Source organism: Pedococcus soli (genome assembly GCF_054782575.1).
Map to the genome: position 1 here is coordinate 57672 of NZ_BAAGSF010000006.1, position 227964 is coordinate 285635.

A 227964-nucleotide genomic window follows, 5' to 3' on the forward strand; every position below is an offset into this window, starting at 1 on the left:
GTTCGCCGCCCGCGAGCTCGCCGACCGCGCCGCCCTGTCGCTGCCACCCACCGTGGTGATGGCCGCCGTCAGCGGCGAACGCCGTGCGGTCGACGTCGCGGTGCAGCAGGCCGACCTCGCCGACGGCACCGAACGGCTCGGGCCGCTGCCGCTGCCGGACGACGCGGTGCGCATGCTGCTCCGGGTGCCCCTCGCCGACCGGGACGCACTGGCGACGTCCTTGACCGCGATGCGGGCCAAGCGCAGTGCGCGCAAGGAACCTGTCAGCGTGCAGGTCCGGGTCGACCCGCCCGACCCGGCGACGTAGGCCCAGCGAGGGGTCACCGGGTGCTCCGGGACCTCGGGTCGGGTGTGCCATCGCGGGGGCCGCAGGATCGCAGGATGGCCTGACGACATCCGTGTTCCTGACCTAGATTTGCGGCATGAGCTCTCGTCGGCAGGTCGCCGGTCTGGTCGCCCTGGTTCTCGTTCTGCTCGTCACCGGGGCCGTCCTGTGGATCGGTGGCGCGGAGACGGAGTTCGGCTGGTTCGCCTACTCACCGTTGGACCAGCAGCCCTCGCCGGGAGTCTTCCTCATCTCGGAACGGCGACAGGCAGCGCTGGTGGTGTCGTTGGTCGGCGTGGTGCTGCTGAGCGGCGTGCTGGGCTTCGTGGTCGGCCGTCGGGCCACCCACGGCTCTGAGGCGTAGGCATGCACGGTTCCTCGTGACCGATTGGAGAGGAGAACCGGTCAACGCAGCGCTGGAAGAGCATGACGATCTTGCCTGGTTCCGACCCGAGGATCTCGCGGAGCTGGAGATGGGCCACCCGGAGACTCTGCCCAGCGTCCTGGGCGCCATCAAGGACGCCACCAGTCAGCCGCGGCCAATCGTCCGCTGAGCGGTGGATCCGGTCGACGTGCAGCCGGACCCACCGCTCAGTGGTGGCCCCAGTTGGTGCGGATGAGTCCGCGGTCGGGGTTGTCGGGGTCGTTGAGCCAGGAGATGGTCTGCGCTGCTGGTGGTGGGGCGAGGCTGAGCCCGGGTGGGGGTGGTGTGCCGTGGGTGAGCTCGTGGTCGGAGGTGAGGGCGAGGTCGTTCCAGCTGATGGGTCCGCCGCTGGGTGGTTGGTAGGTGCCTGCGGGGACGGGTGGGTCGCCGTCTGGTGGTGGTGCGGTTTCGTGGGGTCGGGGTGGTCTGATGGGGAGCCCGTACCGGTTGGTGACGGTCAGGCCGTCGGGGTGGGTGGGGTCGCCGGTGATGGTGTAGTCGCCGCGGTCGATGCCGTCGTGGTGGGTGGTGCAGAGGCTGATCTGGTTGTCGGTGTCGGTGGCTCCGCCGTCGGCCCATGCCTGGAGGTGGTGGACCTCGACGAACCCGGTGGTGGGGCAGCCGGGGAACCGGCAGCCGCGGTCGCGGTCGGTGATGAGGCGGCGGGTGCGGTGGGGCAGGATCCGCATGGCCCGCCCGACGGACACCGGTCGCCCTTCGGTTTCCCAGACGGGTTGGACCTGCCCGTCGCTGATGAACCGGCCGAGCAGGCGCAGGGGGATGGCGTGCCCGCCGTTGACCCAGGCGCCGGTCGTGTCGAGGTGCAGGTAGATCCGGTAGTGCGCCGACCTGCTGGTGGAGGTGACCGCCGCGAGGGAGCGGGTGGCCATCTCCTCGAGGGCGTCGGCGTAGGTCGGCAAGCCCGCGTAGCGGTCGTCGACGTCGGCGCCGGTGAGGTCTGTGGCACTCGCGTCGGTCTTGCGGCGCAGGAACAGTGCGTCCTTGGCTTCCTTCACGGCTTGTTCGACCAGCGCGCCGATGGTCGCGGGGGCGGAGTAGCGCAGCTGGAACCGGCCGTCGGCGTCGTAGGACATGGCCAGGTCGGGCTTGGCGCAGGCGCGCTGCTCGGCGGCCGACTCGAAGGCGGTGGACGGCAGGGCGGCGGTGTCCAGGTCGCCGAACCTCAGCGTGTGCGGCTCGACGGGCAGATCGCTGCCCGCTGCGTCGGTGCCTTGGGCGGCGTGTGCGGCTGGTGCGGGGGCGGCGAACGCGTGTCGGGCGACGGCTCGGCGTAGCTGGGTGACGGTGGCGTTGCGGGCGAACTGGGTGACCGAGGCTTGGTGGGTGACCGGGACGTGGCGGGCCAGGACGGCGACCTGGTCCAGGGACAGCTCCCCAGCCTCCAACGCCACAGCTGCGTCGGTGAGCTCGGTGCGTCGCCGGGCCACGGCGACGATGTCAGCGGCGTGGGCATGGGACAGGCCGGCGCGGACGACGAGGTAGTGCTCGGGTGACTTGAACCCACCCTCACCCCAGTGCCGGTCGCGCATGACCTCGTCGATGATGTCGACCAGCTCGGCCTGCGCCCGGTTCAACCGACCCGCAACAGCAGCGGTCCGCTCCCACAACGCTTGGTTCCGCGCACCCCAGCCACCGTCCGGAACCGTGTCCGGGACGGCGGTGAGTGGGCTGACCGACATACCTCAATCGTACACCTGTTCGAATGATACAGAAGGACTTGTCCACACCCAGAATCGCTCGAATTCGCTGACAGCAGAACCACATTCGTCCCACGAGCCACGCGGGACGAGCGCGGCCCACGGTGGCGCGCACCGCGCCATACGCGTCGCACCTAGACTGGTCGCCGTGTCGATCCAGAACATCCGCCTCTTCGGTGACCCCGTGCTGCGCACGGCCGCCGAACCTGTCGTCGACTTCGACCGCGAGCTGCGCCAGCTGGTCAAGGACCTCACCGACACGATGATGGACGCGCCGGGCGCCGGCCTCGCGGCACCGCAGATCGGTGTGGGCCTGCGCGTCTTCACCTACTGGATCGACGGCGAGCTCGGGCACCTCGTCAACCCCGACCTCGCGCTCTCCGACGAGATGCAGGACGGTGAGGAGGGCTGCCTCTCGTTCCCGGGCATGAAGTTCGAGACGCCCCGCTCGCTGCGGGTGGTGGCCAAGGGCTTCAACCAGTTCGGCGAGCCCGTCGTCATCGAGGGCTCCGAGCTGATGGCCCGCTGCATCCAGCACGAGACGGACCACCTCGACGGCATCCTGTTCATCGACCGGATGGACCGCGAGCAGCGCAAGCTCGCCATGCGCGCCATCCGGGAGGCGCAGTGGTCCGGTGAGGCCGCGCCCACCGTCAAGGTCAGCCCGCACGCGACGTTCGGCAGGAGCCTGTGAGCCTGCGCCTGGTCTTCGCAGGCACCCCCGACGTGGCGGTCCCGGCCCTCGAGGCGCTCCACGCGTCGGCGCACGAGGTCGTGGCGGTGGTGACCCGTCCTGACGCCCGTGCCGGCCGAGGTCGGGGTCTCGCCCAGTCACCGGTGCGGCAGTGGGCGCAGGAACGTGGGATCGAGGTCCTCACACCGCGTCGCCCGAGCGAGGAGGACTTCCTCCAGCGGTTGCGTGAGCTCGAACCCGACGTCTGCCCCGTGGTCGCCTACGGCGCCCTGATCCCTCGCGCGGCTCTTGACATCCCGCGCCACGGCTGGGTCAACCTGCACTTCTCGCTGCTGCCCGCGTGGCGGGGCGCCGCCCCCGTGCAGCACGCCCTGATGGCCGGCGACGAGATGACCGGTGCCTCGACCTTCCTCATCGAGGAGGGCCTGGACACCGGCCCCGTGTATGGCGTGATGACCGAACGCGTCCGTCCCACCGACACGTCGGGAGACCTCCTCGGGCGACTCGCCGACGGGGGTTCGGGGTTGCTCGTGGCCACCATGGACGGGATCGAGGACGGTTCGCTGCAGCCGGTGCCCCAAGGGGCGGAAGGCGTCTCGCTCGCGCCGAAGCTCGACGTCGCGGACGCCGAGGTCCGTTGGGACCGACCGGCGATCGCCGTCGACCGCCTGGTGCGGGGCTGCACGCCGGCGCCCGGGGCCTGGACCACGTTCCGGGGCGAGCGCCTCAAGCTGTCTCCCGTCACCCTGACACCGACCGGTGCGGTCGACGCGCCCGACGGCTTGGGACCCGGTGAGATCTCGGCGGGCAAGCGCGCCGTCTGGGTGGGGACGGCGACGACCCCGGTCCTCCTCGGCGAGGTCCGCCCGCACGGCAAGAAGGACATGGCTGCGCCCGACTGGGCCCGTGGCACCCGCATCGCACGAGGAGAGTGCTTCACCATGGTCCAGGCCCAGTCATGAGCGAGTCGGGCGGCGACCGCGGCAGAGGTCAAGGCGGGCCGCGGCGCAACGCACAGGGTCGCCAGCGACCCGAACGCGCGCACGGCGGACGTGAGCGTTCGGCACAGAAGCCGAGTGAGCGTGGCCGTACGAGCGACCCGCAACGGCTTGCCGCCTACACGGTGATGCGGGCCGTCGCAGACGGTGCCTACGCCAACCTCGAGCTCCCGAGAGTGTTGCGGGAGAAGGACATCCGTGGCCGTGACGCCGCGTTCACGACCGAGCTCGTGTATGGCGCGGTGCGCATGCACGGCTTGTACGACCCGATCATCAGCGTTGCCGCGGCAAGGCCGATCACCAAGATCGACGAGAACGTCGTCGACACGCTGCGCCTCGGTGCTCACCAGCTTCTCGGCATGCGCGTCCCGACGCATGCGGCCGTCGACGAGACCGTCGCCCTGGCCCGCAAGGTCAACGGTGCCGGGGCCGCCGGCTTCGTGAACGCGGTCATGCGGCGGATCAGCGAGCGCGACCTCGACGAGTGGCTGGCCGAGGTCGTCCCCGCCGACGGTGACCTCACGGCACAGCTGTCGGTCGAGCACTCGCACCCCGAGTGGGTGGTCAAGGCGTTGCGCGCGGCCCTGCTCGGCCACGGCGCCGCGACGGCGGAGACCATCGACGACGAGCTGAGCGCCCTGGTCACCTCGGACAACGAACCCGCCAAGGTCTCGCTCGTCGCCAGGCCCGGCCTGAGCAGCGTCGACGAGCTCGTCGACGACGGGGCCGAGGCGTCTTGGCTCTCGCCGGTGGGGGCGGTTCTGCCGGGAGGTGACCCCGGCGCCATACGCGCGGTGCGGGAGGGACGGGCCGCGGTCCAGGACGAGGGTTCGCAGCTCCTGGCGCTGGCCCTCGCAGCGGTGCCCGTCGACGGTGACGGCACCGAGCAGTGGCTGGACCTGTGCGCGGGCCCCGGTGGCAAGGCGGGGCTGCTCGCCGCGCTGGCGTTCGGGGCGGGGGCCGACCTCACTGCCAACGAGGTCAGCGAGCACCGCACCGAGCTCGTCCGCCAGACCCTGCGCCCCGCGCTGCTCCAGGCCGGCGCCCACGGCCGCACGATCGAGGTGCGGACCTGTGACGGACGGGCGTACGGCGAGGACGAGCCCGAGCGCTACCAGCGGGTCCTCGTGGACGCCCCGTGCACCGGGCTGGGCGCACTGCGCCGTCGCCCCGAGGCGCGCTGGCGCCGGACTCCCGCCGATCTCGCGGACCTCGGCAAGCTGCAGCGCGAGCTGCTCGCCTCGGCCATCGACGCCACGGCGCCCGGCGGAGTGGTCGCGTACGCGACGTGCAGCCCGCACCTGGCGGAGACCCAGTTCGTCGTGCGCGACGTCACCCGCAAGCGCGACGACATCGAGCTGCTGGACGCCCGCGGCTACCTCCGCGATGCCTCCGGCGAGCCGGTCGACGTGCCCGGCGACGGACCGACCGTCCAGCTGTGGCCGCACATCCACGGCACCGACGGGATGTTCCTCGCCCTGCTGCGCAAGAAGTAGCCAGCTCGGCAGAGCCTCTCGGGACGCTCCGGGTGGGTCGATCCGGCCTCTGGTCGCCCGTTAGGGTGAGCGCCGTGCAGATCTCGCCCAGCATCCTGTCGGCCGACTTCGCCAACCTCGAGTCCGAGCTGGCGCGCATCGCCAACGCGGACTGGGCACACGTGGACGTCATGGACGGCCACTTCGTGCCGAACCTGACCCTCGGCCTGCCGATCGTCGAGGCCCTGGCCCGGGTGAGCCCCATCCCGCTGGACTGCCACCTGATGATCGAGGACCCCGACCGCTGGGCGCCGCAGTACGCGGAGGCGGGCGGTTCGTCGGTCACCTTCCACGTCGAGGCGGCCGCCGACCCCCGCGCGGTCGCGCGCTCCATCCGTGCCGCCGGGGCACGGTCCGGTATGGCGCTCAAGCCCGGGACGTCGTTCGCCCCCTACGAGGACCTGCTCCCGGACCTGGACATGGTGCTGGTCATGACGGTCGAGCCGGGGTTCGGCGGCCAGTCGTTCATGGCCGACCAGATGCCCAAGGTCACCCAGGTCCGTGAGGCCGTGCGACGCCTCGGCGGCGAGGTCTGGGTGCAGGTCGACGGGGGAGTCTCCGCGGCCACCATCGAGCAGTGCGCCGAGGCCGGTGCCGACGTGTTCGTCGCCGGCTCCGCCGTGTACGGCGCCGAGGACGCTGCGGCGGCGGTGGACGAGTTGCGGGCCCTCGCCACGCGCCACCAGCACTGACCCGGAGCCCGCACCCGGCCGCGGTGAGGACCGTCACGCGGACCTGGGCTACGCGCTGACGGGACCACGCTGGCATACTGGGAGCACGTGCTCCGGGGTCGGTGCAATTCCGAACCGGCGGTGACAGTCCGCGACCCGGCCGCAGCCAGCGGCCGGTTGACCTGGTGGAACTCCAGGACCGACGGTGAAAGTCCGGATGGTAGGCAGCACGCAAGGCAGGACCCTCGGTCCTGTCCGGTGGTGACGACTCCTGTCGTCGCGCGCCGGGCACCCGTCGACCCTGCCCGCACGTCCCCCGGAGCTCGACCGATCGGTCTCGAGCACGAGGGCAGGACATGCAGCAGCACCAGGACGAGCGCGACCAGGTCCCACCGGACCGTGACGTCGCGTGGATGCGTCGTGCGCTCGAGCTCGCGGCACGTGGTCGTCGCCCCGACGCCAACCCGCGCGTCGGCTGCGTCCTCGTCTCGCCTGAGGGCGACCTCGTGGCCGAGGGCTGGCACCGGGGCGCCGGGACCCTGCACGCCGAGACCGACGCGTTGAGCCACGCGGGCGACGCGGCGAGGGGTGCGACGGCCTACGTCACCCTCGAGCCGTGCAACCACACCGGACGCACGCAGCCGTGTGCCCAGGCGCTCCTGGAGGCCGGGGTGGCCCGCGTCGTGCACGCCCAGTCCGACCCGAACCCGCGCGCCGCGGGCGGGGCCGAGGTGCTGCGCGGTCACGGCGTCGAGGTGACCAGCGGGGTGCTGGACGACGAGGCGACCGCCCTGAACCGGACCTGGACCCACCTGGTCACGACCGGCCGGCCGTGGGTGACCTGGAAGCTCGCGTCCACGCTCGACGGGCGCAGCGCCGCGGCCGACGGCACGAGCCAGTGGATCACCGGCCCGGTCGCCCGCGACGACGTGCACACCCAGCGCTCCCAGTGCGGCGCGGTCATCATCGGCACCGGTACGGCCCTCACCGACGACCCCCGGCTGACGGCACGTCGTGCCGACGGCTCCCTGCACGAGCACCAGCCGCTGCGGGTCGTCGTGGGGGAGCGTGACCTGCGCCCGGACGCCCGGGTGCTGGACGAGAGCGCACCGACCTGGCACCTGCGCACCCGTGACCCGAAGGAGGTCCTTGCCCGGCTCGCGGAGGCCGAGATCCACCACGTGTGGCTCGAGGGCGGGCCGACGATGGCGGCCGCGTTCCTGGCCGCCGGGGTCGTCGACGAGGTCATCGCCTACGTCGCCCCAGTGTTCCTCGGGCGCGGGCGTCCCTCCGTCGGGGACCTCGGCATCACCACCATGGCCGACGCCCTGCGCCTCGAGCCCACCGACATCACCGTCCTCGGCACGGATGTACGAATCACCGCAGCACTGAAGGAGATCCACTGATGTTCACCGGAATCGTCGAAGAGCTCGGCCACGTGGTCGGGCTCGATGCGGGCGAGGACTCGGCACGGCTGACGGTGCACGGGGCGGTCGTGACGACCGATGCCGTGCACGGCGCCTCCATCTCGGTCAACGGGGTCTGCCTCACCGTGGTCGAGCACGGCGACGAGGAGTTCACCGTCGACGTGATGGCCGAGACCCTGCGGCGCTCCAGCCTCGGCGCGCTCGTCCCCGGTGCACGGGTGAACCTCGAGCGGGCGATGCCGGCGAACGGACGGTTCGGCGGTCACGTGGTCCAGGGCCACGTGGACGGGACGGCCACCATCACCCACCGCACACCGGGGGACCGCTGGGAGGTCGTGGGCTTCACGCTCCCGCCGGCGCTCTCGCGCTACGTCGTCGAGAAGGGCTCGATCACCGTCGACGGGGTCAGCCTGACCGTCGCCTCGGTCGACGACACGTCGTTCACCGTCTCGCTCATCCCCACGACACTCGACCTGACCACCCTCGGCCACAAGGGCGTCGGGGACCCCGTCAACCTCGAGGTCGACGTCATCGCCAAGTACGTCGAACGGCTCATGTCCCAGCCGGGTCGTGACGCTGCCGCCTACCCGCTCGTCGTCGCACCGGAGGACCACTCATGAACGTGCTCGAACGCCTCTTCGAGGCCCAGCTGACGATCGGCTCGCAGCAGATCCTCTGGCGTGAGGTCGTCGGCAACGCCTTCGGCTTCGCGTCGGCCATCGGCGGCATGCGGCGGCGCGTCTGGGCCTGGCCGGTGGGCATCGTCGGGAACGCCCTGCTGTTCACGGTCTTCTTCGGCGTGGCCTTCTCCAACCCGCAGCACACGACGCTCTACGGCCAGGCCGGCCGCCAGGTCTTCTTCATCATCACGAGCATCTACGGCTGGCTGCTCTGGCGGCGGGTGCGCCGGGCCAACCGCGCGGACGGCACCGACCGACCGGCCATCACCCCGCGCTGGGCCACGCCCCGGGAACGCCTCGCCTACCTCGGCTTCTGGGTGGCCGGCGTGGTCGTCCTGCAGTGGGGGTTCGCGGCCATCGGCGCCGGGTTCCCCGCGCCCCGCTGGTACTTCTGGTGCGACGCCTGGATCTTCGTCGGCTCGATCGTCGCGACCTACGCCATGGCGCGCGGGTGGAACGACTTCTGGCTCGCTTGGATCGCGGTGGACCTCGTCGGCGTGCCCCTGCTGGTGCACTCCGGGTTCTACCCGTCCGCGGTCCTGTATGCCGTGTACGGCGGCCTAGTGCTCTACGGCTTCTTCGTGTGGCTCAAGGCCTCTCGCGAGGAGAGCAGTCCCGAACGCGAGCTCGCGGGAGCGCGGGCATGACTCGGCTCGCGACCATCGACCAGGCCCTCGAGGCGCTGCGCGAGGGTCGCCCGGTCCTGGTCACCGACAGCGAGGACCGCGAGAACGAGGGCGACGTCGTGCTGGCCGCCCAGACGTTGACGGACGAGTGGCTCGCCTGGACGATCCGGCACACCAGCGGCTACCTCTGCGCCCCGGTGACCAGCGAGACCGCGGACCGGCTGGGGCTGCCGCTCATGGTCGCGGACAACCGCGACCCCCTGCGCACCGCCTACACCGTCACGGTCGACGCGGCGGAAGGCGTGACCACCGGGATCAGCGCGGCGGACCGGGCCCGCACCATACGGCTGCTGGCGGACCCGGCATCCACGCCGGGGTCGTTCGTGCGGCCCGGGCACGTGATCCCGTTGCGCGCCAAGGACGGTGGCGTGCTGGAGCGGCCCGGGCACACCGAGGCCGCGGTCGACCTCTGCCGCCTCGCCGGGCTGGCACCGGTCGGCGCGATCGGTGAGCTGGTCAACGACGACGGCACGATGATGCGCCTCCCCGAGGTGCTGGACACCGGCGCCCGCCACGGGCTGCCCGTCGTGACGATCGCCCAGCTCATCGCCTGGCGTCAGCGCCATGACCGTGTCCGCCGTCTCGCCGACACCGTGCTGCCCACCGCGCACGGGACCTTCCGCGCCGTCGGCTACCGCGACGTCGTCACCGGCGCGGAGCACCTCGCCCTCGTCAGCCCGCGGGGACTGGTCGGACGGGCGCCGTTGGTGCGACTGCACTCCGAGTGCCTCACCGGCGACGTGTTCGGCTCCCAGCGCTGCGACTGCGGACCCCAGCTCGAACGCTCCCTCGAGCGTGTCGCAGCCGAGGGGGGAGCGGTCGTCTACCTCCGCGGTCACGAGGGCCGTGGTGTCGGCCTCGTGTCCAAGCTCCAGGCCTACGGCCTGCAGGACCAGGGGCTCGACACCGTCGATGCGCAGGTCGAGCTCGGCCTCCCGATCGACGCGAGGGAGTATGCCGCCGGGGCAGCGGTGCTCGTCGACCTCGGCATCGCGGCGGTGCGGCTCCTGACGAACAACCCGCTCAAGGTCGAGGCGCTGCGGGGCCATGGCATCGAGGTGCCGGCGGTGGAGCCGATCAGCATCGCGCCCCTGCCCACCAACGAGGCCTACCTGCGCACCAAGCGGGACCGGATGGGGCACCGCCTCGTCATCGAGGGCACGGACCAGGGAGCATCGGCATGAGTGGACACGGGGCACCGGCGATCGCGGTCGACGGAACAGGGCTGCGGGTGGCGGTCGTGGCCGCCTCGTGGCACGACGTGGTGATGGACGGGCTGGTGGCCGGCGCGGTCCGTGGCCTCGCCGACGCCGGCATTCAGGACGCCGCCGTGGTGCGCGTCCCCGGGACGGTCGAGCTGAGCGTCGCCTGCGCCCGGCTCGCGCCGAGCCACGACGCCCTCGTGGCCCTCGGTGTGGTCATCCGTGGCGGCACCCCGCACTTCGAGTACGTCTGCTCCGGCGTGACGACCGGCCTGACGCAGGTCAGCATCACGACAGGGGTGCCGATCGGGTTCGGGGTGCTGACCTGCGACGACGAGCAGCAGGCCCTCGACCGGGCCGGCCTCGAGGGGTCGAGCGAGGACAAGGGCCACGAGGCCGCGACCGCCGCGGTGGCGACTGCCGTGACCCTGCGCGACCTCCACGTCTGACGGCGCGGCCCCACCCGCAAAGCGGGGGTTGCGTGGCGAAACGGGACATATTTCTGCAGGTCTCCCGGAACGACACCCGCTTCGCGGGGATGGCGGCGGTCCTGACTACGCTCACGTGGTGACCGACAACGCGATGCGACGAGCCCTGGCGCGGGCCAGGGACGGCAAGGCCCTCGACGGTGCGGAGGCCCTGGTGCTGCTGGGGGCTCGCGGTGAGGACCTCGAGCAGCTGTTCACCTCGGCGAGCCGGGTCCGTGACGCGGCCATGGCCGCCGCGGGTCGACCCGGGGTCGTCACGTACTCGCGCAAGGTCTTCATCCCCCTCACCCGGTTGTGCCGCGACCGTTGCCACTACTGCACGTTCGCCACCGTCCCGGGTCGTCTCCCCGCGCCATACCTCTCACCGGACGAGGTGCTCGACATCGCGCGGGCGGGGGCGGCGCAGGGCTGCAAGGAGGCGCTGTTCACCCTGGGGGACCGGCCCGAGGACCGCTGGCCGGCGGCGCGGGAGTGGCTGGACGCCCACGGGTACGACGACACGCTGTCCTACGTCCGCGCGATGTCGATCCGTGTGCTGGAGGAGACCGGACTGCTGCCGCACCTCAACCCCGGCGTCATGTCGTGGTCGGACCTGCAGCGGCTCAAGCCGGTCGCCCCGTCGATGGGCATGATGCTGGAGACGACGTCGCGAGCAGTGTTCGAGGAGCCCGGGGGAGCCCACTTCGGGTCGCCGGACAAGGACCCGGCGGTGCGCCTGCGGGTGCTCGAGGACGCCGGCCGGGTGGGGGTGCCGTTCACCACGGGCATCCTCGTCGGCATCGGGGAGGACGCCCAGGACCGCGTCGACAGCATCCTGGCGATCCGCCACGTGGCACGGGAGTACGGCACCGTCCAGGAGTGCATCGTCCAGAACTTCCGGGCCAAGGACGACACGGCGATGCGGTCGACCCCCGACCTCGGGGCGGAGGAGTACCTCGCCACCATCGCGGTGACCCGACTGCTCCTCGGCCCGACCGTCACGGTCCAGGCACCGCCCAACCTGTCCGAACCAGCCGAGATCGCGCGCCTGCTCGCCGCGGGTGTCGACGACTGGGGCGGTGTCTCGCCGGTCACGCCGGACCACGTGAACCCCGAGCGCCCCTGGCCCGAGATCGAGCGGCTGGAGCAGTGGACGGCGGACTCCGGGCTGCGGCTGGCCGAGCGCCTCACGGCGCACCCGCGGTTCGTTCGCGGAGGCCTGTCCGGTGACGAGCCGTGGTTCGACCCCCGCGTCCGCCCCCATGTCGAGGCCCTTGCCGACCCGGTGACCGGTCTCGCCCGTGAGGGCGCCGTCGCGACCGGGCTGCCGTGGCAGGAACCGGACGGTGGTGTCGCCGACCTCGGCGCCGGCACGGGGCGCACCGACCTGCACGCCAGCATCGACACGACCGGTCGGACCGCCGACCGGCGCAGCGACTTCGACCAGGTCTACGGCGACTGGAGCGAGGTCGCGACGCGCATCGACGGGTCCGCGACGTTGCTGCCCAGTGACGCCCGCGCCGCCCTGGCGCGCGCCGAGTCGGACCCGGCCGGTCTCTCGGACGCCGACTACCTGACGCTGTTCACCGCCGACGGCGCGGACCTCGAGGCCCTCACCTCGCTGGCCGACCACCTTCGACGCGAGGTCGTCGGTGACGACGTCACCTACGTCGTGAACCGGAACATCAACTTCACCAACGTCTGCTACGTCGGCTGCCGGTTCTGCGCGTTCGCACAGCGCAAGACCGATGCCGACGCCTACACGCTCTCGCTCGAGGAGGTCGGCACCCGCGCCGCGGAGGCGCAGGCGCTCGGCGCGACGGAGGTCTGCCTGCAGGGTGGGATCTCGCCCGACCTCAAGGCGGGGGCGTACGCCGACATCGTCCGGGCCGTGAAGTCCGCGGCGCCGGGCATCCACGTCCACGCCTTCTCTCCCATGGAGATCGCCACCGCGTCGGCCAAGCAGGGGGTCTCGGCCCGTGCCTGGCTGGAGGAGGTCAAGGAGGCCGGCCTCGACTCCATACCGGGCACGGCCGCCGAGATCCTCGACGACGAGGTGCGCTGGGTCCTGACCAAGGGCAAGCTGCCCGCCGACCAGTGGCTCGAGATCGTGGCCACCGCGCACGAGCTCGGCATCCCCAGCAGCTCCACGATGATGTACGGCCACGTCGACCACCCGCGCCACTGGGTCGGCCACCTGCGCCGTCTGCAGGAGCTGCAGGACCGCACGGGCGGGCTGACCGAGTTCGTGCCGCTGCCCTTCGTGCACACCAACGCCCCGGTCTACCTCGCCGGCCTCGCCCGACCCGGGCCCACGTTGCGCGACAACCGCGCCGTCCACGCCGTCGCGCGCCTCATGCTGCACGGCCGCATCGACCACGTGCAGACGTCGTGGGTGAAGCTCGGCGTCGAGGGCACCCGGGCGATGCTCACCGGCGGTGCCGACGACCTGGGTGGGACGCTCATGGAGGAGACCATCAGCCGGATGGCCGGCTCCGAGCACGGGTCCGCCAAGACCGTTGCCGAGCTCACCGAGATCGCCGGCGGCATCGGGCGTCCGGTGCGGGAGCGCACGACGACGTATGGCGCCCCCTCCCGCACCGTCCCTGCCTGAGCCCGGGCGGGTCCCGGACCGGGTGCCGGTTCCGGCACCCGGTCCGGGTTCGGTCGGTGCGACGGCCACCCGTACCCTTGACGCGTGAAGACCTTCGACGACCTGTACGCCGAGCTGGCCGAGAAGGCGGTGACCCGGCCCGAGGGCTCGGGCACCGTCCGTGAGCTGGACGCCGGCGTGCATGCCATCGGGAAGAAGATCGTCGAGGAGGCGGCCGAGGTCTGGATGGCTGCCGAGCACGAGGGCAAGGAGCGCACGGCCGAGGAGATCAGCCAGCTGCTCTACCACCTGCAGGTGCTCATGATCGCCTCCGACATCAGCCTCGACGACGTCTACACCCACCTCTAGGAACCACCGCCATGCTGCGAATTGCCGTGCCCAACAAGGGCTCCCTCTCCGAGGCCTCCGTCGAGATGCTGCGCGAGGCGGGCTACCGCGTCCGTCGTGACAGCAAGGAGCTCGTCCTCACGGACGCCGACAACGACGTCGAGTTCTTCTACCTGCGCCCCCGGGACATCGCGGTCTATGTCGGCTCCGGCACCGTCGACTGCGGCATCACCGGGCGGGACCTGCTGCTCGACTCCGGGAGCGCGGCCATCGAGGTGATGACCCTGGGCTTCGGGGGGTCCACCTTCAGGTACGCCGCCAAGCCCGGCACCTGCGCCTCCGTCGAGGAGATCGCGGGCCGCCGCGTCGCGACGAGCTACTCCGGCCTGGTCGAGAAGCACCTCGCCGGCCAGGGCATCAGTGCCGAGGTCGTCCGCCTGGACGGGGCCGTCGAGACCGCGATCACCCTCGGCGTGGCCGACGTCATCGCGGACGTCGTCGAGACCGGCACCACCCTGCGCCAGCAGGGACTCGAGGTGTTCGGCGAGGAGATCCTGCGCAGCGAGGCCGTCCTGATCCGCCGCGAGGGCAGTGGCGAGACCGCGGCGGTCGAGGTGCTCCGGCGCCGGCTCACCGGGGTCATCACCGCCCGCCACTACGTCATGCTCGACTACGACGTGCCCGTCGACCTCGTCGAGGACGCCTGCGCGATCACGCCGGGCCTCGAGTCGCCGACCGTGTCGCAGCTGCAGAACAAGGACTGGGCCGCCGTGCGGGCCATGGTGCCGCGGTCACGGACCAACGCGATCATGGACGAGCTGTGGGACCTCGGCGCGCGGGCGATCCTCGTGACCGACATCGCCGCGTGCCGGTTGTGAGCGAGCGCCGGGACGACCGCGACGAGGCCACCGCCTTCGCGGTGTTCCAGCCGCGTCGCGGACGGGCCGTCGCGCTCGGCTTCGCCGCCGCGACCCTGCTGCTGTTCGGGCTCATCGCCGTCTTCCTGCCCGGCCCGGCCCAGGGCGGCACCTGGCGCACCGGTGACAAGGTCTTCTTCGCCGGGGTCGGGGTGGCGATCGCCCTGCTGCTCTGGCGGTTCGCCTCGATCCGCGCAGTGCCGACCCGTGACGGCATCACCGTCCGCAACCTCGTCACGACGCGTGTCGTGCCGTGGCGCAGCATCGTCGACGTCCGCTTCGGTGGTGGCGACCCGTGGGTCACGGTGGAGCTCGACGACACCGACACGCTGGCGATCATGGCGATCCAGAAGGCCGATGCGGAGCTCGGGCGTTCCGAGGCGAGTCGGCTCGCCGCCCTGGTCCAGGCGCTCGGGCCGTCACCGAAGAGCCCGGACGTCACCGTCGACTGAGCGCCGTGGGTGCCGGCACCGCCCGGCGCCACCCGGCGCCACCCGGCCCCCGGTCGTGGGGTGCGTCGACGTGGACGCGTAAATCAGTGGCCTGACCAGCCGTCCGCGGTGAGACTGTCGCCGTGCGCACCCAGGCCGAGCAGCTCCAGGACGACGCGGTGACCCGTCGATGACGACCGCGATCAGTCGACCCTGCGCAGTCCCGGCCGCAGTGCGAACGCAAGGGCCACCTGCGCGAACATCAACAGGGTCAATGACATCCACACTCCGTCGAACCCACCCGTCGCATCGCGGATGGCACCCATGGTCGCGGGGCCGAGCGAGGCCAGGCCGTAGCTGAACAGGAACGCCATCCCGGCCAGTCGTGCACTGGCCGCGGGCGTGGCCGCGTAGTCGACCATGAGCACGAGGCCGAGGGCGAAGGCCGCACCCTGCCCCAGCCCGAGGACGACCGCCCAGACCCACGGCAGCGCACCAGGCGCGAGCCACAGCCCCGCCTGGCCGAGCAGCCCGAGCACGGAGAACGAGACGAGCAGGACCCTGCGGTCGTGGACCTTGTCGGTCAGGGCCGGGGCGAGCAGCCCGGAGACGAGCTGGGCCGCGGTGAACGCGCTGAGGAGGTACCCGGCGTGGGTCGGGTCCCAGCCACGGCTCGCGTACGTCGGGGCGATCCAGGCGAGGGACGAGTAGAACTCGATCGACTGCACGGCCAGGTAGGCCGCGACCAGCCAGGCGGTGGGGTGCTTCCACGGGAGCCGGGCGGGGGTCACCACGACGGGGTTGGCAGCACGGTGACGGGTGTGTCCGCGCCACACCGGGATCCAGGCGAGCGCGCCGACGAGTCCCAGCAGCGACCAGGAGCCCAGCGAGGCCTGCCACGAACCCAGCCAGCCCTGCAGGGGAACCGAGAGGGCCGAGGAGGCGCCGGCGCCACCCATCATGGCGAGCATGTAGAGGCCGGTGACCAGTCCGGCGCGCTCGGGCGGGAACAGCTCCTTGACCAGCCCCGGGAGGAGCGTGCCACCGATGGCGATGCCGACCCCGGCGACGAAGGTCGCGGCATACAGGAGCCACACGTGGCCCCCGCCGAAGCGCAGGGCGAGGCCGACCGCGACGCACACCACGGACAGCTCGATCGCGCCCGCGGCACCGATGCGTGCGGCCACGCGCTGGGCCAAGGGCGCGAACGCCCCCATGCACAGCACGGGCAACGTGGTCAGGGCGCCGAGGGCCGCGTTGGACAGCCCGAGGTCCGTACCGATCGACGCGACGACCGGGGGGACGCTGGCCATCGCGGTGCGGAGGTTGACCGCCACGGCGACGAGTCCGAGAGCCATGAGCCACAGGGGCGGGAGGTGGTGTCGTCGCGCAGTCATCGGCGCCAGTCTGTCAGGGCGGCGGTCAGCTCTCGTCCGCGGTGTGGGTCATGGACTCCGGCACCATGTCGCGGGCCTCCTCCAGGGGCAGCCCGGTGAGCATCAGGAGGTCCACCACCATGGAGCGGATCTGGGCACGCATGACCTCGCCCGACAGGCCGGACGACGGGTCGAGGACCGCGCTGGCCTCACCGATCCGGTGCAGACCTACCCGGGCGTGGGTGGGCAGCCGGCGCTCCGCGAGCTCGCGGGAGATGTCGGTGGTCGTCTCCGCGAGTGCCTCGAGCAGGCGCAGGTAGGCCGTGGGCACGGGTTCCTCTCGCCACGTCGCGATGGCGGCGCGGCGGACCAGGACGCGCAGGTTGCGGATGGCCCGGTCAAGGGGTTCGAGCAGGTCGGCGATCGCCAGCACCCCGGGCAGGTGCCGCCGTCGGAACAGCGACAGCCGGACCACCGCGACCCCCTCGGCGGAGAGCGCCCGGGCCTCGTCGAGCATCGACTCGGAGTCGCGGGCCCGGGACAGGGTGGCCGAGGCGAGGTCGGAGTCGCCCTCGCGCAGGGACCGCACCGTGTCGGTGAGGATCTCGCTGATCTCGGCGACCACGAGCGCGGCCTGCTGCCGCGGGCGGCGCAGGGGTGCCGCAGGGGCCACGAGGGTGAAGAGAAGGGCGATGACCCCGCCGACCACGGCGTCGAGCCAGCGGGTGAACGCGTACCCGGGGTCGGCGACGAGGGTGGTGACGATGACCGACTGCACGCCCGCCTGAGTCGTGAGCAGCATGCCGGCGCCGAGCAGCCCGGCGACGCTCATCGAGAGGACCACGACGACGACGATCTGCCAGGTGCCCGAGCCGAAGAAGTGCACGAACGCGTCGCCGACGAACACCCCGACCGCCACGCCGAGCATCACCTCGCCGACCCGGCGCAGCCGCTGGCCGTACGACAGCCCGAGGGAGATGATCGCCGTCACCGGGGCGAAGAACGGCCGCGCGTGGCCCAGGAGGTCGTAGGCGACCCACCACGCAGCCGCGGCGCCCAGGCCGCACTGGACGATGAAGAAGAGCCGGCTGACCATCCGGGCCGTGCGTGCCTTCGCCTCCTGGCGCGAGCGGGCGGCGGCGCGGGCCAGGTCCTGGGAGGTGGGGGTGCGCGTGCGGGCGGCGCCGCGCCGGAACCGCGCGCGGGCCCGGGTGATGCCGTCGGGGCTCACCCGCGTCAGCCGTTCGTGCGGTCGGCGGCGGGGGAGGACATGGGCCGAGTATGGCGCTGCGCCGGGTCCGAGGGCGCGTCGAGTCCCACCGTGGTGTCCACGAGGAGGTCGGCGCGTGCCCGGGTGCCGTCCGCGGCATACAGCGCCTGCTCCTGGGCGGCCCAGCGGTCCCAGAACTCGGCGTAGCCGGGGTCGCGGGCGAGTCCGCGCTCCCGGCGCTGGGCCGGGTCGGCGTCGACCCACACGAGCACCGAGAGGAGCTCGCCGCCGGGCAGGGCGCCCGACCCGCATCCTTCGAGGACGACCACGTCGCCGGAGGCCTCGTGCCACTCGGCGTACGCGCCGGCGGACCAGTCCCACCGCCGGTAGCGGGCGGGCCGTCCTGCCAGCAGGGGGTCGACGACCCACTCGTGCACGCGCTCGGTGGAGGCGGCGAGCCCGTCCCACCCGGGGTAGAGGTCGTCCATGTGGATCGTGGGGGCGCCGAGCGCGTCCGCGACCTCGGCCGCCAAGGTCGTCTTTCCCGCGCCGCTCGGACCGTCCACGGCGACGAGCCGCGTTCCCCCGCAACGGGGTCGGCTCGCGGCGACCAGCCGGACGATGCCGTCGACCGGGTCGACTCCGTCCATCTCGCGGCCGCCTGACATGCGCCCCACCCTAGATCGGTAGCCTTCCCGGGTGAGTGTCGCCACCCGGGTCATCCCGTGCCTCGACGTCGACGCCGGCCGCGTGGTCAAGGGCGTCAACTTCGCGAACCTGCGCGACGCGGGCGACCCCGTGGAGCTGGCCAAGCTCTACGGCGAGCAGGGCGCCGACGAGCTGACCTTCCTCGACGTGACGGCCAGCAGCGGAAACCGCGAGACGACGTACGAGATGGTGAGCCGCACCGCGGAGCAGGTGTTCATCCCGCTGACGGTCGGCGGGGGAGTGCGGACGATCGCCGACGTCGACAGGCTGCTGCGCGCCGGCGCGGACAAGGTGGGGGTCAACACCGCGGCCATCGCGCGACCGGAGCTGATCGCCGAGATCGCCGACCGCTTCGGTTCGCAGGTGCTCGTCCTGTCGGCCGACGTCCGGCGCCGCCGGGACGAGGCGGGCGCGTTGACCGGGGGCTTCGAGGTGACCACGCACGGCGGCCGGCAGGGCACCGGCATCGACGCGGTGGAGTGGTGCGCCCGCACGGCCGAGCTCGGTGCCGGCGAGATCCTGCTCAACTCGATGGACGCCGACGGCACCAAGGACGGGTTCGACCTCGAGCTCATCGGGCTGGTCCGACCGGAGATCTCCATCCCCCTCATCGCCAGCGGCGGAGCCGGGCAGGTCGGTCACTTCGCCCCGGCGGTGCGGGCCGGCGCGGACGCCGTGCTGGCCGCCAGCGTCTTCCACTTCGGGGAGCTGACGATCGGTGAGGTCAAGGACGCCCTGCGCGCGGACGGTCTCGCCGTCCGCTGAAGCCGCCGGCCGTCGGCCACGTGCCCCGCAGGGTGGGCGGCGGCGCAAGATGCGCCGGATCGCCTCAGTCGAGCAGCTCGAGGCGCACCGTGACGGGGTCGCCCTCCTCGATGCCCTCGGCCGCACGGACGGCCTTCTTGACGGGCAGCACGTACGAGCCGTCCTCGTCACCGGCCCCCGCACTCGGGAAGATCGAGGTGGTCCAGGTCGTGCTTCCGACCGTGGCCCGCACCCGGACCGACCCGAACCCGCGCGGTGGTCGTGGCCGCTCGCGCACGACCTCGGCGGCCTCCTCGTCCAGCGTGACGAAGTACCAGCTGTCGCGGGCACCCCACTCCCACAGCGGCCCCGTGAACCCGACCTGCTCGCCCATGGGCCAAGGGTAGGCCGCACCCCCGTCAGGGGCCGGTCAGCCGAGCCCGAGCTGCGCGCCCCAGAGGGCCTCGACCGCCTCGTCGCTGCCGGTGACCTCGACCTCGGCCACCCGGCGACGGCCGTAGGCCGCGAGCAGCAGCTCCACGGGCGAGCCCTCGAGGACGACGGTGCCGAGCTCGGTGGTGGAACGCGCGTGCAGGGACCTGCCGTCGGGATCGCGCAGGACGACGCCCACGGGGCTGCGGCGGAAGAGCAGCCGGCCCAGGCGGTTGAGCGAGCCCCACACGGCCCGTTCCTCCCGCAACGACATCGTGCGCCGCGGGCCGCGGGCCTCGTCGCCGCGCAGCACGTCCTCGTGGTGGATCACGAACTCCACGAGGTTCACGGCGTCGTCGAGCCGGGGGAGCCGCACCGGTGACCAGGCAGGTGGACCCGAGCGGACGAGGTCGACGAGCTCGGGCCACGGCTTCGCGGCATACGCGGCCTGTCCCTCCTCGAGCCGGGAGGCGAGCGCGGGCACCCACACCCCGGGGGACAGGTCGGGGCGCCGGTCCCGGATGACGAGGTGCGCCGCGAGGTCGGCCGTCGTCCACGGGGAGCACAACGTCGGTGCGTCCGGCCCCGTCGCGAGGAAGGTGTCGCAGAGGGCGTCGCGCTCGAGGCGGGCGAGGTGGGTCATGTCCCCATCATGCGTCCTGGCGGTCGGCGACGGCGCAGTCGGTGCCGCGTGAGAGGCTTCGGTGTTCCCACTCGTGCACCACCCGGAGGTTCCCTGTGTCCGTCGACGCCGCGCCGTCGCTGCGCCGCAGCCTCGGCATCGTGGGAGTCGGGATCCGCCGCGAGCCCCGCTGGTTCGGGCTGGCCGTGGCCGGAAGCGCCCTCTACGGCGTGATGACCGTGCTGACCGCCTGGGCCATCGGCAAGGTGACGCGGGAGCAGATCCAGCCCGCGGTCGCCGCCGGAGGCGTCACCGGTGCCCAGCTGTGGACGATCTTCGGCTGGGTGGCCGGCGTGGTCGTCGTCAACGTCGTCGGCGTCGTCATCCGCCGGGTCGCCGCCGGCTACACGATGTACAACGTGGCGGCCGGGTACCGCCGCGAGGTCACCCGCCAGTACCTGCGCCTTCCGCTCTCGTGGCACCACCGCCACCCGTCGGGGCAGCTGCTGTCGAACGCGAACGCCGACGTCGAGGCGACCTGGAACGTGTTCGCCCCGCTGCCCATGGCGCTCGGCGTCATCATCATGCTCGTCGCGGGCATCGTGCAGATGGTGCTCGTCGACCCGGTCATGGCGATCATCGGCCTGACCGTGTTCCCCGCGCTGTTCCTCGCCAACATGGTCTTCCAGCGCTCGATGTCCCCCCGGGTGTCGCGCGCCCAGCAGCTGCGCGCCGAGGTCAGCGAGGTCGCCCACGAGAGCTTCGAGGCCGCGCTCATCGTCAAGTCGATGGGTCGCGAGGAGCAGGAGGCGCGACGCTTCGAGGAGGTCACCCGCCGCCTGCAGGCCGCGAACGTCGAGGTCGGCCGCACCCGCGGCACGTTCGACCCGGTCATCGAGTCGATCCCCACGCTCGGCACGCTCGCGGTGCTCGTCGTCGGCGCGCACCAGGTCGCGAACGGCGTGCTCGAGCCGGCGGCGGTCGTCCAGGTGGCCTACCTCATCTCGGTGCTCGCGTTCCCCGTGCGGGCGCTCGGCTGGGTGCTCGGGGAGCTGCCGCGCACCGTCGTCGGCTGGGACCGTGTCGACGCCGTCCTCAAGGCCCGTGGTGAGCTGGAGTTCGGCGACGAGTCGTTGGCCCGCACCGGCGCGGCGCGCTCCCGGCTGGACCACGTCGACTACTCCTACGACATCGTCGACGAGCACGGGGTGGAGTCGAAGTTCCAGGCCATCCACGACGTCAGCATCGACGTGGCCGCCGGGTCCACGGTGGCCCTCGTCGGCCCGACGGGGTCGGGCAAGTCGACGCTGACCAACCTCACCCTGCGACTGGTCGACCCCGACCGTGGCGAGGTCACCCTCGACGGCACCGACCTGCGTCGCGTCGCCCGCGGCGGGGTGTCGTCGGTCGCGGCGCTCGTGCCCCAGCAGACGTTCATGTTCGACGACACCGTGCGGGGCAACATCACGCTCGGCCTCGACTTCACCGACGACGAGGTCTGGGCCGCGATCGAGGTCGCCCAGGCGACCGGGTTCGTCCAGGCCCTCGGCTCCGGACTCGACACCCGGGTGGGCGAGCGTGGCGCTTCCCTCTCCGGTGGTCAGCGTCAGCGGATCGCGTTGGCCCGGGCCATCATCCGGCGCCCCCAGCTGCTCGTCCTCGACGACGCGACGAGTGCCGTCGACCCCGCCGTGGAGCAGGCGATCCTGGCCGGCCTGCGCCGGTCCAGCGCCGGCACCACCGTCCTCGTGGTCGCCTACCGCATGTCGACCATCACCCTCGCCGACGAGATCGTCTACATCGAGCTGGGCCGGGTCGTCGACCACGGCACGCACCGCGAGCTCCAGGCGCGCTGCGCCGGCTACGAACGCCTCGTCACCGCCTACGCGCGGGAGGCCGCCGAGCGCGCCGCGGTCATCGCCGACGAGGAGGCCGCCCTCGCCGCCGACGTGGACAGCGCCGAGGAAGGGGTGGACGCACCATGAGCACCTCCATCGACGCCACCTCGGGCCTCGGCACGCTCGCGACCCTGCGCCGTGGGCTCGACCTCTCGCCCGAGCTGCGCCGCGGCCTGGGGGTCACCCTCGCCCTCGCCGCCGTCACGACGGTCGGTCGCGTGGTCGTCCCGTTCGTGGTCCAGAAGACCACCGACAACGGGCTGCTCGGCAAGAACGGCCCGGACCCCGGCCTCGTGACGCAGTACGTCCTGCTGGCCCTCATCGCCGTGGCCGCGACAGCGGTCACCGCGTATGCCGTGAACGTGCGCCTGTTCCGCGCCTCCGAGGCGGGGCTGGCGACGCTGCGGCTGCGGGCGTTCCGCCACATCCACGACCTCTCGATGCTCACCCAGAACACCGAGCGCCGGGGGTCGATGGTCAGCCGCGTCACCAGCGACGTCGACACGATCTCGCAGTTCGTGCAGTTCGGCGGGATCATCCTCATCCTCAGCCTCGGCCAGATCGCCGTGGCCACGGCCCTGATGCTCTTCTACAGCCCGTTGCTGACGGCCGTCGTCTGGCTCTGCTTCGTGCCGTTGCTGTTCGTCATCCGCCGGTTCCAGGCGATCGTGGGCCGCGCCTACACCAAGGTCCGCGAGCGGGTGGGCGACCTGCTCGCAGCCGTCTCCGAGTCCGTCGTCGGTGCCGCGACCATCCGTGCGTACGGCGTGGAGGAGCGCACGGCGCACCGGATCGACACCGCCATCGAGGACCACCGGGCCGCGGCGATCGGTGCCCAGGTGCGCTCGGTCGTGGCCTTCTCCTCCGGGCAGCTCGTCGCCGGGCTGACGCTGGCCGTCGTCCTCGTCGTGGGGACCATCCAGGCGGTGCACGACGACCTGAGCCTCGGGCAGCTGCTGGCGTTCCTGTTCCTCGTCAACCTCTTCACCCAGCCGGTGCAGCAGGCCACCGAGATCCTCAACGAGCTGCAGAACGCCGTCGCCGGCTGGCGCCGCGTCATCGGCGTGGTCGACACCCACGCCGACGTCGCCGACCCCGGCGACGCCGGGCAGGTGCTGCCGCGCGGTCCGATCACCGTCGACTTCGACGACGTCTCGTTCGCCTACCCCGGCGGGGACACCGTCCTGCACGACGTCAGCCTGTCCATCGCTCCTCGGTCACGGGTGGCGATCGTCGGCGAGACCGGTTCGGGCAAGTCGACCCTGGCCAAGCTGCTCACCCGCCTGATGGACCCGACCGACGGGACGGTCCGCATCGACGGCGTCGACCTGCGGGACGTGCGGTTCTCGTCCCTGCGCGAACGCGTGGTGCTCGTGCCGCAGGAGGGCTTCCTCTTCGACGCGACCCTGCGGGAGAACGTGCGCTTCGGCCGGCCCGACGCGACCGACGCCGACGTGACGCTGGCCATCACCGAGCTCGGGCTCGACGCCTGGCTCGCCGGCCTGCCGCAGGGTCTGGCCACCGAGGTCGGGCAACGCGGCGAGTCGTTGTCGGCGGGGGAGCGTCAGCTGGTGGCGCTGGCCCGGGCCTACCTCGCGGACCCCGACCTGCTCGTGCTCGACGAGGCCACCTCGGCCGTCGACCCCTCCACCGAGGTCCGGCTGCAGCGGGCCCTCGAAGGGCTCACCCGCGGGCGCACCTCGGTCGCGATCGCGCACCGCCTCTCCACGGCGGAGGCCGCCGACGAGGTCGTCGTCGTCGACCAGGGCCGCATCGTCGAGCGCGGGCCGCACCGTGACCTCGTGCGGGCCGGCGGCGTGTATGCCGCGCTGCACGCCTCCTGGTCGGCCCAGCAACGCGGCTGACAGGGCCTGCTCGCTGCCGGCCGCTCGCTGCCGGTCGTTCGCTGCCGGTCACGGCTGTCCACACCCGGGTGGGACGGTCCGCACTCGTGGCTGTCGGTGGGCTGTTGCATGATGGGTGGTGGACGGCCTGGTCGACAGCCCGGTCGCCCCGATGACCCGCGGATCCTGAGTGGATCCGGCCCGGACCGCGAGGGGCAGCACCAGTGAGCACGACAGCCGCACGACACTCCGCATCACGCCATCCGAGCGGGGAGGACGACTCCACCCCGATCGGCCTGGAGGACGCCCGCGCCCTCATCGAGGGTCTCGCCCTCGCCGACCTGCCGGTGGGCACCGTGGGCCTCGAGGTCGAGGGCCACGCCGTCGTCTGGGACGACCCCACGGCCCGGCCCTCGTTCGAGGTCCTGTCCGCGGTGGCCTCCCGGTGGGCGCAGCTCCCGGCGGGTGGGCGCACCAGCCTCGAACCCGGTGGCCAGGTCGAGGTCTCCTCCGCACCACACCCCGACATCGGCACCGCGCTGGTCGCCATGGCCCAGGACACCGCCCACCTGCGCGCAGCCCTGGCCGCCGAGGGACTCGGGTGGGCCCTGCTCGGCAGCGACCCCCTGCGACCGCCGCAACGGCTCAACCCCGCCCAGCGGTATGCCGCGATGGAGCGCTTCTTCTCGGCCAGCGGCCGCACCCGTGACCACGGCGCCACCATGATGTGTTCCACCGCCGCCCTCCAGGTGAACCTCCAGCCCGGGCACCCCGACCAGTGGTCCGACCGCGTCCGACGGGCTCAACGGCTCGGGCCGCTGCTCACCGCGATCAGCGGCAGCTCGGCCTACCTCGCAGGGCAGGACACCGGTTGGCACTCGGCCCGGCAGCGAGCCTGGACCGGGCTGGGGCGGCTCCGGGCCGGGCCCATCGACGACCGCGACCCGGCGCGCGCCTGGGTTGAGCGTGCCCTCGAGGCGCCCGTGGTGCTCGCCCCGCCCCGGGCGACCGGGGTGCCGGACGACCGCCCCGCCCCGTCGTTGCGCGCATGGATCACCGACCCCGGCGACTGGCCGGCGGCGACGGCCGCCGACGTCCGCCGCCAGCTGACGACGTTGTTCCCGCCCGTGCGGTTGCGCGGGTGGCTGGAGCTGCGCTGCCTCGACTCCCTGCCCGATCGGTGGTGGCCGGCCGTGGCCGCGCTGACGACGTCGTGGATGGACGTCGAGGAGATCCACCCCGTCGTCGACCGGGCCGTCGCCGCCACGGCCGACCGGTGGCACGAGGCCGCGAGCGACGGCCTCGGCGACCCGGCCCTGGGACGGGCCGCCGCCACCTGTCTCGAGGCCGCACTGTCCGTGGTGCCCGAGGGCGTCCGGCCCGCGGTCGAGGAGCTCACCGACCTCGCGGTGGCGGGACGCAGTCCCGGCACCCTCATCGTCGACGACCTCCGCAGGCGGGGGCCTGCGGTCGTCCTGGAGGAGATGTCCCGTGCCTGACCCGTCCGCACCCACCACCGCGCCGACCCCGTCCATCCCGGTGCTGCCCACCGCGACCGAGGTCGCCCGCGACCTCGAGCTCGCGCGTGAGCGCACGACCTGGCTCACCGAGCTCGACGAGGCCGAGCTGTTCGCCCAGCACAGCCCGATCATGAGCCCGCTCGTCTGGGACCTCGCGCACATCTCGCAGCAGGAGGAGCTGTGGCTGATCCGCGGTGGCGACCCGGCCTATCCGGGGATGCTGCCCGCCGGGGTCGACGCGCTCTACGACGCGTTCACCCAGCCCCGTGCGATCCGGCCCAGCCTGCCGCTGCTGCCCCCGGTCGAGGCCCGCCGCTACGGGCGGGAGGTCCGCGGTCGGGTGCTCGACGCGCTGGAGCGGGCGGACGACCTCTTCCCCTACGCCATGGTGGTGCAGCACGAGGAGCAGCACGACGAGACCATGCTGGCCACGTTGCAGCTGCGCTCGGGAGCCCCGGTGCTGACCCCGACGCGGCAGCTGCCGCCGGGACGACCCGTCGCGCCCGGCTCGGTGCTCGTCCCGGCGGGCGAGTTCGTCCTGGGGGTCAGCGCCCTCGAGGAGCCGAGCTCGCTCGACAACGAGCGTCCCGGACACGTCGTCGACGTCCCCGCGTTCCGCATCGGCCGCGTCCCCGTGACGAACGCCGAGTGGCAGGGCTTCGTCGAGGCCGGTGGGTACGACCGCGAGGAGCTGTGGTCGGCTCGCGGCTGGGCGCACCGGCACGAGGCCGGGCTCGAGCGACCCATGGCATGGCGCGGCGACGGCACCCGGGTGCGGTTCGGGGTCGTCGAGGACATCCCGGCCGACGAGCCGGTGCAGCACGTCAGCCACTTCGAGGCCGAGGCCTTCGCCCGCTGGTCGGGAGCGCGGCTGCCCACCGAGGTCGAGTGGGAGAAGGCCTGTGCCTGGGACCCGCAGGCAGGGCGACGTCGTCGCTGGCCCTGGGGATCCGCGGCGCCCGGCCCCGAGCTCGCCAACCTCGGTGGCGGGGCCCTGCGCCCCGCACCGGTGGGGTCGCTCCCGGCCGGCGCGTCGGCATACGGGGTGGAGCAGCTAATCGGGGACGTCTGGGAGTGGACGTCCTCGGCGTTCGAGCCCTGGCCCGGGTTCAGCCCGATGCTCTACGCGCAGTACAGCGCACCGTTCTTCGGCGGGGACTACCGCGTCCTGCGCGGTGGCTCGTGGGCGACGGCGGCGTCGACGGTGCGGCCGTCGTTCCGCAACTGGGACCACCCGTTCCGCCGGCAGATCTTCACCGGCGTCCGCCTCGCCTGGGACGCCTGATGTGCCGGCACCTCGCGTGGTTCGGGGCGCCGCGCTCGGTGGCGTCGCTCGTCCTCGACGCCGACCACGGGCTGCTCACGCAGTCGTGGGCTCCGCGCCGGCAGGCCCACGGAACGGTCAACGCCGACGGCTGGGGCATCGGGCTGCACCCGGAGGGCGGGGGAGCGGCGGCCCGTTGGCGCTCCGACAAGCCGATCTGGTCCGACACCAACCTGGCCTCCATGGCGCCGCACCTCGTCGCCGGCCGGGTGATCGCCGCGGTCAGGTCGGCCACCGAGGGGATGCCGGCGGACGCGACGGCGGCAGCGCCGTTCCTGCACGACGGGTGGCTCGTCTCGCACAACGGCAGGGTCGACCGGGCCGCCGTCGGACCCAGCCTCGACGCCGAGTCAGCCTGCGACGCGGCGCTGCTCGCCGCGCGCGTCGTCGCCGCGGGTCCCGAGCGAGTGGGGGCCACCCTGCACGACATCGCCGACGCCGACCCCGCCGCACGTCTCAACCTGCTGCTGCTGTCACGGGACCAGCTGTTCGCCACGCGCTGGGGCGACACGCTGTTCGTGCGGCATGACGACGACGGCGTCCTCGTGGCGAGCGAGCCGGACGGGTCCACCGGCTGGGAGGAGGTGCCCGACCGGCACCTCGTCACGGTCACCGCTGCGGGCGTGCGGGTCGCGCCGCTCACCAGCGGCTGACCCGCGGACCCGCCAGACCCGTCGCTTCGGCACAATGGCCCGGTGACCTCACCCGCAGCCCTCGACCCCCGGATCGCCGCCCGGCTCAAGCGTGACGCCCAGGGCCTCGTCGCCGCGGTGGTGCAGCAGCACGACAGTGGCGAGGTGCTCATGCTCGGCTGGATGGACGACGAGGCGCTGCGCCGCACCCTGACGGAGGGGCGCGTGACCTTCTGGTCGCGCAGCCGCGAGGAGTACTGGCGCAAGGGCGACACCAGCGGTCACGTGCAGCACGTGCGCTCGGTGGCGCTCGACTGCGACGGCGACGCGCTGCTCGTGCGGGTCGACCAGGTCGGCGCCGCGTGCCACACCGGCGACCACACCTGCTTCGACGCCGGCGACCTCGGCGCGGTGGTGGCCACCGATGGCTGAGGCACCCGTCGGCGCCGACCGGCCCGCGGGTGACGTCGCCCCCGACCTGTCGTTCGGCACGACCTGGCCCTCCCTGGAGACCTTCCAGCTGCTGGCCCGTGACCGTCGCGTGATCCCGGTCGTCCGGCGCCTCATGGCCGACGCCGAGACGCCTGTCGGGGTCTACCGCAAGCTGGCCAAGGACGCCCCGGGCACGTTCCTGCTCGAGTCGGCCGAGCACGGTGGGGTGTGGTCGCGGTACTCCATCGTCGGCGCCGCCAGCGGTGCCGTCCTCACCGAGCGTGACGGCCAGGCCCACTGGGTCGGGGAGGCTCCGGTCGGGGTACCCACGACGGGCAGCCCGCTGGACGCCCTGCGCGACACCGTGGCCGTGCTCGCCACCGCCCCGATCGAGGGCCTGCCCCCGCTGACCGGCGGCATGGTCGGTGCCATCTCGTACGACGCGGTGCGGCACTGGGAGAAGGTCCCGTCGGAGGTGCCTGACGAGCTGGGCATCCCCGAGATCACGATGATGCTCGCCACCGACCTCGCGGTCCTCGACCACGCGGACGGCTCGGTGCTGCTCGTCGCCAACGCCGTGAACTTCGACGGGACCGACGAACGCGTCGAGGATGCCTGGGCGGACGCGGTCGGGCGACTCGACGCCATGACGAGCGACCTCGCGGCGGCGGCCCCCAGCACCGTGTCGACGGTCGACGGTCAGGCCTTCGACCGGGCCCGGGGTGACGTGCGCAGCAACTACTCGCAGCCGGACTTCGAGGAGATGGTCGAGCAGGCCAAGGAGGACATCCGTGCGGGGGAGGTCTTCCAGGTCGTTCTCTCGCAACGGTTCTCGACGCCGTGCCCCGCTGACGCCCTCGACGTCTACCGGGCGCTGCGCACCTCCAACCCCAGTCCCTACATGTACCTGCTCCGTCTACCCCTGGCCGACGGGACGGCGTACGACGTCGTGGGGTCGTCGCCGGAGGCGCTGGTCAAGGTGACCGGGCGGCGCGCCATCACCCACCCCATCGCGGGGTCGCGCCCCCGCGGCAAGACGCCGGAGGACGACCTGCGGCTGGCGGAGGACCTGCTGGCCGACCCCAAGGAGCGGGCCGAGCACGTCATGCTCGTCGACCTCGGACGCAACGACCTCCAGCGCGTCTGCCGGGCCGGCACCGTCGACGTCGTCGAGTTCATGAACGTCCGCCGCTACTCCCACGTGACCCACCTCGAGTCCACGGTGGTCGGCGACCTCGCACCCGGCCACACGGCATACGACGTCCTCGCGGCGACGTTCCCGGCAGGCACCCTGTCCGGCGCGCCTAAGCCGCGCGCGCTCAGCCTCATCGAGCACTACGAACCCAGCCGCCGCGGCATCTACGGCGGCGTCGTGGGGTACCTCGACTTCCACGGAGACCTCGACATGGCCATCGCCATCCGCACGGCCGTCATCAAGGACGGCACCGCCCACGTCCAGGCAGGGGCCGGCATCGTCGCCGACTCGCTGCCCTCGGCGGAGTTCGAGGAGACGGTCAACAAGGCCGCCGCCGCCCTCCGGGCCGTCGCCACCGCCGGCGCCCTGCGGACCGTCCGGTGAAGCACCTCAGACCGACGTCCAAGCTCACCGTCATCCTGCTCGCCCTGATCGGGGCCGGCGTCCTGCTCGCCAGCGGCGGCCGCACCTGGGTGACCGGCACCGTCGACGACCCGGTCCTCGGTGCGAGCCGCATCCTCGGGACGGGCAGCGAGCTCGCGAGCGGGGTCGTGGCCCTGGCGCTCGTCGCTGCGGCCGCGGCCCTCGCCAGTGCCACGAGCGGGCCGGTCGTGCGCCGGATCACCCTCGTCGTGCTCGCCCTGGCCGCGCTCGGGGAGGGTGTCGTGGCCGCCCGGATCGCGCTCGACCCGGCGCAGTCCCTCGGTGCCGTCGCCGCGCGGTCGCTCGGACGGACCGGGTCGATCGAGACCCATGCCACCCCGACGTCCTGGCCGTGGATCGCCGTGGTCGCCAGCGTGCTGCTGCTCGTCGCCGCCGTCGGCGGCTGGTTCGGCGCGGGGTCGTGGCGCGGCCTGGGGGCGCGGTACGAGGCCCCGGGCGCGACGGCGGGTGCGCGTGGCCAGCGGGTGGCCAGCGACTGGGACCGGCTCGACGCCGGCGACGACCCCACCACGCGCGACGACGCGCCAGGCACCTGACAGAATGGCTCCGAACGACCTCCCCTCACTTCCCCAGGAGTCCCGCACCATGGCAGAGCACGAGATCCACGAAGACCACGGCCACAGCGTCGCCGCGTGGACGGCCGTCGGGGTCCTCCTCGTGGGCACCGCCGTCATGGCTCTCGCGGTCGCCATCGCGAACGTCCCGCTGTTCTTCGTCGGCGTCGGGGTCTGCGTCGTCGGCGTGGTCCTGGGCAAGGTCCTCGGGATGGCCGGCTTCGGCGCCAAGGACGTCCCGCCGGTGACGAGCGACTCCCAGAAGACCTCCGGCGTCAGCTGATCCGTGACGGTCGCGGCCAGCCGCCTCCCGGAGCCGCTCCGCGCCCCGCTGCTCGTCGGCGCCGGTGGGTTGCTCGCCGCCGCCGCGCTCTTGGCCCGTGACCCGCACACCGCGGGCTCGTGGCCGGTCTGCCCGATCCTTGCCCTCACCGGCGTGCCGTGCCCGGCCTGCGGTGGCCTGCGCGCCACCCACGACCTCCTCACGGGTCACGTCGTGGCCGCCCTGTCGAGCAACGCGTATGCCGTGCTCACGGTCCTGCTGGCTGCCGGTGCGTACGTCGCGTGGCTGGCTGCCGCCGCACGGGGGCGGCCCCTGACCTGGCTGCGGCGTTCGTCGTGGGTGGGTGGGCTCTGGGCCGTCGGGCTGCTGGCGTTCGGGCTGCTGCGGCTGCTGCCCGCCTTGTCCGTACTGCGACCCTGACGCGGCGCCGCCGGACCCGATCTATAGCCTGTCAACCATGGCCACCGTGCTTGACGAGATCGTCGCTGGTGTCCGCGAGGACCTCGCGGACGCCGTGTCCGCGACCCCTCCCGCCAGGATCGAGCAGCTCGCCCGCGACGCGGCTGCCGCGCTCGACGCCGAAGCCGCCCTGCGCCGGCCCGGGTTGTCCCTCATCGCCGAGGTGAAGCGGGCCAGCCCGAGCAAGGGGGCCCTGGCCGACATCGCCGACCCCGCCGCCCTGGCCGCCGACTACGAAGCCGGTGGTGCGACCGCGGTGAGCGTCCTGACCGAGCGCCGCCGGTTCGGTGGCTCCCTCGACGACCTGGATGCGGTGCGGCGGGCCGTGCGGATCCCGGTGCTGCGCAAGGACTTCATGGTGGAGGACTACCAGCTGTTCGAGGCCCGGGCCCACGGCGCCGACCTCATCCTGCTCATCGTCGCCGCCCTCGCGCAGGACGACCTGGTCCGCATGCAGCAGCTGGCCCGCGACCTCGGGATGACCGCCCTCGTGGAGGTCCACGACGAGGACGAGACGGCCCGTGCCGTCGACGCCGGTGCGTCGGTCATCGGCGTGAACGCCCGCAACCTCAAGACCCTGGCTGTCGACCCCGACACCTTCGGGCGCCTCGCGCCCCTCATCCCCGACACCTGCGTCAAGGTGGCCGAGTCCGGGGTCTCCGGACCCGCCGACGCCGCCCGCTTCGCCGGTGAGGGCGCGGACGCCGTGCTCGTCGGGGAGGCGCTCGTCCGTGGCAGTGCGCCACGACAGGCAGCCCACGACCTCATCGCGGCGGGAGCCCACTCATGACCGATCAGACGCCTGCCACCCCTGCGCACGGGCTCGTGCCCGAGCCCGTGGCCCGACCGGGCCGCTTCGGCGACTTCGGCGGCCGCTACGTCCCCGAGGCGCTGATCCCCGCGCTCGAGGAGCTCGACGAGGCACGGCGCAAGGCGATGGTCGACCCCGAGTTCCTCGGCGAGCTCGAGCGGCTGCACCGCACCTATACGGGTCGTCCCAGCATCATCACGGAGGTGCCCCGGTTCGCCGAGCACGCCGGAGGCGCCCGGATCATCCTCAAGCGCGAGGACCTCAACCACACGGGCTCGCACAAGATCAACAACGTGCTGGCGCAGGCCCTGCTGACCAAGCGGATGGGCAAGTCCCGGGTCATCGCCGAGACCGGCGCCGGCCAGCACGGCGTCGCCACTGCCACGGCGGCGGCCCTCATGGGGCTGGAGTGCGTCATCTACATGGGCAAGGTCGACACCGAGCGCCAGGCGCTCAACGTCGCCCGCATGCGGATGCTCGGTGCCGAGGTCAGGCCGGTCCCCACGGGCAGCGCCACGCTCAAGGACGCCATCAACGACGCCCTGCGCGACTGGGTGACCAACGTCGAAGACACCCACTACATCCTCGGCACCGTGACCGGCCCGCACCCGTTCCCCGAGATGGTCCGCGACTTCCACCGCATCATCGGGGTCGAGGCGCGGGCCCAGGTGCTCGACACCGCGGGACGGCTGCCCGACGCCGTCATCGCCTGCGTCGGCGGCGGTTCCAACGCCATGGGCATCTTCCACCGGTTCCTCGACGACACCGACGTCCGCCTCATCGGCGTCGAGGCCGGGGGAGAGGGTGTCGAGGGCGGACGCCACGCGGCCCGTTTCGCGGCGAGCTCGCCCGGCGTGCTGCACGGGACGTTCAGCTACCTCATGCAGGACGACGACGGCCAGACGCTCGAGTCGCACTCGATCTCGGCAGGGCTCGACTACCCGAGCGTCGGGCCCGAGCACGCGCACCTCCGGGACACCGGCCGGGCGGAGTACCGCTACGCCACCGACGAGCAGGCCATGAAGGCCTTCGAGCTGCTCTGCCGCACCGAGGGCATCATCCCCGCCATCGAGTCGGCACACGCGCTCGCCGGTGCCATCGAGGTGGGTCGTGAGCTCGGTCCGGACGCGCTGCTCCTGGTCAACCTGTCAGGGCGCGGCGACAAGGACATGCACACGGCCGCGGAGTACTTCGGCCTCATCGACGGCGACGCGGTCCCGCCCGGTACGGCCGACGAACCGGGCGCCGAGGGCGACGGGAGGACCCAGCTGTGAGCACCGCCACCGGCACGACCGGCATCGGGGTCGGCGACGTCCTGGCCCGCTGCCGCGAGGAGAACCGCGCGGCCCTCGTGGGCTACCTGCCCGTGGGCTTCCCGACCGTCGAGGGCTCGATCGCGGCGATGGTGGCCATGGTCGAGGCAGGCGTGGACATCGTCGAGGTGGGCATCCCCTACAGCGACCCGCTCATGGACGGACCGGTCATCGCGTATGCCGCGGACCAGGCCCTCAAGCACGGCGTCCGGGTCGGTGACGTCTTCACGGCCACCCGCGCCGTGCGTGACGCCGGCGCCCCGCCACTGGTGATGTCGTACTGGAACCTCATCCTGCGCCACGGACCGACCGCCTTCGCAACCGACCTCGCGGCAGCCGGGGGAGCCGGCATCATCACGCCGGACCTCATCCCCGACGAGGCCGGCGAGTGGATCGCCGCGAGCGACGCCAGCGGGCTGGACCGGGTCTTCCTGGTCGCCCCCAGCTCGACGGACGAGCGGATCGCCTCGGTCACCGAGCGCTGCCGCGGGTTCGTCTACGCCGTCTCCCACATGGGGGTCACCGGTGCGCGCACCTCGATGGGCGACGCGGCCTCGGTCATCGTCAGCCGCACCAAGGCCGCGACCGACCTGCCCGTCTGCGTCGGCCTCGGGGTCTCGACCGGCGCGCAGGCGGCCGAGGTGGCCGCCTACGCCGACGGGGTCATCGTCGGGTCCGCCCTCGTGCGGTGCCTCACGGAGGCCGCCGACCTCGAGTCCGGCCTCACCGTCCTGCGGGCCCTCGTCGCCGAGCTGGCCGAGGGTGTCCGGAGCGGTCGCTGACGTGGGCGTGCTCGCCCGGCCGCGGACCCGGGACGTCATCGGTCTGCTGGCCAGGCTCGTGCTCGGTGCCGTCATCCTCGTCGCGGGACTGCTCAAGGTGGGCCACCTCGAGACGTCCGCCCGGGCGGTGCGGGCCTACCAGCTCCTGCCGTACGACGTGGCGGGGTACGTGGGGTACGCCCTGCCGATCCTCGAGGTCGCCGTGGGCGTCCTGCTCGTGCTGGGCCTGTTCACCCGGGGGAGCGCCCTCGTGGGCGGCGTCCTCATGGTGGTGTTCATCGTCGGGATCTCGTCCGCGTGGGCCCGCGGCCTGAGCATCGACTGCGGGTGCTTCGGCAAGGGGGGAACCATTGCGGCGGCCCAGACGCAGTATCCACAGGAGATCGCCAGGGACGTCGGGCTGCTGCTCTGCGCCGCCTGGCTCGTGCTCCGGCCGCGCACCGCGCTGAGCCTCGAGCGCTTCCTGTTCCCGGACCGTCACGACCAGGCCCGGATCGACCCCGACCCGCACCACGAAAGGCCCCCGGCATGACCAGCAGCAGCGCCAGCCGCAAGGCGAAGATCCAGGCGGCCACGCCGAAGTCGCAGCAGCGCAAGGGCGCCAACCCGGTGGTCGTGGCCACCGTGGTCGTGGTCGTCATCGTCGCGGCGGTCGTGACCGCCGTGATCCTCGGCAGCCGCGACAGGGAGGCGGCGACCACCGCCGGTGGGTCGTCGCTCCCCAAGGGTGCCTCCGCGATGGGGACCGGGATCGTGGTCAACCCCGGTGCCCCGGCCAACGTGCCGACGCTGGACCTCTACGAGGACTTCCAGTGCCCCATCTGCGCCGAGTTCGAGCACCGCTTCGGTGAGGGCATCACCGCCCTGGCGGAGAAGAACCAGGTCAAGCTCGTGTTCCACACGCTGAGCTTCCTGGACGACAACCTCCGCAACGACTCGTCCAACCGCGCGGCCAACGCGGCGGCCTGCGCCGCCGACCAGGGCAAGTTCCTCGAGTACCACACGGCGACGTTCGGGGGGCAGCCGCTGAAGGAGGGCGCCGGCTTCACCGACGCGGCGCTGAAGTCGTTCGCCGAGAAGGTCGGGATCACCGGAGCCGGCCTGACCACCTGGCAGCAGTGCTACGACGGCCGGGCCCACAACCAGTACGTCGAGTCCGTCCAGACCCAGTCGGAGAAGGACGGCGTCCACGGCACCCCGACGCTCAAGCTCAACGGCAAGGACATCTCCCTCAACGGCTTCACCAACGAGTCCCTCGACGCCGCCGTCAAGGCCGCCACCAAGTGAGTGCAGCGGCGGTCCTGACCCTCCCCTCGGCCCTCCCGGCCGCCATCCCCAGCCCAACGTCCGGTGTCTGGCACCTCGGGCCGTTCCCGCTCAGGGGCTACGCCCTGTGCATCCTGGCCGGGATCGTCGCGGCGGTGTGGATCACGGGCCGGCGGCTGGCGGACCGGGGCCACCCCTCCGAGAAGGCGATCGACATCTCCGCCTGGGCGGTCCCGTTCGGCATCGTCGGAGGTCGCCTCTACCACCTCATCACCTCCCCGCAGGCCTACTTCGGCGAGGGCGGTCACCCGTGGCGCGCCTTCGCGATCTGGGAGGGGGGCCTCGGCATCTGGGGGGCCATCGCCCTCGGCGCCGTGGGGGCCTGGATCGGGGCGCGTCGCCACGGCGTCTCCTTCCACGACTTCGTCGACTCGGCCGCTCCCGGGGTCGCGGTCGCCCAGGCGCTGGGCCGCTGGGGCAACTGGTTCAACAACGAGCTCTACGGCCGGCCGACCGACGTCCCGTGGGGCCTGACCATCCACCAGTGGGACAGCGCCGCGGGACACGCGGTCCGTGACTCGTCGGGCAAGGCGGTGGTGCTCGGCACCTTCCAGCCGACGTTCCTCTACGAGTCGCTGTGGTGCCTGCTCCTCGCGCTGGTGCTCGTCCTGCTGGACCGCCGCCGGGCGCTGCGCAAGGGACAGCTGTTCGCCCTCTACGTCGTGGGGTACCCGCTCGGTCGCATCGTCTTCGAGCTGATGCGCAGCGACGACGCCAACCACATCCTCGGGGTGCGGGTGAACGTGTGGACGAGCATCCTCGTGTTCCTGCTGGGGTTGTTCCTCTTCCGGGCGGGGCGTCGCCGCGAGGTGGCCGTCCCCGCACGCTCGGCATCTCACCATACGGAATAGGGCGGCTCACATGCTAGGACGAGAAGGGTTGTCGGTATTCTCGTCCGAGCCGTGGCCAAGGCCGTCCACGCGCGTGTACAGGTGTGCCCCGGACAGTCCAGGAGGGCCGCTCCGACGCACCACGACCCCTCTAGGACGGTGACCCGAACGTGACTTCTGCGCGCTTCTCCGCCCAGCCCGCCGACACCGGGCTCTACCGCCGCGAGTTCGAGCACGACGCCTGCGGCGTGGCCCTCGTGGCCACGATGCGGGGCAGCGCAGGTCACGACATCGTCGACCACGCCCTCACCGCGCTGCGCAACCTCGAGCACCGCGGCGCCACCGGCGCCGACCCGCTCGTGGGCGACGGCGCGGGCATCCTCACGCAGGTCCCGGACGCCTTCTTCCGCGCGGTCGTGGGTTTCGACCTCCCCGTCGCCGGCGCGTATGCCGTGGGCACCGCCTTCCTGCCCGCCGACGAGACCGAGCGTGCCCGTGTCGTCGAGCGGATCGAGGCCATCGCCGCGGAGGAGAACCTCACCGTGCTGGGCTGGCGCGACGTCCCGGTGAGCGCCGAGCTCGTGGGCCAGGCCGCGCGCGACTGCATGCCGTTCTTCCGCCAGCTGTTCGTCAGCTCCTCGTCCGGCCGGATGGTCGGGATCGGCCTGGACCGACTGGCCTTCTGCCTGCGCAAGCGGGCCGAGCGCGAGACCGAGGTCTACTTCCCCTCGCTGTCGTGCCGCACCCTCGTCTACAAGGGCATGCTCACCACCGGTCAGCTCGAGCCGTTCTTCCCCGACCTGTCCGACCGCCGGTTCGAGACCCAGCTCGCGCTGGTGCACTCGCGGTTCTCCACGAACACCTTCCCGAGCTGGCCGCTGGCCCACCCCTACCGGCTCATCGCCCACAACGGCGAGATCAACACCGTCAAGGGCAACCGGAACTGGATGCGCGCCCGCGAGAGCCAGCTCGTCTCCGACGTCATCCCCGGTGACCTCGAACGGCTGTTCCCGATCTGCACCCCCGAGGCCTCCGACTCGGCGTCCTTCGACGAGGCGCTCGAGCTGCTGCACCTCGGCGGACGTTCGCTGCCCCACGCCGTCCTGATGATGATCCCCGAGGCGTGGGAGAACCACACCGAGATGGACCCCGCCCGACGGGCGTTCTACGAGTTCCACTCCACCTTCATGGAGCCCTGGGACGGACCCGCCTGCGTCACGTTCACCGACGGCTCGCTCATCGGTGCGGTCCTCGACCGCAACGGCCTGCGCCCCGGTCGCTACTCGGTCACCGACGACGGCCTGGTCGTCCTCGCGTCCGAGGCCGGTGTCCTCGACCTCGACCCGACCCGGGTCGTGCGCAAGGGCCGCCTCCAGCCGGGCCGGATGTTCCTGGTGGACACCGAGCACGGCCGCATCGTGTCGGACGACGAGATCAAGTCCTCCCTCGCCACCCAGCACCCGTACGACGAGTGGCTGCACGCGGGCCTCATCCACCTCGACGACCTCCCCGAGCGCGAGCACATCGTGCACACCGCCGCCTCGGTGGCGCGTCGCCAGCAGACCTTCGGCTACACCCAGGAGGAGCTCAAGATCCTCCTCGCGCCGATGGCGCGCACCGGGGGAGAGGCGCTCGGCTCGATGGGCACCGACACCCCGATCGCGGTGCTGTCCGACCGTCCCCGCCTGGTCTTCGACTACTTCACCCAGCTGTTCGCCCAGGTGACGAACCCCCCGTTGGATGCCATCCGCGAGGAGCTGGTCACCTCCCTCGGCACCGTGATCGGTCCCGAGGGCAACGCCCTGGCCGCGAGCCCGGCGCACGCCCGCCAGGTCGTGCTGCCGTTCCCCGTCATCGACAACGACCAGCTCGCGAAGGTCGTCCACGTCAACGCCGACGGCGACCTGCCCGGCTACGCCACCCACGTCGTCCGTGGGCTCTACGACGTCACCGGTGGGGCCGCCGCCATGCAGGCCCGGCTCGAGGAGATCTTCGCCGAGGTCTCGCAGGCCATCGCCGACGGCGCCCGCTTCGTGGTCCTGTCCGACCGTGACTCCGGTCGCGACCACGCCCCGATCCCGTCGCTGCTTCTCACCTCCGCGGTGCACCACCACCTGATCCGCGAGAAGACCCGCACCCTGGTCGGCCTCGTGGTCGAGGCGGGTGACGTGCGCGAGGTGCACCACGTCGCCCTGCTCATCGGGTACGGCGCCGCCGCCGTGAACCCCTACCTCGCCATGGAGTCGGTCGAGGACCTCGTCCGCTCCGGCGCGATCGAGGGCGTGACCTCGGAGCAGGCGGTCAAGAACCTCATCAAGGCGCTCGGCAAGGGCGTCCTCAAGGTGATGTCGAAGATGGGCATCTCCACAGTCGCGTCCTACCGCGGCGCCCAGGTGTTCGAGGCGATCGGCCTGTCCCAGGAGCTCGTCGACCGGTACTTCACCGGCACGGTCAGCCAGCTCGGCGGGATCGGGCTCGACGTCGTCGCCGCGGAGACCGCGGCCCGCCACGCCGCCGCCTACCCCCCGGACGGCGTGCGCCTCCCGCACCGCAAGCTCAACGTGGGCGGTGAGTACCAGTGGCGCCGGGAGGGCGAGCCGCACCTGTTCGACCCGGACACGGTGTTCCGCCTGCAGCACTCGACGCGCCAGCGCCGGTACGACATCTTCAAGCAGTACACCCAGCGCGTCGACGAGCAGTCGGAGCGGCTGATGACGCTGCGCGGCCTGTTCGAGCTCGGTGGGGCGAACCCGCGCGAGGCCGTCTCGATCGACGAGGTCGAGCCGGTCAGCGAGATCGTCAAGCGGTTCAACACCGGCGCGATGTCGTACGGCTCGATCAGCCTCGAGGCTCACGAGACCCTCGCCATCGCGATGAACCGGCTCGGCGCGCGCTCCAACACCGGCGAGGGCGGCGAGGACGTCGAGCGCCTCATGGACGACGAGCGCCGCTCGGTCATCAAGCAGGTGGCCTCGGGCCGCTTCGGCGTGACCTCGCTCTACCTCACCAAGTCCGGTGACATCCAGATCAAGATGGCCCAGGGCGCCAAGCCCGGCGAGGGTGGCCAGCTGCCCGGGCACAAGGTGTACCCGTGGGTGGCCAAGACCCGTCACTCCACGCCCGGCGTCGGCCTCATCAGCCCGCCGCCGCACCACGACATCTACTCGATCGAGGACCTCGCCCAGCTGATCCACGACCTCAAGAACGCCAACCCCGAGGCCCGGATCCACGTCAAGCTCGTCTCCGAGATCGGGGTCGGCACGGTGGCCGCAGGCGTCTCCAAGGCGCACTCCGACGTGGTGCTCATCTCCGGCCACGACGGCGGTACCGGCGCCTCGCCGCTGACCTCGCTCAAGCACGCCGGTGGTCCCTGGGAGATCGGCCTCGCCGAGACCCAGCAGACGCTGGTGCTCAACAACCTGCGCGACCGCATCGTCGTGCAGTGCGACGGGCAGCTCAAGACGGGCCGTGACGTCGTCATCGCCGCCCTGCTGGGTGCGGAGGAGTTCGGGTTCGCCACGGCGCCGCTCGTCGTCAGCGGCTGCGTCATGATGCGCGTCTGCCACCTCGACACCTGTCCGGTCGGCATCGCCACCCAGAACCCCGAGCTGCGCAAGCGGTTCAGCGGCAAGCCGGAGTTCGTCGAGACGTTCTTCGAGTACATCGCCGAGGAGGTGCGCGAGCACCTCGCCGCCCTGGGCTTCCGGTCGGTCGAGGAGGCCATCGGCCAGGTGTCGTCGATCGACGCCACCAAGGCCGTCAACCACTGGAAGGCCGCAGGCCTGGACCTGTCGCCGATCTTCGCCGACGTGCAGAGCCCCGACGGCTCGCCGCGTCGGAACACGACCAAGCAGGACCACGGCCTCGAGAAGGCGCTGGACCACCAGCTCATCACGATCGCCAAGGAAGCCATCACCGACGGCACCCCGGTGTCGGCCGAGGTCGCCGTCCGCAACGTCAACCGCACCATCGGCACGCTGCTCGGCCACGAGGTCACCAAGGCCCACCCCGACGGCCTGCCCGACAACACGATCGACCTCACGCTCCGGGGTTCGGCCGGACAGTCGCTCGGCGCCTTCCTGCCGCGGGGCATCACGCTGCGCCTGTATGGCGACGCCAACGACTACGTCGGCAAGGGCCTCTCCGGTGGCCGGGTCGTCGTCCGTCCCGACCGCGCGGCGCCCCTGGCCGCCGAGCAGAACGTCATCGCCGGCAACGTCATCTGCTACGGCGCGACCACCGGCGAGCTCTTCCTGCGTGGCAAGGTGGGCGAGCGGTTCTGCGTCCGCAACTCCGGCGCCAGCGCGGTCGTCGAGGGCGTGGGCGACCACGGCTGCGAGTACATGACCGGTGGCACCGTCCTGGTCCTCGGGCCGACGGGTCGCAACTTCGCGGCCGGCATGTCCGGTGGCGTGGCGTACGTCCTCGACATCGTCGAGGACCGGGTCAACCGCGAGCTCGTCGACCTGTCGCCGTTGCGACCGGACGACGAGACGGTGGTGCGCGAGCTGCTCGCCAAGCACGTCGAGTGGACCGAGTCCCCGGTGGCCTCAGGGCTGCTCGAGGACTGGGACACGGCGCGCGGCCGGTTCACGCTCGTGCTGCCTCGCGACTACCAGCGCGTCCTCGACGTGCGGGCGGCCGCTGAGGAAGAAGGTTTGGACGTCAACGGCTCCGAGGTCTGGGAGCGGATCATGGAGGCTTCCCGTGGCTGACCCCCAGGGCTTTCTCAAGACGCGCGAGCGCGAGCTCCCGGCCCGCCGACCCGTTCCGGTCCGCATCCGGGACTGGAAGGAGGTCTACGAGGAGCAGGAGCTCGGGCAGCTCCAGCGCCAGGCCGGTCGCTGCATGGACTGCGGGATCCCGTTCTGCCACAGCGGTTGTCCGCTCGGCAACCTCATCCCCGAGTGGAACGACCTCGCCTGGAAGGGTGACTGGCGCGAGGCCATCGAGCGCCTGCACGCGACCAACAACTTCCCGGAGTTCACTGGTCGCCTGTGCCCGGCCCCGTGCGAGACCGCCTGCGTGCTCGGCATCAACCAGCCGGCCGTGACGATCAAGCAGATCGAGGTCACGACGATCGACCGTGCCTTCGACGCCGGCTACGTCCAGCCGCAGGCGCCCGAACGCCTCACCGGCAAGACCGTGGCCGTGGTCGGCTCCGGTCCCGCAGGGTTGGCGGCCGCCCAGCAGCTGACCCGGGCGGGGCACACCGTGGCGGTGTACGAGCGCGCCGACAAGCCCGGAGGCCTGCTGCGCTACGGCATCCCCGAGTTCAAGATGGAGAAGTCGGTGCTCGACCGCCGCATCTCCCAGATGGAGGCCGAGGGCACACGCTTCCGCAGCGGCGTCAAGGTCGGTGAGGACGTGACCGGCCGCCAGCTGCGTGACCGGTACGACGCCGTCGTCCTGGCCATCGGTGCCACCGTCCCCCGGGACCTGCCGGTGCCCGGGCGTGAGCTCGACGGCGTCATGCAGGCCATGGAGTTCCTGCCGCCGGCCAACAAGGTCGCGCTCGGCGAGAGCGTCCAGGGCCAGGTCACCGCGGAGGGCAAGGACGTCATCGTCATCGGTGGCGGTGACACCGGCGCCGACTGCATCGGCACCTCGCACCGCCAGGGCGCCAGGTCGGTCACGAGCCTGGAGATCATGCCGCAGCCCGGGGAGGAGCGGGTGGCCGGCCAGCCGTGGCCCACCTACCCCATGACCTTCCGCGTCGCCTCCGCCCACGAGGAGGGCGGCGAGCGGGTGTATGCCGTGTCGACCAAGGAGGTCCTCGGCGAGGACGGCAAGGTCAGCGGCATCCGCGTCGTCGACGTGCAGCGCGGTGAGAACGGCTTCGACGAGGTCGAGGGCACCGAGCGGGTGCTGCCGGCGCAGCTCGTCCTGCTCGCCATGGGATTCCTCGGGCCGGAGCAGCCGGGCGTCGTGGAGCAGCTCGAGGTGGAGCTCGACGAGCGCTCGAACATCAAGCGCGACAAGGAGTACATGTCCAGCGTGCCCGGCGTCTTCGTCGCGGGTGACGCCGGTCGTGGCCAGTCGCTCATCGTCTGGGCCATCGCCGAGGGCCGTTCCGCAGCAGCGGGCGTCGACAAGTACCTCAGCGGCCAGACCGCCCTGCCGCGTCCGATCAACCCGAACGACCGCCCCCTCGTCGTCTGAGCGGCGGGCGTCCTGCTCGACTCGAAACACGGCATACCCGGACACCCGGTGGGCCTCCCCGGAAGGGGTGGTTCACCGGGTGTTCGCGTGTCCGCAGGGTGACCGCCGTCACGTTCCGGACGGGGCGGGCGATAGGGTCGCAACCATGCGTCGCGCCAAGATCGTCTGCACCCTCGGCCCGGCTGTCTCCAGCCCCGAACGCATCCGTGCGCTCGTCGATGCGGGGATGGACGTGGCCCGGTTGAACCTCTCGCACGGCGAGTACGCCGACCACGAGGAGATCTACCGCTCCATCCGCCGGGCCAGCGACGAGACCGGTCACGCCGTCGGGATCCTCGTCGACCTCCAGGGGCCGAAGATCCGCACGGGTCGCTTCTCGGGTGGCCCGGTGAGCCTGCCCACGGGCTCCGAGTTCACCATCACGACGCGGGAGATCGACGGCACCCCGACCGAGGTCGGCACGACCTACAAGGGCCTGCCCGGCGACGTCCGCCCCGGCGACGCGCTGCTCATCGACGACGGCAAGGTCGCGCTCGAGGCCGTCGAGGTCACCGCCACCGACGTCCGCTGCCGGGTCACGGTCGGGGGCACCGTCAGCAACAACAAGGGCATCAACCTTCCCGGTGTCGCGGTGTCCGTCCCCGCCCTGTCCGAGAAGGACAAGGAGGACCTGCGCTGGGCGCTGCGCCTGCGCGCCGACATGATCGCGCTGTCCTTCGTGCGGTCGGCCAAGGACCTCGACGACGTCTACGAGGTGATGGACGAGGTGGGCGTGCGGCTGCCCGTCATCGCCAAGATCGAGAAGCCCCAGGCCGTCGACAACCTCGCCGAGATCATCGCCGCCTTCGACGGGGTCATGGTCGCCCGCGGCGACCTCGGCGTCGAGCTGCCGCTCGAGGAGGTTCCGCTGGTCCAGAAGCGCGCCATCGAGATCGCCCGCCGCAACGCCAAGCCGGTCATCGTCGCCACCCAGGTGCTCGAGTCGATGATCGAGAACCCCCGCCCCACCCGCGCGGAGGCCTCCGACGCGGCGAACGCGGTCCTCGACGGCGCGGACGCGCTCATGCTGTCCGGCGAGACCAGCGTGGGCGCCTACCCCATCGTCGCCGTCGAGACGATGGCCCGCATCATCGAGAGCACCGAGGAGCACGGCCTCGACCGCATCCTCCCGCTCGGCACCAAGCCGCACACGATGGGTGGCGCCGTGTCGGCCGCCGCGGTCGAGATCGGCGAGCTGCTCGGCGCGAAGTACCTCATCACGTTCACCCAGTCCGGTGACACGGCCAAGCGGATGTCGCGCGTCCGTCCGCGCATCCCCATGCTGGCCTTCACGCCGGAGGCGCACACCCGCTCGCGGCTCGCCCTCGCGTGGGGCATCGAGACCTTCCTCGTGCCGATGGCCCGGCACACCGACCAGATGGCGCGCCAGGTCGACAAGACCCTGCTCGCCGACGGCCGCGTCAAGGAGGGCGACCTCGTCGTCATCGTCGCCGGCTCGCCCCCCGGCATCCCCGGCTCCACCAACGCCCTTCGCGTCCACAAGATGGGTGACGCGGTCAACAAGGTCGCGCCCGCCTACGAGGACCTCGAGGACTGACCCCGCGAGGGGTGCCAGCGGGTGGCGGGCACCGCCCCCACCCGCTTGTATGCTGCTCCCGCACCTTCGCCGGCCCGTCCGGCGAGCTGCGCCGAAGTGGTGGAATGGCAGACACGGAGCACTCAAAATGCTCTGCTCGAAAGGGCGTGCGGGTTCGAGTCCCGCCTTCGGCACCACAGACCTCCCACTCTCGCCGTGGAACACCGGTCTCGCCCAGTGGGGCGTCCCCACGCCGGGCACGCAACATGCCGTTAACGTGCGTCCCATAGGCTCAGTCCTGTGAGCGAGACCCAGTCGACGACGACCACCACCAAAGCCCCCACGCGGATCCTCGTGGCGGAGGACGAGGCGCTGATCCGCCTCGACCTCGCCGAGATGCTGGCCGAGCTCGGTTACGAGGTCGTCGGGCAGGCGAGCAACGGCGAGCAGGCGGTCGAGATGGCCAAGGAGCTCACGCCCGACCTGGTGATCATGGACGTGAAGATGCCCGTCATGGACGGCATCACCGCAGCGGAGGAGATCGGCTCGGCGAAGATCTGCCCCGTGGTGATGCTCACCGCCTTCAGCCAGACCGAGCTGGTGGAGCGGGCGCGCGACGCCGGCGTCATGGCGTACATCGTCAAGCCGTTCACGGCCTCCGACCTCGCGCCGGCCATCGACATCGCCCGGCACCGCTGGACCGAGGTGAAGGCGCTCGAGAGCGAGATCGCCGACCTCGGCGAGCGGCTCGAGACGCGCAAGGCCGTCGACCGGGCCAAGGGCATCCTCATGAAGAAGCTGAAGATCTCCGAGGCGGAGGCGTTCCGCTGGATCCAGAAGACGGCGATGGACCGTCGCCTGGGCATGCGCGAGGTGGCCGACGCCGTCGTCACCGGCATGGACAAGGCCTGACCGGTGCCGGCAGTGGTTCGCGCGGCCTCGGCGGCCGACGCGCAGGCGCTGGCCGGCGTCGCCGCGGCGACCTTCGCCCTGGCCTGTCCGCCGCACGTGACGCCGGAGGCCATCGCGACCTTCATCGCCGACGTGCTGTCGGAGGAGCGGTTCGTCGAGTACCTCGCCGACCCCGCCCGTGACCTGTTCCTCGCCGAGGACGGCGGCACGGCGACGGGCTACGCCATGCTCGTCACGGGGGAACCATCCGACCCGGACGTGCAGGCGGCGCTGAGCGTGCGGCCGACGTCGGAGCTGAGCAAGATCTACGTGCTGCCCGACCAGCACGGCGGCGCCACCAGCAGGCTCCTGATGGCGGCCGCCCTCGACGCCGCTCGCGCCAGAGGGTCCCGGGGCGCCTGGCTCGGGGTCAACCAGCTCAACGAACGCGCTCAGCGGTTCTACGCCAAGAGCGGGTTCACGCAGGTGGGCACCAAGCGGTTCCTCGTGGGGGACCGGTACGAGGACGACTACGTGTTCGAGCAGCCGTTGTGACGCTCGCCCGGGCGGCCGAAACGGCCTCCTGATCCGAGGGCCGTCGCGACGAAATGCCAGTGGTCGCAAGCAAGCCCATTCACTTGCACGGAGCAGTTCTGTTGAAGACTTCACTAATGGAGCGCGGTGGCTCTAGAGTCCTACTTCTGGCGCGTTCCTGGAACGGCCAGCGGCCCTCGGGGGAGCCGCGCACACACGAGTCAGACCGTCGATGATGGAGGAACCGGTGAGCCGTCCCGCGATCAGCGTCAAGCGTGTGCGCGAGGACGAGCAGCGAGCGTTCACCGAGCTGTGGATGTCGGCCCGGGTCGAGGCCGGGGTCAGCCCGGAGGTCGCTGCCCGAGCCGCGTCGGAGGGCCGCGTCGCCGCCGCCCTGGGCCGTGAGGACGTCCGGGCCTACGTCGCGATGGCGGACGGGCGCGCGGTCGGGTTCGCCGTCGCCGCCACGAGCCCCTTCTCGGCGCTCACCGAGGCCCCCTGCGTGACGATCGACCAGCTGTACGTCGTGCCCGAGTCGCGCAAGCACGGCGTCGCGCGCCAGCTCATGGGTGCCGTCACGGTGTACGCCGACTCCCGCGGGTGCGAGCAGATCGGCTGCAACGTGCCCGCGCAGCACCGCGAGGCCAACCGCTTCTTCGCTCGCCTGGGCTTCAGCTCGCAGGTGGTCCGACGGATCACCACGGTGGCCGCCCTGCGCCGGCGACTGGGCACCGACGAGCAGCGCACGCACTCGCTCGAGGCGCTGCTGCACCGTCGCCGGTCGCTGCGGGCACGAGCCGCCCAGTCGGCCAACCGCCTGGCCGGCTGACCGGGTCAGCTCTGGGGCCTGGCGATCCCCAGCCGGGTCGTCGGCACCCCGGGCAGGACGGTGCCGGCGGTGATGCCGCAGCGCTTCTCGAGGATCTCGCCGAGGACGATGCGGTAGTCCGTCGTGGCGTTGAGGTCGCCGGCGAGGAGCTTGTCCGGAGTCAGGCCGGGCCAGGTCCCGTAGACCTTGCCCCCGTTGACGCCGCCGCCCATGACGAACGAGACGTTGCCGTACCCGTGGTCCACGCCGCCGGAGCCGTTCTCCGCCACGCGACGGCCGAACTCCGAGAGCGTCACGAGCGTGACCTTGTCGCCCGCTGCCCCCAGGTCGGTGTTGAACGCGGCGAGCGCCTTGCCGACCTCCGTGAGCTGGTTGTACATCCACCCGCCGTCGGAGCGTCCGAGGTTGACGTGCATGTCCCAGTTGCCGGAGTCGATGGTCACCGCTCGCAGGCCCACGCCGGCCTTGATGAGGCGGGCTGCATCGCGCAGCGCGTCGCCGAGCGCGCCATACGGGTATGCCGCGCCACCGGCAGGCGTGTAGGGGGTGCTGGTCAGCGCGGTGGTCGTGCCGACCGTGCTGAGTGCGGTGTTCGCCGGTCCGGCGAGCTGCGCGGGCGCACCGGCGTAGAGGGCGCCGAGCGCCTTGGTCCACCGGCTCATCTCGGTGGCGTCCCACGCGCCGGCCAGGTCGAAGCTGTCCAGGCTGCGCATGGCGAGCTCGACCGTGGGGCCCATGAGGGAGCGCGGGGCGCTGGTCGACGCGAGCGAGGTCGCGGCGAAGGGACCGGGGGTCGTGGTCGCGCCGACCATGCGGTCCAGCCAGCCCGTCCGCAGGGAGGACCCGGGAGCGGCGCGCTCCATCTCGTCCATGTCGGTGAAGTGCGACCGCGTGGGGTTGGGCTGGCCCACCGCGTGCACCATGGCCAGGCGACCGGACGTGAACAGGGGCAGAAGGGGGGCCAGTGCCGGGTGGAGGGCGAAGCGCGCGTCGAGCTTGAGCCCGCGGGACTGGGGGACGGCGATGTTGGGCCGGGCCTCGTAGTACGCGGCGTCGCCGACGGGTGCGACCGCGGTGAGGCCGTCGAAGCCGCCGCGGAAGGACAGCACGACGAGGGTGTCACCGGTGTAGCCGGCGTCGGCGAACGTCAGCTGCGTCGCGGCCTCGGCCGAGGTCGAGCCGAGGGTGAGGGCGCCGGCGGCGCCGAGCCCGGAGGCGGCGAGGAAGCCGCGGCGCGAGAAGCCGGTGTCCCTGATGCTGCGGACGAAGTCGGGGCAGCCGCAGGCGTCAGCTGACGGGGGGCCGGGGGCGGCACCTTCGACGGGGACGGGCGCGGTGCCGGGCAGGGTGGTGTGGGTCATCAGGGCCTCAGCGGGTTGCGAACTCGGGGGAGTCGAGGATGAGCGCGACGACGTAGGGCAGGCGCCAGCCGAGGGCGGCGTCGTTCGCGGACAGGGTCGTGGCAGCGGTCTTGTCGAGGAACGCGCAGACCGCGTCGCGCTTGGCGGCGGGCAGCGGTGCCTGGGTGAGGCGCTGCGCGAGGGCGTCCACGTACGCGCCATACGTCGCGGGTGCGGTGGTGGGGAGCAGGGTCCGGAGGGCCGGGTACTTCACCTTGGTCGTGGCGGGGTCGGAGGCCGTCCACGTCTGGTACATGTGGAAGTTCCAGGTGGTCAGGGTGGTGCCGGCCCCGGCCCAAGCAGGCGCCACGTCGGGGTAGCCGTTCGGCGCGGGCCACCCCATGGGGGCCTGTCCCGCGGTCTGGGCCATCCACAGCAGGTCGTTGAGCCAGCCGGGGAGGTCGGCGCCGGGCTGTGCCCCGAGGACGCGGACCGTCGAGACGATGTTCTCGAGCGGGCGCTTGGTCTTCTGGCCCGCAGAGGCGGCGAACTCCGGGGAGGTGAGCAGTGCCCGCAGCACCGGGGCGATCTGGGTGTCGTTGGCGAGGTAGACCTGGGCCAGCCGGTCGATGAGCGTCGTCGGCGGGGTGTCCGACACGAAGCGCACCGCGAGCTTGGTGACGATGCGGCGGGCCGTCTTCGGGTGCCGGGCGAGGTAGTTGAGGTAGGACTCCACGACCGGGGTCCCGGCGGGCGAGGCGTTGTCGTTGCTCCAGGTGAGCAGCGCGACCTTGCCGCGGTAGTGCCGCATGTCGCGCCAGAGGTACTCGCCGGTCTCGAAGTCGATGCCCATGCCCGTGAGGACCAGGGCGGACCGGCGGATGTCGGACTCCCGGTAGCCGCCGTCGACACCGACGGTGTGCAGCTCGAGCAGCTCACGGCCGAAGTTCTCGTTGGGGGACCGCTTGGTGGAGAACGCGTTGTCGAGCTGCTGCAGCATCGCGGGGTGCTTGGCCGCCGCGACCAGCATGTCGGAGTACCGGCCGAGGGCGTTCCGGCGGATCACGTCGAGGTGGTAGCGGTGCAGGCTGTCCCACGCGTCGCCCCATGGGCCGGTGACGACGAGGTGGTTGGTCCAGAAGTCCACCATCACCTCGAGCAGCTGGCGCTTGGACCAGATCGCGCGGGCCAGGTAGGCCTGGATGACGGCGTAGCCGGCGTCGCCGGTGCTGTCGGGGTAGTACTTGTCCCGCACGCCCCAGATCCGGCTGTTGAGGATGGGCCACTGGGTGGTCACCAAGGAGTCCATCGCGGTGTCGGGGACGGCGGTCAGGGGGCTGAGCTGGGCGTCGATCCAGGCGGTCGTTCCCTTGGCCGCGATCTCGGCGACCAGGGCGGGGGTGGCGCCCCACGACGCACGCCGGGCCAGGTGCAGGGCGGGGCTGGGTGCGGCGACGGCGGTGGCTCCAGCTGTGGCCCTGGCCGTCGAGGTGGATGAGGTGTAGGCGACGCCCTTCCGAGGGGTGTAGGCGCGGTCGATCGTGGCGGGGGCCGGGTCGTGCGCGGTGACAAGGGGTTTGGCCAGCTGCTGGGGGAGGGGGCGCTGCGTGATCGGGTTGGCGACGGTCGGGGCGGTGTAGGTGCTGGGGGACCGGTGCGGGGCGACGGCGTCGACCGCCGCGGCCGCCACGGCGCCCACGGCGCCGCGTCGGGTGACCTTGGCCCCGGCCGGCTCGGTCCGGGCGTCGGGGAGGGGGCCGGTCGCGGTGGGGGGTGACTGGGGGGAGTCGGTGGCGACGGCCGAGCGGTTGCGGATGATGCTGGGGGGCACGTCGTCGATCGTCTCCCGCGCGTCACGGGGGCGTCGTCACCCGTTCGGGCCGTTCGACGGGGGACCAACGGACGGCTTCCCGGCCCACTTGACCGGCCCTTGACCTTGCGCTGACCACGCCCTGACGAAGCGGGTCGAAATGTCGGGTTTCGGGGGTCAGGCCCCGGGTGCCGCCGCCCGCACCAGGCAGGTGATGCGGCAGGTGCAGATGCGCCGTTCCTGCTCGTCGGTGATGACGACCTCGTACGACGCGAGGGTGCTGCCGAGCGAGAGCGCCGTCGCGGTCCCGGTGACGAACCCGGAACGCGCCGCCCGGTGGTGCGTCGCGTTGATGTCGAGGCCCACCGCGATCCGCTCCGGACCGGCGTGCAGCGCCGCTCCGATGGAGCCGAGCGTCTCGGCCAGGACCACCGAGGCCCCACCGTGCAGAAGGCCGTACGGCTGGGTGTTGCCGCCGACCGGCATCCGGCCGACGACCCGGTGCGGGGTGCCCTCGAGTACCTCGATCTGCATCCGGTGCAGGAGCGAGTCGGGGTTCATCGCCTGCATGGCCGCGAGGGCGGGGCCGAAGTCGTCGGTGGTCTCGGGGGTGTCACTCATAACCAATAGGCTGCCATGCGTGAGTCGCCTCCTGCTCCTCGACGGACATTCCCTCGCCTACCGGGCCTTCTTCGCGCTGCCGGTCGAGAACTTCTCGACCAGCACCGGTCAGCACACCAACGCGGTCTACGGCTTCACGTCGATGCTGATCAACGTGCTGCGCGACGAGCAACCCACCCACCTCGCCGTCGCGTTCGACGTGAGCCGCAAGACGTTCCGCAGCGAGGAGTACGCCGAGTACAAGGCGACCAGGTCCGCGACCCCCAGCGAGTTCCAGGGCCAGGTGGCGCTGGTCCGCGAGGTGCTCGACGCCCTGAAGATCAAGCACGTGCAGCTCGACGGCTTCGAGGCCGACGACGTCATCGCGACGCTGACCACCCAGGCGACCGCGCAGGGGATGGACGTCGTCATCTGCACCGGCGACCGTGACGCCTTCCAGCTCGTGACCGACAAGGTGACCCTGCTGTACCCCGTGCGCGGTGTCTCCGAGGTCTGGCGGATGGACCCCAAGGCGGTCGAGGAGAAGTACCTCGTGGCGCCGGAGCGCTACAGCGACCTCGCCGCCCTCGTCGGGGAGACCAGCGACAACCTGCCCGGGGTCCCCGGTGTCGGACCCAAGACCGCGGCCAAGTGGCTCGGGCTCTACGGCGACCTGCAGGGCGTGGTCGCGCACGCCGACGAGATCAAGGGCAAGGCGGGGGAGTCGCTGCGCGAGCACCTCAACGGCGTCCTGCGCAACCGCCGGCTCAACCACCTCCTCACCGACCTCGAGCTGCCGGTCACCATCGACGAGCTCGAGCGGCAGAACTGGGACCGCGACCAGGTCCACACCGTCTTCGACAGCCTCGAGTTCAGGGTGCTGCGCGACCGCCTCTTCGAGTACCTCGAGGCGCCGCAGGAGGAGGCCGAGCACGGCTTCGACCTCGAGGGGAGCGTGCTCGCCCCCGACGAGGTGGCCGGATGGCTGCAGGAGTATGCCGCCGCCGGGGCCCGCGTCGGCGTGCACGTCGTCGGCAGCTGGGGTCGCGGCACCGGGGACGCCACCGCCCTCGCGCTGGCCACCGACGGTGACGCAGCCGCATACGTCGACCTCGCGGCGCTCGACCCGGCCGGGGAGGCGGCTGTCGGGGCCTGGTTGGCTGACCCGATGCGGCCCAAGGTGCTGCACGACGCGAAGGGTCCGCTGCTCGCCCTGGCGGCCCGCGGCTGGGCGGTCGACGGCATCGAGACCGACACGGCGCTCGCGGCCTACCTGGTCCGGCCCGACCAGCGCTCCTACGACCTGTCCGACCTGGTGCTGCGGCACCTCGGCCGCGAGCTGCGCGCCGAGACCGCCGACAGCGGCCAGGGGCTGCTCGACTTCGGCGACGACCAGGACACCGGGGCGCAGGAGTCGATGGTCCGGGCCCGCGCCGTCCTCGACCTCGCGGCGTCGCTGGCCGAGCAGCTGGAGGCCACCGGGGGCACCTCCCTGCAGCGCGACGTCGAGCTGCCGCTCGAGCACGTGCTCGCCGGGATGGAGCGCACCGGCATCGGGGCCGACACCGAGACCATGACCGGGCTCGAGGCCGACTTCGCCGCCAAGGTGCGCGAGGCCCAGGAGGACGCCTACGACGCGATCGGGGGCGACCAGATCAACCTCGGTTCGCCGAAGCAGCTGCAGGTGGTGCTGTTCGAGACGCTGGGGCTGCCGAAGACGCGGCGCACCAAGACCGGGTACACCACGGACGCCGACGCGCTGACCGACCTGTTCACCAAGACCGAGCACCCGTTCCTCGAGGCGCTGCTGCGCCACCGTGACGCCTCCCGCCTGCGGGTCACCGTCGAAGGGCTGCTGAAGTCGGTGGCCGACGACGGCCGCATCCACACGACGTACCAGCAGACGATCGCCGCCACGGGTCGTCTCAGCTCGACCGACCCCAACCTCCAGAACATCCCGATCCGCACCGACGAGGGCCGCCGCATCCGCGAGGTGTTCGTCGTCGGTGAGGGGTACGAGTCGCTGATGTCGGCCGACTACAGCCAGATCGAGATGCGGATCATGGCGCACCTGTCCGGCGACGAGGGGCTCATCGAGGCGTTCCGGACGGGGGAGGACCTGCACCGGTTCGTCGGCTCGCGCGTCTTCCACGTCGAGCCGCAGGACGTCACGTCGGCGATGCGCTCCAAGGTCAAGGCGATGTCGTACGGTCTGGCCTACGGCCTGTCGGCCTTCGGCCTGTCCAAGCAGCTCACCATCTCGACCGGTGAGGCGCAGGGGCTCATGGACGAGTACTTCGCCCGGTTCGGTGGTGTGCGCGACTACCTGACCGAGGTCGTCGCCGAGGCGAGGGGCACGGGGTACACGCAGACCATGCTCGGGCGCCGCCGGTACCTGCCCGACCTGACCTCCGACAACCGCCAGCGCCGCGAGATGGCCGAGCGGATGGCACTCAACGCGCCGATCCAGGGCTCGGCCGCCGACATCATCAAGCTCGCCATGCTGCGGGTCGACAAGGCCCTCACCGAGTCGGGTGCCCGGTCGCGCCAGCTCCTCCAGGTCCACGACGAGCTCGTCCTCGAGATCGCCCCGGGCGAGCGGGACGACGTCGAGGCGCTGGTCCGCCGTGAGATGGGCGGTGCCATGGAGATGGACGTCCCGCTCGAGGTGAGCGTCGGCGTCGGCCGTTCCTGGCACGACGCCGCCCACTGACCGGGACCGACTCCCTCGCCATGCGCCGCACCGCCGGGCTCCGGCTGTTCGCGGCACCGGTGGCCGTCACCGTCGGGCTCGCGGCCTGGGTGTGTGCCCGGTCGCTCGGCCAGGGCTGGTACCTCTACCGCGACTTCGTGGCGGTGCCGGACCCGCGGTTCGGACCGCAGACGCTGGGGACCTCGGGGGCTGCCGCCCGCGCCGTCCCGCTCGACGCCGTCACCACCGCCCTGGCCGTCGTGGTGCCGACCGCTGTGCAGCAGCAGGTCATGCTCGTCGCCACCCTCGTCCTGGCCGGGCTGGGCGTCACCGTCCTGCTGCGCCACCACGGGCCCGCCGCCATGACGTGCGGTGCAGCCGTCGCGGTGTGGAACCCCTATGTCGCCGAGCGCCTCCTCGTGGGACAGCCGCCGACCCTGCTCGCCTACGCCGCGGTCCCCTGGGTCGTGGTGGCGGTCAGGCACCCCACGTCCGCCCCGCGGCGGCTCCTGCTGGTGGTCCTGGCTGCGCTGCCCGCGGCCCTGACCCCCTTCGGTGGACTCCTCGCGGCGGTCGTCGCGCTGGTGGCCTCGCTGCTCACGCCGGGGCGGCGGACCCGGGGATGGATCGTGGCCGTGGCGCTCGCCGCCCTCGCGTGGTGCCTGCCGTGGCTGCTCGCGGCCCTGCTCGGACCGCCCGTCGTCGCCGACCGTGACGGCGCCGCGGCCTTCGCGGTCGGGGCGGACTCACCGTTGGGCACCATCGGGTCGGTCCTGATGCTCGGTGGCATCTGGGCCCCTGGCGCGCGGCCGGGATCACGCCTCGACCTGCTCCCCGTCGCGGCCTCGATCGGCGTGCTGCTGGTCGCCGCCGTCGGCGTCGCGCTGCTGGTCCGTGGGCGGCAGCACCGCGCGGCCGTCGTCGTCGGCGCGTCGTACGTCCTGCCCGTCACCGCGGTCCTGCTGCTCTCCTCCGGTCCCGGGCTCGCCCTCTTCGCCCGGGCGCAGGACGTGCCGGGCGTCGCGATCCTGCGCGATACGCACCGGCTTCTGGCCCTGTCGACGGTGGCGTTGGCCGTCGCTGTCGGCGTCGCAGTGGGGGCCGCGACCTCCGCGCTCGGCCGCCGGCTCGGCGGTGCCGGGTCCGCCCAGGGCGTGGGGGTCGTCCTCGGGGCGCTCGCACTGACCGTGCTCACGGTGCCGGACCTCCCGGGTGCGGTCACCCGGTCCTACCGTCCGGTGGCGTACCCCGACAGCTGGCACCAGGTGGTCGACGCGGTCGACCGTGCCCCCGCCGGCGCGGTCCTCGTCCTGCCCTGGCAGCCGTTCCGCGACCCCGCCTGGGCGGGAGGGCGACCGTTCCTCGACCCGGTGCCCCGCGCCCTCGACCGCGAGGTGCTGTCGTCCTTCGACCTCACGGTGGTCCGCGACGGCCACCCGGTCACCGTGGACGGGGGAGACCCCGCCGAGGGCGCCTCGTGGGCCGCCGGTCGGCTCGACCCCGGGGTGCTCGACCGTCTCGGCGTCACGGTCGTCGTGGAGTGGCGGGGGACCGTGGGCCGGCTCCCGCAGCAGCACACGGGGCTGCACCCGGTCCTGACGACCCCGGAGTTCACGGTGTGGGCCAGGACGACCGCCGGCTGACCGTGGGCGGGGACACGCGCAGAACTTTCCGCAGAAGTCGGCCGGGTGGGCAACCAGCGGGTAACATCCTCGCAACATCATCATCAGGAGGCCCTGGGTCATGCAGTTCTTTCGCCGTGGCGAGCGCGGTGCCGTCGAGTCGGCTGCAGCAATCACCCTGCTCAGCGTCGTGCTGGGCGGAGGTGCCGCAGTGGCTGCCGTGGTGACCGTCGTCAACACGACCGCCCCGAACGACTCCTCGGCCATCCAGGACGGGCCCAAGGACATCGTGCCGGCGGAGACCCTGATCCCCTACGGCGGCTGACTCAGGTCCGAACGGTCAGCGTCTGGGCGTCGGTCATCGCGACCGGCGCCCTTCCGTGTGCACCATGCAGAAGCAGACGTTCCCAGGACCCGATGGTCCCCTCCCACGTGAACTGGCGGGAGTAGTCGCGCGCATGACCGCCCATCTCCTCGCGGGCGTCCGCGTCGGCCAGCAGGCGGGCCACCTCGTGGGTCATCTCGTCCAGGTCGTCGACGAGCACACCGGTCCGCTGGTGGACGATCGACTCCGAGAGCCCTCCGGCGTTGCTGTACGCGATCGTCGGGACGCCGTGGCTGGCCGCCTCGACGACGCACAGGCCCCAGCCCTCCTTGACGCTCGGGGCGAGCGCCAGCCACGCCCCGGCGAGCTCGGCGTGCTTCACCCCGTCCTCGACGAAGCCGAGGAGGTCGACGTCGTCGGCCACCCCGGAGGCCTCGGCGTGCGCAGCGATCTCGTCGTGCCACCAGCCCTGGCCGATGACCCGCAGCCGGAGCCCGGGCGTGGTCGGCCGCAGGCGCGCCAGGACGTCGATCGCGTGCTCGACCCGCTTGTGCGGGACGAGCCGGCCCAGCACGACGAGCGTGGGGTCCGGACGTCTCGCGAGGTCGAGGGCGACGGGTTCGTCGGTACCGTTGTGGATGACCGCGATGTGCCCGGTGTCGACGCCGAGGCCGCCGAGCTCCTCACGGGTGCGTTCGGAGACCGCGACGTACTGGCGCCCGCGGTACACCCGCGGCGAGACCCGCGACTCGATGAACCAGCCGATGCGTGCGGCGACCGGACCGAAGACCACCGGCCACTGCTCGCGGTGGACGTGGTGCACCAGCGAGACCACCGGCGACCTGGTCGCCAGGACCGACAGGAAGGGCACGCCGTTCTGCACGTCGACCACCACGTCGTACCGCCCGTGGGCCCGTTCGTCCGCGCGCAGGGCGCGGGTCGACGCGGCATACACGCCCAGTCGGCCGCCCTGGCGACGCACCCGGACGCCTTCCACCGTCTCGGCCGCGGGGGCGTCCCCGTGCGCCGCGCAGTACAGCGTGACCTCGTGACCGCGTGCCGCCAGCCCGCGGCAGACGGTCTCGGCGTAGTGCTCCGCGCCGCCGCCCTCGGGGTGCGTGGAGTCACGCCAGTTCAGGAAGGCAATGCGCACAGTCGCTCCGTTGCGGCTCAGGGGTGGGGCTGCTGATGGAGAAATGTAGCCCCACGTCGGAGGGCCGCGCGGCGGACCCGGCCGGAACCACGCCGTCCCGTCCGCCGGCGCCACCCCGGGGGAGCCTGCGTCGCTCGGTGGCGCTCTTCCGGGCGTTCCTCGTCGAGCAGACCGACCCCGACCGCTTCTACTCCCTGCTCGCGGCCGACTCGGTGGCCGAGGCCGCGCGCTGGTTCGACCTGCGCGGCTCGGACGTCGTGGACGTGGGCGGCGGCCCGGGGTACTTCGCCGACGCCTTCCGTGACGCCGGTGCCCGCTACGCAGGGATCGAACCGGACGCGGGCGAGCTGACGGCGCGCGGCCTGGTCGGCACGAACGCCCTGCGGGGCTCCGGCCTCCAGCTGCCCCTCGCGGACGACTCCGTCGACTGCGCCTACTCCTCCAACGTCCTCGAGCACGTCCCCGACCCCGAGGGCATGGCCGAGGAGATGCTGCGCATCACCCGCCCCGGCGGCGTCGTGGTCGTCTCGTGGACGCCGTGGCTCTCGCCGTGGGGTGGCCACGAGACCGCTCCGTGGCACTACCTCGGGGGTCGCCGCGCCGCCGACCGGTATGCCGCGCGGCACGGGCGCCGTCCGAAGAACGACTTCGGGGTGTCCCTGTTCGCCTGCTCCGTGGCCCGGATGTCCCGATGGCTCCGCACGGCGGTGGCCGAGGACCGCGTACGCGTCGTCGAGGTACTCCCGCGGTACCACCCCCGCTGGGCGCGCTGGGTGGTCCGGGTCCCCGGCCTGCGTGAGGTGGCCTGCTGGAACGCCGTCATCGTCGTGGAGAAGCTGCGATGACCACGACGTCCGTCGAGACCAGGGCGCTCGCGCGACCGGGCACCGACGCCGCCGACCCCGAGGACGTGGTGGTCTGGCGCGCCCGGCTGCTGGCGGTCTGCCTCGCGCTCGCGGCGGTGGCCTTCCGGCAGAAGCCGGGCCTCGTCGTGGCCGACACCAAGCTCGACCTCACGGTCTCGCCGTGGGCGTTCCTCGGGAAGGCCCTGCACCTGTGGGACCCGCAGGGCGCCTTCGGCCAGCTGCAGAACCAGGCGTACGGCTACCTGTTCCCGATGGGGCCGTTCCACGGGGTGCTCACCTCGCTCGGGGTGGCTCCCTGGGTGGTCCAGCGACTCTGGTGGACGACCCTGCTGTGCGTCGCGTTCCTGGGCGTCTGGCGGCTGGCGACCGAGCTGCGCATCGGGACTCCGTGGCTGCGACTCGCAGGCGCCGTGGCCTTCGCCCTGAGCCCTCGCATCGCCAGCGAGCTGACCGTGACCTCGGTCGAGGTCTGGCCGATGGCGGTGGCCCCGTGGGTCCTGCTCCCACTGGTCGTCCGCGGGGAGCGGACCTGGCCGTGGAGGGTGAGCCGGTCGGCGCTGGCGTTCTTCGCCTGCGGCGGCGTCAACGCCGTCGCCTCGGGCGTGGCCCTGGTGCTGCCGACCCTGTGGTTCCTCACCCGGCGACCCACCCGGCGGGTCGCCCTGGCCTTCGCCGGCTGGTTGGGCGCCGTGGTCGCGGCGATGGCGTGGTGGCTGCTGCCGCTGGCCGTCCTCGGCGGCAACAGCCCCCCGTTCCTGGACTGGATCGAGGGATCCGGGGTCACCACCTCGACGGCCAGCGTGTTCGAGACGCTCCGCGGCACCTCCGCCTGGCTCGGCTTCCTCACCACCCCGACCGGACCCGAGTGGCCCGGCGGATGGGCGCACGTCACCCAGCCGGGAACGGTCCTCGCGACCGTCGTCATCGCCGCCGTGGGCCTGCTGGGCCTCGGCCTGCGACGAACGCCCGAGCGCACCTTCCTCGGCGTCAGCGTCCTCGTGGGCATGGTCCTGCTGGGACTGGGGCACAGCGGTGCGCTGGGCTCCCCGGTCGCCGACGGGGTGCAGGGACTGCTGGACGGGGCGCTCGCGGCGGTACGCAACACCCACAAGTTCGACGTGGTCGTCCGGCTGCCCCTGGCGCTGGGGCTCGTGGCGGCGCTGTCGGCCGGGACGCAGTGGCTCCAGCGAGCCGGCGCGGCCCGGTGGGTGGCCCCGGTGACGGTGCTGTCGCTCCTCGTCATGGCCACGGCGCCGAGCGCGGTCGCCGGTCTGGCCCGCAGCGAGGCCTACACCGCGGTGCCCGGGTACTGGCACGAGACGGCCGACTGGCTGGACGCACAGCCCGATGCCGGGTCGGTCCTCGTCCTGCCCGCCGCCTCGTTCGCGGACTTCACCTGGGGTTCGACGAAGGACGACCCGTTGCAGGCGCTGATGAAACGGCCGTTCGCGGTGCGTGACGCCGTGCCCCTGGGCTCGGCGGGGGCCACCCGGTGGCTCGACGGCGTCGAGCGACAGCTCGGTGCAGGCCGCGGCGGCACGGGTGTCACCGAGGCGCTGGCCACCGCCGGGGTGCGGTTCGTCGTCGTGCGGAACGACCTGCGGCTCGACGCGCAGGGTGATCCGCTGGTGGCCGTCCACGCCGGCCTCGCCGCCAGCGGTCTCGACCGCGTCGCCGACTTCGGGCCGGTTGCGGGCAATCCCGGTGAGTCCGAGGCCGACACCGTGGACTACCGCACGCTGCTGCCTCGACCGACGGTGGAGGTCTACCGGGTCCCGGGGGCTGCGGGCGCGTCCATGCAGTCGATGGCGAGTGTGCCTCGCATCACGGCCGGCCCGGAGGACGCTGCGGACGTGGCGGGTCAGGCGGGCCCGCGGCTGGGCCTGTACGGCTCGGATGCTGCCGCGTCGGGCTCGGCGGGGACCGACGTGGCCACGGACGGGCTGCGTCGCCGCGAGGCGAACTTCGGCGAGCCCACCCACAACACCTCGGCCGTGCTGACGGCCACCGAACCCACGCGGCAGGACCGCCCGGTCACGGACTTCGACAGCGACCCGCGGGCGCCCCGGACGACCTCGACGTGGACCGGCATCGCCGGGGTGCGCGCCTCCTCCTCGGCATCGGATGCCGGCGCGACGCTGCGACTCGGCCCCTCGGCAGCGCCGGGCGCTGCCCTGGACGGCGACACCGGCACCCGCTGGGTCTCGGGCACGTTCGGCAGTGCCACCGGCGAGTGGCTGCAGGTCGACCTGGACTCGGCACGGGAGGTGCGGGGCGTGCGGATCGACGTCTCCGTCGCCAGTCCTGTCGCCGCCCGACCGGCCGAGCTGACGGTGACGACGGAGCGCGGCAGCCGCCGGGCCGTGGTGGACCAGGACGGCAACCCCGTGGTCGTCGGCCTCCCCGCGGGCCCCACCCGCTGGGTCCGGGTCACCCTCGACAAGGTCCGCTCGGGTGCCCAGAACGGGTTCGCCATCGACGAGCTCACCCTCGACGGTGTCCGTCCGGCTCAGCTCCTGCAGGTCCCTGCGGCGCAGTCGCCGTCGAGCATCGTCCTGCGCAGGGACGACGGGTCGAGGGCCGGGTGCCTCCTGGTGGCCCCCAGCACCTACTGCTCACCGACGCTGGCCCTCGCGGGGGAGGGATCCTCCACGCTGGCCCGCCGGGTCACGGTGGGCACGGCCCGGCAGTACGGGGTGTCCGGCACCGTGCTGGCGGTGAGCTCGCCCGGGACGGATCGCCTCTTCGACGTCGGCGAGCGCATCACCGCCACGTCGTCCTCACGCCTGGTCGACGGCCCGGCAGACCGCCCCGGTGCCGCGCTCGACCGCGACCTCGGGACGGGGTGGGTCGCCGGCACGGAGGACTTCGACCCGTCCTTCACGCTCCGCCTGCCCGAGCGGCGCACCATCTCGGCGCTGCAGTTCCTCCGCGATCCGGGGCTGGCCGCGTCGGGGGCCCGAGCCGTCACGGTGTCGTTCGACGGCGGGCGCGCCCAGGACGCCGAGGTCGACGACGAGGGCTACCTGCGCTTCACCGCGCGCCGGGCGCGGACGGTCGAGCTGAGGTTCGGTGCCACCCGGCCGATGGTCAACATCGACTCGCGCAGTGGTGCCCGCACCTTCATCCCGGTCGGCTTCTCCGAGCTGCGCGTCCTCGGCGCGGACGACCTGCGACGCCCCGTCGACCCCGAGGCGGTGACGGGGGTCCCGTGCGGGTTCGGACCGACCCTGACGGTCAACGGCGCCGAGCACACCACCGAGGTGTCGGGGACCCTGGGTGACCTGCAGGCGGGGCGGCCGCTGGCCTGGTCGGTCTGTCGCGCGGCCGATCCCGTCGACCGCGACAGCGCGGCGGCCGCGGAGACGGTGCAGGTGCGGCTCGACGCGGGGACCAACGACATCGTGGCGACCCCCAGTGGTGAGTTCGCCGCGCAGTCCCTGACGCTGCAGGCGCCCGGCGCCGCGGCCCACCGGTATGCCGCGTCGACCCCCACCGCCCTGACGGTGGCCCGCCCGGAGCCGTCCGGGTTGAGCGTGGCACTGCCGGTGCGGACGGAGGACCAGCTGTTGGCCGTCGCGCAGAACTTCCACCCGGGGTGGACCGCGACGGTCGACGGTGCGTCGGTGCGAGGGGTCAGGGTGAACGGCTGGATGCAGGGCTGGGTGGTCCCTGCCGGCAGCGCGGCGGTCCTCCGGGCAGACTTCGCCCCCGACGGGTCCTACCGGGCGGGCCTGGCGGCAGGTGGGGTCGCCGTCCTCGCCCTCGGCCTGCTCGCCCTGCTGACGGCACGCTCCCCACGGGTCCGTCGCGCGCTGCGGCGACCGGTGCACGCCGGTGCGACCGGACACGAGCCACCGGCTGCCGGGGTCCTGCCCCGCTGGATCGGAGTGCCGGTCCTCGTCGTGACCGGTCTCGTGATCGCCGGTCCGGTGGGGGCGGCCCTGGGTCTGCTCGCCGCGCCGGTCGGGCTCGCCACGGGGTGGTTCCGGGCAGTCCTGCGGACGGCGGTGCTGGCGCTCCCGCTGTCGGCGGGTGTGCTGGTGGCCCTGCACACCTGGCCGGGCGGGCGTCTCAACCTCGACTCCCCGGTCGTGCAGGCGCTCAGCCTCGCCGGGGTGCTGCTGGGCTGCGGTCTGGCGCTGCTGGCGCCGGCCGGGGAGCGTCGACGGGGCCGGGAGATCCGGCCGGCGACGGTTCGAGGATGAACGTCGACCGGTGCTCGCGACGTCGGGCGCGCCGCATCAGCGGACGCTCCAGGCCGTAGAAGCTCGCGGCGGCGAGGGCCAGCGACACCACGAGGGTGAGGGCGAAGCGGGGGGCGAAGCTCCCGGCGAAGGGCTCGAGGCCCAGGGTGCGCTCGACCAGGGCGAGCACCACGACGTGGTACGCGAAGACACCGTAGGAGATGGACCCCAGGACGTGGCACACCCTCCCGGACAGGGCCCGCAGGCGTGGGCTGGAGGCCGCGCCCGGGACGACGGCCGGTGCGACGACGAGCAGGCCCAGCACGCCGTACAGGAGGTTCTTCGTGGCCGACGAGGCGATGCTGGGGGCGGACAGGTCCAGCGGTCCGGCGATGGGCGTGCTGACCAGGACGTAGAGCGCGATGGCGACGCCCCACACCGTCCCGGGCCGGCGCGCCACGACCTCGAGCGGGCTCGCCGCGATGACTCCGGCGGAGCGGCCCGCGTTCCAGGTCGCCAGGGCCATCCCGGCACCGAACCAGCCGAGGAACCCGGGCAGCCACAGGCGCCCGAGGGGAGCGTCGAGGGCGGTGCAGGTTGCCATCCACACCGGGCCCAGGACGCCGAGCAGGGCGCACACCGCCATGACCCGCCGGGTCCACGAGGCGCCGCGTCGTCCTCGGCACAGCAGCCAGCCGAGCAGGGGCAGGGCGAGGTAGAAGGCCGCCTCGGTGGCCAGGCTCCACATCTGGGTGAGCCCCTCCAGGGTGCCCCCCTCGGTGTAGACCTGCACGAGCGTCGCGTTGCGCAGGTAGTCCCACGCATCGGCCCGGGCGCTGGGGACCAGGGCCCAGGCGGCGGCGACGGCCAGCCACAGGACGGGGAGGATGCGCACGGCGCGGTGCCAGAGGTAGCTGCGCACCGCGGGCGTCCGACTCCCGGCGAGGTGAGCCACGGCATACGGGCGGAAGAGCAGGAAGCCCGAGATGACGAAGAAGATCGCGACGCCGGCGTCGAGGCGCGCCAGCACCCCCGCAAAGGGACCGCGCAGGGCGTCGCCGCTCTGGAACCCGACATGGGTCGTCAGCACGGCCAGGGCGCCGACGGCCCGCAGGCCGTCGAGCGCCGGGAACCGGGCCGCGGGTCGGTCGGCCGGGAGGCGGGCCGCGGGTCGGTCGGCCGGAAGGCGGTCGTTCACGGGCACCTAGCTGCTCGGGGTGGGCTGGCCCACCTGGAGGTCGCCCACGCAGAAGTTCACGCCCGGGGGGATGTCGGAGATGGTGACCGTGGTCCCGCTGCCCTCCAACGGCAGGAAGACCTGCCCCAGTCCCTTGGCGAAGGTGACCTGCTGCTCTGCCTTGCCCATCGACACGGTCCCGGTGGTGGCCGTGTCGGACAGGTAGCCGATCCGGACCGCCCACTCCCAGTCGAACGCGGGCCCGGTCAGCGGCACCGTCACGGTGCCCCCCTTCACGGGCAGGCAGCCCTGTCCCGGGCGGCTGGTCACCCCGGGAGCGACGGCCATCGGGACGAGGCTTCCGTCGCCGCTCATCATGTAGGGCTTGGCGGAGGCTCGCTCCTGGTACATCTGGCGCCGCTGCTCGTCGCTCACGAGCGGGGCCAGGAACCGGCTGACGGAGTTGTACTCGAGGAAGAACGGGGACAGGATCCCGCTCGGCACGGCCGTGTCGTAGAGCCGGGCGTCGGCGGGCATACGTCTCAGCGACTCCACCGCGTTGGCCGTGAACGCCCGCGCAGGGTTCTTCGTGCTCACCCTCGCGTAGTCGCCGACTGAGTGGATGGAGACGGCGATCATCAGGACGCCGGCCAGCGGGAGGGCGGTCCACAGCTGCCCGGGACGAACCGCTGCGAAGACTCGGGGCGCGGTGGGGGTCCACGGGTCCTCCTCACCGCGCAGGCGCATGAGGCACGCGGCGATCGTGACGACGAGCGGCACCACCGCGTCGGCGAGGTAGCGCGTCTCCAGTCCGGCGACGGCACCGATGAAGGCCACCCGACCCACGCCGATGATCGCGAGCGAGCCGGCGAGGTAGACCAGCAGGGCCAGCCAGAACCGGCTGGCGCGACGGCGCAGCACCAGCGAGGCCATGATGAGCGCGGCGGCCACGATCCAGCACGCCCAGTCGAACGGGCGCGGCGACCCGACGAGCCCCAGGCCGTAGCTGAACTCCTGCCACGACCACGGGCCACCCAGGGCGCCGGGGGCGAACGTCCGCAGGAGGCTGAGGTAGGTGAAGTCGGACAGTCCTCCCGGCGAGGGAGCAGTCGCGAACGTGCCCTCGGTGGTGCTGGAGGAGTGGAGGTACAGAGCCAGGTATGCCGCGGTGACCGCGGTGTACCCGATCCAGACGAGCCGCGTGCGGCGGACCAGACCGAGGACGGGACGCAGGCGCAGCTCGGTGGTGGGGGAGATGGCGAGGGTGAACAGGACCACGTAGGGGAGGAAGAGCAGGATCTTCTCGAAGCTGGCGCAACCCACCGCGAACCACAGCGTGGCGACGGCCGCGTCCAGCGGACGACCCGAGCGGACGAACCGCGTGTGCCACCTCAGGGCGCCGGCGACGGCGATCATCAGGGGCAACCAGATGATGGCGGCCGACAACCAGTTGAACGCCGGCAGCGTCAGGGGGGTGAACGAGAACACGACGTAGGGCGCGAGGACCAGTGGGTTGCGGCCGAAGAGCTCGATGAGCAGCTTCCAGACCATGACCGACAGGATGAGCTGGCCGACCAGCAGCGTGATGCAGGTCCAGCCCCAGCTCAGTGGGGCGAAGTGGGCCAGGAGCCACATGGTGGCGAAACCGATGGGCTCGAAGTGACCGGTGTGCACCCGGGTCAGGTACTCCCAGGACAGGGGGTTCTCCATCGCCCGGGCGCTCAGCATGAAGTCGTCGGTGATGAAGTAGCTGTCCTTGAGGACGCTCAGCCGGATGGCAAGGGCCAGCACCGTGATGACGAGGAACGCGGACCGCAGCGGGTTGGTGGCCAACCAGTGTCCGCCGGGGATGGCACCGCTCGTCGTCGGCGACTCGTCGTCCGAGTCCCGGGTCGGGCCCGGAGAGGTGGTCGTCGAGGAGTGAGTCACGCGTGGTCCTGGTCGTTCGAGCCGATGTCACGGTCAGGGTAACCGGGCCGGAGTCGCTCCCGGTCACGTTCGTGCGACTCGGCGTGTGCGTCGCCAGATTGGGTACGGCGCCGGCTACCCGCTGGTAGGGTCCAGCCACCTCATATCAAGGAGATCCGCACATGCGTCGAGTGCTGGGCAGCGTTGCCACAGTTCTGGGAGTTCTGTTGTTGGGCATCGGCATCGTGGCCAAGCCCGTCCTGTACGACCGGCTTGCGACCGTCAAGCTGGACCAGCGTTCGACCTCCGTGTCGCAGGGGTCGGGGATGTCCGCGCTCTACGCGCACGAGGTGAACGGCTCCGCGGTCTTCGAGAAGCTCCAGAACGTCACCCTCCGCAGCACCCGCCAGGTCGTCGGGATCCCCGGTCGGCTCACCGAAGCCAAGAAGCAGGACACGGATGCCTTCTGGCAGACCACAGTCCGCTCCCAGGCCGAGATCGACGGCAAGTGGACCGACCTGAGCTACAGCAACGAGGGCGTGTCGTTCAACCGCAAGACGGGCACGGCGACGAACTGCTGCGGCGACTACAAGTCCGCCGGTGACCTCGACGACCCGTCGAAGCTGGTGCCGGTCGACCACAAGGGCAACTTCTTCAAGTTCCCGTTCGACGTCCAGAAGAAGTCCTACTCGTGGTGGGACGGGGACCTCGGCAAGGCGACGGACATGCAGTTCGTCCGCGAGGAGAAGATCGAGGGCCTGAACACCTACGTCTTCCGCCAGATCATCGACAAGGCGCAGGTCGCCCAGCGCGATGTCCCCAAGGCCATCTTCGGGGACTCCTCGTCCGGCAACGTCCAGGCGTCCGTCATGTACGGCAACGTCCGCACGCTGTGGATCGAACCGCACACCGGTGTGCTCATCAAGGGCCAGGAGCAGGTCGACAAGTCGTTGGTGGCCGCCGGCTACGACGAGGTCCCGACGACGCTCGGCACCATCGGCTACAGCGACGCGACGGTGAAGAAGAACGTCGAGGACTGGTCGAGCAAGGGCGCCCTGCTGGGCTTCATCGGTGGCGCGCTCACGCCGGTGGGCATCGGGCTCGGGATCCTGCTCATCGCCCTCGGGCTGGTCCTCACCCTCGGTGGCGGCCGCCGGGGCCGCCGGGAGGCCTGACCCCCGCGAACAGCGAGGAAGGGCCCGGTCGGAGATCCGACCGGGCCTTTCTCGTTGCACCCGTGCCGTGCGCCCGCGTGGGGTCTGCCCCATGAGGGGGCCGTCGGGTCGGCGGAGTGGCTGCTCCCTGCCGACCCGACGGCCCGGGGAGGTGCCGGTGCGAGGCGTCCCGCCTGTGGGGGATGGCGTGGGCGCCTCGTCCGGTCACGGACGGATTCGTCGTCTTTCAGGTATAGCGCCACTTCGGCGTTTTGTCTCGGCGAACCTGCGAATGGTGCCGGGTGCGCCCGTCTGCGCACGGTCGCCGTGGCCCTCGTCCGGAGGTGGACGCGCCGAGGCCCGGTCCCGTCCGGAGGTGGACGCGCCGAGGCCCCGGTCCCATTCGGGACCGGGGCCTCGGCGCACGGTTCAGGCCGTCGACGGCTGGGGCTGCCGGGGACCGCGGCCCGTTCCCTGGTCGCCGGGGCCACCGTCGGAGTCGGCCTCGTCGGCGGTGAGCGGCTGGGCGATGCTCTCCAGCGACTGGCCCTCGGCCTTGACGCCGAGGAACGCCTCCGCGAGGCCGCCGATGACCATCAGGGCCGCGCCGAGGAAGTAGCCCACGGCCAGACCGGTGATGTCCTTGGACGCCGAGGCGTCGTCGATGAGCTTGCCGAACAGCAGCGGACCACTGATGCCGCCGGCCGCGGTGCCGATCGCGTAGAAGAACGCGATGCACAGGGCACGGGTCTCGAGCGGGAACACCTCGCTGGCGGTGAGGTAGGCGGCGCTGGCCCCGGCCGAGGCGAAGAAGAAGATCACCACGCCGAACAGGGTCAGGGTCACTGCGCTGAGGCCACCCAGGCTGAAGCCGGCGATGGCCAGCAGCACGCCCGACAGGAGGTACGTCCCGGCGATCATGCGCACCCGGCCGATCGAGTCGAACAACGGGCTGAGCAGCAGTGCGCCGGCGAAGTTGCTGACGGCGAAGATGGCGATGTACCACCCGGTCTGCTTCACCCCGAAGAACGTGGTCAGGCTGTCGCCGTAGGTGAAGAAGAAGGCGTTGTAGAGGAACGCCTGGCCGACGAACAGCAGGAAGCACAGGACGGTGCGGCGCGGGTAGAGCGTGAACACCGTCTTGGCGATCTCCGGGATGGAGATCGTGCGTCGCTGCCGGATGGTGATCGGCTCGTCGTCGATCGTGGGCAGGTCGCGTCCGGTCTCCTCGGCCACCGTCCCCTCGATCTGCTTGACGATCGTCTCGCCCTCGTCCTCACGGCCGTGGATGAACAACCAGCGCGGGCTCTCCGGGACGTGGCGTCGCACCACGAGGATGCCCACGGCGAGGATGGCGCCCAGGCCGAAGGCGAGCCGCCAGCCGATGGCGGGGTCGAGGACCTTCGGGTCGAGCAGCGGGATGGTGAGCAGGGAGCCGAGGGCGGCACCGATCCAGAACGAGCCGTTGATCGCCACGTCCACGCGACCGCGGTACTTCTTGGGGATCAGCTCGTCGATCGCCGAGTTGATGGCGGCGTACTCGCCGCCGATGCCCATGCCGGTGAGGAACCGCGCGATGAAGTACCAGAGCGGGTTCGGTGCGAACGCCGTGAGCACGGTGGCCACGGTGTAGACGCCCAGGGTGAGCAGGAACAGCTTCTTGCGACCGAACTTGTCGGTCAGCTGTCCGAAGAACAAGGCTCCCAGGCACGCACCGGCGACGTACACCGCGCCGGCCATCCCGATGTCGGAGCTGCTGAGGCCGAGTCCGGTGTCGGTGGGCTTGAGCGCCTCCGACATCGAGCCGACGATGGTCACCTCGAGGCCGTCGAGGATCCACACGGTCCCCAGGCCGATCACGACCATCCAGTGCCACCGGGCCCAGGGCAGGCGGTCCAGCCTGGCCGGGATGTCGGTGGTGATGCGTCCTGTTTCGACGTCTGACGCCACGGTTCCTCCTCATTGAGTTCCAGGCGCGGACCCGTGGTTCGGGTGCGGCGCCGCCAGAACGCTAGGGCGAACCGGGACCATCCGCACTCCGGGGAGCGAACCGGGCACCCTGCGTCCGCGCCATACCGGCACCGGCCGCGTCCGGTATGGCGCCCGGCCGGCGTCCGCGGAGAAGGTGCAGGTCAGGGGCGGTAGCAGACGAAGATCGCGGTCCCGGGGAACAGCTGTCCGCGCAGCGGGGACCACCCGCCCCACGCCTGGTCGTTGCGGTCGGGCCACTCGGGCTCGACGAGGTCGACGAGGAACAGGCCTGCGGCCACCAGCTCGCGGACCCGGTCGCCGACGGTGCGGTGGTGCTCGACGTAGCTCGCCTCCCCGTTCGAGTCGCTCTCGACGTAGGGCGTGCGGTCGAAGTAGGACTGGCCCACCGTCAGGCCCGCGGGGCCGGGGTCGTCGGGGAAGGCCCAGCGGAAGGGGTGCGTGGTGGAGAAGACGAACCGGCCACCGGGGCGCAGCACCCGGGCCACCTCGCGCATGAGGAGAGCCGTGTCCGCGACGAACGGCACGGCGCCGTACGACGTGAAGACGAGGTCGAAGCTGCCGTCGGCGAAGGGAAGGGCCACCGCGTCGCACTGGGCGAACGGCACGGCCTGCTCCGGGGTCGACCTCCGGTTGAGGTCGAGGCCTTGGCGCACCATCCCGGCGGACAGGTCGGTGGCGACGACGGTGCCCCCGGCGGCGGCGACCCACCTGGCGCACTGCCCGGCACCCGCACCGATCTCGAGGACCCGGCGTCCGGCCACCTCGCCGAGCAGCGTCAGCTCCTCCTCGCGCCAGCCCTCGGGTCCCCAGACGAACTGGGCGTCACCGAGGAAGGTGCCGTGCTCGGCGTAGTACTCGCCGGCCTCGGCGTCCCACCAGGACCGGTTGGCGGCCGCGGTCTCCTCGGCTCCCGCGTCGCGACGGTTGACCTGCGCAAACTCGCTCACCGGTGGACCTCTCGTGTTTTGACCGTGCGGGGACGGCCTCGGTAGGGTGGGGGAGCACATCCGTGTGCGCGCTTCGTCGTGTCACCCCACCGGTGCGCGCGAGCGTGAGCACAACAACCATCTTCTATTCACTGTCCATCATCGGAGTTCCTACTACATGACTGCCAGCACGGTCGAAAAGACCGCCCCTCAGGTTGCCATCAACGACATCGGCACCGAGGAAGAACTGCTTGCCGCGATCGACGCGACGATCAAGGATTTCAACGACGGCGACATCGTCGAGGGAATCATCGTCAAGGTCGACCGGGACGAGGTCCTGCTCGACATCGGTTACAAGACCGAGGGTGTCATCCCCTCCCGCGAGCTCTCGATCAAGCACGACGTCGACCCCTCTGAGGTCGTCAAGGTCGGCGACGAGGTCGAGGCCCTGGTCCTCCAGAAGGAGGACAAGGAAGGTCGTCTGATCCTGTCCAAGAAGCGCGCGCAGTACGAGCGCGCCTGGGGCACGATCGAGAAGATCAAGGAAGAGGACGGCGTCGTCACCGGCACCGTCATCGAGGTCGTCAAGGGTGGACTCATCCTCGACATCGGCCTCCGTGGCTTCCTCCCCGCGTCCCTCGTCGAGATGCGTCGCGTCCGCGACCTCCAGCCCTACGTGGGCAAGGAGATCGAGGCCAAGATCATCGAGCTCGACAAGAACCGCAACAACGTGGTCCTGTCGCGCCGTGCGTGGCTCGAGCAGACCCAGTCCGAGGTGCGCACCACGTTCCTCAAGGAGCTCCAGAAGGGGCAGGTCCGCTCCGGCGTCGTCTCCTCGATCGTCAACTTCGGTGCGTTCGTGGACCTCGGCGGCGTCGACGGCCTCGTCCACGTCTCCGAGCTGTCCTGGAAGCACATCGACCACCCGTCCGAGGTCGTCGAGGTGGGCCAGGAGGTCACCGTCGAGGTTCTCGACGTGGACATGGACCGCGAGCGTGTCTCCCTGTCGCTCAAGGCGACGCAGGAGGACCCGTGGCAGCACTTCGCCCGGACCCACGCGATCGGTCAGGTCGTCCCGGGCAAGGTCACCAAGCTCGTCCCGTTCGGTGCGTTCGTGCGCGTCGACGACGGCATCGAGGGCCTGGTCCACATCTCCGAGCTGGCCGAGCGCCACGTGGAGCTGCCGGAGCAGGTCGTCACGGTCGGTTCCGACATCTTCGTCAAGGTCATCGACATCGACCTCGAGCGTCGCCGGATCTCGCTGAGCCTCAAGCAGGCCAACGACGACAGCGCGCCCACGGCCGAGTTCGACCCGACGCTCTACGGCATGGCCGCGGAGTACGACGAGAAGGGTGACTACAAGTACCCGGAGGGCTTCGACCCCGAGACCCAGGAATGGCTCGAGGGCTTCGACGCCCAGCGCGAGAAGTGGGAGAAGCAGTACGCCGAGGCCCACGCTCGCTGGGAGGCCCACAAGGCCCAGATCGAGGAGGCCACCAAGGCCGACGCCGAGGCTGCGGCCAACGCCGGTGCCGCGACGTCCTACTCCTCCGACTCGGGTTCCTCCTCCTCGTCGTCGTCCGACAGCGACTCGGGCAGCAGCAGCCGCCCGGCCGCTCCGGCGTCCGAGGGCACCCTGGCCTCCGACGAGGCCCTCGCCGCGCTGCGCGAGAAGCTCACCGGCAACTGAGCCCACGCTCGCGCCATACCTCGGTATGGCGTGGTCACGGCTTCGAGAGGCCCGGTTCCCCTGCGGGGGAGCCGGGCCTCTCGGCGTTCCCCGTGTCGGGCGCTGCAGAGGTGCCTGCCCGTGCTTGGCTGTGGCGGTGCCCTTCACCGTCAGCCACGTCGCCGCAGTCCTCCCGGTCGCCGGGCGGTCCGAGCGGTTCCTGCCCGCGGCCGGGCTCGTGGCAGGGTCGATGGCACCGGACTACCCGTGGTTCCTCACGGGCGGGCGTTCGGCCGGCCTGAGCCACTCCGCCCTCGGGATCGTGAGCGTGGACCTCGTCGCGGGCGTCCTCGGGGTCCTGCTCTGGCGGCGGTTGGTCGCCGCGCCGGTGCGTGACCTCCTGCCGCGTCGGATCGGAAGAGCGGTGCCGGAGCCTGCCCGCACCCGGGTCGTGGACCTGCCCTGGTTGACCCTGGCCGTGGTCACGGGGGCGGTGACCCACGTGCTGTGGGATGGCTTCACCCACCCCGGGAGGTTCGGGGTCAGGTGGATCGGCTGGTTGGCCGCGGAGCACGCCGGGGTGCCCGGGCACCAGTGGGCCCAGCTCGTCAGTGGGGCGGTCGGCGGCCTGGCGGTCCTCGCCTGGGCGGTCGCACGGGTGGTGCGGGAGGACGCGCCGCCAGGGCGACCCGTCATCGGCAGGAGCACCCTCCGCGAGCGGCTCGGCGCCCTGCTGGTCGTCCTCGTGGGCCTCCTCGTCGGTGCCCTGGTCGGCCTGGTCACCGCCCCGCCCGACCTCGAGTCGATGCTCTTCCGGGTCGTCACCCGTGGTGGGCTGGCGGCGGGCCTCGGCGCGGTCGCCGTCTGCCTCGCCTGGCACGCTCGAGCTGCCGGCCGAGTGGGGTCGTCGGCTCCGGGCAGGTAGCGTGCCGGACATGGCACGCAGCATCGCGACGAACACGAAGGTCGACCTCGAGGGGCTCCTGGACTTCGTCCGCCCCCGCCACCAGATGGTGGTCATCACCACGCGGTCCGACGGGCGTCCGCAGGCGTCACCCGTGACCGGAGGCGTCGACCAGGAGGGTCGGATCGTCATCTCGTCCTACCCGGAGCGGGCCAAGACGAACAACGCCCGCAGGCGACCCGAGGTTAGCGTGATGGTCCTGTCGGACGACTTCGGCGGGGCGTGGGTGCAGGTCGACGGGGACTGCGAGGTGATCGACGCACCTGAGTCGGTCGAACCGCTCGTCGACTACTTCCGCTGCATCTCGGGGGAGCACCCCGACTGGGACGAGTACCGCCAGGCGATGCTCGACCAGGGCAAGTCGATCCTGCGGCTCACCCCCACCAGGTGGTCGCCGATCGCGACAGGCGGTTTCCCCGCCCGCCTGGCCGACTGACGCCCGACCCCGCCTCGCCCAGGACGTCACGATCGGGGCACAGGCGGTGCGAATCGCGCCCTCCTCGGGCGTGGAGGCCGCTATCTTCCCGGGCATGGAGGGGACGGTGTGGGGGGTCCTGATCGGCACGGTCAAGACGATCGTGGCGATCCTCAGCGTGCCGGCGTGGTTCCTGGCGGCATACTTCGTCGGCTGGTTCTGGGTGGGGCTCCCGAGCTTCGCCACCTGCAACATCGGAGTCACACCGAGCTGTGCACGCGGCCACGGCATGCCTCAGTACCTCACCGTCCTGGTGCTCACGATCTCGTCCACGCTGCTCCTGCTCGCCGCCGCATCCAGGTGGCACCGGAGTCGTGCCTGGCTCGCGGCCTGCCTGTGTGCCATCGCGGCATGGCTGGTGGCGACGCTCATGGGCGAGCTCGCGTTCGTCCCCCGTTGGTGGCTTGCCTGACTTCTGCCCCCTCTGGACGACCTGAGTCGGGACTAGGGTGGGTGGCATGTTGCGCGTCGGTCTCACGGGTGGAATCGGGTCCGGGAAATCGACTGTGGCCCAACGGTTCTCGGCGCTCGGAGCGGTGGTGATCGATGCCGACGCCCTGGCCCGCGAGGTCGTGGCTCCGGGGTCGCAGGGGCTGCAGGCGGTGGCCGAGCGGTTCGGCGACGACGTGCTCGACGACGAGGGCGGCCTCAACCGCCCGGCGCTCGGGGCCATCGTGTTCGCGGACCCGGCGGCGCGGCGTGACCTCGAGGCGATCACGCACCCGTTGATCGCCGCCCGGACTTCGGAGCTGGTCGAACAGGCGGGGGAGAGGTCCATCGTGGTGCACGACGTGCCGCTGCTCGTCGAGAAGCAGATGGGCCCGTCGTACCACCTGGTCGTCGTCGTGGGGGCGGCCGAGTCGACCCGCGTGAAGCGCCTCGCGGCCACGCGGGGGATGACCGAGCAGGAGGCCCGCAGCCGGATCGCCGCGCAGGCCGGCGACGAGGAGCGCCGAGCGGCAGCGGACGTGTGGATCGACAACGACGGGGCCAGGGAGGACCTCGGGGTCGCGGTGGACCGGTTGTGGAGCGACCGCCTGGTCCCGTTCGAGGTCAACGTCCGCACGGGCACCCGGTCCCGCCGGCAGGAGCGACTCGTCCTGCACGAGCCCGACCCCACCTGGCCGGCGCAGGCCGACCGGCTGCTCGGACGGCTGCGTCGCGCGTTCGGTGACGTCCTGGTCACTGCCGACCACATCGGCAGCACGGCGGTGCCCGGGCTCATCGCCAAGGACGTCATCGACCTCCAGGTGGGGGTGCGGTCCCTGGCCGACGTCGACGAGCCGGAGCTGCTGGAGACGCTGCGCAGGGCCGGATTCCCGCGGCCCCCGGGTGACTGGAACGACAACAGCAAGGACGGGTCGGTCTGGCCCAAGCGGTTCCTCGGCAGCGCCGACCCCGGGCGGATCGCCCACGTCCACGTCCGTGAGGTCGACAGCGAGGGCTGGCGCTGGGCGCTCGTCTTCCGCGACTGGATGCGGACCGACCCGACCGCGCGGGCCGAGTACGCCGCCGAGAAGCAGCGGCTCGCCACGACGACCGACACCGTCAGCGCCTACGCCGACGCCAAGGAGCCGTGGTTCGACTCGGTCCACGAACGAGCGGCCGCCTGGGCCCGGGACACGGGGTGGACGTACCCGCGTGGCTGACGACCGGACCCCGCGCAGCGTCTACGGCGTTGGGGAGGAGCCGGACCCCCGCTTCTCCCTCGCCAACGAACGAACGGCCCTCGCGTGGATGCGCACCGCCCTGGCCCTCGTCGGCGGCGGCGTGGCCATGGTGTCGCTGGCGAGCCTGGACTCCCTGCCTGCCTGGACCGCCCTCGTGGGAGCCGCTGCCTGCCTCGGGGGCGCCGCCCTGTCCCTGCGTGCCGTCGGTGCGTGGGCGCGGGTGGAGCGCGCCCTGCGACTGCGCCAGCCGCTGCCCGCACCGCGCTCGCTGGGGGTGCTGGCAGGCGGGGTCGTCGTCCTGGCCGTGCTCACGCTGGTGCTGTCAGTGGTCGAGCTGCGGCGCCGGTGAGTCCCGGAAGACGCCCCCACCGCTCGCTGCGGAGGTGGTGCGGTTGAGCTCGTTCCCGCAACGTGAGGCGCTCCAGCCCGAACGCACAGCCCTGGCGTGGCAACGCACCGCCGTCACGGCCCTGGTGGCCTTCGTGCCGCTCGTCGTCGTCGCCCTGCGGCGCGACCTGCCGTTCGTGGCAGCCGGTGGCGGGGTCGCCATGGCGGTCAGCACCGGGCTGGTGGTGTCGGTGCGCCGGCGGCTGAGGCAGCTGCACGACGACGAGCGCGGGTACTCGCCACTGCCACCCATGGCCCAGGTCGCCGCGATCACGGTGCTCTGCGCCGTGGGCGGTGTGGCGGTCGCCGTGGCCCGGTTCAGCTGAGGTCGCGCTCGTCGCGCACCGGGACGAGGGGCAGGGCGACGGCGGCGAACACCGCCGCGAGCCCGAACACCACGGCATACCCGGCGTGGGTGGCGACGAGGCCCGCGACCGGGGGCACGCACGCGGCGACGAGGAACTGGCCGGTGTTCTGCAGGCCGAGGGCTCGCCCGCTCCAGAACGGGCCGGCCCGCTCGGCCACCGCGGTGAAGGCGAGCCCGTTGTCCGCCACGGTGACCGTCGAGGCCACGACCAGCACCACGACGGCAACACCCCAGCCGAGGCCGGCGGTGAGGCCGAGAGCCGCCATGGTGACCACCGCAGCGACCGCGACCCAGCGCAGCGGCCGCATCCTGCTGCCCACGACGTCGGACAGCTGGCCGACCCCGATCCGGCCGAGCGCCCCGGCGACCTGGGTGAGCGCCACGAGGACGCCTGCCGCCCCGGCGGACCAGCCGCGTTCGGAGACGAGCCAGACGAGCGCATAGGTCCAGACCACGAACTGGGGCACGACCAGCAGCATCGACACCCCGTGGATCCGGGGGAGGTACCGGTCGGAGCGGTAGGGGCTGTCGGACGCCTGCTGACGTCGGACGGGTCGCGGCGGGTCGATGACGACGGCGGCGACGAGGACCAGACCCAGGGCAGCCGCCGCGGTGGGCACCCACAGGGCGGCCGTCACCCCGTGCGCGTCGGCGACCACGGCCATGCTCACGGCGGCGACCCCGACCCCGACCGGCTGGGCCATCTGCCGGATGCCCATCGCGAGGCCGCGCCGCTCGGGCGGGAACCAGCCGACGATGACCCGCCCGCTGGCCGCGTTCGCGGAGGCCGCGGCTGCTCCGGCGAGGAACAGGGCGAGGGCGAGGGTGGTCGTACCGGGGGCCAGGACCCCGGCGACGGAGGCCACCGCCGTCCCCGCGAGCCCTGCGAGGAGGACGAGGCGTTCGCCGTGCCGGTCGACGACGGCGCCCCAGGCCACGAGGGTGAGCATCGTCCCGAGCACCGGTGCGGCCGCCACCAGACCGGCCTGGGCGAGCGTCAGCCCCGAACGGGCCACGAGCGCGGGGATGAGGAAGGCCGGTCCGTGCACGGCGACGGCCGAGGCCGCCTGGGCGAGCGTGGTGGCGCCGAGCATGGCCCACCGACGGACCGTCCCGACCTCGACGGCGCGGCCCGGTGCGGGGCGGGTCAGTGCCACCCGCCCAGTCAACGCCGCGCACCCGGTGCGCGCAGCCGTGTCTCACCGGATCGTGAGACGCCCGTCCCGGGTGTGCCGCGCAGCCCGCGGGTGGGCCGGCGGCGGCTGTCGGTGGCGAGGCATACGGTGGACCCATGCGTCCCACGACTGACCTGCAACGCACCGTTGCCCCGTTCGAGGTCGTCTCCGAGTTCTCGCCGGCCGGCGACCAGCCGACCGCGATCGCCGACCTGGCCAAGCGGGTCCGCGCCGGCGAGCAGAACACCGTGCTCCTCGGCGCCACCGGCACCGGCAAGTCCGCGACGACCGCCTGGCTCATCGAGGAGGTCCAGCGCCCCACGCTCGTGATGGCCCCGAACAAGACGCTGGCCGCCCAGCTGGCCAACGAGTTCCGCGAGCTGCTGCCCAACAACGCGGTCGAGTACTTCGTCTCCTACTACGACTACTACCAGCCCGAGGCGTACATCGCGCAGACGGACACCTACATCGAGAAGGACTCCTCGATCAACGAGGAGGTGGAGCGGCTGCGGCACAGCGCGACCAACTCGCTGCTGACCCGGCGCGACGTCATCGTCGTCGCCTCGGTGTCCTGCATCTACGGCCTCGGCACCCCGCAGGAGTACGTCGACCGGATGGCGCGGCTCAAGGTCGGCATGGAGGTCGACCGTGACGAGCTGCTCCGCCGGTTCGTCCAGATGCAGTACACCCGCAACGACCTGGCCTTCACGCGGGGCACCTTCCGCGTCCGGGGCGACACCGTCGAGATCATCCCGGTCTACGAGGAGCTGGCGGTCCGCATCGAGTTCTTCGGCGACGAGATCGAGCGGATCTACACGCTGCACCCCGTCAGCGGCGAGATCATGCGCGAGGAGACGGAGATGTACGTCTTCCCGGCGACGCACTACGTCGCCGGTCCCGAGCGGATGGAGCGCGCCATCCGCGGCATCGAGCTCGAGCTCGCCGACCAGCTCGCGACGTTCGAGAAGCAGGGCAAGCTGCTCGAGGCGCAGCGGCTGCGCATGCGCACGACGTACGACATCGAGATGATGCGCCAGGTCGGCTCCTGCTCCGGCATCGAGAACTACTCGATGCACATCGACGGCCGGGCCCGGGGCACCGCTCCCAACACCCTGCTCGACTACTTCCCCGAGGACTTCCTGCTCGTCATCGACGAGTCGCACGTCACCGTGCCGCAGATCGGTGCCATGTACGAGGGCGACATGTCCCGCAAGCGGCAGCTCGTCGACCACGGGTTCCGGCTGCCGTCTGCGATGGACAACCGTCCGCTGCGCTGGGAGGAGTTCCTCGAGCGGATCGGCCAGACCGTCTTCCTGTCGGCCACCCCGGGCCCCTATGAGCTGGCGCAGAGCACGGGCGTCGTCGAGCAGATCATCCGACCCACGGGCCTGATCGACCCCGAGGTCGTGCTCAAGCCGACCAAGGGCCAGATCGACGACCTGCTGCACGAGATCGGCGAGCGGACCGCGAAGAACGAGCGCGTCCTGGTCACCACGTTGACCAAGAAGATGGCCGAGGACCTCACCGACTACCTGCTCGACAAGGGGGTCCGGGTCCGCTACCTGCACAGCGAGGTCGACACCCTGCGCCGCGTCGAGCTGCTCCGGGAGCTGCGGATGGGGGAGTACGACGTCCTCGTCGGCATCAACCTCCTGCGCGAGGGGCTCGACCTCCCGGAGGTCTCGCTCGTCAGCATCCTCGACGCCGACAAGGAGGGGTTCCTGCGGTCCGCCCGTTCGCTGATCCAGACCATCGGTCGCGCCGCCCGCAACGTGTCCGGTCAGGTGCACATGTACGCCGACAAGATCACCCCGTCCATGGCGGAGGCGATCGACGAGACCTCACGCCGGCGCGAGAAGCAGATCGCCTACAACCTGGCCGCCGGGGTCGACCCGCAGCCGCTGCGCAAGAAGATCGCCGACATCACCGACCTGCTCAACCGCGAGGACGCCGACACCGAGGCTCTCATCGGCTCCGGTCGCAGCCAGTCCCGCGGCAAGGGCGGGGGTCGTGGCGGCCGGGGGACGGTCCAGGCCGATGCGGCGGTGGCCAGCGACCGGCTCCGCGGCATGCCGGCCAACGACCTGGCCAACCTCATCCAGGAGCTGTCGACGCAGATGCACCAGGCCGCCACCGACCTGCACTTCGAGCTGGCGGCGCGGTTGCGCGACGAGATCGGCGACCTGAAGAAGGAGCTGCGCCAGATGTCGAACGCCACGCAGTAGCGGCGCCGCGACCCACCGGCATACGGACCGAATAGGGCAGGCGGCCGAAGTCTGGGAGACTGCTCGACGGACCACGCCCGCCTCTTCGGGGGATGCGGTCTGAAGTTCATCGGAGGGCCGGGTCCCCCCGAGGAACATCGCTGTACATGTTCATCGGAGGGGAGTATCCCCACGCGGTGTCCTCGTCATCACGGCAGCTCCGCCCGTGGCCTCCTGGCCGCTCGGGGCGCTGCCCGGGGAGCCGGTCCGCACCAGCTCAGGGGCGGGAGAGACCTCCGGCCACCTCAGTCGTGACCGGAAGGGTCGTCTCGTGAATTCCCTCGTCCATGCCGCCGCGGATGCCGACAAGATGGATGTCGCTCCGTGGGTCTGGTACCTCACCATCGGTCTGATGGCCGCCGTCCTGCTCTTCGACGTCTTCATCATCGCGCGCCGTCCCCACGTGCCGAGCACCAAGGAGGTCAGCATCGCGCTGGCCGGCTACGTCGGTGCTGCCGTCCTGTTCGGCCTCGGTGTCTGGTGGTTCACCAAGGACGCCCACGGCGCGAAGTTCATGACCGAGTACTACGCCGGCTGGCTCACCGAGTACTCGCTGTCGGTCGACAACCTCTTCATCTTCCTGCTGATCATGGCCAGGTTCGGGGTCCCCGAGAAGCTGCAGCAGTCCGCCCTGCTCATCGGCATCATCATCGCCATCGTGCTCCGAGGCATCTTCATCGCCGTCGGTGCCGCCGCGATCAACAACTTCGCCTGGGTGTTCTACATCTTCGGTGCGTTCCTCATCTACACCGCCGTCAAGCTCGCCAAGGAGGGCGAGGGCGACGACGACGAGTACGAGGAGAACCGCTTCATGAAGTTCGTCGAGAAGCGCTTCCCGGCCACCCAGGAGTACGACGGCGCCAAGCTCTTCACGAAGATCGACGGCAAGAAGCTCGCCACCCCGATGTTCATCGTCATCATGGCGCTGGGGACCACGGACCTGCTGTTCGCCCTCGACTCCATCCCCGCGATCTTCGGCCTCACCAAGGACCCCTACCTGGTCCTCACGGCCAACCTCTTCGCGCTGATGGGGCTGCGCCAGCTGTACTTCCTCATCGGGGGCCTGCTGAAGCGGCTCGTGTACCTCAGCATCGGTCTGGCCGTCCTGCTGGCCTTCATCGGGGTCAAGCTCGTGCTGCACGCCATGCACGAGAACGAGCTCCCGTTCATCAACGGCGGCGAGCACATCGAGTGGGCCCCGGACATCCCGATCTCGGTCTCGCTCGGTGCCATCGTCGTCATCCTCGGCGTCACCACCGTGGCCAGCCTGCTGAAGACCCGCAAGGACGACCAGGCGGCCACGCCCGGCACCTGACGGCACCCTCGACGGCACCCGCGTGCCCGCTCCCGGCTCCGTGCCGGCAGCGGGCACGCGCGCGTCAGCCGGTGGACGTCGCAGGCTCCTTGCGACCCCCGGCGCCCATGACGAGGACGCTGGCCAGCACCACGAGCCCCATGCCGAGCAGCTGCCGCCCGGTCAGGCGCTGGTGCAGCACGAGGAAACCGGCGAGCGCGGCCGCCGCCGGCTCGAGGCTCAGCAGGATCCCGAACACCCGCGCGCTGAGGTGCCGCAGTGCTGCGAGCTCCAGCGAGTAGGGCAGCACCGACGAGAGCACGGCGATCCCGAGCCCTTTGACGACCGCTCCGCCGCTCCACTCGGGGACGCTGCGCAAGCCCAGTGGCAGGGTCACGACGAGCGCGACGGCCATGGCGAGGGCGAGCCCGTCGAAGCTCGCGAACTCCCGGCCCGCCCGTCCGCTCGCCAGGATGTATGCCGCCCAGCAGGCTCCCGCCGCCGCGGCCAGTCCCAGCCCGGCCCACTCGACGGTACCCAGCGGTACCTCGAGGGCGCGGGAGATGAGCACGACCCCGATCGCGGCCGCCACCACGGCCAGGAGGTCGCGTGCCCGACGTGCCAGCACCGTCGCCAGGGTCAACGGACCGAGGAACTCGACGGTGACGGCGACCCCGATCGGCAGATGCTCCAACGACGCGTAGAACGCGAGGTTCATCAGCCCCAGCGCCAACCCGAACGCGATGACGGTGCGCCAGGCAACGGGGGAGTGGCCGCGCAGAGACGGTCGGGCCAGCCCGAGGAGGATGGCCGTGGCGAACAGCAGCCGCAGGGTGACCGACCCGGCCGCACCGATCTCCGGGACGAGGGTGGCGGCGAGGGCGCCGCCGAACTGGACCGAGACGACTGCGGTGAGGACGAGCAGCAGCGGGGAGGCCGGAGCTCGCGTCGTCGCCATGGGCGCGACTGTAGTGAGGAGGTCGGGACCGGGTGCAGCTGGTCTCACCAGCCGCGGTCGCGCCACTCCTGCAGGTGGGGTCGCTCGGCACCGAGCGTCGTGTCGTCCCCGTGGCCGGGATAGACCCAGGTCTCGTCGTCGTAGACGTCGAAGACACGGGTGGTCACGTCGTCGATGAGGGCCGCGAAGCTCTGGCCCTCGTTCTTGGTGTTCCCGACACCTCCGGGGAACAGCGAGTCCCCGGTGAACAGGTGGGTGTGCCCGTCGGGGTCGTCGTACGCGAGGGCGATCGAGCCGGGGGTGTGGCCACGGAGGTGGATGACGTCCAGGTCCACCTCGCCGAAGCTGATCCGGTCGCCGTGCCCGACCGTGCGGTCCGGCGGGACCGGGAGTCCGTCGGCGTCCGCGGCACCGCAGATGCTCGTCGCCCCGGTGGCGGTGAGGACGTCGGGTAGCGCGCGGTGGTGGTCCCAGTGCTGGTGGGTCGTGACGACGACGTCGAGACGACCTGATCCCTCCGCCACGAGCTCGAGCAGTCGAGGTGCGTCGTCCGCCGCGTCGATGAGGAGCTGTGCGCCCGTGTGGTGGCACTGCAGCAAATAGGCGTTGTTGTCCATCCCTGAGACAGAGATCTTCCAAATGCTGAGAAGGTTGAGGGTCCTTTTTTCACTTGGGCCAGTCGATTTCACATGTCCGTCGTAGGTCATGTCACGCATTCTGTAGTCACGGGAGGCAATCACGGTGAATCAGTGGGTTCGCCTAGTTCCTATTGACTATTGCTGCTCCTCTTTTTGACGTCATACGTTTGACCCGTCGCGGAAGCAACGGGGGCCTCACAGGGGGTGCAGTCTCCCGTCCGCGGGTTGGTGAGGGATACAACATGGCTGCAACATTTCAGGACTACCCGCGCCCAGTCGCGGGTGGAGAGCTCGACACAGTAAGAGCACTGCTGCACGACCTGCGGCAACCGCTGGCCGCCATTCTGCTCCTCTCGGGAGCTGAAGGTGGCGACAACGCACGAAAGATGAACCTGATCGAGGGCCAGGCCCGTTGGCTGGCCGAGCTCGTCGAGGCGGTGCTGTCCGACGCGTCCGATGACGACGTCGAGAGCATCGACCTCACCACCGTGGTCCGTAGGGCCACCGAACGGGCACAGGTGACCGCCTCGTGCCCGATCAAGATCGATGTCGTGGGTGCGCCGCAGGCTTGGGCGCGACCGGTGGCTCTGGGACGGGCACTCTCGTGCGTCCTGGACAACGCCGTCCGGGCAGCGGGTGAGGAAGGCCATGTCACCGTGGCCGTCCACACCGACGGCGCCGGCGTCCACGTGACCGTGCGAGACGACGGGCCCGGTCTCGGGCGCATCGCCTCTGTCACATCGCTTGGACTCACGACCACGCGCGCCATGGTGGCTGCTTGCAAGGGGTCCTTCCGTCTCTACACGGCCGATGAGGGCGGCGTCGTCGCCGACATCACCCTCGCGCCCGTGTCCGACCGCGAGGCGCTGCCGGCGCTTCCGACCCTTCAGGTGGTTGCATCATGAGGATCGTCGTCTGCGATGACCATCTCCTCCTCCTCGAGGCCCTCGGCCTCGCCCTCGGTGCCAAGGGGCACGACGTCGTCGCCCTGGCCGGTACGCCGGACGAGGCCATCGCCGCAGTGGCGATGCACCGGCCCGAGGTCTGTCTGCTCGACGTGAACTTCCCCGGCGGCAACTCCGTCGCGGCGATCCACCAGATCAGGGAGATCTCACCGGAGACCAAGGTCGTCATGCTCTCGGCCGAGGCCGACCACGCGGTGGTCGGTCGCGCGATCGCCGAGGGCGCGTCCGGCTACGTCGGCAAGGAGAAGCCGATCGTCGAGATCATCGAGATGCTGGACCGCGCGGTGCGCGGCCAGCTCGCGGTGGAACCTGCTCTCCTGCAGCGCGCCCTGCGCCCGCAGAAGACCACGGAGGACCCGCTCTGGGCCCTGCAGTTCCTGACCGACCGTGAGTGGCAGGTCATGCGCTGCATCATGGAGGGACAGACGACCGAGGAGATGGCCGAGGCCCTGGGCGTGCAGCGGAGCACCGCGCGCACGCACGTCCAGAACCTGTTGACCAAACTCGGGGTCCACTCCCGCCTGCAGGCCGCCGCGCTGATGTCCGCCCACGGCTCGCACGAGTCGTGGCCGGCGCACCTGCGCTGAGCCCACCAGGTCCGACCACGACGTCGGACCACAGGGCGCCACCGCACCACTGCACCACCGGCCCCGGTGACGACGCACCCGCGTCGACACCGGGGCCGGTGGTCTCGGTCGACGGGTCCGACAGGGGTCGTCCCACGTCCGGTTTCCGCCTCGGCGGGAGAAGATCACCCTTTTGACGTAGGGGCTTCTCCAGCACCAGTCGGTGGGGCAATCGGTGTGGAGGCGAGAGGGTGAGGTCATGCCTGCCCCCACGCGCATACTCGTCGTCGATGACCATGAGGTCTTCGTCGACGCCCTCGCCGTCTGCCTCGGTGACTTCGACGGCGTGGTGGTCGCAGGAACGGCCACCAGTCTCGAGTCCGGCATGCGCCTGCTCGACCAGGCGTCCTACGACGTCATGGTCCTCGACCTCGACCTCGCCGGTGAGGACGGGCTGCGGCTCGCCCGTGAGGCCCTGCGCCTCAACCCGGGCGCCGGGGTCGTCGTGGCCACCGGCCTCGACGCGTCCGACCGGATCGTCGAGGCCGTCCAGCTCGGCGTGCGCGGCTGGGTCACCAAGACGGTGACGCCCGAAGAGCTCGTCGACGCGGTCCAGGGCGTGGCGCGCGGGGAGACCCGGATCCCTGCGGACCTCCTCGCCGGTGTCCTCGTGTCGTTCTCGCGCGAGCAGCGAGCGCCCCTGGAGCACGTGCAGGGCATTCGCGACCTGACGACGCGTGAGCTCGAGGTGCTCGGGTGCCTGGTGGAGGGGATGAGCCGCACCGAGATCGGCGAGCTGCTGCACGTCTCTCCCAACACCGTGCGGACCCACGTCCAGAGCATCCTGCACAAGCTCAAGGTGCACTCGGCGCTCGCTGCCGTGGCGATCGCCCGGCGCGCCGGCGTCACCGGTGCGTCGATCCTCACCAGCTGAGCTCAGGCGCCCCGGGGCAGCTCGGGGACACGACCACCGTCGGCCCGGACCTGCGAGCCGTCGCGACGTGCGAGCCACAGCATCAGGCCACCGAGGCTGCCGCTGACCGTGGTGCTGCCCTCGCCGACCGTCCAGGTGTCACCATCGTCCGCGCGGAGGGTCACCGCGGGGGGCCTGCTCCCGAGCGCGAGGCGGTCCACCGCGTCGGCGACGAACGCGCGCAGCAGGTCCGGCTCGACGTCGTCGAAGGTGAATCCCGCGTCGAGGTCCACGTGGTGGAAGACGACCTCGCGCAGGCGCAGGAAGGGCAGCCTGCTGGAGGGCACTTCGTAACCGCCCCGCATCTCGACCCGTTCGGCCGCCAGGGTGCCGCCCAGGGCTTCGAGCGCCGGGACCAGGCGTTCCGCGGTGGCGCGCAGGTCCTCGAGCTGCTCGGTGGCCGGCCGCCCCGCTCCTGCCGCGATCTCGGCGTCGCGAGCCCCCGTGCCCCCGGGGTACATGTCCTGCCGCTCACCCGTCACCGCCCACGACGCGAGCCTGGCGATGGCGTCGGCGTTGCGTGCCACGTGGCTGAGGACGTGCCCGCGCGTCCAGCCCTCGCAGAGCGAGGGGCCCGAGACGTCGTCGAGCCGGGCTGCGGTCCCGAGGAGTCGGTCCGTGTGGGCGGCCAGCAGGGTGAGGTCGGTGTCGAGGCTCATCTGCGCCACGCTAGTCCGACGCCGGGTCGGCAGCCTGCTGGGCAGCGACCTTCTCGGCGGCGGCCACGGCGTGGGCCGCACCGATGAGCGCGAGGTGGGAGAAGGCCTGGGGGAAGTTGCCCACCATCCGACCGTGCTGGGGGTCGTACTCCTCGGACACCAGCCCGACGTCGTTCACCAGACCCACCAGGCGGTCCATGAGGGCGGTGGCGTCCGCGACCCGGCCGCACGCGGCATACGCGCTGACGAGCCACCAGGAGCAGGCGAGGAACGGGTGCTCGTCCCCGGGGAGTCCGTCGACCCCGGTCTGGGTGCGGTAGCGCAGCAGGAACCCGTCGCGCATCAGGTCGGACTCCACCGCGCGCACGGTGCCCAGGACGCGCGGGTCGTCCGCGGGCAGGAACCCGACCAACGGGATGAGCAAGAGCGAGGCGTCGACCTCCGTGGTCTCGTAGTGCTGCGTGAAGGTGCCCCGGACCGGGTCGTAGCCGCGGGACAGGACCTCGTCGCGGACGGCGTCGCGGACCTCGCGCCACCGCTCGACCGGGCCCTCGAGGTCGTGCTCCTCGACGCTGCGGACCGCGCGGTCGAACGCCGCCCACACCATGACGCGCGAGTGGGTGAAGTGCCGCAGGGGACCGCGGATCTCCCACAACCCGTTGTCCGGCTGGTCCCAGTGCTTCGCGAGGTCGTCGACCAGGGCTCGCTGCATCGCCCACCCCTGGGCCGACACCTCGAGCCCGGCCCGTCGCGCCTCGTCGAGCGCGATCATCACCTCGCCGAGGACGTCGGACTGGCGCTGGTCGACGGCGCCGTTCCCGATCCGGACCGGTGCGGAGCCGGCATAGCCCGGGAGGTGGTCCAGGGTCCGTTCCGGGAGCCGGCGGGCCCCGTCCACGGCATACATGATCTGCAGGTCCTCGGGATCGCCGGCGACGGCGCGGATGAGCCAGTTGCGCCACAGGCGCGCCTCGTCGAGGTAGCCGGAGGAGACCAGCGCCTCGAGGGTGAGGGAGGCGTCCCGGAGCCAGCAGAAGCGGTAGTCCCAGTTCCGCTCGCCCCCGAAGTCCTCCGGCAGGCTCGTCGTGGGGGCCGCCACGATCCCGCCGTAGCGCGAGTGGGTGAGCAGGCGCAGGGTCAGCAGCGAGCGGACCACCTGCTCGCGGTAGGGGCCCTCGTAGCTGCAGCGGTGGGCCCAGGCGTTCGAGACGTCGATGGTCTCCTTGATGCGGGAGTCGATGTCGAGCGGCGCGGGCACGGGCTCGTGGGAGGGGAACCACGTCGTCGAGAACGTGTAGGTCTCACCGGCAGCGACGTCGAACTCGTCGACGTGGTGACCGTCCTCGGGGTCCGGGAGACGCGTGCCGCGCAGCACCAGCATGTCCGGTCCGGCGATGGCGGTGATCACGTCGCTGTCGAGGCGGTGCCCGACCCCGCGGGACACCCACGGGCGGACCTTGCCGTAGTCGAAGCGGACGGTCCACTCGTGCCGCATCCGGACCGTGCCGCGTTCGCCGCGCACGCTGCGCACGATGTCGGCCCGCCCGTCCCCGATCGGCATGAGATCGGTCACGGTGACCCTGCCCGAGTCGGTCTCGTGGACGGTCTCGAGCACGAAGGAGTTGTCGACGTACCGCCGGGTGCTGCGGGCGTCTCCCACCGGTCCGAGCAGCCACCGGCCGTTGTCGCGGGTGCCCAGCAGCCCGGCGAAGCACGCGGGGGAGTCGAACCGGGGGAGGCAGAGCCAGTCGATCGACCCCCCTCGGCTCACCAGGGCGGCGGTCTCGGTGTCGCCGAGCACGGCGTACTCCTCGATGGGGGTCGGCTGCGGAGTCGTCGTCACGACCTCACCGTAGGCTCCCGTGACGCGGCTGTCAGTGCGGGCACCTAGCATGAAGCGCGTGACCGCAGTGCACCCCACCACACCCCCCATCCGCCCCCACCACGACCAGCTCGTCGTCCGTGGGGCCCGTGAGCACAACCTCAGGGACGTGTCGGTCGAGCTGCCCCGCGACTCGATGATCGTGTTCACCGGGCTCTCCGGCTCCGGCAAGTCCTCGCTGGCGTTCGACACGATCTTCGCCGAGGGTCAGCGCCGCTACGTCGAGTCGTTGTCGGCCTACGCCCGCCAGTTCCTGGGGCAGATGGACAAGCCCGACGTCGACTTCATCGAGGGGCTGTCGCCCGCCGTCTCGATCGACCAGAAGTCGACCAACCGCAATCCGCGGTCCACGGTCGGCACGATCACCGAGGTCTACGACTACCTCCGCCTGCTCTTCGCGCGCGCCGGCCGACCGCACTGCCCCGTGTGCGGTGAGCCGATCACCCGGCAGAGCCCGCAGCAGATCGTCGACCGGCTCCTCGAGCTCCCCGACAAGACCCGTTTCCAGGTGCTGGCGCCCGTCGTGCGTGCCCGCAAGGGCGAGTACGTCGACCTCTTCACCGAGCTCCAGAGCAAGGGCTTCTCGCGTGCCCGCGTCGACGGTGAGGTGGTGTCGCTCACCGAGCCCCCGAAGCTCGAGAAGCAGGTCAAGCACACCATCGACGTCGTCGTGGACCGCCTCGTCGCCAAGGGGTCGGACTCGGGCGCCAAGCGCCGGCTCACCGACTCGGTCGAGACGGCCCTCGGCCTCGCCGGGGGAGTCCTCGTCGTGGAGTTCGTCGACAAGGAGGCCGACGACCCGACGCGGGAGCGGCGCTTCTCCGAGAAGATGGCCTGCCCCAACGACCACCCGCTGTCCATGGACGAGGTCGAGCCGCGCTCGTTCTCGTTCAACAGCCCCTTCGGCGCCTGCCCCAAGTGCAGCGGCCTCGGCACCGAGCTCGAGGTCGACCCCGAGCTGCTCGTGCCGGACGAGGACCTCACCCTGGCCGAGGGCGCGATCGCCCCCTGGGCCCAGGGCAGTGGATCGGCGGAGTACTTCCAGCGGGTCATGACCGCCCTCGGCAACGACCTCAAGTTCGCGATGGACGTCCCGTGGAGCGCGCTCCCCGCGCGGGCCCGGGAGGCGCTGCTGCACGGCCAGAACTACAAGGTCCACGTCCGCTACAAGAACCGCTACGGCCGGGAGCGCTCCTACACCACCGGCTTCGAGGGTGTCGTCCCCTTCGTGAAGCGGCGCCACTCCGAGACGGACTCCGAATGGAGCCGGGAGCGGTACGAGGGCTACATGCGTGAGGTGCCGTGCCCCGAGTGCCAGGGCGCCCGGCTCAAGCCCGAGTCGCTCGCCGTCACCATCGGCGGGCAGAGCATCTCGGCGATCTGCGCCCTGGCCATCGCCGACTGCGCGACGTTCCTGCAGACCGTCGACTTCACCGAGCGGGAGCGACAGATCGCCGAGCGCGTCATCAAGGAGATCGAGGCCCGCCTCGGGTTCCTGCTCGACGTCGGCCTCGACTACCTGTCCCTGGACCGGCCTGCCGGCACGCTGTCCGGTGGCGAGGCGCAGCGCATCCGCCTGGCCACCCAGATCGGGTCCGGCCTCGTGGGCGTCCTGTACGTGCTGGACGAGCCGAGCATCGGCCTGCACCAGCGCGACAACCACCGCCTGATCGAGACCCTGACCCGGCTGCGCGACCTCGGCAACACGCTCATCGTCGTCGAGCACGACGAGGACACCATCGCCACGGCCGACTGGGTCGTCGACATCGGCCCTGGGGCCGGCGAGCACGGTGGTGAGGTGGTGCACTCCGGTCCGGTCAAGGGCCTGCTCGAGCACCCCGACTCGATCACCGGCAAGTACCTCTCGGGTCGCCTCGAGATCCCGACACCGATCACCCGCCGTCCGCAGGAGAAGGGTCGCGAGGTCACCGTCGTGGGGGCGCGCGAGCACAACCTGCACGGGGTCGACGTGTCGTTCCCGCTGGGCAACCTCGTCGCGGTCACCGGCGTCTCCGGTTCGGGCAAGTCGACCCTCGTCAACGACATCCTCTACAACGTCCTGGCCAACAAGCTCAACGGTGCCCGGCACGTCCCGGGGCGGCACAAGACCGTCAAGGGACTGGACAACCTCGACAAGGTGGTCCACGTCGACCAGAGCCCGATCGGCCGCACCCCGCGGTCCAACCCGGCGACCTACACCGGGGTCTTCGACGCGATCCGCAAGCTCTTCGCCACGACGACCGAGGCCAAGATCCGCGGCTACCAGCCGGGCCGGTTCTCGTTCAACGTCAAGGGCGGACGCTGCGACGCCTGCTCCGGAGACGGCACCATCAAGATCGAGATGAACTTCCTGCCGGACGTCTACGTCCCGTGCGAGGTCTGCCACGGCGCGCGGTACAACCGCGAGACGCTCGAGGTGCACTTCAAGGGCAAGACGATCGCCGACGTGCTGGACATGCCGATCGAGGAGGCGGCCGACTTCTTCGCCGCGGTTCCCGGGATCGCCCGGCACATGCGGACGCTCAACGACGTCGGGCTGGGCTACGTCCGGCTCGGGCAGCCGGCGCCGACGTTGTCCGGTGGTGAGGCGCAGCGCGTGAAGCTGGCCTCCGAGCTGCAGAAGCGGTCGACCGGTCGGACGATCTACGTCCTCGACGAGCCGACGACCGGCCTGCACTTCGAGGACATCCGCAAGCTCCTCGAGGTGCTCCAGGGCCTCGTCGACAAGGGCAACAGCGTCATCGTCATCGAGCACAACCTCGACGTCATCAAGAACGCCGACTGGGTCATCGACATGGGTCCCGAGGGCGGCAACGGCGGCGGGCTGGTCGTGGCCGAGGGCACGCCCGAGGAGGTCGCCGAGGTCGAGGCGAGCCACACCGGCCGGTTCCTGGGGCCGGTGCTCGCCAAGAGCGCCCGCACCACGGCGCGACCGACCGGAGCCACCGTGGCCAAGGCGGGGGCCGAGAAGGCCGCCGTCGTGACCAGGGCCACCCGGGCGAAGACCGCTGCTGCGCCGTCGGGTGCCGCGAAGTCCGCTGCGGCCAAGCCGGCCAAGCGCACCGCGGCGGCCTCGGCCACCACTCGTGCCACGGCGACGAAGAAGGCGGCCAGCCAGAAGGCGGCGTCGGCAAAGGCCGCTCCGAGGAAGGCCACAGCGACCACGGCAGCGGCCAAGACCGCCAAGGCGGCGACCAGAGCGCCGCGGTCGGCGGCCGCGAAGCGGAGCTGACGGGGGCGCCGGACGCGCGGTCGTGCGCGTCCAGGCGCCATACGCAGAAGGGGTGGACCGCAGCTGCGGTCCACCCCTTCCGGCGGTCAGGTCGGGCTGACCCTCAGACGTCGCCGCCGAGGTAGGCGGCCTTGACCGCCGGGTCGCTCGCCAGGTCCTTGCCGGTGCCCTCGCGGATGATCTCGCCCGTCTCGAGGATGTAGGCGCGGTCGGCCCGCTTGAGGGCCTGGGCGGCGTTCTGCTCGACGAGCAGCACCGTGGTGCCCTGCTTGTTGATCTCGGTGATGATGTCGAAGATCTGCTGGATCAGCTTCGGTGCCAGGCCCATCGACGGCTCGTCGAGCAGCAGCAGCTTCGGGTTGGCCATCAGCGCCCGCCCCATCGCCAGCATCTGCTGCTCGCCGCCGGACATCGTGCCGGCCACCTGCGTGCGGCGTTCGGCCAGCCGGGGGAAGAGGCCGAAGACGCGGTCGCGGTCCTGGCCGATCTTCGGGGACTTGCGGTCGGGGCGCGCGTAGGCACCCATGTCGAGGTTCTCCTGCACCGTCATCCCGACGAAGCAGCCACGTCCCTCGGGGGACTGGGCGATGCCGAGCACGGGGCGCTCGTGGGCGGGCATCGCGGTGATGTCCTGCCCCTCGAACCTGATGGCGCCCTGGCGCACGGGACGCAGCCCCGACACCGTCTTCATGGTCGTCGTCTTGCCGGCGCCGTTGGCCCCGATGAGCGTGACGATCTCACCCTCGTTGATCGTGAACGAGATGTTGCGGATGGCCTCGATGCGTCCGTAGTTGACGCAGAGGTCGTCGACCTCAAGAAGCATCTTCATCAACTCCCAGGTAGGCGGCGATGACCGCAGGGTTGTCCTGGATCTCGGCGGGGACGCCCTCGGCGATCTTCTTGCCGAACTCGAGGACGACGATCCGGTCGGTGACCCCCATGACGAGCTTCATGTCGTGCTCGATGAGGAGCACGGTGTAGCCCTGGTCGCGGATGGACCGGATGAGCTCCATGAGCCGGGCCTTCTCAGCCGGGTTGAAGCCGGCAGCCGGCTCGTCCAGGCAGAGCAGCTTCGGGTTCGTGGCGAGGGCTCGCGCGATCTCGAGCCGACGCTGGTCACCGTAGGGCAGGTTGCGGGCCAGCTCGTCCGCGCGCTTCTCCAGGCCCATGAACTTGAGCAGCTCGTAGGCACGGTCCATGCCCTCGCGCTCCTCGGAGTGGTGCTTCGGCAGCCGGAGCAACGCCGAGCCCATGCCGGTGGAGTGGTGGGCGTCGGCACCGACGAGCACGTTCTCCAGGGCCGTCATGTTGTGGAACAGGCGGATGTTCTGGAACGTGCGGGCGATGCCCAGCTTGGTGATCTGGAACTTCTTGCGCTTGCCGAGGGCTTCGCCCATGAACTTCACGTCGCCGGACGTGGGCTGGTAGACGCCGGTCATCACGTTGAAGCAGGTCGTCTTGCCGGCACCGTTCGGCCCGATGAGACCGAGGATCTCGCCCGTGTTGATGTGGAACGAGACCCCGTCGAGGGCGGTGACGCCACCGAAGCGCAGGGTGACGTCGTCGACCTCGAGCATCTTGCCCTTGGGCAGGTCGGTGACCGCGTCGACGGAGATGTCGACCGACGTGTCGGGTCGGGCGTCCTCGTCGGGGGACAGGGGCGTGTCGTCGTCGACGCGGGCACCCCGCGTCTCGTCGGCGCTGCTGGCGCCGGCCTTGGTGTCAGACATGCGCTGCTCCTTCCTCGAGCACTTCGGTTTCCTCGTCAGCTCGTTTCGCCCGCACCGACCGCCGCGGCGGCAGCAGGCCCTGCGGCCGGAAGATCGCCAGAGCCATCAGCACGAGGCCGAAGAGCAGGAACCGCGCGTCGGAGAGGAACCGGAACTTCTCCGGGGCCCAGGTCAGCAGCGCAGCGGCGAGGATGACGCCCCAGCGGTTGCCCTGGCCACCGACGACGACCATGGCCACGAAGAGCACCGAGTACAGGATCGTGAAGTTGTCGGGGTTGATGAACTGCTGCTTGGTCGCGAACAACGCGCCGGAGAGGCCACCGATGGCGGCACCCGTCGCGAAGGCCAGCAGCTTGAACCGGAACGTTGGAACGCCCATGAGCTCCGCGGCGTCCTCGTCCTCACGGGTCGCCTCCCAGGCGCGGCCGACGCGGGAGTTCTGCATGCGCCAGTCGAGGAACAGCACGATGAACACCAGCGTGAGGGCCAGCCAGTAGTAGGGGATCGAGTCGGTCACCGAGAACTGGATGAACCGGGTCTGGTTGCTCAGGTCGACCTTGGCGACGAAGCCGTCCCACACCAGGTGCGGCACCCCGAAGAGGTCCAGGCTCGGGGGAGTCGGGATGTTGGAGATGCCTCGCGAACCACCGGTGAGGCCGTCCGCGTTGACCAGGACCAGCCGGACGATCTCACCGAAGCCGAGCGTCACGATGGCGAGGTAGTCGCCGCGCACGCGCAGGGTGGGTGCACCCAGGACGATGCCGGAGAACAGCGTGACGGCCATGGCGATCGGGATGCACAGCAGCAGCGGGATCTTGCCGTGCGCGGACCCGAGGATGCCGACGGTGAACGCACCGATGGCGAAGAAGCCGATGTACCCGAGGTCGAGCAGCCCGGCATACCCGATGACGATGTTGAGCCCGATCGCCACGAGGGCGTAGAGGGCGCAGAGGAACAGCACCGCACCGAAGTCGGAGTCCGTCGTCGTGATGAGCGGCGGGTTGATGATGGGCAGCAGGTACACGAACACGGCGGCGGCGATCGCGAGGACGATCTTGGCCCAGCGGGGCAGCGCGCGGAAGCGGTCCCCGACCCCGTGGAGGAAGTTCCTGACGGCGTTCATGCGCGTGCCTTTCCGAGGGACTCACCGAGCAGACCGGTGGGGCGGAACAGGAGGATGACCACGAGGAGGGTGAAGGCCACGACGTCCTTCCACTCACCGCCGAAGACCGCCTGGCCGTAGTTCTCCGCGACCCCCAGGATGAAGCCACCGAGCAGGGCGCCGCGCAGGTTGCCGATGCCGCCGAGGACAGCTGCGGTGAAGGCCTTGACGCCGAGGATGAAGCCGGAGTTGTAGCGGATCTGGCCGACCTTCAACAGGTACATCACCGCGGCGGCACCGGCCATGGCACCACCGAGGACGAACGTGAGGCGGATGACCCGGTCACGGTTCACACCCATGAGTGCAGCGGACTCGGGGTCCTGGGCGACGGCGCGGATGCCGCGGCCGAGGCGGGACCGGCTGACGAACTGGTCGAGGCCGATCATCATGATGATGGCGGCACCGAGCACGATCAGGTCGATGTTGGAGACGTGGTAGTCGAAGATGTAGAAGAGCCGCTTCACCTCGATGTTGAGGGGGAACGGCGAGGCCTCGCGGGGTCGACCGACGTAGCGCACGAGGTCCTGGTCCTTGCCGAACCACTTGAACGGCTTGTCGCGCAGGCCCATGGCCTCGGACAGGGTGTACGAGGCACCGATGGCAGAGATCAGCGCGATCAGCGGCGGCGAGTTGCGCTTGCGGAGCGGGCGGTAGGCCACGAACTCGAGGACGAGGGCCACCAGGGCCGACATCGCCATCGCCGTGGCGAAGGCCACGACGAGGAAGCCGGCCGTGCCGAGCCCGGTCGCCTTGGTCGCGCCGATGGCGGTCAGCACCCAGACGGCTGCGAAGCCGCCGTACATGAAGACCTCGGAGTGCGCGAAGTTGATCAGGCGGAGCACGCCGTACACGAGGGTGTACCCCAGGGCGATGAGGGCGTAGATGGCTCCGTAGGCCAGGCCGGTGATCGTGAGTTCCCAGAAGTTGTTGAGCAGAAGATCCATCAGGCCTCCGAGTCAGGGGGCTTCTCAACCTGGGTCAGGGGGAGACCAGGCCGGCCCGCGTCCGGGTGGGAACACGGTAGCGGCCAAGGCCCTCGATGCCGAGAGCCTTGGCCGCTACGCGTGGAACTACTTGATTTCCTGGTCCGGGACGATCTTGCCGCCGGTGACCTTGTAGGCCCAGACGGAGACCTCGGCCGGCTCACCCTTGGCGTCGAACTTGACGTTCTTGGTGACGCCCTGGGCGGAGTACGAGCCGATGAAGGCCGTCATGTCCGCCGAGGTGGTCTTGCCGGCCTTGATGCCCGCGAGGAACACGTTGGCCGCGTCGTAGGCCTCGGCCGAGTAGGTGGCCGGGTCGGAGTTGTACGCCTTCTTGTAGGCGGCCTGGAACTCCGGAGCCTTGTCCGGGGGGAGGCAGGGGCAGGTCACGATGGCACCCTCGGCCGCCGCACCGGCGCCCTTGATGAAGCCGTCGTCCTTGACACCGTCAGCCGCGACGAACGTGCCGGTGAAGCCGCCGTCCTTGAGCTGCTTGGCCAGCTTGGAGGCGTTCGAGTAGTAGCCGCCGTAGAAGAACACGGTGGCACCCGAGGACTTGGCCTTGGTCACGGTGGCCGAGAAGTCGTCCTGCTTGCCGTCGGCAGCGGTCTCGTCCGAACCCGCGACCGCGGAGCCGAGGTCCTTCTTGACGATGTCGGCGAGGCCCTTGCCGTACTCGGACGTGTCGTCGGAGACGAAGACCTTGGTGGCCTTGAGGGTGTCCTTGATGTACTTCGCGGCCGCCGGGCCCTGGGTGGCGTCGTTGCCGAGGATGCGGTGGAAGGTCTTCCAGCCGTTCTCGGACAGCGCCGGGTTGGTGGCGGAAGCGGAGATGGTGTTGAGGCCGGCCTGCTCGAAGATCGGGTCGGCAGCCTTGGACTCACCGGAGAAGGCGGGGCCGACGATGCCGACGAGCTTCTTGTCGGTGACGGCCTTCTGGGCCAGTCCGGGGGCGATGGCCGGGTCACCCTGGCTGTCGAACGAGGTCAGCGTGACCTTGCAGTCGGCGTTCTTCTCGTTGTACTGGGAGACGGCGAGCTCGGCACCGTTCTTGATGTTGATGCCGAGGTTCGCGGCGTCTCCGGTAAGTGCACCGAAGAAGCCGATCTTGAGGTCGCACGCCTTGCCACCGCTGGTGGATCCGGCGTCGTTGGTGGTGCCGCCACAGGCACTCAGTGCGAGCGCAGCCGCCACGAGGGGCGCGCCAATCTTGAACACGGAACGCAAGACTCCTCCTGAAGTCACATGGTGCACGTGGAGGCAGCAGGGTCACAGCGCCCACGGTTCCCCGGATGGGGTGTGTGCAGACTATGACGCCGGACGTCGCCCGGTTGGGGACTTCGGCCTCAGGCGTGATCGTGTCGTTATCACAGGTCTTACTGTTTGGCCGCGTCAGACGACGACATCCTCCGGCCATGTAGGAGCGGTGGGACGACGATCTCCGTGAGGCGAACTCGGCGGACCTTTCGTACGTATACACAGCATGGCGCTGCATACTCGGCGCCACGTGTCTGTCCCCGAAGGGCCATCCCACCGAAAGGCGTACCCATGACCCACCTCGACGACCAGCCCACCACCGCCCCGCCTGCCCACGATGCCTCGGTCCCGCGCCCCAGCCGCCGGGTGGTCCTGGCGTCCGCCGGTGCCGGGGTCGGTGCGGTGGCCCTGGCCGGCTGCGGCTCGGCCCAGGACGCCGCCAACACGGCCGTCAGCAGCGCCTCGGACGCGGCGGCCGGCGCCGTCAAGGACGCCATCTCCAAGGCGACCATCCCCGTGGGCGGTGGCAAGGTGTTCGCCGACCAGAAGCTCGTCGTGACCCAGCCCGCCTCCGGTGAGTTCAAGGCGTTCAGCGCCGTCTGCACCCACCAGTCCTGCGTGGTCGCGGACGTCTCGGACGGCACGATCAACTGCGCGTGCCACGGCAGCAAGTTCGACATCACCACGGGTGCCGTGAAGAACGGGCCCGCCTCGTCGCCGCTGCCGGAGAAGAAGGTCACCGTGAGCGGTGACGGGATCTCCGTCACCTGAGCCGACAACGGCGTCGGCCGGGGGTGTGCTCCGCAGGCCCGCGGGGCACACCCCTCGACGTGGGCGGCGTCGGTGCCGCTCCATAGAGTGGGGCCGTGGCTGATCCGACGACCTACCGTCCTGCGCCGGGGGAGATCCCCGTCGACCCGGGGGTCTACCGGTTCCGCGACTCGGCCCGGCGGGTCATCTACGTCGGCAAGGCCAAGTCCCTGCGCCCGCGGCTGTCCTCGTACTTCCAGGACCTGTCCGCCCTGCACCCGCGGACCGCGACGATGGTCACCACCGCGGCCAGCGTCGAGTGGACCGTCGTCTCCACCGAGGTCGAGGCCCTGCAGCTCGAGTACTCCTGGATCAAGGAGTTCGACCCGCGGTTCAACGTCAAGTACCGCGACGACAAGTCCTACCCCTACCTCGCGGTGACGATGGGGGAGGAGTTCCCCCGCGCGCAGGTGATGCGCGGTGCCAAGCGCAAGGGCACCCGTTACTTCGGCCCCTACGCCCACGCGTGGGCCATCCGCGAGACGCTCGACCTGCTGCTGCGGGTCTTCCCGGTGCGCACCTGCTCGTCCGGCGTGTTCAAGCGGGCCGGCCAGGTCGGCCGCCCGTGCCTGCTCGGCTACATCGACAAGTGCTCGGCGCCCTGCGTCGGCCGGGTCAGCCCGGAGGAGCACCGGGCCATCGCCGAGGACTTCTGCGACTTCATGGCCGGCAACACCTCACGGTTCGTGAAGCGGCTCGAGCGCGACATGGCCGCCGCGTCCAAGGAGCTCGAGTTCGAGCAGGCGGCCCGGCTGCGCGACGACCTCGTCGCCCTCGGCAAAGCGCTCGAGAAGTCGGCCGTCGTCCTCGGTGACGGCACCGACGCCGACGTCTTCGCCCTCGAGGACGACGGCCTCGAGGTCGCCGTCCAGGTCTTCCACGTCCGCGGCGGACGGGTGCGCGGCCAGCGCGGCTGGGTGGCCGAGATGGACGCCGAGACCGTCCCCGAGATCGTCGGTCACCTGCTCCAGCAGGTGTATGGCGGGGAGTCGGGTGAGGGGGTGCCGCGCGAGGTGCTCGTCCCCGTCCTGCCGGACGACCCGGAGGCGGTGTCGCTGTGGCTCGGTGCGCTGCGGGGCTCCAACGTGGACCTGCGCGTGCCGCAGCGCGGGGACAAGCGCACCCTGCTCGAGACCGTGCACCGCAACGCCAAGCAGTCCCTGGCCCGCCACAAGCTGGCCCGGGCCGGTGACCTCACGGCCCGCAGCGTGGCCCTGCAGCAGCTGCAGGAGACCCTCGACCTGACCGACGCACCGCTGCGGATCGAGTGCTACGACATCAGCCACATCCAGGGCTCCCAGGTGGTCGGGTCGATGGTCGTCTTCGAGGACGGCCTGGCCCGCAAGAGCGAGTACCGCCGGTTCGTCATCCGTGGCGAGCAGGTGGACGACACCGCAGCCATGGACGAGGTGCTGACCCGACGGTTCAGCCGCTACCTCGAGGAGCGCGACCAGTCCGCCGACCTCGAGCTCGGGCCAGACCCCGAGGCAGGTCCGGAACGGATCGACCCCGACACGGGCAGGCCCAAGCGTTTCGCCTACCCGCCCAACCTCGTCGTCGTGGACGGTGGTCTGCCCCAGGTCAACGCGGCCAAGGCGGCGCTGACGGCCCTGGGCATCGACGACATCGCGGTCGTGGGCCTGGCCAAGCGGCTGGAGGAGGTGTGGGTGCCGGGCCAGGACTACCCCGTCATCCTGCCCCGCACCAGCGAGGGGTTGTACCTCCTGCAACGGCTGCGCGACGAGGCGCACCGCTTCGCGATCACCTTCCACCGGCAGCGCCGGTCCAAGGCGATGACCGCCAGCGTGCTCGACGCCGTACCCGGACTGGGGGAGACCCGGCGCAAGGCCCTGCTGCGGCACTTCGGGTCGGTCAAGAAGATCCGGGCGGCGACCGCCGAGGAGCTCACCGAGGTTTCTGGCATCGGGCCTGCGCTGGCGGCCACGATTGCGGCAGAGTTGGCCTCGCAGGGGTCGGGCACTCCGGCCGTCAACCTGATGACGGGCGAGATCATCGACGAGGACGGAGCAGGGCAGTGACCAGCGCGGCAGGGACAGGCCCCGACGAACCGGACGAGGCGACCCCGTCCCGACCCGAGCTCGTCATCGTCACCGGCATGAGCGGGGCCGGTCGCTCCACCACGGCCAACGTGCTCGAGGACTCCGGCTGGTACGTCGTCGACAACCTGCCCCCGCACCTGCTGGTCTCCCTCGCCGACCTCGCCAGCGGCGTGGGCCGCAGCGCGGAGCTGCCGAGGATCGCGGCCGTCGTCGACGTGCGGGCCCGCGGGTTCTTCGCCCACCTGCAGACCGCGCTCAACGAGCTGCGACTGCGGGACTGGCACCCCAACCTGGTCTTCCTCGATGCCACCGACGAGGCCCTGGTGCGCCGGTTCGAGTCGGTGCGGCGCCCGCACCCGCTCCAGGGGGACGGCCGCCTGCTCGACGGCATCGTCCGTGAGCGCGAGATGCTGGCCGACCTGCGCGCCGTCGCGGACGTCGTCATCGACACGTCCGGGCTGAACGTCCACCAGCTCGCGAAGAAGGTGCACCCCGTCTTCGCCGACGGCGGGTCCGGCCCGAAGGTCCGGCTCGCGGTGATGTCGTTCGGGTTCAAGTACGGCGTCCCTCTCGACGCCGACTTCGTCTTCGACATGCGCTTCCTGCCCAACCCGTTCTGGATCCCCGAGCTGCGCAACTTCACCGGTCAGGACGCCCCGGTGTCGGAGTTCGTGCTGGGACAGGAGGGCGCGGGCGAGTTCGTCGAGCGGGTGGGCGCCCTCATGGAGCCGGTCGTGGCCGGCTACGTCCGCGAGGGACGGCGGTACGCCACCGTCGCCGTCGGGTGCACGGGCGGCAAGCACCGCTCGGTCGCCGTGGCCGAGGCGCTCCGGACCCGGTTGGCCAGCGACGACGTGGCGACCTTCGTCGTCCACCGGGACCTGGGGCAGGAATGACGGGTCCCGCGGTCGTCGCCCTCGGGGGTGGGCACGGCCTGGCAGCCTCGCTCGAGGCCCTCAAGCTGGTCTGCGACGAGATCACGGCCGTCGTGACCGTCGCGGACAACGGTGGCTCATCGGGACGGTTGCGCGACGAGTTCGACGTGCTCCCGCCCGGTGACCTGCGGATGGCCCTCACGGCGCTGTGCGACGACACCGAGTGGGGCCACACCTGGCGCGACGTGCTGCAGCACCGGTTCCGGGGCGACGGGCCACTCGCCGGCCACGCCCTCGGGAACCTGCTCATCGCCGCGCTGTGGGACCTGCACCACGACCCCGTGACCGGGCTCGACCTCGTCGGGCGGCTGCTCAACGCGCGGGGGCGGGTGCTGCCGATGGCGGCCGTCCCGCTGGAGATCACCGCCCAGATCGCGGGCACGGACCCGGCCGACCCGGAGCGCGTCGACACGGTCCGCGGCCAGGTCGCGGTCGCCAGCACCCGCGGTCAGGTGCGCAGCATCGCGCTCGAGCCCGCCGACCCCCCGTCGGCGGCCGAGACGATCGACGCGGTCCGTGAGGCGGACTGGGTCATCCTCGGCCCCGGTTCGTGGTTCACCTCGGTCATGCCCCACCTCATGGTGCCGGCGTTGCGTGACGCCCTCCACGACACGGCGGCCAGGCGGTTGCTGACCCTGAACCTCGAGCACTCGGGTGAGACCGCCGGGTTCTCCTGCGCCCGCCAGGTCGACGCGCTGGCCGACCACGCCCCCCGACTGCGGCTCGACGTCGTGCTCGCCGACCCGGGTGCGGTCGACGACGAGGACCAGCTGCGCGAGGCGGCGGCGCGGCTCGGTGCGGAGGTCGTCGTGGCGGCGGTCGCCCAGCGCAGTGCACCGGGGCACCATGACTCCCTGCGACTCGCCGCGGCGTACCGTGACATCTTCGGGTGACGACACCCCGACCGGGCGAGCACCCGGGAGCAGGACCGACCAAGCGGGGCCCACGGACCCCACCGAAGCACCACGGCGAGATGGCAGGATGACGGCATGGCGATGACGGCGCGGGTCAAGGACGAACTGAGCAGGCTCGACGTCACGAAACCGTGCTGCCGCAAGTCGGAGGTGGCGGCGACCCTGAGGTTCGCGGGCGGGCTGCACATCGTCGGAGGCCGCATCGTCGTCGAGGCCGAGCTCGACACGGCCAACGCCGCCCGACGGCTCCGCAAGAACATCGGCGACCTCTACGGCCACCCGTCAGAGGTGCTCGTGCTCGCTGCCGGAGGCCTGCGCAAGGGCAGCCGTTACGTCGTGCGGGTCGTGCAGGACGGTGAGGCCCTGGCTCGCCAGACCGGCCTGATCGATGCGCGGGGTCGTCCCGTCCGGGGTCTGCCGCCGAAGGTGGTCAGCGCCTCGGCGTGCGACGCCGAGGCGGCCTGGCGTGGCGCGTTCATCGCCCATGGCTCCCTGACCGAGCCCGGGCGCTCCTCTGCCCTCGAGATCACCTGCCCCGGCCCGGAGGCCGCCCTGGCGCTCGTCGGTGCCGCGCGCCGCCTCGGCATCCAGGCGAAGGCCCGTGAGGTCCGTGGGGTGGACCGTGTGGTCATCCGCGACGGCGACGCCATCGGCGCGATGCTGACCCGGCTCGGTGCCCACGAGGCGGTGCTCGCGTGGGAGGAGCGCCGGATGCGGCGTGAGGTGCGGGCCACGGCCAACCGCCTGGCCAACTTCGACGACGCGAACCTGCGCCGCTCGGCCCGCGCGGCCGTCGCGGCCGGGGCGCGGGTGCACCGTGCCATGGAGATCCTCGGCGAGGAGATCCCCGACCACCTCCGCGAGGCCGGTGAGCTGCGGCTGCAGCACAAGCAGGCCTCCCTGGAGGAGCTCGGCCAGCTGGCGCAGCCGCCGATGACCAAGGACGCGGTGGCCGGGCGGATCCGACGGCTGCTGGCGATGGCCGACAAGCGGGCGCAGGACCTCGGCGTCCCGGGCACGGACGCCAACCTCACGCCTGACATGCTGGACGCATGACACAGATCGCCGTCGTCGGCACGGGGTACGTCGGCCTGTCCATCGCCGTGCTGCTGTCCCGCCGGCACCCGGTCGTCGCCCTCGACATCGACGCCGGTCGCATCGCGGGCCTGCAGGAACGTCGCAGCCCCATCCACGACAGCGAGATCGAGGCCGCCCTGGCGTCCGAGGACCTCGACCTGACGTTCACCACGGACCCGGCCCTGGCCTACGCCGGCGCCGAGTTCGTCGTCGTCGCGACACCGACCGACTACGACCCCGAGACCAACTACTTCAACACGTCGTCGGTCGAGTCCGTGCTCAAGGACGCCGCGGCCCACAACCCGCAGGCCACCCTCGTCGTGAAGTCGACCGTGCCCGTCGGGTTCACCCGCGACGTGTCCGACCGCCTGGGGCTCGACTCGGTGGTCTTCAGCCCCGAGTTCCTCCGCGAGGGCAAGGCCCTGTGGGACCTGCTGCACCCGTCCCGGATCGTCATGGGCGAGCGCAGCGACCGGGCCCAGCGGTTCGCCGACCTCCTCAGCGAGGCGGCCCTGACCGACGACGTCCCGGTGCTGCTGACCGACAGCACCGAGGCCGAGGCCATCAAGCTGTTCGCCAACACCTTCCTCGCGATGCGGGTGGCCTTCTTCAACGAGCTGGACACCTTCGCGGCCACCCACGGCCTCGACAGCCGGCAGATCATCGACGGCGTGGGGCTGGACCCTCGCATCGGCAGCCACTACAACAACCCGTCCTTCGGGTACGGCGGGTACTGCCTGCCGAAGGACACCAAGCAGCTGCTCGCCAACTACCAGAACGTCCCCCAGAGCCTCATCGAGGCGATCGTCCACGCGAACGCCACGCGCAAGGACTTCGTCGCGCAGGACATCCTGTCGAGGCGTCCGCAGGTCGTCGGGATCCACCGGCTCATCATGAAGGCCGAGTCCGACAACTACCGGTCCAGCAGCGTGCAGGGGATCATGAAGCGGATCAAGGCCAAGGGCGTCGAGGTCATCGTCTTCGAACCGGCCATCGCCGATGACCACTTCTTCGGGTCGCGCGTGGTCCGTGACCTCGCGGAGTTCAAGGCCGAGGCGGACGTGATCGTGGCGAACCGTGTGGTCGCCGAGCTGGCCGACGTCGCCGACAAGATCTACACGCGCGACCTCTTCGGCGGCGACCAGTAGCTGGCCCCGGCACCTGGCTGCGTCACCGTCAGGTTGCCCGGAGGTTACCGGCCCGTACACCGGACCGTCCTGTCGGCGTGGGACCACCATCCAATAGGGTCGGGAGCGACTCCTCGTGCCGCGTCACGCGGCACACCGTCCCCACCTGAGAAGGACTTGGCACAGTGACTGTTCGCGTAGGAATCAACGGCTTCGGCCGCATCGGTCGCAACTTCTTCCGCGCCGTCGTGGCGTCGGGAGCCGACATCGAGGTCGTGGCCACCAACGACCTGATGGACAACAAGACGCTCGCCCACCTGCTCAAGTACGACTCCATCCTCGGTCGCTTCCCGGGTGAGGTGACCTACGACGACACCTCGATCACCGCTGGTGGCATGAGCTTCCGCGTCTTCGAGGAGCGCGACCCCGCCAAGATCGACTGGGCCGCAGTGGGCGCCGACATCGTCGTCGAGTCGACCGGCTTCTTCACCGACGCGACCAAGGCCAAGGCCCACATCGACGGTGGCGCCAAGAAGGTCATCATCTCCGCGCCGGCCTCCAACGAGGACATCACGATCGTCATGGGTGTCAACGACGGCGACTACGACGCCTCGAAGCACACCATCATCTCCAACGCGTCCTGCACGACGAACTGCCTGGGCCCGATGGCCAAGGTCCTCAACGACGAGTTCGGCATCGTCAAGGGCCTCATGACCACGATCCACGCGTACACCCAGGACCAGAACCTCCAGGACGCCCCGCACAAGGACCTGCGTCGGGCCCGTGCCGCCGCCCTCAACATCGTCCCGACGTCGACCGGTGCCGCCAAGGCCATCGGCCTGGTCCTCCCGGAGCTCAAGGGCAAGCTCGACGGCTTCGCCCTGCGCGTGCCGATCGCCACCGGCTCGGCCACCGACCTCACCTTCGAGGCCGGCCGCGACACCACCGCCGAAGAGGTCAACGCCGCCATCAAGAAGGCTGCCGAAGGCCCCCTCAAGGGTGTCCTCGTCTACACCGAGGACCCGATCGTCTCCAAGGACATCGAGACCGACCCCGCCTCCTGCATCTTCGACGCGGGCCTCACCAAGGTGATCGGCAACCAGGTCAAGGTCATCGGCTGGTACGACAACGAGTGGGGCTACTCCAACCGCCTCGCGGACCTCGTCACCCTCGTCGGCAAGTCCCTCTGACGCATGCGGTCGATCTCCGAGCTGGGCGACCTGCGCGGAAAGCGCGTCCTCGTCCGGTCTGACCTCAACGTGCCGCTGGACGGCGCACAGATCACCGACGACGGCCGCATCCGTGCGTCCGTCCCGACGATCAAGGCCCTGTCCGAGGCGGGCGCACGCGTCATCGTGTGCGCCCACCTCGGGCGGCCCAAGGGAGCGCCCGAGGACCGGTACTCCCTGGCGCCCGTGGCGGCACGCCTCGGCGAGCTCCTCGGTCGCGACGTCACCTTCGCCACCGACACGGTGGGGGAGAGCGCCCGGTCGGCGGTCGACGCCGCGCAGGACGGCGACGTCGTCCTGCTGGAGAACCTTCGCTTCAACGCGGGGGAGACGGCCAAGGCCGACGAGGAGCGCGCCGAGTTCGCGGGACAGCTCGCCGGGTTGGCCGAGGCCTTCGTCTCCGACGGGTTCGGGGTGGTGCACCGCAAGCAGGCCAGCGTCTACGACGTGGCCCGTCTGCTGCCGTCCGCGGTGGGTGGCCTCGTCGAGACCGAGGTGGGTGTCCTCAAGCGCCTCACCGAGGACCCCGAGCGCCCGTATGCCGTGGTGCTCGGCGGTGCGAAGGTCTCCGACAAGCTCGGGGTGATCGACAACCTGCTCCAGACCGCAGACCGCCTCCTCATCGGCGGCGGCATGGTGTTCACCTTCCTCGCCGCCCAGGACTACGAGGTGGGCAAGAGCCTCCTCGAGGCCGACCAGCTCGACGTCGTCCGCGGCTACATCGAGCAGGCCAAGGAGTGCGGCGTCGAGATCGTCCTCCCCGTCGACATCGTCGCCGCGACGGAGTTCTCGGCGGACGCCGAGCACGACGTGGTGCCGGCCGGCGCCATACCGGCGGACCGGATGGGGCTCGACATCGGACCTGAGTCGGGAGTCCTCTTCGCCGAGAAGCTCAAGGACTGCCGGACCGTGTTCTGGAACGGCCCGATGGGCGCGTTCGAGATGGAGCCGTATGCCGCGGGCACGACCGCCGTGGCCAAGGCCCTGGTCGAGGTCACCGAGAAGGGTGCCCTCACCGTCGTCGGCGGTGGCGACTCCGCGGCCGCCGTGCGCCAGCTCGGGTTCGAGGACGCGCAGTTCGGCCACATCTCCACCGGCGGTGGCGCGAGCCTGGAGTACCTCGAGGGCAAGGAGCTCCCGGGGCTCACGGTCCTCGACGAGGCCGGACCCGACCACCAGACCGCGCCCGACACCACCAAGGACCCCGCCTGATGGCAGCCAAGACCTCCGGACGCACGCCGCTCATGGCAGGCAACTGGAAGATGAACCTCGACCACCTGCAGGCCACCCACCTCGTGCAGAAGCTCGACTGGACCCTGCGCGACGGCCGGCACGACTTCAAGGCCGTCGAGGTCGTCGTCCTCCCGCCGTTCACCGACCTGCGCTCGGTGCAGACCCTGATCGACGGTGACCGGCTCGAGCTGCGCCACGGCGCACAGGACCTGTCCGCGCACGACCCGGGCGCGTACACCGGCGAGATCTCCGGGGCGTTCCTGGCGAAGCTCGGCTGCACCTACGTGACGGTCGGGCACAGCGAGCGGCGCGAGTACCACGCCGAGAGCGACGAGGTCGTCAACACCAAGGTGAAGATGGCCTACAAGCACGGCCTGACGCCGATCTTCTGCGTCGGGGAGGGCCTCGAGGTGCGCCAGGCCGGCGAGCACGTCGCCCACGTCCTCGCCCAGGTCGAGGCCGGCCTCGCCGGCGTCACGGCCGAGCAGGCCAGGTCGGTCGTCATCGCGTACGAGCCGGTCTGGGCCATCGGCACGGGTGAGGTGGCGACGCCCGAGGACGCCCAGGAGGTGTGTGCGGCGATCCGGACCAAGCTCGCCGAGCTCTACTCCGGTGACCTCGCCGACGCGGTGCGCGTGCTCTACGGCGGGTCGGTCAAGGCCAACAACGTCGCGGCCATCATGGCCCAGGAGGACGTCGACGGCGCCCTCGTCGGTGGGGCCTCGATCGTGCCGGAGGAGTTCTCCTCGATCTGCCGGTACCGCGACCACAACAAGACGAGCTGACCCCCGCGCCGACCGGCGCGGCAGGAGTTCGGTCGGGCGGTTCGGCGCGGTCGGTTCAGCCCGGCGCGGCAAGAAGGTATCCTGACCGCTGCTGCCGTTACGGTGGCGAACTGTTGTCGACGAAGATGGGTGAACCGTGGAAGCCGTACGCATTGGCCTGCAGGTCCTGCTGGTCATCGGTGGTCTGATCCTGACCTTGCTGATCCTGCTGCACAAGGGCAAGGGTGGCGGCCTGTCCGACATGTTCGGTGGTGGCATGTCCACGTCGCTGGGTTCCTCGTCCGTGGCCGAGCGCAACCTCGACCGCTTCACGGTCGCGGTCGGCGTCATCTGGTTCGCCTGCATCGTCGGCATCGGTCTCATCGACCGCTTCTCCGCCTGACCCGAAAGGAAGCACTCCAACATGGCAGGTGGCAACGCAATCCGAGGCAGCCGAGTCGGCGCCGGACCCATGGGCGAGGCGGAGCGCGGCGACGCAGCTCCCCGAGTCTTCGTCTCCTACTGGTGCGCCAACGGCCACCAGATCCGTCCCAGCTTCGCCGAGGAGCCCGGGCTCGTCGTCCCCGAGACCTGGGACTGCCCGCGCTGCGGGTTCCCCGCCGGCCAGGACGAGGCGAACCCCCCGGCCCCGCCGAAGGTGGAGCCGTACAAGACGCACCTGGCCTACGTGAAGGAACGTCGTTCGGACGCCGACGGCAAGGCCATCCTCGACGAGGCCCTGGCCACGCTGCGCGACCGCAAGCTCATCCAGTAGCACGACGCACCTGCGCCGAAGGGCGCCGCGGACCACGGTCCGCGGCGCCCTTCGCGCAGGTCGGGGGCTGCGTCAGCTGTGGGCCGAAGGATCGGCGCAGCAGGACCGGGTCCACCGGAGCCTCGGCAAGCAGCAGATCCGGACTCCCCGCAGGTTTGAGCCGGCTGCGACCGGGGCACACACCACGTGGGCGGACGACCACCGCCGCCCCTCACGCCTGCCCCACCCGAGGAGAGTGCTCCGTGGCTCCCCAGCCCCCCGGTCCCGCCCCACGCTGGGTCCCGCTCGGACCCCGTCCTGCGGGCACCCCGAGCGGCCACGACGAGACGTCCCTGCTCGACCGGGCCCGACGCGCGGCGGGCGACGTCCCGGCGGCCCTGGCGCTCCTGCCCGATCTCGCGGACACCCCGTTGCCCGGGCACGGGGACACGGCCCGGCTGTGGGAGGTCCTGGCGTCACTGGCCTGTGTCGACCTCACCGTCGCCCGTGTCGCCGAGCCCCACCTGGACGCCCTGGCCATCCTCGACCAGGCAGCCGTCGTGGCCTCCGCTGCCGCCACGACGTGGGGGGTGTGGGCCGCGCACGCCCCCGGCGCCCGCCTCGAGGCGGCCCCGAACGGCGACGGCGGATGGCGGCTCGACGGAACCAAGCCGTGGTGCTCGCTGGCCCAGCACCTCGACCACGCGGTCGTCACGGCCCACACCTCGGAGACGACCCGCCGGGCGTTCGTCGTGGACCTGCACCACCCCGGCGCAACGCACGACGACCCGCGTGGCTGGGTCTCCCGGGGCCTGGTCGACCTCGTCTCCGTGGCCACGCACTACGACGGGGTGCCCGCCACCCCCGTCGGCGGGGACGACTGGTACCTCACGCGACCCGGCTTCGCCTGGGGCGGCATGGGGGTGGCCGCCTGCTGGTATGGCGCGGCCGTCGGCCTCGCGCGCACCCTCGCTGCGGCCGGGGCGCGACGTGAGCCCGACCAGGTGGCCCTCATGCACCTCGGAGCGGTCGACGCGAGGCTGCACGCCGCCCGAGCCGTCCTGGCGGAGGCCGCCGCTGCGGTGGACGCCGGGCAGGCCGACGGTGCGGCGGGTGCGCTGCTGGCCTCCCGGGTCCGCGCGGTGGTGGCGTCGGCCGCGGAGGACGTGATGGTGCGGGTCGGGCACGCCCTCGGTCCCGGCCCGCTCACCTCCGACGAGGCGCACGCCGCTCGAGTCGCCGACCTGACCGTCTACCTGCGCCAGCACCACGCCGAGCGTGACGACGCGGCCCTGGGCCGGCAGTCATCACCCCACTGGGTGGGTACGGACCCGGATGGCGCGCCGGACCGGACGCCGGACCGGACGCCGGACCGGGCGCAGTCGGGTGGCTCGGCGTGACAGCCTCCCCGCAGGACACGCGACCGGCGGACGGGTTCGACCCGAACGCACCGGGCACCCCCGAGGAGCACTGGACCGCGGCCATGCAGGAGGCAGCGGCACCGGTCACGGCCGTCGAGCTGCTTCCCGCAGGGGTCGACGTGGTGGTGCTGTCGGCGCACCCGGACGACGAGTCCCTGGCAGCGGCAGGGCTCCTGGCCGCCGCCTCCGTGTTGGGACGTCCGACCACGGTGGTGGTCGCCACGTCGGGGGAGGGGTCACACCCCGCCTCACCCACCCACACCGCCGAACGGCTTGCCGGCATCCGTGAGCGTGAGGTCGCTGTGGCGGTGGCAGCCGTCGCCCCCGGCGCCACCCTGGTCCTGCTGCGCCTTCCCGACGGGGAGCTCGGGCAGCACCGGACGGGCCTCACGGAGGCGTTGACCGACCTGGTCGGTGCGGACACCGTGGTCGTGGCGCCCGGTCGCCATGATGGCCACCCCGACCACGAGGCTGCCGGGGAGGTCGCCGCCCGCGTGGCTGCCGCGGCAGGGGCGACCCTCCTCGAGTACCCGATCTGGCTGTGGCACTGGGGGACCCGGGACGACCTGGCGGGCACGGACCTCGTGCGGCTGACCCTCGACCCGGCGGCCCGGACCGGCCGCGAGGTCGCCCAGCGCGCCCACGTGTCCCAGGTCGCGCCGCTGTCGGACCAGCCCGGTGACGAGGTCCTTCTCCCGGCGCACGTCCTGGCCAGGTTCGCCCGCCCCCACGAGGTGTTCGTGCGGACGCTGCCTGACCGGGGAGTTGCCGCGCCGGTGAACGAGTCCTTGTCCATGCAGCGCACCCGGACGGAGCCCACGCGGACGCAGCCCACGCAGACACGCACGGCGTCCGACGGCCCGGTCGGCGCGCAGGACGCCGTCTTCGACGCGATGTTCGACGAGTCCGACGACCCGTGGGGGTTCGAGTCGAGATGGTACGAACGCCGCAAGCGTGCCGTCACCCTGGCTGTGCTCCCCAGGGCCGACCTGGGGCGGGTCCTCGAGGTGGGCTGCTCCACCGGGGTGCTCACGGCTGAGCTGGCAGCCCGTGCAGCCACCGTGCTCGCCACCGACCTCAGCGCCGAAGCGGTGCAGCGCGCCCGGCAACGCCTGGACGGTGACCCGACGGTGACTGTCGCCCAGCTGCGCGCCCCGCAGGAGTGGCCGCCGGGCACGTTCGACCTGGTCGTGCTCTCGGAGATCGGGTACTTCTGGGACGCCGACGAGCTGCACCGGGCGCTGGGCCTCGTCGTCGCGTCGCTGGCCGAGGACGGGCTCGTCCTGCTGTGCCACTGGCGTCACCCCGTGAGCGGCTGGCCGCTCGACGGCGACGACGTGCACGCGGCTGCCGTGGCGCTGCCGGGGCTGGAGGTCGTCGTCAGCCACGTGGAGGAGGACTTCCGGGTCGACGTGCTGGCCGCCGGGTCCTGGCGGACGCCGGCGACCGCGGAGGGCCTGACGTGACCGGGCTGACCTCGGTGGTCGTCGTGGTGCCGGCCCGGGACGAGGAGCTCGTGCTGCCCGACTGCCTGCGGTCGCTGGAGCGCGCTGTCGGCGCGCTCCGTGCCGCGCGCCCCCATGTTGCGGTGACCGTCCTCGTCGTGCTGGACCGCTGCACCGACGGCTCGGCCGAGGTGGTGGCACGGCACCCGTGGGTCCGGAGCCTCGACTCGTCGGCAGGGCGCGTCGGCACGGCCCGGGCCGGCGGTGCCGCGGACGCGCTGCGCGACGCCACCGACCCCCGCGAGGTCTGGCTGGCGAGCACGGACGCGGACAGCGTCGTGCCCCCGCACTGGCTCACGGCGCAGGTCGAGCTCGCCGAGGGCGGGGCCGACCTCGTCCTCGGCACCGTGGAGCCCGAGCTCGTCGACGACGGCCTGCTCGGCCGGTGGCGACAGCGCCACCGGCTCGGTGAGGGCCACCCGCACGTGCACGGAGCCAACCTCGGGGTACGGGCCTCGCGGTACCTCGAGGTCGGCGGCTTCCCTGCCGTCGCCCTGCACGAGGACGTCCTGCTCAGCGAGGCGGTCAAGGCGACCGGCGCAGCCTGGGTCGCGACGGACGCCACCCGGGTGCGGACATCAGGACGCCTCGACGGCCGCGCCCGGGGAGGGTTCGGGACCTACCTGCGCGACCTGGCCGCCGAACCGGACCCAGCCGTCGTCGTGCCGTGAGCCGGACGGCTCAGGACAGCTCGGAGGCCGCCTCGGCGTCGAGCAGCCACAGCGTCTCCTGACGCCCCTTGACCTGGGCCGCGGAGGACTGCGCCGGCGCAGCCCCGGCGACCGAGACCTTGACCGCATGCGCCTTGTCGGCACCCGCGACGATGAACCAGGTCCGGTCCGCCCGGGCCAGGGCCTCGAACGTCAGGGTGATCCGCGTCGGTGGCGGCTTGGGCGAGTCGTGCACGGGAGCAGCAGCCACCCCGCTCGTCAGCTGGTCGGGGTGACCGGGGAAGAGGGAGGCGACGTGCGCGTCGGGGCCGACCCCGAGCAGCAGCACGTCGAACGTCGGAGACGGGGCGCCGTCGCCCGCGGCGGCCGCCAGCTCGGCGGCATACCGCTGCGCGGCCGCAGCCACGTCGTCACCGTCGGGGCCGTCCGGGCCCGGCATGGCGTGGACCTTGGCCGGGTCGAGGGGGACGGCATCGAGCAGCGCCTCCCGGTTCTGTGTCTCGTTGCGGTCGGCGTCGCCGGCCGGCAGGAAGCGTTCGTCGCCCCACCACACGTGCAGGTTCGCCCAGTCCACGGCGTCGCGCGCCGCACTGGCCGCCACGGACGCGAGGATCGCCGAACCCATGGTCCCGCCGGTGAGGACGACGTGCGCCTCACCGCGGGCCGTCTGGGCGTCCACGAGGGCGGTGATGAGCCGCGCCGCCGACGCGTCGGACAGCAGCTGCTTGGTCGCGTGGACCAGGACGACCGGTTGGCCCGTCACGAGTCCGCCTTCCTGGGTGCGGCCTTCTGCGCCCCTGCCTTCTGCGCCGCCGACTTCGTGGCAGGAGCGGTCCGGGCGGCCTTGGCCTTGTCGAGCTTGCGCGCGGCAGCCTTCTTCACCGTGGCCGTGGTGCTCGGCTTCTGCTCGGGGTCGGGTGCCTGGACCATCGCCGAGCTGCCGGTCCTGTGGGCGCGCGACAGCTTGCGAGCCTCGGCCGCGGCCTCCTCGGTGGACGGGGCCTCGCCCTCGCGGATGGCCTCGCTGGCGGTGACACCCTTGCGGCCGACGCGGGGAAGGCCCCTGCGGATGGTCTCCTCGTAGATGTCGTCCGGGTCGAGGCGACGCAGCTCGTCGGCGAGGCACTCGGCCGTGGCGCGACGGGCGAGGGTGATGCGCCGCACCGGCTGACCGGGCTGGCTCAACGTCGCCACCGTGCCGTCGGGGCGGACCAGGTCGACCGGGCCGCTCTTGCGGTCGAGACGGACGCTGATCATGCCCGTACCAGCGCGGCTGCGAGCGCGAGTCACCTTGCAGCGCAACGTCTGCGCGAGCCACCCGGCGAGCAGGTCGGTCGAGGGGGAGTCGCTGCCACCGGTCACGGTGGCCTCGGTGACCGGCTCGAACGGACGCTGGTCGAGCGCCGCCGCGAGCAGGCCGCGCCACAGGGTGACGCGCGTCCACGACAGGTCGGTGTCGCCACCGGCGTACGTCGCCGCGCGGTTGAGCAGGGCGTTGCGCGGGTTCTTGGCCTCCGCGGCATCGGTGACGCGGCGCTGGGCCATCGAGCCGATCGGGTCCTTGGACACGTTGGCCGGGGCCTCGCGCGGCCACCAGGCCACGACCGGGGAGTCGGGCAGCAGCAGGGGCGTCACCACGCTGCGGCCGTGGTCGGACAGCGGACCGTAGAGGCGGGCCACGACGACCTCGCTGGCGCCGGCGTCACCACCGACCCGGATCTGGGCGTCGATGCGTGAGGCGCTGCGCTTGTTGCCGATGACGACGGCGATGATGCGGCAGGGGTGCTGCCGGCTCGCGTCGTTGGCGGCCTCGATGGCCTCGTCCGCGTCCTGCTCGTCGACGACGATGATCAGGGTGAGCACGCGGCCGAGGGCCATGGCGCCGGTGTCCTGGCGCAGGGCCACCAGCTTCTTGCTGATCGCCACGGTCGAGGTGCTGGGCAGGTCGATGATCACCGGGGTCCCCGATCGGTATTGGAGGAGCGCAGCGGGGCGGGTCCCACGCTCTGCGTGGGCGAACTGAGTGGGGTGGTCAAGGCATTCTCCAGACGCGTCCGTCGCGGTGCATCATCTCGTCGGAGCTGTCAGGTCCCCAGCCGCCCGAGAGGTACGGCTCGACGGGACCCTTCTGCTTGGCCCAGAACGCCTCGACCGGGTCGAGGATCTTCCAGGACAGCTCGACCTCCTCGTGGCGCGGGAACAGCGGTGGGTCGCCGAGCAGCACGTCGAGGATGAGCCGCTCGTACGCCTCGGGGCTGGACTCGGTGAAGGCACGGCCGTACCCGAAGTCCATCGTCACGTCGCGCACCTCCATCTGCGCACCGGGCACCTTGGCTCCGAACCGCATGGTGATGCCCTCGTCGGGCTGAACGCGGATGACGATGGCGTTCTGCCCGAGCTCCTCGGTGGCCGTGTCGTTGAACGGCAGGTGCGGGGCCTTCTTGAACACCACGGCGATCTCGGTGACCCGCTTGCCCAGGCGCTTGCCCGTGCGCAGGTAGAACGGCACACCCGCCCAGCGGCGGGAGTCGATCTCGAGCTTGAGCGCGGCATACGTCTCCGTGCGGGAGCCGGAGGCGACGCCGTCCTCGTCGAGGTAGCCGCCGACCTCCTCGCTGCCCTGCCACCCGGCGGCGTACTGCCCACGAGCGGTGGCCTTGGCCAGGTCCTTGGGGAGGCGGACCGCGGAGAGGACCTTCTCCTTCTCGGCGCGCAGGTGCTCCGCTGCGAAGGAGACGGGCTCCTCCATGGCGGTCAGTGCGAGGAGCTGCAGGAGGTGGTTCTGGATGACGTCGCGGGCGGCACCGATGCCGTCGTAGTAGCCGGCGCGGCCACCGATGCCGATGTCCTCGGCCATGGTGATCTGCACGTGGTCGACGTAGTTGGCGTTCCAGACCGGCTCGAACATCTGGTTGGCGAAGCGCAGGGCCAGGAGGTTCTGGACCGTCTCCTTGCCGAGGTAGTGGTCGATCCGGAAGACCGAGTCGGCGGGGAAGACGCCCTCGACGATGTCGTTGAGCTCACGCGCACTCTTGAGGTCGTGGCCGAACGGCTTCTCGATGACGACGCGGCGCCACGAGTCGCCCTCGGGACGGCTCAGGCCGGAGCGCTCGAGCTGCTCGCACACGGTGGAGAACGATCCCGGCGGGATGGACAGGTAGAACGCCTGGTTGCCGCCGGTGCCGCGCTCCTCCTCCAACGACTTGACCGTCTCGGCCAGCAGGTCGAAGGAGTTGGGGTCGTCGAACGTCCCGGGGACGAACCGGAACCCCTCGGCCAGGTTGCGCCACACGCTCTCGCGGAACGGCGTCCTCGCGTGGGCCTTGACCGCGTCGTACACGATCTTGCCGAAGTCCTGGTCGGCCCAGTCGCGTCGGGCGAAGCCGACGAGCGAGAAGCCCGGCGGCAGCAGGCCACGGTTGGCCAGGTCGTAGATGGCCGGCATCAGCTTCTTGCGGGCCAGGTCGCCGGTGACCCCGAACAGCACCAGACCACAGGGGCCGGCGATTCGGGGGAGGCGCTTGTCACGCGGGTCACGCAGCGGGTTGCTGTCCTGCGTCACACGGGTGGGACTCATGCACTGCCCTTCGTGTCGTCGTCGGCAGCCGGGACGGCGAGGGCGGTGAGTGCCTCGCGGACCTGGGCCAGGCCGGCGTCGTGGTCGGTGAGGTGGAGCTGCAGGACCGGGCGACCGTGCTCGGCGAGGACCTGGGCGTCACCCGCGGCCTGAGAGGCCACGAAGTCGCCGAAGCTGAACTCGCGCCCCGGGATCGGCAGGTCCGCGTGGGGGGCGGTCGTCACCTGCAGGTAGACGCCGGTGGCCGGGCCGCCCTTGTGGAACTGACCGGTGGAGTGGAGGAACCGGGGCCCCCAGCCGAACGTCACCGGACGGTGCGTGCGGCGTGCCAGCCCGGGCCGCACGGAGGCCAGGTCCGCGTCGGTGATCCGGTCGAGGTAGGCCATCACCGCGAGGTAGCCGCGGGCGGGGTCGAGCTGCCGCAGGAGGGCGTCGAGCGCCTGGGGCACGGTCGTGGCGTCGCCGAGCCAGTCGCCACCCAGGGCGCGGATCTCCACGGCACCGTCGGTGGCTGCGGGCTCGTCGCCCGAGCCCATGCCCTGGTCCAGCAGGGCGCGAGAGGCCTTCTTGGCGCTCTCGACGTCCGGCTGGTCGAACGGGTTGATGCCGAGCAGCCGGCCGGCGGCCGCGGTGGCGACCTCCCACAGCAGCAGCTGTGCGCCGAGGGGCCCGGTCACCTCGATCGAGGAACGGTCGGCGTGCACCTCCGCGTCGGCGTCGACCGCGTCGTCGTCACCGGTGAGGCGCACGACGGTGACGTCGGGATCCGGGTGGGCGACCTCGGGGTCGTCGAGGGAACCCACGACGACGGGCAGGATCCCGGTGCCCTGCTTGCCCGTGCTCTCGGCGATGAGCTGCTCGGCCCAGTCGGGCAGGCCGACGATGCCGGAGCCGTCGTCGACGAGGACCAGCTTGTCGCGCAGGGGGTTCGTGGCCGCCATGGCAGCACCCAGGCGCAGGGCCGGGTTGCCGTCGTCGTCGGCGCTCAGGACGTCCGCGACGGCCTCGGCGTCGTCGAGCAGGCCCTCGATGTCGGCACCCGCCAGCCCCGACGGGACCAGCCCGAACGCGGTCAGAGCGGAGTAGCGTCCGCCCACGTTCGGGTCGGCGTTGATGACGCGGTAGCCGTCGGCGCGGGACTGCTCGTCGAGCGGGCTGCCCGGGTCGGTGACGACGACGATGCGGCTCGTGGGGTCGATGCCCTTCTCCTCGAACGCCGCCTGGAACGCGCGGCGCTGGGAGTCGGTCTCGACGGTGGACCCGGACTTGCTCGAGACCACGACCGCGGTGCGCTCGAGCTCGACGATCGCGCCGCGGACCATGTCGGGCTGCGAGGAGTCGAGGACGACCAGGTCGACCCCGGCCGTCCCGCAGATGACCTCGGGAGCGAGGGACGAACCGCCCATGCCGCACAGCACGATGCGGTCGACACCCTCGCCACGGAGCTGGTCGCGCAGGGCCGCGATCTCACCGAGGAGCGGCCGCGACGTGCGGGCGAGGTTCACCCACGACAGGCGGATGGCCGACTCGGACTCGGCCTCCGGACCCCAGAGCGTCGCGTCCTGGGCGAAGAGCCTGCTGGCGAACTGCGCCTCGACCAGGGCCGGGACGGATGCGGCGATCGCGTCCGCGGCGGGGCCGGAGGCGACCACACCGAGCGAGGTCACCGGTCGACCTGCTCCGAGTGGCCGGACTCGTTGTCGGGCGCGTCCGTGCCGACGTCGGCGCGAGCGAGGTCGATGTCCTTCTGGACCTCGTCGAGCAGCTCGCCCCACGCGACCTCGAACTTGTCGACGCCCTCGCGCTCGAGCTGGGCCGTCACGTCGGCGTACGAGACACCCAGGCCCTCGAGGGCGTCGAGCACCTCGGCGGCGTCGGCGTAGGCGCCGGTCACCGTGTCACCGGTGACCTCGCCGTGGTCGACGACCGCGTCGAGCGTCTTCTCGGGCATGGTGTTGACGGTGTTCGGGGCGACCAGCTCGGTGACGTATAGCGTGTCGGAGTAGGCCGGGTCCTTGACGCCGGTGGAGGCCCACAGGGGACGCTGCGCGTGGGCGCCGTCGTCCTCGAGGTTCTTCCAGCGCGGGGTGGAGAAGACCTCCTCGTAGGCCTGGTAGGCGAGGCGCGCGTTGGCGACGGCCGCCTTGCCCTTGAGGGCCTTCGCCTCGTCCGTGCCGATCGCGTCGAGTCGCTTGTCGATCTCGGTGTCGACGCGCGACACGAAGAACGACGCGACGGAGTGGATCGTCGACAGGTCCTTGCCCTTCTCCCGTGCCTGCTCGAGGCCGGTGAGGAAGGCGTTCATGACACCGCGGTAGCGGTCGAGGGAGAAGATCAGCGTCACGTTGACGCTGATGCCCTCGGCCAGCACCTGCGAGATGGCCGGCAGGCCCTCGACGGTCGCGGGGATCTTGATGAGGACGTTGGGGCGGTCGACGGCCTCGACGAGGGTCTTGGCCTCGGCGACGGTCTTGGCGGTGTCCTTGGCCAGTCGCGGGTCGACCTCGATCGACACGCGGCCGTCGACACCGTCGGTGGACTCGTAGAGCGGGAGGAACAGGTCGCACGCGTTGCGGACGTCCTCCGTGGTGAGGCCGAACACGGTCTCGTCCACGGTCTTGCCGTCGGCGGCGAACGCGCGCAGGTCGGCGTCGTAGCGGTCGCCCTTGGCGAGGGCGGCCTGGAAGATCGAGGGGTTCGTCGTCACGCCGACGACGCCCCGGTCGATGAGGTCCTTGAGGTTGCCGGTCTCGATCCGCTCGCGCGACAGGTCGTCGAGCCAGACGGAGACGCCCTGGTCGGCGAGGGCCTTGAGTGCGTTGTCAGTCACAGTGGGTCACTTCCCTTTGGATGCAGCGCTCTTCGTTGCGGCGCTGCGCTTGGTCGTGGTGTCGGTCGCCTTGGTCGGCGAGACGCCGGCGCGGGGCCGGGTCTGGTTGACGGCGGGCGCCACGCTCTTGCGCGCGGTGGCCCTGGCGTCCTTGAGGGAGTCCTTGGCGGCCTTCACGACGGCCTCCGGGGTGATCCCGAACTCGCGGTACAGCGTCTTGTAGTCGGCCGAGGCACCGAAGTGCTCGAGGCTGATGCTGCGACCCGCGTCGCCGACCAGGTCGTGCCAGCCCATCGACACGGCGGCCTCGACGCTGACGCGCGCCCGGACCTCCGGGGGGAGGACACGGTTCTGGTAGGCCTTGCCCGACTGCTCGAACCACTCGCGACACGGCATGGACACCACACGAGTTGCAACGCCCTGGCGCTCCAGCGATTCCCGTGCCTCGAGGGCGATCGCGACCTCGGAGCCGGTGGCGATGAGGATGACGTCCGGGGCCGACTTGCCGTCCTTGCCGCCGTCGATGAGGACGTAGGCGCCCTTGGCCGCGTTGGCGGCCTTGGCGTAGACCTTGCGGTCGAGGACGGGCACGTTCTGCCGCGTGAGCGCCAGCGCCGCCGGGCGGGCGTTGCGCAGGACCTGCCCCCACACCGCCGCTGTCTCGTTGGCGTCCGCGGGGCGGACGACGTCGAGGCCCGGTATGGCGCGCAGCGAGGCGAGGTGCTCGACCGGCTGGTGGGTGGGCCCGTCCTCGCCGAGGCCGATGCCGTCGTGCGTCCAGACGTAGGTGACGGGGAGCTGCTGGATGGCAGCGAGCCGCACCGCGGGACGCATGTAGTCGGAGAAGACGAGGAAGGTGCCGCCGTAGGGGCGGGTCAGTCCCTCGAGCGCGATCCCGTTGAGGATCATGCCCATGCCGTTCTCGCGGATGCCGAAGTGCAGGGTGCGGCCGTAGGGCCCGCCCTTCCACTCGCGGGTCTGGCGGTTGCGCGGGATGAAGGACGGCTCGCCCTCCATCGTCGTGTTGTTGGACTCGGCGAGGTCGGCGGAGCCACCCCACAGCTCGGGCATCACGCCGGCGAGGGCGCTGAGCACCTTGCCGGACGCGGCGCGGGTCGCCATGCCCTTGGCCTCGTCGGCCTCGAACACCGGCAGCGCCGCGTCGAGCCCGGCCGGGAGGTCACCGGCGACGAGGCGGTCGAGCAGTCCCGCACGGTCCGGGTTGGCCTTGCGCCACGCGGCATACGTCTTGTCCCACGCCTTGTGCGCCGCCTTGCCGCGCTTGCCCGCGAGGCGGGTGTGGGCGAGGACCGCACGGTCGACCTCGAAGGTCTTCGCGGGGTTGAAGCCGAGCAGCTCCTTGGTGGCCGCGATCTCGGCGTCGCCGAGGGCGGAGCCGTGCGACTTGCCGGTGTCCTGCTTGGTGGGCGACGGCCACGCGATGATCGTGTGGAGCTGGACCAGGGTCGGCCGGTTGGCCTTCTTGGACTTCTCGAGGGCCGCGAGCAGTGCGTCGACGTTCTCGACGTAGCTGGCGCCGTCACCGTCGCCGCGCCAGTCGACGTCGACGACGTCCCAGCCGTACGCGCGGTAGCGCGCCGCGACGTCCTCGGAGAACGAGATGTCGGTCTGGTCCTCGATCGAGATCTGGTTGGCGTCGTAGATGACGGTGAGGTTGCCGAGCTGCTGGTGACCCGCGAGCGAGCTGGCCTCGGCCGACACGCCCTCCATGAGGTCGCCGTCGGAGGCGATGACCCAGATGTGGTGGTCGAAGGGGCTCTCGCCGGCCTTGGCGTCGGGGTCGAGCAGGCCGCGCTGGCGACGCTGCGCCATGGCCATGCCGACGGCGGACGCGAGGCCCGAACCGAGGGGACCGGTGGTGATCTCGATGCCCGTGGTGTGGTGCACCTCGGGGTGCGCCGGCGTCCGGGATCCCCACGTGCGCAACGACTTCAGGTCGTCGAGCTCGAGGCCGTACCCGGACAGGAACAGCTGCACGTACTGCGTCAGGCTCGAGTGGCCGGCCGACAGGACGAAGCGGTCACGACCGAGCCAGGCGGCGTCGGTCGGGTCGTGCCTCATGACGTTCTGGTAGAGCAGGTAGGCCGCGGGGGCCAGGCTCATGGCGGTGCCGGGGTGGCCGTTGCCGACCTTCTGGACGGCATCCGCGGCGAGCAGTCGAGCGGTGTCGACCGCACGCACGTCGAGGTCGGTCCAGCCGGCCTTGCGGGCCACGGGACGGCGCAACGACGTGCTGCGCTTCCTCACGGCGGTGGCCTTGGTGGAACGGGTGGTGGTGGGCACTGACGGTTCTCCTCACACTGAGTTGCACAGGCGGTCGAGGCTTCGGTCCGAGACTAGTCCTGAGCGTGACCGTCGTCGCATCCAGTCCCGGCGTTCGGCTCGCTCCGGACGGGGATAGACTTGCCCCGCCCGTGAGACCCCCAGCAGCACCCGCGAAGGACGCCGTGACCGCACTCGATCCGACTGCCCGGATCTCCGCGTCCCCGATGCCGCCTCGGCGCAAGGCCGCCGCATACCTGGCGTTGACCAAGCCCCGCATCATCGAGCTGCTGCTCGTGACGACGGTGCCGGTGATGTTCCTCGCCGAGGGTGGGGTTCCGTCGCTGTGGCTCATCATCGCCACCCTCGTCGGTGGTGCGCTCAGCGCCGGCGCGGCCAACACCTTCAACTGCGTGTACGACCGCGACATCGACGCCGAGATGCACCGCACGAGCAACCGGCCGATGGTCACCGGCGAGATCTCGCCGCGTGAGGGACTGGTCTTCGGAGCGGTCCTCACCCTGGCGTCCACCGTCTGGTTCGCCCTCGTCGTCAACTGGCTGTCCGCCGCGCTGTCGCTGGGTGCGATCGTCATGTACGCCGTGGGCTACACGATGCTGCTCAAGCGCCGCACCGCCCAGAACATCGTCTGGGGCGGCGCAGCCGGGTGCATGCCCGTCCTCATCGGGTGGTCGGCCGTCGCGAACTCGGTGTCGTGGTCCGCGGTCGTGCTCTTCCTCGTCATCTTCTTCTGGACGCCGCCGCACTACTGGCCGCTGTCGATGAAGTTCAAGGACGACTACGCCGCCGCCCACGTGCCGATGCTCCCGGTCGTCGAGAAGTTCGTCGTCGTCGCGCGCCAGATCGTCGCCTACTCGTGGGCCATGGTCGCCGCGTCGCTGCTGCTGGTGTGGGTCAACCCCATGGGCTGGCTGTACCTCGTCACGGCCGTGGTCACCGGCGCGCTGTTCCTCGCCGAGGCGCACCGCCTGCACCGGGCCGCCAGGGCCGGCGAGGGTCCGACCGTGCTCAAGCCGATGCGGCTGTTCCACTTCTCGATCACCTACGTCGGGATCCTCTTCCTCGGCGTGGCGCTCGACCCCCTGTTCTACCTCCCGCTGCGCTGACGGCGGACGACCGGCCGTCGTCGCCCGGCCTCGGCCCCGGTCGAGCCGGCTGCTGGCTCGACCGGGGCCACCCTGCCCTCCGGGTCCGTGCCCGGGACCCCGGGAGGCTCTCAGCCGCCCGTGACGGCGATGTAGACGGCGGGGTTCCCGTTGGGGTTGAGCAGCACCGCCGGGGCGAGGCACCGCTCGGGGAGCATGACCTTGGCCCGGATGCGGGCATCACCCTGGGCGTCGAAGGCGACCGGCTTCGTCGTGGCGACGACCATGCCGCCACAGGCGACGCTGGCACTCAGCTGGGGCACGGGGTTGCCGCGGCCCGGGATGACCAGGCCCTCGACCTCCACGCGCACCGAACCGTCCCGGGAGACCCGGGCCTGGCCCTCGTCGATGACCCAGGGGGCGCCGCCCGGCTTGGCGCCGAACAACGTCGGGTCCGCGACCATGCTGCCGACGACGCCCGCCCGCAGGATGGTCGTGTCGTGGTCATCATGGCCGGAGGAACCGCTGGCGAGGGCGGCGGTGGAACCGAAGGCGACAGCGGCGAGGACGGCACCGGTGGCGGCGGCAAGGCGGGTGGGTGACTTCATGACTGACCTCTTTGTCGGCGGTGAGGTCCCCGGTGGACCTCCTCAACGGGAGACGAGGTGGCTGCCGTGGTCGTTCACCTCAGGCAGGTCGCGCAGTCCGCGCAGCGGTCCCCAGAACATCGACAGGCACGCCACGGCGTGCACCGCGGCCATCAGCGCGATCGTCGGCCGCAGGCCCAGCTGGGTCCCGAGGAGACCGGCCGCCAGTCCGGCCAGCGGCATGGTGCCGAAGTTGACCACCTGGGCCGTCGTCACCTGCCGGGCGAGCATCTCCTCGGGGACGTACCGGTTGCGCCACGCGCCGCGGATGACGTTGCCCGCCACGACCCCGGTGCCGACGAGCAGCTGCCCGACGACGAGGTATGCCGTGCCGGCACCGTGCGTCGCCAGCGGCACGAGGAGGGCGGTCGGGCCTGCCACGACCTGCAGCCACACCACCGCCCGCGCGTTGCCGAAGCGGCTCGAGAGCCGGGTGGCGAGGGCGGCGCCGAGGAAGCCTCCGACGCTGCCGGTCGCCATCACCACCCCCACGGCGGCCGGCGACAGGTCGAGGTCACGGACGAGGAAGAGGACCAGCAGCGCGGCATACCCGGTGAGCCCGAAGTTGGAGACGCCGCCCATGACGGTGAAGAACCGCAGGAACGGGTCTGTGCGGATGTAGTCGACGCCCTCGCGGATGCTCGTCCGCAGGGACGACCGCGCGGGGGTCCCGGCACCGTCCTCGCCGTCGGGTCCGGCAGCCGGGGTGAGCCGCAGGGAGGCCAAGCAGACCGCCGAGACGAGGAAGCTCACGGCGTCGACGAGCAGTCCCATGGCCGCCGACCCGAGCTGGGCCAGCAGGCCGCCGACACCGGGGCCGGCCACCTGCATCGCCGACTCGGTGCCGAAGAGCCGGGCGAAGGCCTGCTCCTGCTGCTGGGCGGGAGCCACCTGGCGGACCAGGGCGGGGTACGCGGCACGGAAGAAGACCGTGCAGGTGCCGTTGCCGAGGGCGGCGAGCACGAGGTGGGTCAGGGTGAGGTGGCCCAGGGCCCAGGCGAGAGGGACGCTGGCCAGGACCGCAGCGGCCGCGAGGTCGCTGCCGACCATGACGCGGCGGGCGGGCAGGCGGTCCACCCAGGCCCCTGCGGGGAGGCCGACGACCAGCCACGGCACCCAGGCCGCGGCCGTGAGCACGCCCATCCAGCCCGGCCCGGCGTCGAAGGCGACCACGGCAAGGAGGGGGAGCAGGACGGACGTGGTGGCGTTGCCGAGGACGCTGACGCCCTCGCCGAACCAGAGCAGGCTGAAGTCCCGGTTGCGGCGCAGGGGGAGCGCGGCGACCGGTGCGGTGCGGTCCGTCATGGCTGGGCCGGGAACCCTCGGGCGAAGACGAGCACGGGCTCGCGGGCGACGCCGTCGTCCGGCACCTCGCGCCGTCCCCAGCGCATGAGGACCTCGATGAGCTCCTCGGAGACCTGGCGCAGCTCGTCGGGGGACAGGCGCATCCAGTTCTGGGTGGCGAACGCAGCCCGGTCCCACTCGGGCACGTCGGCGGCCTGGGCGTTCCACTGCTGAACGCGCTCGAACTGTCGCTGCAGGTGCATCGCCTCGGCGGCGTACGCAGCAGTGACCGCGGCCGTGTCGTCGGCGAACTCGGCGCGCGACCAGCGGGTGCCGGGGTCGACCAGGCGCCACCAGCGCTCCCGCCGGTCCTTGGCGAGCTCGGGGGCCTCCTCGACCAGGCCCGCCTCGGAGAGGACCTTGAGGTGGTGGCTCGCGCTCCCGACGGCCTGGCCGGTGCGCTGGGCCAGGCCCGAGGCGGTGGACGGACCGTCGACCTTGAGGGCGTCCATCATCCGTGAGCGGAACGGGTTGGCCATGGCCGACAGGGCCTTGGCATCGGTCACGTGGCGGATGCCGTCATGCTCTCGTGGAGTGTTCACGCCCTCAGGCTAGATGCACAAGAGATATTGCACAAGAGAGCTTGTGCAATGGGTCGTCAGCCGGTGCAGCCCACGGGGGTCTCGCCCAGGGTGGTCAGGCTGGCGTTCTGGGGAGTGGCCCCGAACGTGGTGCAGGAGCTGTCGTCGTACCCGCGGCCGGTCCACCACATCAGCAGCGTGGCGGCAATGATCAGCGCGGCCACGATGCGCCCGAGACGTCGGTTGCTCGCTGCCCTCGAGCCCAGCGCGTGGGGTCCTGCGGTGGCATCCATGCCTGAGTGTCCACCCGCAGCAGGACGTTTGCCTAGGTTCGGGGAACTGCGCGTTGACGCACCATGGCCCGCGTCAGGGTCACGACGAGAAGGCTGGCGAGCAGCATGTGCACGACGACCACGGCCCACGGCAGACCGGTGAAGTACTGCGTGTAGCCGACGACGCCCTGCAGGACGGTGACCGCGAGGACGGCCGCCCACGCCCGGCCGGGGGCCGACGTGGTCCCCGTCAGCCGCGCGGCGACCCAGGTCGCCACGACCAGGCCGACGAACAGCATCACGGCGTCGGCGTGCAGCCACGAGACGGTGCGGGGGTCGAAGCCGAGGCGGGCCGGCTCGTCGGCGTCGCCCGAGTGGGGGCCGGAGCCGGTGACGACGGTGCCGAGCGCCAGGACGACCGCGGCGACGGCGCAGGTCGCCCGGCCGAGCCGCTCGACGAGGGGGTGCACGGACAGGGTGCGTGGGCCGGCCGGTCCCTGCGCCCGGTAGTAGAGGAGGGCTGCGGCGGTCACCAGCCCCATCGAGACGAGGAAGTGCGCCGCGACGGTGACCGGGCTCAGGCCCGTCAGGACGGTGATGCCGCCCAGGACCGCCTGCACGACGACCCCGCCCAGGACGACGACGGCGGGGACGAGCAGGTCGCGGCGCCGGTCGGCCCAGACGACGATCGCGACGATCGCCAGGAGGGCCGCGATCCCGACGACGCTGGTCAGGGTGCGGTTGCCGAACTCGATGTAGCGGTGGAAGCCCTCCGCCTGGTGCCGGACCGGGGTGTACGAACCGGGGACGCACTGTGGCCAGGTGGGGCACCCCAGCCCGCTCCCGGTCAGCCGCACGAGCCCGCCGGTGACGACGATCAGCACCTCGACGACGAGGTTGAGGAGCAGGACCCGGGGGAGCCAGACCGCCCCGGTGGTGGCCGCACGAGCGGTCTGGGCGGGGGTCGAGACGGGTGGTGCGGTCACGCAACGAGGGTACGTCTCAGGTGGAACCCTGATGACGCTGGGGGAGACACCCGATGGTCGCCGGCGTCCCGGGCTGGCTGACTGGGGCCATGATGAGGAACGCCTGGAGGCTGAGTGCCGCGTGGATGCTGCTCTCCGCAGGGATCCACACCTACTGGGGCCTCGGAGGCACGGCGCTGCTGCCACCGGGGATCTCGGTCCGTCAGCACCCGGCCCTGCTGGTCATCGACCTCGTCGCAATCCCGCTCTGCCTCGCGGGGGCCGTGACCACGTGGCTGCTGCGACCCGGTCAGCGGCACGGCAAGCTGCGGCAGCGGGCGTGGCTGCTGTGGCCCGCCCAGGTGGGGACGGCCGTCATGCTCGGCCACGTCCTGTCCAATGTCGCCCTCGTTCTTCCCGGGGTCGTCGCAGGGAACGGCCTCGGCGACGCCCGGGCGCGCTACGTCCTGGTCCACGAGACCTTCTGGCTGCTCGGGGGCCTGCTGCTCGCGGCGACGGTCGCCGCGTTCCGTCGTGAGCTCGAGGCTCAGTCGCTCCAGCGGAACAGGCGCCGGGCGAGCAGGGTCGCCACCGCACCCCAGACGACCAGGACGACCCAGTGGGCAGGGCTCGCCGTGCCGTCGACGAGCGCCGCCCTGAGGCTGTCGCCCAGCGCCGCCGAGGGCAGCAGCTCGACGACGGGGGCGAACCGGTCGGGCAGCTCGCTGCCGGCCACCACGACACCACCGAGGCCCAGGAGGACGAGCCAGACGAGGTTGGCCAGCGCCAGCACCCCCTCGGCGCGCAGCGTGCCACCGAGCAGGAGGGCGAGGGCCACGAAGGCCCACGTGCCGAGGAGCGTGGACAGCACCGCCGCCGGTATGCCGCTCCAGCTCGGCTCCCAGCCGAGCGCCAGCCCCACACCGGCGATGACGACGAACTGAATCGCGATCACCGCCAGCACCGCGACCGCCTTGGCCGCCAGCAGGCCGGTGCGACCCAACGGGGAGACCCCGAGCAGGCGCAGCACGCCGTACCTGCGGTCGAAGCCGACCGAGATCGCCTGGCCGGTGAAGGCCGACGAGACGACGCAGAGGGCGAGGACACCCGGCACGACCAGGTCGACGCGGCGGCCGGCACCCACCGAGATACCGGTGGTGTGGACCAGGGCGACGAGGACGGCGACGGGAAGGACGAGCGCCACGAGCAGCTGCTCGCCGTTGCGCAGCAGCGTGGCCGCCTCGAACCGCGCCTGCGCGAGCACGCGGTCCCGGGCCGGGGCGGCAGCGGCCGTCGTCCCCGTGGTGGGCGCCGAGGGGGTCGTGCTCATGCGGCCGGCCGTCGGGTGAGGGCAAAGTAGCGGTCCTCGAGGCGCTCGCCGGCCGTGACCTCCGCGAGCGAACCCTGCGCGACGACGCGTCCGGACGCCACGACGACGATGTGGTCGGCCAGCCGCTCCGCCTCCTCGAAGGAGTGCGTCGTCAGGATGACCGCCGCTCCTGCGTCGGCGACCTCCCGCACCAGCTCCCAGACGTCCAGGCGGGCGTGCGGGTCCAGCCCTGCGCTCGGCTCGTCCAGGAAGGCCACCTCGGGACGTCCGACCAGCGCCGCGGCGAGGGCCACCCGCTGCTTCTGGCCACCGGAGAGGCGGCGGACCGAGGTGGTCGCGAAGTCGCCGATCCCGAGCCGGGCGACGAGGTCGTCGAGGGGTGCCGGCGCGGCATACAGGGAACGCAGGTGACGCAGCAGCGGCACGGGACGGGCGGCGTTCGGCAGGCCGCCGTCCTGGAGCATCACGCCGACCCTCGCGCGGTGGTCTGCGCCGGCGTGCCACGGATCGGTGCCGAGCACGCGCACCTCACCGGCGTCGCCCCGACGCAGGCCCTCACAGCACTCCACCATCGTGGTCTTGCCGGCCCCGTTGGGGCCGAGGACGGCGGTGACCCGGCCGGCGGGGGCCGACCACGAGGCGCCGTCCAGGGCGACGACGTCGCCGTAGCGCTTGACGAGGCCGGTCACGGCGACTGCTGGTGGCACGGCCCGAGTCTAGGTCCGACCGCGGGTCCCGCCTGCCACGGGTCGCCGGTCGGGGACTGAGGTCCCCGGGGCTCCGAGGACGGGGCGGATGCCCCATGCCGGGGGGTACCTCACGCGCGGAGCGTGACTGCTGTCGCGCCCGCTCCGGGTGCGGCGCACCTCCCGAAGGAGCACCTCATGAGCCTGACCGCACACCCCTACGTCGTCCTCGCCGAGCAGCAGTGGAAGCAGGAGAGCCTCGGCAGGGCGAACCGCGCTCCACGGCGCACCCCATCGGGGCCGGGCCGGGTGCGGACCGCAGCACGCCTCGTCCTGGCAGCGCTGGCGACGCAACGGCACGACGGCCCCCGACCCGACGGCCACCGGCCCGGCACCGGCGGTGGTCGGCACACCGCCCGCCCCGTCTGAGGTAGCCGGGGGCGTCGGCCGCGGCAGATAAGGCATCTGCCCCATGTGGGACCCCACCTCACCCGCGCAGCGTGGGACCCGTCGAAGCACCACTCACCAGAACCACCGCGAAGGAGAAGACCCATGAGCATCACCGCAGACCCGCTGTTCGTCGCCGCCGAGGTGGCCTACCGCCGCGAGAGCCTGGTGGCCGGCCTGCCCGCCGCCGGACGGAGCCGCCGCCACCACCGCCTCGTGGCCGGCGCCCTGGCGCACCGGCCGCGCCTGCACCACCGGCACGGCGTCGCCCGGCACGCCTGAGATGACGGTCGGCACCACCCGGACCGCCACCACCACCTTGGCCAGCACCACCGGGGCCACCGCCGTCCCAAGGACCCACGCCGTCGTGTCACCCCCTCTGACATGATCGACGGCGTGGGTCTGGACGCTGCCGGCAGCAGCTTGTTCGTGGGGCGGGCGGACGAGGCTGCTCGGCTCGTCGCGCTGACCGGGGTGGACGGCGCGGGGGAGTCCCACGGCAGCGTGGTGCTGTCCGGTGACGCCGGGATCGGCAAGACCAGGTTGTTGGCAGAGGTCGCGCGCACCGCCCGTGACCACGGCTGGACCGTGCTCGTCGGCCACTGCCTCAGCGAGGCCGGCCAGTCGCTGCCGTACCTGCCCTTCCTCGAGGTGCTCGGGCGGCTCGAGGCGTTGGCGCCCGAGGCCGTTGCCCGCGCCGCCCAGGCCAACCCGGGGGTCTCGCGGCTCCTGCCGGGGCGCTCCGACGCCGGGGCCGGGTCCGCCGACCGGGGAGACCTCGTGGCAGCCGTCCACGCGGCGCTCGACGAGGTCGGCGCGACGACCCCTCTGCTGGTCGTGGTCGAGGACGTCCACTGGGCCGACCAGTCCTCCCGCGACCTGCTGACCCTGCTGTTCACCCGCGGGTTCACCCACCCGGTCAGTGTCGTCGCGTCGTACCGCAGCGACGACCTGCACCGCCGGCACCCGCTGCGTCCGACGCTCGCCCACTGGTCCAGGCTCGCCGGGGTCGAGCGGCTCGACCTCCCACCCCTGCCGGACTCGGCCGTCCGCGAGCTCGTCCACGGGCTGCAGACCCGCCCGCTGGACGACGCCGACGTGCGCGCGGTGGTGGCCCGCGCCGAGGGCAACGCCTTCTTCGCGGAGGAGCTGGTGGCCGCCTCGGCCATCGGGGGCGCGGGCCTGGCCGAGGACCTGTCCCGGCTGCTGCTCGTCCGGTTCGACCAGCTCGGGACTGCCGGGCAGCACGTGGTGCGGATGGCGTCCGCCTCCGGCCGCCACGTCTCCCACCAGCTCCTCGCCGTCGTCGCGGCCCTCCCCGAGGCCGAGCTGGACAGCGGCCTGCGCGATGCGGTGGAGCACCACGTCCTCGTCCCGCTGGACACCGGCGGCTACGCCTTCCGGCACGCCCTGCTCGGCGAGACCGTCTACGACGACCTGTTGCCGGGGGAGCGGGTGCGCGCCCACGAGCGGTATGCCGCGGCCCTCACCGCCGACCGCTCATCGGGTTCGTGGGCGGAGCTGGCGCGGCACGCGTCGGCCGCGGGGCAACGCGATGTCGCCCGCGAGGCGAGCGTCCGGGCAGGCGACTCGGCGCTGCGGATGGCCGGACCGGAAGAGGCGTGGCGGCACTTCAGCCACGCGCTGTCCCTGATGCCGGAGGACGCCGCCGACGACGAGGTGGACGCCGTCACCCTGAGGGCGGCGGTGGCCGCGGTCGCGGTGGGCCGGGTGCACAAGGCCCTCGAGCTCCTGCAGGAGCGGCTCGACCGGCGCCCTGCCTCCGCCGCACCGGTCGGCCGGGCCGAGCTGCTCGCCTCCCTCGCGACCGCCGCCCGCATCACCGAGAGCACCCTCGACACCCTCGCGACGACCACCGAGGGACTGTCGCTGCTGGACTCTGCCGACGGTGACCACCCGCGGGTCCGGGCGCAGCTGCTCGCGGCCCGGGTCCAGGCGCTCGCCGACCGCGGCCGGGACGAGGAGGCCCTGGTGGCCATCGACGAGGCCGTCGCCGCCGCGCGGGCCGCGGGGCTCGACGAGCTGGCCGAGGAGGTGCGCGTCGTCGCCGCGCGGATCACCGAGAAGGCCGGCGACCCGGAAGGGTCCCGTCGTGCCCTCGAGGCGCTCGTCGAGTCTCCCGGGAGCCTCGGCGAGGCCGCCGAGGCGCGGGCCTTCCACCACCTCGGCTGGCTGCACCACCGCGCGGGCCGGCTGGACGAGGCGGTCGACGTCTACCGCCGCGGGGTCGAGCGGGCGCGGGCCGCAGGACGGCCCTGGGCGCCCTACGCCTTCGACGGTCGGCTGCTCGCCGGGATCGCCGCCTACGAGCGCGGCCGCTGGGACGAGTCCCTGGCCATCCTCGCGGTCGGCGGCGAGGTCGCCCCGGAACCTGCCGGGTCCTCGTTGCGGGCCGCCCGCATGTACGTCGCCGCGGGGCGGGGTCAGGTCGAGGCGCTGCGCGAGCTGGAACCGACCCGACCGTGGTGGGAGCGCGAGGGCCTGGTCGCCCTCATCGCGGGCTCTGCCGCCGTCGACCTGTACGGGCACTCCGACGACCTCGACCGGGCCGTCGCCGTCCACGACGAGGTCGTGGAGGTGCTCTCGCGGGTGTGGGACCCCTTCTTCCAGGGCCGGCTCCGGCTGGGCACGCTGCTGCTCGGCCAGCTCGCCGGGCACGTGCAGCGGCTCCCCAGCGTCGACCGGCCCGACCTGCTGTCCCGGGGTGCGGGACTGGCCGCGACGAGCGAGGAGGTCTGGGCCCGTGCGGTCACCAGGCCGGGCAACGACGGTCCGGAGTCGAGGGCCTGGCTGGCCCGGTCGCGGGCCGAGGCGCTGCGGCTGCGCTGGCTCGGGGGAGAGGACGTCGACGCCGACGAGCTCGTGGCGGCCTGGGTGGGGGCGGTCTCGGCGTTCGAGACGTACGGCCACCCCTACGAGACGGCCCGGTCGCGGGCCCGCCTCGGCGTGGTGCTGCGCTCCACCGGGCACGGTGACGGCTCGGCCGAGCTGGCGGCGGCGCTGGAGGTCGCGGTGCACCTCGAGGCCGCCCCGCTGCGTGCCGAGATCCGCACGACCGGCGGGGCCCGACCCGCGACCCGGCCCGCCTCCCGTCACGGTGAGGCCCTGACCGCGCGTGAGCAGGAGATCCTCGCCCTCGTCGCGCTGGGCCGCAGCAACAACCAGATCGGCAGCCAGCTCTTCATCAGCGGCAAGACCGCCAGCGTCCACGTCTCGAACATCCTCGCGAAGCTCGGGGTCGCCGGGCGAGGTGAGGCCGTGGCGGTCGCCCGGGAGCGTGGCCTGCTCCCCTGACCGCGAGGTTAGGTTCACCTTGCTATCGGAGTCGCGGATCAATTACGTAACATCAGCGTTGTGAATATCGCCGAAGCGCCCCAGGTGCTCGAGTCGCGCACGCGCGACCGGGTGCTGCAGGCGATCAGCGAGCGCGGACCCGTGACCGCGGCGACGCTGGCCGAGGAGTTCGGCCTGACCGCCCCGGCCGTCCGCCGCCACCTCGAGAACCTCGTCGACGCCGGCCTGATCGTCGAGCGCGAGCAGGGCCCGTCGGCCGGCCACCGCGGTCGAGGACGCCCGGCCCGGGCGTACGTCGTCAGCGACATCGGGCACCACGCCCTGGAGTCCGACTACGACGACCTCGCCATGGAGGCCCTGCGCTTCCTGTCCGACGAGGCCGGCGACGGTGCCGTGCGCCGGTTCGCCGAGCAGCGCGTGCACGAGCTCGAGCAGCGGTATGCCGTGGAGCTGGCCGCCGCCGGCACCTCGCGGGCCGCCCGGGTCGACGCCCTGGTGGGCGCCCTGACCCGTGACGGCTTCGCCGCCTCGGCCCGTCCGGTGGGCGAGCCGGAGAGCTCCAGCCCCTTCACCGGCATCCAGCTGTGCCAGGGCCACTGCCCGGTCCAGGACGCCGCCCGGGAATTTCCGCAGTTCTGTGACGCTGAAACAGATGCGTTCTCGCGCCTGCTCGGTGTCCACGTGCAGCGGTTGGCGACGTTGGCGCACGGCGACCACGTCTGCACCACGTTCATCCCCACGAGCACCGTCCAGCACGCCATACCGGCGAGCCGGGCGAGCAACGCCCCCACGAACTCCACCAGCAGCGCTGACCCCACCGCTGTGACACGAACCGAAAGGTCGACGCGATGAGCACCAACATCGAGGAGCTGAACCCGGGTCTGAAGGACCTGGGCCGCTACGAGTACGGCTGGGCCGACAGCGACAGCGCCGGCGCCACCGCGAAGCGAGGCCTCAACGAGGACGTCGTGCGCGACATCTCGGCCCGCAAGAACGAGCCCCAGTGGATGCTCGACCTGCGTGAGAAGTCGCTGCGCCTCTTCGGCAAGAAGCCCATGCCCAACTGGGGTTCCGACCTCACCGGCATCGACTTCCAGAACATCAAGTACTTCGTGAAGTCGACGGAGAAGCAGGCCACCACCTGGGACGAGCTGCCCGAGGACATCAAGAACACCTACGACCGCCTGGGCATCCCGGAGGCCGAGAAGCAGCGCCTCGTCGCGGGTGTCGCGGCGCAGTACGAGTCCGAGGTCGTCTACCACCAGATCCGCGAGGACCTGGAGGAGAAGGGTGTCATCTTCGTCGACACCGACACGGGCCTGCGCGAGCACGAGGACCTGTTCCGCGAGTACTTCACCTCGGTGATCCCCGCCGGTGACAACAAGTTCGCCGCGCTCAACACCGCCGTCTGGTCGGGTGGCTCGTTCATCTACGTCCCGCCGGGCGTCCACGTCGACATCCCGCTGCAGGCCTACTTCCGCATCAACACCGAGAACATGGGCCAGTTCGAGCGCACCCTGATCATCGCCGACGAGGGCTCCTCGGTGCACTACGTCGAGGGCTGCACCGCGCCGATCTACAAGTCGGACTCGCTGCACTCCGCCGTCGTCGAGATCGTCGTGAAGAAGAACGCCCGCGTCCGTTACACGACCATCCAGAACTGGTCCAACAACGTCTACAACCTCGTCACCAAGCGCGCGACCTGCGCCGAGGGCGCGACGATGGAGTGGATCGACGGCAACATCGGTTCCAAGGTCACCATGAAGTACCCGGCGGTCTTCCTCCTGGGCGAGCACGCCCGGGGCGAGACGCTGTCCATCGCCTTCGCCGGCGAGGGCCAGCACCAGGACGCCGGCGCCAAGATGGTGCACGCCGCCCCCAACACCTCCTCGACGATCGTGTCGAAGTCGGTGGCCCGTGGTGGTGGCCGCACGTCCTACCGCGGGCTCGTCCAGATCCTCGAGGGCGCCCACGGCTCCCGCTCGAGCGTGGTCTGCGACGCGCTGCTGGTGGACACCATCAGCCGGTCCGACACCTACCCGTACGTCGACATCCGCGAGGACGACGTGACCATGGGGCACGAGGCCACGGTCTCCAAGGTGTCCGAGGACCAGATGTTCTACCTCATGTCCCGAGGCATGACCGAGGAAGAGGCCATGGCCATGATCGTGCGCGGGTTCGTCGAGCCCATCGCGCGTGAGCTGCCCATGGAGTACGCCCTCGAGCTCAACCGCCTGATCGAGCTGCAGATGGAAGGAGCCGTAGGTTGAGCCTGCTGGCCCAGAAGAACCCCGAGGCGACCGCCGGAGCCCACACGGACTCCGCCGCCGCCTTCGTCCCCGACCAGTCGCGCGCCGAGCGCAAGACCTCGTATGCCGTCGCGGACTTCCCCGTTCCCGGCGGCCGCGAGGAGGAGTGGCGGTTCACCCCCGTCGACCGCCTCGGCGGCCTGTTCTCCGAGGAGGGCAGCACCGAGGGTGCCGTCACCGTCGAGACCGACGCCCCCGAGGGTGTCGAGCTGCTCGAGCTGGCGATGGACGACGAGCGCGTGGGCACGGCCTACCGTCCCGCCGACCGCGCCGCCGTCACGGCCTACGCCGGCACCGAGCGAGCCCTGCTCGTCGGCATCCCGGCCGAGGCCGAGCTCGACGCCCCGGTCTTCGTCCGCGTGAGCGGGGTCGCCGGGCGCGACAACGCCCACCTCGTCGTGGATGCCGGTCGGCACAGCAAGGCCACCGTCATCCTCGAGCACCGTGGCACCGGTGAGCACACCGCCGGCGTGGAGATCCGGGTCGGCGACGGCGCCGACCTGACCTTCGTCACCGTCCAGGAGTGGGACGACGACGCGTTGCACGTCGCCCAGAACGACGCCCTGATCGGTCGCGACGGCAAGCTGCGCCACATCGTCGTCACGCTCGGGGGCGAGCTCGTGCGCATCTCCACCAACGCGCGCTACTCCGGCCCGGGCGGCTCCTTCGAGGGCCTCGGCGTCTACTTCGCCGACGCCGGGCAGCACCAGGAGCACCGGCTCTTCGTCGACCACGAGGCGCCGCACTGCCACTCGAACGTCGAGTACAAGGGTGCACTGCAGGGCGAGACCGCCCACACGGTGTGGGTCGGTGACGTCCTCATCCGCGCGAGCGCCGAGGGCACCGACACGTACGAGCTCAACCGCAACCTCATCCTCGACGACGGGGCGCGGGCCGACTCGATCCCCAACCTCGAGATCGAGACCGGCGAGATCGTCGGAGCCGGGCACGCCTCGGCGACCGGTCGCTTCGACGACGAGCAGCTCTTCTACCTGCAGGCGCGCGGCATCCCGGAGGACATCGCCCGACGCCTCGTCGTGCGTGGCTTCTTCGCCAGCGTCGTGGCCCGCATCGGCGTGCCCGAGGTGTCCGAGCGGCTCATGGCTGCCATCGACACCGAGCTCGGCGGCACCGCGGCGCAGGAGACCGCCACCGAGGCTGCCCTGTGAGCGCAGCAGCAGAGCTCGTCCCCGACGAGGAGTTCGTGCGGGTCTGCCGACTCGACGAGCTCCCCGAGGTGGGCGCGGCCGCGGCCGACATCGGCGGCACGATCGTGGCGCTGGTCCGCACCAAGGACGGCAGCGTCCACGCGGTGGACGACACCTGCAGCCACGCCAACGTCTCGTTGTCCGAGGGTGAGCTGGACGGCTGCACGCTCGAGTGCTGGCTGCACGGCTCGCGGTTCGACATCCGCACCGGAGAGCCGTCGGGTCCGCCCGCGATCGTCCCCATCAACGTGTACGCCGTGAAGATCGACGGCGACGACGTCTACGTCGCCACCACCCCCCAGAACACCTCCTCCACCACTCCCACACACCTGGAGCGCTGAGCATGTCCACACTCGAGATCCGCAACCTGCAGGTCACCGTCGAGACCGAGACCGGCACCAAGGAGATCCTCCGCGGCGTCGACCTCACCGTGAAGTCCGGCGAGACCCACGCGATCATGGGGCCCAACGGCTCCGGCAAGTCGACCCTCGCCTACTCCATCGCCGGTCACCCCAAGTACACCGTCACCGGTGGCACCGTCACCCTCGACGGTGAGGACGTGCTGGCGATGAAGGTCGACGAGCGCGCCCGCGCCGGCCTGTTCCTCGCGATGCAGTACCCCGTCGAGGTCCCCGGCGTCACGGTGAGCAACTTCCTGCGCACCGCCAAGACCGCCATCGACGGCGAGGCCCCGAAGCTGCGCACCTGGGTCAAGGACATGAAGTCCGCCATGGGCGAGCTGCGCATGGACCCGGCGTTCGCCGAGCGCAACGTCAACGAGGGCTTCTCCGGTGGCGAGAAGAAGCGCCACGAGATCCTCCAGATGGAGCTCCTGCGCCCGAAGGTCGCGATCCTCGACGAGACCGACTCCGGCCTGGACGTCGACGCCCTGCGCGTCGTCTCCGAGGGCGTCAACCGGGTCAAGGACAACACCGACGTGGGTGTCCTGCTCATCACGCACTACACGCGCATCCTGCGCTACATCAAGCCCGACTTCGTGCACGTCTTCGTCGACGGCAAGATCGTCGAGGAGGGTGGCTCCGAGCTGGCCGACCGCCTCGAGGCCGAGGGCTACGACCGCTACGTCGGCGCCTCGGCCTGACGGCCAGAGTCCGCAGACCCACTCCATGACGAGGTTGACCCAGATGTCGAACGCGACGACGGCGACCGTCTTCGATGACGGGGAGCTGGCCCGGATCCGGGCCGGCTTCCCCATCCTGACGCGCACGGTCCGGGACGGTCGCCCGCTGGTCTACCTCGACTCCGGGGCGACCTCGCAGCGGCACACGCGCGCCCTGGACGCCGAGCGAGCCTTCAGCGAGCAGGTGAACGCCGCCGTCCACCGCGGTGCGCACCAGCTCAGCGAGGAGGCGACCGACCGCTACGAGCAGGCACGCGCGACGATCGCCGGGTTCGTCGGCGGGGCGACCGACGAGGTGGTCTTCACCAAGAACGCCACCGAGTCCCTCAACCTCGTGGCATACGGCTTCTCCAACTCGGTCGCCGGCCAGGACAAGGACCCGCGGCTGTCCCTGGGCCCGGGCGACGAGATCCTCATCACCGAGATGGAGCACCACGCCAACCTCGTGCCGTGGCAGGAGCTGGCGCGACGCACCGGCGCCACGCTGCGCTGGGTCGGTGTCACCGACGAGGGTCGGCTCGACCTCGACGGCGTCCACGGTCCGGCGCTGGGCGAGCTGCTCACCGACCGCACCAAGGTGTTCGCCTTCACCCACGTGTCGAACGTGCTCGGCACGGTCAACCCGGTGCACCGCCTCGCCGATGCCGCCCGCTCCGTGGGGGCGCTGTCCGTCCTCGACGCCTGCCAGTCGGCGCCGCACCTGGCGCTCGACGTGGCCGACCTCGGTGTCGACTTCGCCGCCTTCTCGGGCCACAAGATGTACGGCCCCACCGGGATCGGCGTCCTCTGGGGCCGCCAGGACCTCCTGGCAGCGATGCCACCGTTCATCACGGGCGGCTCGATGATCGAGACCGTCCGGATGGAGGGCACGACGTATGCCGCGCCGCCGCAGCGCTTCGAGGCGGGTTCCCCGAACGCCGCCCAGGCGATCGGCCTCGCCGCGGCCATCGAGTGGCTGCAGGAGCTCGGCATGGACCGCGTGCACGCCCACGAGCAGGCGCTGACCGAGCGGCTGCTCGCCGGCCTGGCCGAGCGCCCCTGGGTCCGCGTGGTCGGTCCCGTGGACGGTGTCGACCGGGGGAGTGCCGTGGCGTTCGTCGTCGACGGCGTCCACGCGCACGATGTCGGCCAGGTGCTGGACGACCAGGGCGTCGAGGCCCGGGTGGGCCACCACTGCGCCTGGCCCCTGCACCGTCGGATGAGGGCGACGGCGACGACGCGGGCCAGCCTCGCGGCATACACGACCCCGGCGGAGGTCGACGCGCTCCTCGTGGCGCTCGACCGCGTGCCGGACGTGTTCGGGGTGGCGAGCTGATGGACCTCTATCAAGAGCTCATCCTCGAGCACTCCAAGCGCCCCCAGCACGCCGGGCTGCGCGAGCCCTTCGAGGCCGAGGTGCACCACGTCAACCCCACCTGCGGTGACGAGGTCACCCTGCGCGTGCACGTCGAGGGCGAGGGCGCTGACGCGGTCGTCCGCGACATCTCCTACGACGCCCTCGGCTGCTCGATCTCGACCGCGTCGGCCAGCGTCCTCGCCGAGGAGGTCATCGGCCACACCGTCGCCGAGGCCATGGTCACGCACGAGGCGATGCGCGCGATGCTCACGTCCAAGGGCGAGGACCCCGGCGACGAGGACGTCATCGGCGACGGCGTCGCGTTCGCCGGCGTCGCGAAGTACCCCGCGCGCGTCAAGTGTGCTCTGCTGGGATGGATGGCGTTCACGGACGCGTTGCACCAGGCAGGCATCGACACGAACTCCACCACGACAGCACCCTGAAGACCAGTTCATGAAAGAGGCTGACACGATGAGCGACACGACCACCGCCACCCCCAACGTCGCGGACGTCGAGGAGGCCATGCGCGACGTCGTCGACCCCGAGCTGGGCATCAACGTCGTCGACCTCGGCCTCGTCTACGGCATCACCGTCGACGCCCAGCGCCACGCCGTCCTCGACATGACGCTCACCTCCGCGGCCTGCCCGCTGACCGACGTCATCGAGGACCAGACCCAGCAGGCCCTCGAGGGCCTCGTCGCGTCCTACCGCGTCAACTGGGTCTGGATGCCGCCGTGGGGCCCCGACAAGATCACCGACGACGGCCGCGAGCAGCTGCGCGCCCTCGGCTTCAACCTCTGACGCATCCCGTCACCTCGACGACGCCGCGACACCCGTGAGCCGCGTCGTCGAGGTGTCTGCGGAGCGGCTCGACGGGTGGCTCGAGAGGTTCGCGGCCAACAACCCCGAACCCGGCGCGCGCCAACGGATCTCCGCGCGTGAGGAGTTCCCGCACGACCCCGTCGGGGTCCTGCTCATCCGCCGTGGCGGGTATGCCGTGGGGCTGGCCCACGGGGCGGCCTTCAGGGAGTCCAAGGTCGGGACCCGGCACGTGCAGTCGCGGACGGCGGCGGGCGGCTGGTCGCAACAGCGGTTCGCGCGACGGCGGGGCAACCAGGCCGACGAGCTGGTGCGCGCGGTCTGCGACCACACGCTGCGGATCCTGCCGCGGGGGAGCGCCACCGGCCTCGTCGTCGGTGGGGACAAGGCGCTGGTGCGGGCGGTGCTCGACGACCCCCGCCTCGCGCACCTCGACGCCCTCCCGAGGCGTGAGCTCTACGACCTGCCCGACCCGCGCAGGGCCGTCCTCGAGGACGCGCTGAAGCGTGGCCGCGCGGTGCGCATCACCATCGAGGACGTCCGACCCGGCTAGTCGTGGTGCTGGGCGATGTTGACGACGGTCCCGCCGGGTGCCCGGACGAAGAACCTGCGCACGCCCCACTCCTCGGTGACGATGGGGTGGACCACCTCGACGCCCCGGTCCTGCACCTGCCGCCAGGCCTCGTCGACGTCGTCGACCTTGACCGTCAGGGCCGAGTCCTCCGGGGCGGTGGCGTCGGACGTGAGGAGCTGGACGTGGGCCCCCGTCGTGGGGTCGGTGAGGCGGGTGACCCAGCCGAGGTCCATCTCCGTGGTCAGGCCGAACAGGCCGGACCAGAAGGTCCTGGCCTCGTCGATGTCGGGGACCGTCAGGTTGGTGGTCACGCTCATGATGCGCATGCGGGCTCCTTCGTCGGTGTCTCGATCCTGCGACGGGGCTGCCGTGAGGTCCAGGGCTACTCGACGGTCGCGGGGGAGAAGGTGTCGCAGCTGTTGAGGTCACCGCTCTGGTAGCCCGTGGTGAACCACTTCTGCCGCGCCGCCGCCGAGCCGTGGGTCCACGACTCCGGGCTGACACGGCCCTGCGTCTTCTGCTGGATCCGGTCGTCCCCGACGGACGAGGCTGCCGACAGGGCGTCCTTGATGTCGGACTCGGTGAGCGGCTTCATCAGGGTGTTGCCCTTGGCGTCCTTGGTCTGCGTGGCGTTGTTGGCCCACACACCACCGAGGCAGTCGGCCTGGAGCTCCACGCGCACGCTGCCGCTGTTGGCGCCCTGCGGGTTCTGCTGGGCCTTGTCGAGCAGGCCGAGGATGTCCTGGATGTGGTGGCCGTACTCGTGCGCCACGACGTACTCCTGGGCCAGCGGGCCGCCGCTGGACCCGAACTGGTCGGTGAGGATCTTGAAGAAGCTCGCGTCGATGTAGACCTGCTTGTCGAGCGGGCAGTAGAACGGGCCGACCTGGTTGGAGGCCGTGCCGCAGGCCGACTGGGTCGAGCCGGTGTAGATGATCGTCTTGGCCGGCGTGTACTCGCGGCGGAAGCGGGGGAGCTCGCTGGTCCAGAACGCCTGGACCGAGTTGACGGTGGCGATGATCCGACAGGTGTCGTCGCGGTTGGCGTCGGCACCGGTCTTGCACTGGGCGAACGCGTTGGGGTCGGTGCTGCCCCCGGGCTCCACCTGGCCGGAGCCGCCCGTGCCCGGGTCGGTGCCGGTGCCCCCGGGGAGGTCGTTGGGGTTGATGCCGAAGACCAGGGCGATGATCAGCAGGATGATGCCGCCGACGCCACCGCCGACCACCATGCCGCCGGGACGTCCGCCGCCACCGCCGGACCCGACCTGTGAGGTGTCGAGCTGCGCGTTGTCGTTGAAGCTCATCTGCCCTCCGGGGCCTCGGGCGTGCACTCGGGGGTCGAGCGACGTCGCTAGACTAGTGATCTCAGCCGCTGTGCGGCGCCGGCGCAACCCGTGCACGGCGAGCCCACGGCGACGCGAGCGTGACCGGACCTGCATCGACGCAGCGGATCGGCACGAACCGCCGCTGAGCTGCCTGTTCTTCCTCGAAACGTGTCTGGAGTACGTCTGTGATCGCCGCCAGTGGGATCGAGCTGCGCGCTGGCTCCCGCCTCCTCCTGGACGGCGCGACCTTCCGCATCGCCCCCGGTGACCGGGTCGGCCTCGTCGGCCGCAACGGTGCCGGCAAGACCACCCTCACCAAGGTCCTCGCCGGCCAGGGCCAGCCTGCTGCCGGCAGCGTGACCGTGAGCGGTGAGGTCGGCTACCTGCCCCAGGACCCGCGGACCGGTGACCTGCACGTGCTCGCCCGTGACCGGATCCTCAGCGCCCGCGGCCTCGACCGCATCATCACGCAGATGCGTGAGGCCGAGGGTGCGATGGCCTCGGCGGACGACGAGACGCGCGACAAGGCCATGCGCCGCTACTCCCGCCTCGAGGGGGAGTTCACCGCCGCCGGCGGGTATGCCGCGGAGTCCGAGGCCGCGACCATCGCCAGCGCGCTGGCCCTCGACGAGCGCATCCTCGGACAGCCGCTGGCCACCCTCTCCGGTGGTCAGCGCCGACGGGTGGAGCTGTCGCGGATCCTGTTCTCCGGTGCCCAGACGCTGCTCCTCGACGAGCCGACCAACCACCTCGACGCCGACTCGATCGGGTGGCTGCGCGACTACCTCAAGGGCTACCAGGGCGGGCTCGTGGTCATCAGCCACGACGTCCAGCTGCTCGACGCCGTGGTGACGCGGGTGTTCCACCTCGATGCCAACCGCGGTGAGCTCGACCTCTACAACGTCGGCTGGAAGCCCTACCTCCAGCAGCGCGAGACCGACGAGCGCGCCCGCAAGCGCGAGTACGCCAACGCCACGAAGAAGGCCGCTGCCCTGATGGAGCAGGCCGAGAAGATGCGCGCCAAGGCGACCAAGGCCGTCGCCGCCCAGAACATGATCAAGCGCGCCGAGCGCATGGTCGCCGGCCTCGAGGGCGCCCGGACCACCGACAAGGTGGCCAAGCTGCGCTTCCCCGACCCCGCGCCGTGCGGGAAGACGCCGTTGCGGGCGTCCGGCCTGTCGCGGTCCTACGGCAGCCTCGAGATCTTCACCGACGTGGACCTGGCCATCGACCGCGGCTCGCGCGTCGTGGTCCTCGGCCTCAACGGCGCCGGCAAGACGACCCTGCTGCGGATGCTCGCCGGCGTCGACACCCCGGACACGGGAGAGGTCGAGCCCGGCCACGGCCTCAAGCTCGGCTACTACGCGCAGGAGCACGAGAACCTCGACGTGACCCGCTCGGTCCTGTCGAACATGAAGTCGGCCGCCCCCGACTCGTTCGGTGAGACCGAGGTCCGCAAGGTCCTCGGCTCGTTCCTGTTCAGCGGCGACGACGTCGACAAGCCGGCCGGGGTGCTCTCCGGTGGCGAGAAGACCCGCCTGTCGCTGGCCATGCTCGTCGTGTCCGAGGCCAACGTGCTGCTCCTCGACGAGCCCACGAACAACCTCGACCCGGCCTCGCGCGAGGAGATCCTCGGCGCCCTGCGGACCTACAAGGGCGCGGTCGTGCTCGTGACGCACGACGAGGGCGCGGTCGAGTCGCTCGACCCCGAGCGCATCCTGCTGCTGCCCGACGGCATCGAGGACCACTGGGGCCAGGACTACCTCGACCTCATCTCCCTCGCCTGACCCGCACTGGCGCGCCCGCGCCATACCGCCTCGATCTCCCATCGCGCTGGGGGGCGATGGGGTCGGATAATGGACGGTTATGCAATCCATAACCGAGTTGGCAGAATGGGCGGGTGACGCAGACCCCCACGCGCCCCCAGCGCCAGTCCGGCAAGGCCACCGGTGCCTGGGCCGACGGTGACCGCACGCCGCTGAACCCCAACGAGGAGTTCAAGCAGGCCGACGACGGGCTGAACGTCCGGGCCCGCATCGAGGAGGTCTACAGCCGCGACGGCTTCGCCTCGATCCCCGGCGAGGACCTCCGCGGCCGGATGCGCTGGTGGGGGCTGTACACCCAGCGCAAGCCCGGGATCGACGGCGGCAAGACCGCGACCCTGGACCCCTCGGAGCTCGACGCCGAGTACTTCATGCTCCGCGTCCGCAGCGACGGCGGAGCGCTGACCGGCGAGCAGCTGCGCACCATCGCCGGCATCAGCACGGAGTTCGCGCGCGACACCGCCGACGTCACCGACCGCCAGAACATCCAGCTGCACTGGATCCGCATCGAGGACGTCCCCGCGATCTGGCAGCGCCTCGAGGCCGTCGGGCTGACCACGGCCGAGGCGTGCGGCGACACCCCGCGGGTCATCCTCGGCTCGCCCGTCGCCGGGATCGCGGCGGACGAGGTGCTCGACGGAACGCCGGCGGTCCGCGAGATCCTCGAGCACTACATCGGCAGCCCGGAGTTCTCCAACCTGCCGCGCAAGTTCAAGACGGCCATCTCGGGCTCGCCCAGCCTCGACGTGGCCCACGAGGTCAACGACATCTCGTTCGTCGGAGTCGTGCACCCCGAGCACGGTCCCGGGTTCGACCTGTGGGTGGGTGGCGGCCTCTCCACCAACCCGATGTTCGCCCAGCGGCTGGGTGCCTGGGTTCCCCTCGAGGAGGTCGCGGACGTCTGGAAGGGGGTCGTGTCGATCTTCCGCGACCACGGCTACCGCCGGCTGCGCAACCGCGCCCGGCTGAAGTTCCTCATGGCCGACTGGGGTCCGGAGAAGTTCCGCGAGGTCCTCGAGACCGAGTACCTGCACCGCACGCTCGTCGACGGCCCGGCACCGCAGGCGCCGTCGGCGCACCGCCGCGACCACGTCGGAGTGCACGCCCAGAACGACGGCCTGTACTGGGTCGGGGTCGCACCCGTCGCCGGTCGCGTCAGCGGCGCGACCCTGGCCCAGGTCGCCGACGTCGCCGAGCGCTGGGGCTCCGGGCGGGTCCGCCTCACGGCGCACCAGAAGCTGCTGGTCCTCGACGTCCCGAAGGCCAAGACCCGGTACGTCAAGGCGGCCCTGGCCAAGGTCGGGCTGCCCGCCGAGCCGAGCGAGTGGCGTCGTGGCGTCATGGCGTGCACCGGCATCGAGTTCTGCAAGCTGGCCCTGGTCGAGACCAAGGCCCGGGCCGGCACGGTGATCGCCGAGATGGAGCGTCGGCTGCCGGAGTTCGACGTGCCGTTCTCCATCCACATCAACGGCTGCCCGAACTCCTGCGCCCGTACCCAGGTCGCCGACATCGGCCTCAAGGGCATGGTGCAGACCGACGACGACGGCAACCTCGTCGAGATCTTCCAGGTGCACCTCGGGGGCGGCCTCGGCACCGAGCCGCAGCTCGCCCGCAAGACCCGTGCGCTCAAGGTCCGCGCCGAGGACCTGCCCGACTACGTCGAGCGGCTGGCCGGCCGGTTCCTCGAGCAGCGCGACGGCACCGAGTCGTTCGCGCACTGGGCGCACCGGGCCGAGGAGGACGATCTGCGATGAGTGAGAACCGGTCTGCAGTCATCTACCACTGCCCCTTCTGCGCCGAGGAGGACCTGCGCCCCGTCGAGGAGCCGCAGGGCGCCTGGCGGTGCAACGCCTGCGCCCGCGTCTTCACGGTGCAGCTGGCCTCGATCGACACGACCCGCATCCCGGGGCGCCTCCGGGAGGAAGCGGAGCTGCAGCAGCAGCAGCCGGCTGGGCTCCACCAGCAGCAAGGGAGTTCGTCATGACCGCAGCGACAACGACCCATCCGGCTGACGCCCTGCGCGCCCTCGCCGTCGAGGGTGAGCAGCGCTTCGGCGCGCTCGAGGGGGACGGTGCGCACGCGTCATACGAGGCTCGGGTGGAGCTGGCCCGCGAGGCGCTGCGCTGGGCTGCCGAGACGTTCGGCGACAAGCTCACCGTCGCCTCGTCGATGGGCGACGAGGTGCTGGTGCACCTCGTCGGGACGACCATCCCCGGCGCCGACGTGTTCTTCCTCGACACCGGCTACCACTTCGCCGAGACCCTCGGCACGCGCGACGCGTACGAGGCCATGCTGCCGGTGAACATCCGGACGATCCTGCCGCTGCTCACCGTCCCCCAGCAGGACGCCGAGTACGGCGCCAAGCTGCACGACCGCGACCCCAACGCGTGCTGCGCGATGCGCAAGGTCGAGCCGCTCAACCGGGCCCTGTCGACGCACGAGGCGTGGGTGACCGGCATGCGTCGGGTGGACGCGCCGACCCGCACCGACATCGGCATCGTCGGCTGGGACGACAAGCGCGGCATGGTCAAGCTCAACCCCGTCGCCGGCTGGACCGACGCAGACGTGGACCGGTACGTGGAGGAGCACGGGGTGTTCCTCAACCCCTTGCGCCAGGAGGGGTACGCGTCGATCGGCTGCGCGCCGTGCACGCGACCCGTCGCCGAGGGCGAGGACGCCAGGGCCGGTCGCTGGGCCGGCAAGGACAAGACGGAATGCGGGCTGCACACGTGACCACCACTCCTGCCCGGGCGCTGCCCGACCAGTACACCCTGGACCACCTGGACCACCTGGAGTCCGAGGCCATCCACATCTTCCGCGAGGTGGCGGGGGAGTTCGAGCGGCCGGTCATCCTCTTCTCCGGCGGCAAGGACTCGGTCGTCATGGTCCACCTGGCGCTCAAGGCCTTCGCGCCGTCACCGTTGCCGTTCGCGCTGCTGCACGTGGACACGGGGCACAACTTCCCCGAGGTGCTGACGTACCGCGACGAGACCGTCGAGCGGCTGGGCGTGCGCCTGGTCGTCGCGCACGTGCAGGACTACATCGACGACGGTCGGCTGCGGGAGCGCCCGGACGGCACCCGGAACCCGCTGCAGACCGTCCCCCTGCTCGACGCCATCGAGTCCAACAAGTTCGACGCCGTCTTCGGCGGTGGTCGCCGCGACGAGGAGAAGGCCCGGGCCAAGGAGCGGGTGTTCAGCCTGCGCGACTCGTTCGGTGCGTGGGACCCCCGGCGCCAGCGGCCCGAGCTCTGGGACCTCTACAACGGCAAGCACGCCCCCGGCGAGCACGTCCGGGTCTTCCCGCTGTCCAACTGGACCGAGCTCGACGTCTGGCGCTACATCGAGCGCGAGGGCATCGCCCTGCCCGACCTCTACTACGCCCACGAGCGCGAGGTGTTCGCGCGCGACGGCATGTGGCTGTCGGCGGGGGACTGGGGCGGTCCGAGGCCGGCGGAGGAGGTCCAGGTGCGGCAGGTCCGGTACCGCACGGTCGGCGACATGAGCTGCACCGGGGCGGTCGACTCCGCCGCCACCGACGTGGCCGGTGTGATCCTCGAGCTGGCCGCGTCCCGGCTGACGGAGCGGGGCGCCACGCGTGCCGACGACCGCATGTCCGAGGCAGCCATGGAGGACCGCAAGAAGCAGGGGTACTTCTGATGTCGACGACCCACGCCACCACTCCCGACAGCGAGGCCACCGTGACCACTGCTGCTCCGGCGCCGGCCGCGCCCACACGCCGCCACGACCTGCTCCGGCTCGCGACGGCCGGGTCGGTCGACGACGGCAAGTCCACCCTGGTCGGTCGACTCCTCTACGACACCAAGTCGGTGCTCGCCGACCAGCTCGATGCCGTCGAGCGGGTCAGCAAGGAGCGGGGCCTGGACGCCGCCGACCTGGCGCTGCTCACCGACGGCCTGCGGGCCGAGCGCGAGCAGGGCATCACCATCGACGTCGCCTACCGCTACTTCTCGACGGCCACCCGCTCCTACGTCCTCGCGGACACCCCTGGGCACGTGCAGTACACCCGCAACATGGTCACGGGTGCCTCGACGGCCGAGCTGGCACTGATCCTCATCGACGCCCGCCACGGCGTCGTCGAGCAGACCCGGCGCCACCTCGCCGTCACCGGGCTGCTCGGGGTCCGCCACGTCGCCGTGGCGGTCAACAAGATGGACCTCGTCGACTGGGACCGGGTGCGGTTCGATGAGATCGTCGCCGAGTTCACCCGCCACGCAACGCGATTCGGCATCGAGGACGTCGTGGCGGTGCCGGTTTCGGCGCTGTTCGGCGACAACATCGTGGACCGCTCCGACCGCGCTTCCTGGTATGCCGGGCCCACGCTGCTCGAGCACCTCGAGTCGGTGCCCGTCGGGACCGACCCGTCAGCCCAGCCGCTCCGGGTCCCGGTGCAGTACGTCATCCGCCCGCAGAAGGACGGCCACCGCGACTACCGCGGCTACGCCGGACGGCTGTCCTCCGGCGTCGTGCGCCCCGGTGACGAGGTCGTCGTCCTTCCCGGGGGCGCCCGAACCAGGGTGGCCGGGATCGACCGCGCCCGCGCCGACGGGACCGTGGAGGAGCTGGACGTCGCCTTCGCGCCACAGTCGGTCACCCTGCGCCTCACCGACGACATCGACGTCTCCCGGGGCGACCTCATCGCCGCGGCCGACGATCCGAGCCTCACCACGCGCTCCCTCGCCGGCACGGTCGCGGTCCTCGACGACCGACCCGTCCGGCAGCGGGACCGGGTGCTGCTGCGCGTCGGGACCCGCACCGTCCGGGCGATCGTCGAGGACGTCGTCGACCAGCTCGACATCGAGACCATGGAGCAGCGCACGGCGCCGGACGGGTTGGCGCTCAACGCGATCGGCCGCGTGCGCATCCGGCTGGCCGACGACGTCGCGATCGACGACTACCGACAGCTGCGTCGCACGGGCGCCTTCCTGCTCATCGACGAGAACGACGGTTCGACGCTTGCAGCCGGCATGGCCGACGCACCGGACCGCAGCATCGGCGAGGGCATCTGATGACCGCCCCCGCCTACCCGCTCACCCTCGACCTGACCGGTCGGCGGGTCGTGGTCGTGGGCGGCGGTCCCGTGGCGGCTCGTCGAGCGCGCGGGCTGGTCGAGGCGGGCGGAGCGGTCGAGGTCATCGCCCCCTTCGTCTGCGAGGACCTCCGTGACCTCCTGGAGCGTGTCGAGATCACGTGGCACGAGAGGGAGTTCGTCACCGGCGACCTCGTCCTGCCCGAACCCGCGTGGCTCGTCCACACCGCGACGGGCGACCGGTCGGTCGACACCCAGGTGTCGCGTGAGGCAGAGGCCGCCCGGGTCTGGTGCGTGCGGGCGGACGACGCGTCGACGTCGAGCGCCTGGACCCCCGCCGTCGCCCGTGGCACCCACGGCACCGCGAGCGAGGGCCTCACGGTGGCCGTCACCGCGGGCGCAGACCCCCGACGCGCGGTGGCCGTGCGGGACGCCGTCCTCGCGGCCCTCGACAGCGGCAGCCTCCCCGTCCGGCGCGTGCGTCCCGCCACCGGAGGCGGCGATGTCCTGCCGGGCGGCGACGCTGTCCAGGCGGGCCGCGTGGCCCTCGTCGGCGGTGGCCCCGGCGCCGAGGACCTCATCACCGTCCGCGGGCGGGCCCTGCTCGCAGCCGCCGACGTCGTGGTCACCGACCGGCTCGGTCCGCGCGGCCTGCTGGCGGCCCTCGGCCAGGACGTGGAGGTCGTCGACGTCGGCAAGACGCCCGGCAACCACCCGGTCACCCAGGGGCGCATCAACGAGCTGCTGGTGCACCACGCGTCCCTGGGGAAGCGGGTGGTCCGCCTCAAGGGAGGCGACCCGTTCGTCCTCGGTCGGGGTGGCGAGGAGGCACTGCACTGCATCGAGCACGGCATCCCGGTCGAGGTCGTCCCGGGCGTCACCTCTGCCGTGTCCGTGCCTGCGGCTGCAGGGATCCCGGTGACGCACCGGGGGATCACGGCGTCGTTCGTCGTCGCCTCCGCCCACGACGGCGCCGACCAGGTCCTCCGGGCCGCGTCCGACGCGGCGCCGGACGCCACCCTCGTCCTCCTCATGGGGGTGACCCGGCTCGCCTCGACCGCCCGAGCGCTGCTCGACGCGGGACGACGCCCCGACACGCCGGTGGCGCTCATCGAGCGGGGCTGGATGCCGGACCAGCGGACCACCGTGACGACGCTCGAGCACGCCGCCGCCGACGCGGAGCGGGCCGGGGTGAAGGCGCCCGCCGTGGTCGTCGTCGGGGACGTCGTGTCGGTGCGCCAACAGGTCGGCGACCTCGCCGGGGGAGTACCGTCCCGAGGATGAGCGCCGCGCCCGACATCGTCCTCCTCGCGCACGGGTCGCCCGACCCGCGCCACGCCAAGGGCGTCGAGACCCTGGCCGACCACGTGCGCACGCTCGCGCCGGACCGGCCGGTCCACACGGCATACCTGGACCACCACGCACCCAGCCCGAGCCAGACCGCCGCGGGGATCGGGAAGCACGCGGTGGTCGTCCCCGTGCTGCTCACGCCGGCCTACCACGCGAAGGTCGACGTGCCGGCTGCCGTCAACCAGATGATCGCCGACTCGGGCTCGGAGGTCGGCGTCGCCGCAGCCCTCGGCCCCCACCACCTGCTCCTCGACGCCGCGGAGGAGCTCCTCGCGGCGGAGGGCATCGAGCCGGACCCGTCCACCGCCGTCGTCCTGTATGCCGCAGGGTCCAGCGACAGCGAAGCCGTCGCCACCGTGGGCCAGACGATCGCGGACCACCCGCGCGAAGGATGGGGTCGCTGGGGCGTGGCAGCCCTCGACGGCGGGGCGACGATGGAGCAGGTGCTGCGGACCATGCCCGACGAGGTCGAGCGCACCGTTGCCGTCTCGTTCATGGTCGCCGAGGGCATCCTCCGGGACCGGATGGCCCAGCACTGCGGCCGCGCCGGGGTCTCGATGGTCCCGGGCGCGCTCGCCCAGACGGGGGCCATGGCCCAGCTGGTCCTCGAGCGGGCCGATAACCTGCCCGCGTGACCGACCCCTCGACCGAGCCCACCACCGAGCCCTCCACCGACGCCCGGTCCGACACCGGCGGCGGGAGCTCGACGCGGCCGCACCCCCACCTGCTCGTCACGAGGGAGGGGCCGGTGCTCACCGTCACCCTCGACAACGAGGCACGCCGCAACGCCCAGCTCCCGTCGCTGTGGCTGGCCCTGGCTGAGGTGGCCGCCTCGCTGGACCCGGCTGTCCGGGTCGTCGTGCTGGCAGCGCGCGGGCCGTCGTTCTCGGCCGGACTCGACCTGTCCGTGGTGGCCGGCGACCCGGCGAAGGCTCCTCATGGTGAGCCGGACCTGTTCGAGATCGCCGCCCGCGGAGTGGAGGAGGCGGCCGACGTCATCGCGGGCTTCCAGCGGGGGTTCACCGCGTGGGCCGAGGCCGACGCCGTCGTCGTGGCGGCGGTCCAGGGCCACGCGATCGGCGCGGGGTTCCAGCTGGCGCTGGCCGCGGACCTGCGGGTCGTGGCCGACGACGTGCAGCTCGCCATGCGCGAGACGTCCCTGGGACTCGTGCCCGACCTGGGCGGCACACAGCCGCTGGTCTCCCTGGTCGGACCGGCGCGCGCCCTGGAGATCTGCGCCACCGGACGGTTCGTCGGGGCCCAGGAGGCCGTGGCGACAGGGCTGGCCAACGTCGCGGTGCCGCGGGACGAGCTCGAGGCGACGACGGCCGACCTGGTGGCTGCCCTGCTCGCGGCTCCTGACGCGTCGCTGCGGGCGCTGAAGCCCCTGCTGCAGTCCGCGGGTGCAGCCGGCCGCGAGGACCAGCTGCGGTCCGAGCGGGAGACCCAGGCCGTGCTCCTGCGCGGACTCGGAGAGGCACGGGCGGCCGGACGTCGCTGACCCGGCACGGACACCACCGGCCGAGTCCGGTGAGGCCACTGTCGGTGCTCGCCGTCATGCTGGGGAATGCCGCTGTGGGCGCAGGACGTTCCACGGCGTGACTGCAAGGAGAACATCGTGAGCATGTCCGGCTGGAGCGCCATGCGCTCCCTCACCCGGGACGGCTCGGTCAAGGACCGCAAGCTGGCCCCCGGGACCGCACGACGGGTGCTTGGCTACGCCACGCCCTTCAAGCGGCAGATCCTGGTGTTCCTCGTGCTCGTCGTCATCAGTGCGGCGCTCGTCGTCGCGACGCCGTTGCTGCTCAAGGACCTCATCGACAACGGCATCACACCGCGCAACCGGAGCGTCGTCATCGAGCTCGCTCTCGTCGTCGCGGCGCTGTCCGTGGCCGACGCCGTCCTCACGCTGGTGCAGCGCTGGTACTCCAGCCGGATCGGGGAGGGCCTGATCTACGAGCTGCGCACCGAGGTGTTCGCCCACGTGCTGCGGCAGCCGATCGCCTTCTTCACCCGCGCCCAGACCGGCGCCCTCGTGACGCGGCTCAACAGCGACGTCATCGGCGCCCAGCAGGCCTTCACGTCGGTGCTGTCCAGCGTCGTGAGCAACGTCGTCTCGCTCACCCTGATCATCGCGGCGATGGCGTCGCTGTCGTGGCAGCTGACCCTGGCATCGCTCGCCCTCGTGCCGTTCTTCCTCATCCCCGCAAGGGTCATGGGGCGCCGGCTCTCCGGCCTCACCCACGCGCAGATGAACCTCAACGCCGACCTCGGGTCGCGCATGACGGAGCGCTTCAACGTGGCGGGCGCGCTGTTGGTCAAGCTGTTCGGCGATCCCCGCCGCGAGGACCGGGAGTACTCCGGCCAAGCGGCCGACGTGCGCGACATGGGCGTCAAGATCGCCCTCAACCGCAGCGTGTTCTTCGTCGCCCTGACCCTCGTCGCGTCGCTGGCGACCGCGATGGTCTACGGCTTCGGCGGCATCATGGCCGTCAACGGCTCGCTGACCGTCGGCACGCTGCTGGCGCTCACGGCCCTGCTCGGCCGCCTGTACGGACCGCTGACCTCGCTGTCCAACGTGCGGGTCGACGTGATGACCGCGCTCGTCTCGTTCGAGCGGGTCTTCGAGGTGCTCGACCTCAAGCCCCTCGTCACCGAGCGCGCCGACGCCAGGCCGATCCCGGCCGGGCCGGTGCGTGTGGAGGTCGACGACGTCGCGTTCCGCTACCCGTCGGCCGACGAGGTGTCCCTCGCCTCGCTGGAGAGCGTCGCCGCGGGCGACCGCAAGGGGTCGGGCCTGGTGCTGCGCGACGTCGCCTTCGAGGTCGAGCCCGGACAGCTCGTGGCCCTGGTCGGCCCCTCCGGCGCCGGGAAGTCCACCATCACCTCCCTCCTCGCTCGCCTGTACGACCCGAGCGCCGGCGCCGTCCGGATCAACGGGCTCGACCTGCGTCAGGCCACCACCGCCTCCTTGTCGGCCACGGTGGGCATGGTGACGCAGGAGGCCCACCTCTTCCACGACACCATCCGGGCCAACCTCGCGTATGCCGCCCCGGACGCCACTGACGAGCAGGTCGTCGCGGCGTTGAAGGCGGCCCAGGTCTGGTCCCTCGTCAGTGCCCTGCCCGAGGGCCTCGACACCGTGGTCGGCGACCGCGGGCACCGGCTCTCCGGTGGGGAGAAGCAGCGCCTGGCGCTCGCCCGGCTGCTGCTCAAGAGCCCCGGCCTCATCGTCCTCGACGAGGCCACGGCGCACCTCGACAGCGAGTCCGAGGCAGCCGTCCAGCGTGCCCTCGACACCGCGCTGCGGGGCCGCACCGCCGTGGTCATCGCCCACCGCCTCTCGACCGTGCGCGGAGCCGACCAGATCCTCGTGGTGGACGGGGGCCGCATCGTCGAACGCGGCACCCACCGTGAGCTGATGACGCGTGGTGGTGTCTACAGCGACCTGTACACGACGCAGTTCGCCGACCAGGAGAGCGACGTCCCCGCCTGAGCCGACGGGCGTGGCCGGCGACCGGGAGCCCCGGGCGCATCCGCGCCCGCTGCAGGAGGACGGCTCAGCCGTCCTCCTCGTCCCAGATCCGTGTCCTCTTCTGGCGGGGCCTCGGAGGGGCGGACCCTGACGCGTGCGCGTCGACCAGGGCCTGCTCGTCGAGCCCGTCGCGGTACTCGCGCCGGATGCCGAACCACACCAGCACGAACCCGCCGACCATGGCCATCCACCACTGGAAGGCGTACGCCTGGTGCGGTCCCAGCCCGGTGTCCGGCGCCTCGAGCGCGGTGGGTCGCGGGGGAGCGCTGCCGTCGGCACGTCGCTCGACCTCGAGGACGACGTAGGCGCCGAGGAGGGGTTCGGCGACCTGCCGCCCGGCCTCGGCCAGGTTGATGCTGGCCACCTGGCCGGCAGGAGGGGTCCGGCCCAACGACGGCTCCGACTGGCGCAGCCACCCGGTCAGGGTGACCTCGTCGGCGGGGGCAGCGGGGAACGTCGGGAGCGACTCGGCCGTCTTGGCGTTCTGCACCCAGCCGCGGTCGACGAGCACGGTCTTGCCGCTGTCCGTCGTGAACGGCACGAGCACCTCGTACCCGTAGGTACCCTCGTACGGGCGGTTGCGGACCAGCAGCGTCTGGTCCGCGGCATACCGACCGGTGGCGGTGACCCGGGTCCAGTCCTCGGACAACGGCATCGGGGCGGCACCCAGGACGTCCGTGAGCTGTCGGGGCTGGGCCTTGTAGTGCGAGTTGATGCGATCGGCCTTGGCGGCCTTGCCCTCGTACCGGTGCCACTGCCACTGCCCGAGGAAGAACGCGGCGACGGCAAAGACGAGGGCCGCGGTGAGGGCCCCCAGCCAACGCCGCGAAATGAGCACCCTGAGCACTTCATCACGGTACCCGGCTTAGGCTGGGGGGTATGACCGGCCTCCCCTTCCCGACCGTGCGCGGTGCCACGCCTGCGCCCGAGGGCCTGGTGGGCCTTCCCGACCGCTACGGACGGGTGGCCCGGGACCTGCGGGTCTCGGTCACCGACCGGTGCAACCTGCGCTGCCGCTACTGCATGCCGGCCGAGGGCCTGCCGTGGCTGGCCAAGCCCGAGATGCTCTCCGACGACGAGCTCGTGCGGGTCGTCGGGGTGTTCGTGGGACTGGGGATCCGCCAGGTCCGCCTCACCGGCGGTGAGCCGATGCTGCGCCGGTCGCTGGTCGACGTGGTGCGACGCATCGCCGCCCTCGAGCCGCGACCCCGGATCGCCATGACCACCAACGGGATCGGCCTGGACCGGCTGGCCCAGCCGTTGGCCGACGCCGGGCTCGACCGGGTCAACGTCAGCCTCGACACGATCGACCCCAAGGAGTTCGCCGACCTCACCCGTCGCGACCGCCTGCACGACGTCGAAGCAGGCCTCAAGGCCGCGGCCACCGCCGGCCTGGTGCCGGTCAAGGTCAACGCCGTCGCCATGCGCGGCATCAACGACGACTCGGTCGCCGACCTCCTCCAGTGGTGCCTCGACCGCGGCTACGAGCTGCGCTTCATCGAGCAGATGCCGCTCGACGCCCAGCACGGCTGGGACGCCTCGACGATGGTCTCCTCGCAGGAGCTGCACGAGCGCCTCCGGGAGCGGTTCACCCTGACGCCACTGCCGCAGGCCGACCGGGGCAGCGCGCCGGCGGAGCGGTTCCTCGTCAACGGCGGTCCGCAGACGGTGGGCATCATCGCCAGCGTGACCGACCCGTTCTGCGCCGCCTGCGACCGCACCCGGCTCACCGCCGACGGCCAGGTCCGCAACTGCCTGTTCTCCCAGGCCGAGACCGACCTGCGCGGGCCCCTGCGCGACGGCGCCACCGACGAGGACCTGGCCCGGCTCATCCAGGGCGAGATGTGGCGCAAGGAGCCGGGACACGGGATCGGGTCCGAGGGCTTCGTCCAGCCCGACCGCCCGATGTCCGCCATCGGCGGCTGACGGGCCACCAGCGAGAGGTGGGGCGCGGGGCCGGCCGGCCCTGTCGCCATACCGACCGGTCGCTCAGCCTGCGGTCGCTCAGCCCGCGGTCGCGGGGATCGCGTCCGCGGGGACCGTCTCGGCGAGGAAGCCGCGGACGGACAGGAACTCCCCGAGCGACGTCCGGTGGTCCTCGCAGGCCAGCCAGACCTTGCGGCGGTCGACCGTGTGCAGCTTCGGGTTGTTCCAGAGGTGCGCCCAGGTGGCGTTCGCACGGCAGCCCTTGGCGCTGCACACCATGCCGTCCATCAGCGGCCGATCTGGGTGGGACCGTCGCCGCGTGGCGTGACCGGTGCCGAACCCCGCCCCGCACCCCGGGGAGCCACGGCGTTGACCATGACCACGGCGACGTACGGCAGCAGGACGGCAAGAACCGCGAGAGTGCCCCACAGCCACCACGGCGCCCCGGAGGTCGCCGTGAGGACGGCGCCGATGAAGCAGACCGTGCGGACCCCCATGGTGAAGAGGTAGCGCCGGATCCGGCCCGCCTGCTCGTCGGCGATGTTGGCCGGGGCCGACGTCACCGACTGGACGACGGGTTCGTCGGGGCGGTGGCGTCGGGAACGGGGCACGTGTCCACGATAAGCCGCCTGCGATGCGGTGTACCCATCGGTAGTCGATAGGGTCGCGCGCAGACGCCAACCGAGCACGGACGACACGGAGGAATCGATGGCAGGCCGCAACGTCCTGATCACCGGAGGCAACCGCGGGATCGGGTTGAGCATCGCCCGATCCCTCGCCGAGGCGGGCCACCACGTGGTCATCACGCACCGCTCGGGCGAGCCGCCTGAGGGCCTGCAGGGGGTGCTGTGCGAGGTCACCGACACGTCCTCCGTCGACGCCGCGTTCACCGCGGCCGAGGAGCTCCTCGGCGGCCCGGTCGACGTCCTCGTCGCCAACGCCGGGGTGACCCGCGACCAGCTGCTGATGCGGATGAGCGACGAGGAGTTCGACTCCGTCATCGACACCAACCTCGCCGGCGCCTTCCGCTGCGCACGCCGTGCCGTCAAGGGCATGATCCGCGCCCGTCACGGGCGGATCATCTTCATCTCCAGCGTCGTGGGCCTGTACGGGTCGCCCGGCCAGACGAACTACTCCGCCAGCAAGTCCGGACTCGTGGGCCTCGCCCGGTCGATCTCCCGGGAGCTCGGCACCCGGGGCATCACCGCCAACGTCGTCGCCCCCGGGTTCATCGAGACCGACATGACCGAGGTCCTCCCCGAGGACCGCAAGAAGGCGTACCAGGCGAGCATCCCCGCAGGACGCTTCGGCCAGTCCGACGAGGTCGCGGCGACGGTGCGCTTCCTCGCGTCGGACGACGCGGCATACATCACCGGCGCGGTGATCCCCGTCGACGGTGGCCTCGGGATGGGCCACTGACCCTGGTGGCGAGCAGGGACCGCAGGTCCCGACCGTCACCGCACCACCCCTGACCCCACCAGATCGGAGTACCCGCCCATGCTGCTCGAGGGTAAGAAGCTGCTCATCACCGGTGTCCTCATGGACTCCTCGATCGCCTTCCACGTGGCGAAGATCGCCCAAGAGCAGGGTGCGGAGGTCGTGCTGACGTCGTTCGGCCGCACCTTCAAGATCACCCAGACGATCGCCAAGCGCCTGCCGACCACGCCCCCCGTGGTCGAGCTCGACGTCACCGACCAGGAGCACCTCGACACCCTGGCCGAGCGGCTGGGCGAGCACGTCGACCACCTCGACGGGGTCCTGCACTCGATCGGGTTCGCGCCGCAGGGGGCGTTCAACTTCCTGGAGGGCACCTTCGAGGACGTGTCGACGGCCATCCACGCCTCGGCCTACTCGCTGAAGTCGCTCGGCGTGGCCACGCTGCCGCTCATGAAGGACGGCGGCAGCATCGTCGGCCTCACCTTCGACGCGAAGTTCGCCTGGCCGGTCTACGACTGGATGGGCGTCGCCAAGGCGGCCTTCGAGTCGACCAACCGCTACCTGGCCCGCGACCTCGGCCCCAAGGGCGTCCGCTGCAACCTCGTGGCCGCCGGTCCGATCCGGACCACCGCCGCCAAGTCCATCCCGGGGTTCGCGACGTTCGAGGAGACGTGGAACACCCGCGCCCCGCTCGGGTGGGACGTCAACGACGCCGTGCCGGCGGCCCAGGCCTGCGCCGCGCTCCTGTCGGACTGGTTCCCGGCGACGACGGGCGAGATCGTCCACGTCGACGGCGGCGTCCACGCGATGGGTCAGTGACGCCCGTTCTGCCGTGGTGGTGAGCCGCTACTAGGCTCGCCGCATGACGTCCGCACCTGCCGTCGCAGCGACCGAGGTCCGGGTCCTTGAGGGCCCGAACCTCTACTTCGCCAAGCCGGCCATCAAGGTCAGCCTCGAGCTGCCCGGGTACCTGTCCGCCGACGAGGCGGACCTCAAGAAGCTGGCCCGCTCGGTCGGGCTGAAGAGCTCGCGACCCGGCGCTCCGGGCACCGAGCAGCGCCAGCGGTTCGTCATGCGGCTCGTCGAGCGCGCCACCCGTCGCCTCGCCGCCGCCAGCGGCACCACCCGGCTGGGGGTGCGGACCCGTCCCGGCAGCGACCCCGCCCAGGTCGTGGTGGCCTTCGTATGGCGCCGCCGTGGTCGGGCGCGCGCGCTCGGTGAGGGCGTGGCCCCCCTCCTGCAGTCCTGGCTCGACGGGGACGACCAGGTCGAGGCGCTCGGCGCACAGGTGGCCGCGGCCGAGCCGGGGGAGCGCCCGTCGCTCATCGCCCCCACCATCCCGGTCGCGTCGATCACCGGCACCAACGGCAAGACGACGACCACCCGCCTGCTCGGCCACATCGGCATGACGGCAGGCCTGCGCACCGCTTGGTCGTCGACTGACGGCATCGTCGTGCAGGGCGAGGTCATCGAGGGCGGCGACTACTCGGGGCCGGCCGGTGCACGCGGGGTCCTGACGGCGCCCGGCGTCCAGCTGGGCATCCTCGAGACCGCCCGCGGAGGCATGCTGCTCAAGGGCATGGGCGTCTCGGCCAACGACGTCTCGGTCGTCACGAACGTGTCCGCCGACCACCTCGGGCTCCAAGGCATCGACACGGTCGACCAGCTCGCCGAGGTCAAGGCGATCGTCACCAAGGCCACCAAGCCCCGGGGCTGGGCCGTGCTCAACGGTGAGGACCCGCGGGTGTGGGCGATGCGCTCCGGCACCAAGGCGCGTCCCTGGGTGTTCACCCTCCGCTCGGACGCCCCGGCGGTCCGGGAGGCCCTCGACGCGGGCGGCCGGGCCATCACCGTCCTCGACGGCGACATCGCCGTGCTGGAGAACGGGCAGGACCCCGACCGCCTCGTGAGCATCCTCGACGTTCCGGCGACCCTGTCGGGGCTGTCGGTCCACAACATCGCCAACGCCCTCGCCGGTGCCGCCGCGGCCCTCGGTCTGGGACTGCCTCGTGCGGCCGTCGTCGAGGGCCTGAAGAGCTTCGCCCCCGACGACCAGCTCAACCCGGGGCGGATGAACACCTACACGCTGCGCCGCGAGGACGGCAGCGCCATCACCGTCATCGTCGACCTCGCCCACAACGAGGCAGGTCTCGACGCGTTGATGGACGTCGCCCACGGCCTGAAGGTCCCCGGCGGCCAGGTCCACCTGGGCCTCGGCCTCGCAGGGGACCGCACGGACGACCTGCTGGAGTCCATCGGTGAGGTCGCGGGCCTGCGGGCCGACCGGATCGTCGCGGCGCACAAGGAGCACTACCTGCGCGGGCGGACCATGGAGGAGCTCGAGGGCCACCTGCGCACCGGGTTGGCGCGAGCCGGCGTCGCCGACATCGACTCCTACCCGACCGAGCTCGGTGGTCTGCAGGCCCTCGTTCCCGGCGCCTCGGACGGCGACGTCGTCGCGCTCATGTGCCACGCAGAGCGGTCCCAGGTGGCCGCGTGGCTGGCCGAGCAGGGGGCCGTGGCCGACGGGCCGGACGACATCCGCCGCAAGGTCGTGGCCGCTCGCGGGGAGCACGAGTTCGAGACGCAGATCGCCGAGCTGTGGGAGCTGGACGACGACCAGGCCCGGATCGAGGCGGCCACCTCGTTGCGCACCTCACGCCTCGGCGACGCCCGCCTGGTCTACGAGCTCGCCGCGACCCTGGACGCCGCCGGGCGCGAGAAGGACGCGATCGACCTGTACCGCGACGCCCTCGCCAGCGGGCTGCGCGAGCCGCACCGGCACCGTGCCCGGATCCAGCTCGCCTCCAGCCTGCGCGTCACCGGCCAGCCGGACCTCGCGCACTCGCTGCTCACCGAGCTCTCGCACGAACGGCCCGGCAGCGTGGCTGTCGAGGCGTTCCGCGCCCTCGCGGCCTACGACAGCGGTCGCGGTGCCGAGGCGGTGGCCGACCTCATCGACACCCTGCTGCACCACGCCGGTGACGAGGACAGCCTGAGCTACCAGCGGGCCCTGCACGGGTATGCCGCGCAGCTGCGGGACGCCTGACCGCACCACACGCCGCCACGACGACCGGCGCCGCACGACGAACGGCCCGATCCCGCAGCGGTGGGGTCGGGCCGTTCGTCGTGCTGCTCAGCTGGTGGCGGGCTCGACCTCGGGAGCCTCGGCCGCTGCGGCCTCGTCGCCGGAGGCCTGCGCCTCGACCTGCATCTCCACGGGGTCGAGGTCGGGGTCGCCGATCCCCTCCTTGTTGTGGGCGCCGGCCTGGGCGTGCTGGGTCATCTGCTCGAGCTCGTTCAGCACCTCGGCGTGCTGGTCCACGCAGAGCACCACGACGTCACCGGGGTTGGCGCGGGCCATGCAGTGCCGGACGGCGTCGACCTCGTTGAGGACGGTCTCGACCTGGCGGCAGCGGACGCCCTCCTTGCCGATCTCACCCTTGGCGCCCTCGGCGATGAGGGCAGCCGTCTCGCCGGCGGGACGACCCCGCTTGCGTTCGTCCTCGCGGACCACGACCACGTCGAAGTGGCGGGCGGCGATGGCTCCGAGCTCGCGCATGTCGTCGTCGCGGCGGTCGCCGGCCGTGGAGATCATGCCGATCCGTGAGACCTTGCCGAGGTCGGACTGGCCGGCCTTCTGCGCGGCATACCCCTCGACGAACTCACCCAGCACCCGCATGCCGGGGGCGTTGTGGCAGTAGTCGACGAACACGTCGACGTTGTGGACGTTGACGAGGTTCATGCGGCCGGGGGAGAGGTAGTAGCTCGTCGTGAAGGTGCGCAGGCCCTGGCGGATCTCGTGCAGACCGGCCCCGGCGGCGAACGCGGCACCCGCGGCCGCCATGGCGTTGGCGACGTTGAACTTCGCGGTGCCGCCGAAGGTCGCGGGCAGCAGGTGGGTCCACGCGAGCTGCATCGAGCGACGCCCGTGCTTGATGACGATCATGTCGCCACGGTCGGTGTGGTCGAGGACGACCGCCCGGCCACCACGGCGGCAGTAGTCCTCGATGAACTCGCGCACCTTGCTGCCGGGTGGCTGCATGGAGAACCACACGATCCCGCCGGAGCACCGACGACGCATCTTGCGGACGAGGTCGTCGTCGGCGTTGAGGACGGCGAAACCGTTGCGGGGCACCGCTTCCACGATGACGGCCTTGACGTCGGCGAGCTGCTCGAGGGTGTCGATGCCCTTCATGCCGAGGTGGTCGGGGGCGACGTTGGTGACGACGGCGACGTCGTTGCGGTCGTAGCCGAGGCCCTCGCGCAGGATGCCGCCGCGGGCGACCTCCATGACGGCGAAGTCGACGCGGGGGTTCTGCAGGACCATCCGGGCCGAGCGGGGGCCGGAAGCGTCGGCCTTGTAGACCAGCCGCTCGTCGATGATGATGCCGTCGGTCGAGGTCATGCCGACCTTGCGCCCGATGCCCTTGAAGATGTGGGCGATCATGCGTGACGTCGTGGTCTTGCCGTTGGTGCCGGTGACCGCCACGATCGGCACGCGCGAGGGCGAGCCGGGCGGGAAGAGCAGGTCCACGACCGGCTTGGCGATGAACTGGGGCTCGCCGACCGTGGGGTGCGTGTGCATCCGGAACCCGGGAGCGGCGTTCACCTCGCAGATGGCGCCGCCCGTCTCGCGGACCGGGGAGGCGATGTCGGGGCAGATGAAGTCGATGCCCGCGACGTCGAGCCCGATCATGCGGGCCGCCTCCTCGGCGATCTCGACGTTGTCCGGGTGCGCGTCGAACGTCCGGTCGACCGAGATGCCGCCCGTCGACATGTTGCCGGTGAGGGCGAGCTTGACCATCTGGCCCTCCGGCGGCACGCCGTCGAGCTCGTAGCCCTGGTCGCGGACGAGCGCGATGGCTGCGTCGTCGACCTTGATGCGGGTCAGGACCTTCTCGTGGCCGACACCTCGGCGGGGATCGGCGTTGGTCGTCTCGACCAGCTCGGCGACCGTGTGGGTGCCGTCGCCGATGACGTGGGCGGGGACGCGCTCGGCGATGGCCTGCATCTTGCCGCCCACGATGAGGCAGCGGTAGTCACGGCCGACGACGAGCGACTCGACGATGACGTAGCCGCGCCGGGACTCTCCCTCGGCCGTGACGAAGGCCGACCGCACCTCGTCGTCGGACTGCAGGTCGAGGCACACACCGCGACCGTGGTTGCCGTCCAGGGGCTTGACGACGACGGGGAACCCGATGCGCCGGGCCGCGGCCACCGCACCGTCCGCCGTGCGCACGGTCTCCTGCTTGGGCACGGGGAGTCCGGCGGAGGCCAGCAGGCGGGTGGTCATGTCCTTGTCGCTGGCGATGTCCACGGCCAGGGCCCCGGTCTTGGACGTCATCGTCGCCCGGATGCGCTGGGCGTGCACGCCCTGCCCGAGCTGGACGAAGGACGCGCTGTTGAGCCTGATGTACGGGATGTCGCGGGCGATGGCCTCCTCGAGGATCGCCCCGGTCGACGGCCCGAACGCCGAGCGCTGCGCCCGGCGCAGGAACAGGTCGAGCTCCTCGGTGAAGTCGAACTCCTCCTCGGCCTGGACGAGGTGGTTGACGAGGCGCACCGCGAGGGTGCCGGCCGCGAGGCCGACCGTCTCGTCGGCGTAGTCGTAGATGACGTTGTAGCGACCGGGCTGCCCCTTGACGGCGCGCGTCTTCCCACGCCGCAGGTCGTGGCCGGCCTCCTGCTGCAGCTGGAGGGCGACGTGCTCGGCGACGTGGCCGACCCAGGTGCCCTCCCGGAGCCGCTCGATCAAGCCGCCCTTCACCCCGCGCGAGCAGGTGTGGTTCTCCAGGCCGGGCAGCAGCTCCACGAGGTGGTCGGTGAACCCCTCGATGGTGTCGGTCGGGTAGCCCTCGAGCACCCCGAGGTCCACGATGAGGTGGATGGCCGGGCTGTAGGACCAGATGTTGCCGCCGCGGTAGACGCGGGACTCGACGATCGAGAGCTCGGGAGCTGCGGGCCCGGTGGGCGTGGGGCGATCGGCCATGGGATCTCCTAGCGGTTCGGGCTGGGGGTGGGATCGGTGGGGCGACCGGTCAGGCCTTCGCCGTGGCCAGGGCCACGGCGGCATCCGCGTGCTTCTCGACGAAGTCGACGAGCTTCACCTCGGAGAGGTCGAACGTAGCGCCTGCGGGCAGCGAGTGCACGACCGCAGCGGAGACCATGAGCGGTGCTCCACGCCGGGCGTCCGGTGCGTCGGACACCGCCTCGCGGCAGTCGAGGACGAACACGGCGCCGGCACCGTGGACGGTGAAACCGGACCGGTCGCGCACCTCGATGGCGGTGTCCTCGTCGATCCCGATGCCGATCAGGCTGGGGGAGGCGGCCACCATGGACATCAGGCGCCCGTAGCGGGACCGCTGCGCGAAGTGCTGGTCGATGATGACGCCCTGGAGCAGGCCGAGGCCGGCGCTGAGCTGGCTGTGCCGCTGACGTGGGGTGATGCCCTCGTCGCCCATCGAGATCATGAACTGGCTCATGATCGAGGCGCCTGCCGACGTGCCCCCGACGACGGCGCCGCGGTCGTGCGCACGGTGCAGGGCGTCGCCGAGCGGGGTGCCCGGGAAACGCTGGCTCAGCTTGAGCTGGCTGCCGCCGCTCATGAAGACGCCGGTGGCTTGGTCGACGAGGGCGACCAGCTCGTCGTCGTGCGCCTCCTGGCGGGACTGGGGGTTCACGACGGACGGAGCAGGTGCACCGAGACGCGTGAACACCTCGGTGTAGGCCTCGGTCACCTCGTCCTGGAACGAGGACGCGGTGGGGATCAGGACGATCTTCGCCTTGCGTCCGCCGGCGAGGCGCACGAAGCGTCGCAGGACGGTGGCCTTGCCGACACGGTCCTCGGCACCACCGATGATCAGGAGGGTCGGTGTCGCTCGACGTTTTGACGGAGGCATCCCACCAGCCTAGGAGTCAGGGGTGGGGGATCGGCGGAGCGGGGGTCGGCGTGCCGTCCGCCTCGTCCGCCTCCTCGATCTCCTCGCGGGTGATGCCGAGCAGGTAGAGCACGGCATCGAGGTACGGGACGTTGACGGCAGTGTCGGCCTGGTCGCGGACCACGGGCTTGGCGTTGAAGGCCACCCCGAGCCCGGCGGCCTCGAGCATGTCGAGGTCGTTGGCGCCGTCGCCGATCGCGACGGTGCGCGACAACGGCAGGCCCTCGGCCTCGGCGAACCGGCGCAGGGCCGCCGCTTTGGCCGCCCTGTCGACGATCTCACCCACCACCTTGCCGGTGAGGACGCCGTCGCGGACCTCCAGCCGGTTCGCGTGGGCGTGGTCGATGCCGAGCTCCTTGGCCAGCTCCTCGACGATCTCGATGAACCCGCCCGAGACCACGGCGACCGTGAAGCCCAGCCGCTTCAGGGTGCGGACCAGCGTCCGGGCACCCGGGGTGAACTGGACCGCTGCACGGACGTCGTCGAGGACCGACACGGGCAGGCCAGCGAGGACCGCCACCCGCTCGCGCAGGCTCTCGCCGAAGTCGAGCTCGCCGCGCATGGCGGCCGCGGTGACCGCAGCCACCTCGGCCTCTCGTCCGGCGTGCGAGGCGAGCAGCTCGATGACCTCGTCCTGGATGAGCGTGGAGTCGACGTCCATGACGACGAGCCGGCGACCGCGGCGCGCCAGCCCGCCGGCCGCGACGGCGATGTCCAGCCCGTGCACGCTCGACTCGAGCGCGAGCTCGCGTCGGAGCCGGTCCACGTCCGCACCGGACACGTCGAACTCGACGGTCGTGACCGGATACCGGGAGAGCCTGCGTATGCGGTCGATGTTGGCGCCGTGCGAGGCGATCCGGGCGGTGATGGCTGCGACGCCGCCGGCCCTCAGGGGCGCACCGAGGACCACGACCGCCGCACGCCCGGTGCGCCGACGACGACTGTCGCCGGTCCCCTTCTTGATCTTGACCTTGAGGTCGAGCTCGTCGCCGACGTCGTAGATCACGGTGCGGAGGCGGTCGTCCGCCTCGCCGGACTCCAGGAGCATCGCGAGGGTGAGGTGACCGCGGACGACCACCTGCTCGAGGTCGAGGACCTCGGCGCCGACCGCGGCGATCGCGTCGAAGAACGTGCTCGTGACACCCGGCCGGTCCTCGCCCGAGATGGTCACGAGGAGGGTCAGCGGCATCACGTCGGGCACGCTCGGACGATACCGACCTGTCTCAGCCCTCGACGTGCGAGTCTCGCCATGCGACCAGGTCCCGCAGGGGCCCGAGGTCGTAGGACGGGCCGCCCACACCGACGGTGAACAACCGGGTGCCGATGTCGTGGAGGGCCTGGGCGCCGGCCGCGTAGTCGGCGACGTCCTCGGGGAGGCGCCCGGGCTTGGGGGACACCCCGGCCGAACGCTCGATCTCTCCGGGGTCGCGGCCGACCGTGGCGCACCACTCGTCGAGCACGGCGTGCTTGTGCGCGACCGTCTCCGGCGTCCCGAACCCGTGCCAGATCGACGCGTGCTGCGCGACGATCTTGAGGGTCTTCTTCTCCCCACCGCCACCGATGAGCACCGGGATGTCGCGCGTCGGGGCAGGGTTCAGCTTCGCCCAGCGGTCGCGGATGAGGGGCAGGTCCCGGGCCAGGTTGTTCAGCCGGCCCCCGGCCGTCCCGAAGTCGTAGCCGTACTCCTCGTAGTCCTTCTCGAACCACCCGGAGCCGATGCCGAGGATGAGCCGGCCGTCGCTGATGTGGTCGACGGTCCGCGCCATGTCGGCGAGCAGCTGCGGGTTGCGGTAGCTGTTGCAGGTGACGAGGGCGCCGATCTCGACCCGCTCGGTCGCCTCGGCCCAGGCCCCGAGCATCGTCCAGCACTCGAAGTGCGCGCCCTCGGGGTCGCCGTACAACGGGTAGAAGTGGTCCCAGTTGAAGATGACGTCGACGCCGATCTCCTCCGCCTCGGCGGCAGCGCGCCGGATCGAGGCGTAGTCGGCGTGCTGGGGCTGGAGCTGGACACCGATGCGGATGGGGCGACCCTCGCCCGTCACTTCGTGACCTCCTGGAACTTGGCGACGACGACCAACCCGGACTCGGTCACCATGAACCCGCGCTCCCGGTCGTGGTCGTGGTCCACCCCGATGCTCGTGTCCTCGGGCACCGTGACCCCCTTGTCGATGATCGCCTTCTTGATCACGCAGTTGCGGCCGACCTCGACGCCGTCGAGCAGCACGCTGTCGTCGATCGTCGTCCCGCTGTGGATGTGGCAGCGCGGCGACAGCACCGAGTTGGTCACGGTGGCCCCGGAGATGACGACACCCGGGGAGACGGCCGAGTTGTGCGCCTCGCCGAACTTGCCCATCGCGCCGTGGACGAGCTTCGCCGGCGGGAACGGGCCGTAGTCGGTGTAGATCGGCCAGTCGTAGTTGTAGAGGTTGAAGACGGGGTGGATGGACACGAGGTCCATGTGCGCGTCCCAGTAGGAGTCCATCGTCCCGACATCGCGCCAGTACGCCTGGTCGCGCGGCGTCGCGCCCGGGATGACGTTGTCCTTGAAGTCGTAGACGTAGCCGCGGCCCTCGTCGACGAACGCCGGGACGATGTCGCCGCCCATGTCGTGCCGGCTGCCCTCGCGGTCGTTGTCGCGGGTCACGGCGTCGATGAGGACGTCGGCGTCGAAGACGTAGTTGCCCATCGAGGCCAGCACCTCGTCGGGCGAGTCGGGCAGGCCCTTGGCGTCCTTGGGCTTCTCGAGGAACGCCCCGATCTTCTTGTGGTCGTCCGCGTCGACCTCGATGACGCCGAACTGGTCGGCCAGCGAGATCGGCTGACGGATGGCCGCGACGGTCACGCCCGCACCGGTCTCGATGTGCTGCTTGACCATCTGGGAGAAGTCCATGCGGTAGACGTGGTCGGCCCCGACCACGACGACGATGTCCGGCTTCTCGTCGTGGACGAGGTTGAGGCTCTGGAAGATCGCGTTCGCCGAGCCGAGGTACCAGTTCTTGTCGATGCGCTGCTGCGCCGGCACCGGGGCGATGTAGTTGCCCAGCATCGTCGACATGCGCCAGGTCTTGGTGACGTGACGGTCGAGGCTGTGCGACTTGTACTGCGTCAGCACGACGACCTTGAGGTAGCCGCTGTTGACGATGTTGCTCAGGGCGAAGTCGATGAGGCGGTAGATCCCCCCGAACGGCACCGCAGGTTTGGCACGGTCGGCGGTCAGCGGCATCAGCCGCTTTCCCTCACCGCCAGCCAGGACGATGGCAAGGACCTTGGGCACTCCGCGGCGGTACGGCATACCGCTGACCCTAGGGAATGCCCGCCCCTGTGGCGACCCCTGTCCGTGAACCCGTCCCGCTACTACGCTCGCCACCGTGAGAGTCGACATCCTGTCCAAGGAGTACCCGCCCAACCTCTACGGCGGAGCGGGGGTCCACGTCGCCGAGCTCGTCCGGGCCCTGCGCGACCGCGGTGACATCGACACGAGGGTGCGAGCGTTCGGTGCGCCCGTGGTCGAGGAGGGCACGACCGGGTATGGCGACCTGCCGGACCTCGCTGCCGCGAACCCGGCGGTCCGGACGATGGGCGTCGACCTCGCGATGGCCGGCGACTGCGTCGGTGCCGACCTCGTGCACTCCCACACCTGGTACGCCAACTTCGCCGGCCACGTCGCCTCGCTGCTCGGGGGGATGCCGCACGTCGTGACCGCCCACAGCCTCGAGCCCATGAGGCCGTGGAAGGCCGAGCAGCTCGGCGGTGGCTACCGCCTCTCGTCCTTCATGGAGCGCACCGCCTACGAAGGCGCCGACGCGGTCATCGCCGTGAGCGAGGGCATGCGGCAGGACGTCCTGCGCAGCTACCCCGGCATCGACCCCGATCGGGTCAAGGTGGTGCACAACGGGATCGACTCCGAGCTGTGGTCGCAGCACGAGGACCTCGACGTCGTGCGGCGCCACGGCGTCGACCCGGACAAGCGCTCGGTCGTCTTCGTCGGGCGCATCACCCGGCAGAAGGGGCTCCCCTATCTCCTGCGTGCAGCCGCGCAGCTGCCCCCCGACGTGCAGCTCGTGCTGTGTGCCGGTGCGCCGGACACGCCGGAGATCCTGGCCGAGGTCGAAGGCCTCATGGACGAGCTCAAGGCCACCCGCGAAGGCGTCGTGTGGATCGCGGAGATGCTGCCGCGCGCCGAGGTGATCGCGCTCCTGTCGGCGGCAACGGTGTTCGCGTGCCCCTCGATCTACGAACCGCTCGGCATCGTCAACCTCGAAGCGATGGCGTGCGAGCTCGCCGTCGTCGCGACGGCGACCGGGGGGATCCCGGAGGTGGTGGTCCACGGTGAGACGGGCTGGCTGGTGCCGATCGAACAGCACCAGGACGGCAGCGGCATCCCGCTCGACCCGCAGAAGTTCGTCGACGACCTCGCCGCCGCCCTCACCGAGGCCGTGAGCGACCTTTCTCGCGCCGAGCAGATGGGCCTGGCCGGCCGCAAGCGTGCGGTGGAGTCCTTCTCGTGGGCCAGCATCGGCGAGCAGACGCTGCGCGTCTACGAGGACGTCCTCGCCCGCCGAGCCGCCACCGACTGAGGTCGCGCGGATGTGCTGGTACCAGTTTCCGACCTTGCGTGGACCCGTCCCGCACCAGGCTCGAATCGTGGCCGATCTGCGCAAGTACTCAGTGGTCGAGCGTGAGCGTGGATACCTCCTGGCGCGGCTTCCGGAGGGCGTCACGGTGACCAAGGACATCGTTGACCGGTACCTGACGGGCACTCGACTGCGGCTGCGCGAGGTGCGTGAGGATGACATCGTCGTCACCCGCAAGCTGTGACACAAGGTCCGACTCAGTGACGGACCTGCTGCGATCGCCTGCACCAACTTCTACCTGGACGACCAGGAGTGGGCGGCCCTCGCTTCGCTGCCGCGTAGGACGCTCCACAAGAAGCGGCACGTGGTCACACGGGACGGTTGGTGTGTTGCGATCGACGAGCACGACGACGGCAGCCTCGTCGCCGAGATCGACGATGGCGACGAACCGTCCGATGAGGTACCCCATCGGCTCGACGTCGTTCGCGACGTCACCGAGGACGAAGCCCGGACCGGGTCGGGCGTCGCCCGCGGTTGACATCGCCCCGCGGTCACTTCAGTGGTTGCCCCAGTTGGTGCGGATGAGGCCGCGGTCGGGGTTGTCGGGGTCGTTGAGCCAGGAGATGGTCTGCGCTGCTGGTGGTGGGGCGAGGCTGAGCCCGGGTGGGGGTGGTGTGCCGTGGGTGGCCTCGTGGTCGGAGGTGAGGGCGAGGTCGTTCCAGCTGATGGGTCCGCCGCTGGGTGGTTGGTAGGTGCCTGCGGGGACGGGTGGGTCGCCGTCTGGTGGTGGTGCGGTCTCGTGGGGTCGGGGTGGTCTGATGGGGAGCCCGTACCGGTTGGTGACGGTCAGGCCGTCGGGGACGGTGGGGTCGCCGGTGATGGTGTAGTCGCCGCGGTCGATGCCGTCGTGGTGGGTGGTGCAGAGGCTGATCTGGTTGTCGGTGTCCGTGGCTCCGCCGTCGGCCCATGCCTGGAGGTGGTGGACCTCGACGAACCCGGTGGTGGGGCAGCCGGGGAACCGGCAGCCGCGGTCGCGGTCGGTGATGAGGCGGCGGGTGCGGTGGGGCAGGATCCGCATGGCCCGCCCGACGGACACCGGTCGCCCTTCGGTTTCCCAGACCGGTTGGACCTGCCCGTCGCTGATGAACCGGCCGAGCAGGCGCAAGGGGATGGCGTGCCCGCCGTTGACCCAGGCGCCGGTCGTGTCGAGGTGCAGGTAGACCCGGTAGTGCGCCGACCTGCTGGTGGAGGTGACCGCCGCGAGGGAGCGGGTGGCCATCTCCTCGAGGGCGTCGGCGTAGGTCGGCAACCCGGCGTAGCGGTCGTCGACGGGGGCAGCCCGGCCAGTCCGGGTGGGGTCGCTGGCGTCACCGCTGTCGGTGTCGCGGCGGCGCAGGAACAGTGCGTCCTTGGCTTCCTTGACGGCTTGTTCGACCAGCGCGCCGATGGTCGCGGGGGCGGAGTAGCGCAGCTGGAATCGGCCGTCGGCGTCGTAGGACATGGCCAGGTCGGGCTTGGCGCAGGCACGCCGCTCAGCGGCCGACTCTGCCTCGTCCGCGGCCTCCCCTGTCTCAGCCATCGGTTCCGGGGCGGCGAAGGCGTGGCGGGCGACGGCTCGGCGGAGTTGGGTGACGGTCGCGTTGCGGGCGAACTGGGTGACCGAGGCCTGGTGGGTGACCGGGACGTGGCGGGCCAGGACGGCGACCTGGTCCAGGGACATCTCCCCGGCCTCCAACGCCACAGCTGCGTCCGTGAGCTCGGTGCGTCGCCGGGCGACGGCGACGATGTCAGCGGCGTGGGCATGCGAGAGGCCGGCGCGGACGACGAGGTAGTGCTCGGGTGACTTGAACCCGCCTTCGCCCCAGTGCCGGTCGGTCATGACCTCGTCGATGATGTCGACCAGCTCGGCCTGGGCGCGGTTCAACCGCCCCGCAACGGCAGCGGTCCGCTGCCACAATGCTTGGTTCCGCACGCCCCAGCCACCGTCCGGAGCGGTGTCCGGGGCCGTGGCGAGTGGGCTGGTCGACATACCTCTATCGCACAGGTGTTCGAAGATGGTGGAAGAGTTCTCCACACCCAAGAGATACGAATTCGCTGACAGCAGAACCTGATTCGCCATCCAGTCAACGCGCACCTTCGGCCGTCGAACGTGGCGGGCGAGCCCGCCCGGAGGAGTGTCCTCCTAAGCCGGTCGCCAGCCGGCCAGCACGGCGCACGCGGCGTTCGTGGCGTCGGCCAGCGCGTGGTCGGCCGCCCGCTGCAACCTGAGCAGCAGCGAGTGCCGGGACGCTGCCGTGGCGGCGTTCAACGCCCCGTCACCGGTCTCGATGGCGACGTCGACGACGTGGCCCACCGTCCCGGCGAGGGCGATCACCTGAGCCGCTCGTCCCGGGAGCCCGCCGGGCAGGCCCCACCGCCCACCGAGCGCGGCATCGGCCATCTCCCGCGCTGCCGACCGGGCGAACGGCTGTCCCCCGAGGGCGTCGAGGTGCTCTGTGGCCACCCGCAGATCCTCGCGCAGGTGCCGCTCGAGCTGCGACGCCTCGAGCGCCTCGATGCGGTGGCGGGGGACCGGTTCGGAGTCGTATGCGGTCCAGTCCACCCGGGTGCCCACGTCCAGCCCACCGCGGGCGTCGTCCCCGAACGACGAGATCGACGGCACCAGCATCCCGCCGAGGGCTGGGACGAACACCGCCTCCCCTCCGCCTGCGGCGGCGCCCAGGGCGTCGGCCGACGCGCGGGGGAGTCCGGCGAGGTCGCCCGGAGCGGGCAGGGAGACGAGGAGCGCCTGCTCGCCGAGGTCGCGCCATACGGACAGGCGGTCGAGGTCGCCGTCGACGTGGTCGATGTCGGGCAGGGCCCGCCGCACCGCGTCCTCCAAGGGCGAGCCGGTCGCCCACGCGTGCGTGGTCCACAGCGAAAGGCGCACGGAGGCAGGGAGTTCGGGCACCCGATCATGCTAAGCCGATAGGGTCCGGTGCCATGAGTGACGTCCTTGAGTTCGCCGGGGTGAGTGTGGTCCGCGGCCACACGACCCTTCTCGACGACCTCACGTGGGAGGTCGAGGAGGGCCAGCGCTGGGTCGTCCTCGGGCCGAACGGCGCGGGCAAGACCACGTTGCTGCAGCTGGCCTCGGGCCGGATGCACCCCACGCGCGGCGTCGCCGGCGTCCTGGGCGAGGTGCTGGGCGCCGTCGACGTCTTCGAGCTCCGACCCCGGATCGGCCTGGCCTCCGCCGCCCTGGCCGAACGCATCCCCAACGACGAGGTCGTGCACAACGTCGTCGTGACCGCCTCGTACGGCGTGGTCGGGCGGTGGCGCGAGACGTACGAGAACTTCGACCACGCCCGGGCCTTCGAGCTCCTCCAGGCCCTCGGCGCCGACCACCTCGCCGACCGGACGTACGGCACGTTGTCGGAGGGTGAGCGCAAGCGGGTGCAGATCGCGCGCGCCCTGATGACCGACCCCGAGCTGATGCTCCTCGACGAGCCCGCGGCCGGTCTCGACCTCGGCGGTCGCGAGGACCTGGTCCGCCGGCTCGGCGAGCTGGCGGGCGACGTCGACGCCCCCGCGCTGGTGCTGGTGACCCACCACGTCGAGGAGATCCCCCCGAACTTCACCGACGTGCTGCTCCTGCGCGAGGGCCGGATCGTCGCGCAGGGCCCGGTCGAGATCACCCTGACCGAGGAGAACCTGTCGGCCACCTTCGGGATGCCGCTGGAGCTGGAGCGTCGCGGGGAGCGCTGGTCGGCCCGGCTCAAGGTCGCCGCAGGAACGACTGGGGCATCCCCCTCGTCCTAGAGTTACCGCACACGAACAGAAGGGGGCACTCATGGACGTCTTCGCGGACAACCCGTGGTTGGCGTGGTTGGGGATCGCCCTGATCCTTGCGGCGATCGAGGTCGCCACGGTCGACTTCGTGTTCCTGATGCTGGCCGGCGGGGCGCTGGCCGCCTCCGCTGCCTCGGCGCTGGGAGTGCCCTTCCCGTTGCAGGTGGTCGTCGCAATCGTCGTGGCGCTGCTGCTGCTCGGGGTGGTCCGGCCCATGATCAAGAAGAAGTTCATGGTGTCCGAGGCGAGCCACGACATCGGGGCGGCGAGCATGGTCGGCCGCCACGGCCGGGTGCTCCAGACGGTCACGGCGACCGATGGTCGCGTCAAGGTGGCAGGGGAGACGTGGTCGGCTCGCACCGTCCGTGACGGTGCCACGTGCCAGCCCGGCCAAGAGGTCCGGGTTGTATCCATCGAGGGGGCCACCGTGATCGTCACCGACGACACGGCGGGTCAGAAATCGGAGTAAGTCGTGGACTTCAGTGCAGGGTTCGTTGTCCTGCTGATCCTGGTGGCGTTCGCGCTCATCGTGCTCTTCCGCACGGTGCGCATCGTCCCGCAGCAGACAGCGCTGATCATCGAACGGCTCGGTCGCTACTCACGCACCCTCGAGGGAGGCATCCACATCCTGGTGCCCTTCGTCGACAAGGTCCGCGCCAACGTCGACCTGCGTGAACAGGTCGTCTCCTTCCCGCCGCAGCCCGTCATCACGTCCGACAACCTCGTGGTCAACATCGACACGGTCATCTACTACTCCGTCATCGACGCCAAGTCCGCGGTCTACGAGATCGCCAACTTCATCCAAGGCATCGAGCAGCTCACCGTCACCACGTTGCGCAACGTCATCGGCTCGCTCGACCTCGAGCAGACGCTGACCAGCCGCGACCAGATCAACGCCCAGCTGCGCGGCGTCCTCGACGAGGCCACCGGCAAGTGGGGCATCCGCGTCAACCGCGTCGAGCTGAAGGCGATCGACCCGCCGCACTCCGTCCAGGAGTCGATGGAGAAGCAGATGAAGGCCGAGCGTGAGCGTCGTGCCCAGATCCTGTATGCCGAGGGCACCAAGCAGTCGGCCATCCTCACCGCCGAGGGCGAGAAGCAGAGCCAGATCCTGCGCGCCGAGGGTTCGGCCCAGGCCCGCATCCTCGAGGCGCAGGGCCAGGCCCGCGCCATCCAGCAGGTCTTCGACGCGATCCACCGGGGCAAGCCCACCCAGAAGCTGCTGGCCTACCAGTACCTCCAGGTGCTGCCGCAGATCGCGCGGGGCGACTCCAACAAGATGTGGATCATCCCCAGCGAGCTCACCGACGCCCTGCGCGGCATCGGTGGCGCCCTGGGCCAGGCGGACGCGCCGCGCCCGGACGACCAGGGCGACGACGGCGAGTGGGTCGACCCCGGTCCGATGCAGGACGCCTTCGACGAGACCACGCTCGAGGACCCGATGCAGGCCCTCGCCGAGGCCCGCGGGCAGGCGGGTCGGGCCAGCCGCGAGGCGACCGAGCACGCCAACCCGGTCAAGCGGGTGGCACCGCCGATCCCGCCGTCGGCCGACGCCGTGCCGGAGTTCGAGCCGCCCACGGCACCGACGACTCCGGCGGAGCCGGAGCCCGCTCCACCCGCTGCTCCCACCGCGCCGCCGGCCCCGCCCACTGCTCCTCCCACCGAGCCGCCCGCGGCTCCGGAGGACGGTCCGCGCGCCCCGGGCGCCTGACCACGCGGCATACCTCGACGAGCGCCGCCCCCGCACACGCGGGGGCGGCGCTCGTCGTTAGGGTGCTGGGATGTCCGTTCTTGAAGCCCTCGGGATCCTGCTCGCGGGCCTCGGCGCCGGTGCCATCAACACCGTCGTCGGCTCGGGCACCCTCATCACCTTCCCGACCCTGCTGTTCTTCGGCTTCCCACCCGTGGTGGCGAACGTGTCCAACACGCTGGGCCTCGTGGCCGGTGGCATCACGGGCGTGCACGGGTACCGGCACGAGCTGAAGGGGGCCGGCCCGACCCTCAAGCGGCTGGCGCCGGCGTCGTTGGTGGGCGGGGTGATCGGGGCGGTGCTGCTGCTCGTGCTGCCACCCGAGGCGTTCACGGCGATCGTGCCGGTGCTCATCGGGCTGGGGCTGCTCCTGGTCCTCCTCGGCCCCCGTCTCAACCGTCGTGCGGCAGAGCGCCGCGAACGGGGCGTGACGGCCCAGGTCGCCTGGCACGGACCTGCCCTCGTGGCGGGAGTGCTCGTCGGTGGCATCTACGGCGGGTACTTCGGCGCCGCACAGGGCGTCATCCTCATGGGGCTGATGAGCGCGCTGACGACCGACCCGATCCAGCGCCTCAACGGCTACAAGAACGTGCTCGCCACCATCGTCAACGCCGTCGCAGCCGTGACCTTCATGCTCGTCGCCTGGGACCAGATCAACTGGGCGGCGGCAGGACTCATCGCGATCGGGGCGTTCGCGGGAGGATGGGTCGGCGGCAAGGTCGGGCGCCGCCTGCCGCCGCTGGTGCTCCGTGGGGTCATCCTCGTCGTCGGCGTCGTGGGGATCGTCAAGATCGTCTGGTTCAGCTGAGCCCCGACCTCGTATGCCGCCGGCGGCAGCTCCCGCCGCAGGCGCCGGTGCCCGGCCGGCCTCCGTCGTGTCCTAGCCTGCTGGCCGTGCCCATCGCGATCACCACCCCCGACGACGAGCGACTCGCCGACTACGTGTCGCTCACCGACGTGGCGCTGCGGCGTCGCACCGAGCCGGAGCGGGGGCTCTACATCGCGGAGTCCGAGAAGGTCATCCGGCGGGCGCTGGCCGCAGGACACCGGCCGCGCAGCTACCTCATGGCGCAGCGTTGGCTGACCGACCTCGCGGACCTCGTCGAACGGGCCGAGGCGGACGGCATACCCGTGTTCGTCGGCGAGCACGACGTCATCGAACAGCTCACGGGCTTCCACCTGCACCGCGGGGCACTGGCGTCGATGCAGCGGCCCGTCCTGCCCACCGTGGCCGAGGTCGTCCGCGACGCCCGCCGGGTCGTCGTCCTCGAGGACATCGTCGACCACACCAACGTGGGAGCTGTCTTCCGTTCGGCTGCCGCCCTCGGCGTCGACGCGGTGCTGGTGACCCCGCGGTGTGCGGATCCGTTGTACCGCAGGGCGATCCGGGTCTCGATGGGCACGGTCTTCCAAGTGCCGTGGACCCGGATCGACCCGTGGCCCGGCGGGATCCAGGACCTGCGTGACCTCGGGTTCACCGTGGCCACGCTGGCCCTGGCCGACGACGCAGTCAGCCTCGACGACCTGGCCGCCGACCCGCCCGAGCGCCTGGCGCTGGTCCTCGGCACGGAGGGTGACGGCCTGTCGCGGCGGACGCTCGAGGCTGCCGACCTCACGGTCACGATCCCGATGGCGGGGGGAGTCGACTCGCTCAACGTCGCGGCAGCAGGCGCGGTCGCAGCCTGGGCACTGCGACCGCGCTGATCGAGCCGACGACGGCGGAGGTCAGCCGTTCTGGTACGTCGCCGAGACGACGCCGCGCGCCAGGGTGTGGAAGCCGGTGTTGAAGGCGGCCACGGCGGGGGACACCGAGTCGTCGATGCCGAGGTCGTCGGTGTCGAGGGCGCTCACCGCGAACAGGTACCGGTGGGCCCGGTCTCCCTCGGGCGGGGCGGCGCCGCCGAAGGCCTTCGTCCCGTAGTCGGTGGCCACCATGAAGGCCCCCTCCGGCAGGGACGCGCCACCTTCGGCGCCTGCGCCCTCCGCCAGCTCGGTGGTGTCGGCGGGGATGCCGACGACGACCCAGTGCCAGAAGCCCGACGGGGTCGGCGCGTCCGGGTCGAAGCAGGTGACGACGAACGACTTCGTGCCTTCGGGTGCCCCGCTCCAGGACAGCTGCGGCGAGGTGTTGCCGCCGCTGAAGCCCCAGTCGTCGAACACGTGCGCGTCCGGGAGCGTCCCTCCGTCCTCGAAGGAGCTGCTGCTCACGGTGAGTGCGGGCACCTGCGGGAGCAGGTCGTAGGGGTTGGGGGCGACGGGGCGCTCGAGAGTCATGCCCCGAACCTAACCCGCGCCGCGGTGCGCAACCACTCAGCCGACGAGGCGCTCCACCAGGGCGGCGAGCGAGGCGGCTGGGTCCTGCGTGAGGCCGCCGTGGATCGGGCCGGGCTGCACCACGGTGCTGCGAGGTGCGCTCAACCACCCGAACCGGCGTCCCAGCCCGCCCAGGGTGGGGAGACCCCCGCCGGTGACCCCACGGCACACCTGGCAGACCGTCTCGAGCGCGTCGCCGACCGCGGCGGCGTCCACCTCGGGGAAGAGCGTCCGGAGCCGGTCCTCGTCGACGCGGTAGGCGGCCTCGAGGAACTCGGCGCCCTGGGAGTAGAGGATGACGCCCACGTTGACGAACTCCTCACGCTCGACGCGGGGGACGCAGCGCAGGGTGACGTACTGGTAGCCGTGCCGGGTCGGTGCCTGCCCGGTCATGACGGCGCACCCGGCAGCCATGCGGCAGGGTTGGCCACCCGCGCCTGGAAGTGCTCACGGTACGCCGCGCGAACCTCGGCGGGGGAGTCGAGGCCGGGGGCGGGCTCCAGCCACTCCTCGGGCACCAGTGCGGTGACCGAGTCCAGCAGCTCGGTCGTCAGCAACGGTGAGAGCCGCTCATGGGCTGCAGCCGGGTCCGCCGCGACGTCGCGCAGCACGTGGGTGCTCGCGTCGAACGGCTGGGCGGCGAACCGCTCCGGGTTGGCGCCGCGACCGGGCCAGCCGTGGTGGAAGTACAGCGCTGCGCCGTGGTCGATGAGCCACGGCTTGTGGTGCCAGACGAGGAGGTTGGGGTTGCTCCACGTGCGGTCGACGTTCGCCGTGAGGGCGTCCAGCCACAGCACCTGCGAGGCCACCTCGGGAGCGGGAGGGCGCGACCCGTCGTACCCGAACGAACCGGGGAGGAAGTCGATGCCGAGGTTGAGCCCGAGGCTCGCGGTGAGCAGGCACTGGACCTCCTCGTCGGCCTCGTACTTCGCGATGGGCGACTGCAGGTCGACGACGGCGAGCCGCGGGACGTCCAGCCCGAGGGCCCGCGCCAGCTCACCGACGAGCACCTCCGCGACGAGCACCTTGAGCCCCTGGCCGGCGCCGCGGAACTTCAGCACGTAGGTGCCGAGGTCGTCGGCCTCGACGATGCCGGGAAGTGACCCGCCCTCCTTGAGGGGGGTCACGTACCGGGTCGCCGTGATCTGTTCGAGCACGGCGCCAGCCTAGGGGGCGGGGGAGCGGCCCCGGGTCAGGCGTCGCCGACCGTGACGGCCTCGGCCTCGAGGTCGCGCTCCTCGATCGTGCGCTCGGCGGTGGCGTGGCCGTGCACCTCGTCGGTCGCCATCACCTCCCGACGGGCGGTGAGCAGCACGAGCACCGCGAGCACGACGGCTCCGGAACCCACCCAGAAGGGGATGTGCACCGAGCGCTCACCGAGCTTGCCGGCGAGGTATGGCGCGACGGCACCCCCGCCGAAGCGGACGAAGCTGTAGGCCGCGGAGGCGACCCCGCGCTCGACCGGCGAGACCTTCATGACCGTCTCGGTGATGAGGGTGTTGTTGATGCCGAGGAACGCTCCGGCGACGATGACGCCGACGACGAGGACCGGCTTGTGCTCGGTGCCGATCGCCATGGCCGCGAGCACGATCGCGAAGCCGATGAGCGCCCCGACGATGCCGGGCAGCGTGCCGAACCGGCGCTGCAGCCGCGGGGCGACGACCACCGAGGTGAAGGCGAGCAGCACGCCCCAGCCGAAGAAGACCAGGCCGACCTCGTGGGCGCCCATGGCGAGCGGGAACGGCGTGAAGGCGAGCAGCGTGAAGAAGCCGAAGTTGTAGAGCAGGGCGGTGATGCCGACGGTCAGCAGTCCACGGTGCGAGAGCGCCTTGAGGGGCGCGGCGAGGCTGGTGCCGCCGCCGGTCGGCTTCGTCGGGGGCAGGGTGGCCACGATGCCGATGAAGGCGATGGCCATGAGCGCGGAGACGCCCCAGAAGGGCCAGCGCCACGAGTGGCCGCCGAGCCAGCCACCGAGCAGCGGACCGGTGGCGATCCCGACCCCCAGCGCGGCTTCGTAGAGGATGATCGCCTGGCCGACCGACCCTCGGGCGGCGCTGACGATCGTGGCCAGGGCGGTGGCGATGAACAGCGCGTTGCCGAGGCCCCACACCGCGCGGAAGGCGACGATGCCGCCCACGGAGTCCTGGGCCCCGGCGAGGCCGGCGCCCACGATGATGACGAGCAGGCCGACGAGCAGGGTGCGCTTGGCCCCGACCCGGCTGGACACCCAGCCGGTGCCGAGCATGGCCACTCCCATGACGGCCATGTAGCTGGTGAACAGCAGCGACACCTGCGAGGCGCTGGCCCCGAGGTCGTCGGCGATGGGCTTGAGGATGGGGTCGACGAGGCCGATGCCCATGAAGGCGATGACACAGGCGAAGGCGACGGACCAGACGGTCCTGGGTTGGCGCCACATGAGTGGTGGACGTCCTTTCAGTGGTGGATGTCGGTGCGGGCGGCCCGGAGGAGCAGGTCGTCCAGGGCGGCGACGGCGGCGCGCAGCTGCGCGACCTCCGACTCGTCCAGGCTGGCGAGGGTGGGGGAGAGGACCGCGGCGCGAGCCCGTCGGATCTCCTCGAGCGCGTCCCGGCCGGCCGGCGTCAGCGACAGCAGGCTGGCCCGGGCGTCGGCGGGGTCGGGGACCCGTCCCGCCCACCCCTGGGACTCGAGGCGCTGCAGCGCGGTCGACATCGTCGGCTGGCTGCAGTGGTCGGCCTCGGCCAGCGCGCTCACACGGGCCGGGCCGAGCTCGTCGAGCAGGGCCAGGAGCCGCGCCTGGGCGTACGACACGTCGAACGCGGCGAGTCGCGAGGCCCAGCGGGACAGCCGGGCAGCAGACCGCAGCAGGTCGTTGGCAACCGTCTCCCTCGGGTTCATGGTCCCAGTTTACATAGTTCACCTATATAAACCAATCCGGCCGGTCGGTCGCGTCGAACTGCTCCCGGACGTGCAGGGTCCATCTGATCCTGCGCACCGCCCGGACCGACCGACCGCAGCAGGAGGCACCCCATGAAGTCACTTCGCATCGGAGAGCTCGCACCGGAGTTCGAGCTTCCCGACCAGGGCGGTCGGACCCGCAGCCTGACCGGCCTGCTGGAGGAGGGGAGCGTCGTGCTCTTCTTCTACCCCGCAGCGCTCAGCGGCGGCTGCACCAAGGAGGCGTGCCACTTCCGCAACCTGCGCGCCGAGTTCGCCGCCGTGGGTGCCCAGCCGGTTGGCATCAGCATGGACACCGTCGAGGCGCAGTCGCAGTTCGACGGCAAGGAGTCGCTGGGCATGCCGCTGCTCTCCGATGCCGACGGTGCCGTGGCGACGGCCTTCGGGGTGCGCCGGAAGTACATCACCCCCGTGAAGCGCGCGACCTTCGTCATCGCCCCCGACCGCAGGATCATCGAGGTCATCGAGTCCGAGTGGAGCATGGAGAAGCACGCCGACACGGCGCTCCAGGTGCTCGGCGCTGCCGTCAGGCGCTGACGCAGGACCTCCGGGCCGGTGCGGGCCCTTGCCCTCAGGCGCGCAGGGACCGCACCGTGTCGACGGTGTCGGCCTGCTCGGCGGTCTTGTCGTCGCGGTAGCGGATGACGCGGGCGAACCGCAGCGCCATGCCTCCGGGGTAGCGCGAGGACGTCTGGATGCCGTCGAACGCGATCTCGACCACCTGCTCGGGACGGACGTGCACGACGTGTCCCTTGCGGTGCGTCTCGAGCTCGAGGAACCGCGCCGTCTGCCAGGTGAGGATCTCGTCGGTCATCCCCTTGAACGTCTTGCCCAACATGACGAAGCCACCGGTCTCGGGGTCACGCGCGCCGAGGTGGATGTTGGAGAGCCATCCCTCGCGCCGGCCGCTGCCCCACTCGACGGCCAGCACCACGAGGTCGAGGGTGTGCCGGGGCTTCACCTTGACCCACCCGGCACCTCGGCGCCCGGCGGCATACGGCGCCGACGGTGACTTGACCACCACGCCCTCGTGGCCGTCGGTGACGAGCCGGTGGAAGAACTCGGCAGCGTGTGTCGCGGACGGCGCCAGGGTGCGTGGCACCTGCCACTGCTCGGGCACGAGCTCGGCGAGGCGGGCGAACCGCTCGGTGGCCGGCAGGTCGAGTAGGTCCTCGCCGTCCACGTGGAGCAGGTCGAAGAAGTAGGGCGTGACGGGGACGGTCGCCCTCAGCTCGTCGACCCCGGTGCTGCTCATGGTGCGCGAGGCCGTCTCCTGGAACGGGCGTGGTCGACCGTCCTCGGTCAGCGCGATCGCCTCACCGTCGACGACCAGCCGCTGGGCCGGCAGGGCCAGCACCGCCTCCACGACCTCGGGCAGCCGGTCGGTGATGTCGTCCAGGGAGCGGGTGAAGAGCCTGACCTCGTCGCCATCGCGATGGGCCTGGAGGCGGATGCCGTCGAGCTTGCCGTCGACGAAGACCCCGGCCCCGTCCTCAGGGGCGACCTGCTCCCAGGCGGCGTCCACGTCGGGAGCGGAGGCAGCCAGCATCGGCCGCACGGGGCGCCCGACCTCGAGGCCGATCTCCGCCAGCGCGGTGCTGCCGCCGGCCAGCGCGGCAGCCGCCACCGGGCCGGTGTGGCCGGCGAGCATCACGGCCCGCCGGACCTCCGTCTCGGGGACCTCGGACGCCGCGGCGATCGCGGCGAGCATCACGCCGTCGAGGGCGCCCTGGCGGACCTGCCCGGTCACGAGCGCGCGCAGGTAGACCTGCTCGTCCTCGGTGAGCCGCTCGAACAGCTCGACGACCGCGGCGGCCCGCGAGGCCCCGCTGCCGCTGCCGGCGATCGCCCCGATCGAGGTGAGGGCCGCGTCGACCTCGGCCACCGTGACCGACGGCTCCGGGGCCGGGACGGGCAGGGTGGACAGCCCGCGCCAGCTCACGCCGATGCGTCGCTGGGGGAGGACGCCGGACAGGTAGGCGGCGACCGTGGCCGCGTCGCCGGGGCCGGCCGCCCGCAGGGCGTCGGCCACCGCGGCCGTCTTGGCCAGCCTGGAACGGGTCGCGGAGGCCGCGTGGGAGGCGGCGACGACATCGGCGAGGAGCACGCCCCGAACCTAGTCGCCGCCGCCGACAGCCGCCGGTCAGCCGGCGAGCACGTCCGCGAGGTCGACCGAGTCGAACCCGTGGGCCTCCGCAACGGGGGCGTACGTCACGTGGCCGTCGTGGGTGTTGAGCCCGAGGGCGAGTGGACGGTTCGCCGACAGCGCGGCCTGCCACCCCTGGTTGGCGAGCTGCACGGCATACGGGAGGGTCACGTTGGTGAGGGCGTAGGTGCTGGTGTGCGGCACCGCGCCGGGCATGTTGGCGACGCAGTAGAAGACCGAGTTGTGCACCGCGTAGGTGGGGTCGGCGTGGGTCGTCGGTCGGGAGTCCTCGAAGCAGCCGCCCTGGTCGATGGAGATGTCGACGAGCACCGAGCCGGGCTTCATCCGGGAGACCTGCTCGTTGGTGACGAGCTTGGGCGCCTTGGCGCCGGGGACGAGGACCGCGCCGATGACGAGGTCGGCGTCGGCGATCGCGCGCTCCACCTCGTAGGCGTTGGAGGCGACGGTCTGGCAGTGGCCCTGGTAGATGGCGTCCGCGTGCCGCAGCTTGCTGATGTCGCGGTCCAGGAGCAGCACCTCGGCCTGCATGCCGAGGGCGATCGCGGCAGCGTTCATGCCGGAGACTCCGGCACCGATGACGACCACCTTCGCGGCGTACACCCCGCTCACGCCGCCCATGAGGACGCCACGACCACCCTGCGCGCGCATCAGCGTCTGTGCGCCCACCTGCGGCGCGAGGCGACCCGCGACCTCGGACATGGGGGCCAGGAGGGGCAGTGAGCGGTCGGGCAGCTCGACGGTCTCGTAGGCGATGCCGGTGACCTTGCGCTTGACCAGCTCCTCCGTGAGGGCCCGGTCCGCGGCGAGGTGCAGGTAGGTGAAGAGGGTCTGGCCCTCGCGCATCCGGTGGTACTCCGGCTCGATCGGCTCCTTGACCTTGAGGATCAGGTCCCCGGTGCCCCACACGTCGTCGGCGGTGTCGAGGATCTTCGCGCCGGCTGCGACGTAGTCCTCGTCGAGGATCGAGGAGCCGACTCCGGCGTCCTTCTCGACGTACACCTCGTGGCCCTGGACGACGAGCTCGTGCACCCCCGACGGCGTGATGGCGACCCGGTACTCGTTGTTCTTGACCTCGCGGGGGATCCCGACCTTCATGTGACGCTCCTCCATGGTTCGGCGTGGTCCTCGAACAATGGCGGAGTTGCGGCGCCCTGCCAACCTCCGTCGGCGGGTCCGTGCTCGCGACGGCTCAGGCGGCCAGCCGCTCGGAGTGACCGAGGGCGTCGACGAGGGCCTGTCGCCACGAGACCACCTCGTGGCCGGTGCGGCAGGAGGCGCCGCCGCACGAACACATCCAGACCCAGCTACCGGTCGTCGCGCGGAACACCATCGGGTGGTGGTGGGCGACGTTCCTGCGGTGCGAGCGGACGGTCATGGCAGGTTCCTGGGTGGGACGGGTGGACGGTGTGGTTCCAGTGATGAGGAGGCGTCGGACGCGTTCCAGATACACGGGCCGCTCGGGTGGGGGTCCCCGACACGGCGGTGGGCTCAGGGAGCGACTGCGGAGGAGTGGTTGAGCGCACCGATCAGGGCGACCCTCCAGGGCGTTGCCTCGCGGGTGGTGCGGCACGAGGCGCCGCCACAGGAGCAGGCCCAGACCCAGCCACCCTGGCTGGAGCGCTGGACGCGGGGGTGGTGGAGGGCTGAGGACCGGTGGGCCGTGCGGGTGTTCACGTGTCGAAGGTAGGACGCGTGCCAGCACGCCCACGCGTCGCCGCGCCGTGGGTCGGCCACCCTCGGGAGGCATCCCACCCGAACGGACGAGGCCGGTATGGGGAGTTGTCGCCACCCCGGCGTAGGGGGCGGTGGGCTCAGCCGGCGCTGAAGACGTTCGGGACCGCGCGCTGCGCCTCGGAGAGACCGCGGTCCAGCCGGACGACGGTGCCCGAGGGCAGCCGCGCCAGCATCGTCGTGGAGCCACCCCCGTCGAGGTTGGTGGCGTTCCAGGCACCCAGCTTCTGGAGGTAGTCGGCCATCTGGTGGATCGTCGCGCCGCCGTAGCGGACGCCGTTGACCGTGGCCCGTCCGGAGACCGTCACGAACAGCAGGTCGCCGGCCTTGGTCCAGCCGATCGCGGTCCGCGGGCGGAGCAGCTCGTCGCGGGCACCGCAGGTGCCGCCGTTCTTCACCCCTGCGTTGAGGTAGCGGGCACCCCGGCCCACCGCCTCCCAGACGGCGATGGACGCGTCCGTGTGGGCGGCATACGACACGGACACGGCGTTGCCCACGCGGAGGCTGGACAGCCAGGTGGCGGTCGCACCGGTGCCGGTGAGGATCGTCTGCCCGGAGGCCGGCACCTTGCCGCGGCTCGTGCCGGTCCGCAGCGCGACCACCTTGCCCCTGACGACGACGACGTCCACCGAGCCGTAGGGGCGCGACTGCGAGCCCCAGGCAGTCGTGTAGACGGTGACGCCCTCGGTCACGGCCTGCCAGTTGAGTCCGGTGACGGTGCGCGCGCCCTTGCTGCCGGCCGAGGCCGAACCGGTGAGCCAGAGCTTGGTCGGCACCGACGCACCGCTCTTGCTCACGGCGATGACGGCGTCCTTGACCGAACGGGCCTTGGTGACCTGGCCCCCGACCATCTGCGGCAGGTCGGGCAGTGCGCCCCGAGTGGGGTCGAAGACCCCACCGTTGACCATGACGACCGCGCCGGGGGCCCCCTTGAGGTAGGCCGACGGCGTGCTGGCCTTGGTGAGCGCAGCCGCTGCCCTGACCCGCGGGTGCAGCGCCGACGACGCCGGAACGCGCACGACGACGATGCGGGTCGACGCCTGGGGGTTGCTCGGGGTGGGGCCGGTGTCCCAGATCCTGGCGCTGAGGCCGCTGGCCAGCCTGGTCGTCGTCGGCGTCCGCGACAGGAGGGCCGGCGTCGCCCGGCAGGTCGCTGCCGTGGCGCTGGTCGCCACCGGAGCGGTGACCAGCAGGGCGCCGGCGAGGGCGGTGACGAGCAGGGGGGCGACGGCGCGCAGACCGCGGGCGGGGGAGCTGGGCACGAGGGGTCCTGGGGGCTGCGGGGGACGGAGGGCCCCCACGCTAGGTCGGCCCGCCGCCGGGCGTGGGGTGGTCGCAGAGGGTCGATCCGTTCGGACGAGGGGGTATGGCGCACGGACCCCCGGGCGGATGCCGGTCGACGGTGGACGCACGTCCGATTCGTGCCGGATTTTCGTTGGGACCGAGGCGGTTTGGGAGTTGTGGCCGCTGACGTGTATCGTTCCGGGTCGCAGCAGGCGCTCCTCTGGAGCGTGTGTGAAACACCTTGTCCGGGTGGCGGAATGGCAGACGCGCTAGCTTGAGGTGCTAGTGCCCTTTATCGGGCGTGGGGGTTCAAGTCCCCCTCCGGACACCAGCGTGACGAAGGACCTCCAGGCGACTGGGGGTCCTTCGTCGTTTTCCTCCCGCGCGCCTAGTGTGGACGGCATGAGCGACGTCACCAGCCCTGCCCGCGAAGTCGAAGGTCCCGTCGACGAGGTCGTCCGGATCTGCCGGGACCTCATCCGCATCGACAGCACGAACTACGGGGACGGCAGCGGACCGGGGGAGAAGGAGGCGGCCGCCTACGTCGTCGCCCAGCTGCGTGAGGTCGGCCTGGATCCGACCGTGGTCGAGAGCGACCCCGGCCGCACGAGCGTCATCGTGCGGGTCGAGGGCGAGGACCGCAGCCGCCCGGCCCTGTGCATCCACGGCCACCTCGACGTGGTGCCGGCCAACGCCGCCGACTGGCAGGTCGACCCGCTGAGCGCCGAGCTGCGCGACGGGTGCGTCTGGGGACGCGGAGCCGTGGACATGAAGGACATGGATGCCATGATCCTGGCCAACATCCGCGACCTCGCCCGCCGCGGCGCCAAGCCGCCGCGGGACGTCGTCTTCGCCTTCTTCGCCGACGAGGAGGCCGGTGGGGTCAAGGGTTCGCACCATGTCGTGAAGACCCGCCCCGAGCTGTTCGACGGGGTGACCGAGGCCGTCAGCGAGGTGGGGGGCTACAGCGTCACCGTGCCCACCCAGGACGGAGAGCAGACCCGCGCGTACCTCGTGCAGACCGCCGAGAAGGGGATCCTCTGGCTGCGCCTCGTGGCCACCGGACGCGCCGGCCACGGCTCGGTCCCGAACCCCGACAACGCGATCGTCCACCTGGCCGAGGCGATCAGCCGGATCAACGCGCACAAGTGGCCCCGCGAGTACATCGCGTCGGTCCGCGAGCTGCTCGACGGGCTGAGCGACCTCACCGGCACGAGCTACTCCGACGAGGACCTCGACGAGCTGCTCGAGCACCTCGGAGGCGCCCAGGGTTTCGTCCGAGGGACGTTGCAGGACACCGCGAACTTCACGATGACCGAGGCCGGCTACAAGCACAACGTCATCCCGCAGAGCGCCAGCGCCGCGCTCGACTGCCGCTTCCTCCCCGGTCACGACGAGGACCTGCTCGCGACGATCCGCGAGCTTGCCGGCGACAAGGTCGAGGTGCAGGTCGTCCACCGCGACATCGCCCTCGACTCGCCCTTCGAGGGTGAGCTGGTCGACGCGATGACCGCCGCGCTGCTCGCCGAGGACCCGGGTGCGCAGGTCCTGCCCTACTGCCTCTCCGGCGGCACGGACAACAAGGCCCTGAGCACCCTGGGCATCACCGGCTACGGCTTCGCCCCCTTGCAGCTCCCCGCCGACCTGGACTTCGCCCCGATGTTCCACGGCATCGACGAGCGGGTGCCGGTGTCGGCCCTCGAGTTCGGCGCCAAGGTGCTCCAGCGCTTCATCGCCACCTGCTGACAGGAGGTGTGGCGCGTGGCCCGGCCGCGCGCCATACCGGCCTCTCGCACGCGTTTGCTACTGACCCGTAGCGTTCGCCCCGCTGTCTCGTTTGACCGGATACAACCCCCGTGTGTCCGGCAAAGGAGCCACCATGACTCGGCGTCGTCCCCGCCTGCTCGCCCTTCGTTCGGCCGCTGCCCTCAGCGTGGCCGTCGCGCTGTGCGGCCTGGCCACCTCGCCGTCGCACGCGCTGGGGCTGCCCGAGCCCGTGAGCACGGCCGTCGGTGGGGTCACCTCCAGGGTGAAGGGTGCCACCGGGGGTCTCGGGCTGCCGGTTCCCGGGGCGACCAGCACGGCCCCGACCGGGACGGGTTCGCCGACCTCGTCCGCCCACCCTTCCTCGTCGGGCACCGGCACCGCTCACGGCCCGAGCGCGACGTCGTCCGGGGCCTCGGGCAAGGGTGCGGGTTCATCCGGTGGCAGCGCGCCTGCCGACGGCGCGGTCGTAGACTCCCCGGCAGCCACCGTCTGCCTCATCCCCACGGGCGGTTCGTCACCCGCGGTGCGCGTCGACCTCGAGGCGGCGGGGGTGGACCTGTCGTCGCCGCTGGTCAAGCAGTTCCCCCAGGCCCTCGCGCCCTGCCCCAAGGGGGCCGTGCCCGCCGGCGACCACGTCCTGTCGATCGACGCGACGGTCAAGGGCCTCCTGGGTGCCTGTGTGCGGGTGACCCGCCAGGTCGTGCCGGTGCAGACCACCCTCGTCGTGCTCGACCGCGACCTCATCAAGGAGCTCACGGCCGCCGGTGTGCCGCTCCAGCGCCTCGTCGTGCCGTGCCCCCGTGGTGCCGGGGCTCCGCCCGCCGGGCACACGCCGTCCTCGGGCACCCCGGGTCACCCCGCCGCCGGCCGCACCCCGGGCGCGGCCTCGGCCCTGCCCGCCGGTCTGGCCTTCACGGGCACCGACCCGGTCCCGATGGCCCTGGTTGGTGCAGGCCTGCTGTGGCTCGGGGTGCTGTTGACCCGACGCGCCCGGGTGGCCCTCAGGACGAACGCGGCACGCGGATGATCTTGCGCCGCAGCCAGGTCCGCTGGATGCCCCCGAGGTAGATCCGGGTCCGGTGCAGCTCCCAGTGGCCGTACTCGGCGTGCTCCACCAGGGCGCGCCTGATCTCGGAACGGCTGTCTCCTCGCGTGAAGCTCACCACGCGGTACTCGTACTCGACCATCGACGCCATTGTCACCCAGAACCCGCTACGGTCGGCACATGACCGCAGACCCGCGTGGCGCGCTGGCCGACCTCGTCGCCGCATTCGAGCGGCACCTCGAGGCCTCCGCCTCCAAGCGCGGGGAGGACGATCCGACGGTCATCGCGACGTACGACGACCTCGCCGACGCCTTCGCCTCCTACGACGACGCCCTGCTCCAGGCCTACGGCGAGATGACGCCCCTGGACATCTACGACGGCGATGACGACGACGACGACGAGGACGACGACGACGAGGACGACGACGAGGAGCTCGACGACCACTCCGACGAGGACGGCGACGGCACGGTCTACTCGGGGCTGGACGACGCGGACTACGACGACGCCGACGACGACTCGGACGATGACTCCGACGATGACGACGACTCGGACGATGACGACGCGGATGACGACGACGACCAGGGCCACTCCCACGACGCGGACCACGCGCAGCGCTGAGGCTCGCTGAGGCCGACCGTCAGTCGGACACCTCGTCCAGTGCTGCCACGAGCTCGGCCGGCAGCTCGAGCTGCTCGCTCGCCAGCGACGTGCGCAGCTGGGCCGTGGTCCGGGCACCGACGACGGGGCTGACCACCCCGGGCCGGTCGCGCACCCAGGCCAGGGCCACCTCGGTGGTGCTGACCTCGAGGCCCTTGGCCGCGATGGCGAGGGCCTCGACGATGTTGGTGCTGCGGTCGTCGAGGTAGCGGGCGGTGAAGCGTGGGAAGTCGCGGGAGGCGGCTCGGGAGTCGGCAGGGATCCCGTGCCGGTACTTGCCGGTGAGCACGCCTCGCCCGAGCGGCGACCACGGCAGGATGCCGAACCCCAGGGCCTGCGCGGCCTCGAGCAGGTCGGGCTCCGGGTTGCGGTTGACCAGGGAGTACTCGACCTCGTTGGCCACCAACGGAACTCGCGCCTGCTCGAGCAGCGAGAACGCCCGGGCGCTCTGCCACCCGCTGAAGTTGGACACGCCGACATACCTCGCACGCCCGGTCGCCACGGCCCACTCCAGGGCTGACAGGGTCTCCGTGAGCGGCGCCTCGTCGGACCAGGTGTGCACCAGCCACAGGTCGACGTGGTCGGTGCCGAGGCGTTCCAGCGAGGTGTCCAGCTGGCGCAGGAGGCTGTGGCGCGAGGTGTCGACGACGCGCTGCCCCGAGCGGCGCGAGATCCCGGACTTGGTGCAGAGCACGACGTCCTCGCGGTCCACGGCGTCGCCCATGAGCCGGCCGATGATCTCCTCGGCCGCACCGTCGGAGTAGCCGTGGGCGGTGTCGAGGAGGTTGCCCCCGGCGTCGAGGAAGGTCCGGAGCTGCTCGCGGGCATTCTCCTCGTCGGTGGTGCGGCCCCAGGTCATCGTGCCGAGGGCCAGCCGGGACACGGACAGGCCTGAGGTCCCCATTCGTCGCTGGCGCATGGTCACTCACCGTAGTCGCCGGGGTCGCCCGCCCCGGGCCGCGGCACGCGCAAGGGGCTCGGCCGGCACCCGGCTTCGGCACGCAGCGAGGGCTCCGCCGCTAGCCTCGGTCCATGGAACTCGGTGTGAACCTCGGCTACTTCGGCATGGGCATGGACCAGGACAACGTCGCGGTCGCGCAGGAGGCCGACCGGCTCGGCTACGCCGTCGCCTGGGTGGCGGAGGCGTACGGGTCCGACGTCCCCACCGTGCTGTCCTGGATCGGCGCCCTGACCGAGAAGATCCACCTCGGGGCAGCCGTCATGCAGATTCCCGCCCGTACCCCGGCGATGACGTCGATGACCGCAGCCACGCTCGACACCCTGTCGGGCGGCAGGTTCCGGCTCGGCCTCGGGGTCAGCGGCCCGCAGGTGAGCGAGGGCTGGCACGGGGTGCGCTTCGCGGCACCGCTGGGCCGAACCCGTGAGTACGTCGACATCGTCCGCATGGCCCTGCGCCGCGACACGGTCTCCTACTCCGGCAAGCACTTCACGCTCCCGCTGCCCGACGGCCCGGGCAAGGCGCTCAAGCTCACCATCCACCCGCCTCGCACCGACCTGCCGATCTACCTGGCGGCCGTGGGTCCCAAGAACCTCGAGCTCGCCGGCGAGGTCGCGGACGGGTGGCACGCCATCTTCTTCAGCCCCGAGCACTCCGGCGACCAGGTGGCCAGCGTCGTCGCCGGGCGCCGTCGCGCTGGTCGCGGCACGGACGAGAACCCCATGGCCGGCTTCGACATCGCCCCGTCGGTGCCGGTGGTCGTCGCCGACGACGTCGAGGCCGCGGCGGACGCGATCCGCCCCTACGCTGCCCTGTACATCGGTGGCATGGGTTCGCGTGAGCAGAACTTCTACAACCAGCTCGCCTGCCGGATGGGCTTCGAGGACGCCGCCGCGAAGGTCCAGGACCTCTACCTCGCCAAGCAGCACCGTGACGCCGCGGCCGCCGTGCCGTTCGAGTTCATCGACGCCACGTCCCTCATCGGACCCAAGGCGCGCATCGCCGAGCGCATCGGCCGGTATGCCGCCGCGGGCGTCGGGACGCTCTCCGTCGCCCCCTTCGCAGGGAGCCTCGACGCACGGCTGCATGTCGTGCGGACCATGGCCGAGGTCATGCGGGAGACTGTCGGCTGAACCTGCCCAGTCCCCGCCCTCGAAAGTAGAGCCGTGACCCTCAGCTACCTCGACGCCGTGATCCTCGGCATCGTCGAAGGACTCACCGAGTTCTTGCCGGTCTCCTCGACCGGCCACCTCACCATCACCGAGAAGCTGCTCGACCTGCAGATCGACGACCCGGGCGTCACGGCCTACACCGCCGTGATCCAGCTCGGGGCGATCCTCGCCACGCTGCTCTACTTCCGCAAGGACATCGTGCGGCTGCTCGTCGCCTGGGTCGGGGGACTGACGCGGGCCGAGGGCCGGACCCACCACGACTACCAGCTGGCGTGGGCCGTCATCGTCGGGTCGATCCCGGTGGGCATCGTCGGCTTCCTCGCCAAGGACGCGATCAGCGGACCGCTGCGCAGCCTCTGGGTGGTCGCCGGGGCGCTCATCCTGTGGAGCGCGGTGATGTACCTCGCGGAGACGCGTCACGCGGCCCTGGTCAAGCACGGGGAGGAGCGGGGCGAGGGACAGGTGACCCTGCGCGACGGGATCGTCATCGGCCTCGTGCAGTGCGCCTCGCTGGTCCCCGGCGTCTCCCGCTCGGGAGCGACGATCTCGGCCGGGCTGTTCCGTGGCCTCGACCGACTCACGGCCACCCGCCTGTCGTTCTTCATGGCCATCCCCGCCCTGACCGCGGCGGGCCTGTTCGAGATGGTCAGCGAGGCCGACCACCTCAAGCTGCTCGGCGTCGGCCAGATGGTCGTGGGCGTCGTGGTGTCGTTCGTCGTGGCGTACGCGTCCATCGCCTGGCTGCTCAAGTTCGTCAGCTCCAACAAGATCACCGCGTTCGTCTGGTACCGCGTCCTGCTGGGTGTGGTGCTCATCGTCGTGCTGTCCGCAGGCTGGATGACCGCCACCTGACGGAGGTGACGACAGGGGCGGGCCGGGTCACCGGGCCGCCCCTTCGTCGTCAGAGCCAGCCGGAGCGGCGGAATGCGCGGTAGAGGCTGCCGCAGGCCCCGGCCATGACGGCCAGGACGATGAAGTAGCCGTACCGCCACTTGAGCTCCGGCATGTTGTCGAAGTTCATGCCGTAGATGCCGGCGATCATCGTCGGCACCGCGGCGATCGCGACCCACGCCGAGATCTTCCGCATGTCGCTGTTCTGCTGCACGGTGATCTGCGCGAGGTGCGCGTTGAGGACGTCGGTGAGCAGTCGGTCGTACGACTCCACGTGGTCGATGACGCGCAGGAGGTGGTCGGCGACGTCGCGGAAGAGCAGCCGCATCTCCTTGACGGACACCGGGCTGCGCGAGCCGTCGTGCAGCATGTTGAGCGGCGCGGCGAGGGGGGTCGCGGCCCGGCGGAACTCCACGACCTCGCGCTTGAGGCTGTAGATCTGCTCGGAGTCTGCGTGACCGCGCCCGCCGAAGACCGCCGCCTCGATCTGCTCGAGGTCGGTCTGCAGCTCGGCGTCGATCTCGACGTAGTTGTCCACGATGGCGTCCATGACGGCGTGCAGCACCGAGATCTCGCCGTGGCGCAGCATGTCGGGGGCTGCCTCGAGGCGCTTGCGCACGGCGGCCAGCGGGCTGAGCTCGCCGTACCGGACGGTGACGACGAAACGGTCGCCGACGAAGAGCATCACCTCGCCGGTCTCGACGTCGCTGGTCTCGTCGAGGTACCTCAGGGTCTTGAGGACCACGAAGATCGTGTTGTCGTAGAGCTCGACCTTGGCCCGCTGGTTACCCTTGACCGCGTCCTCGACGGCGAGCGGATGCAGCTTGAGCTCGTCGTTGACGAGGTCGAACTCCGCGTCCGTGGGGTCCTTCAGCCCGATCCACAGGAACGCGTGCGGGTCGTCCCCGGTGCGCAGCGCTTCCAGGGCCTCGCTCAGGTCTCCGCACGCCTGGCGGACCCCGTCGCGGTAGATGGCTTGGTCGACGATCACGGGGGCTACTCCACCACGTCCGTGCAGTCGGTGCGAGCGACCGGCCGTAGAGTTCCCGCGTGCCCACCCTGCTGCTCGTCCGCCACGGCCACTCCAGCGCGAACGGCGAGGGGATCCTCGCCGGACGGCTGCCCGGGGTCCACCTCACGGACCGCGGTCGCGAACAGGCGCAGCGCCTCGGCGAACGCTTCACCGACCTCACCCCGGTCCGGGTCGTGAGCAGCCCGCTCGAGCGCTGCCTCGAGACCGCGGCGCCGCTCGCCGAGGCCGTCGGCGCGACCGTGCAGGTCGAGGACGACCTCCAGGAGTGCGCGTACGGCGCCTGGAGCGGGCGCAAGCTCGCCGAGCTCGCGAAGGAACCGCTGTGGTCCACCGTCCAGGACGACCCCGCCTCCGCGCGCTTCCCGGACCACGAGACGTATGCCGCAGAGAGCCTGCAGGAGATGAGCGACCGGGTGGTGGCCGCGGTGCGGCGCATCGATGCCGAGGTCGCGGCCGAGCACGGCGACACGGCCATCTGGGTCGCGGTGAGCCACGGCGACCTCGTCAAGGCGCTGCTCGCGGACGCCACAGGATCGGGGCTCGGCCACTTCCAGCGCTACACCGCCGACCCCGCGTCGGTGTCGGCGATCCGTTACGGCGGGCGGCACACGTTCCTCCTCGCGGCCAATGAGCTGACCCCGGACCTGACCCGCTTCGTGCCGCCGAAGGACGCGCCGCCGACGGGTGATGCGCAGGTCGGCGGGGGAGCCGGTTAGAGTTTTGGGCATGTCGCTGCTCGAGTTCGACCCGCCGGACCGGTTCGTCGCCGGCACCGTGGGGCCCCCCGGCCAGCGGACCTTCTTCCTCCAGGCCAGCGAGGGGCGCCGCATCAGCAGCGTCTCGCTCGAGAAGGAGCAGGTCCGGGTCCTGGCGACCCGCATCAACGACCTCCTCGACAGCTACGCCGGTGGGATGGGCGGTGACCACGCCGCGGCGGAGGTCGTCGACAACGCACCGCTCGACACCCCCATCGAGGACGACTTCCGCGTCAACACCCTGGCGCTGGCCTGGGACGAGGACCGTCAGGTCGTCATCATCGAGGCGCTCGACCGCGACCCGGACGAGCCCGAGGCGGGTGACCCGGAGGTGCTGGCGTCGGAGCCCCGCCAGGTGCGGGTCGTGCTCTCGCCGGCACGGGCGAGGGCCTTCGCCCGTCGCGCCCAGTCGATCGTCGCCGCCGGTCGTCCGCCCTGCCCCTTCTGCGGTGGCCCCCTCGAGACCGAGGGTCACATCTGCCCGCGCGCGAACGGCTACAAGCGCTGAGCGCGAGCCAGTCCGCTGACGCGGCCCTGCTCGACGTCCTCTCGAGGGCGGACCTTGAGGTGGTCGGCCGGCTGGCCGACGCGTCGAACCTCGCCGTCCTCGTGCGCGTCGGCGCCGGTGGCCCCTACGCGATCTACAAGCCGGTGCAGGGGGAGCGGCCGCTGTGGGACTTCCCCGACGGCACCCTCGCGGGCCGCGAGGTCGCCTGCTACCTCATCAGCGCCGCCGGTGGCTGGGACGTCGTCCCCCCGACCGTCCTGCGGTCCGGCCCCCAGGGCATCGGCTCGGTCCAGCAGTGGGTGGGTGACCCCGGCGAGCAGCCGGAGCACCCGGTCGACCTGGTCGCACCCAAGCAGGTTCCCCGCGGCTGGCTGCCGGTCCTGCGTGGGGAGAACGAGCTGGGCCAGCCGGTCGTGGTCGTCCATGAGGACACCCCGGCGGCCCGGTCCGTCGCCGTCTTCGACGCCCTCGTCAACAACTCCGACCGCAAGGGCTCCCACCTCGTGCGTGACGGAGACCGCCTGCGCGGGTTCGACCACGGCGTCAGCCTGCACCAGGAGCCCAAGCTGCGGACGGTGCTGTGGGGCTTCGCCGGTGAGCCGCTGCCGGACACCGAGCTCGCCCGCGTGGCGAGGGTGTGCGACCTCGTCGAGGACGAGGACTCCGAGCTGCGGGTCGACCTGGACGGCCTGCTGACCATCGACGAGGTCGCAGCCCTGCTCGGCAGGGGGCGCCGCCTGCTCGACCGCGCGGCATACCCGATGCCGTCCGGGCAGTGGCCGGCCATCCCGTGGCCGCCCCTGTGAGGGCTCACCGTAGAGTTCCGCTGTGATCTCCTGGCCCACCCCGTTCCTCCCCGCCGTCCCCGGCACCGGCCACCCGGTCCAGGTCTTCGACACCGCCACGGGCGGTGTGCGGCCCCTGACGCCGGGGCCGACGGCGCGGATGTACGTCTGCGGCATCACGCCGTACGACGCGACGCACATGGGTCACGCCGCGACCTACGTGACGTTCGACGTCCTCGGCCGCGCGCTGCGCGACGCGGGCCACGAGGTCGAGTACGTCCAGAACATCACCGACGTCGACGACCCCCTGATCGAGCGGGCCGAGCGCGACGGCGTCCGCTGGCAGGACCTCGCCCACCGCGAGATCGCACTGTTCCGCGAGGACATGACCGCCCTCGCGGTCGTGCCGCCGGACCACTACATCGGCGTCGTCGAGAGCATCGAGCCCGTCGCGGCCGCCGTGCGCGGGCTGCTGGCCACCGGTGCTGCCTACGAGGTCGAGACGGCCGAGTCCGAGGGCAACGACCTGTACCTCGACCTGACCAGCGACGAGGGCTTCGGGTCGGTCTCGAACTGGACCCGGGAGGAGATGCTCGCGGTCTACGCCGAGCGCGGGGGCGACCCCGACCGGCCCGGGAAGCGCGACGCCCTCGACCCGCTGCTGTGGCGCTCGGCCCGGGAGGGCGAGCCGTCGTGGGAGGTCGAAGGGCTCCCCGCCGGCCGCCCCGGTTGGCACATCGAGTGCACCGCCATCGCCCTGGACCACCTCGGCATGAGCTTCGACGTGCAGGGTGGCGGCACCGACCTGATCTTCCCCCACCACGAGATGAGTGCGACCCAGGCCGTCGTCCTCACCGAGGAACGCCCGTTCGCCCGCACCTACGCCCACCAGGCGATGGTCGGTCTCGACGGCGAGAAGATGAGCAAGTCCAAGGGCAACCTCGTGCTCGTCTCGAAGCTGCGCGCGGACGGCGTCGACCCCATGGCGATCCGGTTGACCCTGCTCTCGCAGCACTACCGGACCGAGTGGTCGTGGACCGACGACCTGCTCGCGCAGGCGCAGGCGCGACTCGAGACGTGGCGTGCCGCGCTGTCCGTCAACGCCGCCCCGGACGCCGAGGAGACGATCGAGCAGGTGCGGCGCCACGTCGCCGACGACCTCGACACCCCGGGCGCGCTGGCTGCGGTGGACCGCTGGGCCAAGGAGTGCCTGACGCGCGGGGGCCGTGACGCCACCTCGGCGGGCGTCCTCGCCCGGGCCCTGGACGCCATCCTGGGCGTCCGGGTCTGACCGGAGGTCGTCAGCCGGGGCCGTCCTGGCCCCGACGACGCAGGTAGCGCTCGAACTCCCGGGCGATCGCGTCGCCGCTGGCCTCGGGGAGGTCGGCGGTGTCCTGGGCCTCCTCGAGGGACTGGACGTACTCCGCGACCTCGTCGTCGGTCTCGGCGAGCTCGTTGATGCCGCGCTCCCACGCCTTGGCCCCGTCGGTGAGGTCACCGTGCGGGATGGGGAGGTCGAGCAGCTCCTCCAGCCGGGACACCAGCGCCAGGGTGGCCTTGGGCGAGGGGGAGTGGCCGGCGTAGTGCGGGACGGCGGCCCAGCAGGAGATCGACTGCAGGCCTGACTGGGTGGCCGCGTCGGCGAGGACCCCGACGATGCCGGTCGGTCCTTCGTAGCGGCTGGGCTCGAGGTCGAAGCGGTGCAGGACGTCCTCGTCGTCGGACGTCGCGGTCACCGGGATGGGTCGGGTGTGTGCGACGTCGGCCATGAGCGCGCCGAGCGTGACCACGGTGCTCGCCCCCACCTGCTGGGCGAACTCCATCAGCTCGATCGTGAACGCGCGCCAGCGGAAGGAGGGCTCGATGCCCTGGATGAGGACGATGTCGCGCTCCAGCGCGTCACTCGTCGCGACCAGGATCCGGGTGGTGCGCCAGTGGATGCGGCGGCGGCCGTCGTCGAGGACCACGCGGGGGCGGTTGACCTGGAAGTCGTAGTACTCCTCCGGGTCCAGCGCGGCGATGGCCTCGGCGTCCCACACGTCGATGAGGTGGTCGATGGCTGCGGTGGCCGCCTCGCCGGCGTCGTTCCAGCCCTCGAAGGCGGCGATGACGACCGGGTTGTTGAGCTCCGGTACGTCTTCGAGCTCGATCACTGTTCCTCCTTGCCCGGGCCGGCCCGTTGCCGACGGCACACCTCGTCCTCCCAGCCTACGGTCCGCGGTGCGGCACCACCGGAGAGGCTGCGTATAGTCGGGCGCGCCGTCCCAGCCTGCCCCACCGACCGCGCGGAGCACCCCAGTCATGTCCACGCCCAGCACGTCGCCCGCCGCACCGGAGGAAGGGCTCCCCGCCGCGGTGTTCTGGGACATGGACGGGACCCTCGTCGACACCGAGCCGTACTGGATCACGGCCGAGCACGCGATCGTCGAGGAGGCCGGCGGGGTCTGGAACGACGAGTACGCCCACCAGCTCGTCGGCAACGACCTCATGGTCTCCGCCGAGTTCATCCGCGACAACAGCCCCGTGGAGCTCGAGCCCCTCGAGATCATCGAGGAGCTGCTCCGCCGGGTGGTCGTCCAGGTGCAGGAGCACGTGCCGTGGCGGCCTGGTGCGCTCGAGCTGCTCGACGCGCTCCAGGCCGCAGGAGTCCCCAACGCCCTGGTCACCATGTCGTGGCGGTCGCTGGCCGACAGCGTGGTGGGGGCCCTCCCCGAGGGCACCTTCGCCGCGGTCATCACCGGCGACGAGGTCGAGCACGGCAAGCCCCACCCCGAGCCCTACCTCGCGGCCGCCCGCGCCCTCGGCGTCGAGGTCGGCGACTGCGTCGCGATCGAGGACTCCCCGACCGGGGTGCGGTCGGCCGTCTCCGCAGGGGTGCCGACGATCGCGGTGCCGCACGTCGTCCCGGTGCCCGTGACCGTCGGGGCGGTGCAGGTGCCGAGCCTTCGAGGGCTGGCCCCGGCCGACCTGGTCAGCCTGTTCGACGGGTCCCGTCGGAAGTAGGCAGGTCCTGCGTCGGGCAGGGCCCGCGCGGCTACTCGTCCGTGGGCTCGACCTGCCCGGACACGGCAGGGTTGAGCGCGATGAGCGCGGCGTTCTCCGGCAGCGGCGGGGGCGTGCCACCCCACGCGGGGCAGAACTCGCGGAAGTCGCACCAGTCGCAGAGCTTGGACGTCTTGGGTCGCCAGTCGCCGGTCGTCGCGGCCCGCTCGATCGCGACCCAGACCGCCTTGAGGTTGCGCTCCAGGCTGAGCAGGTCGTGCTCGTCCGGCGCGTAGCGGACGACCTCGCCGTTGCCGAGGTAGACGAGCTGGAGCAGTCGCGGGATCTCCCCGCGGAGCCGCCAGAGCACCAGCGCGTAGAACTTCATCTGGAACAGCGCCTTGCCCTCGAACAGCTCGCTCGGCGACCGGCCGGTCTTGTAGTCGACGACGCGCATCGCCCCGTCCGGCGCCACGTCGAGGCGGTCGACGTAGCCGCGCAGCACGAGCCCGTCGACGTCGGTCTCGACGTAGAGCTCCCGCTCGGCGGGCTCCAGCCTCGTCGGGTCCTCGAGGGTGAACCACGTCTCGATGAGGGCCTGCGCGTCGCTGAACCAACCGTCCTCGGTCAGCTTGGCGTCGTCGGCGATCATCGCAGCCAGCTCGGGCTCCTCCTCGACCAGCGCGCTCCACTGCGGGCCGAGGAGGGCCTGGGCCGCGGCCGGGGTGCGCTCGTCCGCCGGCAGGTCGAACAAGCGCTCGAGGACCGCGTGCACGAGCGTCCCGCGCGCCGCAGCGGGGCTGGGCGGCGAGGGCAGCTTGTCGATCGTGCGGAACCGGTACAGCAGCGGGCACTGCTTGAAGTCGGACGCACGGCTCGGCGAGAGAGCGGGAACCATGACCCGCACTCTAGGTGCCCCGACCGACACGGCCGCGCGGGCCGCGCCATACCTGTGGACGGGTCGTGAACGCGTCCACAGGTATGGCGTGCGCTCAGTCCTCGGGCTGGTAGCCCAGGTTCGGGCTGAGCCAGCGCTCGGCCTCGCGCAGCGTCCAGCCCTTGCGCTCGGCGTACTCCTCGACCTGGTCGCGCCCGAGGCGGCCGACGACGAAGTACTGCGACTGCGGGTGCGAGAAGTACCAGCCGGACACCGCGGCCCCCGGCCACATGGCCATCGACTCGGTGAGCTCGATCCCCGTGCGCTCCTTGACGTCGAGCAGCTCCCAGAGGAGCTCCTTCTCGGTGTGGTCGGGGCAGGCGGGGTAGCCCGGCGCGGGGCGGATGCCGACGTACTTCTCGGCGATGAGGTCGGTGTTGCGCAGGTGCTCGTCCGGCGCGTACCCCCAGAAGTCGTGGCGGACGCGCTCGTGCAGCCGCTCCGCGAAGGCCTCGGCCAGCCGGTCGGCGAGGGACTCGAGCAGGATCGCCGAGTAGTCGTCGTTGGCGGCCTTGAAGTCGGCCACCCGCTCGGCGGACCCGAGCCCGGCCGTCACGGCGAAGGCGCCGACGTGGTCGCGGAGCCCGGTCTCCTTGGGTGCCACGAAGTCCGACATCGCGCGGTTCGGCACACCCTGGCGGTGCTGCCCCTGCTGGCGCAGCGTGTGCAGGGTGGTCGCCACGGTCGCGCGCGACGAGTCCGTGTAGACCTCGATGTCGTCGCCGACCGAGCTCGCCGGGAAGAGCCCGAGCACGCCACTGGCGCGCAGCCACTTCTCGTCGATGACGCGGTCGAGCATCCGCTGGGCGTCCTCGTAGAGCTTGCTGGCGGCCTCGCCCGTCGCGGGGTTGTTGAGGATGTCAGGGAAGCGGCCCTTCATCTCCCACGCGAGGAAGAACGGCTGCCAGTCGATGTAGTCGCGCAGCTCAGCGATGGGGTAGTCGGTGAACGTCTTGACGAACTGCGTCACCGTGGGGCGCTGGTGACCCGACTGCCGGCGCAGCAGCTCCTTCTCCTGGGCGGCGACGAGGTGGGGGACCGGCGGGCGGTAGCCGGACCAGTCGATCGGGGTGGCCTTCTCGCGGGCGACCTCGATCGAGACGAGCGGGCGTTCGGTCGACTTGGCCGCGTGCCGGGCGCGCAGGGCGTCGAAGTCGGCCTTGACGTCGGCCATGAGGACCTCGCGCTGGTCGTCCGCGAGCAGCTTGGACACGACCGGGACGGAGCGGGACGCGTCCTTCACCCACACGACGGGCCCGTGGTACTGCTGGTCGACCTTGACGGCCGTGTGCGCCCGTGAGGTCGTGGCACCTCCGATGAGCAGCGGCAGGTCGAGGCCCTGGCGCTCCATCTCGGAGGCGAAGTTGACCATCTCGTCCAAGCTCGGGGTGATGAGGCCGGACAGGCCGATCACGTCCGCCTTCTCGGCCTTCGCCGCGTCGATGATCTTCTGCGCGGGCACCATGACGCCGAGGTCGACGACGTCGTAGTTGTTGCACTGCAGCACCACGCCGACGATGTTCTTGCCGATGTCGTGCACGTCGCCCTTGACGGTGGCGAGGACGATCTTGCCCTTGCTGCGGTTCTCGGCGACCTCGGCCTCGGTCTTCTCCGCCTCGATGAACGGGATGAGGTAGGCCACCGCCTTCTTCATGACGCGGGCCGACTTCACGACCTGCGGCAGGAACATCTTGCCGCTGCCGAACAGGTCACCCACGACGTTCATGCCGTCCATGAGGGGGCCCTCGATGACCTCGATCGGCCGCCCGCCGCGGTCGCTGATCTCCTGGCGCAGCTCCTCGGTGTCGGACTCGGCGTGCTCGTCGATGCCCTTGACCAGGGCGTAGGTGATGCGTTCGCCGACGGGCAGGGACCGCCACTCCTCGGCGATCGCCTCCTGCTTGGTGTCACCCGTGTTGAACGAGTCGGCGATCTCGAGCAGCCGCTCGGTCGAGTCGGGGCGGCGGTTGAGGACCACGTCCTCGATGCGCTCGCGCAGGGTCGCGTCGACCTGGTCGTAGACGACGAGGGCGCCGGCGTTGACGATGCCCATGTCCATCCCCGCCCGGATGGCGTGGAAGAGGAACACCGCGTGGATCGCCTCGCGCACGGCGTTGTTGCCACGGAACGAGAAGGAGACGTTGGAGACGCCGCCGGAGACCAGGGCCCCAGGGAGGTTCTCCTTGATCCAGCGCGTGGCCTCGATGAAGTCGGTCCCGTAGGCCGCGTGCTCCTCGATGCCCGTGGCCACGGCGAAGATGTTGGGGTCGAAGATGATGTCCTCGGCAGGGAAGCCGACCTCCTGCGTGAGGATGTCGTAGGCCCGCTGGCAGATCACCTTGCGTCGTTCGAGGGAGTCGGCCTGGCCGTCCTCGTCGAAGGCCATCACGACGATCGCCGCGCCGTACTTGCGGCACAGCCGCGCGTGCTCGACGAACGGCTCGACGCCCTCCTTCATGGAGATGGAGTTGACGATCGGCTTGCCCTGCACGCACTTCAGGCCGGCCTCGATGACGTCCCACTTCGAGGAGTCGACCATCAGCGGCACCCGGGAGATGTCGGGCTCGCTCGCGACGAGCTTGACGAAGCGGTCCATCGCGGCGACGCCGTCGATCATGCCCTCGTCCATGTTGATGTCGATGACCTGGGCCCCGGCCTCGACCTGCTGGCGGGCCACGTTGAGCGCCGTGCCGTAGTCCTCGGCCTGGATGAGCTTGCGGAACCGTGCCGACCCGGTGATGTTGGTGCGCTCACCGACGTTGACGAACAGCGACTCCTCGGTGACGGTCAACGGCTCGAGGCCGGACAGCCGCAGGGCGGGGGAGACCTCCGGGGGGACGCGGGGCGACTGGTCGCTGGCGGCCTTGGCGATCGCCGCGATGTGGTCCGGCGTCGTGCCGCAGCATCCGCCCAGCAGGTTGACCAGCCCGGCCTGCGCGAACTCGCCCACGATCGCCGCCATCTGGTCGGGCAGCTCGTCGTACTCCCCGAAGGCGTTGGGCAGCCCGGCGTTGGGGTAGCACGACACGAAGGTGTCGGCGACGCGCGCCAGCTCCGCGGCATACGGGCGCATCTCCTCGGCGCCGAGCGCACAGTTGAGGCCGACCGCGATCGGGCGTGCGTGGCGCACGGAGTTCCAGAACGCCTCGGTGACCTGGCCGGACAGGGTGCGCCCCGACGCGTCGGTGATGGTGCCGGAGATGATGACCGGCCACCGGCGCTCGTGCTGCTCGAACAACGTCTCGAGCGCGAAGATCGCGGCCTTGGCGTTGAGGGTGTCGAAGATCGTCTCGACGATGAGGACGTCCGCACCTCCGTCGACGAGCCCCCGGGCCTGCTCGGTGTAGGCGTCCACGAGCTCGTCGAAGGTGACGTTGCGCTTGCCGGGGTCGTTGACGTCGGGGGAGATCGAGGCGGTGCGGTTGGTGGGGCCGAGCGCGCCCAGCACCCACCGCGGACGGTCCGGCGTCTTCTCGGTCATGGCGTCGCACGCGGCCCGGGCCAGGCGCGCCGACTCGAGGTTGATCTCGTACGCCAGGTCCTCCATGCCGTAGTCGGCGAGGGAGATCTTCTGGGCGTTGAAGGTGTTCGTCTCGACGAGGTCGGCCCCCGCCTCGAGGTATGCCGTGTGGATGCCGGCGATGATCTCGGGCTGGGTCAGCGACAACAGGTCGTTGTTCCCCTTGAGGTCGCTCGGCCAGTCGGCGAAGCGCTCGCCGCGGTAGTCGTCCTCGCCCAGTCCCTCCCGCTGGATCATCGTGCCCATGGCGCCGTCCATCACGAGGATCCGCTCGGTGAGGGCGGACCTCAGCTGGTCGGTCGCGTCGGGCTGGAATGCGGGTGAGTCGGGCACCGGTCAAGTATGGACCGGCGCCTGCTCGGACGTCCGGGTGGTTCACGTACTGTCAGGGCATGACGACCGCTGCCCGAGGGCACCACGCCCCCGAGGACGAGCAGGACCGCGGCCTCGGGGTCCGCATCGCGCGGGTCGCCGGGATCCCCGTCTACGTCGCACCCAGCTGGTTCCTCATCGCCGTGGTCATCACCGCGATCGTGGCCCGCCCGTTCCTGGGGACGCGGCCGCTGCTCGGCATCGGCATCGGCATCGCGCAGGCCCTCGTCCTCCTGGTGAGCGTGCTCGTGCACGAGGCCGCGCATGCCGCGACGGCAAGGGCCTTCGGCATGCCCGTGGTCCGGATCGTCGCGAACCTCTGGGGCGGCCACACCTCGATGGAGGCCGGTCGCACCACCCCGGGACGGATGGCGCTCGTCGCCGCCGCCGGTCCGGCCTCGAACGCGGTGTTCGCCGGGCTGGCGTGGCTCGCCCTTCCCTCCGCGACCGGCGACGTGTCGGGGCGCATCCTCGAGGGACTGGTCATCATCAACGGCTCGCTGGCCGTCCTCAACATCCTTCCCGGCATGCCGCTCGACGGCGGGCAGGTGCTCGAGTGCGTCGTGTGGAAGGTCACCGGGGACCGCAACAAGGGCTCGGTCGTGGCCGGCTGGAGCGGCCGTGTCCTGGCGGCCCTGGTCGTCCTGTGGTTCTTCGTCCGGCCCGTGGCCACTGGTCAGCAGATCGGGTTCAGCCACATCTGGTCGCTGTTCATCGCCTCCATCCTCTGGACCGGCGCGACGGAGTCGATCCGGCGCGGGCGGGCCCTCTCGACGATCGGTCGCCTGCGGCTGGGCTCGGTGATGCACCCGGCCATCGCGGTGCCCGAGACGGCACACGTCGCCGAGCTGCCCGCCACGCCGGGCGGCGAGCTCGTCGTCGTGGACGCACACGGGCGGCCAACCGCCTACGTCGACTCCGCCCACCTGTCGTCGGTGCCGCCGGACGCGCGCCCCCACACGCCGGTGAGCGCCGTCGCCAGCCAGCAGCACCCGGGCTGGGTGATCGAGGCCGACCCCGCGGGGGACGTGATGCCTGCGGTCGCCGCCCTCCAGGAGTTCCAGATCACCGTGGGCGCCGTCGTCCACCAGGGCCGGGTGGTGGGCGTCGTGCACGCCGCCGACATCGGTCGCGCCCTCAACGGCTGAGCGCGGCCGGTGGGTCGTTCGGTCCGGATGCGCGGGCATCCCTTGATGGGACATTTCGGGCGACGTAGGGTCCGGCCCATGACCTCCGCCCCGGTGCCCCGCAGGCGCCGGCGCCACGCGGTCGCGGCAGCCGCCCTGGCCTCGGTCGTCCTGCTCGCGGGCATCGCGTCCGTGGGCGGCCTCACCCGTGCGGCGTCGGCCGACGCCCCCACGGACGGATCGAGCCGGTCGCTGGTGGCGGTGTCCCCGAAGCCGTCGCGCGGCGAGGTCCCGCAGGAGGATGGGGCCACGCCGGCCGCCATCCCGTCAGCGGCCCCGGTCCGGTGGGTCGGCACCTGGGCCACGGCGGTCGCCGTGCCGCAGGCCGGGGAGGCGCTTGCGGGGTTCACCGACGTCACCCTGCGCCAGCGCGTCCACGTGTCGCTGGGCGGTGACGTCGTCCGCCTGCGCCTCACCAACGTCCACGGCACCTCGCCGTTGTCGGTCTCCGCCACCCTCGCGCGCCCCGCGACCCGGCACGGCCCGCTCCGCGGTGACCTCGACCCGACCACCCTCGTTCCCGTCACGTTCGGCGGGAGCCGGCACGTCGTCATACCGGCGGGCTCGGCGACCGCCTCCGACCCGGTGGCGATCGTGGTCCCGGACGACGCTGACCTGCTCGTCAGCCTGCACCTGCCCGGACCGACCGGACCCGCGACCTACCACCCCCAGGCGCACTCGACGGGGTACGTCGGCCACGGTGACCAGACCGCGTCGACGTCGGTCGCAGCGTTCCCGGGACGTACGACGTCGTTCTGGTTCCTCGACGGCTTGGACGTCCGCGCCACGGCGTCCGGGTCGGTCGTGTTCCTGGGCGACTCGATCACCGACGGCGCGGCCTCGACGCTGGACGCCGACCACCGCTGGCCCGACCGCCTCGCCGACCGGGTGCTGGCCGAGCCACGTGCGCTGAGGTTCGGGGTGCTCAACGCCGGGATCAGCGGCAACCGGCTCCTGCTCGACGCCCACGGCCAGGGGCAGGGGGAACGCGCCCTGGGCCGGTTCACGCGGGACGTGCTGACCCGGAGCGGTGTGGAGACCGTCGTCGTGCTCGAGGGCGTCAACGACATCCAGCAGGACCCGTCGGAGACGGACCCGCAGGACCTCGTCGCCGCCTATCGGGAGATCCTGGTCCGCGCCCACGAACGCCACGTGCGTGTGGTGGTGGCCACCATCGGACCGTTCCGGGGGTGGCCACGCTGGACGCCGGAGCGCGAGGCCGTGCGCGTGGCCGTCAACGACTGGATCCGCGGGTCCGGGGAGCCCGACGCGGTGCTCGACCTCGATGCCGCCCTGCGCGACCCGGTGCAGCCGACCCGTCTGGTGGCTGCGTACGACAGCGGGGACCACCTGCACCCGAACGACCTCGGGTATGCCGCGATGGCAGCGGCCGTCGACCTGCCAGAGCTGCTCGGCCAGCCCCGTTGACGGCCTCCTCCGGTGCGCCGGTGTCGTGCGACGACCGCGGGTCCGGGGCCAGCTCCGGGGAGAACTAGACTTCGCCGCCATGAGCAGCACCCCCGACCAGACCCCTCCCGCCGCGACCGGGGCCGACCTGCGCCGTGGCACGTTCTCCGAGGGCGAGCGGGTGCAGCTGACCGACCCGAAGGGGCGCCTGCACACGATCACCCTCGAGGCGGGACGCGAGTTCCACACCCACCGCGGACGCCTCGCCCACGACGACCTCATCGGCAGCCCCGACGGGTCCGTCGTCAGGAACACGGCCGGGGTCGAGTACCTCGCCCTCCGGCCGCTGCTGTCGGACTACGTCATGTCGATGCCGCGCGGTGCCGCCGTCGTCTACCCCAAGGACGCCGGCCAGATCGTCACCATGGCCGACATCTTCCCGGGCGCCCGGGTCGTCGAGGCCGGCGTCGGTTCCGGCGCGCTGTCGATGAGCCTGCTGCGGGCCGTGGGGGAGACGGGCCACGTCCACTCGTTCGAACGGCGCGAGGACTTCGCCGACATCGCCAAGGGCAACGCCCGCGCCTTCTTCGGGCAGGACCACCCGGCGTGGCAGGTCACCGTCGGCGACCTCGTCGAGGAGCTGCCGCAGCACGTCGAGCCCGGCAGCGTGGACCGCGTCGTCCTCGACATGCTGGCCCCCTGGGAGTGCCTGGACGCCGTCGCCGACGCGCTCCTGCCCGGCGGTGTGCTGATCTGCTACGTCGCCACGGCCACCCAGCTGTCCCGCGTGGCCGAGGGTGTCCGCGAGCACGGCGGCTACACCGAGCCCGAGGCGTGGGAGTCCCTGGTCCGCGGCTGGCACCTCGAGGGGCTCGCCGTGCGACCGCAGCACCGGATGCACGGACACACCGGCTTCCTCATCACCACCCGTCGGCTCGCGCCCGGCGTCACCCCGCCGCTGCGCAAGCGCCGCCCCGGCAAGGGCTCGGTCGACGAGGACGGTGCACCCGTGCAGGACTCCAGCTTCGGCCGCGAAGGGGAGTTCACGCCCGAGGACATCGGCGAGCGCGTCCCATCAGACAAGAAGATCCGGCGGGTTCGCCGTTCTGTGACCCAAACCTCCGAGACCACGGAGTAGTTCAGGGTTAGGTTTGCTTATCGGCCGTCCCCGCACGGTCGATGACCGAGGTTCGCCACCGAGGGAGTCGACATGACCGACCACAGCCAGCCCACCCCCGACCGCAGCGAGGAGCGCCGCCAGGCGGAGCTCCTCTCCGAGGAGGTCGCCGCCCTGCGGCAGCGGCTCGCCGACGCCCCCGTGCGCTCGCGCGAGCTCGAGACCAAGGTGCTGCAGCTGCAGTCCAACCTCGCGACGATCTCCTCGCAGAACGAACGCCTCGTGCGCACCCTCAAGGAGGCGCGCGAGCAGATCGTCACCCTCAAGTCCGAGGTCGACCGGTTGGCCCAGCCCCCGGCTGCGTATGGCGTGATCCTCGAGTCCTACGACGACGCCACGGTCGACATCCTCACCGGCGGCCGCAAGATGCACGTGGCCGTGAGCCCGGCCGTCGACCCGTCCGAGCTCTCGAGCGGTCGGGAGGTACGCCTCAACGAGGCGATGAACGTCGTGGCGACCTGCGGCTACGAGCGCATCGGCGAGGTCGTCATGATCAAGGAGCTGCTCGGGGAGGGCAGGGTCCTGGTCGTCTCGCACGCCGACGAGGAGCGGGTCGTCCGCATGGCCGACTCCCTCGAGGGGGAGCCGATCCGGGTGGGCGACGCGCTCATGCTGGAGTCGAGGTCCGGGTTCGTCTACGAACGCATCCCCAAGGCCGAGGTGTCCGAGCTCGTCCTCGAGGAGGTGCCCGACATCGACTACGAGGACATCGGTGGGCTGGCCGGCCAGATCGAGGCCATCCGGGACGCCGTCGAGCTGCCCTACCTGCATCCCGACCTGTTCACCGAGCACCAGCTCAAGCCCCCGAAGGGCGTCCTGCTCTACGGCCCGCCCGGGTGCGGCAAGACGCTCATCGCCAAGGCCGTGGCGTCCTCGCTGGCCCGGAAGGTGGCGGAGAAGGAGGGCAAGCCGGTCGGCAAGTCGTTCTTCCTCAACATCAAGGGCCCCGAGCTGCTCAACAAGTACGTCGGTGAGACCGAGCGCCACATCCGGCTGATCTTCCAGCGGGCCCGGGAGAAGGCGTCGGGTGGCACGCCGGTCGTGGTGTTCTTCGACGAGATGGACAGCCTGTTCCGCACCCGCGGCTCGGGGGTCTCCTCCGACGTGGAGACGACGATCGTGCCGCAGCTGCTGTCGGAGATCGACGGGGTCGAACGGCTCGAGAACGTCATCGTCATCGGCGCCTCGAACCGCGAGGACATGATCGACCCCGCCATCCTGCGGCCCGGCCGCCTCGACGTGAAGATCAAGATCGAGCGCCCCGACGCCGAGAGCGCCCGCGACATCTTCACGAAGTACCTCACCTCCGACCTGCCGCTGCACCCGCACGACCTGGCCGAGCACGACGGCTCCGCCCAGGCGACGGTCGACGCGATGATCACCGCCACGGTCGAGCGGATGTACTCCGAGATCGAGGAGAACCGGTTCCTCGAGGTCACGTACGCCAACGGTGACAAGGAGGTCCTCTACTTCAAGGACTTCAACTCCGGCGCGATGATCCAGAACATCGTGGACCGGGCCAAGAAGATGGCCATCAAGGACTTCCTCACGGTCGGGGCCAAGGGCATCCGGGTGGACCACCTGCTGGCGAGCTGCGTGGACGAGTTCAAGGAGAACGAGGACCTGCCGAACACGACCAACCCGGACGACTGGGCCCGCATCTCCGGCAAGAAGGGCGAGCGGATCGTCTACATCCGCACGCTCATCACCGGCAAGAGCGGCACCGAGCCGGGCCGGTCGATCGACAACGTCGCCAACACCGGCCAGTACCTCTAGGGGGTCCCGGCGGTCCCCTTCACGCGGCCGACGAGGCGCCCCGCCGCGGCTTCGACGCGCAACCACAGCTGCCAGTAGGCCACCCCGACGGCCACGGAGGCGGCCATGGCGAGCACCGAGCTCGTCCCCATGATGTGCGGGTAGACGACGAAGTGCGTGAGGTAGACGAACAGGCTGGCGCTGGCGACCACGGCAGCCGCCCGCCCGAGGAACGCCGGCAGGACGACCGACGGCACCCAGGCCAGGACGAGCAGCCCGACGATGATGGTCACCTCCCGCATCGGCATCGACGGCCAGAACCCCGGCACCGTGAGGACCGGGATCGCCGAGACCAGGAGACGCTGCGCGGTCGACGACGCCCGTGCCGCGGCCCAGCCGGTGGCGAACAGCCAGATGAGGACGTAGGCGTTGGCCCCCCGGTAGGGGCCGGCGTCGGGCACCACGACGGCATACCTCGTCAGCAGGCCCAGGCCCACGAGGGCGACGGGGAAGGCGAACGGCCACCGGCGCTCCCAGCGGTCCACGGCCGGGACCGCCAGGAGCGCGGCGGTGCCGAGCAGAAGGGCGACCACCGCCTCGACGAACCAGTAGTGCCAGTGGTCGGACCAGCGTGACCAGTCGCCGAGCACCTGGTTGAGCAGCAGCACGTTGCGCCAGTCGTAGGTGCCTGCCACGACGGCGACGACGCCGATCCAGGCCGCGCTCGGCGCCCAGATCCGCAGGGCGCTCCGGGCGACGCCCTTCACGCGCTCTCCGCGGGAGCGGCTGGTGAGCTGGAACCGGGCGAGGTTGAAGCCGGCCAGCGCGAGCAGCGTGTGCGCGCCTCCGGGGACGAACGACAGGTGGGTGTGGTTGGCGAGGATGAGCAGCACGGCGACGGCCCGCAGCACGACGCTGGTCTCCACGCGGTGCAACCAGGTCCGCGCCGGGCGCCGGGTCGCTGCGGCCGCACCGACGAGCTCGGCAGGGGCGAGGAGGTGCCAGCCGGACGGGAGCGCGTCCAGGACCCGCTCGAGACGGAGCGACACCTCGACGTAGGAGAGGGAGTCGCCGCCGAGGTCGACGAAGCTGGTCCGCTCGGTGGCGTGCGGGGCGTCCAGCAGCCTGCGGTACAGCCCGACGACGCGCGCCACGACGTCCCCGTCGGACGTCGTGCCCTCGTCGGTGGCCGGGTGCGCCTCGCGGTGGGCCCCGAGCAGCTCGGCGACCCGTGGGTAGTCCGGCTTGCCGGTGGCCAGCCGAGGGGCCTGCAGCCCGTCGAGGACGACGACCGCGGCAGCCGGTATGCCGTGCTGGCGGCGCAGCGCCTGCGTGACCTCCGGGCCGGCCCCGGTGCGTTCGGCGAGCACGCCCACCGCGTCCCCGAGGTCGACGCAGTGGGTGCGGTGCCCGGCGTCGCGCAGGTCGCGCTCGACGTGGTCGAGGTCGATCCGCAGGCCGACGACCTTGGCGAACCGGCTCCGTCGCCCGACGATCTCGACGAGGCCGTCGGGACCGAACCGCGCCAGGTCACCGGTCCGCAGCTCGGTCACGTCACGGCCGCGGGCGAGGTCGGCCGAGGACCGGGCGTAGCCCAGCATGACGTTGGGGCCGGAGTAGACGAGCTCGCCGAAGCCGCAGTCGATCTCCCCGAGGGGTTCGATGCGGAAGGAGCCACCCGGCACGGGAGCGCCCACGGTCCCCGGCCGCACGCCTGCGAGGTCCGGCGGGAGGACGGCCATCCGGGCGGTGGCCTCCGTCTGGCCGTACATGACGAACAGGTCCCAGCCCTGCTCGCGCCCGAGGTCGGCGAAACGGGTGACGACCTCCGGGTCGAGTCGCCCACCGGCCTGGGTGACGCAGCGCAGCGTCGGGTGGTGCCGGTCGGCGAACCCGCTGCGCTCCAGCAGGTCGAAGCTGTGCGGGACCCCCGCCAGGGTCGTGGCGGCGGTCGCGTCGAACAGCCGCCAGAAGCAGGGGTCGACGACCGAGAGCTCGGTGAGCACGATGCTCGCGCCGGCGGCGAGGTGGCTGTGCACCACCGACAGGCCGTAGCAGTAGTGCAGCGGCAGGCTGGTCACGGCGCGGTCGGTCGACCGGATGCCGAGCGCGTCCGCGATCGCGTGGGCGTTGCTGTCGAGGTTCTCGTGGGAGAGCCGCACGACCTTGGGGGAGCCGGTCGACCCCGACGTGGGCAGGAGCAGCGCGAGGTCGGGGTGCAGGTCGTGGGCCGGCGAGGCCGGGTCGTGGCGGTCGACCACCTGCCAGCCGGCCGGGCCTCGCCCGGCCACGACGTCGGGGTCGTAGGCGTCGGCGAGGCGGTCGAGGTGCTGCACCCGGTCGCCGGGGGCCAGCAGCGGCACGTGCCCGGCAGCGAGGGCCCCGAGGTAGGTCACCAGCGCGTCGAGGGTGTTGTCGGCGGCCAGGAGCACCAGGCGCCGACCACCGCCGAGGGCGGCGGCAGCCGCGTCGACGAGGTCGGCCAGGGCGGCATACGTCAGGGTCCGGGAGCCGGTGTGGACGGCCGGGGCGGCACCGCGGGAGCGCAGCGACGTCGCGAAGGCGACGGCCGGTCGGGCCGGGGCGACAGCAGGGAGCGCAACCACGCCCAGGAGCGTATTAGGTAAGGCTTACCAAACTCAAATGCCCTGCACAGGGGGGCAGGCTAGCGCGACACCCGCTCGCGGGCCTGCGACCAGCGGGCCACGCCCTCGACGGCGAAGCGGCCCACCTCGCGCACGCACCGCCACCCGGCGAGGAACAGGCCGAGCACGACGAGGGTGACGACGCCGAAGCTCCAGGCGAACCCACCGCCGGTCGCGACCCGCAGCGCCAGGCCGAGGACCACGGTCGTCAGCCAGACCACGGGCGAACCGGGCACCCGCACGGGCCAGTCACCGCGCGTGCGGGCCAGCAGCCAGCCGAGCGCCAGTGCTGCGAGGAAGGGCCAGGCGACGAGGACGACGCCGCGCAGGGTCACGCCCTCGGCATGGCTGGCCCGGCCGATGGTCGCGAAGAGCAGGACTGCGACGACGTCGAGCAGGAACGCACCCGCGGCACGCCTCACGCGCGCACCTTGTCGAACAGCGTCGCCTGCGGGGGTGAGAGGGTCGGGTCGACCCCGTCGAAGAGGCTGCTCACGGACTCGCCGGCGTGGATGCGCTTGATGGCCTCGGCGAACAGCTGCGCCACCGAGCGCACCTGCAGCTCGGGCCAGTGGCCCGGGGCGGGCACGGTGTCGGTCGTGACGACCTCGCCGATCATCGGGTGGTCGCGGAGCCGTTCGACGGCCTTGCCGGCGAACAGCCCGTGCGTGCAGGCGACGTCGGCACCGGTGCAGCCGAGGTCGCGCAGCCGCTCGAGGAGCTCCACGATCGAGCCGCCGGTGGCGATCTCGTCGTCGAGCACGATGGCGCGCTTGCCGGTGACGTCGCCGACGATGGAGTCGATGATGACGCGGTCGTCGGCCAGGCGCTGCTTGGACCCCGCTGCCACGGGCAGCCCGAGGAGCCGGGCGAACTGCGTGGCCGTCTTGGCGTTGCCGAGGTCGGGGGAGACCACGACCGAGTTGGTCAGGTCCCCGGACCGGAAGTGGTCCGCCAGGACCCCGATGGCGGTGAGGTGGTCGACCGGCACCGAGAAGAAGCCGTGGACCTGCGGTGCGTGGAGCGTCATGGTGAGCACGCGGTCGACACCTGCGGCCACGAGCATGTCGGCGACCAGACGGCCACCGAGGGAGATCCGCGAGGCGTCCTTCTTGTCGGAGCGGGCGTACGCGTAGTGCGGGATCACTGCCGTGATCTGGGCCGCCGAGGCACCCCGCGCCGCGTCGACCATGAGGAGCAGCTCCATCAGGTGCTCCTGCGTCGGCGGCACCAACGGCTGGACGATGTAGACGTCGCGCTGGCGGCAGTTCGCCAGCAGCTGCGCCTGGAGGCAGTCGTTGCTGAACCGCGTGATGTCAGCGGGTGAGAGGTCGACGCCCAGGGCGTCGCAGATGCGTCGGGCGAGGGCGCGGTGGGCGCTCCCGGAGAAAACCACGATGTCCCGCATGACGCTCCTCGGTCGACCGGTGATGCACGTCGAGACTAACCGCCGCGGGGCCCCTGTGGGACCTCCCCGTCCCACAGGTGGGACCGGAGCTCGCCGACGAGCTCGGCGCGGTGCTGGGCCGCGGTGGGCACGACGCCGGGGATGGAGGCGAAACCGTGCGGGACGCGGACGTAGTTGGTGAGCCGGACGGGCACGCCCGCGGCCCGCAGCGCGGCGGCATACCGGGAGCCGTCGTCGCGCAGCGGGTCGCGGTCGGCGGTCTGGATCAGGGCGGGCGGCAGGCCCTCGAGGCTGCCGAACAACGGCGAGACGAGCGGGTCGCGCAGGTCCGAGCCCTCGGGGGCGTAGTGGTTGCGGAAGGCCACGATGCTGGCGCGGGTGAGCATCGGCGCCCCGGCCAGCTCGTGGATCGAGGGGGACGCCAGGGTCATGTCGGTCGCGGGGTAGATCAGGGCCTGGTGGCGCACCGGTGAGTCCCCGCGGTCGCGCAGCACCTGGGCGGTCACCGCGGCGAGGTTGCCGCCGGCGCTGTCACCGCAGAGGGCGACCCGCGAGGTGTCGGCGCGCAGGACGTCACCCTGCCCGGAGAGCCACGTGGTGGCGTCGACGCAGTCGTGGGCGGCCGTGGGGGCCCGGTGCTCGGGCGCCAGCCGGTAGTCGACGCTCACGACCACGGCGCGGACCTGGGCGGCGAGGTGGCTGCACAGCGGGTCGTACATCACGACGTTGCCCTGCACGAACCCCCCGCCGTGCAGGAAGACGATGACCGGGACCTCGGTCTCGGTGTCGCGGACGCCACGGGGGCGGTACAGGCGCAGCGGGATCGAGTGGCCGTCACGCGCCGGTGCCGTGCCGTAGGTGATGCCGACCGACCGGTCCACGGCCCCCGTGATCCACGAGAACGGCGGCCGGTCCGGCGTCACCGCACCCCGGTCCGCCTGGATCTGCTGGACGCTGCGACGCTCCACCGGCGGCCGGAGACCACTGTCGAGGAGCGCGGTGAGGGCGGCGGTCTGCGGGTACAACGCTCTGGGGGAGTGACGCATCTGCAGAAACTAACTCACCTAGGGTGAGGACATGAGCCAGGACGCACGACCCGGACACCGCCGCGAGCTCGACCGATGACCGTCCGCCGGGTCATGGGGATCGAGACCGAGTACGGCATCTCGGTGCCCGGCGACCCCGCAGCCAACCCCATGGTCCTCTCCGGCCAGGTGGTCAACGCGTACGCGTCGGCCCAGGGCATCCGGGCCGCGCACGCCTCCTGGGACTACGCCGACGAGGCGCCCCTGCGGGACGCCCGGGGGTTCGAGATGGGCCGCGGGCTCGCCGACCCCAGCCAGCTCACCGACGAGGAGGACCCGACGCTGGCCAACGTCGTCCTCACCAACGGCGCACGCCTCTACGTCGACCACGCCCACCCGGAGTACTCCTCGCCCGAGGTCACCACCCCGCGCGCGGCCGTGGCCTGGGACCGGGCCGGCGAGCTGATCATGGCCGAGTCGGTGCGCCGCCTGTCGCACGTGCCGCCGGGGGTCAACCTCTACAAGAACAACACCGACGGCAAGGGCCAGTCCTACGGCACGCACGAGAACTACCTCATGCGCCGCGAGACGCCGTTCTCCGACATCGTGCGCCACCTCGTGCCGTTCTTCGTCGCCCGTCAGGTGGTCACCGGGTCCGGGCGGGTGGGCATCGGGATGGACTCGCGCCGCGACGGGTTCCAGCTCAGCCAGCGCAGCGACTTCTTCGAGGTCGAGGTGGGCCTGGAGACGACGCTCAAGCGGCCCATCATCAACACCCGGGACGAGCCGCACGCGGTGGCGGACCTGTACCGCCGGCTGCACGTCATCATCGGCGACGCCAACCACTGCGACGTCGCGAACCTCCTCAAGCTGGGCACCACGTCGCTGGTCCTGGCCATGATCGAGGACCGTGCGATCAGCGCCGACCTCACCGTCGCCCGCCCTGTCGCGACCCTCCAGGCCGTCAGCCACGACCCCACCTGCCGCCAGCTCATCGAGCTGCGGGACGGGACGAAGCTCACCGCGGTGCAGCTGCTGTGGCGCTACCACGACGCCGCGGAGCGCTACCTCCAGGACCGGTATGGCGCCGAGCGGGACGACGACACCGCGGAGGTCATGCGGTGGTGGGCCCTGGTCCTCGACAAGCTCGAGCGGGACCCCTCCGAGGCCGCCCGCGAGGTCGACTGGGTCGGCAAGCTGCAGGTGCTGCAGGGGTACATCGACCGCGACGGCCTGGACTGGTCCGACTCGCGGCTGCGCGCCATCGACATCCAGTGGTCGGACGTGCGCCCCGACAAGGGCCTCTTCCACCGGTTGCGCAGGGCTGGGCGGTTCGAGGAGCTCGTGCCGGAGGAGGTCGTCCTCGAGGCCGTGCGCGAGCCCCCGCACGACACCCGGGCGTACTTCCGGGGCAAGTGCCTGGAGAAGTACCCCGACCAGATCGCCGCCGCCTCGTGGGACTCGGTGATCTTCGACGTCCCGGGCCATGCGTCGCTGCAGCGGGTGCCGATGCTGGAACCGTTGCGGGGCACCAAGGCCAGCGTCGGGTCGTTGCTCGACCGGAGTCCGGACGCCGCCACCCTGCTGCGCGAGTTGGCCTCGGCATCGGGTTAGGTTCGGACTAGGGTCGACGCAGGACGGGCGCCCGCGCCCACGTCGCCACACGCAGCACCGAGCGAGAGGTCACGGACATGCCGAGCCAGGAGCAGAGCCGCCCACAGCGCAGGGACGACGCGCCCGACGAGGCGCCCGAGCCCACCCCCGCAGCGCCCGAGGCCACCGCCCGCAAGGAGAACCTCGACTCCGACATCGACAGCGTCCTCGACGAGATCGACGGGGTCCTGGAGTCCAACGCGGAGGAGTTCGTCCGGGGGTTCGTCCAGAAGGGTGGCCAGTGACCACAGGCGCCGACGCGGGGAGGCTCCCCGCGGCATACCTGTCCACGGGCTCCTCGTCCTTCACCGACTTCGTCGGGGCGCACGCCCCTCACCTGCTGCCCTCGCGCAGGGCCCTCCCGGTCGGGAGCACCATGGAGGCTCCGCACGGCACGACGATCGTCACCGTCACCTACGACGGCGGCGTCGTGATGGCCGGCGACCGGCGGGCGACGATGGGCAACCTCATCGCCAACCGCGACATGGAGAAGGTCTTCGCCGGTGACGAGTACTCCGCCGTCGGCATCGCCGGCACCGCGGGCATCGCCATCGAGCTGGTCAAGCTGTTCCAGGTCGAGCTCGAGCACTACGAGAAGATCGAGGGGACGCTGCTCTCGTTGGAGGGCAAGGCGAACCGGCTGGCGTCGATGATCCGGGCCAACCTCGGCATGGCCATGCAGGGGCTGGCCGTGGTGCCGCTGTTCGCGGGCTACGACCTCGACAAGCGCACCGGCCGGATCTTCTCCTACGACGTGACCGGCGGCTGCTACGAGGAGCACGACCACCACAGCGTGGGCTCGGGCTCGCTGTTCGCGCGCGGGGCGATGAAGAAGCTCTGGCGACCCGGGCTGTCGGCCGACGACGCGGTCTCGGTCGCCGTCGAGGCGCTGTACGACGCCGCGGACGACGACTCCGCGACCGGTGGACCCGACGTCGGTCGACGCATCTGGCCGACCGTGGCGGTGGTGGGTGACCAGGGTGTGGTGTTCCGGTCCGATGACGAGCTGAGGACGACCGTGGAGGCCGTCATCGCCGCCCGCCAGGGCAACCCGGGAGGTGCGCGATGAGCAGCATGCCGTTCTACGTCTCGCCCGAGCAGCTGATGAAGGACCGGGCCGACTACGCCCGCAAGGGAATTGCGCGCGGTCGCTCGGTGGTCGTGCTCGGCTACGACAAGGGGATCGCGTTCGTCGCGGAGAACCCGTCGCGGGCCCTGCACAAGGTGTCCGAGATCTACGACCGCATCGCGTTCGCCGCGGTCGGCAAGTACAACGAGTTCGAGAACCTCCGGGTGGCAGGCGTCCGCTACGCCGACCTGCGCGGCTACTCCTACGACCGCACCGACGTCACGGCTCGCGGCCTGGCCAACGCCTACGCGCAGACCCTCGGCACCGTGTTCACCCAGGAGTCCAAGCCCTACGAGGTCGAGATCGTGGTCGCCGAGGTGGGCAGCACCGCCGACGAGGACCAGATCTACCGGCTCACGTATGACGGGTCCGTCGCCGACGAGCGCGGGTTCGTGGCCATGGGTGGCGCGGCCGAGCCGATCGAGACCGGGCTCAAGGAACGCTGGGAGCCCGGACTGTCGCTCGCCGACGCGTTGCGGCTCGCGGTCGAGCTGCTCGCCAAGGACCCGGCAAAGGACGCGGGCAAGGAGGGCGGCGCACCGGCCCGCACGCTCGGTGCGGGTCAGCTTGAGGTGGCCGTCCTCGATCGCGAGCGTCCGCGCCGGACGTTCCGCCGCATCGGGGGTGGGCTGCTCGACGCGCTGCTCAGCACCGAGGACCCGACGCACGACGCCCCGGCCGAGGACGACCGGACGCCGGGACGCCACGACACCCTCACCGGTGAGTCGCCGCGCGACGAGTCGACCAACCCGCAGACCCAGCGCCCGACCGAGTAGCACCGCGCGCACGAGGACGGCCGCCCCCGTCGGGGCGGCCGTCCTCCTGTCCGGGCCTGCTGCGCTGCGCGCTCAGACAGGGACCTTCTAGACAGGGAGCTTCTCGAGCAGGAAGCTCTCGGTCGCGACCCAGGCCTGGCTCGAGGCGGCCTCGTGGTGGAACATCGGCGACGGGTTGTCGAAGGCGTGACCGGCGCCCTCGTAGGTGAGGAAGGTGACGTCGTCGTTGTCGGCCGTGACTGCTGCCTCGATCTCCTCGACCTTCTCCATCGGGATGTAGTCGTCGGCCGTGCCGAAGTGGTGCAGGCTCGGGGAGGTGACCTGGGGCGCCATACCGAGCAGGGTGGGCAGTGCCGAGCCGTAGTAGCTCACGAGCGCGTCGGGGGCCGCGCGGTCGGCCGCGGCAACGGCAGCGACGTTGAACGCCATCCCGCCGCCGAAGCAGAACCCGATCACGCCCGCCGGCCCGCGGACCTCCACGCGGTCGCGCACGGCGGCCAGCGCGGCCACACCGTCCTTGACGCCCTGCTCCCAGTCGAACCGGCCCATCAGCTCCATGGCCTGCGGCAGGCCGTCGCCACCTTCCTCGACGACCGGGTCGCCGAGGCGGTGGTAGAGGTGCGGGACCAGGACGACGTACCCGAGGGCAGCCAGGTCGGCGGCCCGTGAGGTGATGTAGTCGGTGACGCCGAAGATCTCCTGGTACAGCACGATGCCCGGGCCCTCTGCGGACTCGGGCAGGTGCAGGTCGGCGGGCATGGAACCGCCGTCGACCTCGATGGACAGGACCTCAGGGGAGCGGGTGTTGGTCATGTCACCAACGTAGGCCGCGCGGGCCCCGGGTGCCCCTCAGGCAGAGGGCGCGTCCGCGTAGCGCAGGTACGGCTTGACGACCTCGACACCCTTGAACCGCGCCTTGGCGTCCTCGGTCGAGACGGTCGGGGCGACGATGACGCGCTCGCCCGCCTTCCAGTCAGCAGGCGTCGAGAACGGGCCTGAGTCGTTGACCTGCAACGCATCCAGGGCCCGCAGGATCTCGTCGAAGTTGCGTCCGGCGCTCTTGGGGTAGGTGAGCGACAGGCGCACCTTGCCGGCCGGGTCGATGAGGAACACGGAGCGGACGGGTGAGGTGTCGCCGGCGCCGGGGTGGATCATGTCGTAGAGCTCGGCGACGTTGCGGTCCTTGTCGGCGACGATCGGGTAGGTCACCGAGGCGCCGGAGACCTCCTCGATGTCGGCCTTCCACGAGTTGTGGTCGTCGAGCCCGTCGACGGACACCGCGAGGACCTTGGTGTTGCGGCGGGCCCACTCGTCCTTGAGCTGGGCCACGCGACCGAGCTCGGTGGTGCAGACGGGCGTGAAGTCGGCGGGGTGGCTGAACAGCACGGCCCAGCCGTCGCCCTTCCAGTCGAGGAAGGTCAGCTCGCCCTCGGTCGTGTCGGCGGTGAAGTCCGGGGCGTCGTCGCCCAGTCGCAGCGTGGCCATGACGGCTCCTTCTCGAAGGTAACGCGATGTTTGTCGGTTCCAAACATGCCGTTACTTGACCGAGGTGTGGATATCTCGTCCGGATGCTGGACCCAGCGCGGCGACCAGGGCCGCCGCGACGGTGCCCACCACGCCAGGGTCGAGCAGCAGGCCGTAGTGGTCGGAGTCGAGCTCCCGCACGGCAAGATCGGGGGGCAGGTGCGCCGCGGCGATGCGCTCCGCCGTGTACAACCCGACCGGCTGGTCCAGGGGTCCGCGGCGGGCGTACAGCAAGGTGGTGGGGGACTGGAGGGTGTGGATGGCGCTGAGCGTCGCCGGGTCGGACACGAGGTCGGCCCAGTCGGCCCGCACGCACTCCAGGGACGACGTCGAACGCATCCGACCCCGGGGCCCGGACAGGTCGTGCAGCAGGTAGGCCGCGAGGGCGGCTCCCGCGGGTCCGGACAGGTGCCGCCCGAGGGCGGGGTGGGCGCCCCAGTGGGCGAGGTAGGCCTGCTCGTCCTCGAACGTCATCGACAGCCGTTCCATCGCCGGGCCGATGATGCTGTGCAGGACCTCGTCGATGTCGAGGGTGCCCGGTGAGGGAAAGGCCAACCCGCCGTCGACCAGGACGACGGCCCCGGCGTCCTGGGGGTGGGTGGCCGCCGCGAGCGCGGCGACGAAGGCTCCCATGTCGTGGCCGGCCAGCACCGGGCGCTCCAGGCCCAGGTGGGTGGTGAGGGCGTGCACGTCGGCCACGTGGTCGGCCAGCCCGGTGGAACGCAGGTGCGCACTCTCGGCCCGCCCGCGCATGTCCGGGGCCAGCACGTGCGCGAGGCCATCGAGGCGCTCGGCCACCGGCACCCACGCGAGGGCGTTCGAGGAGGTGCTGTGGAGGGCCACGACGACCGGCGCCCCGGCGGGCGCCTGCGTGAGGCGGTGCACCGTGAGGTGGCCGCCGTCGACGGGAACCTGCTCGGTCAGCGGTGGCACGCAGGGTCCTCTCTCGGGGTGACCGCGTCGTCGCGGCGCCGGGGCCGGCCCGGACGAAGCCGGCCGGAGCTCCCGGTCGACGTGCTGGGCCCGACGCTACGCACCGGCGGTGCCCCTCCCTATGGCGCCCGCCGCCACATCCCGGTCCGGGAAATGTGGTCGGTCGACGTCTCAGCCGACCGCCCGGGCCAGGTCGACCAGGGCGACCTCGTCAGCAGGGGCGAGACCGGCCCGGCGCGGGCGACCGGGGCCCTGCGCCAGCTCCCACGCGAGGGTGTCCTCCAGGGTCTGGGCGAGTGGCCGCGCCCTGAGTCCGAGCGACTCGGCCGCAGCAGTGCTGCGGCTCATCATGCCGGCGTACTCCGGCAGGGGGAGCCACAGCGGGAGCGAGCGCTCGCCCGACCACGGTGCGACCTCGTGCTCGGCGAGCCAGTCCTGCGACACCCCCACCAGCTCGCCGTCGTGCCCCGTCACCTGCCGGGCGGTGCGCAGGTGGTCGGGCAGCGGCACGACCGACCCGGCAGCGTTCGCCACGCCCACCGCGGCCACCTCGGCGCAGTGCAGCAGCCAGGCCGCGAGGTCGCGGACGTCGATCACCTGGGTGTCGATGGGTGAGTCGGGCACGAGGACCGCTCCGTCGGCCGTCGCCGGGTGGGCGAACCGCAACGGCCAGTACCCGGTCCGGTCCGTGTGGTCGCCCGGCCCGGCGACCAGTCCCGCCCTCGCCACCAGGGCCCGGTCCGGTATGGCGCCGAGCACGGCCTGCTCGCACGCCACCTTGCGCGCGCCATACGTCTCCGACCCCTCGTCGTCCTCGGGGGAGGGGTCGAGCAGGGGCGCCGACTCGTCGGCGCCGGGGTCGTCGTGCGACGCGTAGACCGACGCGGAGGACACGAAGACCCAGGACCGGGCTCGGTCGGCCAGCGCCGCCAGGGCGCCGCGGACCTGGCTGGGCTGGCGGGCGACGTCGACGACGGCGTCCCAGTCGGCCCCACCCAGCGCGTCGTACGCGCCGGGCGTGGACCGGTCGGCCCGGACGAGGGACACCCCGGCAGGGACCTCCCCGGCCCGGCCGCGGGCCAGCGCCGTCACCCGGTGCCCGGCGGTCACCGCCTGCGCGGCGACCTCGCCACCCAGCCAGGCCGTCCCGCCGAGCACGAGGATCCTCATGACCGCACCACCGCCGCGCTCAGGCGCGGCTCGGTTGCTTCGTGCCCGTGGCCGGGGCGGGCCGGGATGCGTCGTCCTTCTGCTTCGACGGCTGGTCGGTCTTCGGCGCTGCGTCCCCGGCAGCCTCCGGAGCAGGGACGGCGTCCTGCGCGCCCTCAGACCGGTCCTGGCCCTGTGCCGGGACCACCGCGGCGGACTCGCCAGCCTCGGAGCCGCTCGCCGCCGCCACCTCGGGCAGGGCGCCCTCGATCGAGTCGACCATGGACGCACCACCGAGGGTGGCGAGCATCTGGCGCACGTTGCTCAGCTGTGCGGTGATGCTGTCGCGGCGGGCCGTGGCCGCTGCGAGCTCACGCTCGGAGTCGCGACGGATCCGCTCGGCCTGCTCACGGGCGGACGCGACGAGCGCGTCGGCCTCGGCCTTGGCCGACTCGAGCGTGCGCCGGCTCTCGGCGGTGGCGTCGGCGTGGGCCCGCTCGCTGTCGGCAGCCAGCCCGGTGGCGCGCTCCTGCGCCTCGTTGAGCGCCTTCTCGTGCGCCGCCATCTGGGCGGTGAACTCGGCCGACGCCTTGTCGCGGCGCTGGCCCAGGGTCGCCTCGAAGTCGGCCGCCGCCGCGGCGGCGCGGGCGCGCTGGTGCTCGTAGAAGGCCTCCGCCTCCTCCCGACGGGCCGAGGCCTCGCGGTCGGCGTCGTCGAGGATCGAGTCGGCCTGCTGCCTGGCCTTCTCGACGACCTGGCTGGCCTGGGCGTCGGCGCGGGTGCGCACGTCCTCGGCGTAACGGTCGGCGTCGGTGCGGGTCTGGTCCGCGGCCAGGCGCGAGGTGCCGGCCAGGGTCTGGGCGTCGACCTCCGCGTTCCGGCGGATCTCGGTGGCCTCCTCGTCGGCCATCGTGAGGATGGCACCGATGCGTTCACCGAGGTCGGCGAAGGTCGGGGCCGCAGCCTTGCGCTGCTCGTCCTTGAGGCCTTCGAGCGCGCGAGCCGTCTGGGCGCCCTCCTCCTGGACCTTGGCCAGGGTCGAACGCAGCTCGCTGACCTCGACCGTGCGCTCGGCCGCCTCGCGGCGGGCCTGCTCCAGGGCTCCGGCGTGCTCGGCCCGCCACTGGTCGACCTGGGCCGGGTCGTAGCCGCGCAGGACGCTGCGGAAGGAGGTGGTGTCACTCATGGGTGTTCCGTTCGGTGTCGTGGGTGGTGGGTCCGTCGTCAGCGGTGGTCTGGTGGGAAGGCACCGACAGGGCGTCGATGACGCCGGTGAGGTGGCCGAGCTGGGTGGTGATGTCCTCGCGGCGGGACGCCAGGGAGGCGACCTCGGCCCGGGCCCGCTCCAGCATGGCCCGTGCCTCCTCCCGGACGCGGTCGGCGTCCGCCCTCGCCTGGGTGCTCGTGGCGATGAGCTCCTCACGAGCGGCCCGGTGGGACGCGTGGGTCTCGCGTTGCAGGCGCTCGATCTCCTCGGCGGTGCGCTCCCGGACCAGCCGGGACGCACGTTCGGCCTCCTCGAGGCGCCGGTTCGCCCGCTCCTCGGCAGCCTTCTCGCTCTCTGCCGCCGACAGCCGTGCGCGGTCCGCCTCCTCCCGGGCCAGCGCGGTCGTCCGCTCGGCCTGGGCCTGCGCCGCGGTCATGACGGCCTCGGCCTGGGCCCGCAGGTTGCCGGACTCCGCCCGGGCAGCGTCGCGCTCGGACCGCGCCCGGTGGGCGGCACGGGCGAGCGAGGTCTGGATCAGCTGGCGACGGGAACGCAACCGGGTGGCGAGCTGCTGGTGCGTCTCGCGGCGCTGGCGGGCCAGGTCGGCCTCGGTCTCGTCGAGGATGCCGCGAACCGTCCGCTGGCTCCAGGCCAGGTGCTCCTGCGCCTCTGCCGTGACCTGGTCGGCCTCGGCATGAGCCGTCTCGAGGACCACCCGGGCCCGGTCCCGCGACTCCTCGCCGAGGGCCGCCGCCCTCGCGGCAGCCTCGTCGGTCAGGCGCGACGCCTCGACCTGGGCCTCCTCCACCCGGGTCCGCGCCTGCGCCAGCAACGCCTCCGCCTCCTCGCGGGCCTCGGCCAGCAGGGCGGCGTGCTGCGCGGCCTGCTCCGCGTCGCGCTCGGCGAGCCGGACGTCCATGCGCGCCACGCCCTCGGCGAAGGCCGCATCGCGCTCGCGCTCGTGGGCGGCATACCGGGCCATCGCGGTGTCGTGGTCGTGCTGGGCCGCGGCGCGCAGGGCCTCGGCCCGCTGCTCGGCGTCCTCGACGAGGGCGCGGGCCTCGGCCCGGGCGCCGGCGACGGCCTCCTCGCTCGTCCGGGAGGCGGCCTCGGTGAGCCTCGAGGCCTGGTCGGCCGCGTCGGTGACGAGCGCCTCGGCCTCGCGGCGGGCGTCGTCGAGGGCCCGGCCCACCTGCTCGCGGTCACGGACCGCGTCGGCGTGCTGCCGCTGGGCGTCCTGCAGGAGCGACTGCGCCTCGGAGCGCAGCCGCTCGGCGTCCTGCCTGGCGAGGGCCAGTGCCGCGTCGGACTCGGCTCGGAGGGCGTCGGCATGGGCCTGGGCTCGTTCGAGGATCGACTGGGTGTGCCGGGTGAGGTCGCCGATCTGGGTGGCGGGCGGACCCGGTGGACGCGTCAGCGCGTCCGCTGGGAGGGCGTCGGGCATGGCGGTCATGATTCCACGCCGAGGGTTTGCCGTGGCCCAAGAGGAGTTCAAGCCTAGAGTGGGTCCATGGAGCGCCGGATCTTCGGGATCGAGAACGAGTACGGCATCACGTGCACGTTCGAGGGGCAGCGCAGGCTGACGCCCGACGAGGTCGCGCGCTACCTCTTCCGCAAGGTCGTCTCGTGGGGCCGGTCCTCCAACGTCTTCCTCTCCAACGGTTCCCGGCTCTACCTCGACGTGGGTTCGCACCCCGAGTACGCCACCCCCGAGTGCGACCACGTCCGGCAGCTCGTCATCCACGACAAGGCAGGGGAGCGCATCATCGAGGGCCTGGTGGCCGATGCGCAGGACCGGCTGGTCGAGGAGGGCATCGAGGGCGAGATCTACGTCTTCAAGAACAACACCGACTCGGCCGGCAACTCCTACGGCTGCCACGAGAACTTCCTCGTCGGCCGGGCGGGGGAGTTCCAGCAGCTGTCCGACGTGCTGATCCCGTTCCTCGTCAGCCGTCAGATCACCAGCGGCGCGGGCAAGGTCGTCACCACCTCCAAGGGCGCGACCTTCTGCGTCAGCCAACGAGCCGACCACATCTGGGAAGGCGTCTCCTCGGCCACGACCCGCTCGCGCCCGATCATCAACACGCGCGACGAGCCGCACGCCGACGCCGAGAAGTACCGGCGCCTGCACGTGATCGTCGGCGACTCCAACATGAGCGAGACGACCACGATGCTCAAGGTCGGCTCGGCCGACCTGGTCCTGCGGATGATCGAGGCCGGCATGGTCGTGCGCGACCTGACCCTGGAGAACCCCATCCGGGCGATCCGGGAGATGAGCCACGACATGACCGGCCGCAAGACGGTGCGGCTGTCGAACGGTCGCGAGCTGTCCGCGCTGCAGATCCAGTCCGAGTACCTCGAGCGGGCGCAGGCCTACGCCGACCGTGAGGGGCTGGAGGACCCGATCCACAAGCAGGTCCTCGACCTCTGGGAGCGCACCCTCACCGCCGTCGACACCGGCAACCTCTCGCTCGTCGACACCGAGATCGACTGGGTCATCAAGCACAAGCTCATCACCGGCTACATGGACAAGCACGGCCTGCCGATGGAGCACCCGCGGATCGCCCAGATCGACCTCGCCTACCACGACGTCAACCGCCAGCGCGGTCTGTTCTACGTGCTGCAGAAGCACGGTCGCGCGGCGCGGCTGTGCACCGACCCCGAGGTGTTCGAGGCCAAGACGGTGCCGCCGCAGACCACGCGGGCCAAGCTGCGTGGCGACTTCATCAAGGCGGCCCAGGAGCACCGGCGCGACTTCACCGTCGACTGGGTGCACCTCAAGCTCAACGACCAGGCGCAGCGGACCGTGCTGTGCAAGGACCCGTTCGCGGCCGTCGACGCCCGGGTCGAGCGGCTGATCGAGGGCATGCGCGGCTGACCACCGGGCGCCGGTGCCGGCCGCCGTTCCCAGCCTTCGCACATGGGGCATTTCGGGCTTTGCCAGCCTCCGCGGTTAGGGTGGGTCCTTGGTCCACCGCCCCGATCGAAGGTCCCTCACCGTGTCTGTGCGTTCCCTGTCTGCCCGCCCGAGCCGCCGCCGCCTGTCGGTGATGGCCGCGGCCCTGACCGCCCTCCTGGCCCTGACGGCCTGTGGCAACTCCGACGACGCCAAGGCCTCGCCCTTGGACGGCATCACCGTGACCGGGGGCAACGACACCACCGCGCCGACGGTCGCCATCACCCCGAAGCCGTTGTCGGTCAAGGAGACGACGACCAAGGTCGTCAAGGCCGGTGACGGCCCCGTGGTGAAGGACGACGAGATCGTCAGCGTCAAGTACGTCCTGCTCAACGCCAAGGACTCCTCGGTCCTCGACACCAACTACGGCAAGCAGAACCTCGGCCTCAGCCTCGGCGCCGAGGGCCTCCTGCCCGGCCTGAAGAAGGGCCTGGCGAACCAGAAGGTGGGTTCGCGCGTGCTGGTGGCCGTGCCGCCCAAGGACGCCTTCGGCGCCCAGGGCAACACCGACATCAAGGTCGGTGGCACCGACACCGTCGTCTTCCTCATGGACGTGCTCTCCGTGACCAAGCCCCTGGCCAGCGCCGAGGGCAAGGAGGTCAAGCCCTCCGCCGACCTGCCGTCGGTCAAGGTCGAGAGCGGCAAGGCCGCGACCATCACGATCCCCAAGGGCAAGAAGCCGCCGACGAAGACGGTCGGCCAGAACCTCATCGACGGCACCGGCGCCAAGGTCGCAGCCGGCCAGACCATCCGTGTCACCTACACCGGTGCGCTCTGGAAGGACGGCAAGGTCTTCGACTCGTCCGCGACCTCCCCGCAGGGCTACTTCGAGACCGTCATCGGCAAGCAGCAGGTCATCAAGGCCTGGGACGCCCAGCTCGTCGGCAAGGCCGTCGGCAGCCGCGTGCTCATGGTCGTCCCGCCGGCAGACGGCTACGGCGCCGCGGGCAGCCCGCCCAAGATCAGCGGCACGGACACCCTCGTGTTCGTCGTCGACATCCTCGCGGCCTACTGAGCCGCACCCGTCCCACCCCTCTCTTCCCAAGGAGCAGCAGCATGGGTTTCGACCCCAACACCACCAAGCCCGAGATCGACTTCCCCGGCGACGAGGCCCCCAGCGAGCTCGTCATCGAGGACCTCACCGAGGGTGACGGCCAGGAGGCCGGCGCCGGTGACACCATCTCGGCGCACTACGTCGGCGTGGCCCACTCCACCGGCGAGGAGTTCGACTCCTCGTGGAACCGTGGCGCCCCCCTGGACTTCCGCCTCGGCGTCGGTCAGGTCATCCGCGGCTGGGACGACGGCATCGTCGGCATGAAGGTCGGCGGCCGTCGCAAGCTCGTCATCCCCGCGCACCTCGCCTACGGCGACCGTGGCGCCGGCGGCGCGATCAAGCCGGGCGAGACCCTGATCTTCGTGGTCGACCTCGTGGACGTCCGCTGACCGCGGACCGTCCCCGGGTCCGCTGAGCGGACCCATGGCTGGGTCACCTCAGCCGACAGCGTTCTCCGACAGCAGCCGGGCGGCCCACCGCCCGGCTGCTGCGCTGTGCAGGAACGCCGCGTGGTCCTCGTCGAGCCCACGGCCCATGGTGGAGAGCTTCACCGGGGTGCCGCGCAGCGCCGCGTCGAGCCCGCCGACCGGCACCTCGCGCAGGGTCAGGTCGCCGGTCGCCTCGTCCACGAGGTCGCCCGCCTGCGCGAGCACGAGCCGTCCGAACTCGTCGTCCACGATCCCCACCGGCACGTCCGCCGCGGTGAGGCACACCCTCCCGTATGCCGTCCGGCTGTGGTGCGAGATCCCACGGTGCCGCCCGCGCTGGTCGGCGTCGGAGACGCGCAGGGCCGCGACCCCGCGACCGCGCAGGACCCCGACGGCGTTGAGCGCCTCGCCCGCCGCGACGCCCGTGTACCCCCAGGTCGTGCCCGTCCCGACGTTGCCCGGTCCCTGGATGACGACGGCCACGTCGGCCCCGAGGACGTGGCGCGCCGCGAGCAGTCCGGAGTGCAGGGTGACCGCCTCGTGCTCGCCGCCGTAGGCCTGGCCCACCGTCACGGTGCCGTGCAGCCAGCCCGCCTCGGTGAGGCCGGCGACCGCCCGTGAGAACGCGAGCGGCAGGGCTCCACCGTCGGTCATGAGGTAGACGACCCGGGCGTCCGGGCGTTCGGTGCGCAGGCCGGCCAGGACCGCGGGAAGGGCCGAGTGCAGGTCGGCGACGACGACCGGCAGGCCGAGCAGGTCACCGGCGGCCGCGGGGCCGGTGGTCAGGGCTGCGTGGTGCGGGCTGTCCTGCTCGTCCACGGCCATGAACATCTGCTGCTGGGGCGTGTACCTCGCCTTGACGATGTGGCCCTCGCTGGCCGGCGGGTCGGCGGGGAGGCGGTCTGGTGCCGCGACGACGAAGGCCAGCCCCCCGGTGCCGAGGCCGCGCAGCAGCGCGGAGGCGTTGAGCAGGACCCGGTCACCGACCCGGGGCTCACCGACCAGGGCCGTGTACGCGAGGGCGCGCACCACGTCTCCGTCGTCGCCCGCCAGCTGGACCGCATACTCGACGGCGCCCGGCCACCGGCCACGCACCTGCTGAACCGTGCCCTCGCGCCACTGCATCACGACACGCAGAGTAGTCACGGGCGGTACCGCGCACTCCGGTAGCGTCGGGCGGGTGAGTTCACCCACCGGCCCCGCGGCCAAGACCGAGCGCCTGCTCAACCTCGTGCTCTGCCTGCTCTACACGCGCCGGCCGCTGCCCAAGTCCAAGATCCGCGACATCGTGCCGCAGTACGGCGACGCCGCGAGCGACGAGGCCTTCGACCGGATGTTCGAGCGTGACAAGGACGAGCTGCGCGAGCTCGGCATCCCGCTCGTCACGGCCGAGATCGGCGGGGTCTGGGACGACGAGGTGGGGTACCGCATCGACCAGCGCGAGTACGCGCTGCCCGACATCGAGTTCGAGCCCGACGAGCTGGCCGTCCTCGGCCTGGCCAGCCGCACCTGGGCGCACGCCTCGCTGGCCGGTCCCGCCGCCCAGGCCCTGCGCAAGCTCAAGGCCGCCGGCATCGAGCGGGACGGCGACTCGCTCATCGGCATCGAGCCGCGGCTCGGCACGAGCGAGCCCGCCTTCGAGCCGGTGAAGAACGCCGTCGTCGGCCAGCAGACCATCTCCTTCGGCTACCGCACCGGCGGGCAGGGCGAGGTCAACACCCGGCGCGTGCAGCCGTGGGGTCTGGCCTCCTGGCACGGCCGCTGGTACCTCACCGGGTTCGACCTCGACCGGGGCGCACCCCGGGTCTTCCGCCTCTCGCGCATCGATGGTGCCGTCTCGGTCGTGCGCAAGGCGGAGCCGTACACCGTCCCCGCCGACCACCGGGCCCAGGAGATGATCGCCTCGACCGTCGGCGAGCAGGAACCCCGGACCTCGGTCGTCCGGGTCCGCGAGGGCCGCGGACAGTCGCTGCGCCGCCGTGGCACCGCCGTCGGCACCGAGGGGGAGTGGACCGTCCTCGAGGTGCCCTTCTCCGACCCCTACGCGTTCGCCGACGAGGTGAGCGGGTATGGCGCGGACGTGGTCGTGAGCGAGCCCCCCGAGGTCCGCGACCTCGTCGTCGAGCGCCTGCGCGGGGCCGTCCGGGCCCACGCCGCCGTCGCCTCGGCCCCGACCAACGGAGGAGCCGCATGAGCACCCCCGAGACCGCGACCGCCCGACTCACGCGGTTGCTGACGATGGTGCCGTGGCTGGTCAACCGCCAGGGCATCGACACCGGTCAGGCAGCGGCCGAGCTAGGCATCAGCGTCGACCAGCTCGAGGCCGACCTGCGGCTGCTCTACCTGTGCGGGTACGGCCAGATGCCGGACGAGCTCATCGACGCCCAGTGGGAGAACGGCCGGGTGTTCGTCACCAACGCCGACACCATCGCGCGGCCCCTGCGGCTCGGGCGCGACGAGGCCCTCACCCTCATGGTCGGGCTGCGCGCCCTCGCCGCCGTCCCCGGGCTGGGGGAGCGCGACGCCATCGAGCGCGCCATGGCCAAGCTCGAGGAGGCCACCGGCGCCAGTGCCGAAGCCGCCTCCCGCGTCGAGGTCGCCATCAGCGAGGGCGTCGAGGCCGGGCTGCTCGCCGACGCCCGGCGCGCCGTGGAGGGCCACCGGCGGATCCACCTGCGCTACCTCGTGCCCAGCCGCGACGAGTCCACCGAGCGCGACGTCGACCCCATGCGCGTGGTGAACATCGACGCCAAGTGGTACCTCGAAGGGTGGTGCCACCGGGCGCAGGACACCCGGCTGTTCCGGATGGACCGCATCGAGTCGCTCGAGGTCCTCGACGTCGACGGCACGCCGCCGGCCGAGGCCGAGCTGCGCGACCTCGACGCCGGCACCTTCACCCCGCGCGCCGACGACACCCTCGTCACCCTGCACCTGGGCCGTGGTGCGGCCTGGGTCGCCGACTACTACCCGGTGGAGACCGTCGAACCGGGACCGGACGGGTCGCTCACGGTGACCCTGCGCACCGCCGACACGCTGTGGCTGCGCCGGCTCGTCTGGCGACTCGGGGGCCACGGCACCGTCGTCTCACCCCCCGAGCTGGCCCGCACGGTGACCGACGGCGCGGCCGCAGCCCTGGCGGCATACGGCATCGACGCCTCCGCGCCCAGCGCGGACGGGTAGGGTCGGGCACATGTGGTGGTGGGTCCTGATCTGGGTGCTTCTCGTGCTGATCGCGGTGGGCTACCTCGCGAGCCGCGCGTGGGGCGTCTGGGGCCAGGTCAAGGAGCTCAACACCGAGATCGGGCGTGCGTCCGAGACGGTGTCGGCCCTGCAGGCCCAGACCGAACGGCTCGGTGACCCCGCCCCACCCGTCGAACCCGCCATCTTCGGCGACCCCCGCCAGCTGCGCCGGGAACGCGAGGTCACCCGTGCTTCGTTGAAGCAGCAGCGGCGCGCCCGACAGGCGTCTCGCCGTCCGGCTTGGGCACGGCATCTAGACTGACCACAGGTACGGGAGTCGAAGGGCGCTCCCGGCCAGGCACACCGACTATCGCAGATCACCCGTTCGGGTGGTCGAGAGGACTGAATTCCATGGGTCGCGGACTCTTCGAAGGCTGGCACATCATCGTCCTGCTGGTCCTGCTGGTGGTGCTCTTCGGCTTCAAGCGGCTCCCCGACGCCGCTCGCAGCATCGGTCGCTCCATGCGCATCTTCAAGTCGGAGGTGCACGAGATGAAGAACGACGGGAAGAGCGCTGCGAGCAGCGACACCGTCAAGGGTGAGGCCGTGGCCGACCCCCAGGCCCCGGGCGCCACCGCGCCGGGCAGGACGCAGGCGGCTCCCGGTGCGACGACTGCCGCCTCGCCCATCACCGAGGACAACAGTCCCCGCACGGACAACGCCACCGGTCTCTGACCGAACACGAGTAGAACCACCGAGACCGACTGATCATGGCCTTTCGTCGTGCCCGCAGTCCCGAAGGCCGCATGACTCTCGGTGACCACCTGCGCGAGCTCCGTCGGCGGTTCCTGATCTCGGCCATCGCCGTGCTGCTCGGGGGCGTGCTGGGCTGGATCTTCTACCCGCAGGTCTACGCGCGCCTGGCAGCGCCCTTCAACGACTACAAGCTGGCCAACCCGCAGAGCGTCATCAGCCTCAACTTCGGGAACGCCACGGCGGCCTTCTCCCAGCAGGTCAGCCTCTCGATCTTCGTCGGCGTCATCGCCTCGAGCCCCGTGTGGCTCTACCAGGTCTGGGCGTTCATCCTCCCGGGGCTGACGAAGAAGGAACGCAACATCTCGCTGGCGTTCATCGCGGCGATCTTCCCCTTGTTCCTTGCTGGTTGCGGCTTGGCCTACTTCGTCCTCCCGGCCGTGCTGGCGGTCCTGTACGGGTTCACCCCCGCCGGCGCCTCGAACATCCAGCAGGTGTCCGAGTACTTCAGCTTCGTCACGCGGTTCATCCTGGTCTTCGGAGCCGCCTTCCTGCTGCCGGTGTTCCTCGTGGCGCTCAATGCGATCGGCATCCTCCCCGCATCGGCGATGCTCAAGGCGTGGCGACCCGCCATCTTCGGCATCTTCGTCCTCTCGGCCATCGCGACGCCCACACCGGACGCCTTCACGATGTTCCTCATGGCCATCCCGCTCACGGTCCTCTACTTCGTCGCGATCCTCGTGAGCAAGCTGATCGAGCGGCGCAAGCGCAAGGCACGGCCCGACTGGGTCGAGGTTCCGGACGACGAGGCCTCGACGCTCTGAAGCCGTCCCCCGACACCTTCCGGGACGGTGCCGCAGCGCCGTCGTGGAGCGGTAGCCTCCGCGCGTGAGCAAGCGCATCGGCCTGGTCGTGAACCCGACGTCGGGCAAGAACCGCGGCATGAGCCTGGGCCTCGAGGTGGCCCACCGCATGCGGGCCGCCGGCCACGAGGTGCTCGACCTCTCGGACGAGTCGTATGCCGCCGCGCGGGACCGTGCGCTCGGGGCGATCGCCCAGGGCATCGACGTGCTCGCCGTCGTCGGCGGTGACGGCATGGCGCACCTCGGCGTCAACCTCGCTGCCGAGACGAAGGTCCCGCTGGCGCTCATCGCAGCCGGCACCGGCAACGACATCGCGCGCGGCCTCGGCCTGCCCGTCCACGACCCGGTCCGCGCCGCCGACCTCGTGAGCACCGGGCTGCCCCGCACCATCGACGCGGTGCGCCACGTGGACGAGCACGGGCGACCGCGGTGGTTCGGCGGCGTCCTGGGGGCCGGGTTCGACTCGCTCGTCAACGAGCGCGCCAACACCTGGCCGTGGCCCAAGGGGCAGATGCGCTACAACCTGGCGATCCTGCGCGAGCTGCCCCTGTTCAGGGCGATCCCGTACGCCGTGACGGTCGACGGGGTGCGCCACGAGACGCGCGCGATGCTCGTCGCCGTCGGGAACGGCCCCAGCTACGGGGGCGGGATGCAGGTCCTGCCCGACGCCCGGATGGACGACGGGCTCATCGACGTCCTGGTGCTGCACGAGATCAGCACCGTGGAGTTCCTCAAGGTGTTCCCCACGGTGTTCAAGGGCGCGCACGTCGGCCATCCCGCGGTCGAGATCCTGCGCGGGCGCCAGGTGACCCTGGAGGCCGCCGGGATCGTCGCCTACGCCGACGGCGAGCGGTTCGCCCCGCTGCCCCTGACGGTCGAGGTCGTGCCCGGCGCGGTCACGGTGCTGGCACCCTCCCCGCACCGACCCGGCGCCTGACGTAGCCTCGGCACCATGTCGACCCCTGCCGAGCGGTTCGCTGCCTCTGCCGCGCGCTCGCCCGCCCGCAACCCGCAGCTCGCGGTGTTCACGGCGGGTCTCGAGTTCCCCCTCGACGACTTCCAGGAGAAGGCGTGCCGGGCCGTCGAGGCCGGCCGAGGTGTCCTCGTCGCCGCTCCCACCGGCGCCGGCAAGACGATCGTCGGCGAGTTCGCGGTGCACCTGGCGCTGGCCACGGGGCGCAAGGCGTTCTACACGACCCCCATCAAGGCCCTGTCCAACCAGAAGTACGCCGACCTGGTCCGTCGCCACGGTGCCGCCAACGTCGGCCTGCTCACCGGCGACTCCTCGATCAACGGTGAGGCGCCCGTGGTGGTCATGACCACCGAGGTCCTGCGCAACATGATGTATGCCGGGTCCACCACCCTGCGCGGCCTCGGCTTCGTGGTGATGGACGAGGTGCACTACCTCGCCGACCGTTTCCGCGGCGCCGTCTGGGAAGAGGTCATCATCCACCTCGCGGAGGACGTGCAGGTCGTCTCGCTGTCGGCGACCGTGAGCAACGCCGAGGAGTTCGGCGACTGGCTGGCCGAGGTCCGTGGCAACCACGAGGTGATCGTCTCCGAGCACCGTCCCGTGCCCCTGTGGCAGCACGTCATGGTCGGCCAGGGTGTTTACGACCTGTTCGTCGACGAGCTCTCGGCGCCGACCACGGGCGCGGACGCGACGCGGGTGAACCCCGAGCTGCTGCAGGCGATCCGGACGACCGAGCAGCGGGGTCGCTGGGACGACGCCGGCCGCACCGCCGGGCGGGGCGGGGGCGGTCGCCTCCCGCACCACGGCAGGGGGGCTCCCCGCGGTCCGGGTGGCGGTCACGGCGGACGGGGTATGGCGCGCGGCGGCTCCGGTGGCGGCCCGGGCGGTGGCGGCCGTCCCGGCGGGGGAGCGACGCGCTCCGAGGTCGTGGCCCGGCTCGACCGCGACGGCCTGCTCCCGGCGATCACCTTCATCTTCAGCCGGGTGGGTTGCGAGGGCGCGGTCCAGCAGCTGCTGCGCGACGGTGTGCACCTCATCCCCGAGGCGGAGGGGGACCGCATCCGACGCACCGTCGAAGAGCGCATCCAGGGCCTGGCGGAGGAGGACCTGGGGGTCCTCGGGTACTGGGACTTCGTAGAGGGCCTGTCGCGCGGGTTCGCCGCCCACCACGCCGGCATGCTGCCGACCTTCCGCGAGATCGTCGAGGAGCTGTTCACGGCCGGTCGGATCCGGGCGGTCTTCGCAACCGAGACCCTGGCGCTCGGCATCAACATGCCGGCCCGCACCGTGGTCCTCGAGAAGCTCGTGAAGTTCAACGGTGAGACGCACGCGGACATCACCCCGGCCGAGTACACCCAGCTCACCGGTCGCGCGGGCAGGCGTGGCATCGACATCGAAGGTCACGCCCTCGTCCTGTGGAACCGTGGCCTGGACCCGCTGTCCGTGGCGGGGCTCGCCTCGACGCGGACGTACCCCCTGCGCTCGAGCTTCCGCCCGACCTACAACATGGCGGTGAACCTCGTCGCCCAGGTGGGGCGCGAGACGGCGCGCGAGATCCTCGAGACGTCGTTCGCGCAGTTCCAGGCGGACCGCGCGGTCGTCGGGATCGCCCGGGCGGTGCGCCGCAACGAGGAGGGGCTCGAGGGCTACTCCGAGGGGATGGCGTGCCACCTCGGTGACTTCAACGAGTACGCCGGGATCCGCCAGGAGATCGCCCGGCTCGAGAAGGACGGTGCCAAGGCGCGTTCGGCGGGCCGCCGGGCCGAGGCCGCGGTCTCGTTGGAGGCGTTGCGCATCGGCGACGTCATCAAGGTCCCCTCGGGCCGCAACGCCGGGTGGGCCGTGGTGGTGCAGCCCTCGAAGTCCTACCGCGGCGAGGCCCCCGCCCCGACGGTGGTGACCGAGGACAAGCAGCTGCGCAAGCTCACCCTCGTCGACGTCCCCGAACCCGTGGAGGCGATCGCCCACGTCAAGGTGCCGCCACACTTCAACGCCAAGAGCCCCAAGGCCCGTCGCGACCTCGCGACGTCGCTGCGCATCGCCGTGCCGCACGAGCCGCCGCCGAGGCGCCGGGCGGAGTCGCAGCCGGGCGAGGACGAGAAGATCGCCGAGCTGCGCCGCCAGCTGCGCGCCCACCCCTGCCACCAGTGCCCCGACCGAGAGGACCACGCCCGCTGGGCCGAGCGGTGGTGGCGGCTCAAGCGCGAGACCGTCGGCCTGCAGCGCAAGGTCGAGGGCCGCACCAACTCGGTGGCCCGCACGTTCGACCGGATCTGCGAGCTCCTGACCGAGATGGGGTACCTCGGCGAGGGCGGGACGACCGTGACCCCCCAGGGGGAGAACCTGCGCCGCCTCTACACCGAGAAGGACCTGCTGGCCGCCGAGTGCCTGCGCCTGGGCGTCTGGCAGCGGCTCGACCCGGCCGGCCTCGCTGCCATCGTGTCGGTCCTGGTCCACGAGCCCCGGCGCGACGAGACGGACCCGTCCCCGCGGATGCCCGGCGACGACGTCGCCGAGGCGGTCACGGAGATGAACCGGCTCTGGTCGGTCCTCGAGGACCGCGAGCGCGACCTCGGCCTGCCGCTGACGGGGGAGCCCGACGCCGGCATGGCGTGGATGATGCACCGCTGGGCGTCCGGCCAGAAGCTCGACTACGTCCTGCGTGGCCAGGACATGGCAGCCGGTGACTTCGTCCGGCGCTGCAAGCAGGTGGTCGACCTGCTCGGGCAGATCGCCGATGCCGCGCCGGAGCCGCAGCTGCGCACCACCGCCCGCAAGGCGATCGACGCGGTGATGCGCGGGGTGGTCGCGGCCGACCGCCTCGACTGACCAGCTGCCCGGACCGGGCGGCATACCGCTGCGTGGGATCCGGCAGGGCACTGTGGGCCCCGCCGGGTGAGGATGGCAGGGTGACCCACCCCGCCACCACCTCCCGCCCCGGCACGGGCGACGACCACCAGCCCGACCAGCAGGACCAGCCGGACCCTCGGCGGTGGAAGGCCCTGGCGGTCTGCCTCGTCGCGGGGTTCATGACCCTGCTCGACGTGAGCATCGTCAACGTCGCGCTGCCCAGCATCGAGCAGGGACTGTCGGCGACGTCGAGCGACCTGCAGTGGGTGGTGTCGGGGTACGCCCTGACGTTCGGGCTGGTCCTGGTCCCCGCCGGGCGGCTGGGCGACGCGACCGGTCGACGTCGGATGTTCGTCGCCGGCGTGGTGGTGTTCGGCGTCGCCAGCCTGCTGTGCGGGCTCGCCACCAGCAGTGCGCTCCTCGTCGCCGCCCGCCTCCTCCAGGGCATCGGCGGCGGCCTGCTCAACCCGCAGGTCTCCGGGCTCATCCAGACGCTGTT

Annotated in this window: 212 protein-coding genes, 2 tRNA genes and 1 riboswitch (2 of these 215 running past the window's edge); of the genes, 138 read left to right on the top strand and 76 right to left on the bottom strand. The window is 71.7% G+C overall.

The genetic code is table 11. The annotated features are described in order from the left end of the window. Together ACYVKF_RS15560 and ACYVKF_RS15565 are read left to right on the top strand one after the other, a co-directional pair. Positions 1 to 307, top strand: the end of a protein-coding gene (locus tag ACYVKF_RS15560) for a primosomal protein N' family DNA-binding protein (RefSeq protein WP_460967608.1). Its footprint begins 1745 nt before the window's first position; the window shows 307 of its 2052 coding nt (coding positions 1746-2052); its start codon lies off the left edge, out of view; it ends in the stop codon at positions 305 to 307. A gap of 115 nt (positions 308 to 422) precedes the next feature. Continuing rightward, a complete protein-coding gene (locus ACYVKF_RS15565; protein WP_460967610.1) occupies positions 423 to 689 on the top strand; it encodes a hypothetical protein in 267 nt (88 codons plus the stop codon). A gap of 227 nt (positions 690 to 916) precedes the next feature. On the opposite strand, the gene ACYVKF_RS15570 is transcribed toward ACYVKF_RS15565, so the two are convergent. Next, positions 917 to 2449 carry an HNH endonuclease signature motif containing protein gene (locus tag ACYVKF_RS15570; protein WP_460967612.1) on the bottom strand — a complete coding sequence of 511 codons (1533 nt, stop codon included), beginning with the start codon at positions 2447 to 2449 and terminating at the stop codon, positions 917 to 919. A gap of 166 nt (positions 2450 to 2615) precedes the next feature. Between ACYVKF_RS15570 and def the strand changes: the two genes are divergently transcribed. The 13 genes from def (at position 2616) to ACYVKF_RS15635 (ending at position 15137) form a co-directional block, all read left to right on the top strand. Then, positions 2616 to 3161: a peptide deformylase gene (def, locus tag ACYVKF_RS15575; RefSeq protein ID WP_460967614.1), complete on the top strand. Its 546-nt coding sequence runs from the start codon at positions 2616 to 2618 to the stop codon at positions 3159 to 3161. Positions 3162 to 3163: 2 nt separating this feature from the next. Beyond that, the gene (gene fmt, locus ACYVKF_RS15580; RefSeq protein ID WP_056917043.1) at positions 3164 to 4123 is read left to right on the top strand and encodes a methionyl-tRNA formyltransferase; all 960 of its coding nucleotides are present in this window, start codon (positions 3164 to 3166) and stop codon (positions 4121 to 4123) included. Next, positions 4120 to 5655 carry an RsmB/NOP family class I SAM-dependent RNA methyltransferase gene (locus tag ACYVKF_RS15585; protein WP_460967616.1) on the top strand — a complete coding sequence of 512 codons (1536 nt, stop codon included), beginning with the start codon at positions 4120 to 4122 and terminating at the stop codon, positions 5653 to 5655. The genes fmt and ACYVKF_RS15585 overlap by 4 nt, the downstream gene beginning before the upstream one ends. A gap of 74 nt (positions 5656 to 5729) precedes the next feature. Then, the gene (rpe, locus tag ACYVKF_RS15590; RefSeq protein WP_460967618.1) at positions 5730 to 6386 is read left to right on the top strand and encodes a ribulose-phosphate 3-epimerase; all 657 of its coding nucleotides are present in this window, start codon (positions 5730 to 5732) and stop codon (positions 6384 to 6386) included. An 83-nt stretch (positions 6387 to 6469) separates the two neighbouring features. After that, a riboswitch (FMN riboswitch) is annotated at positions 6470 to 6600 on the top strand. Positions 6601 to 6721: 121 nt separating this feature from the next. After that, positions 6722 to 7771, top strand: a complete 1050-nt coding sequence (gene ribD / locus ACYVKF_RS15595) for a bifunctional diaminohydroxyphosphoribosylaminopyrimidine deaminase/5-amino-6-(5-phosphoribosylamino)uracil reductase RibD (protein WP_460967620.1) — start codon at positions 6722 to 6724, stop codon at positions 7769 to 7771. Next, complete coding sequence (locus tag ACYVKF_RS15600; protein ID WP_460967622.1) at positions 7771 to 8412, top strand: riboflavin synthase; 642 nt, start codon at positions 7771 to 7773, stop codon at positions 8410 to 8412. Before ribD ends, ACYVKF_RS15600 begins: the two co-directional genes overlap by 1 nt. Further along, entirely contained in the window at positions 8409 to 9119 is a 711-nt protein-coding gene (pnuC, locus tag ACYVKF_RS15605) for a nicotinamide riboside transporter PnuC (RefSeq protein ID WP_460967624.1), read from the top strand. The genes ACYVKF_RS15600 and pnuC overlap by 4 nt, the downstream gene beginning before the upstream one ends. Continuing rightward, positions 9116 to 10342, top strand: a complete 1227-nt coding sequence (locus ACYVKF_RS15610; RefSeq protein WP_460967626.1) for a bifunctional 3,4-dihydroxy-2-butanone-4-phosphate synthase/GTP cyclohydrolase II — start codon at positions 9116 to 9118, stop codon at positions 10340 to 10342. Before pnuC ends, ACYVKF_RS15610 begins: the two co-directional genes overlap by 4 nt. Beyond that, the gene (ribH, locus tag ACYVKF_RS15615) at positions 10339 to 10809 is read left to right on the top strand and encodes a 6,7-dimethyl-8-ribityllumazine synthase (protein ID WP_056914257.1); all 471 of its coding nucleotides are present in this window, start codon (positions 10339 to 10341) and stop codon (positions 10807 to 10809) included. The genes ACYVKF_RS15610 and ribH overlap by 4 nt, the downstream gene beginning before the upstream one ends. A 118-nt stretch (positions 10810 to 10927) precedes the next feature. Then, on the top strand, positions 10928 to 13441 hold the full coding sequence (locus ACYVKF_RS15620) for a bifunctional FO biosynthesis protein CofGH (RefSeq protein ID WP_056919241.1): 2514 nt from the start codon (positions 10928 to 10930) through the stop codon (positions 13439 to 13441). An 84-nt stretch (positions 13442 to 13525) separates the two neighbouring features. Beyond that, the gene (locus ACYVKF_RS15625; protein WP_056914258.1) at positions 13526 to 13789 is read left to right on the top strand and encodes a phosphoribosyl-ATP diphosphatase; all 264 of its coding nucleotides are present in this window, start codon (positions 13526 to 13528) and stop codon (positions 13787 to 13789) included. A gap of 11 nt (positions 13790 to 13800) precedes the next feature. Beyond that, positions 13801 to 14646, top strand: a complete 846-nt coding sequence (gene hisG / locus ACYVKF_RS15630; RefSeq protein ID WP_056914259.1) for an ATP phosphoribosyltransferase — start codon at positions 13801 to 13803, stop codon at positions 14644 to 14646. Next, positions 14643 to 15137 (top strand): PH domain-containing protein, encoded by a 495-nt coding sequence (locus tag ACYVKF_RS15635; protein ID WP_056914260.1) that lies wholly within the window; start codon positions 14643 to 14645, stop codon positions 15135 to 15137. Before hisG ends, ACYVKF_RS15635 begins: the two co-directional genes overlap by 4 nt. Before the next feature lie 182 nt (positions 15138 to 15319). Here the strand turns inward: ACYVKF_RS15635 and ACYVKF_RS15640 are convergent, their stop codons facing one another. The 3 genes from ACYVKF_RS15640 to ACYVKF_RS15650 are packed head-to-tail and all read right to left on the bottom strand — an operon-like array spanning position 15320 to position 18370. Then, positions 15320 to 16513 carry an MFS transporter gene (locus ACYVKF_RS15640; protein WP_460967629.1) on the bottom strand — a complete coding sequence of 398 codons (1194 nt, stop codon included), beginning with the start codon at positions 16511 to 16513 and terminating at the stop codon, positions 15320 to 15322. A 25-nt stretch (positions 16514 to 16538) separates the two neighbouring features. Continuing rightward, positions 16539 to 17723 (bottom strand): FUSC family protein, encoded by a 1185-nt coding sequence (locus ACYVKF_RS15645; protein ID WP_235529142.1) that lies wholly within the window; start codon positions 17721 to 17723, stop codon positions 16539 to 16541. A gap of 5 nt (positions 17724 to 17728) precedes the next feature. Then, entirely contained in the window at positions 17729 to 18370 is a 642-nt protein-coding gene (locus tag ACYVKF_RS15650) for a nucleoside/nucleotide kinase family protein (protein ID WP_460967631.1), read from the bottom strand. Between the two features lie 31 nt (positions 18371 to 18401). On the opposite strand from ACYVKF_RS15650, the gene hisF reads away from it, so the two are divergent. Further along, positions 18402 to 19175: an imidazole glycerol phosphate synthase subunit HisF gene (gene hisF / locus ACYVKF_RS15655; RefSeq protein ID WP_460967633.1), complete on the top strand. Its 774-nt coding sequence runs from the start codon at positions 18402 to 18404 to the stop codon at positions 19173 to 19175. A 64-nt stretch (positions 19176 to 19239) separates the two neighbouring features. Here the strand turns inward: hisF and ACYVKF_RS15660 are convergent, their stop codons facing one another. After that, positions 19240 to 19548: a DUF1905 domain-containing protein gene (locus ACYVKF_RS15660; RefSeq protein WP_460967634.1), complete on the bottom strand. Its 309-nt coding sequence runs from the start codon at positions 19546 to 19548 to the stop codon at positions 19240 to 19242. Positions 19549 to 19584: 36 nt separating this feature from the next. Continuing rightward, complete coding sequence (locus ACYVKF_RS15665; protein ID WP_056914264.1) at positions 19585 to 20229, bottom strand: TIGR03085 family metal-binding protein; 645 nt, start codon at positions 20227 to 20229, stop codon at positions 19585 to 19587. 95 nt (positions 20230 to 20324) lie between these two features. Here ACYVKF_RS15665 and ACYVKF_RS15670 point away from each other — a divergent pair, with 95 nt between their 5' ends. From ACYVKF_RS15670 to ACYVKF_RS15780, 23 genes are all read left to right on the top strand, one after another. Continuing rightward, a complete protein-coding gene (locus ACYVKF_RS15670; protein ID WP_056914265.1) occupies positions 20325 to 22193 on the top strand; it encodes an ABC transporter ATP-binding protein in 1869 nt (622 codons plus the stop codon). Then, the gene (locus ACYVKF_RS15675) at positions 22190 to 23971 is read left to right on the top strand and encodes an ABC transporter ATP-binding protein (RefSeq protein WP_056914266.1); all 1782 of its coding nucleotides are present in this window, start codon (positions 22190 to 22192) and stop codon (positions 23969 to 23971) included. Before ACYVKF_RS15670 ends, ACYVKF_RS15675 begins: the two co-directional genes overlap by 4 nt. A 203-nt stretch (positions 23972 to 24174) precedes the next feature. Then, entirely contained in the window at positions 24175 to 25449 is a 1275-nt protein-coding gene (locus ACYVKF_RS15680; protein WP_460967637.1) for a glutamate-cysteine ligase family protein, read from the top strand. Continuing rightward, positions 25442 to 26755, top strand: a complete 1314-nt coding sequence (egtB, locus tag ACYVKF_RS15685) for an ergothioneine biosynthesis protein EgtB (RefSeq protein WP_460967639.1) — start codon at positions 25442 to 25444, stop codon at positions 26753 to 26755. The genes ACYVKF_RS15680 and egtB overlap by 8 nt, the downstream gene beginning before the upstream one ends. Beyond that, positions 26755 to 27447, top strand: coding sequence for an ergothioneine biosynthesis protein EgtC (egtC, locus tag ACYVKF_RS15690; protein WP_460967641.1), 693 nt, complete (start codon positions 26755 to 26757; stop codon positions 27445 to 27447). Before egtB ends, egtC begins: the two co-directional genes overlap by 1 nt. A gap of 42 nt (positions 27448 to 27489) precedes the next feature. Further along, positions 27490 to 27858, top strand: coding sequence for a phosphoribosyl-AMP cyclohydrolase (gene hisI, locus ACYVKF_RS15695; protein WP_056914269.1), 369 nt, complete (start codon positions 27490 to 27492; stop codon positions 27856 to 27858). Further along, a complete protein-coding gene (locus ACYVKF_RS15700) occupies positions 27851 to 29437 on the top strand; it encodes an anthranilate synthase component I (protein ID WP_056918918.1) in 1587 nt (528 codons plus the stop codon). Before hisI ends, ACYVKF_RS15700 begins: the two co-directional genes overlap by 8 nt. After that, on the top strand, positions 29434 to 30033 hold the full coding sequence (locus ACYVKF_RS15705; RefSeq protein ID WP_460967644.1) for a Trp biosynthesis-associated membrane protein: 600 nt from the start codon (positions 29434 to 29436) through the stop codon (positions 30031 to 30033). The genes ACYVKF_RS15700 and ACYVKF_RS15705 overlap by 4 nt, the downstream gene beginning before the upstream one ends. Before the next feature lie 49 nt (positions 30034 to 30082). Continuing rightward, the gene (locus ACYVKF_RS15710) at positions 30083 to 30334 is read left to right on the top strand and encodes an HGxxPAAW family protein (RefSeq protein ID WP_056914272.1); all 252 of its coding nucleotides are present in this window, start codon (positions 30083 to 30085) and stop codon (positions 30332 to 30334) included. Positions 30335 to 30337: 3 nt separating this feature from the next. Then, positions 30338 to 30754 carry a DUF2752 domain-containing protein gene (locus tag ACYVKF_RS15715; RefSeq protein ID WP_056914273.1) on the top strand — a complete coding sequence of 139 codons (417 nt, stop codon included), beginning with the start codon at positions 30338 to 30340 and terminating at the stop codon, positions 30752 to 30754. 37 nt (positions 30755 to 30791) lie between these two features. Then, a complete protein-coding gene (gene trpC, locus ACYVKF_RS15720; RefSeq protein ID WP_056914274.1) occupies positions 30792 to 31583 on the top strand; it encodes an indole-3-glycerol phosphate synthase TrpC in 792 nt (263 codons plus the stop codon). Beyond that, positions 31580 to 32878: a tryptophan synthase subunit beta gene (gene trpB, locus ACYVKF_RS15725; RefSeq protein WP_082553079.1), complete on the top strand. Its 1299-nt coding sequence runs from the start codon at positions 31580 to 31582 to the stop codon at positions 32876 to 32878. Before trpC ends, trpB begins: the two co-directional genes overlap by 4 nt. Next, complete coding sequence (gene trpA, locus ACYVKF_RS15730) at positions 32875 to 33699, top strand: tryptophan synthase subunit alpha (RefSeq protein WP_460967647.1); 825 nt, start codon at positions 32875 to 32877, stop codon at positions 33697 to 33699. Before trpB ends, trpA begins: the two co-directional genes overlap by 4 nt. Then, a complete protein-coding gene (locus ACYVKF_RS15735; RefSeq protein ID WP_235529145.1) occupies positions 33680 to 34231 on the top strand; it encodes a DoxX family protein in 552 nt (183 codons plus the stop codon). The genes trpA and ACYVKF_RS15735 overlap by 20 nt, the downstream gene beginning before the upstream one ends. Next, positions 34228 to 34986, top strand: a complete 759-nt coding sequence (locus ACYVKF_RS15740) for a DsbA family protein (RefSeq protein ID WP_460967650.1) — start codon at positions 34228 to 34230, stop codon at positions 34984 to 34986. The genes ACYVKF_RS15735 and ACYVKF_RS15740 overlap by 4 nt, the downstream gene beginning before the upstream one ends. Continuing rightward, positions 34983 to 35876 carry a prolipoprotein diacylglyceryl transferase gene (lgt, locus tag ACYVKF_RS15745; protein WP_460967652.1) on the top strand — a complete coding sequence of 298 codons (894 nt, stop codon included), beginning with the start codon at positions 34983 to 34985 and terminating at the stop codon, positions 35874 to 35876. The genes ACYVKF_RS15740 and lgt overlap by 4 nt, the downstream gene beginning before the upstream one ends. A 149-nt stretch (positions 35877 to 36025) precedes the next feature. Next, positions 36026 to 40570: a glutamate synthase large subunit gene (gltB, locus tag ACYVKF_RS15750; protein ID WP_056918923.1), complete on the top strand. Its 4545-nt coding sequence runs from the start codon at positions 36026 to 36028 to the stop codon at positions 40568 to 40570. Next, entirely contained in the window at positions 40563 to 42017 is a 1455-nt protein-coding gene (locus tag ACYVKF_RS15755) for a glutamate synthase subunit beta (protein ID WP_056914279.1), read from the top strand. Before gltB ends, ACYVKF_RS15755 begins: the two co-directional genes overlap by 8 nt. Positions 42018 to 42162: 145 nt before the next feature. Then, positions 42163 to 43614 (top strand): pyruvate kinase, encoded by a 1452-nt coding sequence (gene pyk, locus ACYVKF_RS15760; protein WP_056914280.1) that lies wholly within the window; start codon positions 42163 to 42165, stop codon positions 43612 to 43614. 90 nt (positions 43615 to 43704) lie between these two features. Then, a tRNA-Leu gene (locus ACYVKF_RS15765) sits at positions 43705 to 43790 on the top strand. A 103-nt stretch (positions 43791 to 43893) separates the two neighbouring features. Next, positions 43894 to 44505, top strand: coding sequence for an ANTAR domain-containing response regulator (locus ACYVKF_RS15770; RefSeq protein ID WP_460967654.1), 612 nt, complete (start codon positions 43894 to 43896; stop codon positions 44503 to 44505). A gap of 3 nt (positions 44506 to 44508) precedes the next feature. Then, complete coding sequence (locus ACYVKF_RS15775; protein ID WP_460967656.1) at positions 44509 to 45039, top strand: GNAT family N-acetyltransferase; 531 nt, start codon at positions 44509 to 44511, stop codon at positions 45037 to 45039. A gap of 226 nt (positions 45040 to 45265) precedes the next feature. Further along, positions 45266 to 45847, top strand: coding sequence for a GNAT family N-acetyltransferase (locus ACYVKF_RS15780; RefSeq protein ID WP_056914283.1), 582 nt, complete (start codon positions 45266 to 45268; stop codon positions 45845 to 45847). Positions 45848 to 45852: 5 nt separating this feature from the next. On the opposite strand, the gene ACYVKF_RS15785 is transcribed toward ACYVKF_RS15780, so the two are convergent. The 3 genes from ACYVKF_RS15785 to ACYVKF_RS15795 form a co-directional block, all read right to left on the bottom strand. After that, complete coding sequence (locus tag ACYVKF_RS15785) at positions 45853 to 47208, bottom strand: DUF1501 domain-containing protein (RefSeq protein WP_460967658.1); 1356 nt, start codon at positions 47206 to 47208, stop codon at positions 45853 to 45855. A gap of 7 nt (positions 47209 to 47215) precedes the next feature. Next, positions 47216 to 49018: a DUF1800 domain-containing protein gene (locus ACYVKF_RS15790; protein ID WP_460967660.1), complete on the bottom strand. Its 1803-nt coding sequence runs from the start codon at positions 49016 to 49018 to the stop codon at positions 47216 to 47218. Positions 49019 to 49174: 156 nt separating this feature from the next. Beyond that, positions 49175 to 49618, bottom strand: a complete 444-nt coding sequence (locus ACYVKF_RS15795) for a PaaI family thioesterase (RefSeq protein ID WP_460967661.1) — start codon at positions 49616 to 49618, stop codon at positions 49175 to 49177. Positions 49619 to 49637: 19 nt separating this feature from the next. On the opposite strand from ACYVKF_RS15795, the gene polA reads away from it, so the two are divergent. From polA to ACYVKF_RS15810, 3 genes are all read left to right on the top strand, one after another. After that, positions 49638 to 52310: a DNA polymerase I gene (polA, locus tag ACYVKF_RS15800; protein WP_056918925.1), complete on the top strand. Its 2673-nt coding sequence runs from the start codon at positions 49638 to 49640 to the stop codon at positions 52308 to 52310. Between the two features lie 20 nt (positions 52311 to 52330). Next, a complete protein-coding gene (locus ACYVKF_RS15805; protein ID WP_460967664.1) occupies positions 52331 to 53932 on the top strand; it encodes a hypothetical protein in 1602 nt (533 codons plus the stop codon). Between the two features lie 100 nt (positions 53933 to 54032). Next, on the top strand, positions 54033 to 54236 hold the full coding sequence (locus ACYVKF_RS15810) for a hypothetical protein (RefSeq protein WP_460967666.1): 204 nt from the start codon (positions 54033 to 54035) through the stop codon (positions 54234 to 54236). A gap of 1 nt (position 54237) precedes the next feature. Here ACYVKF_RS15810 and ACYVKF_RS15815 read toward each other — a convergent pair whose 3' ends face one another. Further along, positions 54238 to 55389: a glycosyltransferase family 4 protein gene (locus ACYVKF_RS15815; protein ID WP_460967668.1), complete on the bottom strand. Its 1152-nt coding sequence runs from the start codon at positions 55387 to 55389 to the stop codon at positions 54238 to 54240. Between the two features lie 137 nt (positions 55390 to 55526). On the opposite strand from ACYVKF_RS15815, the gene ACYVKF_RS15820 reads away from it, so the two are divergent. Beyond that, positions 55527 to 56234 (top strand): class I SAM-dependent methyltransferase, encoded by a 708-nt coding sequence (locus tag ACYVKF_RS15820; protein ID WP_460967670.1) that lies wholly within the window; start codon positions 55527 to 55529, stop codon positions 56232 to 56234. Next, positions 56231 to 60463: an alpha-(1->3)-arabinofuranosyltransferase domain-containing protein gene (locus ACYVKF_RS15825; RefSeq protein ID WP_460967672.1), complete on the top strand. Its 4233-nt coding sequence runs from the start codon at positions 56231 to 56233 to the stop codon at positions 60461 to 60463. The genes ACYVKF_RS15820 and ACYVKF_RS15825 overlap by 4 nt, the downstream gene beginning before the upstream one ends. On the opposite strand, the gene ACYVKF_RS15830 is transcribed toward ACYVKF_RS15825, so the two are convergent. Together ACYVKF_RS15830 and ACYVKF_RS15835 are read right to left on the bottom strand one after the other, a co-directional pair. Beyond that, on the bottom strand, positions 60360 to 61640 hold the full coding sequence (locus ACYVKF_RS15830; RefSeq protein WP_460967674.1) for an acyltransferase family protein: 1281 nt from the start codon (positions 61638 to 61640) through the stop codon (positions 60360 to 60362). The genes ACYVKF_RS15825 and ACYVKF_RS15830 overlap by 104 nt on opposite strands. Before the next feature lie 6 nt (positions 61641 to 61646). Then, positions 61647 to 63548 (bottom strand): hypothetical protein, encoded by a 1902-nt coding sequence (locus tag ACYVKF_RS15835; RefSeq protein WP_460967676.1) that lies wholly within the window; start codon positions 63546 to 63548, stop codon positions 61647 to 61649. A gap of 161 nt (positions 63549 to 63709) precedes the next feature. Here ACYVKF_RS15835 and ACYVKF_RS15840 point away from each other — a divergent pair, with 161 nt between their 5' ends. Beyond that, positions 63710 to 64702, top strand: coding sequence for a PorA family protein (locus tag ACYVKF_RS15840; RefSeq protein WP_460967678.1), 993 nt, complete (start codon positions 63710 to 63712; stop codon positions 64700 to 64702). Between the two features lie 408 nt (positions 64703 to 65110). Here ACYVKF_RS15840 and ACYVKF_RS15845 read toward each other — a convergent pair whose 3' ends face one another. Together ACYVKF_RS15845 and ACYVKF_RS15850 are read right to left on the bottom strand one after the other, a co-directional pair. Then, positions 65111 to 66631 (bottom strand): MFS transporter, encoded by a 1521-nt coding sequence (locus ACYVKF_RS15845; RefSeq protein WP_056918932.1) that lies wholly within the window; start codon positions 66629 to 66631, stop codon positions 65111 to 65113. A 182-nt stretch (positions 66632 to 66813) separates the two neighbouring features. Next, entirely contained in the window at positions 66814 to 67620 is an 807-nt protein-coding gene (locus ACYVKF_RS15850) for a class I SAM-dependent methyltransferase (RefSeq protein ID WP_460967680.1), read from the bottom strand. 157 nt (positions 67621 to 67777) lie between these two features. On the opposite strand from ACYVKF_RS15850, the gene rpsA reads away from it, so the two are divergent. The 7 genes from rpsA to ACYVKF_RS15885 all read left to right on the top strand — a co-directional run bounded on the left by rpsA (position 67778) and on the right by ACYVKF_RS15885 (position 73090). Next, complete coding sequence (gene rpsA, locus ACYVKF_RS15855) at positions 67778 to 69289, top strand: 30S ribosomal protein S1 (protein WP_056918934.1); 1512 nt, start codon at positions 67778 to 67780, stop codon at positions 69287 to 69289. Positions 69290 to 69425: 136 nt separating this feature from the next. Next, positions 69426 to 70193, top strand: a complete 768-nt coding sequence (locus ACYVKF_RS15860; protein WP_460967683.1) for a DUF4184 family protein — start codon at positions 69426 to 69428, stop codon at positions 70191 to 70193. Between the two features lie 10 nt (positions 70194 to 70203). Further along, complete coding sequence (locus ACYVKF_RS15865; RefSeq protein ID WP_056917051.1) at positions 70204 to 70668, top strand: PPOX class F420-dependent oxidoreductase; 465 nt, start codon at positions 70204 to 70206, stop codon at positions 70666 to 70668. A gap of 94 nt (positions 70669 to 70762) precedes the next feature. After that, complete coding sequence (locus ACYVKF_RS15870; RefSeq protein ID WP_460967685.1) at positions 70763 to 71119, top strand: hypothetical protein; 357 nt, start codon at positions 70763 to 70765, stop codon at positions 71117 to 71119. A gap of 46 nt (positions 71120 to 71165) precedes the next feature. After that, positions 71166 to 72356, top strand: coding sequence for a dephospho-CoA kinase (gene coaE / locus ACYVKF_RS15875; RefSeq protein WP_460967687.1), 1191 nt, complete (start codon positions 71166 to 71168; stop codon positions 72354 to 72356). Then, the gene (locus ACYVKF_RS15880; protein ID WP_056914299.1) at positions 72349 to 72726 is read left to right on the top strand and encodes a YidH family protein; all 378 of its coding nucleotides are present in this window, start codon (positions 72349 to 72351) and stop codon (positions 72724 to 72726) included. Before coaE ends, ACYVKF_RS15880 begins: the two co-directional genes overlap by 8 nt. Positions 72727 to 72769: 43 nt before the next feature. Further along, a complete protein-coding gene (locus tag ACYVKF_RS15885; protein ID WP_460967689.1) occupies positions 72770 to 73090 on the top strand; it encodes a DUF202 domain-containing protein in 321 nt (106 codons plus the stop codon). Here the strand turns inward: ACYVKF_RS15885 and ACYVKF_RS15890 are convergent. After that, positions 73083 to 74288, bottom strand: a complete 1206-nt coding sequence (locus tag ACYVKF_RS15890; protein ID WP_460967691.1) for an MFS transporter — start codon at positions 74286 to 74288, stop codon at positions 73083 to 73085. The genes ACYVKF_RS15885 and ACYVKF_RS15890 overlap by 8 nt on opposite strands. A 134-nt stretch (positions 74289 to 74422) precedes the next feature. Here ACYVKF_RS15890 and uvrB point away from each other — a divergent pair, with 134 nt between their 5' ends. After that, positions 74423 to 76531 carry an excinuclease ABC subunit UvrB gene (gene uvrB / locus ACYVKF_RS15895; RefSeq protein ID WP_460967693.1) on the top strand — a complete coding sequence of 703 codons (2109 nt, stop codon included), beginning with the start codon at positions 74423 to 74425 and terminating at the stop codon, positions 76529 to 76531. Positions 76532 to 76880: 349 nt separating this feature from the next. Continuing rightward, positions 76881 to 77885: a TerC family protein gene (locus ACYVKF_RS15900; protein WP_056917053.1), complete on the top strand. Its 1005-nt coding sequence runs from the start codon at positions 76881 to 76883 to the stop codon at positions 77883 to 77885. Positions 77886 to 77949: 64 nt separating this feature from the next. Here the strand turns inward: ACYVKF_RS15900 and ACYVKF_RS15905 are convergent, their stop codons facing one another. Beyond that, positions 77950 to 78822 carry an EamA family transporter gene (locus tag ACYVKF_RS15905; protein WP_460967695.1) on the bottom strand — a complete coding sequence of 291 codons (873 nt, stop codon included), beginning with the start codon at positions 78820 to 78822 and terminating at the stop codon, positions 77950 to 77952. Between the two features lie 44 nt (positions 78823 to 78866). Continuing rightward, positions 78867 to 79529 (bottom strand): MBL fold metallo-hydrolase, encoded by a 663-nt coding sequence (locus ACYVKF_RS15910; protein WP_056917054.1) that lies wholly within the window; start codon positions 79527 to 79529, stop codon positions 78867 to 78869. Between the two features lie 317 nt (positions 79530 to 79846). Between ACYVKF_RS15910 and ACYVKF_RS15915 the strand changes: the two genes are divergently transcribed. The 3 genes from ACYVKF_RS15915 to ACYVKF_RS15925 all read left to right on the top strand — a co-directional run bounded on the left by ACYVKF_RS15915 (position 79847) and on the right by ACYVKF_RS15925 (position 81925). Continuing rightward, on the top strand, positions 79847 to 80365 hold the full coding sequence (locus ACYVKF_RS15915) for a sensor histidine kinase (RefSeq protein WP_056914303.1): 519 nt from the start codon (positions 79847 to 79849) through the stop codon (positions 80363 to 80365). Next, positions 80362 to 81012, top strand: coding sequence for a response regulator (locus ACYVKF_RS15920; protein ID WP_056914304.1), 651 nt, complete (start codon positions 80362 to 80364; stop codon positions 81010 to 81012). The genes ACYVKF_RS15915 and ACYVKF_RS15920 overlap by 4 nt, the downstream gene beginning before the upstream one ends. A gap of 238 nt (positions 81013 to 81250) precedes the next feature. Continuing rightward, entirely contained in the window at positions 81251 to 81925 is a 675-nt protein-coding gene (locus ACYVKF_RS15925; protein WP_056914305.1) for a response regulator, read from the top strand. Positions 81926 to 81927: 2 nt separating this feature from the next. Here the strand turns inward: ACYVKF_RS15925 and ACYVKF_RS15930 are convergent, their stop codons facing one another. After that, positions 81928 to 82623, bottom strand: a complete 696-nt coding sequence (locus ACYVKF_RS15930) for a maleylpyruvate isomerase family mycothiol-dependent enzyme (protein ID WP_460967698.1) — start codon at positions 82621 to 82623, stop codon at positions 81928 to 81930. Between the two features lie 10 nt (positions 82624 to 82633). Then, positions 82634 to 84466: a glycoside hydrolase family 15 protein gene (locus tag ACYVKF_RS15935; RefSeq protein WP_460967700.1), complete on the bottom strand. Its 1833-nt coding sequence runs from the start codon at positions 84464 to 84466 to the stop codon at positions 82634 to 82636. 49 nt (positions 84467 to 84515) lie between these two features. Between ACYVKF_RS15935 and uvrA the strand changes: the two genes are divergently transcribed. Further along, the gene (gene uvrA, locus ACYVKF_RS15940) at positions 84516 to 87737 is read left to right on the top strand and encodes an excinuclease ABC subunit UvrA (RefSeq protein WP_056914307.1); all 3222 of its coding nucleotides are present in this window, start codon (positions 84516 to 84518) and stop codon (positions 87735 to 87737) included. 103 nt (positions 87738 to 87840) lie between these two features. Here uvrA and ACYVKF_RS15945 read toward each other — a convergent pair whose 3' ends face one another. The 5 genes from ACYVKF_RS15945 to ACYVKF_RS15965 form a co-directional block, all read right to left on the bottom strand. Continuing rightward, positions 87841 to 88560 carry an ABC transporter ATP-binding protein gene (locus ACYVKF_RS15945; protein WP_056917056.1) on the bottom strand — a complete coding sequence of 240 codons (720 nt, stop codon included), beginning with the start codon at positions 88558 to 88560 and terminating at the stop codon, positions 87841 to 87843. Beyond that, on the bottom strand, positions 88550 to 89467 hold the full coding sequence (locus ACYVKF_RS15950) for an ABC transporter ATP-binding protein (RefSeq protein ID WP_056914308.1): 918 nt from the start codon (positions 89465 to 89467) through the stop codon (positions 88550 to 88552). Before ACYVKF_RS15950 ends, ACYVKF_RS15945 begins: the two co-directional genes overlap by 11 nt. Then, a complete protein-coding gene (locus ACYVKF_RS15955; protein ID WP_460967702.1) occupies positions 89460 to 90590 on the bottom strand; it encodes a branched-chain amino acid ABC transporter permease in 1131 nt (376 codons plus the stop codon). Before ACYVKF_RS15955 ends, ACYVKF_RS15950 begins: the two co-directional genes overlap by 8 nt. Then, the gene (locus tag ACYVKF_RS15960; protein WP_056914310.1) at positions 90587 to 91573 is read right to left on the bottom strand and encodes a branched-chain amino acid ABC transporter permease; all 987 of its coding nucleotides are present in this window, start codon (positions 91571 to 91573) and stop codon (positions 90587 to 90589) included. Before ACYVKF_RS15960 ends, ACYVKF_RS15955 begins: the two co-directional genes overlap by 4 nt. Before the next feature lie 126 nt (positions 91574 to 91699). Beyond that, complete coding sequence (locus ACYVKF_RS15965; protein ID WP_056914311.1) at positions 91700 to 92830, bottom strand: branched-chain amino acid ABC transporter substrate-binding protein; 1131 nt, start codon at positions 92828 to 92830, stop codon at positions 91700 to 91702. Positions 92831 to 93160: 330 nt separating this feature from the next. Between ACYVKF_RS15965 and ACYVKF_RS15970 the strand changes: the two genes are divergently transcribed. The 14 genes from ACYVKF_RS15970 (at position 93161) to ACYVKF_RS16035 (ending at position 107369) form a co-directional block, all read left to right on the top strand. Next, entirely contained in the window at positions 93161 to 93640 is a 480-nt protein-coding gene (locus tag ACYVKF_RS15970; RefSeq protein WP_082580491.1) for a Rieske (2Fe-2S) protein, read from the top strand. A gap of 95 nt (positions 93641 to 93735) precedes the next feature. Continuing rightward, positions 93736 to 95718, top strand: coding sequence for an excinuclease ABC subunit UvrC (gene uvrC, locus ACYVKF_RS15975; protein WP_460967704.1), 1983 nt, complete (start codon positions 93736 to 93738; stop codon positions 95716 to 95718). Continuing rightward, the gene (rapZ, locus tag ACYVKF_RS15980; RefSeq protein ID WP_056914313.1) at positions 95715 to 96635 is read left to right on the top strand and encodes an RNase adapter RapZ; all 921 of its coding nucleotides are present in this window, start codon (positions 95715 to 95717) and stop codon (positions 96633 to 96635) included. Before uvrC ends, rapZ begins: the two co-directional genes overlap by 4 nt. Continuing rightward, positions 96632 to 97567, top strand: a complete 936-nt coding sequence (locus tag ACYVKF_RS15985; RefSeq protein ID WP_056914314.1) for a gluconeogenesis factor YvcK family protein — start codon at positions 96632 to 96634, stop codon at positions 97565 to 97567. The genes rapZ and ACYVKF_RS15985 overlap by 4 nt, the downstream gene beginning before the upstream one ends. A gap of 96 nt (positions 97568 to 97663) precedes the next feature. Further along, entirely contained in the window at positions 97664 to 98644 is a 981-nt protein-coding gene (gene whiA, locus ACYVKF_RS15990; protein ID WP_056914315.1) for a DNA-binding protein WhiA, read from the top strand. Beyond that, on the top strand, positions 98641 to 99813 hold the full coding sequence (locus ACYVKF_RS15995; RefSeq protein WP_056918946.1) for a nucleotide sugar dehydrogenase: 1173 nt from the start codon (positions 98641 to 98643) through the stop codon (positions 99811 to 99813). The genes whiA and ACYVKF_RS15995 overlap by 4 nt, the downstream gene beginning before the upstream one ends. Before the next feature lie 164 nt (positions 99814 to 99977). Next, positions 99978 to 100982: a type I glyceraldehyde-3-phosphate dehydrogenase gene (gene gap / locus ACYVKF_RS16000; protein WP_460967707.1), complete on the top strand. Its 1005-nt coding sequence runs from the start codon at positions 99978 to 99980 to the stop codon at positions 100980 to 100982. 3 nt (positions 100983 to 100985) lie between these two features. Next, entirely contained in the window at positions 100986 to 102233 is a 1248-nt protein-coding gene (locus tag ACYVKF_RS16005) for a phosphoglycerate kinase (RefSeq protein WP_460967709.1), read from the top strand. Further along, complete coding sequence (tpiA, locus tag ACYVKF_RS16010) at positions 102233 to 103039, top strand: triose-phosphate isomerase (RefSeq protein ID WP_056918949.1); 807 nt, start codon at positions 102233 to 102235, stop codon at positions 103037 to 103039. Before ACYVKF_RS16005 ends, tpiA begins: the two co-directional genes overlap by 1 nt. A 136-nt stretch (positions 103040 to 103175) precedes the next feature. Continuing rightward, positions 103176 to 103421, top strand: a complete 246-nt coding sequence (gene secG, locus ACYVKF_RS16015) for a preprotein translocase subunit SecG (protein ID WP_056914320.1) — start codon at positions 103176 to 103178, stop codon at positions 103419 to 103421. Between the two features lie 21 nt (positions 103422 to 103442). Further along, on the top strand, positions 103443 to 103793 hold the full coding sequence (locus tag ACYVKF_RS16020; RefSeq protein ID WP_082553092.1) for an RNA polymerase-binding protein RbpA: 351 nt from the start codon (positions 103443 to 103445) through the stop codon (positions 103791 to 103793). 242 nt (positions 103794 to 104035) lie between these two features. Beyond that, positions 104036 to 105172 (top strand): acyl-CoA dehydrogenase family protein, encoded by a 1137-nt coding sequence (locus tag ACYVKF_RS16025; protein WP_460967712.1) that lies wholly within the window; start codon positions 104036 to 104038, stop codon positions 105170 to 105172. Next, positions 105169 to 106659, top strand: a complete 1491-nt coding sequence (locus ACYVKF_RS16030; protein WP_460967714.1) for a PIG-L family deacetylase — start codon at positions 105169 to 105171, stop codon at positions 106657 to 106659. Before ACYVKF_RS16025 ends, ACYVKF_RS16030 begins: the two co-directional genes overlap by 4 nt. Then, a complete protein-coding gene (locus ACYVKF_RS16035) occupies positions 106656 to 107369 on the top strand; it encodes a glycosyltransferase family 2 protein (RefSeq protein WP_235529149.1) in 714 nt (237 codons plus the stop codon). Before ACYVKF_RS16030 ends, ACYVKF_RS16035 begins: the two co-directional genes overlap by 4 nt. Before the next feature lie 10 nt (positions 107370 to 107379). On the opposite strand, the gene pgl is transcribed toward ACYVKF_RS16035, so the two are convergent. The 6 genes from pgl to tkt form a co-directional block, all read right to left on the bottom strand. Then, entirely contained in the window at positions 107380 to 108132 is a 753-nt protein-coding gene (gene pgl / locus ACYVKF_RS16040) for a 6-phosphogluconolactonase (protein WP_460967716.1), read from the bottom strand. Beyond that, the gene (locus ACYVKF_RS16045) at positions 108129 to 109325 is read right to left on the bottom strand and encodes a glucose-6-phosphate dehydrogenase assembly protein OpcA (protein WP_460967718.1); all 1197 of its coding nucleotides are present in this window, start codon (positions 109323 to 109325) and stop codon (positions 108129 to 108131) included. Before ACYVKF_RS16045 ends, pgl begins: the two co-directional genes overlap by 4 nt. A 76-nt stretch (positions 109326 to 109401) precedes the next feature. Continuing rightward, positions 109402 to 110946, bottom strand: coding sequence for a glucose-6-phosphate dehydrogenase (zwf, locus tag ACYVKF_RS16050; RefSeq protein ID WP_056914325.1), 1545 nt, complete (start codon positions 110944 to 110946; stop codon positions 109402 to 109404). Further along, positions 110943 to 112613 carry a glucose-6-phosphate isomerase gene (locus ACYVKF_RS16055; RefSeq protein WP_460967721.1) on the bottom strand — a complete coding sequence of 557 codons (1671 nt, stop codon included), beginning with the start codon at positions 112611 to 112613 and terminating at the stop codon, positions 110943 to 110945. The genes zwf and ACYVKF_RS16055 overlap by 4 nt, the downstream gene beginning before the upstream one ends. Then, entirely contained in the window at positions 112610 to 113776 is a 1167-nt protein-coding gene (tal, locus tag ACYVKF_RS16060; protein WP_056914327.1) for a transaldolase, read from the bottom strand. Before tal ends, ACYVKF_RS16055 begins: the two co-directional genes overlap by 4 nt. 6 nt (positions 113777 to 113782) lie before the next feature. Continuing rightward, positions 113783 to 116080, bottom strand: a complete 2298-nt coding sequence (gene tkt, locus ACYVKF_RS16065; protein WP_460967723.1) for a transketolase — start codon at positions 116078 to 116080, stop codon at positions 113783 to 113785. Positions 116081 to 116286: 206 nt separating this feature from the next. Here tkt and ACYVKF_RS16070 point away from each other — a divergent pair, with 206 nt between their 5' ends. Further along, positions 116287 to 117186 (top strand): heme o synthase, encoded by a 900-nt coding sequence (locus ACYVKF_RS16070; protein WP_056919248.1) that lies wholly within the window; start codon positions 116287 to 116289, stop codon positions 117184 to 117186. A 110-nt stretch (positions 117187 to 117296) separates the two neighbouring features. On the opposite strand, the gene ACYVKF_RS16075 is transcribed toward ACYVKF_RS16070, so the two are convergent. The 7 genes from ACYVKF_RS16075 to ACYVKF_RS16105 all read right to left on the bottom strand — a co-directional run bounded on the left by ACYVKF_RS16075 (position 117297) and on the right by ACYVKF_RS16105 (position 122951). Further along, on the bottom strand, positions 117297 to 117773 hold the full coding sequence (locus tag ACYVKF_RS16075; protein WP_056914329.1) for a hypothetical protein: 477 nt from the start codon (positions 117771 to 117773) through the stop codon (positions 117297 to 117299). A 42-nt stretch (positions 117774 to 117815) separates the two neighbouring features. After that, complete coding sequence (locus ACYVKF_RS16080; RefSeq protein WP_460967725.1) at positions 117816 to 119117, bottom strand: MFS transporter; 1302 nt, start codon at positions 119115 to 119117, stop codon at positions 117816 to 117818. Then, the gene (locus ACYVKF_RS16085) at positions 119114 to 119698 is read right to left on the bottom strand and encodes an ArsR/SmtB family transcription factor (RefSeq protein ID WP_235529150.1); all 585 of its coding nucleotides are present in this window, start codon (positions 119696 to 119698) and stop codon (positions 119114 to 119116) included. Before ACYVKF_RS16085 ends, ACYVKF_RS16080 begins: the two co-directional genes overlap by 4 nt. 56 nt (positions 119699 to 119754) lie before the next feature. Continuing rightward, on the bottom strand, positions 119755 to 119970 hold the full coding sequence (locus ACYVKF_RS16090) for a hypothetical protein (RefSeq protein WP_460967728.1): 216 nt from the start codon (positions 119968 to 119970) through the stop codon (positions 119755 to 119757). 32 nt (positions 119971 to 120002) lie between these two features. Next, the gene (locus ACYVKF_RS16095; RefSeq protein ID WP_460967730.1) at positions 120003 to 120935 is read right to left on the bottom strand and encodes a COX15/CtaA family protein; all 933 of its coding nucleotides are present in this window, start codon (positions 120933 to 120935) and stop codon (positions 120003 to 120005) included. A 526-nt stretch (positions 120936 to 121461) separates the two neighbouring features. Continuing rightward, positions 121462 to 122244 (bottom strand): ABC transporter permease, encoded by a 783-nt coding sequence (locus ACYVKF_RS16100; RefSeq protein WP_056918956.1) that lies wholly within the window; start codon positions 122242 to 122244, stop codon positions 121462 to 121464. Continuing rightward, complete coding sequence (locus tag ACYVKF_RS16105; protein ID WP_056918957.1) at positions 122241 to 122951, bottom strand: ABC transporter ATP-binding protein; 711 nt, start codon at positions 122949 to 122951, stop codon at positions 122241 to 122243. The genes ACYVKF_RS16100 and ACYVKF_RS16105 overlap by 4 nt, the downstream gene beginning before the upstream one ends. Before the next feature lie 177 nt (positions 122952 to 123128). Here ACYVKF_RS16105 and ACYVKF_RS16110 point away from each other — a divergent pair, with 177 nt between their 5' ends. The 12 genes from ACYVKF_RS16110 (at position 123129) to ACYVKF_RS16165 (ending at position 134058) form a co-directional block, all read left to right on the top strand. Next, on the top strand, positions 123129 to 123359 hold the full coding sequence (locus ACYVKF_RS16110; protein WP_056914334.1) for a hypothetical protein: 231 nt from the start codon (positions 123129 to 123131) through the stop codon (positions 123357 to 123359). A 123-nt stretch (positions 123360 to 123482) separates the two neighbouring features. Continuing rightward, a complete protein-coding gene (locus ACYVKF_RS16115) occupies positions 123483 to 123659 on the top strand; it encodes a hypothetical protein (RefSeq protein WP_157581177.1) in 177 nt (58 codons plus the stop codon). A 102-nt stretch (positions 123660 to 123761) separates the two neighbouring features. Next, positions 123762 to 126692, top strand: coding sequence for a helix-turn-helix transcriptional regulator (locus ACYVKF_RS16120; RefSeq protein ID WP_460967734.1), 2931 nt, complete (start codon positions 123762 to 123764; stop codon positions 126690 to 126692). 60 nt (positions 126693 to 126752) lie between these two features. Next, entirely contained in the window at positions 126753 to 127544 is a 792-nt protein-coding gene (locus tag ACYVKF_RS16125; protein WP_235530595.1) for a helix-turn-helix transcriptional regulator, read from the top strand. After that, positions 127541 to 128962 (top strand): Fe-S cluster assembly protein SufB, encoded by a 1422-nt coding sequence (sufB, locus tag ACYVKF_RS16130; RefSeq protein WP_056914337.1) that lies wholly within the window; start codon positions 127541 to 127543, stop codon positions 128960 to 128962. The genes ACYVKF_RS16125 and sufB overlap by 4 nt, the downstream gene beginning before the upstream one ends. Further along, a complete protein-coding gene (gene sufD / locus ACYVKF_RS16135) occupies positions 128959 to 130170 on the top strand; it encodes a Fe-S cluster assembly protein SufD (RefSeq protein ID WP_460967737.1) in 1212 nt (403 codons plus the stop codon). The genes sufB and sufD overlap by 4 nt, the downstream gene beginning before the upstream one ends. Next, positions 130167 to 130550 (top strand): non-heme iron oxygenase ferredoxin subunit, encoded by a 384-nt coding sequence (locus ACYVKF_RS16140; protein ID WP_235529152.1) that lies wholly within the window; start codon positions 130167 to 130169, stop codon positions 130548 to 130550. The genes sufD and ACYVKF_RS16140 overlap by 4 nt, the downstream gene beginning before the upstream one ends. Before the next feature lie 2 nt (positions 130551 to 130552). Continuing rightward, positions 130553 to 131311 (top strand): Fe-S cluster assembly ATPase SufC, encoded by a 759-nt coding sequence (sufC, locus tag ACYVKF_RS16145; RefSeq protein ID WP_056914340.1) that lies wholly within the window; start codon positions 130553 to 130555, stop codon positions 131309 to 131311. A gap of 25 nt (positions 131312 to 131336) precedes the next feature. Beyond that, complete coding sequence (locus tag ACYVKF_RS16150) at positions 131337 to 132665, top strand: aminotransferase class V-fold PLP-dependent enzyme (RefSeq protein WP_460967740.1); 1329 nt, start codon at positions 131337 to 131339, stop codon at positions 132663 to 132665. Continuing rightward, positions 132665 to 133129, top strand: coding sequence for a Fe-S cluster assembly sulfur transfer protein SufU (gene sufU / locus ACYVKF_RS16155; protein ID WP_460967742.1), 465 nt, complete (start codon positions 132665 to 132667; stop codon positions 133127 to 133129). Before ACYVKF_RS16150 ends, sufU begins: the two co-directional genes overlap by 1 nt. A gap of 28 nt (positions 133130 to 133157) precedes the next feature. Further along, positions 133158 to 133487 (top strand): metal-sulfur cluster assembly factor, encoded by a 330-nt coding sequence (locus ACYVKF_RS16160; protein WP_056914343.1) that lies wholly within the window; start codon positions 133158 to 133160, stop codon positions 133485 to 133487. A gap of 34 nt (positions 133488 to 133521) precedes the next feature. Further along, positions 133522 to 134058: an acVLRF1 family peptidyl-tRNA hydrolase gene (locus tag ACYVKF_RS16165; protein WP_460967744.1), complete on the top strand. Its 537-nt coding sequence runs from the start codon at positions 133522 to 133524 to the stop codon at positions 134056 to 134058. Here the strand turns inward: ACYVKF_RS16165 and ACYVKF_RS16170 are convergent. Further along, a complete protein-coding gene (locus tag ACYVKF_RS16170; RefSeq protein WP_460967746.1) occupies positions 134055 to 134405 on the bottom strand; it encodes a VOC family protein in 351 nt (116 codons plus the stop codon). The genes ACYVKF_RS16165 and ACYVKF_RS16170 overlap by 4 nt on opposite strands. Positions 134406 to 134461: 56 nt before the next feature. Next, the gene (ypfJ, locus tag ACYVKF_RS16175; RefSeq protein WP_056914346.1) at positions 134462 to 135382 is read right to left on the bottom strand and encodes a KPN_02809 family neutral zinc metallopeptidase; all 921 of its coding nucleotides are present in this window, start codon (positions 135380 to 135382) and stop codon (positions 134462 to 134464) included. A 206-nt stretch (positions 135383 to 135588) separates the two neighbouring features. Here ypfJ and ACYVKF_RS16180 point away from each other — a divergent pair, with 206 nt between their 5' ends. The 10 genes from ACYVKF_RS16180 to ACYVKF_RS16225 all read left to right on the top strand — a co-directional run bounded on the left by ACYVKF_RS16180 (position 135589) and on the right by ACYVKF_RS16225 (position 147121). Continuing rightward, positions 135589 to 137190 carry an ABC-F family ATP-binding cassette domain-containing protein gene (locus tag ACYVKF_RS16180; protein ID WP_056914347.1) on the top strand — a complete coding sequence of 534 codons (1602 nt, stop codon included), beginning with the start codon at positions 135589 to 135591 and terminating at the stop codon, positions 137188 to 137190. A 113-nt stretch (positions 137191 to 137303) separates the two neighbouring features. Further along, positions 137304 to 138980, top strand: coding sequence for a nitrite/sulfite reductase (locus ACYVKF_RS16185; RefSeq protein ID WP_460967748.1), 1677 nt, complete (start codon positions 137304 to 137306; stop codon positions 138978 to 138980). Next, entirely contained in the window at positions 138977 to 139210 is a 234-nt protein-coding gene (locus tag ACYVKF_RS16190) for a hypothetical protein (protein WP_460967750.1), read from the top strand. Before ACYVKF_RS16185 ends, ACYVKF_RS16190 begins: the two co-directional genes overlap by 4 nt. Further along, positions 139207 to 139959 carry a phosphoadenylyl-sulfate reductase gene (locus ACYVKF_RS16195; RefSeq protein ID WP_460967752.1) on the top strand — a complete coding sequence of 251 codons (753 nt, stop codon included), beginning with the start codon at positions 139207 to 139209 and terminating at the stop codon, positions 139957 to 139959. The genes ACYVKF_RS16190 and ACYVKF_RS16195 overlap by 4 nt, the downstream gene beginning before the upstream one ends. Further along, a complete protein-coding gene (gene cysD / locus ACYVKF_RS16200; protein ID WP_460967754.1) occupies positions 139941 to 140885 on the top strand; it encodes a sulfate adenylyltransferase subunit CysD in 945 nt (314 codons plus the stop codon). The genes ACYVKF_RS16195 and cysD overlap by 19 nt, the downstream gene beginning before the upstream one ends. Then, a complete protein-coding gene (locus ACYVKF_RS16205) occupies positions 140885 to 142255 on the top strand; it encodes a sulfate adenylyltransferase subunit 1 (protein ID WP_460967756.1) in 1371 nt (456 codons plus the stop codon). The genes cysD and ACYVKF_RS16205 overlap by 1 nt, the downstream gene beginning before the upstream one ends. Further along, the gene (cobA, locus tag ACYVKF_RS16210) at positions 142255 to 143559 is read left to right on the top strand and encodes a uroporphyrinogen-III C-methyltransferase (protein WP_056918965.1); all 1305 of its coding nucleotides are present in this window, start codon (positions 142255 to 142257) and stop codon (positions 143557 to 143559) included. The genes ACYVKF_RS16205 and cobA overlap by 1 nt, the downstream gene beginning before the upstream one ends. After that, complete coding sequence (locus tag ACYVKF_RS16215) at positions 143556 to 144260, top strand: sirohydrochlorin chelatase (protein ID WP_056914353.1); 705 nt, start codon at positions 143556 to 143558, stop codon at positions 144258 to 144260. Before cobA ends, ACYVKF_RS16215 begins: the two co-directional genes overlap by 4 nt. After that, positions 144257 to 145126, top strand: coding sequence for an enoyl-CoA hydratase/isomerase family protein (locus ACYVKF_RS16220; protein WP_460967760.1), 870 nt, complete (start codon positions 144257 to 144259; stop codon positions 145124 to 145126). The genes ACYVKF_RS16215 and ACYVKF_RS16220 overlap by 4 nt, the downstream gene beginning before the upstream one ends. A gap of 123 nt (positions 145127 to 145249) precedes the next feature. Next, a complete protein-coding gene (locus ACYVKF_RS16225) occupies positions 145250 to 147121 on the top strand; it encodes an ABC transporter ATP-binding protein (protein WP_460968769.1) in 1872 nt (623 codons plus the stop codon). A gap of 64 nt (positions 147122 to 147185) precedes the next feature. Here the strand turns inward: ACYVKF_RS16225 and ACYVKF_RS16230 are convergent, their stop codons facing one another. Then, positions 147186 to 148007, bottom strand: a complete 822-nt coding sequence (locus tag ACYVKF_RS16230) for an SURF1 family cytochrome oxidase biogenesis protein (protein ID WP_056914354.1) — start codon at positions 148005 to 148007, stop codon at positions 147186 to 147188. Between the two features lie 32 nt (positions 148008 to 148039). On the opposite strand from ACYVKF_RS16230, the gene moaA reads away from it, so the two are divergent. Next, positions 148040 to 149086 carry a GTP 3',8-cyclase MoaA gene (moaA, locus tag ACYVKF_RS16235; RefSeq protein WP_082580496.1) on the top strand — a complete coding sequence of 349 codons (1047 nt, stop codon included), beginning with the start codon at positions 148040 to 148042 and terminating at the stop codon, positions 149084 to 149086. A 78-nt stretch (positions 149087 to 149164) separates the two neighbouring features. Here moaA and ACYVKF_RS16240 read toward each other — a convergent pair whose 3' ends face one another. Both ACYVKF_RS16240 and ACYVKF_RS16245 read right to left on the bottom strand, forming a co-directional pair. Next, the gene (locus ACYVKF_RS16240) at positions 149165 to 149374 is read right to left on the bottom strand and encodes a hypothetical protein (protein WP_460967762.1); all 210 of its coding nucleotides are present in this window, start codon (positions 149372 to 149374) and stop codon (positions 149165 to 149167) included. Beyond that, positions 149374 to 149697: a DUF3099 domain-containing protein gene (locus ACYVKF_RS16245; protein ID WP_056914356.1), complete on the bottom strand. Its 324-nt coding sequence runs from the start codon at positions 149695 to 149697 to the stop codon at positions 149374 to 149376. Before ACYVKF_RS16245 ends, ACYVKF_RS16240 begins: the two co-directional genes overlap by 1 nt. Before the next feature lie 97 nt (positions 149698 to 149794). Between ACYVKF_RS16245 and fabG the strand changes: the two genes are divergently transcribed. The 3 genes from fabG (at position 149795) to ACYVKF_RS16260 (ending at position 153572) form a co-directional block, all read left to right on the top strand. Further along, positions 149795 to 150505, top strand: a complete 711-nt coding sequence (gene fabG, locus ACYVKF_RS16250) for a 3-oxoacyl-[acyl-carrier-protein] reductase (protein ID WP_460967765.1) — start codon at positions 149795 to 149797, stop codon at positions 150503 to 150505. A gap of 78 nt (positions 150506 to 150583) precedes the next feature. Further along, positions 150584 to 151342 (top strand): enoyl-ACP reductase FabI, encoded by a 759-nt coding sequence (gene fabI, locus ACYVKF_RS16255; protein ID WP_056914358.1) that lies wholly within the window; start codon positions 150584 to 150586, stop codon positions 151340 to 151342. A 43-nt stretch (positions 151343 to 151385) separates the two neighbouring features. Beyond that, positions 151386 to 153572: a tetratricopeptide repeat protein gene (locus ACYVKF_RS16260; RefSeq protein ID WP_460967767.1), complete on the top strand. Its 2187-nt coding sequence runs from the start codon at positions 151386 to 151388 to the stop codon at positions 153570 to 153572. A gap of 87 nt (positions 153573 to 153659) precedes the next feature. On the opposite strand, the gene cphA is transcribed toward ACYVKF_RS16260, so the two are convergent. From cphA to glgC, 5 genes are read right to left on the bottom strand one after another with little or no spacing between them, the layout of a single operon-like run. Continuing rightward, complete coding sequence (cphA, locus tag ACYVKF_RS16265; RefSeq protein WP_460967769.1) at positions 153660 to 156515, bottom strand: cyanophycin synthetase; 2856 nt, start codon at positions 156513 to 156515, stop codon at positions 153660 to 153662. Between the two features lie 49 nt (positions 156516 to 156564). Next, on the bottom strand, positions 156565 to 157425 hold the full coding sequence (locus ACYVKF_RS16270; protein ID WP_460967771.1) for a cyanophycinase: 861 nt from the start codon (positions 157423 to 157425) through the stop codon (positions 156565 to 156567). A 16-nt stretch (positions 157426 to 157441) separates the two neighbouring features. Beyond that, on the bottom strand, positions 157442 to 158665 hold the full coding sequence (serB, locus tag ACYVKF_RS16275) for a phosphoserine phosphatase SerB (protein ID WP_460967773.1): 1224 nt from the start codon (positions 158663 to 158665) through the stop codon (positions 157442 to 157444). A gap of 22 nt (positions 158666 to 158687) precedes the next feature. Next, a complete protein-coding gene (locus ACYVKF_RS16280; RefSeq protein WP_056914362.1) occupies positions 158688 to 159506 on the bottom strand; it encodes an LLM class F420-dependent oxidoreductase in 819 nt (272 codons plus the stop codon). Next, positions 159503 to 160756, bottom strand: a complete 1254-nt coding sequence (glgC, locus tag ACYVKF_RS16285; RefSeq protein ID WP_056918970.1) for a glucose-1-phosphate adenylyltransferase — start codon at positions 160754 to 160756, stop codon at positions 159503 to 159505. Before glgC ends, ACYVKF_RS16280 begins: the two co-directional genes overlap by 4 nt. 76 nt (positions 160757 to 160832) lie before the next feature. Here glgC and glgA point away from each other — a divergent pair, with 76 nt between their 5' ends. The 3 genes from glgA to ACYVKF_RS16300 all read left to right on the top strand — a co-directional run bounded on the left by glgA (position 160833) and on the right by ACYVKF_RS16300 (position 162576). Then, positions 160833 to 162041: a glycogen synthase gene (gene glgA / locus ACYVKF_RS16290; RefSeq protein WP_460967776.1), complete on the top strand. Its 1209-nt coding sequence runs from the start codon at positions 160833 to 160835 to the stop codon at positions 162039 to 162041. A 67-nt stretch (positions 162042 to 162108) separates the two neighbouring features. Continuing rightward, positions 162109 to 162282: a hypothetical protein gene (locus tag ACYVKF_RS16295; protein ID WP_460967778.1), complete on the top strand. Its 174-nt coding sequence runs from the start codon at positions 162109 to 162111 to the stop codon at positions 162280 to 162282. A gap of 120 nt (positions 162283 to 162402) precedes the next feature. After that, the gene (locus ACYVKF_RS16300) at positions 162403 to 162576 is read left to right on the top strand and encodes a hypothetical protein (RefSeq protein WP_460967780.1); all 174 of its coding nucleotides are present in this window, start codon (positions 162403 to 162405) and stop codon (positions 162574 to 162576) included. An 18-nt stretch (positions 162577 to 162594) separates the two neighbouring features. Here ACYVKF_RS16300 and ACYVKF_RS16305 read toward each other — a convergent pair whose 3' ends face one another. Continuing rightward, on the bottom strand, positions 162595 to 164067 hold the full coding sequence (locus ACYVKF_RS16305) for an HNH endonuclease signature motif containing protein (RefSeq protein ID WP_460967782.1): 1473 nt from the start codon (positions 164065 to 164067) through the stop codon (positions 162595 to 162597). A 153-nt stretch (positions 164068 to 164220) separates the two neighbouring features. Next, positions 164221 to 164988 (bottom strand): hypothetical protein, encoded by a 768-nt coding sequence (locus tag ACYVKF_RS16310; protein ID WP_460967784.1) that lies wholly within the window; start codon positions 164986 to 164988, stop codon positions 164221 to 164223. Positions 164989 to 165020: 32 nt separating this feature from the next. Here ACYVKF_RS16310 and ACYVKF_RS16315 point away from each other — a divergent pair, with 32 nt between their 5' ends. The 5 genes from ACYVKF_RS16315 to ACYVKF_RS16335 all read left to right on the top strand — a co-directional run bounded on the left by ACYVKF_RS16315 (position 165021) and on the right by ACYVKF_RS16335 (position 169323). Then, entirely contained in the window at positions 165021 to 165839 is an 819-nt protein-coding gene (locus ACYVKF_RS16315; RefSeq protein ID WP_056914367.1) for an ABC transporter ATP-binding protein, read from the top strand. 31 nt (positions 165840 to 165870) lie between these two features. Continuing rightward, entirely contained in the window at positions 165871 to 166338 is a 468-nt protein-coding gene (locus tag ACYVKF_RS16320; RefSeq protein WP_056918974.1) for an NfeD family protein, read from the top strand. Positions 166339 to 166341: 3 nt separating this feature from the next. Next, a complete protein-coding gene (locus ACYVKF_RS16325; protein ID WP_460967787.1) occupies positions 166342 to 167580 on the top strand; it encodes an SPFH domain-containing protein in 1239 nt (412 codons plus the stop codon). A 70-nt stretch (positions 167581 to 167650) separates the two neighbouring features. Continuing rightward, a complete protein-coding gene (locus ACYVKF_RS16330) occupies positions 167651 to 168427 on the top strand; it encodes a sulfite exporter TauE/SafE family protein (protein WP_460967788.1) in 777 nt (258 codons plus the stop codon). A gap of 86 nt (positions 168428 to 168513) precedes the next feature. Further along, on the top strand, positions 168514 to 169323 hold the full coding sequence (locus ACYVKF_RS16335; RefSeq protein WP_460967790.1) for a TrmH family RNA methyltransferase: 810 nt from the start codon (positions 168514 to 168516) through the stop codon (positions 169321 to 169323). 21 nt (positions 169324 to 169344) lie between these two features. Here the strand turns inward: ACYVKF_RS16335 and ACYVKF_RS16340 are convergent, their stop codons facing one another. From ACYVKF_RS16340 to ACYVKF_RS16360, 5 genes are read right to left on the bottom strand one after another with little or no spacing between them, the layout of a single operon-like run. Next, complete coding sequence (locus ACYVKF_RS16340; RefSeq protein ID WP_460967791.1) at positions 169345 to 169893, bottom strand: YbhB/YbcL family Raf kinase inhibitor-like protein; 549 nt, start codon at positions 169891 to 169893, stop codon at positions 169345 to 169347. A 36-nt stretch (positions 169894 to 169929) separates the two neighbouring features. Beyond that, positions 169930 to 170325 (bottom strand): DUF3037 domain-containing protein, encoded by a 396-nt coding sequence (locus ACYVKF_RS16345; RefSeq protein WP_056917067.1) that lies wholly within the window; start codon positions 170323 to 170325, stop codon positions 169930 to 169932. Next, positions 170322 to 171089 (bottom strand): HipA family kinase, encoded by a 768-nt coding sequence (locus ACYVKF_RS16350; protein ID WP_460967794.1) that lies wholly within the window; start codon positions 171087 to 171089, stop codon positions 170322 to 170324. The genes ACYVKF_RS16345 and ACYVKF_RS16350 overlap by 4 nt, the downstream gene beginning before the upstream one ends. A gap of 35 nt (positions 171090 to 171124) precedes the next feature. Further along, positions 171125 to 172348 carry an MFS transporter gene (locus ACYVKF_RS16355; RefSeq protein ID WP_460967796.1) on the bottom strand — a complete coding sequence of 408 codons (1224 nt, stop codon included), beginning with the start codon at positions 172346 to 172348 and terminating at the stop codon, positions 171125 to 171127. A 17-nt stretch (positions 172349 to 172365) separates the two neighbouring features. Further along, on the bottom strand, positions 172366 to 172809 hold the full coding sequence (locus ACYVKF_RS16360; RefSeq protein ID WP_460967798.1) for a MarR family winged helix-turn-helix transcriptional regulator: 444 nt from the start codon (positions 172807 to 172809) through the stop codon (positions 172366 to 172368). 132 nt (positions 172810 to 172941) lie between these two features. Between ACYVKF_RS16360 and ACYVKF_RS16365 the strand changes: the two genes are divergently transcribed. Then, positions 172942 to 173406, top strand: coding sequence for a peroxiredoxin (locus tag ACYVKF_RS16365; RefSeq protein ID WP_056914376.1), 465 nt, complete (start codon positions 172942 to 172944; stop codon positions 173404 to 173406). Positions 173407 to 173440: 34 nt separating this feature from the next. Here ACYVKF_RS16365 and ACYVKF_RS16370 read toward each other — a convergent pair whose 3' ends face one another. The 5 genes from ACYVKF_RS16370 to ACYVKF_RS16390 form a co-directional block, all read right to left on the bottom strand. Beyond that, positions 173441 to 174976 (bottom strand): ATP-dependent DNA ligase, encoded by a 1536-nt coding sequence (locus tag ACYVKF_RS16370; RefSeq protein ID WP_460967800.1) that lies wholly within the window; start codon positions 174974 to 174976, stop codon positions 173441 to 173443. 36 nt (positions 174977 to 175012) lie between these two features. Then, positions 175013 to 176131: an alanine dehydrogenase gene (gene ald / locus ACYVKF_RS16375; protein ID WP_056914378.1), complete on the bottom strand. Its 1119-nt coding sequence runs from the start codon at positions 176129 to 176131 to the stop codon at positions 175013 to 175015. 94 nt (positions 176132 to 176225) lie between these two features. After that, positions 176226 to 176411 (bottom strand): hypothetical protein, encoded by a 186-nt coding sequence (locus ACYVKF_RS16380; RefSeq protein WP_056914379.1) that lies wholly within the window; start codon positions 176409 to 176411, stop codon positions 176226 to 176228. A gap of 113 nt (positions 176412 to 176524) precedes the next feature. Then, complete coding sequence (locus tag ACYVKF_RS16385) at positions 176525 to 176710, bottom strand: hypothetical protein (protein ID WP_157581183.1); 186 nt, start codon at positions 176708 to 176710, stop codon at positions 176525 to 176527. Between the two features lie 137 nt (positions 176711 to 176847). Further along, on the bottom strand, positions 176848 to 178029 hold the full coding sequence (locus ACYVKF_RS16390) for a phosphodiester glycosidase family protein (protein ID WP_460967802.1): 1182 nt from the start codon (positions 178027 to 178029) through the stop codon (positions 176848 to 176850). A gap of 265 nt (positions 178030 to 178294) precedes the next feature. Here ACYVKF_RS16390 and ACYVKF_RS16395 point away from each other — a divergent pair. From ACYVKF_RS16395 to ACYVKF_RS16405, 3 genes are all read left to right on the top strand, one after another. Further along, positions 178295 to 178382: transfer RNA gene (locus tag ACYVKF_RS16395), tRNA-Leu, on the top strand. A 71-nt stretch (positions 178383 to 178453) separates the two neighbouring features. Then, positions 178454 to 179797, top strand: a complete 1344-nt coding sequence (locus tag ACYVKF_RS16400; protein ID WP_460967803.1) for a M20/M25/M40 family metallo-hydrolase — start codon at positions 178454 to 178456, stop codon at positions 179795 to 179797. A 133-nt stretch (positions 179798 to 179930) separates the two neighbouring features. Continuing rightward, positions 179931 to 180845 (top strand): hypothetical protein, encoded by a 915-nt coding sequence (locus tag ACYVKF_RS16405; RefSeq protein WP_460967804.1) that lies wholly within the window; start codon positions 179931 to 179933, stop codon positions 180843 to 180845. On the opposite strand, the gene ACYVKF_RS16410 is transcribed toward ACYVKF_RS16405, so the two are convergent. Further along, positions 180820 to 181005, bottom strand: a complete 186-nt coding sequence (locus tag ACYVKF_RS16410; RefSeq protein WP_056917068.1) for a DUF5703 family protein — start codon at positions 181003 to 181005, stop codon at positions 180820 to 180822. The two genes, ACYVKF_RS16405 and ACYVKF_RS16410, sit on opposite strands and share 26 nt — an antisense overlap. A 38-nt stretch (positions 181006 to 181043) precedes the next feature. Between ACYVKF_RS16410 and ACYVKF_RS16415 the strand changes: the two genes are divergently transcribed. After that, entirely contained in the window at positions 181044 to 181481 is a 438-nt protein-coding gene (locus tag ACYVKF_RS16415; RefSeq protein WP_460967805.1) for a hypothetical protein, read from the top strand. A gap of 19 nt (positions 181482 to 181500) precedes the next feature. Here ACYVKF_RS16415 and ACYVKF_RS16420 read toward each other — a convergent pair whose 3' ends face one another. Beyond that, the gene (locus ACYVKF_RS16420) at positions 181501 to 182439 is read right to left on the bottom strand and encodes an aldo/keto reductase (protein ID WP_460967807.1); all 939 of its coding nucleotides are present in this window, start codon (positions 182437 to 182439) and stop codon (positions 181501 to 181503) included. 113 nt (positions 182440 to 182552) lie between these two features. On the opposite strand from ACYVKF_RS16420, the gene ACYVKF_RS16425 reads away from it, so the two are divergent. Further along, positions 182553 to 183611 (top strand): LLM class F420-dependent oxidoreductase, encoded by a 1059-nt coding sequence (locus tag ACYVKF_RS16425; protein ID WP_460967809.1) that lies wholly within the window; start codon positions 182553 to 182555, stop codon positions 183609 to 183611. A gap of 33 nt (positions 183612 to 183644) precedes the next feature. Next, positions 183645 to 184502 (top strand): undecaprenyl-diphosphate phosphatase, encoded by an 858-nt coding sequence (locus ACYVKF_RS16430; protein WP_460967811.1) that lies wholly within the window; start codon positions 183645 to 183647, stop codon positions 184500 to 184502. 49 nt (positions 184503 to 184551) lie between these two features. Here the strand turns inward: ACYVKF_RS16430 and corA are convergent, their stop codons facing one another. Beyond that, complete coding sequence (corA, locus tag ACYVKF_RS16435; RefSeq protein WP_056914388.1) at positions 184552 to 185532, bottom strand: magnesium/cobalt transporter CorA; 981 nt, start codon at positions 185530 to 185532, stop codon at positions 184552 to 184554. A 59-nt stretch (positions 185533 to 185591) separates the two neighbouring features. On the opposite strand from corA, the gene ACYVKF_RS16440 reads away from it, so the two are divergent. Genes ACYVKF_RS16440 through mshC form a run of 4 tightly spaced genes read left to right on the top strand, consistent with a single transcriptional unit; the run spans position 185592 to position 188913 of the window. After that, positions 185592 to 186290, top strand: a complete 699-nt coding sequence (locus tag ACYVKF_RS16440; protein WP_056914389.1) for an MSMEG_4193 family putative phosphomutase — start codon at positions 185592 to 185594, stop codon at positions 186288 to 186290. Between the two features lie 10 nt (positions 186291 to 186300). Then, positions 186301 to 186837 carry a DUF3090 domain-containing protein gene (locus ACYVKF_RS16445; protein WP_056914390.1) on the top strand — a complete coding sequence of 179 codons (537 nt, stop codon included), beginning with the start codon at positions 186301 to 186303 and terminating at the stop codon, positions 186835 to 186837. A gap of 26 nt (positions 186838 to 186863) precedes the next feature. Next, a complete protein-coding gene (locus ACYVKF_RS16450; RefSeq protein WP_460968771.1) occupies positions 186864 to 187643 on the top strand; it encodes an SCO1664 family protein in 780 nt (259 codons plus the stop codon). A gap of 22 nt (positions 187644 to 187665) precedes the next feature. Next, positions 187666 to 188913: a cysteine--1-D-myo-inosityl 2-amino-2-deoxy-alpha-D-glucopyranoside ligase gene (gene mshC, locus ACYVKF_RS16455; RefSeq protein ID WP_460967814.1), complete on the top strand. Its 1248-nt coding sequence runs from the start codon at positions 187666 to 187668 to the stop codon at positions 188911 to 188913. 10 nt (positions 188914 to 188923) lie between these two features. Here the strand turns inward: mshC and ACYVKF_RS16460 are convergent, their stop codons facing one another. Beyond that, positions 188924 to 189775, bottom strand: a complete 852-nt coding sequence (locus ACYVKF_RS16460) for a PAC2 family protein (protein ID WP_056914393.1) — start codon at positions 189773 to 189775, stop codon at positions 188924 to 188926. Positions 189776 to 189923: 148 nt separating this feature from the next. Here ACYVKF_RS16460 and ACYVKF_RS16465 point away from each other — a divergent pair, with 148 nt between their 5' ends. Beyond that, positions 189924 to 190625: an HAD family hydrolase gene (locus tag ACYVKF_RS16465; protein WP_460967816.1), complete on the top strand. Its 702-nt coding sequence runs from the start codon at positions 189924 to 189926 to the stop codon at positions 190623 to 190625. Positions 190626 to 190656: 31 nt separating this feature from the next. Here ACYVKF_RS16465 and ACYVKF_RS16470 read toward each other — a convergent pair whose 3' ends face one another. Both ACYVKF_RS16470 and metH read right to left on the bottom strand, forming a co-directional pair. After that, positions 190657 to 191502, bottom strand: a complete 846-nt coding sequence (locus ACYVKF_RS16470; protein WP_056914395.1) for a RecB family exonuclease — start codon at positions 191500 to 191502, stop codon at positions 190657 to 190659. A gap of 94 nt (positions 191503 to 191596) precedes the next feature. Further along, on the bottom strand, positions 191597 to 195319 hold the full coding sequence (metH, locus tag ACYVKF_RS16475) for a methionine synthase (RefSeq protein ID WP_460968773.1): 3723 nt from the start codon (positions 195317 to 195319) through the stop codon (positions 191597 to 191599). Between the two features lie 134 nt (positions 195320 to 195453). Between metH and ACYVKF_RS16480 the strand changes: the two genes are divergently transcribed. The 4 genes from ACYVKF_RS16480 to arc all read left to right on the top strand — a co-directional run bounded on the left by ACYVKF_RS16480 (position 195454) and on the right by arc (position 200980). Then, positions 195454 to 196581, top strand: a complete 1128-nt coding sequence (locus tag ACYVKF_RS16480) for a site-2 protease family protein (RefSeq protein WP_460967819.1) — start codon at positions 195454 to 195456, stop codon at positions 196579 to 196581. A gap of 78 nt (positions 196582 to 196659) precedes the next feature. After that, complete coding sequence (locus ACYVKF_RS16485) at positions 196660 to 198048, top strand: SGNH/GDSL hydrolase family protein (protein ID WP_460967821.1); 1389 nt, start codon at positions 196660 to 196662, stop codon at positions 198046 to 198048. Between the two features lie 79 nt (positions 198049 to 198127). Continuing rightward, positions 198128 to 199165 carry a tRNA (adenine-N1)-methyltransferase gene (locus ACYVKF_RS16490; RefSeq protein ID WP_056918988.1) on the top strand — a complete coding sequence of 346 codons (1038 nt, stop codon included), beginning with the start codon at positions 198128 to 198130 and terminating at the stop codon, positions 199163 to 199165. Between the two features lie 72 nt (positions 199166 to 199237). Continuing rightward, positions 199238 to 200980 carry a proteasome ATPase gene (arc, locus tag ACYVKF_RS16495; protein ID WP_056914398.1) on the top strand — a complete coding sequence of 581 codons (1743 nt, stop codon included), beginning with the start codon at positions 199238 to 199240 and terminating at the stop codon, positions 200978 to 200980. On the opposite strand, the gene ACYVKF_RS16500 is transcribed toward arc, so the two are convergent. From ACYVKF_RS16500 to ACYVKF_RS16515, 4 genes are read right to left on the bottom strand one after another with little or no spacing between them, the layout of a single operon-like run. Then, positions 200977 to 203565 carry an AMP-binding protein gene (locus ACYVKF_RS16500; RefSeq protein WP_460967823.1) on the bottom strand — a complete coding sequence of 863 codons (2589 nt, stop codon included), beginning with the start codon at positions 203563 to 203565 and terminating at the stop codon, positions 200977 to 200979. The two genes, arc and ACYVKF_RS16500, sit on opposite strands and share 4 nt — an antisense overlap. Before the next feature lie 59 nt (positions 203566 to 203624). Beyond that, positions 203625 to 204026, bottom strand: a complete 402-nt coding sequence (locus tag ACYVKF_RS16505) for a DUF3054 domain-containing protein (protein WP_460967825.1) — start codon at positions 204024 to 204026, stop codon at positions 203625 to 203627. After that, a complete protein-coding gene (locus tag ACYVKF_RS16510) occupies positions 204023 to 205012 on the bottom strand; it encodes a ribose-phosphate diphosphokinase (RefSeq protein ID WP_056914401.1) in 990 nt (329 codons plus the stop codon). The genes ACYVKF_RS16505 and ACYVKF_RS16510 overlap by 4 nt, the downstream gene beginning before the upstream one ends. Positions 205013 to 205047: 35 nt before the next feature. Further along, entirely contained in the window at positions 205048 to 206058 is a 1011-nt protein-coding gene (locus ACYVKF_RS16515; protein ID WP_460967828.1) for an alpha/beta hydrolase, read from the bottom strand. A 93-nt stretch (positions 206059 to 206151) separates the two neighbouring features. Between ACYVKF_RS16515 and dop the strand changes: the two genes are divergently transcribed. From dop to prcA, 4 genes are all read left to right on the top strand, one after another. After that, the gene (gene dop, locus ACYVKF_RS16520) at positions 206152 to 207651 is read left to right on the top strand and encodes a depupylase/deamidase Dop (protein ID WP_082553183.1); all 1500 of its coding nucleotides are present in this window, start codon (positions 206152 to 206154) and stop codon (positions 207649 to 207651) included. A gap of 77 nt (positions 207652 to 207728) precedes the next feature. After that, positions 207729 to 207935 (top strand): ubiquitin-like protein Pup, encoded by a 207-nt coding sequence (locus tag ACYVKF_RS16525; protein ID WP_056914404.1) that lies wholly within the window; start codon positions 207729 to 207731, stop codon positions 207933 to 207935. Further along, positions 207932 to 208759 (top strand): proteasome subunit beta, encoded by an 828-nt coding sequence (prcB, locus tag ACYVKF_RS16530; RefSeq protein WP_460967831.1) that lies wholly within the window; start codon positions 207932 to 207934, stop codon positions 208757 to 208759. The genes ACYVKF_RS16525 and prcB overlap by 4 nt, the downstream gene beginning before the upstream one ends. Beyond that, on the top strand, positions 208756 to 209595 hold the full coding sequence (prcA, locus tag ACYVKF_RS16535; protein WP_460967833.1) for a proteasome subunit alpha: 840 nt from the start codon (positions 208756 to 208758) through the stop codon (positions 209593 to 209595). Before prcB ends, prcA begins: the two co-directional genes overlap by 4 nt. An 87-nt stretch (positions 209596 to 209682) precedes the next feature. On the opposite strand, the gene ACYVKF_RS16540 is transcribed toward prcA, so the two are convergent. The 6 genes from ACYVKF_RS16540 to ACYVKF_RS16565 form a co-directional block, all read right to left on the bottom strand. After that, positions 209683 to 210408: a dienelactone hydrolase family protein gene (locus ACYVKF_RS16540; protein ID WP_460967835.1), complete on the bottom strand. Its 726-nt coding sequence runs from the start codon at positions 210406 to 210408 to the stop codon at positions 209683 to 209685. A gap of 36 nt (positions 210409 to 210444) precedes the next feature. Further along, positions 210445 to 211080 (bottom strand): peroxiredoxin, encoded by a 636-nt coding sequence (locus ACYVKF_RS16545; protein WP_460967837.1) that lies wholly within the window; start codon positions 211078 to 211080, stop codon positions 210445 to 210447. Between the two features lie 51 nt (positions 211081 to 211131). Next, positions 211132 to 212052 (bottom strand): alpha/beta hydrolase, encoded by a 921-nt coding sequence (locus ACYVKF_RS16550; protein ID WP_460967839.1) that lies wholly within the window; start codon positions 212050 to 212052, stop codon positions 211132 to 211134. 171 nt (positions 212053 to 212223) lie between these two features. Next, on the bottom strand, positions 212224 to 213222 hold the full coding sequence (locus tag ACYVKF_RS16555) for an NAD-dependent epimerase/dehydratase family protein (RefSeq protein WP_460967841.1): 999 nt from the start codon (positions 213220 to 213222) through the stop codon (positions 212224 to 212226). Between the two features lie 19 nt (positions 213223 to 213241). After that, entirely contained in the window at positions 213242 to 214387 is a 1146-nt protein-coding gene (locus tag ACYVKF_RS16560; RefSeq protein WP_460967843.1) for a hypothetical protein, read from the bottom strand. After that, complete coding sequence (locus ACYVKF_RS16565; protein ID WP_460967845.1) at positions 214380 to 215852, bottom strand: coiled-coil domain-containing protein; 1473 nt, start codon at positions 215850 to 215852, stop codon at positions 214380 to 214382. The genes ACYVKF_RS16560 and ACYVKF_RS16565 overlap by 8 nt, the downstream gene beginning before the upstream one ends. A 66-nt stretch (positions 215853 to 215918) precedes the next feature. On the opposite strand from ACYVKF_RS16565, the gene pafA reads away from it, so the two are divergent. From pafA to ACYVKF_RS16580, 3 genes are all read left to right on the top strand, one after another. Beyond that, entirely contained in the window at positions 215919 to 217286 is a 1368-nt protein-coding gene (pafA, locus tag ACYVKF_RS16570; protein ID WP_056914413.1) for a Pup--protein ligase, read from the top strand. Positions 217287 to 217407: 121 nt separating this feature from the next. Further along, positions 217408 to 218379 carry an FKBP-type peptidyl-prolyl cis-trans isomerase gene (locus tag ACYVKF_RS16575; protein WP_157581189.1) on the top strand — a complete coding sequence of 324 codons (972 nt, stop codon included), beginning with the start codon at positions 217408 to 217410 and terminating at the stop codon, positions 218377 to 218379. A 41-nt stretch (positions 218380 to 218420) separates the two neighbouring features. Next, positions 218421 to 218807, top strand: coding sequence for an FKBP-type peptidyl-prolyl cis-trans isomerase (locus ACYVKF_RS16580; RefSeq protein WP_056914415.1), 387 nt, complete (start codon positions 218421 to 218423; stop codon positions 218805 to 218807). 48 nt (positions 218808 to 218855) lie between these two features. Here ACYVKF_RS16580 and ACYVKF_RS16585 read toward each other — a convergent pair whose 3' ends face one another. Then, positions 218856 to 219974, bottom strand: a complete 1119-nt coding sequence (locus ACYVKF_RS16585; RefSeq protein ID WP_460967848.1) for a DUF3866 family protein — start codon at positions 219972 to 219974, stop codon at positions 218856 to 218858. A gap of 52 nt (positions 219975 to 220026) precedes the next feature. Between ACYVKF_RS16585 and ACYVKF_RS16590 the strand changes: the two genes are divergently transcribed. From ACYVKF_RS16590 to ACYVKF_RS16625, 8 genes are all read left to right on the top strand, one after another. Then, positions 220027 to 221040 carry a helix-turn-helix transcriptional regulator gene (locus tag ACYVKF_RS16590; RefSeq protein ID WP_460967850.1) on the top strand — a complete coding sequence of 338 codons (1014 nt, stop codon included), beginning with the start codon at positions 220027 to 220029 and terminating at the stop codon, positions 221038 to 221040. Next, positions 221037 to 222026 (top strand): helix-turn-helix transcriptional regulator, encoded by a 990-nt coding sequence (locus tag ACYVKF_RS16595; protein WP_056919001.1) that lies wholly within the window; start codon positions 221037 to 221039, stop codon positions 222024 to 222026. The genes ACYVKF_RS16590 and ACYVKF_RS16595 overlap by 4 nt, the downstream gene beginning before the upstream one ends. 10 nt (positions 222027 to 222036) lie before the next feature. Further along, the gene (locus tag ACYVKF_RS16600; protein ID WP_056914419.1) at positions 222037 to 222348 is read left to right on the top strand and encodes a hypothetical protein; all 312 of its coding nucleotides are present in this window, start codon (positions 222037 to 222039) and stop codon (positions 222346 to 222348) included. An 89-nt stretch (positions 222349 to 222437) separates the two neighbouring features. Beyond that, the gene (tatA, locus tag ACYVKF_RS16605; RefSeq protein WP_056919002.1) at positions 222438 to 222761 is read left to right on the top strand and encodes a Sec-independent protein translocase subunit TatA; all 324 of its coding nucleotides are present in this window, start codon (positions 222438 to 222440) and stop codon (positions 222759 to 222761) included. Between the two features lie 71 nt (positions 222762 to 222832). Then, positions 222833 to 223603, top strand: a complete 771-nt coding sequence (gene tatC / locus ACYVKF_RS16610; protein ID WP_056914420.1) for a twin-arginine translocase subunit TatC — start codon at positions 222833 to 222835, stop codon at positions 223601 to 223603. 64 nt (positions 223604 to 223667) lie between these two features. After that, positions 223668 to 224579, top strand: coding sequence for a diacylglycerol/lipid kinase family protein (locus tag ACYVKF_RS16615; RefSeq protein ID WP_460967854.1), 912 nt, complete (start codon positions 223668 to 223670; stop codon positions 224577 to 224579). Between the two features lie 15 nt (positions 224580 to 224594). After that, positions 224595 to 227444: a DEAD/DEAH box helicase gene (locus ACYVKF_RS16620; RefSeq protein WP_460967856.1), complete on the top strand. Its 2850-nt coding sequence runs from the start codon at positions 224595 to 224597 to the stop codon at positions 227442 to 227444. A gap of 80 nt (positions 227445 to 227524) precedes the next feature. Next, positions 227525 to 227964: the 5' end (the start) of an MFS transporter gene (locus ACYVKF_RS16625; protein WP_460967858.1), read on the top strand. Its footprint extends 1048 nt past the window's final position; only the first 440 of its 1488 coding nucleotides appear in the window; it begins with the start codon at positions 227525 to 227527; its stop codon lies off the right edge, out of view.

Excerpts from the sequence above, each read along its gene's own strand:
- ACYVKF_RS16355 (WP_460967796.1), bottom strand. The coding sequence starts at position 172,348 with ATGTGGCGCCAACCCAGGACCGTCTGGTCCGTCGCCTTCGCCTGTGTC.
- ACYVKF_RS16365 (WP_056914376.1), top strand. The coding sequence starts at position 172,942 with ATGAAGTCACTTCGCATCGGAGAGCTCGCACCGGAGTTCGAGCTTCCC.
- tatC (WP_056914420.1), top strand. The coding sequence starts at position 222,833 with ATGACTCTCGGTGACCACCTGCGCGAGCTCCGTCGGCGGTTCCTGATC.
- fabG (WP_460967765.1), top strand. The coding sequence starts at position 149,795 with ATGGCAGGCCGCAACGTCCTGATCACCGGAGGCAACCGCGGGATCGGG.
- glgC (WP_056918970.1), bottom strand. The coding sequence starts at position 160,756 with ATGCCGTACCGCCGCGGAGTGCCCAAGGTCCTTGCCATCGTCCTGGCT.
- ACYVKF_RS16170 (WP_460967746.1), bottom strand. The coding sequence starts at position 134,405 with ATGCGCATCATGAGCGTGACCACCAACCTGACGGTCCCCGACATCGAC.
- ACYVKF_RS15795 (WP_460967661.1), bottom strand. The coding sequence starts at position 49,618 with ATGAGTGACACCCCCGAGACCACCGACGACTTCGGCCCCGCCCTCGCG.
- ACYVKF_RS16190 (WP_460967750.1), top strand. The coding sequence starts at position 138,977 with ATGAGTGAGAACCGGTCTGCAGTCATCTACCACTGCCCCTTCTGCGCC.
- ACYVKF_RS16580 (WP_056914415.1), top strand. The coding sequence starts at position 218,421 with ATGGGTTTCGACCCCAACACCACCAAGCCCGAGATCGACTTCCCCGGC.
- coaE (WP_460967687.1), top strand. The coding sequence starts at position 71,166 with ATGTTGCGCGTCGGTCTCACGGGTGGAATCGGGTCCGGGAAATCGACT.
- ACYVKF_RS16600 (WP_056914419.1), top strand. The coding sequence starts at position 222,037 with ATGTGGTGGTGGGTCCTGATCTGGGTGCTTCTCGTGCTGATCGCGGTG.
- ACYVKF_RS15985 (WP_056914314.1), top strand. The coding sequence starts at position 96,632 with ATGACGGGTCCCGCGGTCGTCGCCCTCGGGGGTGGGCACGGCCTGGCA.
- ACYVKF_RS16150 (WP_460967740.1), top strand. The coding sequence starts at position 131,337 with ATGACGAGGTTGACCCAGATGTCGAACGCGACGACGGCGACCGTCTTC.
- ACYVKF_RS15710 (WP_056914272.1), top strand. The coding sequence starts at position 30,083 with ATGGCAGAGCACGAGATCCACGAAGACCACGGCCACAGCGTCGCCGCG.
- ACYVKF_RS15740 (WP_460967650.1), top strand. The coding sequence starts at position 34,228 with ATGACCAGCAGCAGCGCCAGCCGCAAGGCGAAGATCCAGGCGGCCACG.
- dop (WP_082553183.1), top strand. The coding sequence starts at position 206,152 with ATGGGGATCGAGACCGAGTACGGCATCTCGGTGCCCGGCGACCCCGCA.
- whiA (WP_056914315.1), top strand. The coding sequence starts at position 97,664 with ATGGCGATGACGGCGCGGGTCAAGGACGAACTGAGCAGGCTCGACGTC.
- ACYVKF_RS15640 (WP_460967629.1), bottom strand. The coding sequence starts at position 16,513 with ATGACTGCGCGACGACACCACCTCCCGCCCCTGTGGCTCATGGCTCTC.
- ACYVKF_RS16115 (WP_157581177.1), top strand. The coding sequence starts at position 123,483 with ATGAGCATCACCGCAGACCCGCTGTTCGTCGCCGCCGAGGTGGCCTAC.
- ACYVKF_RS15840 (WP_460967678.1), top strand. The coding sequence starts at position 63,710 with ATGCGTCGAGTGCTGGGCAGCGTTGCCACAGTTCTGGGAGTTCTGTTG.
- ACYVKF_RS16405 (WP_460967804.1), top strand. The coding sequence starts at position 179,931 with ATGACTCGGCGTCGTCCCCGCCTGCTCGCCCTTCGTTCGGCCGCTGCC.
- ACYVKF_RS16425 (WP_460967809.1), top strand. The coding sequence starts at position 182,553 with ATGGAACTCGGTGTGAACCTCGGCTACTTCGGCATGGGCATGGACCAG.
- ACYVKF_RS15950 (WP_056914308.1), bottom strand. The coding sequence starts at position 89,467 with ATGTCTGACACCAAGGCCGGCGCCAGCAGCGCCGACGAGACGCGGGGT.
- ACYVKF_RS16075 (WP_056914329.1), bottom strand. The coding sequence starts at position 117,773 with ATGAAGTCACCCACCCGCCTTGCCGCCGCCACCGGTGCCGTCCTCGCC.
- ACYVKF_RS15930 (WP_460967698.1), bottom strand. The coding sequence starts at position 82,623 with ATGAGCCTCGACACCGACCTCACCCTGCTGGCCGCCCACACGGACCGA.
- cphA (WP_460967769.1), bottom strand. The coding sequence starts at position 156,515 with ATGGCCGATCGCCCCACGCCCACCGGGCCCGCAGCTCCCGAGCTCTCG.
- ACYVKF_RS16005 (WP_460967709.1), top strand. The coding sequence starts at position 100,986 with ATGCGGTCGATCTCCGAGCTGGGCGACCTGCGCGGAAAGCGCGTCCTC.
- ACYVKF_RS15955 (WP_460967702.1), bottom strand. The coding sequence starts at position 90,590 with ATGAACGCCGTCAGGAACTTCCTCCACGGGGTCGGGGACCGCTTCCGC.
- ACYVKF_RS16320 (WP_056918974.1), top strand. The coding sequence starts at position 165,871 with ATGGACGTCTTCGCGGACAACCCGTGGTTGGCGTGGTTGGGGATCGCC.
- prcA (WP_460967833.1), top strand. The coding sequence starts at position 208,756 with ATGAGCAGCATGCCGTTCTACGTCTCGCCCGAGCAGCTGATGAAGGAC.
- ACYVKF_RS16545 (WP_460967837.1), bottom strand. The coding sequence starts at position 211,080 with ATGGCCACGCTGCGACTGGGCGACGACGCCCCGGACTTCACCGCCGAC.
- ACYVKF_RS16480 (WP_460967819.1), top strand. The coding sequence starts at position 195,454 with ATGACGACCGCTGCCCGAGGGCACCACGCCCCCGAGGACGAGCAGGAC.
- ACYVKF_RS16540 (WP_460967835.1), bottom strand. The coding sequence starts at position 210,408 with ATGACCAACACCCGCTCCCCTGAGGTCCTGTCCATCGAGGTCGACGGC.
- ACYVKF_RS15665 (WP_056914264.1), bottom strand. The coding sequence starts at position 20,229 with ATGACCCACCTCGCCCGCCTCGAGCGCGACGCCCTCTGCGACACCTTC.
- egtC (WP_460967641.1), top strand. The coding sequence starts at position 26,755 with ATGTGCCGGCACCTCGCGTGGTTCGGGGCGCCGCGCTCGGTGGCGTCG.
- ACYVKF_RS16315 (WP_056914367.1), top strand. The coding sequence starts at position 165,021 with ATGAGTGACGTCCTTGAGTTCGCCGGGGTGAGTGTGGTCCGCGGCCAC.
- ACYVKF_RS16090 (WP_460967728.1), bottom strand. The coding sequence starts at position 119,970 with ATGGATGCCACCGCAGGACCCCACGCGCTGGGCTCGAGGGCAGCGAGC.
- ACYVKF_RS16410 (WP_056917068.1), bottom strand. The coding sequence starts at position 181,005 with ATGGTCGAGTACGAGTACCGCGTGGTGAGCTTCACGCGAGGAGACAGC.
- ACYVKF_RS16080 (WP_460967725.1), bottom strand. The coding sequence starts at position 119,117 with ATGACGGACCGCACCGCACCGGTCGCCGCGCTCCCCCTGCGCCGCAAC.
- uvrB (WP_460967693.1), top strand. The coding sequence starts at position 74,423 with ATGCGTCCCACGACTGACCTGCAACGCACCGTTGCCCCGTTCGAGGTC.
- ACYVKF_RS15825 (WP_460967672.1), top strand. The coding sequence starts at position 56,231 with ATGACCACGACGTCCGTCGAGACCAGGGCGCTCGCGCGACCGGGCACC.
- ACYVKF_RS16620 (WP_460967856.1), top strand. The coding sequence starts at position 224,595 with ATGTCGACCCCTGCCGAGCGGTTCGCTGCCTCTGCCGCGCGCTCGCCC.
- ACYVKF_RS16330 (WP_460967788.1), top strand. The coding sequence starts at position 167,651 with ATGTCCGTTCTTGAAGCCCTCGGGATCCTGCTCGCGGGCCTCGGCGCC.
- ACYVKF_RS15700 (WP_056918918.1), top strand. The coding sequence starts at position 27,851 with ATGGCTGAGGCACCCGTCGGCGCCGACCGGCCCGCGGGTGACGTCGCC.
- ald (WP_056914378.1), bottom strand. The coding sequence starts at position 176,131 with ATGAAGGTCGGGATCCCCCGCGAGGTCAAGAACAACGAGTACCGGGTC.
- ACYVKF_RS16070 (WP_056919248.1), top strand. The coding sequence starts at position 116,287 with ATGCCGCCTCGGCGCAAGGCCGCCGCATACCTGGCGTTGACCAAGCCC.
- ACYVKF_RS16345 (WP_056917067.1), bottom strand. The coding sequence starts at position 170,325 with ATGACCGGGCAGGCACCGACCCGGCACGGCTACCAGTACGTCACCCTG.
- ACYVKF_RS16305 (WP_460967782.1), bottom strand. The coding sequence starts at position 164,067 with ATGTCGACCAGCCCACTCGCCACGGCCCCGGACACCGCTCCGGACGGT.
- cobA (WP_056918965.1), top strand. The coding sequence starts at position 142,255 with ATGACCGCCCCCGCCTACCCGCTCACCCTCGACCTGACCGGTCGGCGG.
- trpB (WP_082553079.1), top strand. The coding sequence starts at position 31,580 with ATGACCGATCAGACGCCTGCCACCCCTGCGCACGGGCTCGTGCCCGAG.
- ACYVKF_RS15970 (WP_082580491.1), top strand. The coding sequence starts at position 93,161 with ATGACCCACCTCGACGACCAGCCCACCACCGCCCCGCCTGCCCACGAT.
- cysD (WP_460967754.1), top strand. The coding sequence starts at position 139,941 with ATGCGGGCTGCACACGTGACCACCACTCCTGCCCGGGCGCTGCCCGAC.
- ACYVKF_RS15785 (WP_460967658.1), bottom strand. The coding sequence starts at position 47,208 with ATGACCCACACCACCCTGCCCGGCACCGCGCCCGTCCCCGTCGAAGGT.
- ACYVKF_RS16160 (WP_056914343.1), top strand. The coding sequence starts at position 133,158 with ATGAGCGACACGACCACCGCCACCCCCAACGTCGCGGACGTCGAGGAG.
- ACYVKF_RS15565 (WP_460967610.1), top strand. The coding sequence starts at position 423 with ATGAGCTCTCGTCGGCAGGTCGCCGGTCTGGTCGCCCTGGTTCTCGTT.
- ACYVKF_RS16215 (WP_056914353.1), top strand. The coding sequence starts at position 143,556 with ATGAGCGCCGCGCCCGACATCGTCCTCCTCGCGCACGGGTCGCCCGAC.
- tatA (WP_056919002.1), top strand. The coding sequence starts at position 222,438 with ATGGGTCGCGGACTCTTCGAAGGCTGGCACATCATCGTCCTGCTGGTC.
- ACYVKF_RS16420 (WP_460967807.1), bottom strand. The coding sequence starts at position 182,439 with ATGCGCCAGCGACGAATGGGGACCTCAGGCCTGTCCGTGTCCCGGCTG.
- ACYVKF_RS16510 (WP_056914401.1), bottom strand. The coding sequence starts at position 205,012 with ATGCGGGACATCGTGGTTTTCTCCGGGAGCGCCCACCGCGCCCTCGCC.
- ACYVKF_RS16340 (WP_460967791.1), bottom strand. The coding sequence starts at position 169,893 with ATGACTCTCGAGCGCCCCGTCGCCCCCAACCCCTACGACCTGCTCCCG.
- sufC (WP_056914340.1), top strand. The coding sequence starts at position 130,553 with ATGTCCACACTCGAGATCCGCAACCTGCAGGTCACCGTCGAGACCGAG.
- zwf (WP_056914325.1), bottom strand. The coding sequence starts at position 110,946 with ATGAGTCCCACCCGTGTGACGCAGGACAGCAACCCGCTGCGTGACCCG.
- pnuC (WP_460967624.1), top strand. The coding sequence starts at position 8,409 with ATGAACGTGCTCGAACGCCTCTTCGAGGCCCAGCTGACGATCGGCTCG.
- ACYVKF_RS16020 (WP_082553092.1), top strand. The coding sequence starts at position 103,443 with ATGGCAGGTGGCAACGCAATCCGAGGCAGCCGAGTCGGCGCCGGACCC.
- ACYVKF_RS15925 (WP_056914305.1), top strand. The coding sequence starts at position 81,251 with ATGCCTGCCCCCACGCGCATACTCGTCGTCGATGACCATGAGGTCTTC.
- hisG (WP_056914259.1), top strand. The coding sequence starts at position 13,801 with ATGCTGCGAATTGCCGTGCCCAACAAGGGCTCCCTCTCCGAGGCCTCC.
- ACYVKF_RS16120 (WP_460967734.1), top strand. The coding sequence starts at position 123,762 with ATGATCGACGGCGTGGGTCTGGACGCTGCCGGCAGCAGCTTGTTCGTG.
- ACYVKF_RS16380 (WP_056914379.1), bottom strand. The coding sequence starts at position 176,411 with ATGACCGTCCGCTCGCACCGCAGGAACGTCGCCCACCACCACCCGATG.
- ACYVKF_RS15600 (WP_460967622.1), top strand. The coding sequence starts at position 7,771 with ATGTTCACCGGAATCGTCGAAGAGCTCGGCCACGTGGTCGGGCTCGAT.
- pafA (WP_056914413.1), top strand. The coding sequence starts at position 215,919 with ATGGAGCGCCGGATCTTCGGGATCGAGAACGAGTACGGCATCACGTGC.
- ACYVKF_RS15660 (WP_460967634.1), bottom strand. The coding sequence starts at position 19,548 with ATGGGCGAGCAGGTCGGGTTCACGGGGCCGCTGTGGGAGTGGGGTGCC.
- ACYVKF_RS15865 (WP_056917051.1), top strand. The coding sequence starts at position 70,204 with ATGGCACGCAGCATCGCGACGAACACGAAGGTCGACCTCGAGGGGCTC.
- ACYVKF_RS15900 (WP_056917053.1), top strand. The coding sequence starts at position 76,881 with ATGGATGTCGCTCCGTGGGTCTGGTACCTCACCATCGGTCTGATGGCC.
- ACYVKF_RS16445 (WP_056914390.1), top strand. The coding sequence starts at position 186,301 with ATGTCGCTGCTCGAGTTCGACCCGCCGGACCGGTTCGTCGCCGGCACC.
- ACYVKF_RS15585 (WP_460967616.1), top strand. The coding sequence starts at position 4,120 with ATGAGCGAGTCGGGCGGCGACCGCGGCAGAGGTCAAGGCGGGCCGCGG.
- tpiA (WP_056918949.1), top strand. The coding sequence starts at position 102,233 with ATGGCAGCCAAGACCTCCGGACGCACGCCGCTCATGGCAGGCAACTGG.
- ACYVKF_RS16465 (WP_460967816.1), top strand. The coding sequence starts at position 189,924 with ATGTCCACGCCCAGCACGTCGCCCGCCGCACCGGAGGAAGGGCTCCCC.
- rpsA (WP_056918934.1), top strand. The coding sequence starts at position 67,778 with ATGACTGCCAGCACGGTCGAAAAGACCGCCCCTCAGGTTGCCATCAAC.
- ACYVKF_RS16415 (WP_460967805.1), top strand. The coding sequence starts at position 181,044 with ATGACCGCAGACCCGCGTGGCGCGCTGGCCGACCTCGTCGCCGCATTC.
- fabI (WP_056914358.1), top strand. The coding sequence starts at position 150,584 with ATGCTGCTCGAGGGTAAGAAGCTGCTCATCACCGGTGTCCTCATGGAC.
- uvrA (WP_056914307.1), top strand. The coding sequence starts at position 84,516 with ATGAAGCGCGTGACCGCAGTGCACCCCACCACACCCCCCATCCGCCCC.
- ACYVKF_RS16225 (WP_460968769.1), top strand. The coding sequence starts at position 145,250 with ATGTCCGGCTGGAGCGCCATGCGCTCCCTCACCCGGGACGGCTCGGTC.
- ACYVKF_RS16205 (WP_460967756.1), top strand. The coding sequence starts at position 140,885 with ATGTCGACGACCCACGCCACCACTCCCGACAGCGAGGCCACCGTGACC.
- ACYVKF_RS15610 (WP_460967626.1), top strand. The coding sequence starts at position 9,116 with ATGACTCGGCTCGCGACCATCGACCAGGCCCTCGAGGCGCTGCGCGAG.
- sufU (WP_460967742.1), top strand. The coding sequence starts at position 132,665 with ATGGACCTCTATCAAGAGCTCATCCTCGAGCACTCCAAGCGCCCCCAG.
- ACYVKF_RS15995 (WP_056918946.1), top strand. The coding sequence starts at position 98,641 with ATGACACAGATCGCCGTCGTCGGCACGGGGTACGTCGGCCTGTCCATC.
- ACYVKF_RS16560 (WP_460967843.1), bottom strand. The coding sequence starts at position 214,387 with ATGAGTGACACCACCTCCTTCCGCAGCGTCCTGCGCGGCTACGACCCG.
- ACYVKF_RS16270 (WP_460967771.1), bottom strand. The coding sequence starts at position 157,425 with ATGCCTCCGTCAAAACGTCGAGCGACACCGACCCTCCTGATCATCGGT.
- ACYVKF_RS16470 (WP_056914395.1), bottom strand. The coding sequence starts at position 191,502 with ATGGTTCCCGCTCTCTCGCCGAGCCGTGCGTCCGACTTCAAGCAGTGC.
- ACYVKF_RS15905 (WP_460967695.1), bottom strand. The coding sequence starts at position 78,822 with ATGGCGACGACGCGAGCTCCGGCCTCCCCGCTGCTGCTCGTCCTCACC.
- ribD (WP_460967620.1), top strand. The coding sequence starts at position 6,722 with ATGCAGCAGCACCAGGACGAGCGCGACCAGGTCCCACCGGACCGTGAC.
- pyk (WP_056914280.1), top strand. The coding sequence starts at position 42,163 with ATGCGTCGCGCCAAGATCGTCTGCACCCTCGGCCCGGCTGTCTCCAGC.
- ACYVKF_RS16525 (WP_056914404.1), top strand. The coding sequence starts at position 207,729 with ATGCCGAGCCAGGAGCAGAGCCGCCCACAGCGCAGGGACGACGCGCCC.
- ACYVKF_RS15650 (WP_460967631.1), bottom strand. The coding sequence starts at position 18,370 with ATGTCAGGCGGCCGCGAGATGGACGGAGTCGACCCGGTCGACGGCATC.
- ACYVKF_RS16240 (WP_460967762.1), bottom strand. The coding sequence starts at position 149,374 with ATGGACGGCATGGTGTGCAGCGCCAAGGGCTGCCGTGCGAACGCCACC.
- ACYVKF_RS15870 (WP_460967685.1), top strand. The coding sequence starts at position 70,763 with ATGGAGGGGACGGTGTGGGGGGTCCTGATCGGCACGGTCAAGACGATC.
- ACYVKF_RS15675 (WP_056914266.1), top strand. The coding sequence starts at position 22,190 with ATGAGCACCTCCATCGACGCCACCTCGGGCCTCGGCACGCTCGCGACC.
- ACYVKF_RS16195 (WP_460967752.1), top strand. The coding sequence starts at position 139,207 with ATGACCGCAGCGACAACGACCCATCCGGCTGACGCCCTGCGCGCCCTC.
- ACYVKF_RS15945 (WP_056917056.1), bottom strand. The coding sequence starts at position 88,560 with ATGCTTCTTGAGGTCGACGACCTCTGCGTCAACTACGGACGCATCGAG.
- arc (WP_056914398.1), top strand. The coding sequence starts at position 199,238 with ATGACCGACCACAGCCAGCCCACCCCCGACCGCAGCGAGGAGCGCCGC.
- sufB (WP_056914337.1), top strand. The coding sequence starts at position 127,541 with ATGAGCACCAACATCGAGGAGCTGAACCCGGGTCTGAAGGACCTGGGC.
- ACYVKF_RS16490 (WP_056918988.1), top strand. The coding sequence starts at position 198,128 with ATGAGCAGCACCCCCGACCAGACCCCTCCCGCCGCGACCGGGGCCGAC.
- ACYVKF_RS15805 (WP_460967664.1), top strand. The coding sequence starts at position 52,331 with ATGCGCCGCACCGCCGGGCTCCGGCTGTTCGCGGCACCGGTGGCCGTC.
- moaA (WP_082580496.1), top strand. The coding sequence starts at position 148,040 with ATGACCGGCCTCCCCTTCCCGACCGTGCGCGGTGCCACGCCTGCGCCC.
- metH (WP_460968773.1), bottom strand. The coding sequence starts at position 195,319 with ATGGACGGCGCCATGGGCACGATGATCCAGCGGGAGGGACTGGGCGAG.
- ACYVKF_RS16565 (WP_460967845.1), bottom strand. The coding sequence starts at position 215,852 with ATGCCCGACGCCCTCCCAGCGGACGCGCTGACGCGTCCACCGGGTCCG.
- ACYVKF_RS15920 (WP_056914304.1), top strand. The coding sequence starts at position 80,362 with ATGAGGATCGTCGTCTGCGATGACCATCTCCTCCTCCTCGAGGCCCTC.
- ACYVKF_RS16485 (WP_460967821.1), top strand. The coding sequence starts at position 196,660 with ATGACCTCCGCCCCGGTGCCCCGCAGGCGCCGGCGCCACGCGGTCGCG.
- trpC (WP_056914274.1), top strand. The coding sequence starts at position 30,792 with ATGGCCACCGTGCTTGACGAGATCGTCGCTGGTGTCCGCGAGGACCTC.
- ribH (WP_056914257.1), top strand. The coding sequence starts at position 10,339 with ATGAGTGGACACGGGGCACCGGCGATCGCGGTCGACGGAACAGGGCTG.
- ACYVKF_RS15570 (WP_460967612.1), bottom strand. The coding sequence starts at position 2,449 with ATGTCGGTCAGCCCACTCACCGCCGTCCCGGACACGGTTCCGGACGGT.
- ACYVKF_RS15910 (WP_056917054.1), bottom strand. The coding sequence starts at position 79,529 with ATGACCTACGACGGACATGTGAAATCGACTGGCCCAAGTGAAAAAAGG.
- ACYVKF_RS15960 (WP_056914310.1), bottom strand. The coding sequence starts at position 91,573 with ATGGATCTTCTGCTCAACAACTTCTGGGAACTCACGATCACCGGCCTG.
- ACYVKF_RS15810 (WP_460967666.1), top strand. The coding sequence starts at position 54,033 with ATGCAGTTCTTTCGCCGTGGCGAGCGCGGTGCCGTCGAGTCGGCTGCA.
- ACYVKF_RS15915 (WP_056914303.1), top strand. The coding sequence starts at position 79,847 with ATGAACCTGATCGAGGGCCAGGCCCGTTGGCTGGCCGAGCTCGTCGAG.
- ACYVKF_RS16595 (WP_056919001.1), top strand. The coding sequence starts at position 221,037 with ATGAGCACCCCCGAGACCGCGACCGCCCGACTCACGCGGTTGCTGACG.
- ACYVKF_RS16360 (WP_460967798.1), bottom strand. The coding sequence starts at position 172,809 with ATGAACCCGAGGGAGACGGTTGCCAACGACCTGCTGCGGTCTGCTGCC.
- ACYVKF_RS16100 (WP_056918956.1), bottom strand. The coding sequence starts at position 122,244 with ATGAGCACGACCCCCTCGGCGCCCACCACGGGGACGACGGCCGCTGCC.
- ACYVKF_RS16555 (WP_460967841.1), bottom strand. The coding sequence starts at position 213,222 with ATGAGGATCCTCGTGCTCGGCGGGACGGCCTGGCTGGGTGGCGAGGTC.
- ACYVKF_RS16260 (WP_460967767.1), top strand. The coding sequence starts at position 151,386 with ATGACGTCCGCACCTGCCGTCGCAGCGACCGAGGTCCGGGTCCTTGAG.
- ACYVKF_RS16515 (WP_460967828.1), bottom strand. The coding sequence starts at position 206,058 with ATGCGTCACTCCCCCAGAGCGTTGTACCCGCAGACCGCCGCCCTCACC.
- ACYVKF_RS16400 (WP_460967803.1), top strand. The coding sequence starts at position 178,454 with ATGAGCGACGTCACCAGCCCTGCCCGCGAAGTCGAAGGTCCCGTCGAC.
- ypfJ (WP_056914346.1), bottom strand. The coding sequence starts at position 135,382 with ATGAGCTTCAACGACAACGCGCAGCTCGACACCTCACAGGTCGGGTCC.
- ACYVKF_RS16110 (WP_056914334.1), top strand. The coding sequence starts at position 123,129 with ATGAGCCTGACCGCACACCCCTACGTCGTCCTCGCCGAGCAGCAGTGG.